Here is a 230,686-nt window from a genome sequence, read left to right on the forward strand (position 1 = left end):
ACGGCTAGCTCAAGCAAAAGTCTTGCCACAGAAGTTGTCGGCAATTGAAGCGATGGCGCTGCTGAATTTGCTGGCGGTGGATAAGACTGGCACTCTGACCAGCGATGAAGTGTCGCTGGAAAAGGTAGCGTCGTTTGGAGATGATTTTTCGAGCTCGGATGTGGCTAGCTTTGCGGCTTTGATTGCCCATGAAACTAGTGGCGGGAATATTACTGGCCGTGCTATTCTAGCAGAAGCTACCCCGCCAAAGGATACGGAAATAGTTGATGTTATGGCGTTTTCGTCTGCGCGTAAAATGGCGGGCGTGAGAGCTAGGGTCAACGGTACGGTGCGAACCTTAATAATGGGTGCGCCGGAGTTTGTGTCGAAGTTGGCGCCTATTGATAAGGAGACTCGAAAGAAATTGAATGATTGGGCGGATAAAGGTCTGCGCGTATTGATGATGGCGGAATTTGCGGACGAAAAAACCAAAATAAAAGATTTAAAAGAGGGCTCTGGTATGGCTATTGGCGCGGTTATTTTACGTAATTCCCTGCGTCATGGTGTAGTTGAGACGGTAGATTTTTTGCAGCGCCAAGGTGTAACTATCCGAGTAATTTCTGGTGACAATCCGCGCACGGTTCAATATATCGCACGTGAAGCTGGCATTAAGCATCCAGAAAAAGTGATTTTAGGGGCTGATTTGGCGAAGCTAAGTGATAACGAATTTAATGAAGCCGCTGACACTTATACAATTTTTGCCCGTGTTCTACCCGATCAGAAAGAGCGTTTGATTGCCAGGTTTCAACAATCAGGCAAATTTACTGGCATGGTCGGCGATGGTGTTAATGACGCGCTGGCTCTGAAAAAGGCAGACCTCGGCGTGGCTATGTACGCTGGCGCCCCAGCCTCACGGCGGGTTTCTGATATTATTTTGCTTAACAATTCCTTCACTTCTCTACCTATGGGAATGAAGCTGGGCAATCAAATTATGCAGGCGATTGAAGTAATTGCTATCCTCTTTTTCCATAAAATTATTTACGGCGTGACACTTCTTCTTACGACAATTCTGATCAATATGAACTATCCGTATTCACCGCGACATATTACGTTTATGAATATTTTTCTGGTGACTATGCCGACGCTTATGTGGACGCTTTTTCCTCCCATGCCGAAACATCGCATAAATCCTAAGCGTTTTTGGCGTGATACATTGCTGGCGGTATTGCCGATTGCACTACTAACTGGCTTAACGGTAGCCTTTACCTATTGGATTATGTCCGTAGTCTTCCCTGGTCACGCCGCTGAAGTTGCAACTATGACGGTGTTGACGGCAACGTTCTTTGGTGTATATTTGGTATTTTTGGTTGGAATTATGCTGGATGTCACTATCGATAAAGCCGCCAAGCGCGCCCGACTATTATACTTATTGTCGGTGGTTGTTGTGGCGGCAGGTAGCTTCGGCTTTGGTTTCTTGAGAGATTTCTTCGACTTTACGGTGCCTAATTTATTTATCATGTGGCCAGCGATTGGCGTGATTATTCTCGCGACGCTGACTCAACTATTTATCGCTCGACGTGTCGGACGAAGAATTTCCACTTCTGTCGGGTAAACTATTTAATATAGCTTCTAGAGCCAAGTCTCTGACTGTCACTTCTCCTGGTACCTCTGGATTTTCAATTTCTGGATTTATACATCCCGAACGTTCTCTTGTGGTTGGATTATCATAAAGCATGTTATTAATATACCAAATATTTTACATTTTGTCAATGCTATGTATTCTTATTTACTTTTTATCAAGTACCACCAAATGCTCAATATGCGGCGTCCTCGGGAAGAAATTGTAGCCTTGATGATGTGTGATTTCGTATTTTTCCTGAAGTAGACTGACGTCTCGGGCTTGGGTGACGGGGTTGCAGCTGAGGTAAATAATTCGTGGTGGCGTAGTTTCCAGTAGTCTCCGAACGACATCTGCGTGCAGCCCGGCGCGTGGTGGATCGACGATGACGATTTGTTCGCCCGTTATATATTCCAGAGATTTTTCACTTGGCGCTAAAATCGCCTTGGCGTTTGCTCGGTTTAATTTGGTGATGTTTCTTTGCATTTCCGCGACGGCGTGTTCGTTAATTTCGACTAGTGTAATATCATCGCCGCCAATTGTCAGCCCGATTGTGCCAACTCCAGAGTAAAGGTCGAGGGTTGGTAAATTATTCTCATGGTCTATCCAGTCGCGCATGTCGCTTAGGGCTTTCTCGTAAACTGGAATATTAACTTGGAAAAATCCTTCACAGGCATAATTAAATGTGACGCCCAAAATTGTGTCGGTTAGTGTTGTGCCACCAAATTTATTCAGACGCTCAGTGACTCGGCTGGCTGGGCTTTTCGGGTCGGAATAGATTATCTCGCTGCCTTTGGCTGACAGTTGGGTTGCCTCTTCTTTGGAAATGAGGTCTGCGAGTCGGTCTTTTATGTATAATTGCCAGACGGCGTTTCCTTGTTGGTCTGTGCGGATCAAGAGGGTTTTTAATTGTCGGGCGGTAACAGGTTTGGTTCGCAGGAGGTTGCGAATTTCAATTGCCAATTTGTTGATATTTGGATGAGCCAGACTAGTCCCTTCGACAACGACTTTACCCTTGCTACCTCGCTTGAAAAATGCCAAATCTAAAGTTTCTCTCGTGCCGTTATCTGTCTTATCGCCAAACCAGCTAAACTCGACCTTATTGCGATAGTTAAATTCTACGCCGTCAGTAAATACGTCAATTTTCTCTGGTAACATAACGCCATGAAGTCGGAAAGCTTCTTCGATTAAATTCGCTTTATATGTCTGTTCGCTGGAGAGCGGCATGATTTGCCAAGGGCTAGTACTGAGATAGCTATTCTCATCTCGCGGCATAATTCGCTCTGGACTTTTTTCAAGAACTTCTGTCACCACGCCTTCGACGAAGTGCGATTTTTTCTTAGTTATACGAATTTTCACCAATTCGCCTGGTAGCCCGCCCCAAACGAACGCCTTGCGCCCATCATTCATAGCACCAAGCGCCTGGCCGCCACCAACGATTTTCTCTAGTCTTAAAGTCTCAAAAATTTGTTTTCCCATTAGAGTGTATTATACCAGGACTTGTGGATTTTTTCTGGCCAGCGTGTTATAATCATCATGGTCCTGGCTATATTGGGACGTCGCCAAGTGGTAAGGCACTGGGTTTTGGTCCCAGCATTCGCAGGTTCGAATCCTGCCGTCCCAGCCAAGAATTTTTGCACCTAAGGGGTGTTTTTTATTTGTCATGTATCAATTCGCGTTATGTTTGCCAGGGCTTTATTGTAATACACAACATCGTCGCCTTCCTCTGGTGTTCGCGCTGTAAATCCTAGCTTCTCCCAGAATTTTTTAGCCCCATCATTGCTATTGAATACTAGCAATGCAACCTTATTAATGCCTTCTTCGCTTAAGGCCTTTAGTGCTGATTCGGCCAATTTTCGGCCAATTCCCTGTCTCTTATATTGCTCGGCGACCGCGGTATGATAAATATAGCCGCGCCTACCGTCGTGACCGGCTATAATCGCTCCGGCGATCTCTCTTTCTTCTGTTGCTACAAAACATGTTGTCGGGTTGCGGTCTAAGAATCTGCCAATTCCCTCTTCTGAATCATCCAGGTTATTTAGGCCCATGCCTGCGCTTGATGTCCAAAGTTCATAGACTCCAGGATAGTCGGTAATTGTCATTGGTCTGATTTCCATAATTGTCCTCCTCCTGAGGGAATATTATAACACTCTGTCAGTTAATTTTTGTCTGGTCCACCACTTATGAATCTCACTGGTGGCAATTGGAATAATTAGCGAAGCTAGACCAATGGTAGTCATGTGGTGTGTGGCGACTTTGTGGATGTGTAGTAGTTCACCGAGCGGCCCAAACAGTACCAGGGCTTGCAAAATTAACGACATTGCTATTCCAATGTAAAAGCTACGATTCATCACTTTTAGGCGTGTAAAGACAGAATCTTCATCACTCCGGGCGTTAAAAGCATTTGCCCATTGGCTAACTACCAGAGATATAAACGCCAACGTTTGCGCGTAATCATGACCGTAATGCTTTTCGAAGAACACATATGTAATTAGTGCAATTGCTGCCATTGTGCCGGCAGCTACAGCCATTCGCCAAATCATAATCTTATCTAAAATTGGTGTGCCAGGACTTCTGGGTGGTTGTTTCATGACATTTTTCTCAGCTGGCTCCAGACCAAGCGGAATCACCATTGACGTGTCAGTCACCAAATTTACCCATAAAATTTGCACTGGTTCCAGCGGCGTTTTAATGCCAATCAGCAGCGCGCCGATCATTGTAATCAGCTCGCCTGTATTGGTAGATAAAAGATAAAATAACATCCGCTTGACATTGGCGATAATTGTCCGGCCTTCTCGCATGGCGTCGATAATTGTTTTGAAATTGTTGTCTAGCAGGATTATTGCTCCGGCGTCTTTTGCGATGTGTGACCCTGAGCCCATAGCAATCCCAACATCAGCACCAGACAGCGCTGGTACATCGTTAACACCATCTCCAGTCATGGCGGTAATATTGTGACGCTTTAATATGGTTAAAATCCGGTATTTTTGTTCTGGAATAACGCGCGAAAACACTTTTGTCCGTTCGATTATTGCGTCCAATTGGTCGTCAGTCATCTTCGACATTTCTCGGCAATCAAAAACCTCTTCTCTGCCTTCAATCATACCAAGTTGTTTGCCAATTTGATATGCCGTTTCGAAGTGGTCGCCAGTGATCATGCGTACCGAAACGCCTGCTGAAATTGCTGATTTTATAGCACGAGAAGCCTCTGGTCGCAAGACGTCGGCTACCGCCACAAGCCCTTTAAATTGCAATTTCTGACGCGATATTTTAGAGAAGTCAGTCGGAATTTCTGCATCGTCGCTGATTGCCAGACCAACTACACGGTATCCCTTTGAGGTTAATTCGGTAATTGCTTGCTTGGCGCGTTTGGATTCTGTGGCTGGTAATTTGCAGCGCTTGATAATTTCTTCTGGGGCGCCCTTGTAATATATTTTATAGCTCGCTCCATTATGCCAAACGGCAGCTGACATCGAGAAGTCTTGATTAAATGGCAATTCTGCTGCTGGTAGCCCGCGGACGCCAGTACCATTTTTTCGAGCAAAATTGTCCAGTGCTATATCTAGCGGGTCGTGACTTTTGCTGTCGCCGCGATTAACAAAATACGCTATGGTTTTTGATAGATTATTACGCTTCTCTGGAGTCCAGATATCCTGGACAGTCAATAAATTTTTCGTTAGCGTGCCGGTTTTATCTGTAGCGATAGTGTTAATTACGCCAATGGTCTCAATTGCCCTCATTTGATGGACTAGCGCCTTTTTCTTGGCCATTCGGCGCATTCCCAGCACTAAAACTACGGAAATTGCAATTGGCAGACTTTCTGGCACGGCGCTTACGGATAGCGCAATCACAAAGCGTAAGCTGTCTAAAACATCCATGCCGCGCAGCAGGCTTAAACAAAACGCCACAGTCGCCACTGCACTAACGACAGCGATAATTTTGGTAATTAATTTATCGATTTTCTGCTGGACTGGACTTTTGGCGATTTCTTTTTTTGACAGTGCGGCCAGATTACCAAACTCTGTTTGATTGCCAGTTGCTGTGACGACACCTGCTCCAGTGCCAGATACTATGAACGAACCTTGAAATAGCATATTGGTGCGCTCGTAAATCTGCTGCTCACCCTCTAATTTATCACTATTTTTGCCAATTGGGATTGATTCGCCTGTCAGCTGAGACTCATTGATACGGAGGTTTGTGGCTTTAATTAGCCTAATGTCAGCTGGTACTTTTTCGCCTTCGGAAAGATTGACGATATCACCGGGGACAAGCTTTGCGCTGTCAATAGAAATAATTTTTCCCGCTCTTAAAACGTCAACTTTTTGCGCATCATGGCGCGACAAGCTCCTGAGTACTCGGTCGGTTGAGAAGCGCTGGACGTAAAAAATTACAGCAGAAATTATTAAGATGATTAGGATAATGACGGCATCAATTATTTCGCCATGAATGAGACTGACTATTGTAGCCAAAATCAGTACTAGTGAAAAAATATCCATAAATGGTTCAATGATTTTTCGCCAAAGTGGTTCGGATTGGAGTTTAATAACGTTTTCTCCAAATTTTTTCTGGCGCTTTTTTACTTCACTCATCGCCAGTCCCTCTCGTCGCGAGCCTAATTTTTTCAATGTTTCATCAATTGATAAATTATAAAAAAGCATAAGCTTATTATATGAAAAAAAGCCCTCACCCGCCAGTGAGGACTAAACTGTTGTGGTGGACAATCCAAGTTAGCGAATATTAACTACCTGTAGTTGCCTGGTGGCTAAGCCGTTTTTCCAGGAAACGGTTTCGGACTTTTTATGGTTAAGCAGGCTCTTCCCTAATGGACTATCCACAGAAATCCTGCCGTCTAGTGGATTAGCTTCCAAGCTATTGACTAGTGTGTAGCGGAATATTTTTCCCTGTTGATCCATTAAATCCACCACTGAGCCAATAGCGATTCTCAGACGATCCCGTTTTCGCGGTAGAGGCTTAGCATGGCGTAAAATATCCTTCTTCGTGAAAATTTTTGATTGAATATTTTCTAGTTGTGTAATGACGTCGTTACGATGGAGCTTGTCGTCGCGGGACTTGGCGCGTCCTATTTCCTTTAGCTCGGCGATCAGCGACTTCTCTTCCATCTCCAAACGCGAGATTTCCTTATGCAGTTCCTTAAATCCTTTTTTACTTAAAAATGTTGTACTCATACTTCCCCTTTCAGACTGGCAATCCAACCAATCAATAATCCCATTACAACATCCAATTCTGAAAATTAGCTGAAAATTTAAATAATAGGTAAAGAAATTGTAAAAATGGTTGAGGTTTTAGCGGTGCTTACGGATATTTGACCGCCTAAAGCCTTGGCTAATTGTTCGGCTAGTGGTAGTCCTAAGCCGTAGCCTTTTGTTTGTTGATTGCCGCGAAAAAATTGCTCGAACACGTGCGGCAGATTCTGCTGGGAAATTGCGCCGTCGTTAGTAAAATGCACGGTGATATTCTGTTTCGATGGCAGTACCTGGATTTTTACCGGCGAATTCTTCGGGCTGTGTTTTAATGCATTGTCAAGTAAAATCGCGCACAGCTCCCGCGTTGCGGCTTGGTGAAGAGAGATATTTGTGTGTTCCGGGCAATTCATTTCCGTGCGGGTTTCGGCTTTTCGTTCGCGGATGAGATTGGATATCAATTCTGCCAAGTCGAAGCTTTTATCTTCCAGCGCCAGCCTGTTCTCTGTTCGCGACAATTCTAAAAGCATGGCGGTCAGCTCGGTCAATTTGTTAATTTCCTCCAAATTGCTTTCCAGCGTTTCCGTTAGTTCCGCCCGCGGCGTTTTCGGGTTTTTCAGCGCCAGTTCGGTCTCTGCTTTCATAATTGCCAGCGGCGTGCGCAGTTGATGACTGGCGTTGGAGACAAACCGCGACTGGGCTTTATGCGCCGCCTCAATCGGCCGCAGCGTAATCCTGGCCAATAAATACGAGCAAGCGCCGCCCGCCAGCAGCACGATGAGATTGATATAGCCCAAGCTAATCAGCAGATTGCGCGTCGAAATATCCATCCGTTCCGACAAATCAATGCTAGGAAAATCGTTGCCGCGCTGAATGATAATTTTATGGATTTGCGCGTCAACTTCCGAGCGCGCCACTTGAAAAATAATACTGCTAAACAGCAGGCTGACGATCATTAAAATCAGTAAATACCAGCCCGCCAATTTAATAGTTGCCGAGGTAAAAATTTTCATGCTTCAATCCGGTAACCGAAGCCGCGGACGGTTTTTATCAATTGTTTTTTGAACGGCTTATCGATTTTTTGGCGCAAGTTTTTTATGTACGCCTCGACATTATTCGGTAAAATATCGGCATCAAAATCCCAAACATGGTCGATTAGCATTTCCTTGCTGAGAATTTGGTTCGGGTGCTGCATCAAATATTCCAGCAACGCGTATTCTTTACTAGTCAAGTCGATAGTTTTTCCGGCGCGCATCACGGTTTGCTGCTGCTTATCAATCGTCAAATCGGCAATTTTCAGAACATCCGGCCGCTGAATTGGCGGCCGGCGCAGTAAGGCTCGGACTCGCGCCAGCAGCTCGTCAATAGCGAACGGCTTAACCAAGTAATCATCCGCGCCCGCGTCCAGCCCGAAGGTTTTATCCTCGGTGGCACCCAGGGCTGTGAGAAATAAAATCGGCATGCTTTTACCGTTTTTCCGCAGTTTTTTAACAATTTCCACACCCTCCATACCCGGCAGCATCCGGTCAACGATTAGTAAATCGTACGGCTGGCTGTCCGCCAAATTAAAGCCCTCTTCGCCGTCATTAGAGATATCAACGGCGTATTTTTCGCGCTTGAGAGATTCGGAAATCACCCTTGCTATTTTTCGTTCATCCTCGATGACTAATAGTCTCATACTGTATCTATTATACCCTTTTTACGTTTGTTAGGGATAGTGCTATAATTTTATTCAAAAGAAAAGGAGGTATATGTCCGGTAATAAAAAAATTGTTGAGATTCGTCATTTTAAGATGAAGTTTGGCGATAAAACAGTTATTAAAGATTTGAGCTTTGATGTTTTTCAGGGTGAAGTGTTTGGTTTTCTCGGTAGTAATGGCTCAGGAAAAACCACGACTCTTCGAGCTTTGTTGGGACTATATGAGCCAGCGGCTGGTGACCTACTAATTAATGGCAAGCCGTATGCCGTGGAGAATCAGCTGAGCCTCGGTTACCTACCAGAAGAGCGCGGGCTGTATAAAAAGGAAAAAGTGCTGGACGTGATGATTTATTTTGGTCAATTGAAAGGTCTAAATCGTAATGAAGCTAAAAAATTCTCTTTGAAATTTTTAGAGCGCGTTGGCTTAAGCGACAAAGCAAATATGCGATTAGATAAATTATCAGGTGGGCAACAGCAAAAAATTCAGCTGGGTGTAACAATTATGGGCGACCCAGAATTGCTGATTATGGATGAGCCGACCAAGGGTTTTGACCCGGTGAATCGTCGGTTGCTGATGAATATCATTGAAGAGCAGCGAAAAGCTGGCACGACGATTATTTACGTCACGCATCAAATGGAAGAGGTTGAGCAATTGTGTGATCGACTGATTTTATTAAAGGAAGGTCAAGCAGCGGCGTACGGCACGCTGGCAGAGGTGAAAAAGCAGTTCGGTGGTGCTTCAATGGACGATATTTTTGTCAAAGTGTATGGCGGCGAAGATAAGGAGTTAGGTGATGAGTAGAATGCATAATTTAGGTACAGTCTTCAAATTTGAGACGATCCGAGCTTTGAAAAAGCCAACTTTTTGGCTGATGGCATTGGGTTTCCCTCTGATGATAGCGGTGCTTTACGGCATCATGTTTTGGTCACAGAGTACGACAATTCAGGCATCAAAAGAATTGGACAAGCAAGAATTCTCATTAGAAATTACCGACGATTCAAAGTTAATATCTTCAGAGCTACTCGCAGCAGTTAAGGCTAAGCCAGCTCAATCAAAAGAATCTGGCATTAATGACGTAAAAAATAACAAAGTAGATGCTTATATTTATTTTCCAAAAGACATAAGCCAGCAAAAAGTTGAAGTTTACGGTAAAGATGTCGGTCTGTTCCAGAACGGTAAATATGGCGCAGTGGCGCAGAGCCTGCTGAGTAAATCGGTAACTAATAACATTAGTCCAGCAGAAGTCACTATTCTTCAAAACAAAGTCCAATTATCGTCAACTACTTATCTTGATGGTAAGGAGCATGGCGGCATTAATGAAATGATAGCGCCAGGACTATTTCTAGTGATTTTGTTCATGCTGATTAGCTTCTTTGGCAATCAAATGCTAACCAGTACTACTGAAGAAAAAGAAAATCGCACAGTAGAGATGTTGCTGACGACGGTTAAAACTGACACATTAATTACAGGAAAAATATTATCACTGATGGTGCTGGCCTTGATTCAGATATCGATAGTTGTTTTGCCTGTCGTGGCGGGATACCTGGCGTTTGGGTCAAAGCTACAATTGCCGAATATGGATTTGAGCGTACTTGTATTTGATCCTGTGAGGATTAGCTTGGCGATAGTAATTTTCTCAGCCAGCTTCATGCTGTTTACGGGCATGCTGGTGACTTTGGGCGCAATGATGCCGACCGCTAAGGAAGCGAGCCAATGGTTTGGCTTGGTGATGATGTTATTTGTTGGACCACTTTATGGCATTACAGTTTTTGTGTCGTTCCCTGACTCGTTCTTTGTTAAGTTCCTATCGCTATTTCCGTTTACTGCGCCAATTCCGTTATTGTTAAGAAATGCAGTCGGCAATTTGCCAGTCTGGGAAGCATTGCTGGGCGCGACAATTTTGGTCGTTACGGCAGTGTTTGTCATGTGGCTATCGGTGCGCGTTTTCCGCTACGGTGCTATGTCGTATGATAATAAACTATCCCTATCAACATTGCGGATGAAAAGGAAAGCTGGTAAGGTTTAAATATGAAAGTACGTATTGAAATAGACACAAAAACGTTCGTGCGGTTTTGGCTAGTAGTAATGGGTTTTGGCCTGGCTGGCCTAGCAATTTACTCCGCAAAGGATGCGCTTATCTTGTTGGGGATTTCCTTATTCTTAGCGCTAGCCTTGAATCGACCAGTAGCAGCTATTGCTAAAAAACTACCAGGTAAAAGTCGATTGGGCGGCACAGCGCTGGCTTATACGACGTTAGTCCTTTTATTGGGCTGTGTGGCGTGGTTTGTGGTGCCGCCAATCGTCCAGCAATCCGCCAAATTTGTTGAAAGTGTACCGAGCTTGATTGACCAAACTGGCTCACAGTGGCATGGATTTAATGAGTTAATTGATAAAAACGGTTTACGTCCGCAGGTTGACGCGACGTTAAATAACCTGAAGCAACAGGCTTCGTCTTGGGCTGCTAGTGCTGGTACTAGCTTGATCTCAAGCGTAGGTTCATTGGCAGCATTTCTGGGGTCATTATTCTTGGTGCTAGTCCTGTCATTCTTGATGCTACTGGAGGGACCGATGTGGATGAAACGGCTATGGGGTCTTTATAACGACCAGGAAAAAATGGAGCGACATAAAAGACTGGTTGGGCGCATGTATAACGTAGTCACGGGATATGTCTCTGGCCAATTAACAGTTTCTGGAATTGATGCGATACTGTCGGGATTTGTGGTGTTCGTGCTCAGTCTGGCATTTCCGGCTATTGATTCAAACTTGGCGATGTTGACCGTCATGGTTACCTTCGTGTTGACGCTTATCCCAATGTTTGGCGCAACATTGGCTGGGTTGCTAATTGCGCTACTGCTGTTCTTCAACAACGTCACTGCTGGTGTGATCTATGCCATATATTTCATCGTCTATCAGCAGATTGAGAACAATTTCATCGCACCGTCAATTCAGTCAAAGAAATTAGAACTATCGGCGCTGATGGTGTTGTCGTCAGTGACAATCGGTCTCTATGTTGGCGGGCTTTTGGGAAGCTTGATTGCCATTCCGACGGCTGGCGTAGTTAGGGTGTTGCTGGAGAATTATTTGGAACAGGCTCGACTAAATCGTATTGAGAGTGAAAAACCGCTGAATAAATTAATGAAGAAATTGAAAAACGAAAGTTAATTAAATCCAGAATGAAAGTATAGCCCGTTGGATTCAGCGGGCTATTTCCATGCCCAAATGCTGCCGCTTGGCGTATCGCGAATGGTGATGTCAGCGACCAACAGCTCGTCGCGAATGCGGTCAGACTCTTGCCAATCTTTTTCAGCACGGGCGTTGCGGCGTTGGATGATCAGTCTCTTCAAGTCGTCGGTAATATCAGGGGTCGATTCCGCCAAGTCTAGGCCCAAAACCTCGTCAATAATCTCAATCAATTGCGACAAACCACCGCGATGGATTTTTTCTAACGGCGCGTGATCTAGTAGTGAAAACGCCTCATCAATCAGCGCCAACGCCCCTGGCGTATCCAAGTTATCATTCAACTTTTCAACCAGCGCCTGCCGCGCCGCCAGCAGCGACACCGTACCCTCCTGCTCATCTTTCTCGTCATCATCATCCAGCGTGTCGTGCGTCTGGTGTCGCAGAGCCGCATAGCCGCGCCAATGATCCAACCGCGCCTGGGCTGCTTCCAAAATCTCCCAGGTAAAATTCCCCTCGGTTTGGTAATGCTTGCTGAGGATTGCCAGCTTAAAGGCCATCGGACTGAATCCGCGCGCCGTGATGTCGCTGAGGGTGATGATATTACCCAGCGACTTACTCATCTTTCGGCCGTCGACCTTGATGTGGTTATTGTGCAGCCAAATTTGAGAAAATTGTTTTCCAGTCAGGCTCTCGCTTTGGGCAATCTCGTTGGTGTGATGTACTGGAATGTGGTCAATGCCGCCGGTGTGAATGTCTATTTGGTCGCCCAAAGTTTCACGAGCAATTGTACTACACTCCAAATGCCAGCCCGGAAAGCCAACGCCCCACGGGCTGTCCCATTCCATGTCGCGCTTGGTGTTGGTCGGTGAAAATTTCCAGACGGCGAAGTCGGTGATGTTGCGCTTACCTGCCACGCTGACTCGCGCGCCCGCTTCTAGGCCCGCCACGTCTAGCCGCGCTAATTTACCATAATCTGCTAGCCGCGACGTATCAAAATACATGCCATCGCCATCAATCTTGTATAACAATCCCTTCTCGTCTAGTCCGCGGGCAAAGTCGATTTGCTGCTGGATGTAGTCCGTTGCCCGCACCAAATGGTCGGGCTGCACTAATTTCAACACCTCGTAGGCTTCGTGCTCGGCGATGGCGATGTACTGCTTGGCCACGTCCCAAGCGGTTTTACCCTCGCGGCGCGCCCCCTTCTCCATCTTATCCTCACCACCATCATCATCGCTAGTCAAATGCCCAACGTCGGTGATATTTTGCGTGCGAATCACTGGAATATCTTGCCAGCGCAGTAACCGCACCAATACATCCCAATAGATATAGCCGACCCAGTTGCCAATGTGCGGCTGCGAATACACAGTCAGCCCGCAGGTGTACATGCGAACCGTCTGCCTGTCGAGCGGCATCAGTTTGTCTTTGTGGCGAGTAAGAGTGTTGTAGAGCTGTATCATCAACTCTATTGTACGGTACGCGGGTTGGTTTTTCAAAATTGATATAAAAATAACCCCGGATGGGTCTTGATAACAATTTCAGGGAATAGCGACAAGCAGCCTTTATAAAAAAGAACAACTTGCCGCTATTGCATGCCGAGTAGGACTCGGATTATCAGTCTTCGGCTCCCTGCTTACACATCAGCATATGATAGAAGTGCTCGAGGTACTGGTTGTGAAGTGCCACTGTAACCTCTTCAAGCACAAACTCGTAAGCTAAGGCCATGAAGAGAGCGAGCCGAAGGCATACAATGCCGCCGATGCCTTTGTTAGCTACATTTTCTAAGACGGGTATCTCAATACGATCCCGCAAAATGCGCTTAACATAGGCTGACGTGATGGATAGGTCGTTTGAGTTTGTACTTTCAATCTCTGGACATCCTCCTCCGATCTGTCGATATGCGGCCATAGTAAAGATTGCACATTCGAATTCATCCAGCGCACTAGACAAGTCGTGCTTGTCGGCGGGTCCGAACGCTCTACCGTAAGATTCGACTAATTGTTCAGTAGCCTTGTCTATAGATTCAAGCATTCCCCAGTATTCCTCGTTAACGAAGATCGTCGTTAGGGTCTTAGTGGGGGATTTTGAAAGAGCGTTGGTCAGGACGTATCCTTGACACTCCCCTGTAGAAGGGTTGATGAGCTTCACGGTCTTGCCTTTCCTCTCATCCCCACGTGAATGTGGCTAAGTGTTGTTCTTTAATACAGGACGAGATTCCATTCCTCTTTCTATTTTCTCCTCAAAAAAAGGAATAAAACCTCATCCTGTGCTAGGCTGCTTGTCAAAGTACGCTTTCGGACAAGGATTTACTCAACTAGTCAACAAAAGCTGATATATATATATCACTAATAGAATAAAATGTCAAGCGATTTTGTCAAAAATGTGGTGTAATATTTTTATCAACTCTGTTGCGATCTTGGTGTGTTATATAGTAATTGTAAAAGCTTTAACTCTGCTCTGCTTCTTTCAAGGCCTTATCCGTCGCCGTTACCAATTCCCGCACAACCTCGTCATAATTCTCGTATACACGGAATCCTGACGCATATGGATGACCGCCACCACCGAAGTAGCCAGCGACCGTGTCGGCGATTGGGAGGTTGCCGCGTAGGCGGGCGGTCAGTTTGCCGTCGGGATAGGTTTTGATGACACAGCTGAGCGCCACGCCTTCGACTAGTCGTAGTTCATCACCAATCAACGCGCCGGGGTTATAGGCGTCGCTGTAGGCTTGAATTTCCTCAAATGGCACGTGTACCAGCGCCAATTGTCCGTCCAGTAAATATTCGATGCGCTCAATCAATTTACCTTTGTACGCCAAAATTTCCGGCGATTTCTTCATAAATTCGCGCCGTCGCTCTTCGATTTCGGCATTGGAGGCGCCAAGCTCGGTCAATTCACCAGCGACGTGAAAGGTCGCCGCGGTGGTATTTGGCGTAGTTAAGCCAAGGCTGTCAGACATAATGGCGATTAGCAAATTCTCCGCCGCTTGCCGGTTGATAGTCCAACCAGCGTGGGTGAACAATTGGTACAATAATTCCCCGGTGGCCACCACCGTATCAGATAGTATGGTGTGCTCAAAACTCAGCGTTGACTCGGCGGTATGGTGGTCAATAACCAGTACCGGATGTGTTTCCAGAAAATGTCTTACTCCAGGTGTTTCTAGTACCTTGCTAAGCAATACGTCGGCGCTAGTGTCGACAATAATAGCGGCGTCGGCCTGTGTTGGAAAATCACCAACTACCCTATCCCAGCCGCGTATGTAACGTAGGTATTTGGGGGTGTCGACCGGACAATATAATGTGACGGACTTTCCCAGGTCGCTCAGCACTTCTTCCAGTGCCAAGCTAGAACCCAGACTGTCGCCGTCAGGGTTTTCAGCTTGTATAATAACTATATTATTTGCAGATTGGATAAATTGTTTAGCTGTATCGAGCATATATTTATTATAACAAATAGTTTTTATGTCTTTGGTGAGGATTTTAGGGGCTTAATTTATAGCTATATAGAGACGTTTAACAGATACACTAAAAACGTAAACATTTTTATAAATTATTATTGACAAAATATAAAAATTGTGCTAGTATGGGAACATAAAGCCCGAATATTGGGCTGGAAAGAGGAGTTTTTATGAACAAATTTAAGAAAATCGGCATCGCTATTTCTCTGGGAATCGCTTTGTTCGGTGGAATTTGGCTAGCATCGCCTTCACAGGCTGCCGGCTGTAACAAATTTAATGTCGTTTACTGCGGCACCAATTCTATGTCAGAATTGCAATCGGCATATAGCCGTTCGGAGATTAAATCTCTATATAGCCAATGGTATATTACTGAAACCATGATTCAGGGTGGCTCAAACATGCGTGAAGGTGTGGTTGATGCAAGCGGTAATATTACAGTTGACGGTCGAGTTGTGGCTACAAACGCCGTAACCGTACAGTCTAAGGCTGGTACTCGTCAGCCTACCCCACAGCGTACATATAGCGCGGCTGGTTATACTTACTACCAGTACACAACTGGCCAGAGCTTTGTGGATGGCCCTAAGAGCTACCGAATCTATGCATGGTTTGATGACAATGGTAAGTTCATCACCGGTGTTATTAAGGATTGTGGTAACCCAGTTTGGGGTCCACCAACAACACCTCCAGCAAAGCCAGCGCTAACATGTGACGTCCTGCAAGTAGCTGAAGTTTCTCGTAACACGTTTAAGTTTAGTACAAAAGCAACCGCTAAAGACGGCGCAACTATCACCAGCTACACTTACGACTTCGGTGATGGTAATACTCAGACAACTACCTCATCTGAAATCCAACACACTTACGCAAAAGCTGGTAACTATAAAGTTACTGTTACGGTAAACGGCAAAGAGGCTGGTGAAGTTAAAAGGCAGAGCCCAAACTGCGAAAAGACTATCACGGTTAAAGACGAGCCTAAAATTCAAGTTTGTGATTTAGCAACAAAGAAATACCCAGTAACTATTAAAGAGTCTGAATTCAATGAGAAAAAGCACTCAAAGAATCCAAATGACTGTAAAGAGGCTCCTTCTAAGATTAAGGTGTGTGTGATTAAGACTAAAGAAATTCGTGAAATTAAGAAAGAAGAATTCAACGAGTTAAATCATACGACGGATATGAGTAAGTGTCAGGAAACTCCTGCCACTCCTACGCCTTCTCCAGAGTTGCCAACGACTGGTGCAGGCGACGTGATTATGTCAGCACTAGGCCTGGGTGGATTGACCGCAGCTACTATCGCTTATGTTGTTAGCCGCCGCCAAATGTAATAGGCTAAGCTAATAGAAAAATACCCGCCATAATCAGGCGGGTATTTTATTGGCTTTAAGGTGTGAGATTATAGTTTTTTCCGACCTTCTAAGGCGTGCGTTAATGTAATCTGATCTGCATATTCAAGGTCAACACCGACTGGTATGCCGCGCGCCAAGCGAGTAATTGTAGTACCTAATCCAGCTTCCTGGATGTAGCGCTGTAAAAACAAAGCAGTAGACTCACCCTCGACTGAGGCGTTAGTGGCGATAATAATTTCCTGTACGTCGTCGGTTTTTATACGCTCAATTAGCTCAGGAATATGCAGTTGCTCCGGTCCAATATTATCGATTGGCGAAATCACGCCACCTAGTACATGATAGGTGCCGGTAAATTGTTTTGTTCTCTCTAGCGCAATAATGTCTAGCGGCTCTTCAACTACGCAAACAAGCTGTCTATTTCTGCCCTGGTCTGCGTATAGTGGCGAAACGTCGTCGCTAGCATCAATCAGCGCAAATGTTTTTGGGCAAGTTTTTACGTGGTCATGTAGTCGATCCAGTGAGCGCGCCAACTGCTTAGCAGATTTAGGATCACGGCGTAAAACCGCGTAAGCGTATCTCTCTGCTGTCCGCGGTCCTACTCCGGGTAAATTACCAAAATCATCAATTAAAGCCGTTAAGGCTTTGGGTAAAATGTCAGTTGACATGATCTTAGAATGGCAAGTTTCCTAGGCCGCCCATCAATGGCTTCATGGTTTCAGCGGCAACTTCCTGAGCCTTAGCCATACCGTCGCGAACCGCAATTTCAATCCAGTGCTCTAGTTCTTCAATGTTCTCTAAGTCAACCATTTCTGGGTCAATTTTTACTGACTTGATTTTTAGTTCGCCACTAATTTGCACCACTACCGCACCATCACCAGCCTCAACTTCAATGATTTCCTTGCCTAATTGTTTCTGTGCTTTACGTAGCTGTTGCAACATTTTTACTTGATCAAATGCCATATTCCTCCTTATTTAATATGTATAATTATACCTTATTTTTTGTCAGATGTGTAGACGTAGAAGCGGTCCCCGCCCTGGTTGTGTTCGCTGACGATAATTGAAGATAAATGGCCTGAGTAGGTTTTTGGTATGGTGTTTTTTGTGGCATGGCTGACGTATAGTGTTTGTCCGACTTTTTCTGGTGCCGTGCGGATAATTGATATTTTATGATAACTATGTTTTTGGAGCGCTTCGTAAATTGGCGATTCTTCTTTGCTGACTAATAGAGAGAACGAGTCAGTTGGTGCGGTATTTTTTTGTAAGAGAGACAAGTCTTTATTAAAATGTGAAACAGCCTCTGGGAAATAGCGATAACTATCAATGTAGCGGAAGCTACCACCCGCCACCATAACAATAATTAAGAGAGATATAAGAACTAATCCTGTGCCGCGAGCGTAAGGGTTGCGCGGGAAAAGCCCGTACCACATAGCCATTAGGGATTCCAGGCCGACTGCCAGCAGAATGAATAGTGGAACGATGATAATTGGTGTTAAGCTTGGCTGGAAGATTAGTAGGGCTATTGCTAAAACTAGCCATGACCAAATCATAAATGAGCGGGCGCTGGCAATTTTTTGGAAGCTGCGAACCAATCCTAATCCGATTAGAATCATGGCGTTAAAGTCCATGATTGGTGTAATTTGGTTGCCTACGACTGACGGGAATATACGAAGATAGGTGTAGTATAGGGTTTTAAGATTGGCGAACATATCAAAACTGAGATTATTAATGCCAATGAGACTATGAAATAGCGCGTGAGATTTATAACACAGAAAGCCAATTCCGAGAATTATTGTGAGTAGAATAGTCAACGGTAAAATCCAGGACCCTCGATGTTTTCTGGAGATAAGAAAGTAGCGTGGGTGTGGGTGGAGAAAGGCGATAATCAGGAGTCCTAAATTGATATACCAAAGATATGGAGTAAAGAGGCTGAAGGCTGTGGTGATAGCTAGTCCAATCCGCCAGAGTGAAGCTTTTGGCGCTTTCTGAAGAATGAGCGTCGCAAAAAGTAGTGTTAGGGCGGTATAGAAAATATATAAAACGCCAACGGTTGCGCTCTGTCCTATGAATAGGAATTGACCGGTGCTAATCATGATAAGTAGCGATAAGATGGTCGTGGAGGGCTTAAACCAGCGTTTAAGTAGGAAGAATATGGCTATGGAGCTAATGATCGACAGCAGGACGGCTGGGGCTTTAATTGTCAGTAAGCTGACGCCAAATAGCTTGAAAAATGCTAGCTGAAGTAGATGAAACGGTAAGTTGGCTGTGGCAAGTCCTTCTGAGCTAAATTTCAAGTGGTTTGTGGTATTAACCATGTCAATTTCTGCTTGAGACAGTCCGCCTGGTGCGCGTAAAGCGGAAACCGTAACAGCCCCTATGTACAATAATACCAACAGAGTATATCCGAAAGCATAGCGCCATCGGTAAAGAAAAATATCAGTAACTTTTTGCTTTTTCATTGGTATGATTATAGCACAATTCTATTCGTGCTTGCGATCCAGGCTCATGAAGCGGAGGCGCTCTGGGTGGAAGTACAATTGGACTTTTCCGACGGGGCCGTTACGGTGCTTAGCGATGATTAGGTCGGTGATGTTTTGGACTTCCGGGTTGTCTGGTTCGTAATATCCTGGGCGATAAATGAAGCTGACGATATCGGCGTCCTGCTCGATGGATCCAGATTCACGTAGGTCAGCCAGTTGTGGAATTGGCGGGGTGCGCGATTCGACTGAACGACTCAACTGACTTAGCGCAATCAGTGGTACATTGAGCTCACGGGCAATTAACTTCAAGCCACGGGAAATTTCCGATACTTCCTGGACGCGGTTACCATTGTGATTGCCGTTGGCCTGCATCAGCTGTAAGTAGTCAACGATGATTAGTCCCAGTTGATTCTCATGAGCAATTCTGCGAGCTTTAGTGCGCATCTCTAGAACCGAAAGTCCCGGCGTATCGTCAATGTAAATCGGTGCTTCGGCCATCTCGCCCATGGCTTCGGACAATTTGGCAAAATCATTATCGCTCAAGTTTCCAGTGCGAATATTCCAGCTGTCGACGCCTGAAGCATCTGCCAGCATACGGTCAACCAATTGTTCTTTACTCATCTCTAGGCTAAAGAACAGCACCGGCTTTTTCTCAATTGTCGCCACATTGTATGCTAAGTTAGTCACTAGTGTGGTCTTACCCATGGCCGGACGAGCCGCCAGGATGATCAAGTCGGACTTCTGTAGTCCAGCCGTCATATTGTCAAGGTCGCGATATCCAGTACGGACGCCCCGTAGAGAGCCTTTATTTTTGCTAAGCTCTTCAATTCGGTCAAAACTGTCCGTCAGAATGCTCTCTAAGCTCACTAAATCTTGTTTGGTTGATTGGTCGGAAACACTGAATAATTCAGCCTCAGCTTTTTCTAGCAGTTCCTGCGTTGTCGTAGATTCGTCATAGCCAAGTTCAGAAATGTCACCACTCGCCTTAATAAGTCGTCGACGCACTGCCGTTTGCGCTACCATCTCGGCGTATGCTGAGGCGTGCGCTGCTGTCGGTACGTAGTTTGTCAGTTCTGTTAGGTAGGCCGATCCACCAACCATCTCCAGCTCATCTTTACGTTTTAATTCATCTGTTAGTGTCAACAAATCAACTGGCTTATGTTTTTCAAATAAGCGCATCATCCCGGCAAAAATCAGTCCGTGGTTTTTGTCATAAAAATCGTTAGCGTGAGTGATCTCCGCAGCATCCGCCAGGACTTCCTCGTCAATTAAAACAGCTCCAAGCAGACTCTTCTCTGCGTCTAAATTTTGTGGTGGAATTTTTCCGTTCGCGTTGCCTTTATCTGCCATTAAATATCCTCCAATTTAACCTCTTCGCCGCCACCCATCAATTCGGCAATTTTCGCCAGCTTTTTATCCTCTGGCGGTTTCTTCTCTCCAATTATATCAATTTCTAGCTCCATGCCTGTCTCTTCCGTGATTATCTCCGCAATTAATGGCCGATTTTTGGCGTCGTCCAGTTTCTTCTTGTAAAACGCGGTGCCGGCGTAAATTGTTAATTTTTCTCCATCAAATGCCCACTGGCTTTTTTGCAGTAAAGAAGATAGCCCAAGGGATTTTTCTTTTGCCTTTTCAACTACTTTGTCCCAATCTATTTCTAATGGAGTGTCAGTTTTCTTTGGTTTTGCAGTGGGTTTCTTCGGCGGCTCCACTGTCTTTTCCTCTTTCTCAAGAGGCTTTTCTACTGGTTTAGCTGGAGCAGTCGGTTTGGCTGGTGCTGAAATTGTAGGCTGCTTTTTAACTATGGTTTCGGCGACATTTTTCTTTGGCGTAATTGGATTTTTACTGGCCTGAGAATCGCAATTCATAAATATCGTCAATAATTTTAAGTCCGGATGCGGGTGCCGATCAACCTCAATTAACTGCTGGACTAGCTTGACCAGATTTGGGTTTTGCCGTAGTTTATTACGTGCAATTGATAGTAACTGGTGGGAAACGACTACTGAATTGGCGCCATTATTTTCTAAATCCCTGAAGACATCTAAGATTTGCTCATTATTGCCAGTCTGGTATAAATCCAGTAATCCGTTAAGTTTTGAAGTGTCGCTTAGACCTAAATATTCGGCGACCATAGCACTGGTCAATGGTTGGTCGGGTGTTGCCAAAATTGATAATTGGTCTAGCATACTGATCCCGTCGCGAAACCCGCCGCGCGAGCGCTCAGCAATCAACCGTGCGGCGCCTTCCTCAATGCCAAAGCCCTCTTTTTCGGCAATGTTCATGAGCTGGCGTGCCATAATTTCTGTCGGGATTGGACGGAAGAAAAATTGCTGGACGCGACTGAGGATGGTGGCGGGCAGCTTGTCGGCGTCGGTGGTAGCCAAGATGAATACTACGTGCGCTGGTGGTTCCTCCAGGGTTTTTAATAGTGCGTTGAAGGCAGGCTTGGACAGCATGTGGACTTCGTCGATGATGTAGATTTTCTTCGGCGCGGAAACGGGCGCGACTTGTGCTTTCTCGCGCAGGGCGCGGATGTCGTCGACGCCGTTGTTGCTGGCGGCGTCAATTTCGATGATGTCCAGGTGTGACACTTCCTCGTCATACGGCAGCTGATTGATCTCATGCGCCAAAATGCGCGCTACGCTGGTTTTTCCGACGCCGCGCGGACCCGTCAGCAAATACGCATGGGCGATTTTCCCCTGCTCCAAGGCTCGGCGCAAAATGTTGGTCACGTGATCTTGCCCCAACACCTCGTCCAAGCTACGACTGCGATATTTGCGGTACAGCGCCTGACTCATTCCCTCACATTCCTCATGGGACAATTATAGCAGAAAACAGCGTCTAGTGTATTTATGGATAGCGTAGGTCGACTTTGTGCTTAGTTTCGGCGACATAAAAACGGTAATAACTATCAGTATCTGATACAGTCGGATTTTCAAGTATTTCGTCATTTTCTTTTATCTCAATATATTCATCGTTTTCGTACGGCTTGATAAGCTTAGTAAATTCAAACGCATATTCACCAGAAATATTTTTTAGCTCTTGGCTCTGATCTATTGGATCGGCATAGTCGGTCATAACTAATACTAGGAATCGTCCGTTATTATCGGCGAATAGATGAAACGTGGTGTCGGGGTATAATGGCACTAGCGGTGCGAACTGTCGAACATACCCCAATTTTTCGAGAATTGGAAATGCTTCAAAAACTATATTTGGAAATACGAAGTTTGAATAGTTATTCATAAATAAGTATTGTATCAAAATAGCGTCAACTGCTCGCTTGGTAGTTCCAGCTCAATATCTCCAGTAATTTTATGCGCCTGGTAGCCGATGAACTTTTTGAGATTGTAAGCTAGTAGCTGGTCTTTATGCTCGGTGATGACAATCGAGCCAATAACGCTGTGGACGCGCCCGACAAGTTTATTTTGGTCTTTCATGATTATAGCTAGTGCTAGATCGATGTCGTTAGTATGAAAATAATCTTCGCAAGCAATTAGCTCGGATTTTGGAAATAACACACCAATCTTTTGCTCAATTTCAAGTAGTTTTTGCCGCAACTTCTTCTCGCCAGCTGCGCGTTCAAAAGGTTGCTTTATAAGCTCAAGTTTTTTATGAATCGGCATAGTCTCGACAATTCCGTCCAGCGCGGAAATTTTCGCCTCGTATTGTCGAGCAATTAACGCCGAAGAGAATGTCTCCAATTTTAACGCTAAGCGCGCTCCCTGCTCCAGCAATCGCCGAATGCCGCGTTCTTCTTGCGAGATGCCGACTTTAATGACTCCTGGCGCGAAATATGCCAGATAGACGAAGTGCGGGTTTTGATTAATCTTTTCTTGCTGTGCTGACACCGAATCGGCGTTATAAAACGCAGGATTAAAACCAGTCCGATCACGGCATTTCAGGCAGTTTTCATATTTGCCGTCAACCGTGGTGGAATCTGGACAAATTTGGCTGCAATGATTTTCAAAATCTACCCAGCCAGTGCAATATTTGGTCGAGAAGTCAAATTCAAGCGATAAATCTTGCCCAAACAATTCCCGCCGCTCAATTTCGTCACCAACCTGACAGTCAATAAACGGCTTATTCTCGTTATTAAAACTGACGTAAGCGAGTAAAAAATCACTCGGCATAAGTTTCCTTTACAGTGCTGCTTCGACAGCTGCCCAGGTAGCGTCAGGATTGTCTTCTGGGATGATGATGGTGACTTGGTCGCCAATGTTAATGCGGAAATAAGTGACGCTGGCGAGTAAAATACGATACTCACGACCAGAAGCCTCAACGTAATAGACGCCGTCGTGTTGGACGAGCGTGCCGATGACCTGCTTGCGTGGCACTGGGCCGATTTGCTTATAGATAAAGCTGCCGTCTTCTGCGATGGTCAATTTCATCAAATCACCCTCAACCAGCTTAGACTTCGAAGCGTAATTGGCAGGGATTGGGTAATTTTTTCCGTCAGGACTAAGCATCATTTGCCCGTCAAATACACCTTCGATAACTTTTCCAGTTACGTTATCAGATGAGGTCTTTGGTGTGACCACTTGCCCATCGTCACCGATGATGCTGATTAATAGTTCTTTTGCAGCAGCTAAGTTAGTTTCCGCCTCTTGAATAAGTGTCCGAAGACGCTTAATTTGTTTTTCTGGTAATTCAGACATGGTTCTCGCAATTCCTTTGTCTATTTTTATAATACTTAACTAATATATAACACAGCTTTATGTTTGTGGCAAGTCGTCATATCTATTTTTATCTAATTTTCCACAGCGCTATAAGATGTGAATAAAAAAGTGTTGCAAATTTTACCCTTGCAATTGGCGTGCGGTTCATGATATTAGCAAGCGGTCACATAAAAATCACCGCCCAAAGCGGACGGTGATCAAACGAAACAAATTGGCGTTATATAACAAATTATGAAAGCTCAACGCTAGCGCCGGCACCTTCCAAAGTCTTCTTTGCAGCTTCAGCGTCGTCTTTAGAAACTTTCTCTACAACTGGTGCTGGAGCGCCGTCGACGATAGCTTTTGCTTCGCCAAGGCCCAAACCGGTGATTTCTTTAACAGCCTTGATGACAGCAACCTTCTGAGAACCAGCGTCTTTCAAAGTAACTGTGAACTCAGTTTTTTCGTCAGCCGCAGCAGCGTCACCGCCAGCAGCTGGACCAGCAACAGCGACAGCTGCAGCAGCTGGCTCGATGCCATATTCTTCTTTAAGATGATTTTTCAATTCGTTAACTTCTAGAACTGTCAATTTTACAAGTTCTTCAGCCAATTTCTTAATATCAGCCATTGATATTCTCCTTGATTATTATATTGTTGCGATGAATGCAACGTTACTAGTATTGATTGCTAAACTTAAGCAGTAGCTTTGGCTTCGATGCCGTCCAGAAGTCCGTACAAATTGCCACCAAGCGCGTTGACTGTGTCGTGTACTGGTGATAGCAATTGTGATACCACTTGAGCAACGAGCTGGTCTTTGCTCGGTAGACCTGCCAATGCTTTAACGTCAGCTTCGCTAATTGCCAAGCCTTCGCCCGAGAAGCCACCTGCAAGTTGTAATGCTGGATGCGTTTTTGCAAACGTGTCCAATACCTTTGCTGGCATAACTTCATCTTCGGTGCTTACAGCGTAAACCAATTGACCAACCAATAAGCTGGTGTCGGTTTCTTTGTAAGTATCGATTTCCTGAAGAGCTACGCGCACCAGTCGGTTTTTAACAACCTTGATGGTAACGCCCGCTTCGCGGGCAGCCTTGCGTAGTTCTTGCAAGTCAGCCACGGTAAGTGTCTGATAGCGAGCGAACGCTGTACCTTTGGCGTCTTTTAGAAGCCCTGTTAGTTCAGCAACCAAAGTTTGTTTTTTATCGCGTGAAATTGCCATAAAAATCCTTTCTTTGATTGAGTTAATTTGTTATGTGCCAATTTGTTAACGTGCGGTAATGGAGAATCAAAAAACGTCTTTGATTCTCGCACTACCAAAGACGTCAAATAAAACTGTTAGTTTCATCCCTCGGTGGCATTTTTACATCTGTTTTTACACAAATCGCCACTGTCTTTGGTAATGTTCCTTAGAATTGTAGCAGAAATGACAACGAAAGACAAGGGTTATGGCGATTATTCTCCAGCTGATTCAATTGCCTTTTTTATCGCTTTTTTACCTGATCGTAATATTCTTCTGCGTTGAGGGGCAGTTGTGCCTCCCCAAACTCCATATTCAGTAGATTCTGGGTGTTGGAGCGCATATTCTAGACATTGCTTTAATACTGGGCATTTTCGACACATGGCTATGGCGGCTTCCGCGGCTTCTGTCTTTCTGATACCTCTTAAATCTTGATTTGGAATACTTGAGTTTATTTGGAAAAATAAGCGATCAGCTTCTTCGGGAGCTAGTCTCGCGCATTCGGCGCCGTCCAATAGACCTTTGTTATTCAATTTTGACATATTATTATTTTACAATAATATAGTAATAAAATCAAATATATATTAATCTTGGACAAAGAAAAAGCCCGCTCTGTAGTAGAGCGGGTGTGAACTTTTACGCCTATGATTGGCGCCGAGGGGTGCTAGAGGGTTGGGCTAGCACCCCTCGGACTAGGGGTGTTTCAGGCGCGGCGCTTCTGCCTCGCCTGAGATATCACTTCCCACCCCAGCGCGGCCAAGATGACCGCGATCCAGGGTAGGTTAGCAGAAGATGACCCGGTCTTCGCCAGGACCGAAGTCTCTGGCTTAGACTCCGGAGTCGGTGTAGGACTTGGTTCCGGTGCCGGAGGCGGAGGTGTCGGTTCCGTCGTTGGTGTGGGCACCGGTTCCGGCGTGGGTGCCGGAGGCGGAGGTGTCGGTTCCGTCGTTGGTGTGGGCACCGGTTCCGGCGTGGGTGCCGGAGGCGGAGGTGTCGGTTCCGTCGTTGGTGTGGGCACCGGTTCCGGCGTGGGTGCCGGAGGCGGAGGTGTCGGTTCCGTCGTTGGTGTGGGCACCGGTTCCGGCGTGGGTGCCGGAGGCGGAGGTGTCGGTTCCGTCGTTGGTGTGGGCACCGGTTCCGGCGTGGGTGCCGGAGGCGGAGGTGTCGGTTCCGTCGTTGGTGTGGGCACCGGTTCCGGCGTGGGTGCCGGAGGCGTCGGAGGTACACATTGCTCCACGGAAGGGTTGCACTCGATACAACCTTTCCCGGTACATTCCAATGAAGGGGTGGTGGCTTGGGATGTTCCTCCGAAGAGGAGGGCCGTTCCGATGAACCCTAGGAGGATCGCCCCTAAAACGATCCTTAGGGGGGTCCGCTTCCTTGGCCTGGTCATGATTTTTCCCTTTCGTGAGTGGTGCTGATTGTAAAAGTTCACTGTCCAGTCACGCTGGAAAGTAAAAAATACACATCAGCAATCTATTGGACTTTACTATTTTAGCATAAAATCAGAAAAAATCAATAGTCTAATAAAAAATCCCGCCAGAATTGACGGGATTTAATTGTCTGAAATGTAAAGACTACAAAGAGTTCTCTACTTTAATACCAGGGCCCATAGTTGTAGCGACTGCAACACTCTTAATGTAAACACCCTTTAAGCTGGACGGCTTTTGAGAGTTTAAGCTGCTTAGGAATGCGCGTGCGTTTTCTGACAATTTTTCAGTACCGAATGATACTTTTCCGATTGATAAGTGAACGATGGCTTGCTTATCAACGCGATATTCAACTTTTCCGGCCTTTGCTTCAGAAACGGCTTTAGCGACGTCGGCAGCAACGGTGCCAGACTTTGGATTTGGCATCAAACCGCGTGGGCCAAGCAATCGTGCGTACTTACCAAGCTTTGGCATGTACTGCGGAGTTGCAACCAAAATGTCGAAGTTCAGCTCTTCCTTATCCAATTGGCTTAGGAATTCTTCGTCACCAATGATGTCAGCGCCAGCTTTTTTAGCGGCAGCATGTTCTGATTCTGGTGCGAAAACTGCTACGCGAACATCCTTACCTGTACCGTGCGGCAATGCTACGGTTGAGCGGATGTTTTGGTCCGCTTGGCGTGGGTCAACGCCCAAGCGGATGTGGATTTCAACACTAGCGTCAAACTTAACTGGGCTGGTTTCAGTGGCCAATTTCAAAGCCTCGTCTAAGCTGTACAATTTGTTCTTCTCGATGTTTTTTGCAACTTCCTGGTATTTTTTACCGCGGCGCTCCAAGCGTGGACGAGTAACTGGCTTTGGGCCTTTCTTTACGTGAGCCTCAGCATCGTCAGACTGTGGAGTGGTGTCGCCAGCTTCCTTGCGAGCTTCCTTCTCTGCTTTTTCAGCAGCCTCGTCTAGGGCTTTTTGGCTGCGTTTGCCAGATTTGGCAACTACGGCTTCACGTTCAGCGACGACATCTTTGTCTTTGTTGTCGTGAGATTTAGTTGTATCGGCAGCTTCTGCAATTGCTGCTTCAATTTCAGCGATCGTGTTTTTTTCGCTGACTGCTAATTTTAGTTCTGCTGCTTTTTCTAGCAACTCGGCTTTCTTTACCATAATAATCCTTTCTGTGGTACGAACGGCGATTCGTGACTCTACGACGGACCCGCCTCCCAGCATTGATTGATAGTGATGAAATTATACCATATTTTTAGAGATTAGTGCAAATATTTGATTTTATGAAAAAGAATTGTATAATATTTAATATTATGAGTGAGTTTTCGGAAAGGTCAAATAGAGATAAGTTTACGGAAATCGTAGGTAACGAAGACGGTTCTTTAGGAACGATAGATATCTACGTCCCAGAGCAATGTATGTCCTGTCCAAGAATAATAGAAGCGTTAAATAACCTAGATGAATACAGAAAAACAGTAAACAGACTTTTGGCGATGGCGTTGGGCGGTGATAAAGTAGCGTTGGTTGACGAGGCTACCGGCGAGACATTAGATGAAGATAAAGCTACCAAAATTGTTTGTAAAATGGCCGCCAGCGGAATGAACGAGCTAGATGAAAATATTGCAAAAGCGCAGAGGGATATTTACATGTTAGCTAATGGGTGTACAGGACCCTTGGGGCTGCAGGCATCTGATGGAGAGAGGCGCGTGAGTGTCCATATGTGTGATAGTCCAGGAGTTTTTTATTCAGGCTTGGGTGAGTCACAGATCGGAGAGGCTGTAATAATAGAGCGCGAATTAGAAGAGTGATATTTTTATATAAAATGAGGGCTAACGCATAGTTACTGTTTTTTGCTAAACTAGTAACTATGGACATAACAATTACAAACATACAGGCAAGGCAAATTTTAGATTCACGTGGTAATCCGACGGTTGAGGCTGACGTAATTCTGAGTGACGGTTCTTTTGGGCGGGCGGCTGTTCCCTCTGGTGCTAGTACTGGGTCGTTTGAAGCGGTTGAGCTGAGGGATGGTGAGTTGGCGTTCGGCGGTAAGGGTGTGCTTCGAGCGGTTGATAACGTTAATAATGAAATCGCTCAGGCCTTAAAAGGAATGAGCCCGTTTGATCAGGCGGCGATTGACAATAAAATGAAATCTCTGGATGGTACGCCAAATAAGGCGCGCCTGGGTGCAAATGCAATTTTAGCGGTGTCGTTGGCTGTAGCGAAAGCTGCCGCTAAGTCACGTGGCGTGGAGTTGTATCAATACGTCAATAGCTTGGCTGGAAATCCTACAATGTCTCTGCCGATGCCGATGATTAATGTGATGAACGGCGGCCAGCATGCGCTCGGTGCGACTGATTTTCAGGAATATATGATTATTCCAACTAGTGCGGCAACTTTTGCGGATGCGGTTCGAATGAGCGCGGAAGTTTTTCATGCGCTGGCGAAAATCCTGAAAGATGAGGGTTATCCGACGACAGTTGGTGATGAAGGTGGCTATGCGCCGCATGTCAGAAATGGCAACATGGAGCCAATTCTGCTTTTGACTAGAGCGATTGAGCAGGCCGGCTATAAATTGGGTGTAGACTTTGGGTTTGCGCTGGATGTGGCGGCAAGTGAGCTTTATAAAGATGGCAAATATCACTTGTCGACTGAGCGCCGCGTATTGTCGGCTGATGAAATGATTCGCACATATAAGGCGCTGCTTGGGCGCGTGCCGGTTCTTTCGATTGAGGATGGCTTAAACGAAGAAGCCTGGGAAGATTGGGAGAAGATGACAGCAGATTTGGGGCATTTTGCTCAGTTGGTTGGTGATGATCTTCTGGTGACGAATGTCGAGCGATTGAAGCGTGGAATTGAGGAAAAAGCTGGCAATGCTATTTTAATTAAGCCAAATCAAATTGGCACATTGACTGAGACTATTCAGGCGGTTGTGATGGCGAAAAATGCTGGCTGGAACACCGTGATGAGTCATCGGTCGGGTGAAACTGAGGATGTAACAATTTCTCATCTGGCAGTTGGACTGGGAACGGGTCAAATTAAGACTGGCTCGATGTCTCGCTCGGAGAGAATTGCTAAATATAATGAGCTGCTGAGAATTGCGGAAAAGCGTCCAGATTTGGAAATTGCCCATCCGTTTGTCAGATAATCTACGAAAAAAGCTTCCCTTTTAGGTGTCTAACGGGAAGTTTTTTGTTTGAAAATTATTTTCTTATAAATTCAATTTCTCCGGAGTCATTGATGCGGATAATTTGTGACGGCTTAGAATCTACAATTTCTCCGGAATCAACATAGACGGAAGCAGATTCATGGAAGTAATTGATTGCCTCGGTAATGTTATTTGCTGACTCTTTATCTGGTGGGTTAGCACTAGGAGCGGCTAAGTAGCCGACTTTCTGAATTAATTCCGACAGTGGTGATTTTGGGATGACACGAAATGCCAGCGTGCCGTTAATGTGCGGTATATGTGGCAGAAAATCAGGCGATACATTCACGACTATTGTCGTTGGTTGATTTTTGGCTAACTCTTGATAACTTTCTTGTAAGTGTGGCGCCAACCCAGGAATATCATTAATGTCGGTAACAAGAACGATAACAGATTTATCTAAGGATCTTTGCTTGATTTTATACAATCTTTCAATTGCTCTCTTTGATTCAGCTCTAGCCAGTACGCCATAAATAGTGTCGGTCTTAGCGACGACTAGCTGATCGGATTGGAGAGCTGAGATAACTGCACTGTCTAAAATATTTTCTACAATCATTTTTCAAATTTTACCATAAAAATAACCCCGACAGATTCGGGGCTATTCTCCTTTTTCAAATTAGTCGACGATTTCTACGCCCATTGAGCGAGCTGATCCAGCAACAACTTTCATTGCGCCTTCAATATCGATTGCGTTCAATTGGTCTTTTTTCGCTTCAGCAATTTCTTGTAATTGCGCGCGAGTAAGCTTACCAACCTTATCAACGTGTGGCTTACCACTTCCCTTTTGGATGCCAGCCTTTTCACGAATCATGTCGTCAACTGGTTGTCCAAGCGAATTCCAAGTGAAGGTTCGATCTTCGTAAACTTGAATGTGAACAATTACGTCCTTACCCATCATGTCTTTGGTGGCGTCGTTAAATGGATTGATAAAGTCCATCATGTTCAAGCCCCACTGACCGAGTGTTGAACCAACTGGAGGACCTGCTGTCGCCCGACCAGCTGGAATGCGCAATTTTAAATTACCAATAATTTTCTTTGCCATAGTTATTCCTTATAGTTTATAGTGCGTAACCCGAATATTATAGCGAAAAATTCGCTAAATTGCAAGCTAAGCTTTTTTAACCTGCAAGGCGTCCAGCTCGACTGGAGTGTCGCGGCCAAACATACTAACCATAACTTTCAGCGTGCCCTTAGAAGCATCGATTTCGCTAACTGCGCCGTCAAAGCCTTTGAACGGACCGTCAGTAATCGATACGATTTCGCCTTCGGCGAAGTCAATTTGATGCTTTGGCTCCTCAACACCCATGCGCTTTTTAATCTTGGCAATTTCCTTTTCTGAAACTGGCGTTGGTGTCGTGTCGGCGCCAACAAATCCGGTTACACCTGGGGTGTTGCGGATAATATACCAGGTTTCGTCAGTCAATTTCATTTCTACCAACACATAGCCCTGGAAAATCTTAGCCTCAACGATTTTTCGCTTGCCGTTACGGATTTGGATCTGTTTTTCCTTTGGCACGATAACGTCAAAAATCTTATCGGCCATGTCAACACCGTTAATGCGCTGACGGATTGACTCAGCAACTTTTTCTTCGTAGCCAGAATAAGTGTGGATTGCGTACCATTGCTGGCTGTCATCGTATCGTTTTGAACTCATATATAACTCCTTTTATTTCAAAAATTGATTAAAGCCCCAATTAAATGCAGCATCAAGTAGTAGGATTAGAACAACAAAAGCCAAGGTGAAGATGAGGACTGCTGCTGTCATCGCCCAAGTGGCTGAGCGGGTTGGCCAACGAACCAGCTTCAATTCTGCCCAAGCGCCCTTAAAATAACCAATTAGTGTGCCGCGTTCACTAGATTTTTTAGCTGTTTTTGCGACTACCTTGGTTGGCTTATTAGTCTTTTTTGTGACAGTTTTTTCTTTTTTTGGCGCGTCGTCAGTAGCTTTAATCCGACGAACTGTGATTTTGCTGCTTGCCTTGCCTTTCTGTGCCATATTTTCTCCCAATTTAAAAAGTCTGCTTTTCACAGACTGTCAATAGTTATTGTAGTCTATCTAAGGAAAAATAGCAAGCTGCGCTATATATCCTTTTCATCATTTCTTAAACTCCTTCAATCTAAAACCAAAAGTTGAACCGTGATTCAGTCGGCTTTCTACCTCAATTTTACAGCCCAGCTTTTTGGCTAATTTGGCGGATACGTAAAGTCCCAGGCCAGTGCCCTTAGTTTCGCGCGTGCGATAATCTTCAGCTCGATAAAACTTATCAAATATTTTATTTAAGTCAGCCTTACTAATACCAATACCAGTGTCAATGATTTTAAAGATAATTTCGCCAGATCGATTCTTTTTAATTGACAGCGTAACTGAGCCTTCTTGGGTGTAGCGGATGGCGTTAGTAATAAAGTTCTGAAGTATTTCTTCTAGATATAAACGAGAAGCTTGGACTGACCCAAGCCGCCCACCAATGTCCAAATTAAAGGCCAAGTTTTTTTCTGCTGCCTGTGGCGAGTACTCAGAGTTTATCTGTGCGGCAAGTTCGGCTACGTCGATTATCTCTGTCTCGTCAGCAATTCCCCTTTCGGCGCGTGATAACGTACTCAGATCATTTACCATGCGCGCTAAAAATAAAATTTGCTTATGAGATTCGTCAATTGCCTCAGGTATTTTGCTAGTAATATTACGCTCGACAAGCAATTTAGCGTTACTTAGCGACCCTTCGGCTATGGCAATGGGTGTGCGTAGTTCGTGACTCACTATACTAATGAATTCATCGCGTTCCTCTTCCAGGCTTTTTGTTTTGGTGACGTCGCGTAAAATTAGCACATAGCCATCCGGAGTTATTTTATCGCCACCTTGAACTGGAGCAAGTGTTACTTCCAGCCGTACGTAATCATCATCGTCAATCATCATAATTATGTCATCGCGCTGACGAATTGTTGAAGATTTAGTGAGCTCCTTGAAGATGTCAATTGGCTTTTTATCAATCGTCTTCAGCTCTAAAACTTGGCTAATATGCTCGCCATTAATGCCGCTGTTTGTGTCGATTAAACTAAGAGCGGCAGAGTTATAAGTATTGATGATTCCGTGTTCATCGGTGCTGAGAATGGCATCAGTGATATTGTTAATTAGCGTGATTAGTCTTTGATGCTCTCTAAGGTTTTTCCTGGGGGTTTTTTTACTTAATTTGCCGTCAATTTTTTGTAACAATTGATGTAGGGCAATAGTTATACTTCCCAAGATAACACTAAGAATAATCAACAAAATAATGAACACCCACATGGCTTAAGTATAGCATAAGCGTATATATTTCTATACGTGCGGTGAATATTTTTTTAGTTCATTGCGGTGGGTTTTATATTGCGGATCAAATTTGGCAACTTCCGACCAGAATGCTGTCGAGTGGTTCATGTACCTGGTGTGACATAGTTCATGAATAATTATGTAGTCAATAAGTTCAAACGGTAAGTTCATCATCCCAATATTTAGGCTGATTGTTCCAGAAGAAGAACAGCTTCCCCAGCGGCTGGAGGCGTGAGTTATTTTACAGCGAGAAAAAGAAAAACCATGCTTTTCTGCTAGAAATGATAGACGCCTTGGTAGGTGTCCTTTTGCCTCTTTCCTGAGGGCGATGAGGATTTTATCACGAATAATTTGCTGGACTGGAGCGGATTTAATTGATTCTGATTCGTTAATTTCCGCTAATATTTGAGTACCGATAATTTTCACGTTAGACGACTTAGTTGTGGATTGTATTAACAGATGATGGCTTTTACCAATTTGCTGATTTTCGGTATAAGAAAAGGTTGCTTGGTGTTTAGAAACTAATTCGCGAATCTGTTTACGCGAGGTTTTAATTAGCATTTTTGCTGCGACAACAGGCGCATATACAGGCATAGTAACTCTAAGTCGGCCATCCGGCGCGATTTTTAGACTAACGCTCTTCGCTAGACTTTGTCTTTTAACGACAATCTCTCCGAACTCAGCATCGGTAATGGTTGGCATGCTTATCCTATGCTAATGCGATTTGACATAACGCGACGTGGGGCTTCTGGGCGACTGGTGCCAATTTGCTTAAGGACAGTGCGCGCTTGAGTACTTAGGGTGTGGCGGCCGCTAATTACAATGTAAGATTCACTACTGTGTGGTGCGGAGAATTGTTTTAATCGACGATCGAACGATTCACTGTCTTGTCCGTAATTTTTTATCCAGCGTCGTTTGGCGGTTGCAGAATCAGTCTGCACCCAGACAAATAGGACTTTATATCCATATTCTCTAGCCAACCGATTAATACGCATGCGGTTAGTGCGTTGGTCGGTAGCGCCGTCTAGAATGATAGTTTGCTTGGTCTTCAAAAATTCTTCTAAGATAGCCAAAGTCGCGTCAGAAATGGCTTTTGTGTCGTCTGTAAAAACTTCAAATTGACGAGAATTAATTACTGGAGAATTAAAAATTTTTGCAAATTCTGTAGCAAACTGAGTCTTCCCTGAACCCGGTGTGCCAACCATGGCAATAATGTGAGGAAGCGAAGGAGATAGAGGTTTCATATGGAGAGATTATAACAGATTTTTTACTAATAAAAAAGATTCTCTTTTAAGTGAGAATCTTGGCAGGAGTGGAGGGACTCGAACCCCCGACACCTGGTTTTGGAGACCAGTGCTCTAGCCACCTGAGCTACACTCCTATGACGTTCATTTTATCATGAATTGCCCTTCTGGCAAATGTTAAAATTGTGAAAAATAAATATTTCGTGAAAAAAAATACCAAAATCTCTTGAAAAAACATAAACGTCGTCCTACAATGAAAACAGAGATGAAAATTTTAATGCTTGGGTGGGAACTTCCTCCGCACAACAGTGGCGGACTTGGCGTTGCCTGCTATCAGATGTCGAAAGCGCTCGTTTCAGAGGGTGTTGATATTGACTTTATTATTCCCTATACCGCCAAGCATCCCGAGATTGACTATATGGATGTATATTCAGCCACTCCTTTGCCGCCGAATTATCACGATTTGGGTGCATATAATAACGGCTCAGAGGAAGACCGTGAAAATGCCAAGGATGAATACGGTCTTTCCCCTATGCGCGCTGTGCAGAGGCGTTACGGTAAATACGTTCGGAAGTTTGTGAAAAATCATCAGCCTGACGCGATTCACGCACATGATTGGTTAACGATGGAAGCTGGAATAATTGCTAAGGAGATGACTGGTGCGCCGCTAATTGTGCATGTTCACGCGACGGAATTTGACCGTTCTGGCGAGCAGTCCGGAAATCCTCTGGTTCACGAAATTGAGCAACAAGGACTATTGATGGCGGATCGGATAATTGCCGTAAGCGAGATCACGAAAGAAATAATTGTTAAGAATTATCACATTCCGCCAGAGAAAATTGAGGTGGTTTATAACGCGATTGATTTGGCTGATTTGCCACCTCATGAATATGATGCCAGTACTTACAGGTATTTGGAGGAGTTGAAGGAGGATGGTTATACGGTTGTTGGCGCGTTGACGCGACTCACGGTTCAGAAAGGTTTGACGTATTTTGTGCGAGCTGCAGCGAAGGCGCTTGATAAATATGAGAAAATCGTTTTTGTTTTATCTGGAAATGGTGAACAGAGAGATGAGTTGATTGAACTGGCGGCAGATTTAGGGATTAGCGATAAGATGATTTTTACAGGATTTGTGCGCGGAAAACAGTGGCGAGATATTTACTGTTTGATTGATGTTTTTGTGATGAGTTCGGTTTCTGAGCCATTTGGTTTGACTGCCTTGGAAGCAGCACATCATGACACGGCGTTACTTATTAGTCGTCAATCCGGCGTCGGCGAGGTTCTGAATAATATTATGCGGTTTGATTATTGGGATGTAAATAAATTGGCGGATGAAATTGTTAATGTCGCTGAATCGCCTGCCTTACAGAAATCTCTGAAGAAAAACGTTAAGAATGAATACGCGAGAATTTCCTGGCAAGATGCCGCTAGAAAATGTCTGAAACTGTATAAAGGAGCGCTGGCATGAATAAAAATAAAGGAATAGTTTTATATCTACACGTACACCAACCGTGGCGAATACGCGAGTATAGTATATTTGACGTGGCTTGGAAGTATAACTATTTCTCTGGCGGTCAAAATCCAGATCAGGACAATCAAAAAATATTCCAAAAAGTTGCAGAAAAGTCGTATTTGCCGATGAATGCTTTGCTTGAAAAGTTGCTGAAAAAATATCCTGATTTTAAGATCTCGTTGAGTTTTAGTGGAACGTTTTTAGAGCAAGCCGAAAGGTTTAATCCTGAGGTTTTGGAAAGTTTTAAGCGCTTAGTAAAGACTGGTCAAGTAGAAATATTATCAAGTCCGTATCATCACAGTCTGGCGTTTTTCTATTCGCGCAAGGAATTCGAGCGTCAAGTTGAGCTTCATCGCTGGAAGATTCGCGAGATTTTTGGTGCGGAAACACGAGTTTTAGCAAATACAGAGTTGGCGTATAGTGATGACTTGGCGAAATGGGCTGAGCAGGATGGCTTTAAGGGTGTGTTGGCTGAAGGCTGGGATCCGATTCTGAATTGGCGCAGTCCGAATTATGTATATCGCCCGAGAGGCACGAAGAAAATTGGATTGCTACTTAAGAATTATCGATTGAGCGATGATTTGGCGTTTAGGTTTAGCGATCGAAAATGGAATGAATGGCCGCTGACTGCGGATAAGTTTAATACGTGGGTGGAAGATTCTGTCCGTTACGCGCCACTGCTTAACTTGTTCATGGACTATGAAACTTTCGGCGAACATCAATGGGCGGAATCTGGGATTTTCGGCTTCTTTGAGAAGTTTGTTGATAAATGGCTGAGTGCTGATGGCAATACTTTCTATACCGTTAGCGAGGCACTGGATGCGAATGCGCCTGCCGGTGAAATAAGTATGCCGTCGCCTGTAACGTGGGCGGACGCTGAGCGGGATTTGACGGCTTGGAATGGAAACAGCCTGCAGAAAGAAGCTTTGCGATATGTCTATGAGCTCGAAGATGAGGTCTTGAATAGTAAAGACGAAGGTCTAATTAGCGATTGGCGAAAATTGCAAACTTCAGACCACTTCTATTACATGGGAACGAAGAATTTTACCGACGGCGATGTCCACGCTTATTTTAGTCCGTATGATTCGCCATACGACGCTTTTCTTTACTATATGAATACTATTCGTGATATGAAATCTCGATTGAGGAAATAGTCAGACATTCTTGCTAAATAAAAACTCCCTCTGAATGCGAGGGAGTTTCTGTATGATCCTGTTAAATTAGCTTTTACGAGCTTTAACTTCGTTACGACCGAGGTTCTTCTTTGTCTCAGTATAGGTCGCGTGCTGCCTTGCAATTGGGTCATACTTCTTCAGTGTTAATTTTCCCTGACCTTTAGTGGTGCGGTTTTGGGTATTAACGGTAGTATAGTAAGTTCGGTGGTTGCTCAAGTTACTCACCAAACCAATCAGCTTTCGTTTCGTATTCTTCTTTGCCATCTCTTTACTCGTTAGATTTTATAAAACGTCTTGGCTAATTATAGCATGTGTGGAGTAAAAATGCTAGTACCATATCAGATTTTACTAATTTTTATGCTTACTTCGCTAATCACCTAGTCAAGTATCAACCCGCGTACTTTATCGATTCTCTGTTCTATCGATCGTTTCGTCACAGTTCCCTCCTAACTTTGTTAAGACTGCGTTTTGGTAAAACTCTCTCTTCTTACGACTTTGCGAAAAAATTCAATGCTAAGAATGTTTTGATAGTTACTAATCACCCAGTAATTGCCAATTCATGGTTTGATGATTTTGAAAAGTTTATTGACGGGTATTATTTTATTTCGACGGCAGATTTTTTAAAAGAACGCGAAACTTTGTCTAGGGACGAATTCCTTAATAAAGCTAATTCATCAAGTGAAGATGGGCAAACCTTCTTAAGTTTGCAGGATCTAAAAGGAGGTAGGGCTCTTGGCGGACCACACAATAAATTAAAGTGGGCGGCGGATCTGAACTGAGATTTGTTGATTATAGATGAGTCTGGTAAGATGATCGAATTGGACGCAGAGAAAGTTTTGACTTATCATCACGAAGGAGGATGTTAACCGCTTTTGCGATAAGAAATAGCGAAAGTACGGTATACTTATAGTAAAGATATTTATAAGTTAATTTGCGGAAGGAAAATAACGTGGCACAAAAGGAAGCTAAAGCGCGACTAAAGATAAATATGCTACTTTCTGATGCCGGGTGGAGATTGTTGGATAACGAAGACGGTCCCGCTAATGTCGATGTAGAAAACAAAGTAGATATCGAAAACCTGGGCGATGATTTTGAAAATACGAGACGAGGGTTTGTCGATTACCTTCTTCTAGGCTCTAACCAGAAGCCCATTGCCGTCCTTGAAGCTAAGCGTGAAAGCATTCCTCCGCTTTCCGCTAAAGAACAAGCTCGCGATTATGCCAATTCTCTACACTTAAGGTATGTAATTCTTAGTAACGGCAACACGCATTATCTGTGGGATATGCAATTTGGTAACCCCGAGCCAATTAGTAGCTTTCCGACTCTAAGCTCATTAGAAGATGAAAAGAAATGGGTTTCCGATGTTGATGCGCTTGTAAACGAGAATATTTCTCGAACCTATATCGCCGAATCTCAAATGCCTGAAATTAAAACGCATCCCGATTATATAAACGAAGATACTCGTAGTGAATTTATAGAGAAAAATAAACTGAAAATCCTTCGCAAGTATCAGGTAAATGCGATTAAGGCCGTTCAAAAATCGGCGCAAAACGGCAATAAACGCTTCCTGCTCGAGATGGCGACTGGCACCGGAAAAACTTTAACTTGCGCTGCTATTATCAAACTATTTCTAAAGACAGGAAACGCTCAGAGAATCCTCTTTTTGGTTGACCGCATTGAATTAGAAAATCAGGCCAAGAAGTCTTTTAGGCAGTCCATCGGTAAAGATTACGTGGTTAAGGTGTGGAAGGAAGATAGAGATAACTGGAAGACTGCCGATATCGTTATTAGTACGGTCCAATCTCTTTTGGCGAGTAGTCGCTATCGTGATTTTAGTCCGAATGACTTTAATTTAATTATCTCAGATGAGGCGCATCGTTCTATTGGCGGCAACGCGAGAGCTGTTTTCGAATATTTCACTGGGTACAAGATTGGGCTTACCGCCACACCGAAGGATTTTTTAAAGAATACCAAGCAAGATGAAAATTCAGAAAAAGAATTCGAACGCAGAGAGTTATTGGATACCTATAGGACTTTTGGGTGCGAATCTGGTCAACCGACTTTTAGATATGACCTAAAAGATGGCGTAAACGATCCTGATGGTCCGTTTTTGGTGAATCCCGTCATCCTGGATGCTAGGACGAATATTACCTCACGACTGCTCGCAGATGAAGGCTATGCAGTCCATAAAATTATTGATGGCGAAGATGTTGACGAGAATTTTGGTATCAGAGATTTCGAGAAAACATTTTTCAATGAAGAGACCAATCGCGTGTTCTGTGAGACTTTTATGAAATACGCGGCGGTCGATCCGTTATCTAAAGAAATTGGTAAAACCATCATCTTTACTGTTAGCCAAAAACACGCAGAAAAAATAGTCCAAATGCTTAACCAAATTGCTATGGAAAAGTTCCCTGGTAAGTATAATTCTGATTTCGCTATTCAGATTACGAGTAATGTTCGTGACGCTCAACAGCTCTCGATTAGTTTTTCTGAAAATAATCTGCGCGGACATACAAGGTGGCTTTCGGATTACGAAAGTAGTCGCACTAGAGTCGCCGTCACGGTCGGCATGATGACGACCGGTTACGATTGCTCCGATTTATTAAATCTCGTGTTCATGCGTCCAGTGTTTAGCCCTTCTGACTTTATTCAGATGAAAGGTCGAGGTACGCGACTCCATACGTTCAAATATGTAGATTATGAAAATGGCGAGAAAGTTAAAACTATTAAGAAAGAAAACTTCCGTATTATAGACTTTTTCGCAGTTTGCGAATACTTCGAAGAAAAATACGACTATAATGCGCCGTTGGTAGTGCCAATGAGTAGGCAAACGCAAAACACTTTAGTGACGCCGCTGCTTATCGATGTCGATCCTCCCGTGATCGTGGTAAACCGTACGGTAGACCTGAATGAGAATGATTCCCTGAGTGGAATAGATGAGACGATTGTTGGTAAAGAAGGCATGCGCGTTGATCGCGAGATGTTCCGCAGCTTCCAAGATGAGGTGAAATCTAATGAAGAATTCGTCAAGTTGTATAATAATGGCAATATTGATGGGGCGCTAAGCTATCTTAAATCCGAAATACTCGGCGAAGATAAGCCTAAGTTCTATATGACTCCTGAGAAAATTCGCAAAATCTTCAATCTAGACCGCAGGCTAGACCTTCGTGAGATTCTGGATCTAATCATGAACAATAAAGAGCCATTGACTAAAGCTCAATATATCCAGCAAAAGTTTAATGAACTTATTTCGGATAAAGGGCTGAGTGAAACTTTGGTTGGAGAGTTGTACAACGATGCATTTGAATTATTTGATGCGTATATCACTGATCGACGCGTGTCTGAGGCTATAGATAATAGAGATTATAGTCTACTGGCTGGATTCGGCTCTATTACAATCGAACAGCTCAAACGCCTAGGTATCGAAAGAGTAAATCAGATTATTAGCTATATTAGAGATTATATTAATGTAGAAAAACTAAGAGTAAAGGATTAATGAATGGACTATACCCAATTTAAACAAATAATAGATAATTCCCGCGATATTCTCATGGGTAAATTACCAAGTCCAATCGCCCAGGTGGATGCAATTTCTTATGCACTTATTTATAAGTTCATGTCGGATACTGATGACGATTCTGCTGCACTTGGCGGCAAACGTACATATTTTTCTGGTGAATATGAAAAATATAGTTGGCACAATTTGATGAGCCCAACTACTACTGGTGCTGATCGCGTAATTCTTTATCGCAATGCCCTCGAGAATATGAGCCGCAATCCAAACATTCCTCCACTATTCCGTGAGATTTTTAATGGTGCGACACTTGGATTTACCGACTCAAATACACTTAACTTATTTCTTCGCGAAATCGATAAGATTAAGCAGAGTTCTGGCGACTCCATCGGTGACGTTTATGAATACCTTCTCTCCACTATGGGATCTCAAGATAAGCTTGGTCAGTTCCGAACACCTCGCCATATCATTGATATGATGGTTGAGCTTATTGATCCAGACAAATCTGATAAAATTCTAGACCCTGCTTGTGGCACCGCAGGTTTCCTTATCTCTGCGTATAGCTGGATTAAGAAGAAGCACATTGAAAAAGAACGTTTGAATAGTGAGGATATTGAGAAAATTCATCGCAACTTCTACGGTTTTGATATCGAACCAAACATGGCTCGTATCGCTCGTGTAAACTTGTTCCTGCATGGCTTTAAATCCCCTCATATTATTGAGCATGATACGCTCAGCTCAGAAGATTACTGGGATGACCGTTATGATGTGATTCTTGCGAATCCGCCATTCATGACGCCAAAAGGCGGTATCACCCCGCATAAGAAGTTTGGGATTACTTCAAAACGTGCTGAGCTTCTGTTTGTTGATTATATCGCTTCTCATTTGAAGCCGAATGGTCGCGCAGCTGTAATTGTGCCTGATGGTGTTCTGTTCCGCAGTAGCTCTGCACACAAAGCACTCAGGAAAGAAATTGTCGAAAATAAGAAGCTTCAAGCTGTTATTTCGATGCCTTCGGGCGTATTTAAGCCATATGCTGGTGTTTCTACGGCGATTTTAGTATTTACTAACTCAAGTAATGAAAGAACCGACAAGGTTTGGTTTTACGACATGAAAATAGATGGATATAGTCTTGATGACAAGCGCTCAAAGCTCAAAACAAGTGACGTCCCCGATATTCTTGCAAGGTTTAAAAACCTTGATGGTGAGAAAGATCGTAAACGCAACGAGCAATCATTCTTTGTGGATAAAGATGAGATAGTCAAAAACGGCTATGACCTAACGATCAACAAATATAAGGAAGTCGAATACGAGAAAGTTGAATACCCACCAACTTCTGAAATTATAGCTGAGATTAAGAAATTAGATCGTGAAGCTTCCGAAAGTCTGACCGAACTTGAAAAATTATTAAACGAAACAAATCCGGATTTGTAGATATATCATGAAAGTTAAACTTGGAGAGCTAACGAAGATTAGAACCGGCAAATTGGACGCCAATGCGGCTTCTGATGATGGCACGTATCCATTCTTTACATGTTCGAAAGAGCCGTTGCGAATATCTACATATTCATATGATTGCGAGTGTGTACTAGTTGCGGGAAATGGCGATCTAAATGTCAAATATTACAACGGAAAATTTGACGCATATCAACGAACGTACATTGTCGAATCTAACGGCGACGGAAGACTTCATCTTCCATACCTCTATCATTTTATGACGCGGTATATTCAGGAATTAAGAAAACTATCGATTGGCGGAGTTATTAAATATATTAAACTAGGCAATCTTACTGATGCGGAAATATCGCTTCCCGATATTAAAGAACAAAAAACCGCATGCAAAAAACTTGAGAAAATTAAAAACATTATAGATAAAAAAGAATCGCAACTTTTTTACCTAGATAATCTTATCAAAGCCCGATTTGTCGAGATGTTTGATGATAACTTTGGCGAAATCGTTGAACTCGGAAATGTCTGTGATGTACGCGACGGTACTCATGATTCACCAAAGTATCACAATGCAGGCTATCCGCTCGTAACATCAAAAAATATATGCGATGGGAAAATAGATTTTTCGACCTGTAATTTAATCCAGAAAGAAGATTATGTCAAGATTAATAAAAGATCCAAGGTCGATGTCGGTGATGTTTTAATGCCTATGATTGGCACTGTTGGCAATCCTATTATTGTAAATACCGACAAGGAATTCGCCATCAAAAATGTAGCACTAATTAAATTTAAAGACGATTCCGTAATTCTTAATACGTTCATAAAAACATTGCTTGAGTCAGATTATTTTGGCAGGGCCGTACTCAGTAAAACAAAAGGTGGGACGCAGAAATTCATTTCACTTGGCGATATTAGAAAATTGGAGTTTAATTTACCGCCAATCGAACTACAACACCGATTTGCCACCTTTGTCGCCCAAATCGACAAATCAAAATTTGCCGCTAAGCAATGAACTTGCGATGTGCAACTTTTACGTTCGTTTGATTAACTATAGCATAACGCATAGTCGTATCGATCTGAGAATGTCCGAGTAGCTTCTGAACTTGTTCAATAGGCATCCCTTTATCAATTGCACGTGTTGCCATAGTCCGGCGGAACTTATGCGGATGAACCTTATTTATGCCTAATTCGCGCCCTAAGCGTCTCAGGCGGATTTCTACGCCAGATATCTGTAATCTATTGTAAGGCGCATCAAGTGTCACAAAAAGGGCAGGATTTGTGTCAAAGCGGCTATTTATGTAGCTCATTAGGTGTATTTTAGTTTTTGCGTCGAAATATACGCGTCTTTCTTTATCGCCCTTACCGAAAACAATGCATTCGCGTTCTTCGAAATCTATATCGTCGATATTAAGTCGCACGAGTTCGCCAATTCTTATTCCAGTAGAATAAAGTAGATCAATTATCGCTAAGTCGCGTAAATTTTTACATTTATCTCGCATCTTTTCAATTTCCTCATCGGAAATAACCTCTTTCACGGTTTTCGTAGTTTTAATTTTGTGGATGCGCCGCATTGGGCTTTTGATGATATAATCTTCCTCTTCGAGCCATGTAAAGAAGCTTGAGATATTGCGACGGATATTATCAATAGTTGTTTTACTGCAATCATTTAAACCTTGATAGTTAGCCAAATATTCACGTATATCGTCGGTAGTTACTTTACGTATTGGATCATCTACTTCATCTAGTAGTTTCTCTACAGTAGTCTTGTAATAGGCCAATGTCCGTTCAGAGCATCCTTCTATCTTTTTAGCATTCAAAAACATCGACAAATAATTGTCGTTTGAAATGCCATTTATAGATCTCGTTTCTTTTGTAAGGCGCGAAACGAGCACGCGCTGTAATTTTTGTGACTGATTTGCGGTGAGATATTCGTCCATATCCACCAAAATGTATTTAATGGCGTCTTCCATTAATAACTCCTTTCGTTAGATTGGCACCTCCACTAACAAAAGGAATAACTTTTTAGCCAAAATACTCCTGCATTAAACTATCAAATAGAAGTTGCGTTTTTTCTAGCGACTTTTGTACAGCAAATTTTGATTTGTCGATTTGGGCGACAAAGGTGGCAAATCGGTGTTGTAGTTCGATTGGCGGTAAATTAAACTCCAATTTTCTAATATCGCCAAGTGAAATGAATTTCTGCGTCCCACCTTTTGTTTTACTGAGTACGGCCCTGCCAAAATAATCTGACTCAAGCAATGTTTTTATGAACGTATTAAGAATTACGGAATCGTCTTTAAATTTAATTAGTGCTACATTTTTGATGGCGAATTCCTTGTCGGTATTTACAATAATAGGATTGCCAACAGTGCCAATCATAGGCATTAAAACATCACCGACATCGACCTTGGATCTTTTATTAATCTTGACATAATCTTCTTTCTGGATTAAATTACAGGTCGAAAAATCTATTTTCCCATCGCATATATTTTTTGATGTTACGAGCGGATAGCCTGCATTGTGATACTTTGGTGAATCATGAGTACCGTCGCGTACATCACAGACATTTCCGAGTTCAACGATTTCGCCAAAGTTATCATCAAACATCTCGACAAATCGGGCTTTGATGAGCTCATCTAATGCTTCGATCTTTTTCTTGTCGTGTGTAATTATCTCGGAGATAACATCAAGTGTTCTAACGATTTTGTTTTGCTTTTCTACGGATTCGCATATGCTAATTTTGAAGTCGCTAAATTGCGTTTTATTAATAATCGGAACGACCGGCGCGTTCGCTATAGCCTTCAGTTGTTTTCGATTGGCATAGATGGCATATGCCAAGTATTTTGGAATAATTGCTTCATTCGGAACGATAGCATTTATCTGTTGATTAAACGAGACTTCTTCTTCCGTTATGCCGACTCGTCCTATTTTCCCAATACACGTGACAAGTATACTATTTGCTGGTACTATTCTAGAAACGTTTTTGGCGCTGGCGGAGATATACTCATTTGCACTAGATATGACACATAATTCGTCTTTTATCACATCCGGTTTAATAAACTTGATGTTTCTATTACTCCAATATTCGTCGACCTTTTTGCTCGGAGTATTTCCCGTAAATATCGTACCCAATTCTTTCAGTCTTACCTTCATATCGTACCTACAAATCCGGATTTGTTTCGTTTAATAATTTTTCAAGTTCGGTCAGACTTTCGGAAGCTTCACGATCTAATTTCTTAATCTCAGCTATAATTTCAGAAGTTGGTGGGTATTCAACTTTCTCGTATTCGACTTCCTTATATTTGTTGATCGTTAGGTCATAGCCGTTTTAAGGCAGTAGAATAGGCGCCAATCTCACCGAATAATTCTAAAAACTTTCGTACATTCCCCTAAAAGAGGTACTCGGCAGTATAAGCCGGAGTAGATATAGTAAAAAGTTATTTTCAAGTCTTCGTAAGAATCCTTTCGGTTAAAATTATTATTCTTTGTACTGGTGGGCCACCACTCTGAATTTAATGCACTAAGAAAAGACTTGTATATCGGGTTTCCTAGGACGATTCTCGTATGAGCAAAAGAAGGCTCGCAATCTTTCGATCACGAGCCTTAAATATCTTATTGTGGAGCCACGATCGGGGCTTGAACCCGAGACCTCATCCTTACCATGGATGCGCTCTACCAACTGAGCTATCGCGGCGTAACAGGCTTAATTTTAGCACATTAAGCCGTGTTTAATCAACTGAGTCATTTTTTACGAGTGGATTTCTTGGTTGGCGTACCGACTTCTTTTGGTAGTTTCGGCGTGACAAACGCTTCTATTATTCCCCACGCTATGCTATTGACCAAGAAAGTAACGAACAATATTCCTGAAGCTGATGCCGCCAAGTGCGCCGATGAGGCGTTAAATAATGTCAATAATCCCGCCGCAGTTAGCCCAATTATAGCCAGCATAATATAAGCGTATTGTAATTTCAATCGTTGGTTTTTTTCGCTATTCCATAATGTAAGAATAGATTTTGTAAATTCAAACATATCCATATAATAGCACATATGCTTATAAAAGTCAATATTACTACTTTGCGCTATCAAAAAGTCGCCCCAAAAAGGCGACGATGATTCAAATTTGGTGCTGGAAGTAGGACTCGAACCTACGAAGCCTTACGGCGGGAGATTTACAGTCTCCTGTGATTGCCACTACACGATTCCAGCGTAATTTGGAGCCGCTTCTCGGACTCGAACCGAGGACCTACGGTTTACAAAACCGTTGCTCTAGCCAGCTGAGCTAAAGCGGCACTGGATTTATTTTAGCAATTTTTTAACATCGTGACAATAGCCTACATGACAATTTTTCGTGGCTGATGGATTTTGCGCTGTTGGCGCGGCCGTGGAGTGCCGACAGTTTTTTGAGCCGGCGCAGATGGCGTTAACATCTTAGTGGCCTTTTTACGTAGACCTTCAGCAAGGTCTGCTTGACCAGAGTTTTCATAAGCTTCCGCCAATATCTTAAGAGTTTGTGGAATTGGCTCTAGCTCAACGGCCTTTTCTAGTGCGTTTATCACCTTTTTCGTATTTCCAATTTTTTCTTGGACTTTAGCGTAGGCGATGTAGCGAGCCGCCAAGTCATCTTCCATCTCCAGGGCTTGCTCAAAGGCTAATGAAGCCTTTTCATAATTTTCGGTTTCATAGTAAATCAGACCAACGTTATGAAGGCTTGAGGCGCTTGGCTCTAAGCTTTGGGCAATCTCAAAACACTCGATGGCGTCTTTATAGGCGCGTTGTTTGGCGTATAAAATGCCTAAGCGATTATAGGCGGTGGCGTTCTTTTCGTCGACGCGCAAGATGGTTAGCAAAGCCTTTTCTGCTCGTAGATATTTATTTTCGCGAATTGAATCTTGGGCAATTACCCACAACTGATCAAGCTTTTCGGTAATTTTAGTTGGCAAATCGCCAGCATCTTTGATTGATGGATGATAAAAAATCGCCCAAATCATTAGGATTAGAATGAGGAATAGTCCAAACATATCTATATCATTATAGCACAAGTTGCATCAGCGCTAGTCTGACATTAGCGTTTGAGTTTAGTGCTTTACTGACGATTGTAGCCTTATTGAGCTGTTTTTCTAATGTTGAATTCATGCCATGAGATAGGGATTGAAAGCGAATCATGTTGATAATGATATCTGTGAGGATTAGCGCTTTCTGGCGGTCGGTAAAATATTTTGCGATATTTTTTAAAGTAGTATATTCCTGATTTGTGGCTAAAATTTGCTTTGCGTCAGTGGCTAGCTGTCTGTATTCGGCGAATTTGTCTGGGTTCTCTGCTAGCTGACGAATCAGTAGCGGCCGACCGGCAGCCAAAAAGAGGATTTGCTGGATGGTGGCGGAGTCCAAGTTGTAATTTTCAAGCAGTTTTTTGTCCTGGACTGATGATGTTTTATGAAGTGTAAGGGTTTGGCAGCGAGATTTTATTGTGTCTAGCATTAGTTTTGGATTTTTTGCAATAAGGATAAAGATGGTGTTTTTATTTGGTTCTTCCAGAGCTTTTAACAGTGCGTTTTGGGATGATTCAGTCATCAAGTCCGCCTCGTCAATAATAATAGTTCGGCGATTTATGGCGTAAGTTCGTAATTTAGCAATGAGATCACGAATTTGCTCAACGGATATGGATTGTTTATCTGGAAGCGGAGTTAAGCGGAAAATATCACTATTTTTAGCTATTTTTTGAGCCACGCTTTTACCGTCTAGCCCGTAGTCTGCCACAATTAAAAGTGCGTGTGGCGGCCTAGCGGTGATTTGGTCGATTTTCTGGACGTCTTGGGTTGAGACAATAATTTCAGACACTACAATTCCTCTGGAAATAGCTGCTTGAATTCTTCTGGAGTGGCCGCTTCAAATGTTTTCCTCTCGCCAGATGGCAATGTGATTTCTAACTTCTGGGCGTGAAGCATCAGGCGGCTGGCGTTCGGTTTGCCATAAACGCGGTCGCCGAGGATTGGTGTGTTCAGGTATGCCATATGGACGCGGAGTTGGTGGGTGCGGCCGGTGGTGGGTTTAAGTTCAATGAGCGCCCGAGTGTCAGTCGCCGCCAGTACGCGGTAGGCGGTTTGGGCGGGCTTACCATTCGGGTCGACACGGAAGGTGCTGGGCGCGGACGGGTTGCGGCCAATCGGTAGGTCAATCTTTGCGGCGGCTAATTTCGGTACGCCGTCGGTCGCCGCGAGGTAGGTTTTTTTGGTGGTGCGCTGGGCGAATTGCCGCTGTAGATGGGCGGCAGCGTCAGGATTTTTAGCGATAATCAGCACACCCGAAGTGTCGCGGTCGAGCCGATGGACGATGCCCGGCCGATCGGTGTCTGAGGCAAACGAAGTCTTGGGGCGAATAATTTCCGCTACTGTCGGCTCGGTCGATAGTCCACCTTTGGCGTGGGTTAGGAGTCCGCTCGGCTTATTTACTACCATCACGTCGTCGTCTTCGTATAATATCGGCAGTTCTGTACTCGCCTGCTCCTGTTCTGGCAGCTTGACGGCGATCTCGTCAGTCTCGTCGACCTCAAACTTTGGCGTCGTTACTACTCGCTGGTTGACTGACACGTAGCCGGCTTTGATGTATTTTTGCCAGAGGCTGCGCGAAATTGACAGGTCAAATACCGTGGACAAGTGGACGTCCAGGCGCTGTTTGGTTGGTACGATGTGGAGCATGATGACGAACTTGCCTTGAAACGGCGTCTCGGTGCAGCTCGAATCAAGCGGATTTGGTAAAATTTCGGCGTTGGCGGGCCTGTCAGGCCACAGCTCGTCAATTGATTCTTCGTCGACAATTGAGCCGTATAGTACGGCGAAATGTTGCTTGTTCAAAATAAATTCCGCCACGATGTGCGATTCGTCCGTCTGAACCTTCAAGCGGCACAAGGCCTTGACGGGCGTATTGTCATCTGCCAGTTGGTATAGCCTGGCGATCTTGAGGACGGTGCGCGGCGAAATTTTCACGCGGGCGTTCCTATCTCCGCAGCCCCACGGCCGTTTGGACACGGTGCAAGGTTTCGTTGGCGACGATGTTCATATCGTGTTCGCTGGACTCTAGCTTACTCTCAATTGCCTGATCATCAACTGCCGCCAAGCGCGCTTGGAAATTCGCTAAGAATTCCGCTACTTCATCAGCTACGATTCGCTTAAAATCGCCGTAGCGCTCCATGCCGGCATACTCGCTGATGGTCTGTTCCAAGCTGACGTCTTTTCCAGCATCCTGGCGTACCAGTGTTAAAACCTCTAGCAGATTGGAAATGCCCGGCTGGTTGTCGCGGTCGTATTGTACCTTACCCAATGAGTCGGTGGTGGCGCTCATGATTTTTTTGTGGGCTGCCTCTGGCTCGTCGCCAAGGAAAATGACGCCCTTGCCGCTGTCGTCGGATTTGCTCATCTTTTTGGCCGGGTTCATCAGATCTTTGATCCTGAGGCCTTGGTCGTTGCCGAAGAATTGGTGCTGCTGGGCGACCGGTTTTGGTACGATGAATAAGTCGCCAAATTTGCGGTTCATCCGCTCGGAGATGTCGCGGGTAAATTCCAGGTGCTGCGTTTGGTCGTCGCCGACTGGCACGTAGGTGGCGCCGTAGAGCAAGATGTCGGCGGCCATCAGGACTGGGTAGTTGAAGAGACCGACGGAAATACCTGTATGAACTATATCCTGCGCTTTCTGTCTACTAGTTGGTAGGTGAATTTTACTGTCAATCTCATCAAGAAATTTGTGTGATTTATCTTTAAACTGCGTCATTCGACCCATCTCTCCAAATCCAGTGAAACAGTCCAAAATCCACGCTAGTTCGCTGTGTGCCGGGACGCGGCTTTGGCGGTACAAGTGAATCGCCTCATTATCTAGCGGCAGTCCCGCGGCGGTATAAATTCGTGCGTTATTTAAAATGCTATCGTACAACTTGCTGTGGTCAATCGGCGTGGTGAAGCTGTGTAGATCGGGGATGAACAGATTGATATCAAAATCGGACGAGCGGCGCTTCGCCATATCGACAATCGGCAAAATGGCACCAAAATAATTGCCAATGTGAATATCGTTGTTGGCGCGCACGCCAGTGAGGATGACGGGTTTGGATGGTTTCATTAGATATATTATAACACCCTTTGGCTATTAGTAGGCGTGAAATGGTGGAGTATAATTCTGTAAAATTGTCCTCAAGCTCACACTATGCCGAAAGTTTATGTCGTCAATCTTATCCAGATCAACCCACTCCGGCATGCCGTTGGTGTAGGTTTTTTCGCTGTCGGTTATGTTGTCGTTATTGATTTGCCCGTGCAGCTGGCTATAGGTAAAGTACAGCTAGATTGACTGGTTGGCTTGCGCCTCAGCGTTGCGTTTGAAGAAAGTAGTTGCTTGGTGAATGATTTTATCCGGCATGATGGTTAGTCCAGTTTCTTTCTTAATTTCGCGGATAATTGATTCCTCAACCGTTTCGCCCTTCTCGACACCGCCGCCAATCAAGCTATAACCGTCCCATTGCCGAGTTAAAAGAATCTTATTATCCTCAATAATAACTGCGTACACGCCGACGCGAATGTTTAGTTCGTCAACGGGAACGGTGTATTGATTGCCGAAGACGTCTTTGCAGATGATGGTTTTAGTCATGAGGTTATTCCCTTCAGATAATCCCTCAGCATCGCAAACCCATCAACCGTTTCAATTGCCGCCAAATATTCTTGCCACTCTTCATCATTCAATTCTGCCAAACTGCGGCCGGGAAATCTCGGATGCCCATAAATATATAGCAATTCCGTCCAGCCGTGCAGATTGTCGCCGCGCGGTTCATCGATAATAAAGCCCTCTTCGTCCACCACGAATATATGATCTTCCGCGCCGTCAAAATAGCCAACCGCAAAAGAAAATATAGCCCTACGATCAGTTTCGCCTTGCATTAACTTGATTATGCCGGGATAGCTAAAACTATCCAGTAGCAATTTAACAAACGGCCCCGGAAAACCTTTCAGGGCCAGAATGAAAAAGCCACGATCATCAACGATTAGTCGCTTGTTTGGAAAAGCTTTCTTGGCTTGAGATAGTTTACTTTTGGCAATTGTTTGAATATCCAGCCCTCGCCCCTCGTCAAAATCATAGTCGAGCTGCCGTAAATCAACACCGAGTGGCTGGAGGAGCTTCTGGAGGCTGGCGAACTTTTTGTGATTGGAAGTTACAAAATAAATTAGACTATTCCTGTGCTTCATATTGATAAGTATACGTTAACTAACGCCCTTTCGCAGATTTCTAATGCTCGTATCATAAGGGGTCTTCCATAATTCACCATCAATGTTCAGATTTTTCAGGAAACTATACATTTGTTGTTGAATATTGTCGGCATTTGCGTCGTCCTCAGCCAAAACCTCCAGCTCGATAAACAACCCCAGCCCAGCAACTTCATCGACACAAATCGTATAGTCCTCAGTTTTCGATTCAAGGCGGACTTTATCAACCGTGACAACCTCTTGCCAACCCAGCACTGTAAGCATTTGGCGTGCCATGTCGCCACTATCAACTGCAAACTCATATTCATCAGATACTAATTTCGCCTGCCTTTCGATTTTTAGCGTCATAAAGCTCCGCTGCAACTCACCGGTTTTTGGGTCGAGGACGTCGCGTATTCGCATAATCTTTGAGCCAGGAATAATTGGAGCGTCAACCTGTTCGGGTAATAGAAAAACCGTATCGATTTGGTGTTTGATTGAGATGGGCACGACAAACTGATTTTCTAGGACCGCAATGAGCTTGTCGCGAGTCATGTTGGCTGATAGCTTGAATTTGGATTCGATTTCAATCATGGGCTATTTTCTTAATCTATTTATGCGACGTACGGATTTTAATGGAAGTTCTCCCGTCAGGTGCTGTTTTATAATCCCAGACAAACACTTGGCGTATTTATCGGTAATTTCGTGGCTCTGCATAGTCATTGAGCGGTGGGCTATATTCTTATGCTCTTTGGCTAATTGCTTCAAATTCCGTTCTACAATTAGCGGATCAAGTTTGCCAGATAGAATAGTGATCGGTAGTTTCAATTGTGATATATCAGTCATCGTGGTTTGATTAATAATCGCGGCGTTTAGTGCGGTCAGGAAAGATTTGGCGGTGACTTTGTCAGCCTTAAACCCAGCGTCGGGCCATATATTATGTCGGTCGGCAAATTGCAGTAGGCGCTTTGAACTCCTTGGGTGCTTGTTGATAAGGCTGTATAGGGCGCGTAATATTTTTTCTGGATGATGGATTTTCTCGTCAGTTTTAGGTTGGTATATCGGCGGGCTGCATAGGATTAGCGACTGAGCTAATTTTGGATATTTTTTAGCGAGTTCTACGGCTGCCAACGAACCCATAGAATGGCCAATGATTACGTCAAGATGATTGATTGATTCTTTTCTTAAAGTGGCGGCGATGCTGGTGGCTTGATCTTGGACATTGTAAGATTTCCAGTCGGGCTTTGGTGAGTTGCCAAATCCCAGCATGTCAATAGCAATAACCCGCGCGTCCTTGGGCAGATATTGTGTCAATGGCTTCCAGGTGCGCCATGAGGTGCCTAATCCATGGACAAGTAGAATCGTAGACTTTGGATTGTCTGGGCGGCAAAAATAATGCACATTTAAGGTGTAAGGAATACGTAGCCAGCGATGGATTATTCTATCAAACATAGTCTTAGTATACTATGAAAATACCCCGCCTGCATATGAGACGGAGTATTTTCGAGAATTGGTTTCTCCTCTGTTTAACGCTTGGAGAATTGTTCGCGCTTGCGGGCGGAACGCAGACCGTATTTCTTGCGTTCTTTCTCGCGTGGGTCACGCTTGAGCAGCTCAGCCTTCTTCAGAACTGGGCGCAGATCAGCGTGAGCAGCCGTCAATGCTTTAGCGATGCCAAGCTTGATGGCGTCAACTTGACCAGCGAGGCCACCACCTTTGACCAAGATGGTAACGTCGTATTCCTTTTGCTTGCTGACGACAGCTAGTGGGTCGGTCACTTCGGCAAGCAAGGTTTTGTTGCCATCCAGGTACTCAGCGGCTGCTTTGCCGTTGATGGTGATGGTACCCTTGCCAGGAAGCAAGCGAACACTTGCTGAAGCACTTTTGCGTCGTCCCAAGCCGTAGAAATAGGTATCAGTAGCCATATTACTTTACCTCAACTTTCTCTGGGGTTTGTGCTGCGTGAGCATGCTCGCTGCCAGCAAATACGCGCAGGCGATTGAGGCGTTCTGCTTGCAATTTGTTCTTTGGCAGCATGCCTTTGACAGCTTCTTCAATAATTCGTTCTGGGTGGCGTTCACGCATTTCTTTGAACTGCGTTTCTTTGATACCGCCTGGGAAACCACTGTGACGGTAGTAGTACTTGTCAGTTTCCTTGTAGCCAGTAACGACGGTGTTTGCAGCGTTGATAACCACGACGTAGTCGCCACCATCAACGTGCGGTGTGTAGGTTGGCTTGTATTTACCAGTCAGATGTTTAGCAATTTCAGTTGCCAAACGACCGAGTGGCAGCTCGCTTGCGTCAAACAATACCCAGCGGCGAGAAACTTCAGATGGTTTTTGTGAATAAGTCTTCATCTTATTTCTCCTTCTTTGGCATTGGTTTGATATCGTCGACAAACTCGATGATTGCCATTTGTGCACCGTCGCCAACACGCAAACGTGTTCGTTCAACGCGAACGTGTCCGCTGGTGCGGCCGCTCAGCTGTGGGGCAATTTCATCAACGAGCTTGTAAGCAGCAGCGCGGGTGCTGAGTGCTGCGATCACCTGGCGGCGGCTGGCTAGATCGCCTTTCTTCGCCTTGGTGATGATTTTTTCAATGTGGCGCTTCAGCTCTTTGGCTTTCGGCAAGGTGGTCTCGATTTTGCCGTGCTCGACCAGGCTGGTTGCCAGGCCTCTCAGCAAGGCTCGTCGTTGATCACGCTCACGGCCGAACTTGCGCCCTTGATATCCGTGTCTATGCATAGTTAAAACTCCAACTCCGCCATCTTGTCGCGTACTTCATCCAGCGCCTTTGAACCAAAGCCTTTCAATTCTCGCAAATCTTGCTCGGTCAAAGTCACCAGGTCGCGAATCGTGCGGATTTCATTGTTAATCAGCGCGTTCGTCGTGCGGGCGCTTAGGTTTAATTCTTCAATTGACATAGCCAATTCTGACTCTTCATCATCTTTGGTTGTGCCAAGTGCTGGCGCACCAGTCACCATGGTGTTGCCTGCTAAAGCTGTGTATTGGTTAACCAGGATTGCCGCTGCTTCTTCAAACGCCTCGCGTGGAGTAACTGTACCGTTGGTTTCAACGGTAATTGCTAGTTTATCCAAGTTTGTCTCTTGACCAACGCGGGTTGAGTCAACTTTGTAACGAACGCGCAGCACTGGCGAATACATTGCATCAATAGCAATCATGTCGCTGTGCAAGCGGTTCTCGCTTGACTCTTCAATTGTCTGGTAACCGCAACCTGCTTCTGCCACCAAATCCATCACCAAATGCTTGTTTGGATCGTCAATTGTAGCAATTACTTGCTCTGGGTTAACGACTTCAACATCAGCATTTGTCTTGATGTCAGCGGCAGTTACTTCGCCAGCGCCAGATTTCTCCAAGCGCAGCTCAACCGGCTCGTCAGTAAACACTCGCAGGTGAACGTTTTTCAGGTTCAGCATGATGTCGACAACATCTTCTTTGATGCCTTCAACAGTGGTAAACTCGTGAGTTACGCCCTCAATTTTGAAAGCGACAATCGCACCACCACGAACACTTGATAGCAGAACGCGGCGTAGTGAGTTGCCAAGAGTATTACCGTAGCCTGGGTGAAGCGGCTCGATTAGAAAAGTAGCACTGGTCGCTGAAATGTCATCAACGCTCGCGAGTGCTGGATTGTAAATTGCTTTTGCCATAATTCTTCCCTAACCCTTCTTTTATCGTGAGTAATACTCAACAATTAATTGCTCGTTGATGTCAGCTTCTGCTTCCTCGCGCTTTGGCAAACCAGTCACTTCAATCTTCAGCTTCTTGCTATCGCTCTTTAGCCAGCTCAGTGGGCCTTGGATTGAATTGTTGATTACATCTTCAATGTGCGTAAAGTACTCAGATTTGGTACTCTTTGGACGAACAGTAATAACGTCACCAGCCTTAACGCGAATCGATGGAATATCGACGCGACGGCCGTTTAGTTCAAAGTGGCCGTGGCTAACCAGCTGACGAGCAGCGCGGCGGCTAACAGCGAATCCAGAACGATAAACGACGTTATCCAAGCGGCGCTCCAGCAGCTTCAACAGGTTCTCGCCCGCCAAACCTTCTTGGGCGCGCGTTGCTTCATTCATCAGCCGAGCAAACTGCTTTTCAACCAAACCATACAGGCGGCGAACCTTCTGCTTTTCGCGCAGCTGTGTAGCGTATAGACTTGGCTTATTCTGGCGACCGTGCGCGTGCTGACCTGGAATACCGGATTTTCGTGCCAAAACTTTATGTGCTTTTGGATGAAGCGCATAACCTTCGCGGCGGCTTTGCTTGACAATCGGTGAATTATCTCGTGCCATAATTATGCCCTCCGTACCTTTCGTGGACGAACACCGCCGTGAGGCACGCCAGTTACGTCCTTAATGCTTTCTACTGAGATGTCGAAGGCGCCAACCGCACGAATAGCGGCATCACGGCCCAAACCGACACCTTTGACGAAAACGTCAACTGATTTCAAACCATACTGAGTTTTCGCAGCTTCAGCAGCTTTTTCAGCGGCAACCTGTGAAGCGTAGGCGGTGCCTTTTTTGCTACCACGGAAACCACATGCACCAGCTGATGAAGCGGTCAACACGTTACCCTTCTTATCGGAAAAAGTAACGATGGTGTTATTAAATGTTGCTTGAATATGCAGCTGACCAGCTGGGACTGATCGGCGCTGCTTCTTCTTGGTAGATCTTGCGTCTGCCATTTCTTAGTCCTTTCTTTAGGTCTTACTTGCTGCTTTTGGTTGTGTACCGCCCACGGCGATGGCGCGACCCTTGCGAGTTCGTGCATTCGTACGAGTCCGCTGTCCGCGTGTCGGCAGTCCTGCTTTGTGGCGAAGACCGCGATAGGCGTTGATATCCTTCAAGCGCTTAATGTTGTTAGTTACCAAGCGCTGGAGATCACCTTCGACGGTGTATTCGCTGTCGATAATTTCGCGAATCTTGTTTTCTTCAGCCTCGGTGAGATCTTTCACCCGAGTGGTCGGCTCAATCTTAGCCGCCGCAAGGATGCTCGAAGCGTGCTTTGGCCCAATCCCATAAATATAGGTGAGCGCGATTTGCACCTGCTTCTCTGTTGGGATAACTACCCCAGCAATTCGAGCCATGCTTAACCCTGCCTTTGCTTGTTCTTAGGTTTTTTCTTGTTGATGACGTACAACCGACCTTTACGGCGGACGAACTTGTCATCGGGGCTGATTTTTTTCACACCTGCACGAACTTTCATAAAGTGCTCAAATCTCCCTTCCCGAGTAAACCCGAGATTAACGTTAATATTTGACTACCGGCCCTGCTGGGGTCGATCGTCACGTAGGCGGAAGCTGATTCGTCCCTTTGTAAGATCGTAAGGGGTCATCTCAACCTCAACCTTATCACCAGGCACCAGGCGAATATAGTGCTTGCGCATTCGTCCTGAAATGTGCGCGATGATACTATGGCCATTCTCCAGTTCCACCCTAAATTGAGTATTAGGCAGTGCTTCCACTACCTTTCCTACCATTTTGATGACTTCCTTTTGACTCGCCATAAGTTACAGTTGTCAATTATACAGCACGCAGCGCAGTTTGACAAGGGGTATTTCCATAAATTTATGTGCTATATGTATTATCTCACAACATTTCTTAGAATAGACTTTTTAAGTTTTTTATATCATTTCTACAAGTTTGTAAATTGCTATTTATAAATTATAATATTGTAAACTTCAACCTATTTTTTAAAATTCTATTTAACTTTAAAAAATTTCAATCTTAAAGCATTACCCAAAACAGATACTGAACTAAATGACATTGCAAAAGCCGCTATCATCGGATCCAATTTTGGTCCATTGAAAAATGCATAAAATATTCCAGCGGCAAATGGTATTCCAAGTACGTTATAAAAGAATGCCCAAAATAGATTTTCCTTTATATTTGTGATTGTTGCTTTACTTAATGCTATTGAACCCGCAACATCTCTCAAATCGTTTCTAATTAAGACGATATCAGCGGATTCTATAGCAACATCCGTTCCATTTCCTATCGCAATTCCAACGTTTGCTTGAGCAAGTGCTGGTGAATCGTTAATTCCGTCTCCAACCATTGCAACAAATTCATCTCTTTCCTGAAGTTCCTTTACTTTTTGAGATTTCTGATAAGGCAGCACTTCTGAAATTACATCATCTATTCCCACTTGTTTTGCGATAAATTTGGCAATTTTTTCGTTATCTCCAGTTAGCATTACTGTCTTGATTCTCATTTTTTTCAGTTTTTCTATAGCTTCCTTGCTTGTTTCCTTGATAACGTCTGCAACTGCAACAAGTCCCGCCAATTCGTTATCAATCGAAATGTACATTGGCGTTTTTCCTTCATTCAACAAAATATCATAATCTTTTTGAGAAATTTCTACATTGATTTTTCGATTTTCCATCAATTTTCTATTTCCAATTTGAACTTCCTTGCCTTCAAATGCTGCACGAATACCGTAACCTGGCATTGCCCTAAATTTTTCATACGGCTTAATTTCAATATTTTTCTCTTTTGCTTTGTTTACGATTGCTTCTGCCAATGGATGCTCTGAATCATTTTCCACACTTGCAGCAATTTTTAACAATTCATTTTCATTATATTTCCCATAAGCAATCAAATTAGTAAGTATAGGCTTTCCTTTCGTAATCGTACCAGTCTTGTCAAATACAACTGTTTTTATTTTGTATGCTGTTTCAAGAGCTTCCCCGCTTTTTATAAGAATACCGTTTTCAGCCCCTTTTCCAGTTCCAACCATTATTGATGTAGGTGTTGCAAGTCCCAATGCACACGGACACGCAATTACAAGTACAGCGATGAAAAACGACAATGCAGTAACCAATCCACTTCCACTTAGAAACCAAGCAATTCCTGCAATTATCGCAATCCCAATAACAATCGGCACAAAATATGCCGACACAATGTCTGCCATTCTAGAGATAGGAGCCTTTGACCCCTGTGCCTCCTCAACCAGCTTTATAATTTGTGACAAAACTGTATTTTTACCAATTTCAGTCGCCTCAAATCTGATACTTCCATTTTTATTTATACTTCCGCCAACAACCTTATCTCCAACTTTTTTGCTTACTGGCAAACTTTCTCCTGTCAACATTGACTCATCAACAGAAGTCGCCCCTTCCACAATTCTTCCATCCACCGCAATTTTTTCTCCCGGCTTCACAATAACAATATCTCCAACTTTCAAGTTTTCAATCAGAACTTCCTTTTCCGCTCCATTTTCAATAATTTTAGCCTTTTTAGGTTGAAGTCCGATAAGTTTTTTTATTGCCGATGAAGTTTGACCTTTTGTTTTTGCCTCCAGCAGTTTTCCAAACAAGATTAACGTAATAATTGCACCAGCCGACTCATAATATAAATCCATATGTGCTTCAGGGTCTACAATTACAATTCCAAAAGTTGCGTAAATTCCATAGAGTACCGCCGCCGTTGACCCAATAGCAATTAATGAATCCATTGTTGGAGATTTTCTTACTAAATTTTTAAATCCATGTGAAAAAAAATCTCTCCCAGCATAAATAATAGGCAAAGTCAACACAAACTGTGCCAACGCAAAATTAAGCGGATTTACCTTAGGATTCAAAAATTCAGGAAGTACTGCCCCAAGCATATGCCCCATCGAAATATACAAAAGTGGAACAACAAAAATAACTGCTAAAATTAATCGATTTTTCAAACTTATTATTTTTTCTTGATAAAGTTCCACCTTTTTATCTTCTGTCATATCCTCAGCCAGTCCATACCCAGCCGACTCCACTATTTCCCTAATTTTATCAAAATTGTACTTCTTCTCATCATATTCAATATTCAATTTTTCAGTTGCAAAATTAACTGAAGCGTTAATATCATTATTTTTATTAAGTGCCTTTTCCACAGCATTGGCACAAGATGCACAGCTCATTCCGGTTACTGTATAGTTTTTTTCTGCCATAATCTTTTCTTCCTTCATTTAGTACACCATATCTTAAATATGCTTATGTCCGCTATGTTCGCAATTACACTGCCCCTCCACACAATCACACGAAACTTCTCCCATAGCCGTCTTCCTCTTTTCCTCAACAGCCTTTAAAATCAGATCCAAGTCGTCAAAACTCAGTTCACTGTTCTCAATAACTTTCCCTATCATTTCTCCAACTTTCGTTTTACAAATTTTATCAAAAGTTCCTAATATATAACTGTTAGCAACTTCCTTTTCTGTAAAATCTGTCGAATAAATATACTTGTTCCCAATTTCCTTCTTTTTCAAAATATTCTTTTTCAGCAGCCGATTCAACAGCGCCTTTATTGTAGCCTGTTTCCAGTTCATTTTCTCACAAAGCACCTCTGTCACAAACTTGCTCGTAACTTCGCTATTTGCCCACACAACTCGCATTACTTCCCATTCTGCATCGGTTATATGCTGTTTTTTATCGATTCTGCAATTTTCTTTCACATTCTTACCTCCTTTAATGTTTACGTTTGTAATCTTTTTACATTATATAGTTTACAACAGTAATCGTTTTTTGTATATTCTTGTCACATATGTGTTATCTCACAACATATTTCCATAAATTTATGTGCTATACTTGAGCTATCAAATTTAACATAAGGATTTTTATGGCAAGTACGAAAAATCGGACAAAGTCTCAAACAAAAAAATCACAAGTTGAGCTGCTGGTGCCCGTTTTGATTGGTGTGATAGCAGTGTTGATGCTGATTGTTGGTTGTTTGGTGTGGAAATTGAACTGTCAATCACCACACAAACCATACGCAGCGACGGAAAAGATTGGCAGCGGCTTCGTGAGTTTGGGCTCATTGGGCTTTCGTTTTGAGGGAAATAGGGCGATCGCTCGGCACGACGCGTCCGTAAAAGAAATTCGTGAGTTTCTGAAAAAAGAAAATGAGCGATCAGGTTGCAAAGATAACAATGGTGCGGTCAGCGTAATTGTAAATACTCAAGACGAGAAGCAGTTGCTGCTTGGATATGGTTGCGGCAGTACAGCTGCGCGAATGTTTGCAGTTAAGAAGGAAGATGGATGGAAAGCAATTTCACCGACTAATCAGTTTAATCTGCTTGATATTCCAAGCTGCAAAATGACTGATGAGAATAATATTAGTAAGGAAATCGCGCCAGTCTGTCAAAACGAGAAAAAAGATGGCGATAATCTATCTTACGATTACAGGCTACGCTAGAATATTTTATAAAATAATTCCCCGCTTTATCGGCGGGGATTTTTTATGGTAATTATTTTTTCTTAAACAAGCGGCGTTTTTTAGACTTTTTACCATTGTCGAGCAGCTCATCTGGGTCAAAGTCATCATAGGTGACCATCAATGCTCGTGAGTTAATCTGCCTTAAGGTCTCAAGACCAACCGACACAATAATCAAGATTCCGGTACCGCCAATTGATAGGCGCAAGCCGTGCAAACCCGTCAAATGATATGTCAGATATTCAGCGACGAATGGTAGAATCGCTACAATTCCCAGAACAATTGAGCCAAACAGAATCAAGCGATTAACGGTTTTTGTAAGGTACTTCTCAGTCTGAGCGCCCGGCCGAACACCCTCGATGAAGCCGCCTTGCTTTTGTAAGTTTTCAGCGATTTCATTAGCATTAAAGACGATGCCAGTGTAGAAATACGTGAAGGCGATGACTAAGAGGAAGTATAGCGTTGGATAGATGAATGCCTCAGTAGTGCTGCCTGTAAATGAGCCAGCGCTTGGCGCTTGGAACCAGGTGATAAGCTTGTCGGCTGTTGGCAGGAGATTGGTATTACCAGATGCTTTCATGACTTGACCAACAAACTGTGGCAAGCTAAGAAACGCAACTGCAAAGATAACTGGGATAACGCCAGCTGCAATCAGCTTGACTGGCAGAATGCTTTTTACGTCGCCATAGTTGCTATTGCCATGAACGCGTTTAGCATAATTGATAGTAATAACACGCTGCGCTTCGTTGATTTTCACCAGGAAGTATAGAACGATGAGTCCCGCAATAGACATGATAAGCACTGTCCAGAACATAGTCGGGTTAAGAGGTAGCGTAAACCAATTAAATACGTTTAAGCTGCCTGATGAAGTGTCGAGCAGCGAAGAAATGAGCGACGCAAGCATTTGCGGTAGCTGGCTAATAATTCCGGCAAAAATTACGATAGAAATACCGTTACCAATACCTTGCTCTGTAATCAATTCACCTAGCCACATCAACAGAACCGAGCCAGCGGTCATGGCTGTAACCGACACAATCCATTCCATTGCTGTTGGATCAGCTAGTGTTGTTGAGCCACCTTGAAGAACTGTTTGGCGCAGAATAAAAATGAAGGCAATTGACTGAACGATAGCCAACGGAACGGTAATCATGCGTGTCCATTGCTGAATTTTACGGCGACCAGTCTCGCCGTCCTTGTGAAGTTCTTCTAGCTTCGGAATTGCTTTAGTTAATAGCTGAATGATGATGCTGGCGGTAATAAATGGACTAAGCCCGACCAACACTAAAGAAAAGCTTGATAGTGCGCCGCCAGAAAGCAGGTTCAAAATTCCACCCAAATCAGTCTGTCCGAGCACTGATGAAATCGCGTTACGTAGCTGGGTTGGTTCAGCCAATGGCACTGGGATGTGTGCCAATAATCTGTAGACGACGATTATTCCGACAACGATTAATAATCGCTTTTGCATGTCTTTATTTTTTAGCGAGCGGAAAATTATTCTCCAATTCATGTTTTAGCCCCTCATAGTCTCTAACAATTCTTAACTCTGTTAATTATACATTACCACAACTAATATTTCCATACCGAAATAAAGAATCCCCTTATTCTATAGAGGGGATTCTTGTGCTTGATGAGAATATTTATTTCTCTTCAGTTTCTTTTATGCTTTGACGCAGTGGTGTCGCGACTTTTTCAAATGAGCCGCCGGCTTTTTCAATCGCTATAACGACTGAAGCGGAAGCAGCCTGCACTTTCAAGTCAACCTTGGCTTTCAATTCACCGCGAGCGATCACCTTGACCGTGTGGAACGGCGTGGCGATGTAGCCTTCGGTAAACAGCAGCGCGTTGTCGACGGTTTTGCCGTCAAAGGCGTTCAAGTGGTCGAGGTAGACTACCTGAGCTGGTGTGCGCAAGCTCTTGAAGCCGCGAGCTTTTGGTACAGCCTGAGCCAGTGGGCGCTGACCACCCTGGAACATAGCGCGAAGCTTTTTACCAGTGCGGGCGTTCTGACCTTTGGTACCACGACCAGCGGTTTTACCCTGGCCAGCAGCGATACCGCGGCCAACGCGCTTTTTATTCTTGTTTGCTGAAACTTGGAGATCGTTGTATTTCATTACTTAGCCTCCTTTTTAGCAGTCTTTTTGACTGGCTGAGTGTTGAGCCACTGTTCGCGTGGAACCAGTGATTTCAGTGCTTCAATAGTTGCGTAGGCGATGTTCACCTTGTTGGTTGAACCCAGTGACTTGGTGAGCAGGTTGCGGACACCAGTCACGCCGATGATTTGTCGCACCACACCACCAGCGATGATACCGGTACCAGGAGCGGCTGGCTTGATCAGCACGCGAGCACCTGAGAACTTAACTTCGCTGTCGTGCGGAATGGTTTCGCCATTCAGTGGCAAGGTGATCAAGTGCTTCTTGGCGACTGAGGTTGCCTTAGCGACAGCCGCTTGCACGTCGGCACCTTTGGCCACGCCAACACCAACCTTGTCTTTGCGGTTACCGACAACCACCAACGCCTTGAAACGAAAGCGGCGGCCACCTTTGACCACGCGGGACACGCGGTCAATGTTGATTACCAATTCTTCAAACTCTTTTGGTGCGTCATCACGCACATTTCGCCGGTCATCGCGGCGACCACCACGCGGACTGCGAGGCCGGCGGCCTTCTGCGCGTGGGGTAGTATTTGCAGCTTGTTCTGCCATACTAGAACTCCAATCCTTCTTGGCGCGCAGCATCAGCCAATGCTTTCAAGCGACCAGCGTACTGGCGGCCGTTGCGGTCAAAGACCACTGCGCTAATTTTACTTTTCTTTGCTTTCTTGGCAATTTCGGTACCGATGGCAGCGCATTTTTCGCTCATCGTACCTTTTGCTTTGGTGCCAACGGTGGTTGCGGCAGCCAATGTCTTGCCTGCGACGTCGTCGATCAGCTGAGCGCTAACATGCAGGTTGCTGATGGTGACCGTCAGGCGTGGGCGCTCTGCAGTGCCTGAAACCTTGGCGCGAACGCGGTTTTTGCGAAGAGCGCGGTTGAGTAATTTCTTATTTTCAGCCATGATTACTTACCTGTCTTTCCTGCTTTACGCAAAATTTGCTCGTCAGCGTACTTGATACCCTTGCCCTTGTATGGCTCAGGTTTCTTCAGCGCGCGAATTTCCGCAGCGACTTGGCCGACTTGCTGTTTATTGATACCACTGACGATGATAGTCATCTTTTCATTGGTAACGGTGATGCCCTCTGGGGCTTTGTATTTGACTGGGTGTGAAAACCCGAGCGCCATTTCCAGCTCGTTGTTGCTGGAGCTCACGCGGAAACCGACACCATTGACCTCGAGACGCTTCTCGTAGCCTTTGGTGACGCCGATTACCATGTTGTTGATCAGCGCGCGCATTAGACCGTGCTGGGCGCGAGCAGTTTTGGACTCATCCTTCGGATGAACCGTGGCGTGTCCGTCTTCGACTTTCACCTCAACTGCTGGCGTGATGAATTGTGTCAATTCACCTTTCGGGCCCTTTACGACCACGTCACCAGAGTCAACCGTGATTGTCACACCGGCCGGAATAACCACCGGCAGTTTTCCGATTCGACTCAGACTCATTACTCACCTTTCGTGTGATTTGATATTAACTTCGGTATTTTAGCATAGATTAGGGGTAAAATGCAAGCTTGGCGTGGCGGATTATCATAAATTGCTATATACTTTTAGTATTGCGTAAGTGAGTTGGAGGTTCCTGCGTGGCAGAACGATATGAAATAGAGCGTAAACGTAAATTTTTGGGTGATTTGGAGGAGTTTATTGCACGACTGAGTTCTCAGGGATTTTTTCTGTCTAGCGAAACTACTGAAATTGACACTTATTATTCTCGACCGGATGTTGATTTTATGCAGACGGTTGAGTGTTTACGGGTTCGACAGCGTGATGATTTTGCTGAGATAACCTATAAGCCACCGACCAATCAGCGCACGCACACTGAGGATGGGGTTATCGTCAAGCCAGAAACTAATCTGCCGGTCAATCCAGAGAATACGGCCGTCGCTAAGCAGCTGCTAGCAAATCTTGGTATGGTGAAATTGGTCGAGGTCAATAAGTTTAGACGGATATTTAAGTGCGATGATGAGCCGGGGCTAACGATTGCTATTGATGAGATTAGCGGTGTGGGTGTTTTCATAGAAACAGAAATCATCAGCGAGGATAAAAAGTCGGCTTTGCGGCGAATCGAGGATGTTGAAGCACGGATAGGAGTTCAGGAGTTTGAAATCATCACTCGACCGTATCGTGATATTTGTATGTATGCACAATTTACTGAAAGAGATAAGGTGGTAACAAAATGAAAACAGCTATACTATTTGCCACCAGAAACCCAGGCAAGTACGAAGAATTCGTTGCAACGTTTCGTAACTTCGACCCGCAAATATCAATTATTTCGCTAGCAGACTTGAGCTATCAAATCCCCGATTGCGTAGAAACGGGTGTGACTTTTGAACAAAACGCCCTCTTAAAGGCACGACATACGAGGCGTTATTTACGCGGGAATGATAAAAACTTAATAATTATTGCCGATGACTCAGGTATGGAGATTGAAGCATTAAACGGCGAGCCTGGCGTGTTTACAAGACGCTGGGATGGTCACGAGATGAGTGATCAGGAAATCGTAGATTACTGCTTGAAGAAGCTTGAAAATAAGACAAATAGGCGAGCACAATATCAGACGTGTCTTGCAGTAAACTTCCCTGATGGTCGCGAGAAGGTGATTTTTGGAGAAAATTCTGGCGTTATTTTAACTGAGTCACGGGAGGAGTCGCGACTCAAAGGTATGCCATTTCGGGAGTTATTTTTCGTACCCGAGCTTGATATGATGTTTCATGAAGTGCGCGAGCTGCCGAAGTCCATGCGTAGTGAGTATCAGCTTGGGCATGAAATTGCAATCGAAAAATGCGCCACTCTTATAGAAGAGTATGCGATGTTGCGTTCTTCGACTGTTGTTTAGCGATAGGGATGTCTCACTGATTGGTATCGCAGATAAGGACACTGAGCTTATTAATAAGCGTCGAATCGAGCTGGTTAGGGGCAATATCCTGCGGGTGAAGATAAGCTAGTTCCTCGGCTTCCTCACTCACCCGTGGATTACCTAGGAGTGTCACCTCAAAAGCAATGATAAGCACCGGGTCATCGAACTTGTTATGCCACGTTGGAATAATCAAGGGATTTTCTGTAGAGACTTTGACATCTGCTTCTAATTCTTCCAGAAACTCTCGTTTCAACGCTTACGTAACATCCTCACCATGTTCCAGACCGCCCTATGATGTCAAGAGGATGATTCTATTTAGCATTGCAATACACCTCCATCAAGAAAGGAATTCGTGTTTTTCTATTCCGTCTTTTCCTCAATGCTTTTCTAGAATAAACTCTAGCAATACCTAAATCGTTACAAATAGCAGATTCTAGGTATTTTTTCTTATAACGTTACCATAACCAATACCTATAGGCTGTTCTAAAAGTTGCATAAAAGTCTCCTTTACACCCTTCTTATTCGAATTCAATTTCTTCATTTAGACTATTAAATAGTTCAACTTGTGCATCTATTTGAAGCCTATTAACAAGCCATCCTCGTAATTCTGCTTGTTGAATAAAATCTTCGATACGATTCTCTCCATTCAATTCCTTTAAAGTGACAACAACACCGAATCGAACTCCTTGCCCATCTCTAGTTTTTAGCCGTTCAATTGTTTTTATACTCATCCCCCACTGAGGATTAGACTGATTTAAAATTGGTTTAACTCGCTTTCGGGCAGTGAATGTCTCTCCTATATGCTTAACATTATCCCATTTTCTAAAAACATTTCGAGCTGCGTTTTCCTTCACATAACCTGGAGTATCTTCCGTATACTGATTATCTTTATTGATTGATTCAATGCCGTCTAGCTTTAGTCTACCAAAGGTAATTTGCATCTCTGTATTTGTATAGTCTACTCCCTGATTTCTTGAGCAATTCGGAGAATAACACATTGTTGCTTTAGCAACATATGGATAATTTCCGTTTGATATCGGCACTGGAAAATCATAGTTATATGTGTCATATGCTTTAGAAATATCCGAGACGATAAACTTGATTTCATCGTCAGGAGTAGATAAAATATCCTCCATCTTTATCGGAACTATACCATTACCAATTAAAGATAAATCAGCAAATGTTTTTTTATTATTCCATGGTATTGCTGAATCAATTAACAAAGCCTTTGCCTCCTCTCGATTAAGTCCCATAACATTTATAAGATAAGCCATTTTTCTTGCGATAAACGGTGCTGCAAAACTTGTGCCTGCTACTCGACCTAAACCCAGTGGTTCACATACATTTATAAAATCACCATTTCCACCGCCATAATATGAAACATCTGGCTTAACAAAGAATGATAAAACAACACCCTCTCGTGAATATGAAACTACTTGGTCGTTAAAATCAACAGAATTTACAATTACAGAATTAAGCGAATCTGCGGGAGCACCTATTCTTTTGCGTTTTCCGTTTGTGGTGGTAGCATTTGTCCCTGCTATGATAAAAATCACATCATTCTCAAATTGAATTTCATCTAATAACGCTCCCTCGACAGAAATAAAATTTTCTCTTATTTCATCATTAGATCCTAAAGAAAGATTCCAAACTTTAATATCAGAATTCTGGGAAATAATCTCTCTAATCTGTTTTATGATTGTAAATGAATTAAATCCACTTTGCAGAGACACGCCAAAATGTCTCACCCTAAAATGTCCACAACCATCATCTAAATTTGGATTCAAACTAGCTCCATCAACTATTAGAGAAGTAACTGCCGTTCCATGTTTATAGTCTTGACTACCCTTTCTTATTTCATTTGAAACCATGTCATGATACTCAACCCAGTCGTTAAAGTAAACTCTCTCATCGAATAAGGTATCAATAACACCAATAATTGGTTCATTCATTGGGAATGGAAGATTCGTTTGGAAATTATTATTATCTAAATAAAAATCATCTAGAGATAATTTAGAGAAATCCTCAACAATCATGGAAACAAGATATGGAGCTTTTGATAATAGCAATTCAATATTTTTTTCATCAAGCAATACGGTTGTTTGATTCATAACATTGGCTTCTGAAACATCAACATTGATTTTCTTAAGTACTTTTAAAATATCTGTTTGAACATCATAGAATGTAACAATAGAATTAGTTACATCTGAAATTTTAGCGTACTCAACGCCAAATTTCTCAACAAAGCAAGAATCTCTCAAATATTGCTGAAACTTAGATTTTGAAATACCATATTCCGAAAATTTTATGGAAGCAAATGTTGATGACTCAGAGAACATCTCACTTGTTATCTCTCCATCAAAATGTTTCTCAAAAACTTCAATTATCTTACTCAAAACTATAATTGTTTTACTAAGTACATCTCCAGAGATATAGTGAGTAATAATATGCTTTTTCTTCTCACCATCAAATTTTGCTCCCACAATGGTATCATTAGGGACTGGATTCTCTCTTCCTACATTGAAGAAGCCATTAATACGGTTACTTTTAGCAACAATTCGATTATAGTATACACTTATCAAAACACCATCAATGATGCTATCTTTCTCCCAATATTTTTTTACTTTTTCTAAGGAAGAATAAAGACGTTTCAAATGTTCCAGTGTAATTACCGTATTTTTTGGTACGGTAATTGGTCCCATACCATTATTTCTCGATTTTTGTGTAAAACTTTTACCACGTAATGTCAATAATGTATTCATGTCAATCCTCGCTTAATTCTCGTGAGACACTGCTTTTAGAAATACCTGTTAAAATCTCGATTTCTCGAACAGTAAAACCCAGCTTTGATAATTTAGAAATAGATAAATTCCTTCCATTATGCAAACTCCTTAATAAACGTTTTTGATAGTCATGTGGATCTGTCGGATCACTAAATGCCAGTGAAGTTCTTATTAAATTCCTCAAGTCACCAGGATTCGGTATAGTCCCACAACTATAAATAATTTTCTTAAATAACTTCAGATCTCTTCCTACATTTTTGAATTGTTTCAATAACTCCGTCAAAATAACCACAGCAACTTCAACCTTGTCATCATCAGAATAGCGATCGAAATCAATTATAGCGTCGAATCTTCTAGTAACTGCTTTATCAAGATTTTCAAAAAGATTCGTTGTGGCAATGAGTATAATCTCTGGAGATAATCTATCTAACTCTTTTAAAAAAGCAGAAGTTACTCTCCCCATTTCTCTTAAATCATTCTGATTAACCCTATCCAATACGATAGAATCAATTTCATCAAAAAGGATGATATAATTTTGCTTAAAAGGCAAATGATTGATTTCATTAAAAAGAGCTGCTAAATTTTTAACTGTCTGTCCTAGTTTACTATCAACTAGGTGACTAAAATCTACCACAAGTAATTCTTTGTCAATAAGTCTAGTCACCTGCTTCACACTTTCAGTTTTTCCAGTACCTGGTACCCCTACAAATAAGAATTTATTTATTCCAATGTGATGATTAACAGCGTTTATTATTCCTTTTAAGTCATTCATAATGGGAAGTGGCAACGGAAGAGGGTTAATATCTAATTTAACAGGAGTCAAATACTCACTTATATTCTCTATTTGTGGTACTAACCTATCACTTTGAGATATCATCCCCATAATATATTGTGCTAATTGTGTATCTCCATGTTTATCAAAATTTCGAGCAATAGCTATGCTTTGATTTCTGAATTCTGTCTCTTTGCTCTCATAATGATACTTTATTAAATCAAGAACATCTGATTTTTTCATGACTCAATCCTCCTTCTATAAAAAATGATACTACGCCTTTGGGACAGAGTCAATTTTTTTGGGACAAATTATAAATAAAACCTAGAAAAATATTATTCTTTAATCTCTCTATCCCACCAGAAAGACCCCATGAATCACTTCTCTCTTAGACGAACAATAGCTTGCCTGAAGAATCAGACACCAATCCTTTGACGGTTACGCGATAAGCAGCAGGAATATGTTTAAGTTTCATATCGTAATTGTAGCACATATGTCGCTACTCTCGATGAGACGTTAGGCTTGGTCTACTTATCGCACAATAAAAAGCACTCGGGAATCCCGAGCGCTTTTCTACTAGCAGTTTTAGATTAGTACACCTTCAACAGCAACTCACCACCAAGTTTAGCCTTGGCTGCTTCAGCGCCAGTCATGACACCTTTTGAGGTTGAGATGAGTACTAGACCGCGGCCGCTTTTCACCTTTGGAATCTCGCTAGCGCCGACGTAGACACGACGACCTGGCTTGGATACACGGGTGATCTCGTTGATGGTGCTGTTAGTACCCTCTTCGTTGATGGTCACGACCAACACACCACGAGGCTTAGCGTCCTCTAGTTTAACATCTGCAAGGTAGCCGTTTTTGACTAATTGTTCAGCGATGACTTTTTTCATCTTGCTGGACGGAACACGAACTTCCGTCTTGCCAACCAGTTTCGCATTGCGAATGCGCGTCAGAAGGTCGGCGATTGGGTCTGTAGTTTGCATAGACATTGTCGAATCTCCTTTCCTTCTTACCAACTACTCTTTGTTATACCTGGGATTTCGCCCTTGGCTGCTTTTTCGCGGAAATTGATGCGGCTCAGGCCGAACTGGCGCATGTAGCCACGTGGACGGCCGGAAATGCTGTCGCGGTTCTTGTGCCGAGTTGGGCTCGAGTTGCGAGGCAGTTTCTGTAGACCGTCGAGGTCGCCAAGTTCTTTGAGCTCAGCGCGCTTCGCAGCGTATTTTGCGATCATCTTCAGACGCTTTTTGTCGCGAGCGACCATTGATTTCTTAGCCATTACCTGACGCCTCCTTTCTTCTCAAACGGCATGCCAAATTTCTCCAGCAAGGCTTTTGATGCTTCCTTGCTGCCGTTCTTGATGACAAATGTTACCTGCAACCCGTGCAAAATCTGCGTTTCTTCAAAGGTCAGTTCTGGGAAAATTGACTGCTCGATGATACCCAGGTTGTAATTGCCGCCTTTGTCGAATTTCAAGCCAACGCCGTGGAAGTCGCGCACACGTGGTAATGCTACGTTGATCAAGCGATCCATGAACTCGTACATTCGAGCACCACGTAGGGTCACGCTCACACCGATTGGCGCACCCATACCCTTACGGATACTAAAGCCAGCGATTGACTTCTTTGCCTGGCGGGCAACTGGTGCCTGACCGGTGATCTTTTCAACAGTGTTTTTGACAATTTCAAAGTGACGCTTGTCATCTTTCTTTTTGCCGGTGCCAACGCTCACGATGATCTTTTCCAAAGCTGGCACTTGGTGCACGTTCTTTAGATCTAGTTCGGCTTGCAGTTCCTTTAGGTATTTCTCCTGGTACAAGGCTTTCAAGCGAGGAGCTGGCACGACGGTTTTCTTCTCTGCCATTATTTAATCTCCTTATTTTTTGCTTGGCGAGCGACGCGAGTTTTGCCGCCGTCAGCATTCTTTACTAAACCAACCCGGCTGGTTTTGCCTGACTTTTCGTCGACAACCAGCGCGACTTTACTGATGTCCATCGGTACGTGGATATCTTTCTTGCCGCCTTTTGGATTGTACTGGCTTGGCTTGACGTGGCGGTGTCCGACGCCAACACCTTCGACCAAAACAGTTTGATCTTTGGTGTTAACCTTCAGGACTTTACCAGTCGTACCCTTGTTTTTACCAGCGATGATTTTTACTGTGTCATCTTTGTGAATACGAGCCATTAGAGTACCTCCGGAGCCAAGCTTACGATCTTCATGTAGCCCATGTCGCGAAGCTCGCGTGGTACTGGGCCGAAGACGCGGGTAGCCTTTGGCTGCTTGTCATCGTTGATAATCACCACGGCGTTGTCATCAAAGCAGATGGTTGAGCCGTCTTTGCGGTGGATTTGGTCGCGGGTGCGAACCACTACGGCCTTGACGACAGATTTCTTTTTGACGTTGCCGGTTGGGCTGGCGTCTTTGACTGAACAGACGATCACGTCACCAACGCGAGCGTAGCGGCGACGGGTACCGCCGAGAACACGGATGCACAACACTTCTTTGGCACCCGAGTTGTCAGCTACCTTGAGGCGAGATTCTTGTTGGATCATTTGTCATCCTCCTTGGTCTCTTCCTCAGCTTCACCAGAAACTTCAGCCTTTAGTTTGATAGAACCGCGAGACTTTTCAATCACCTTGACCAGCGTAAAGCTCTTGGTTTTGGAAATTGGGCGAGTCTCTTCGATTTGCACCTTGTCGCCTTCGCCTGCTTGATTGGTCTCATCATGAGCAGTGTACTTGCGAGTCACGGTGTACTGTTTGCCGTAGAGCGGATGCGTTTCGCGGCTGGTGACCGTCACAGTGATGGTCTTGTCGCGCTTGGCACTCGTTACGACGCCAATCAGTGTTCGTCGGGCCATTACTTGCTCTCCTTTTCGTTAATTTGTGTCAGCAGGCGTGCGATGTCCTTGCGGAGTGAACGCAACGCTTTTGGATTAACTAATTCGCCAGCAGCGCGAGAACGTTTTGCCTGAAGCAGGTCATTTCGCTTTTCGGCGAGCTCCTTCTTCAAATCGTCAACCGTCTTTACAACTGCTGCTTTTGCGGTTTTCTTTGTCTCAGCCATTATGCGTCCTCCCGCTTGATGAACTTACATTTGACTGGTAGTTTGTGGCTCGCCAGGCGCATTGCCTCGCGAGCGACTTCCTCTGAAACGCCCTGCATTTCAAACAGCACCGTGCCAGCCTTCACCTTGGCAACAAAGAACTCTGGATTACCCTTGCCCTGGCCCATCTTCAAACCAAGTGGCTTGCGAGTAACTGGGGTGTGTGGAAAAATCCGGATCCAAATCTTACCACCACGCTTGATGTAGCGGGTCATCGCCTGACGGGCTGACTCGATTTGGCGGGAGTTGATGCGCTCGTTTGATTGTGATTGCAGTGCAAAGTCGCCGAACGCGATGTAATTACCACGGGTTGCTCGACCACGGTTTTTACCGATACGCACTTTGCGATATTTAGTCTTTTTCGGTAACAGCATTTAGCGACTCCTTTCTCCCTTATAAATCCACACTTTCACGCCGATGATACCAGCTGGTGTCTGGGCGCGAGCACAGTGGAAGTCAATATCAGCACGAAGAGTGTGCAGCGGCACTGAGCCTTCAATCACCTTTTCGCGGCGTGCCATTTCAGCACCGTTCAAACGACCAGCCACCTCGATGCGGATACCTTTGGCGCCAGCGCTCATGGTGTTTTGTGCGGTCATTTTGGTTGCACGGCGGAAGTTGATGCGGCGTTCCAACTGGCGGGCGATGTTTTCTGCCACCAATTTAGCTGCCAATTCCGGTCGGCGGACTTCTTCGATGTTGATGCGAACTGCCTGACCGACGATTTTCTCAACTTGTTTTTTCAATTCATTCACGCCAGCACCGCCACGGCCGATCACCACACCAGCTTTCGCCGTGTGAATGGTTACCGTGATCAAGTTGGCACTCCGCTCAATCTCAATACGATTGATGGTTGGGCGTGAGGCAAATTTCTTCTCAATCAATTCGCGGATTTCGTGATCCTGGCGAATTGCCTCCGCAAACTCTTTCTTATTGGCCGTAAACCAACGAGAGCTCCAGTTCTTGTGAACTTGTAGGCGGAAGTTGATTGGATTCACTTTTTGACCCATTTACTTCTCCTCCTTTTTTGCCGTGGTTTCGGCGGCTTTTTTCGCTGCAGGCTTGGCAGGTTTGGTCTCTGCTTTGGCCTTGGTCTCTGGTTTCTTCGCAGGCGCTTTCTTTGGTTTCTCAGTACCAGTTACTTCAACCAAGATGTTTGACGTCTTTTTCTGGAATGGCAAAGCACGACCCTTTGACGCTGGCTTAAAGCGTCGTAGACGCGTACCAGTGGTAACGCTCAACGTGGTAATCACCAAGCTTTTAGCGTCCAAACCGTGGTTGTTGATGGCGTTTGCCTTGGCACTGTCAATTGCCTTTTTGACTGGCAGGGCAGCGCGTTTTGGCACGTGTTCCAAGATAACCAATGCGTCAGCGACGGTGCGGCCACGTACTAGTGCAGCCACCAAGCTAACCTTGCGTGGTGTTTGGTCAACACCTTTGGCGTAAGCGCGAACAGTATAAGTTGTATCAGCCATGATTACTTCTTATCCTTTCCGCCGTGCTTACGGAACTTACGAGTTGGACTAAACTCACCGAGTTTGTGGCCAACCATGTTTTCGGTAATCAGCACAGGCACGTGCATCCGACCGTTGTAGACAGCAATCGTTCGACCGACCATTTCTGGGGTGATGGTCGAAGCGCGCGCCCACGTTTTGATAACGGTTCGATCGTCAAGGCTGAGAGCAGCGACTTTTTTCGCAAGCTTCACATCGACGAATGGACCTTTCTTTAATGAACGACTCATCGTGATTTACCTCTTCCTCTTCGCGTCGTGACGCGTGCGTACGATTAATTTATTCGAGCCTTTACGGCGACGAGTTCGATAACCTAATGTCAATTGACCCCAAGGAGTACGTGGTGCTTTACCAGTACCGTGGCGACCACCGTCACCACCACCATGTGGGTGGTCTGCGGCGTTCATAACGACACCACGAACGGTTGGGCGAATACCCTTGCGACGTTTGCGACCAGCTGAACCGATCTTAACATTCTGGTGCTGGACGTTACCGACTACACCGATAGCAGCGGTAGCTTCCAAGCGAACTTTGCGAACTTCGCCAGATGGCAATTTGATAGTTGCATAGTTGCCTTCTTTCGCCATCAACTGAGCCTTAGCACCGGCAGCGCGTACCATTTGTGCACCCTTACCAGCGGTCAACTCAATAGCGTAAATCATCGTACCAACAGGGATAGCAGACAGCGGCAGGCGGTTTGATGCCTCGATTGGCGCTTCCTCGCCAGTCTGAATAGTCTTGCCTTTGACCATCGAGGTGTCGGCCAATACGTAGTGGTACAAATTGTACTGATCTTTCACTCGAGCGATACGGGCTGAGCGGTTTGGATCGTACTCAATTTCTTCAATCGTCAGCGTCAGACCAGCCGGCAAATTGTGGTTCACCAAACGGTAGTGACGACGAACGCCACCGCCGCGATGACGCACGGTGATACGGCCCTGGTTATTGCGGCCAGCATTTTGCTTTTTGGCTTTGATCAGACTTTTGAGCGGTTTTCTTGTCGTGATATCCGACAAGTCCTGACTCGTCATGCCGCGACGAGCAGGAGTGGTTGGATTGTAAGCTTTCACTGGCATTACTTGGTCTCCTCCATCTGCTGCTCTACTGCGTCAAACACATCGAGCTTATCGCCTTCTTTCAGCGTCACGTAAGCCTTCTTCCAATCCTTGCGCGTTGTTGTGCCAGGATAACGATTCTTGCCTCGTGAGAAACGCACAGCTTTGCCGTCTTGCACCAAGGTTTTCACCTTTAGGACGGTAACGTCAAATTGCGCTTCAACTGCTGCTTTGATCTCGTTTTTATTAAGGTTGAGCGGAACGCGGAACACGTACACGCCATTGGCGCTCTGTGCATATGCTTTCTCGCTAATGCGTGGGATAATTGTCATCTGTTTCATATTACGCTTCCTCCTTACCCAGCCATTCAGTGATTACTGGCAGAGCTTTCGGGGTCATGACAATAGTATCCGCATTCAGAATGTGGTAGACGCTGAGGTAGCTCGCGCGAATCACCAATACGTTCTGAATGTTGTTTGTGGCACGCATCAATTCTGGCGTCTTTTCGTCGACGACGATCAGCACGCGGCGCTCAAACTTGTTGTCAGCCAAGAAGGTTGCGACCTCTTTAGTCTTGCCAGTCGTCTTGATATCTTTGACGACGATCTTCTTCGCTTCATTGGCTACCGTCAAGGCTTGGCGAATTGCCACTTTCTTGGCGGTTTTAGACAATTTTTTAGTGTAGTTTTCGTTACCGCGTGGGCCAAATACTACACCACCGCCGCGCCAGATTGGGTTACGGCTTGAGCCAAAACGTGCTCGACCAGTTCCCTTTTGCTTCCATGGTTTTTTACCACCACCGGAAACTTCACCACGCTGCTTGGTGGTTGCACTTGCCAAACGAGCGTTGGCCAGGTAGCTGTCATATGCCAATTTCAACAGTTCGTGGTTTGGCACTTCAACAGCAAAAATGTCTTTAGGAAGTTTGGTTGATTCAGCCATTACTTGTTACCTCCTAAAATGATCAGCCCTTTTCGCGGCCCAGGTACAGCGCCCTTTACCCCGATCAGATTGGTCTCTGGATCAACATATGCCACTTCCAGGTTCTTGACGGTAACGCGCTCGTGGCCCATGTGGCCAGCCATCGTCTTACCCTTGAACACTTTTTGTGGATACATCGAGCCAATTGAACCTGGCTTACGAGTATTACCTTTACCACCGTGCGTCTTGCGGTGACGCTTAAAGTTGTGGCGTTTAATGGTTCCAGCGAAACCTTTACCTTTGCTGGTTCCGGTCGCATCGACAGAATCGCCGACTTCGAACGCGGAAACGTTGATTTCATCGCCAACTTTGAGACCTTCAGGGATCTCGTCGACGCGGAATTCCCGAATGTGCTTCGGGGTCACTTGGGCTGGCTTGACGTGTCCAGCCACGGCCTTGCTCAGGTTCTTACCCTCTCCATAAGCGACCTGTACCGCATTGTAACCGTCGGTTTCGACAGTCTTCACCTGAGTCACGGTGACAGGGCCGGCTTGGATCAGCGTCACCGGAATGGCTTTGCCGTCTTCAGCCAAGAGCTGGGTCATACCAAGTTTGGTACCGAGAAGTGTTTTCACTTTTCCTCACTCCCACTTAAATACTCCTGATGACGTGCGGTTTCTGGGTTCTGAGTGAGGCGTTCATGACAAACACTTCAACCATAGCCAGACCTGCTCATTCATCAAGGAGAACAGTTGATATTACGCGTAATAGAAATTACCTTGTGATTGTAGCACAAAACATCGGTTAAAGTCAAGTAGATCAGATCATCACGCCCACTGGCGTAAATGAGGTCAAAATTGCCATCAAAATGAGGGTGACGTACCAAATTTTACGGTTAAATTGGTACTGTTCAATTTTGAGGACGAGGAGTAGCGCGACGAACAAGCCAACTGGCACCGCCTGCACCGTAAAAGTGCCTAGTTCAAAGGGGTTTTTGAGACGTAGCCACAGCGCGCTGAGGATGACAAATATCACCAATTTCAAAAAGAACGTGCCGTCATTTTCATAAATTCGCTCACGTCCTTTGCGGCTGAACAAAGCACTGGACTTTGAGCGGTTGCGGGCGTAGGTACGAGATTTTTGTTTTGTCATAAGCTTGATGAGAATTATAACATAAAAAATCCGCCCCATTCAAGAGGCGGAAATTTCTAGCGCGTTAAAATTACATACGAATTTCAGCGTCAACGCCAGCTGGCAAGTTCAAATTCTGCAAGCTATCGATGGTCTTTGGTGTGGCGTTGGTGATGTCAATCAACCGCTTGTGAACGCGGCGCTCGTAGGTTTCACCACCCATTTTGTACACGTGTGGGCTTTTTACCACTGTGTAGGTGCTGCGACGAGTTGGTAGTGGCACTGGACCAGCAACGTTCGCGCCGGTGCGAATTGCAGTGTCGATGATTTGTTTTGCTGATTGGTCGATGACTTTGTGGTCATACGCCTTCAGACGGATGCGGATTTTGATCCCGGTATCTTGAGCCATAGCTCCTCCTTATGTGCAATCTCGTAACCTCTAATCATTCTACCGTACGAACAACCGAGTTCTCGAGATAAATTAGTAGTAACTAGGTGATTATATCAATTTTCCTGGTCTTTATCAAGGTGGGCGATCATTCCACCGATGATCGCAGCGGAGTTATTTAGCGATTGCTTCTCGCGCTCGGTCAGTGGATAGCCCGTCAAAATTTTCACGCCGTCACAACAAATAATCGACGGTAAGCCCAGCACCACATTGTCCAGTCCATATTCACCCTCAGCCAGCGAACAGACTGGGTAGACTGTACGTGTTGACTGACGCAAAGCTGAAACGATTTTAGAGACCACAAAACCAATAGCAAAATACGTCGACTTCTTTGTCTCGATCACTCGGTAGGCGCGGTCACGGATTTTCTGCTCAATGCCCTCAATCATCTCCTCCGTAAAGCCTGGATATTCTCGAATGGGCACCTCACCAACCTGCGCGGTCTCAATGGTCGAAAACGAAGAGTCGCCATGCTCACCCAAGATGTAGGCATCAACTGCTTTGCTATCGACGTTTAGCGCGTCTGCCAGGTATGACTTCAGGCGTGTGGTGTCCAGCGTCGTTCCCGTGCCGAACACTCGGGTTTTTGGCAGTCCCGATTCTTTCAAAGCTACATAGGTCAAGACATCAACTGGGTTACTGACGACCACCAAATACGGCTTGGCGCCACCAGCCATGATGTTTTTGACAATGTCACGCATGATACTGGCATTGACGCCGACCAATTCCAGTCGCGTCTGACCTGGCAACTGCGGCGAACCAGCGGTGATAACCACGATGTCATCGTCGTTGATATCAGCATAGTCGCCCGGGTGCACCACCACGTTGCGGTCAAGCCCCATAGCATCGTTGATATCCGCCGCTTGACCCCACGCCAAATCCGCATTGCGGTCGATCAATACAATTTCTTCAATCACACTGCGCAGCGCACAAGCATATGCCGTCGTCGCACCAACCATTCCGCCACCACCGACAATCACCAATTTCTGTTTATTCACCATATCTCCTTTTTCTTTTTACGTTAGATGGTTTCATTTTGTCATAAACATTATCACTTTGTCAATTGACTTTACTTTATGGCAAAAAACATGTATAATATCGTCAATCTATTAACTTTTACATATTATCAATGGGAGGATATATGGAAAGAGGAATACAAACAAAGGAAGCGCCACGCACAGGCATCGCGAGAATGTATCGATCGCTTGCTACATTAGCTTTACTGCCGTCATGCTTTTTAGCTGGATGCGCAGGAGAGAAAGGAGTTGACGCCGGAAGCTCAAGTTCAGCTCCATACAGCAGCTCTGAAACCGCTACGCCTCAGCCGGAAAATAACGACTCCGAAAAAGGAATAGATATAGAAAAGAATTCGATTTACTATTCAGAAAATGGCGTTCGAGAAGGGTTTTCAGCTTACTGTACAGCAAGAACCTACAACGGATTCCCCGAAATGGCAGACTGCTCAGTATACTTGTGTGATGGAGATGACACAGTTAGGTTTACATTTGATAATGTAAATTTCACCGAACAAACCTATGGAAAAAGAGAGCCTGGGGTTTCGGATCTAATGAGTAAAACAGCTACATTAGCAACAGACTATAGATATTATATTCCAGCAGAAACCTTAAAGAATACAGCTGAGTGCAAAGAGAAGAAAAGTAACGTAGGGCAATTCACTAAACCCGTATCTTTCCCGTACGGCGAGAATGAGCAATACCTCTGTCTTCCTCAATTTTCAACCACAAGAGACGGCAGGAAAATGGGCATGAAGGTTACAAAGACTACATCCGTCAACGAGGAGGATAATAACGGTCCACGCTATCCGCTCTATACATTAGATATTTCTGAACAATGTTTTAATCCGATAACTGTCGATTAGATATGTACTATCACGACGACATCAAAAATCCCCCGGGTTACCGGGGGATTTAATTAGGCTTGTGCTACAGAGATTATTTGTTAATCTTTGTAATAACACCAGCACCAACGGTACGGCCACCTTCGCGGATAGCAAAGTTCAAACCTTGCTCCATAGCGATTGGGGCGAGCAACTTAACCTTGAAGGTTACGGTGTCGCCTGGCATAACCATTTCTTTGTCAGCTGGCAGCTCAACTTCACCAGTCACGTCAGTGGTGCGGAAGTAGAACTGTGGCTTGTAACCCTTAGAGAATGGAGTGTGACGACCGCCTTCTTCCTTCTTCAAGATGTATACTTCAGCTTCAAACTCGGTGTGTGGGGTGATAGTACCTGGCTTACACAAAACCTGACCACGCTCAATGTCAGAACGCTCAATACCACGTAGCAAGACACCTGCGTTATCACCTGCTTGACCTTGGTCAAGAGATTTCTTGAAGGCCTCAATACCAGTCACAACTGATTTTTGAGTTGGCTTCAAACCAACGATTTCAACTTCGTCGTTAATCTTAACAACACCCTGCTCGATACGACCAGTTGCCACAGTACCACGACCCTTGATTGAGAAAACGTCCTCAATTGGCATGATGAATGGCTTGTCCATATCGCGAACTGGCTCTGGAATGTAGCTATCCATAGCTTCAACCAGTTCCATAATAGCGTCTTCGTACTTCTCTTCACCTTCAAGAGCCTTCAAAGCTGAACCCTTGATGATTGGAGCGTCTTTGTCAAAGCCGTTAGCTTCCAAAAGCTCACGAACTTCTTCTTCGATCAGCTCGACCATTTCTTCATCAGCCATGTCCATCTTGTTCAAGAAGACAACCAGCTTAGGCACACCAACCTGCTTTGCAAGCAGCACGTGCTCACGAGTCTGTGGCATTGGACCGTCAGTTGCGGCAATAACCAAAACTGCACCGTCAACCTGAGCAGCACCGGTGATCATGTTCTTAACATAGTCGGCGTGACCTGGCATGTCAACATGCGCGTAGTGGCGCTTTGGTGATTCGTATTCTTGGTGTGAAGACGCGATAGTAATACCACGTTGCTTCTCTTCTGGTGCGTTATCGATCTGGTCGTACGCAACAGGTTTGTTAACTGCGCTTGGAAGGCGCTTTGCCAACACTGCAGTAATCGCAGCAGTCAGCGTAGTCTTACCGTGGTCAACGTGGCCCATTGTACCAACGTTAACGTGCGGTTTGCTTCGGTCAAATGCATCTGCCATTTGTAGAAGTTCTCCTTATTTAATTATTATTTTCACGCGGGTACAGTCCATTAAAAAGACCTCACGGCGTATGAGTTTAATTATAACGGTTTTCTAATCAGTTGTAAATAGCTTATTTCTTACTATAATACTTCGCCAAAAATGAATCACGGAACTCATAGAACATGCCATTTTCCAGACTTTCGCGAATGTCATCAACCAATTTGACGATAAATCGTTCGTTATGGATTGATAGCAACGTGCCAGCCAATGATTCGCGCGCATGCAAAAGATGACAGAGGTAAGCGGCAGTGTAATGGCGGCAAGTATAGCAGTCACAATCTTCCATAATCGGTTCAAACAGTTCGCGGTATTTTTGGCCGCGAACATTGACCCGACCAAACGGCGTGTAGGCGGCACCGTTTCTAGCCACACGCGTTGGACTGACGCAGTCAAAGGTATCAATCCCCTGTTCAATCGCCGCAAAAATGTCGTCTGGCTCAGAAATACCGAGCAAATGCCGCGGCTTGTTTTCGGGCAAGATTTGATTGACCCACTGAATTGTCTGCGCCATGGTTTCCTTTTCTAGCGCACCGCCGATGCCGTAGCCATCAAAATCCATCGCACCTAGAAACTCAGCTGTTTGCTTGCGTAAATCTTCATAATTCGCACCCTGCAGCACGCCAAATAGCGCTTGATACGGCTTGTCGGGATGGGCTGCACGCAGACGTTTAACTTCCGCCAAACTCCGCTCCGCCCAAGCGTGCGTTCGCGCCAAGGCTTCCACTTGATACTCATACGGATCAATCAGCGAGGTCAGCTCATCAAATGCGAAAGTAATATCCGCACCAATGCCCGCCTGAATCTGCATGGATAATTCTGGAGTAAATTTATGGTACGAGCCGTCGAGGTGTGATTTGAACACCACGCCATTTTCATCCACCCAAGCGTGGCGCGACGATTTTTTAGCGATGGCGATTTCCTCATCAACATCCGTACTCATCGCCAAAACCTTCTTAAAGCCCGAGCCCAAACTCAGCACCTGGAAACCGCCGCTATCAGTGAATGTCGGCCCTGACCAATTCATAAACTTGCCCAAATAGCCAGCCTTTTCAATCAGCTTGTGTCCTGGCTGCAAATATAGATGATAGGCGTTCGCTAGTACCGCCTGCGCACCGACATCTGCCACCATCTCCGGAATCATCGCCTTAACATTAGCCTTAGTTCCAACAACAATAAACGCCGGTGTTTTAATATCTCCATGCGGCGTGTGAATAATTCCGGTACGCGCCAGAGTGTCATTAAATCGTGAAGTTATTTCAAAAGAAAAAGGTTTTTGTTGCATAATCTGTCTGATTATATCATGAAATGTCCTTAGGATTACCGCGCGACAAGCCAACAATGTCACGAACTCTCACTAGATAAAGAACGTCGTCCTTAGAATTTTCCAATATCAGCATTGGCTCTCCAAGACTTAGTGGCAAATCTAAAATGTTTGATATTTTCTTAGTTAAATATGACGAGCCTTCAAGTTCTGGATTCCACAGCTCAACTTTATCCGCCCGTAAATTAAATGGTTCAGTCTCTTCGCCGACACCCACTTCTTTTAGGGTAGCGTCATTCCACGACACAGTACTCAGTAAATCACCAGGTAAACATCGATAGGCCATTACTACACATTCACCCTTAAACTCCCTCGGTTCACTAATATTCCTAATGACACCACGAGACTCATCCTCGTATTGCTTTAATAACTCTAATTGCTCCTCCAAAGAAAAATCATAAAAAACCTCGCTATCAAATACTTCACTTACGTCCCGAGCAATATCATGCAGTAAATCAACAGCAAGCTCTAAGTCTTGCGTCATTATTTAAGCTCTCAAATCTTAATAATTTATCGCGGCTAGGTACGGCGTATATTTTCCTTGATGAGCTACTTAAATCGTCATGAAGCAATAATTCAAGCACAGCATAAATGGCGCCGTCATACCTGACAAATTTCACTGCATTAAAATAAGCCCTATCACTATCAATGAATTCGTACTGTAATTTATTATTTGCACCGCTTGGCGATATAACAAAACCTGAAAGACCAATAGCATCAAACCCAAGCTCATCAGGCAGTGCTTTATTAAGCGTTTTTATGTGATTACGGACAGTATTTGAAAAATATGGCTCATCCGTATACTTAAGGTCTGTTGCCAGCTGCCAAGCTAATTGTTGAAACTCATCCGCAAAAACCGTCTCAAACAAATCATCACCCTTCTTATAATCATTCTCACAAATTGGCAGAATGTCAATTATGTCTTTTACATCGATGCGAAAAATCACTGAACTATCTTTTGGATCAACCATCTCCAAGATAGGACGATTATCTCGCCACACAAACAATGGCGCAGCTCCAAATAATACTTGCGCTCTTGCCTCAACGTCAACGCCGTATTCAATGCCACCAGCTCTTCGTCTATACGCCCGACAATCTATTCTCACCTCGGTTCCCTGTGATATATCACCCAGCACACCATTTAGGTCATCAATGAGACATTCTCTGGACGCAACATCCCTAATGTCATTTTTCTCAACAGCTTCCTGAGTTTTATCAACATAATGACGTAACTTACGAATATATCGAGGCAATACACTGTCGTCTGGAAATAATTCTGCCGACAAAATAGCTTGCGGATCAAGCGGAAAATAATAATCATCTGGTCTATCATTTTCTACGGCACGTATACACAAGGCCGCCATTTTTTTAGTATAAATCGCAAAAGGTACTGGAGTCTCAGGATCATTTTCTAAAGATGACACCAAATCGACCACGCCCTCAACAGCGCATAGATCATATGAACCATCTTCGGTCTGCCTGTAGCCAACAACCCTCGCTCGCTCGCCTTCAATTTCGTCTGTGCGCATGACTTTCTCCACATCACCAAGGGCCTCAGCCTCACTTTCCCCACCGAGGCATAAGTTTGCAGCAGCAATCTGTCGCCAATCATCTTTGGACAATCGACCAAGTAAATCAATACCCGTCCCAGCTTTTGGTAGTTCCATGTATGTATCGTATATTGCAATATGGCAGACTTCAAGCACAAGCATTGCCTCATGCGGTATACTATAACCATGAGCAAGAAAACCCTGGTTGAGCTTGACCCGTGGTTGGCGCCGCACGAGGGTGTCATCAGCGCCCGTGAGGCGTATGTTTCGTCGACAATAATGAAGGTTCTGAGCGGTAAATCGCCGGCGAAGTTTGCCTTAGGATTTCATCATTTTGGCTTACATCAGACGGCGGCGGGCTGGACATTTCGTGAGTGGGCACCGAATGCTACGCACGTAGTGATGGTTGGCGAGTTTTCTGACTGGCAAGAACGCGAGGAGTTTACTCTGCAACCAGACGCACACGGTGAGTGGAGTGTTGATTTGCCAAAAGACGCACTGCACCACAGCCAGAAATATAAACTACGAGTCTATTGGCCAGGTGGCGACGGTTGGCGTTTGCCATCATACGCCACCTACGTTATTCAAGATGATGACTCGGTGGATTTTTCGGCCGTCGTGTGGCGGCCTGATGAGCCATACCAGTGGCAGTATGATATTCCACCTGCTCCGCGCGTGCCGCTAATTTACGAGGCGCATGTTGGCATGAGTAGCGAGGAGGAAAAGGTTGCCAGTTTCAATGAATTTACCGCCAATATCCTGCCACGCATCAAACAAGCCGGCTATAATACCATCCAGCTGATGGCCATCGCCGAGCACCCGTACTACGGCAGTTTTGGCTACCATGTCAGCAACTTTTTCGCCGTGTCGTCGCGCTTTGGCACGCCCGATGATTTCAAGCGGTTGGTTGACGCGGCGCACGGTTTGGGGCTACGCGTCATCATTGACATTGTTCATGCTCATGCCGCCAAAAATGAAGTCGAAGGCCTCGGCAATTTCGCGGGTGATCCAACGCAATATTTCAAGGCTCACGACCATCCAGCCTGGGACTCGCGGTTGTTTGACTATGGCAAGCCGGAAGTACTGCACTTTTTGGCCAGCAATTGCCGCTGGTGGCTGGACGAGTACCATGTTGACGGCTTTCGATTTGACGGTGTAACCAGTATGCTATATCATGACCACGGTTTGGGCAAAAGTTTCACCAGCTATGATGATTATTTTGGTGATGATGTTGATAAGGACGCATTGGTCTACCTGAGACTGGCAAATGATGTCATTCACGCTGTTCGCCCCGATGCCACGACCATTGCCGAGGAAATGAGCGGGCTGCCAGGCTTGGCGGCACTGACTGAATATGGCGGCCTGGGCTTTGATTATCGGTTACAGATGGGCACGCCTGATCTTTGGATCAAGACATTGAAAGAAAAGCGCGACGAAGATTGGGACTTAGGTGGATTGGCTCACACACTGAGTTCGCACCGCCCAGAGGAAAAAGTCATCACTTATGCCGAGAGTCACGACCAAGCCTTGGTCGGCGACAAGACGCTGATTTTTCGTCTGATCGACAAAGCCATGTACTGGAATATGGATAAAGCCGATCCCAATTTAACCGTGGAGCGCGGCATAGCCCTACATAAACTGATTCGACTACTGACCACTGGGCTACACGGCGGCGGTTACCTTAACTTTATGGGCAATGAATTTGGGCATCCTGAGTGGATTGATTTTCCGCGCGAGGGCAATAATTGGTCGTTTAAGCACGCTCGTCGGCAATGGAATTTACGCGACAACGGCTTCTTAAAATATCAATGGCTGGGCGAATTTGACGCGGCGCTGATGAAGATTATTAGGCAAATTGATGATCCTAATATTCACCATTTGACGGTTCGCCAATCTGATCATATGGTCAGTTTTATGCACGGCGACTTTTTCTTTGTTATTAATTTTTCCCCAAATAAATCCCACTCAGATTACGAAGCACCCGCAGAAGCTGGCTCTTATAAATTGGCATTAAGTAGCGACGACAAGAACTTCGGCGGACAGGAGCGAATAGATCATAATTCCCGTTTTTTCACTTCCCCAGCTGATAACAATCACAATCTTAAAGTTTACTTGCCAGCCAGAACGGGCATTATTTTACAGAAAGTTGACTAATCTCCTACCAATGTTGACTTTTTTACGCAAGTGTGGCATAAATTAATACAGACTTTTGTTGACAATCCCGTCAACAAAAGTAGTCCTTGCATGATTCAAAAGAGTAGAGGAGTACATCATGCTGAAACTCAAACTTGCTGTCGCGTCCATCGCCCTGACTGGTCTGGTGCTACTCCTTATGGGGAGTACGTACCTAACGACGAGCTGCTCTATCATCTGTACAGCAGCAGCGCTGTCCCTGTCACTCCATCTAGTATTTAGATGGTTCACAGGAGAACAACACGACTATCTACTATGGCTCTTCTTGGCAGCAGCGTACATTATATCGGGATCGATGGCAATTAGTGTACTCCAAGACGTCGGAGCTGTCGATACGGCGCTTAGTGCTGTAATCGACCCGGTGCAGAAAATAGAGACAGTAGGGTATTATACCTCGTCTCTGAACTCTATCGCTATCCTTCTCGCGGTTATCATCCCATCGTCGCCCACGCGCGATGATGATGACGGCGATAGCGACGAGGGCTAACGCCCGCTAAGAAATAGTTCGCTTGAGACTTTTAGTCTAGGCTGGATCTCTCTTGGCGGGCTATTTCTATTGGTATAAAATTTGTTACACTAAGTATTGTGAAGAAAAAAGTACCAAAAATTATTGAACAATCACTAGCCAGAGTGGCTAATTTTTATAGCTTTGAGCCAGTGCATGATTTGGAAAAAATTGACGACAGTTTAACGCCGAACATGCGAGCCCTGCGCATGACCATGACTATTGCTGAGCAACTCCTGAGTATGGGAGTGGTGGCGCGCGATGTGGTGCGTATGTCGCAAGGAATCACTCAGACCTATTGCCAGAAGCGCGTTCACATAGACATTAGTTATACATTGGTGACGGTTTCTCAAGATCGTGGCGTTAATCACGAGCCGCTGACGATGGCGCGGGTCATTGTACCAGACGACCCTAATTACCAATTAATCCAAGCCTTGCAGATACTCGCTCTTGATATTCGTCATAAACAACTTCCCTTGGAAGAAGCTGAAGAACGACTGAAGCAAATACTTAAAAAACCAAATAAGCACTCCGGGCTAGTCGTTTACGCAGCGGGAGGTCTGGTTAGCGCCGGTTCAGTTACTTTATATGGCGGCAGTCTACTAATGGCGGCCTTGGCGTTTTTACTGGGATTTTTAGCGACTGGTTTATTGCGATGGCTGGGGCATATTGGCGCACCATTATTTTACTCACAGGCTATTGTGGCTATTTTCGTGACACTGATAGCGGCGGGTACAGCTTGGTGTAGTAATTATTTAGGACTAAGTATCAATACGACACTATTAGTCATTAGCGGCATTGTCTTATTAGTCGCGGGACTAATGTTTGTCGGCGCATTCCAGGATGCAATCGATGAATATTATATGACCGCTAACGCCAGATTATTAAAAGTCGTAATGGCAACAGGTGGTGTAATTGCTGGCGTGATGGTCGGATTATACATTGCGACAAAATTTGGCATTACTTTCCCAGCAACACCAGATCGATTAACATTAGCCGACAACCACACACAATATTTGGGCGCTGGAATTATTGCAGCAGCGTTCGTTCTGAGGAATCATTCTCGATTTTTGGGAATGGTTATATCTGGATTAATTGCAATTTTTGGCTGGTGGATTTCAAGATTAGCTATGAGCTTTGGTTTTGATATCGTAACAGCGAGCGGCATCGCTGCGGCGGCAATTGGGCTGGTCGCAGTCCTGACTTCCAGATTATGGAAATTCCCTTCCCTGGCGATTATTGCGGCGGGAATCGTACCACTAGTCCCAGGCTTGTCACTTTACAACGGATTAATGGGCGTCGTTCTATATCCGCCAAACAGCGCAAACTTCCTACCAGCCTTGGCTATCTTAGCGCGAGCAATCCTCATCGGCGTAGCGGTGGCAATTGGCGCATCATTCGGAAACGTCGTCGGCCGCCCAATTCGCCGACAATTCATTAATTTATTCCGTCGTGGCACTCAAGCATAATGAAAGAAGATTTATCGCAATTTATCGGACTATCTGACTCTAGACTATTTCATATGCGCGGCGTTGCTTATAAGTCATATGAACTAGCTCGCAACGTTTTTAAAATGGAAGAGGACAAGGCACGTAGTTTATTTACAATGGGACTGATGCATGATTTTGCTTATGCCTTCGTCGAGAATCAGACCGAGCATGAACATGAAGGCGGCAGAATATTGGAATTATCTGGTTTCAATTGGGCTGAGGCTGTGTTTAATCACGGAGATCCTGACGCGGACAATTGGACAGACGAATTGCTGATCTTAAACTTGGCAGACATGACAACTAGTCCAGACGGCAAGCCGATAACCATAGGTCAACGACTGGAAGATATTGAAAACAGATATGGCACAGATAGCATTCAGGCGACAAAAGCGCGCAAATTAAACAAACGAATCAAAGAAGAGCTCGCTAAACGAAACCTAATAATCCCAAACTTATAAGCCTGAAATTTAGCCAAACAAAAATCCCCGGATTCGCTCCGGGGATTTTTTATGAAGTAGAGATTATTTATTTCGCTTTTCGATAATCTCTTGCGCAACGTTTGGTGGAACTTCCTCGTACTGCGCGAGTTCCATAGTGCTGGCTGCGCGGCCCTGCGACATCGAACGGATGTCTGAGGTATAACCAAACATATTTGCCAATGGCACAAATGCCTTGATCAGCTTGGCGCCGCCCATCAAATCCTCCATAGCATCAATGCGACCACGACGTGAGTTCAGGTCACCGATGATGTCGCCCATAAACTCTTCTGGGGTGGTGACTTCAACCTTCATGACTGGCTCAAGCAAGATTGGGGTTGCTTGCTTGATACCTTCGCGGGCTGCCAAACTACCCGCCAATGAGAAGGCTAGTTCTGAGGAGTCGACATCGTGGTACGAGCCATCGTACAGCGTCGCCTTAACGTCAACCACTGGATAGCCAGCGATAACACCGCCCTCCAGAGTTTCCTTGATACCCTTCATGACAGCTGGGCGATATTCCTGAGGAACCACACCACCTTTAATCTCGTCAACAAACTCAAAACCTTTGCCAGCCTCATTCGGCTCAAAGCGTACCCAGACGTCACCGTATTGACCGCGACCACCAGACTGCTTGGCGTGCTTACCTTGGACTTCAGCCTTGCCCTTGATTGACTCACGGAAGGCTACCTGCGGCTCACCAATGTTAGCTTCAACCTTGAACTCGCGCTTCATGCGGTCGATCAAGATGTCCAGATGCAACTCACCCATTCCTGACATGATGGTCTGGCCGGTCTCTTCGTCAGTGTGGATGCGGAAGGTTGGGTCTTCCTCAGCCAAACGCTGCAAGGCGAGCGCCATCTTCTCCTGGTCAGCCTTTGACTTTGGCTCAACGGCGATAGATACTGGCGGTTCTGGGAACTCGATACTTTCCAGGGCGATTGGGTGCGCTGGATCAGTCAAGGTGTTACCGGTACCAGTATTCTTCAAACCAACCACCGCAGCGATGTCGCCAGCAGAGATCTTGTCAATGTCTTCGCGCTTGTCAGCGTGCATTCGAACGATACGACCAATACGCTCCTTATCGCCAGTGGTGGTGTTCAGGACGTAGCTGCCTGAGTTCAAGACACCTGAGTAGACGCGGATAAAAATCAGCTTACCAACAAATGGGTCAGTAGCAATCTTAAAGGCCAAAGCACTCATCGGCTCCTTGTCATCTGGTTTGCGGCTCACTTCGTCGCCAGTCTTTGGATTTTTACCCCAAATCTCGTCGACGTCCAGTGGGCTTGGCAAGTAGTCAACCATGAGGTCAAGCACCTTCTCGACGATGACACCGCGGCCATCGCCACCAGTGACCAAGAAGAAATCACCAGCCAACACGCGCTTGCGCAAGGCAGACTTCAGCTCATCAATCGTAATCGCTTCTTCACCCTGGTCGAGGAACTTCATCATTAACTCATCGTCAGCTTCAACGGCGTTCTCCACCAACAAGCTGCGGGCGTTCTGACACTTTTCCAGCATATCAGCTGGGATTTCGCCCTGTACCAATTCGTGGTCAGAAAAGTCAGTGTAGGTGTAAGCCTTCATGTCAATCAGGTCAACCACGCCGTTGATAGTCTTTTCGAAACCAATCGGGATGTGAATTGGGAAAGCTTGCTTACTCAAACGGTTGTGAATTGACTCCAGAGATTTCCAGAAATCACCACCAGTCTGGTTAATCTTGTTGATAAAGCAGATGCGTGGCACGCCGTATTTGTTGGCCTGGCGCCAGACAGTCTCAGACTGAGCCTCAACACCCATCTTACCGTCAAACACCGTCACAGCACCGTCGAGGACGCGCAGTGAACGCTCCACCTCAGCGGTAAAGTCGATGTGTCCTGGGGTGTCGATAATGTTGATCTTGTGACCCTTCCAGAAACAGGTCACGGCTGCTGAAGTAATAGTAATACCGCGCTCTTTTTCCTGCGCCATCCAGTCGGTGGTGGCACCGTCGCCGTCACCCTTCACCACACCGATTTTGTGGGTCAAACCAGTGCGATACAAAATACCCTCAGTTGTCGTCGTTTTACCGGCGTCAATATGGGCGATAATACCGATATTTCTAAAATTTTTCAGCGGAACATTCGTCTCTGCCATAATTTTCCTTTATATTACGTTAATTTGTCGAGATCTTTGGTCAATTTTTTGGCACCAAAAAACTACTCTTGCGTTTTATTATATCAGTTATCTGTAATTTTGACTAGCTTTGAGCCGGCGGATTTTTAGATTCATCAACCTCTGAAATCGACCCAGTAGGCGGATAATTGCCTGAAGCCTGAATAGGCGCCGGTGGGTACTGGCCTGGCGATTGTTGATAATAACCCTGCGGCGGATATTGTTGTGAAGGCATAGGACTCTGCTGTGATGGATATTGCTGTGGGGACACAGGACCTTGCTGATAGACCTGTTGCTGATACGGCAACTGCTGCGGATACTGGCCGACTACATACTGCGGGTAGGCATTAAATTTTCGACGACTACTGACGGAAACGATAATGGCAATAATTGACACTATCAAGAATAATGCTCCCGTAGAGGCAATTACCACAACTACTACAACCATCACAGTGTCATTGTCCGTCTTATCTGTCTCGGACTTTTTATTCGCCCCAGCATCTGCTACGCCACCAGGCTCTTTGTCAGACTTTTTAGGTTCTACATAATCATCTGGTGTATTAGAAGCTACATCAATCATCTTTGTGACTAGATAATTGCCGGAGTATTTTTTATCAAGCTTCTCAAACTTATCTTTCGCCTTAGAATATTTACCCTGAGAGAAATCCTCTAAACCATCTTTCCATAGTTTAGTTAATTCGCCTTCAGACGAAAGCTTAACATTATTTTTCTTAGCCATGCTTTTCAGGTCGGCAATATCACGGAAAACGCCACTTCCAAAACATGAATTATTCTTTTTATCACTGTTTGCACAGGCTGCACCACCATAAGTATTCAGCCCTATTTGCTTACCATCTTTATCAAAAGCCGGACCGCCACTATTTCCAGCGGCAATTTGTGCCGTCATCGAGAATAATTTGTGACCACCAGCGTCTCTTCTCATGCCACTGACACTACCCTGAGTTACTGTTGGCACAGTCTTAGCTTGCTTTGTTTGTGTGCCATTATCAACAACTGCTGGATAGCCAATTGCCGTTACCTGATCACCCTGAGACAAACCATTACTATCACCTAAGTCAACTGCCGGGAATCTACCGTCAATCTTTAAAATTGCCACATCGGTTTTGTCGCTATTTAAATCCATCCTAGCCTGTCGCAAATTGACTTCTGCATCAATCTTCTTAGCGCTAACATTGGTCGGGGTCTTCTTCCATCTCGAAATTTCCGGATTACTTCTATCATGAACAATCGGGTCATTTGAGGTCTGAATAATATAATCATATCGATCATTTTCTGACCGAATATTATCAATCGGCACGTTATCAATAAGACCTTGGATAGCTGCCGTTGCAGACTGATCACCGCCCTGTGATTTTTTTATTAGATCAACTAGGGCTTGTCTGGTTATATAGCCAGCATTTATCATGAAATGACAATAAGTGTCCCACTGCTCTCTTGACCGCAGCCCCCTGATCATACTCTGGTTGGCGACTTCTGTCACATGGCCGTTTGTAGCAATATAGCCATCATCCGAAACAATTGAGCCGCTACCAATCCCTCCAGTACACAGACCATTTAATCGCATAGTAGCACCATTTTGAGCTGTGTATATCATATCAGCGCAACGAATTGTCCCGACACGAACTGTAGAGATTTGGTTCCTAGCTACCACTTTAATAATAGATTTCTCATCTAAAGAATTTAGGGTATTTGTGGTATTCTTATCCTTCGAGAAATTCTCTACCTTAGCTAGGCTTATTCCCGAATCAGCCAGATGACCACTTCCGTCATTAGCGCTAACCAGATAACTCTCGTCTGGTTGATGGAAAGTAACAGCTCCCACTAACGATTCCAGCTGATCAATGTACGGCTGCATATATGCATTCTTGCTCAGCGCAAATATCGATATCCAGTAAGGTCTACCATTCTGGACAGTCATATATATTGTGCTCTCACCAGTTTTCTGCCACTTACCGTCATAGGTACTTCCATAATCCACGACCAGTTTCTTAAACTGCAGACCAGAAATTGTCACATCGCCAGTGTGATATTTCATATTTGGGTCTTTTTTCTTACGGCTATTGATATCGCCCTGAAGCAGCAGGTCTAAGTCGGAATATTTCTTAGTATCCTTATACTCATCGGGCATCGTCGAGCGGTCAAAATAGTTCTTCTTGCGCGAAGTTGTAATCGAAAGCTCTGGCATAATTTTCGTAAGTGAAAAGTTGCCATCTTTCTTATCTTTCTCTGGGTTCTGCCGATATATCAATTTAAGAATTGCGTAAGCGCGGCTTTCATTTAGTTCATCTTCACTGTATAAGTCGGCACGATATTCCTTACTGTTAGATTCTTTGCGAAGAACGTGGCCTTCACCAACAAACGTCTCCTTATCATATTGCAACGAAAATCCGTACTTAGAGACAACCTTACGATAATGCTGAGAGTTTTCCTCAGAAAGTAAGTCCTGAATCTTCTTCTTTGCTGAGCTACTAACGCCGGACGAACGATTATTATTAAGAACAACCACCCCAATAATGATTGAGATTAAAAAGATTACACCTAGGACAATTGCTAAGATTCTTAATTTCTTAATTGATTTTTGATTCATTTTATTACTACCTTACCTATAATTCACAAATTGCAGCGGCGTGTCATAATCATTTTCACGCACTAAACTAATGACTTTTTGTAATTCATCTTTTGAAGCAGAGGTAACGCGGACGAGGTCGCCCTGGATTTGCGGTTTGGCCTTTGGAGCGTTGGTGCGAATATCTGCAGCAATCCGCTTTGCCATCGCTTGATCAAGACCCTGCTTAAACGGTATCTCCCAAGTAGTCTTCAGATTTGAAGTAACTTTTTCCTTAGTGAGGTCTAGAGATTTGCTTGACTGACCACGAGCCGCCAATTTCTTACGCACAATATCCAGTACCGCGTCAACCTGCCACTCATTATCACCAGTGAGCTTCAAGCCTTTTTTATCATCCAGCCAGTCAATTCCAGCACTCGTCCCCTTAAAATCGTACCGCCCTTGGATTTCTTTTTCCGCCTGCATGAATACGTTGTTCATCTCAGCTTTGTCAATTTCTGACACAATATCAAATGAAAAACTTGCCATTTATCCTCCTGTTTTCTCTATTATAGCAAAAATCGCCCCTTCTACGGAGCGATTTTCTAATTTTGCGTTTAGGCAACGATTAGCCGCGAGCAAAGTGCGCAAAGGCACGGTTAGCTTCAGCCATCTTGTGAGTGTCTTCCTTCTTCTTGAAGGCAGCACCAGATTCGTTGTAAGCGTCAACGATTTCCAGTGCCAAACGCTGTGAGTATGGCATACCGCTGCGAGCACGGGCTGATTGCACCAGCCAGCTAAACGCGTAGTGCAACTGACGGTGTCCCTGAACTGGGAACGGAATCTGGTAGTTAGCACCACCAACACGGCGGCTCTTCACTTCAAAGTTTGGACTGACGTTTTTCAATGCTTTCTCAAACACTGCCAGTGGATCTTCTGAATCCAATTTCTTAGCAGCCGTTTCCAGTGCGGTGTAAACAGCGCGCTCGGCCGCCAATTTCTTGCCGTCCAACATTGACTTGTTGATCAAACGCTGCACCAACACGCTTTGGTAGCGGCGGTCAGGTTGCAATTGGCGTTGTAGTTTTTTGGTAACTTTACGAGGCATGATTACTTATCCCCTTTCTTGGTACCGTACTTCGAACGGCCCCGCTTGCGGTTGTTGACACCCTGGAGGTCCAACGCGCCACGGACAATGTGATAACGCACACCTGGAAGGTCAGGCACACGACCACCGCGGATTAAGACCACAGCGTGCTCCTGCAAGTTATGGCCTTCACCACCGATGTAAGCCCAGACTTCGTAGCCGTTGTTTAGTTTCACGCGGGCAACTTTACGCAAAGCCGAGTTTGGTTTCTTTGGCGTCTTGGTCGTCACACGCACACAAACACCACGCTTGAGCGGTGCATTCTGGTCGTAGTAACGCGTTTTCAGGGCGTTATGAATACGACCCAGTGCTGGCGACTTGGACTTTTTCTTAGCCGTTTGACGCGGTTTACGCACCAATTGGTTGATAGTTGGCATCCAATTTCTCCTTGGTTTATTTACTAATACTGGCGATATTCGCCTAATGGCTCTAGCGGGCTGGTGTGGCATTGACACGAAAAAACCAGCTTCTCTTAGCGCCTACGGCTTGGATTCAGCAACTCCGCCCCGTGTCTATACCTTTTCTGCCGAGCATGCAGCCTGTACACATTCAAACCACCGCGCGCCCCGAAAAGAGGAAACTCTGTGAAAGATTATAGCATAGATTACACGCAATTGCTATAGAAAAACCGCCCCGTACCCATCGGAGCGGTTTTCTGAGAAAAGAAGCTGGTTGGCTTATGCAGCCACGACCAATTCCTCTTCCTGGTTGTCAGCGAACTCGTCCTCGCTTGGCTCGTCGGTTTCCGTCTCTTCGACGGCGCCAGTTCCCACTGGAATCTTGCGGCCGATGATGACGTTTTCTTTGAGGCCATGCAAGTGGTCAGCGCGGCCAGATACGGCAGCGTTGATCAAGACGCGAGTGGTGTCTTGGAAGGACGCAGCTGATAGCCATGAGTCGCTCCAGATGGACACCTTGGTGATACCGAGTAGCAACTGGGTGTAGCTGATGAGGTTTTTACCCTCAGCGGCTAGTTGCTTATTGGTGTTCACCACCGCAGCCTTGGAGACGATGTCGCCAGTCACGAAGTCGCTATCACCCGCATCTTCGATCTGGACGCGACTGAACATCTGGCGAACGATGATCTCCAGGTGCTTGTCGGCCACGTCTTGACCCTGAGCGGCGTAAATACGCAGCACTTCGTTGATGATGTAGCGCTGAGTTACCTCGACACCCTTCAGGCGCATCAAGTCGTGCAGGTTCAATGAACCGGCCGTCAAGCGGTCGCCAGCTTCGACGACGTCGTTAGCCTTGACAACCAATTGCATGGTGCCTGGGATTTCGTAACGAGCTGGTGCGCCAGCTTCAGCAGCGATAACCAAGGTGTCTTCAGCTGCTTCAACCACACCGTCAAATGGTGCAATCAATGGACGAGCGTCATCTTCGCCAGTTGCCAGCACGTCGCCGGCCTTGACGCTTGAACCGGCCTTGACCACGATGGTTCGGCCATCTAGTGGCAAGCGCTCAACGTTGCCGGATTCTGGGGTAACTTGGACGATGTATTTCTTGCCATCTTCCCAAACGTCAACTAACCCGGCAATTTCCGTAACAAACGCCTGACCCTTTGGTGTGCGCGCCTCAAACAATTCTTCAACACGCGGCAGACCCTGGGTGATGTCACCACCGGCCACACCAGAGTTGTGGAAGGTACGCAATGTCAGCTGAGTACCCGGCTCACCGACTGACTGAGCAGCGATGACACCGACTGGCTGATGATTACCGACCAATTTACCAGTTGACATATCAACACCGTAGCTGCGCTGCGGGATGCCGTTGAGGTTATTGGTCGACAAGACTGATTGAATCTTGACACTTTGGATACTTTCATCATCATCAATTGAGTCAGCGATTTCACGAGTGATCAATTCGTCCTTGTTGACGTGACCTGGAATTGTCTCGGCGGCGTAACGACCAGCCAAGCGGTTCGAGAAGTCGATCATCGTTTCCTCAGTTTCTGAACGGTAGATTGCGTAACCTTCGTCGTCACCTTCAACGTCCTCAACCGTGAAGACGTCCTGCGCCACGTCGACCAAACGACGAGTCAGGTAGCCTGAGTCAGCAGTCTTGAGCGCGGTGTCGATCAGACCCTTACGTGCACCACGTGTTGCCACAAAGGCCTCAAGGCTGGACAAACCACCGGTGTAGGAGCTACGGATTGGCAGCTCAATTTCGTGGTTGGTTGCGTCCATCTGGATACCGATCATGGCGCTCGCCAGCTTCACGTTGGAAATATCACCACGAGCACCAGAGTTGACCATCATGGAAATACTGGTGTCCATGTGTGCTAGCTGTTCCTTCAAGAACGCGGTAATCTTATTGTCGACGTTTCGCCATGCGCTCACTGTCAAGTTGTAACGCTCTTCTTCGGTGATCAGACCTTGGTCGAACTGCTCAGAAATCAAAGCTCCCTTAGCATCACCTTCTGCCACGAACTCAGAAATTTCATCAAAGTGAACGTAGTCAGTCATACCGGTTGACACGGCCGCAGTTGTCGCAAAGCGGAAAGCTTGCCCCTTCATGCGGTCAGCGATTTTAGCAGTCTCCTCGGCACCATACTTGTTAAAGATTTGTGCCAATACCTTCTTCAGCTGCTTCTTCGTCTGAACATTGTTGTCATACGGGAAGTCCTCTGGCAGAATCTCATTAAAGAAGACACGGCCCAAAGTTGTCTGGCGCATTTCGCCCTTGGCAAAAATACGGATTGGGGTTTGCAATTGAATTGCACCCTTGTCGTACGCCATCTCTGCCTCGTAGACAGAGCTGTAGGTTTTGACATCGTCAGTCTGAGCTTGCGGCTTGTCGTAAGTTAGATAATAGTTACCCAGCACGATATCCTGTGAGATGTGCAGCACCGGCGCACCATCAGCAGGCTTCAACAAGTTGGCGGTTGCGCTCATCAATTCGCGAGCCTCAGCCTGTGCTTCTTTGGAGAGTGGCAAGTGAACGGCCATCTGGTCACCGTCGAAGTCAGCGTTAAATCCAGCACAAACTAGTGGATGTAGTTGGATAGCTTTTCCTTCAACTAGAACTGGCTGAAAGGCCTGAATTGACAAACGGTGCAAGCTTGGTGCGCGGTTAAGCAGTACGTACTTACCTTCAATCGCTGAATCAAGCGCGTCCCAAACCACTGCCTCGCCAGCCTCAATTAGGCGTGAAGCTGAGCGAATATTGTGCGCAAATTCGTTCTTAATCAACCAACTAATAACAAACGGCTTGAACAATTCTAGTGCCATTTGCTTTGGCAAACCACATTGGTGAATCTTCAATTTTGGACCAACCACAATCACCGAACGACCAGAATAGTCAACGCGCTTACCAAGAAGGTTCTGACGGAAGCGACCCTGCTTACCCTTCAGCATGTCGCTCAAGCTCTTCAAGCTACGGCGACCACCAGTTGAGCTAACGGCGCGACCACGTGATGCTGAATTGTCAATCAAAGCATCAACCGCTTCCTGCAGCATGCGCTTTTCATTGCGCTGAATAACTTCTGGTGCATTAAGTTCAATCAACTTCTTCAAGCGGTTGTTGCGGTTAATAATTCGGCGGTACAAGTCGTTCAAGTCAGATGTCGCAAATCGACCACCAGACAACGCCACCATCGGACGAAGATCCGGAGGAATCACTGGTAGAACCGTCATACATAGGCTAGATGGCTTAATGCCGGCAGCTTCCATACTCTCCAACATCTTCAATCGCTTCAGTAGCTTCTTCTGTCGCTGACCCTTTGCTCCTTCAGCTTCTTCAGTCAATTCCTCAATTAGCTTTGGCAAATCAATATTATCCAGAAGTGACTTCACTGCGCTAGCACCCATGCCAACCTCAATCAGCTCGTCATACTCTTCCGGCAAATTGCGATATTCAGTCTCTGAAATCAGCGCGCCCTTATTTAAGCCTTCCAATTGCGACTTCTTACCGACGTAATTTTCTTCCAACTCTTCAACTTCACGACTCTGCTCTTTAGCTAATTGCTTAACGTCAGCGCCATCTTCCTCGGCCATTTTTTCATAGCGGAGTTTGATAGCTTTACGAGCCAAATCAGTTTCCGCTTCCAAATCTGCCAAATATTGATCACGAGTTTCTTCGTCAACGTTCAAGATAACGTAAGTTGCAAAGTAAACAATCTTCTCAATATTACGGACCGTCATGCCGAGGAGCTGACTCATAGCGCTTGGTGTGCCGCGCATAAACCAAATGTGCGCCACTGGTACTGCTAATTGGATGTGGCCCATTCGCTCACGACGAACGATTGATTTAGTAACTAGCTCACCGTTCTTATCAACCGCAGCTTCGCGTGAACGTACGCCCTTTAATTTTGAGTCGTGCGGATTGATATCCTTAACCGGACCGAAGATTCGCTCACAGAACAATCCGTCGCGCTCTGGCTTTTGGGTGCGGTAGTTAATTGTCTCTGGCTTCAAAACCTCGCCGTAGCTCCATTTCAGAATGTCTTCTGGGCTAGCTACCGCCAAACGAACCGCGTCAAAATCGCTGATGCCCGTTGCGTTAAATGCAGAATTTGCCATCTTACGCGTCCTCCTTTATTTCTTCTACTTCATCAATATCTTGTACACTCATACCGCTGTCAATTTCACCGATGTCGTCTGATTCGTCCAAGTATACTTCTTTCTCTTCTTCATCGTCAGTAGCTACGGTCTTATCCTCTGGGCCGCTTGAAGCGATGACATGCTCAGCGTCAACTGTTGCTTCGTCATCAACCAAGTCAACCCGAAGGCCCAAGCCTTGAAGCTCCTTAACCAACACGTTGAAGGATTCTGGCAGTTTTGGACCGACAATCGGCTCGTCCTTAATGATTGACTCGTAAGCCTTAGCACGACCGTAAACGTCGTCGGACTTAATTGTCAACATTTCCTGCAAGGTTGCAGCGGCACCGTAGGCTTCTAGTGCCCAGACCTCCATCTCGCCGAAGCGCTGACCACCGTTTTGCGCCTTACCACCGAGCGGCTGCTGAGTCACCATGGTGTATGGACCAGTTGAGCGAGCGTGAATTTTGTCAGAAACCATGTGGTGCAACTTAATCATATGCATCACACCGACTGTGGTACGCTCTTCAAACGCTTCACCAGTACGGCCATCGAATAGTTGCGATTTACCGTCACGTGCTAGTCCTGCTTTTTCTAGTTCATCAGAAATTTTCTCACTTGGCACACCATTAAACGACGGGGTTGCTACGCGGTAGCCCAATGCTCGCGCCGCCATACCGAGGTGCGTCTCAAACAGCTGACCAAGGTTCATGCGGCTTGGCACACCAAGTGGGTTCAAGATTACGTCAACTGGCGTACCATCTTCTAGGAACGGCATATCCTCAACTGGCAGAACTTTCGCTACAACGCCCTTGTTGCCAAAGCGTCCAGCCATCTTATCACCAACACCAATCTTTCGCAGTTGTGCCACAAAAATCTGGATCTGCATCAAGACGCCTGCCTTCAATTCATGGCCATTTTCACGGCTAAAAATCTTCACACCAACAACTTTACCACCGCCAGCATTGTTCATGCGCTGTGAGGTATCACGGACATCCTTAGCCTTTTCACCGAAAATAGCGCGGAGCAGGCGTTCCTCAGAACTCAGTTCTTGTTCACCCTTTGGTGTAATTTTACCAACCAAAACATCGCCCGCCTTAACCTCAGAACCAATTTGGACAATTCCATTCTCATCCAAGTGGCGCAGACTTTCCTCAGAAACGTTTGGAATATCGCGCGTCACAATCTCCGGACCAAGCTTCGTCTCACGGACCTCAACGGTGTAATCCTTAATATTGATACTGGTCAATCGATCATCTTCAACCAAACGACGACTCATGATAATCGCGTCTTCCATGTTGTAGCCACCCCATGGCATGAAGGCTACTAATAGATTCTTACCTAGGGCAATTTCACCACCAGCAATTGAGGCGCCTTCAATCAGAATATCGCCCTTCTTCACCTTATCACCGCGCTCAACGCGAACTTTTTGGTTGTAACAACGATCGTCATTATTCTTCACAAAGTGCTTCAGGGTGTAAATCTTTACACCGTCAGCATATTTAACATGAATCTCGTCCGCATCAGCACGAACAACTTCACCGTTTGCCTCAGCCTGGATTAAGTGACCACTATTTTCAGCCACAGCCTTCTCAATTCCAGTACCAACAGTTGCTGACTCCGGAGTAAGAAGTGGCACAGCCTGACGTTGCATGTTTGAGCCAGTCAAGGCGCGGTCAACACGAGTCTTCTCAATGAACGGAACCAACGCTGCGGTTGAGCCCAGAATCTGACGGTGAGCTGCGTCCATGAAAGTAACTTGGCTAGCGTCAACCTGTGATGGCTGCATATTGTTACGAGCATTAACGCGCTCATCGCGGAAAGTACCATCTTCATTCAGAACTTCACCAGCGTCAGCGATAACTTCACCGATTTCCTGTGAAGCGTCCAGATAAACAAGCTCATCGGTCACGCGACCGTCTTTGACGCGTAGATATGGAGTCTCAATAAAACCATATTCATTAACTCGAGCATAAGCTGCCAAGTTCAGCACCAAACCAACGTTAGCACCTTCTGGTGTCTCCACTGAACAGATACGGCCGTAATGTGTTGGGTGAGCATCACGAACTTCAAATCCAGCACGCTCACGGCTCAAACCGCCAGGGCCAGTCGAACTCAAGCGTCGCTTATGGCTCAATTCTGACAATGGGTTAACCTCGTCAAGTAACTGCGACAACTGGCTTGAAGTAAAGAACTCACGCACTGCCGCTACAATTGGACGAGCATTGATTAGCTGACTTGGGCTAACACTTTCCATATCAGCCACGCTCATGCGGTCCATGGCGTTGCGCTGCATCCTGAGCATACCAACGCGGAACTGACGGGCAATCAGCTCGCCAACCAAACGAACACGGCGATTATTCAACGCATCAATGTCATCAGCTGGCTCCTGAGTGTTGTTAAGGCGAATCACTTCACGCAAAATCGCCACCAAGTCGCTCATCTGCAACGTACGATTTTCAGTCGTATTAGCAACATCAAGACCCAAACGCTGATTGATCTTATAACGACCAACGCGGGAGTAATCAAATCGCTTGAAGTCAAAGAACATGCGTTCAATCATCTGGCGAGCATTGTCAACCGTCGCCAAATCACCTGGACGCAAACGACGATAAACCTCAATCAAAGCCTCATTTGCACCACGCGCTGTGTCCTTGTCTAGGGTTTCCTCGATATATTTCACGTCGCCTGTGTCGATATCAGCAAACAATTCCTTAATTTCACTAGTCTTTGGATAGCCCAAAGCACGTAGCAATGTCGTTGCTGGAATCTTGCGGCGGCGATCAATCTTCACGTAAATCGTACCGTTAGAAGCCGTCTCAAACTCCATCCACGCACCACGGCCTGGAATAATCTTTGCGCCGTAATAGTTACGACCAGCCACAGTTTCAGCTGTGAAGAATACACCCGCCGAACGAATCAGCTGGCTAACAACTACACGCTCAGTACCGTTAATAACAAACGTACCACGATCGGTCATCCATGGATATTCACCGAGGTAAATTTCTTGCTCCTCAACCAGACCAGTTGTCTTGTTAGTCAATTCAACCGTCGCGTGCAGCGGCGCTTCAAATGTCAAGTTATTTTCTTTAGCAAACTGGTCAGTGTTTTTTGGCTCGCCAAAATAATATTTGCCGAATTTCAATGACAACTTTTGACCAGTATAGTCGTCAATTGGATTAACTTCTGAAAATATCTCGCTCAAACCTTCTTCGACGAACCAGCGCCAAGAATCTTTTTGGTGAGCGATTAGGTTTGGCAGCGGCAGGGCGTTGTCACCAGAGGTGAAATAGACGCGCTCGCTGCTTGTGGATGGTTTTTTTGCCACAGGCGTAAACACTCCTCGCTTTATTTAGTGGTTGATAGACGGCCGTGAAGATCCCTAATTCATAGCCTAAAATCACGATTTGCCCGCTCGCAATTTTCACCCGCCATGAATACACTACTTCTCTAAATAATCATTATGACGAAAAATGTCAATAAAATCAAGGGGTTTGCATAACTATCCTAAGCGGCATTCGGCAATTCTTCCTCAATAGATCCCATACGAACAGGAACTGGATTGCCGAGCGGACCTCTTAGATTACCCAGCAAGGAGAGGGCGGCACCCCCCAATCCCGCAAGCACGCGAGCAGTCTGAGGAACATCAAACTCTACATCATGACGAAAATACAAACCAGCTAATCTACCCACAACGCCAAACGAGCCCACCTCTCCACCATGCTTTTCATACGTACGAGGATTAACACGCCTTACAGCATCAGCAAATCTCTCATCGGCATCAGTAGAGGCGTAAGCGCAAAGCTTAGTGACTCTGCTTCTCATGGATTGACCAAAGTCCTTTCGTGCCTGATCTACCATACTCTGGAGATAGTCTGGCCAAGCCTTCTCAGCATCATCACTCGCGCCAAAAATCTCCATATACATAGGCCTACCCGCTTGATTATCACCATATTGCGGAGCAACTCTACCCCTTTTAATAGTCACTCTCGCAGCAGCCAGTAAAGCGCCGCTACCGAGCCTTTTTACTACATAAATTCCAGAATCCCGCCTACGCACCTCACGCCGTAAATTGTCTGGGCTATTTATATCACAAACGGCACGTGTTAAGTCGGGATTTGTCTGCCCTTCGCCTATAAGATTCCCCGCTCTTAACCATATATCACGGATAGACTCCGCACATTCATCATCAATTTCATCCGGCATCAGTCTGCCTATTAGTAGCTTTTCAGACATCAATTCCTCCATCCTCCTTAATCTCATCAATCAGCATATCATGAACTTCTTCGACATTTCCATCTGCTAAGACGACTGGAATATCGTAATCCTTAGCAATTTCCAGATAACCATCATCAACCTTTTCCTGAAAGTCCTGCCCGCGCGACTCAAAAGTGTCGGGATTTTTCAGCTCGCCGCGCATAGCAATTCTCTCCTCACGCTTATCATGACTTAAACTTAGGATAATCATAATATCTGGATGCAAATACCTCTCATCAGTAAAAAGCTTAGTTAATCGTAAAATCTCAGACTCATCATAACCTTCACCTCGGCCCTGATAAACCAGTGTTGAAATATAGTTTCGCGCGCTCAGGACAATCTCCCCGCGCTCTAAAGCCGGCTGAATTTTTTCTCGCCACAGTTCCCGCCGCGCCGCCGAAAATAATGCCACGTTAACCGCCGCCGAACGGGCCAGATCGCCGTTCTTAATCACCTTTCGCAGCTCATCGGCTATCGGCGTTGATTTCTCTGGATCATCACTGCCAGGCTCCTCGACTACACAAACCGTCCGCCCACGCTCTCGAAAATAATTCGCCAACTTAGCCACCTGTGTTGATTTGCCCGTTCCGTCATTACCTTCAATAACAATATATTTTCCTAAACTACCCATCATCACCTCGTAATTACAATATGCGGCTTCCGTAAAAATACCAGCCATTTTTTTGTTTTGCCATCAATTCTTATCAAGTGAGTATGCTGATGTATCATCGACTTGGTTTTGCTGCCTTGGGCTCGAGCATAAATTGAATAGCCACTAGATTCAAACCTAGCAACCTGATTAATATAGTCAATCTTTTCCTCGTCCTTCAAATTTGCCAACGAATCGACGTGCCGCTTAGGTATCACCATTAGATGGTCATTCACACCGCAGCCGTCCCAAAAATCATAGCCAAATCGATTTTTAATGATTAGGCAATGTTTCGTTTCTTCTACGACTTGACTTGTGTGCTGTTTTACCAATTGACAGAAGTCGCAACTTTCAGATTTATTACTTTTCTTATGATTATTATATTCTTTTTCTTTCGTCCGCCAACGGAACATTGAGCCAGTCATCATTATAAAATCCCCTCGCTTAGACCCGGAATTTCCATCGGTTTATGTCGATTGTCCTTAAAGGCTCGCGGCAACATCATTTCAGGTTGCCAAGTTTTTATCAATTCATCCAAATCATCAGTGTGCTGATATTTACCACTCATACCACCGCGACCACTAGCGTAACCGCCGTCAACCGGGCCAGTGTGATGAAAAATCAGCTGCCCAATGCGCTCGCCGACAGGCAGTACTACACTTTCGTGTTTATTCAAATTGTAAATCTCAAGTGTAATCCGATTTATATAACCCGGATCAACCCAGCCCGCATCAAAACACACTGCCACGCCATTTCTACCCCACGAGCTACGACTTTTCACCTCAGCCGCTCCACCGTGCGCCCGAATCCCCACAAACTCATGCGTATGTGCCAAAATTCGCTCACCAGGCTTTAAGACGATTATCGGATGATCTGGCGGAATATTTTGAAACTCTCGAAAGCCATGCCGCTTACACCACTCGGCATGCGGCATCGCTTTAAGAGGGCCTTTAAAGTAGCGGTCAACGTCCGCCTTATCAAATGGATTATAAACCCGCGATATCTCGTCATATTCCTGTTTATAAAAATTAAAGCCTAGCGTAAAATCTAAGCTGGCTTCTGATACGTTTTTTGGATTAAACGGCGTACAGACAATTGTCCCATCGTCAATTGCCGCCAATATATCTTTATTTGAATACACGCTCACTAAACACCTCCCATTGCGTGATTTTTCTACCAAATCTCATTATGGCAAGTTTCCGCATTTCCATCAAGCTTTCCGTAAATTTTACATCATGATAGACTACAATTATGGAGAAAGCTATAATCGTTGCCTATGATAAAAATCGTGCTATTGGACGAAACGGTGATTTGCCTTGGGGCCGGAGCTTACCAGCAGATTTGGCGCATTTTAAGAAGCTAACCAAAGGCGGCAATGTCATTATGGGCCGAAAAACTTTTGAATCAATCGGCAGCCGTCCGCTACCAGACCGCGAGAACATCGTTATTTCCTCGCGGCCCACTGGCGTTAAGAAAGTGTTAACAGCCATGAATTTACAGAGCGCCTTAGCTTTGTCACGCTACCCGACTTTCATTATCGGCGGCTCGCAGGTTTATAAAGATGCACTAGACACCCCAGAAATTGATACTATTTACACCACTGAGGTGGACGCTGCATTTTCAGACGCTGACACCTTTTTCCCAGAGATAGACATGACCGTTTGGGAAGAGGTTGACCGTGTCTACCACCCAGCAGATGAAGCCAATGCCTACGCTTTTGACTTTGTGATCTACCGGCGAAAACCCGCGGCATGACAGTTTTACACCGCAATCGGCGCCTTAATCGGCGGGTGATGCTCGTAGTCCTCCAGGCGGATATCGTCAATGGTGAAGTAATCAATATTCTTAACATCTGGATTCAGCCACAGCTTTGGCAGCGGCAGCGGACGGCGCGACAATTGCTCATCGACCTGCGCGCTGTGATTATTATAAATATGCGCACTATTTAGCGTATGGATGAATTCGCCAGGCTGTTTATCAGTTACTTGAGCGATCATCGACAGTAGCAGAGCGTAACTGGCGATATTAAACGGTACGCCGAGGAACATGTCCGCCGAACGCTGGGTTAACGCCAGATCCAGCTTATCCTTCTCACCGTTTCTGCCTGGCCGCACATTAAATTGGAACATAGTATGACATGGCGGCAGTCCGCCCGACCGCACAATGTCGTCAATTTCCGCCACGTTCCAGGCGCTGACAATGTTGCGCCGCGACGTCGGATTATGTTTTATCATGTCGATGGCGTTTTGGATTTGGTCAATCGTCCTGCCCTTGCCGTCCGGCCATTTCCGCCACTGCACGCCGTAGACTGGTCCCAAGTTACCCCACTTCTCAGCAAACGCGTGATCCGTCGCAATCTTATCAATAAATCCCTTCATTCCAGCGCGCCACTCGTCGCCGTTAATTTCTGGTATTTTCTGACCAGTTTTTTCTAGGTAATTTTTATATGGCCACTCATCCCAAATATGAACGCCGTTTTGCGCCAAATATTCAATATTGCCCGTACCCTTAAGAAACCATAAAAGCTCATGAGCGACGCTTTTGAAATATAACTTCTTCGTGGTCATAGCCGGAAATCCGTCCGCCAAATCATACCGCGTCTGCACGCCAAACACTTCCGTAGTACCCGTGCCAGTGCGGTCGCCTTTTTTTACGCCGCTGTCACGGACATGCTGTAACGCGTCTAAATATTGCCTCATACCTCCTCCTTGCCTTTTCTCAATTATGACAATACGCGAGCATAACCGCAAGCAAAACCAGCGGTATTTTTGACAACAAAAAGACTATGATAGCTTACTTAAAACCTTATCAACCAACCCGTACTTTACCGCTTCCTGAGGACTCATCCAGTAGTCGCGTTCCATGTCGGTTTTGACTTTAGCGAGTTTCTGGCCGGTGTTTTTGGCCATGATTTTCGCCAGCATCTCCTTCACTTCCAGCGTTTCTTTCAGGTCAATTTCCATGTCGGTCACCTTGCCGCGCGTGCCAGAGGAAGGCTGATGAATCATCACCTTGGCGTGCGGCAAACAAAACCGCTTGCCTTTGGCGCCAGAACTGAGCAAAAATGCACCCATACTAGCCTGCAGACCGATACCATAGGTCGCTACGTCCGGCTTGATAAAATTCATAGTGTCATAAATCGCCATGCCATCATAGACGCTGCCGCCCGGACTATTGATATAGAGCGAGATGTCCGCCTCCGGATCAACGTACGCCAGATGCAGTAACTGCGCCACCACACTGTTGGCAGTATGTTCATTAACCTCCTCGCCAAGGAAAATAATCCGCTCATTCAGCAAACGTGAATAAATATCAAACGCCCGCTCACCATCAGCCGACTTCTCGATCACTGTAGGAATAAGATAAGATTTGGGCGAGTTCATACTATTTCGCCGTGTTTAATTCCATCAATTTAGCGACAGTTTTATCGGTAATCATTCGATTGGCGATATCACGGTGAACATTTGGATTATCAAACTGCTCCAACATTTTCTTATCTTTACCGTATTGCTGCTTAAAGAAGTCAATCTGCTTCTGAATCTCATCGCGAGAAGCCTCAATCTTCAATTCTTTTGACAATTCTGCCAACACCAGACCAGCCTTAACGCGCTTTTCCGCAGCTGGACGAGCTTCTTTCTTTGTCCACTCGTCTTTGTCCTTAAAGCCCTGAGTCTTCAAGTAGCTATCCAGGCTCAGTCCGCTGTACATCAAATTCTGCGTCAAATCACGCTCAATTGACCGCAATTGATCTTCAACCAAAAGCTCCGGTAGCGACACCTTACTCTTCTCCGCCAATTCACTGACTAGCGCGTCCTTAAACTTCTCGTCAGCTTCACGATCTTTTTGCATGGTCAGCTCGCGCTTGATGTCTGCTTTCACTTCCTTCATCTCTGTAAAAGGACCACACTTTGCCGCAAATTCATCATTCAGCTCTGGCAATTTCAGCTCGTTAACTTTATGGATTTTTACAGTAAAGACAACGTCTTGACCGGCCAAATTATCAGCGTGATAATCTTCTGGGAATTTCAATTTCAGGTCAAACTCCTCACCGGCTTTGTGACCAATCACACCCTCTTCAAAACCTGGAATAAATTGACCATCACCAAGCTTCAGGCCATATTCCTTCGCAGAGCCACCCTCAAATGCCACGCCGTCTTTTTTACCAGTAAAGTCAATCACTGCTTCATCGCCAGCTTTAGCTGCACGCTTTACTTCTGACTTTTCAGAATAATTTTTACGAATTCGCTCAATGACGTCATCGACTTCTTTATCTTCAACCTTAGCTACTTCTTTTTTAGCTTTTAGCTTTTTATAATCACCCAGCTTCACTGGCGGGATAATCTCAACTTCAGCCGTAAATTCTAATTCAGCACCCGGCACAAATTTCTTAACCTCAACACTTGGGCGGTCCAAGGCCTGAAATTTTTCCTGTAAAAATGCTTCAGCCACCGCTTTTGATAAAGCATTTTCTAAAACTTGCTCCTGCAACGCGTTAGGGTCTACGTGCTTAGCGGCCACGCTTACCGGAACTTTGCCTTTACGGAATCCTGGAACCTTAATGTCACGGGCCAACTTCGTCAGAGAAACTTGCTCGGCATCAGCTAATTCACTCGTACCCAGAGAAATTGTCAATTGAACTTTAGTATCTGATAATTTTTTTACAGTCGTCTTCATAAAGACTAATTATAACAGATATCAGATTAGAGCTCAAACAGCGCATCTTCGTCGCCATCATATCGACGGTCTTTGACAATTGTCACAATCCGCTCAGCGCCAACTTTCTGCTCATCAGACTCCACCAAATTGCGAACCGTATACGCGCCGCTAGCAATTTCTTCCTCACCCACAAACACGGCAAAAGGAATCTGTTTTTTCAGCGCCGCTTTTATCTGCTTGTCAATTTTTCGCCCGGTAATGTCCAGTTCTGCTCGCACGCCTTCGTTGCGTAATTTTCGCGCCAAATCATCCGCGCCCACTAATGACTCCTTAGATACCGGAATTATATAGACATCTGTCTTAGATTTTAATTTAGGCAATAAATCGTGAACCTCTAAGAACTGCTGCATAGTCGTGGCACCCATTCCAACCCCGACCGTTGAAATCGGCTCAACACCAAATAGACCAACCAAACCATCGTATCGTCCACCGCCAAACAGCGCTCGATTATTCTCCGGCGAATTATCAAACAACTCAAACACCATACCAGTGTAATAATCCAAACCGCGCATCAGCGTGACGTCAAACACCGCATTTTCAATACCTTTTTGACAAAGCAGTTTCATTACTTCACGTAGCTGCTTAACGCTGTCGTCATTGGCTAGCTCGCTTGGCAAATCATCAACCGACTTCATACTAATCATCTTCGCCAACTTCGGTAGCCCCTCTGATGCTTGTGTGCCAAAAATCTCAATTGCCTGACGCTTAAATTCTTCAGCGGGAATCTTATTTTTCCTATCCAGCAGCTTCATCATCATTGTCGATCCAACAATATCTAGTTTTAGGAATTGGCTCATCAACCGATTTATCAATTGGCGATTATTTACTCTGACCGTGAACATTTCTTGCTTGGCGCCAAAGTTCATCACACTAGCGTGACTTAGCTCAATAATCTCCGCATCCGCTGCCGCGCCATCCACACCAAACAAATCCGCATTCAATTGCCAGAACTCGCGTTCACGCCCCCGCTGCGGCCGCTCATAACGCATAAAATTAGCAATAGAATACAGCCTAGCTGGCATGGCTAGTTCTTGACGCTTAGCTGCCACCATTCGAGAAATCGACGGCGTCATCTCTGGGCGAATCGCCACCATTCGACCGCCACGATCCTCAAAGGCATAAGTTTGCTCACCCGCCAGCTCTTGGCCTGACTTTGCAAGATAAATATCTAACGGCTCCAATAGCGGCGCGCCGTATTCTTCGTAACCAAAACTCTCCACCGTCTTGTGCCAAACGTTGAAAATGTAATTCTGCAGACGCTTTTCCTCTGGAAAATAGTCCCGTGAACCTTTGTAATTCTGTGTTGATAAACTGCTCATGTTAGCTCCATTATGTCATTATTTCTTATTTATAGCAATCAAAAACGCCGAGGCAGAACTCGGCGCGTACAATCAAAAATCAGAGTCCTACCTCGGCAACACGTGTGAATGATGGAATTTAGGTAAAATCATATGTCTATTATAGTAAATTTCATGCTTTTTGTAAATACCTGTTGACAGCAAACCCAATAATTGATATATGGTATATATTAGCTTTTTGCGTAATTCTGCGCATTGAGCAGGCACTAGTAGAAAGGTGTAGTCTATGAGCGGCTACCAGGATGGCGAGCGTTGGATCGACCCGGATGGGACCTCCCACACCGTCAACTCGACCAACGATCCCAACGTTCCGGGCGGATACTACTACAACCAGCACGGACCCACTGGGGATGGCTCTATCGGGCATGCGACGGAGGTCTACAACGCCGACGGCACGCTCGCAGATATCCCTCAGAACCGTGACTGGCGGGATGTGCCCCGCCAGGATTAGGGCTAGTCTAATCTAGTCACTACTTCGCAGACCTAAGCATGTCTGCCCTTGCCTTTGGCATAAACCAAAAACTGCTCTATACTTGTATTATGAGAGCTACTAATAAAATCACCGCCGCCATTCGCGCCAATGATTTGCCAACTTACCAACGCGAGCGCTATCCCGCCATTCAAGAAGGCGAGTTTGTTCGCTTTACGGATGAGGATTTACATGGCGTTGATTTCGACCAGTTTGTCATGGGCTTTTTCGTGTTTCAGAATTGTAATCTGGACGACGCAAAGCACATCTACGGGCAACCGATTTATTTTACCAATTCGTCAGTTCGGAATGTGGATTTTCGCGGTGTAAAAGCTATTATTGAAGCGGAGGACTGCGACTTCCGTGGTATGAAATATGACGAGGAAACGCAATTTGTCTATGGCAGTGGGAAATTAGCAACACGATCACGTTTCATAAATTGCAAATTAGATGATGAAACTCGTGACTTTTTAAGACAACAAGGCGCAGAAATCAACTAGTTATTTTCCGCCAGCACATTCTGCTGCAGCCAACAATACATAGCCACAGTAGCCGCCGCGCCAACGTTTATGGAGCGAGTCGAGCCGAATTGCTCAATCGCCACAATTTGATCCGCAGCGTTCGCTAATTCCGCAGAAATCCCCGGCCCTTCTTGCCCAAATACCAAAACCGCGTGCTTTGGTAGCGACATTTGCGACATATTCACACTACCCTCGATATTATCAATCGCGATAATTTTCCTGCCTTCATTACGCATTTTTTCAACAAACTCTTCCGTCGTCGCCAGATACGTAATGTGAAGATATTTATCCGTCATCATGGCACCACGCTTATTCCACTGCCTGCGCCCAATCACATAAATCTGCCGCACGCCAAACGCATTAGCGCTCCTGACAATTGTCCCCATATTAAAGTCCCGCTCGGTGTTCTCCAGAGCAATCACCAAGCCGTGATCCTTGGCGTCCAGATCTTTCATAATCTCTGCCTCGCTTCGACCCTTAAACTTATCAATTACATTTCTTTTATCTTCCATCTCTGTTATTTTAGCAAAAATACTAAATAAAGGGTAAAATCCAGTAATTCTATTGACTTTTTAAAACAAGTATGGTATAAATAAAGACAGCTTTCGTTGATAAGTTGAGCAAATCCTTGTCCGAAAGTGAACATTGACAGGCAATCGAATACAAGATGAGTTTTTATTTCTTTTTTAAGAATCGTTGAGAGAAATGAAATCTCATCTTGTATTGTTAAAGAACAATACGTCGCAATTCCGCCGATGAGAAATCACGAAAAGAGAAAGACATGCGCTATGACAAGTACATGGAAAGCCTTACGGGCAAAATCTCTGAAATTGACACTCTCTGGAAAGAACTGTGTCTCATCGTCCTGAAAGACGAAAATTGTTCCACGGTAGAAGATTTCGTGGGCATCCTTGTATTCGACTTGCAAGCAGATGCATTCGAAGAGTCTATAAGAGATCTGAAGAGATTCAATGAGAACAAGATCGGCACCAAGAAGACAGGAGAGGCGATACTCGACATAGTCGTCTCCGCGGCATACGCGATTACCCAGATCAAGATTGAACCCGTCAAATTCTTCTCAGACAAAGAGAAATGCGATTGGGTCATACTCTTCGCAGATGAAATCCGCAAATCTCTCTTTGAGATCATGGTAGACTCTCAGAATCTCTTTATGGAGTCGTGACGATTCTACATGGCAGGTGATTGTTCCTTCACGATTGCCTGTCATGTAGACCCTGAATTTAAGTTATTAAAAATCACCCATTTCCAGGGTGATTTTCTTATGGTGAAAAATTTCAATTCTGGTGCGGATGAAAGGACTTGAACCTTCACGTACTTGCGTACACTAGCACCTGAAGCTAGCGCGTCTACCAATTCCGCCACATCCGCATGTGGGCTACGCGTTATTATAGCCCAAATTTAACCTCATATCAAGCTTGATTACGCAGCTTACACCACGCGTTTAGTTCTGAGGCCAGCTCTTTTGGTTGCGCCTCCGCTTTAATTCCTGGATTAAAAATTCCAGCTGGATCAAAGATTTGCTTCACCTTCGCGTATAATTGTTTTTCATCATCTGGCAGATTTTTATAGATAAAGTTGGCTTTTAGCCGACCATCACCACCAAAGCCCGCAAATGAACCGCCGTATTTTTCAACGATCTGCGCGATTTCAGTCAGTAATTGTAAGATCTTCTGACGCTCGCTCACCTTTTTACTATCAAACATTGGATATAATGCGATGTAATCACTCGAAAAGTCAATAAATACCGGAAGATTCACACCGTACTTTGCCTCCAGAGATTTCAAATCGCCGATGAAACTATCCATTTTCTCTGGCGCCATTAAAATACCAGAAAACGCACGTGGCGTAATCATGTGTGGTTCGCTTGGGTTTTCCGCTAGCGCCAAAACCGAATGCAAGCTGAATAGGTCCTGCTCTTCTAAATGTAATGTTTTTATATCGACCGCTTCTGATGATTCCAATTTTCGGGTCAATTTCTTTGCAGCTTTATTACGCGCTCGGTCTGAAAAATCATCAAAAATAGCCAGGACTACAGCACCCTTAAAGCATTCTTTTGGCGCCCACTCAACGACCTTTCCCACGCTGGCTGCCTGACGGAAGAATCGCCCGTCAATTATTTCCACAGAGGAAGCTTTATTCTTTATTGCCAGCTCGACGGCCGACTGGGCGTCTGACAATTTCTTATACGAAGCTGCAACAACCGAATATTCTGGGTGGACGAATTTAGCTTTCATAATGACTTCACAAATCACACCCAAGCTTCCCTGACTACCAATAAATAACGGTGTTAAATCGAACGAACCATCCTTTTGCTTAACCCGGGAAATTCCACTATAGCCCACAGTATCCGGTAAATCTGGGTCCATCTGGGCGATCAACTCAGCATTGTCCGAAATTAAGTTATCGATCTCACGATAAATCTCACCCTCAAACGTCGACAATCCCTTTTTCTTGCTCAGATCACGTCGAGATATTCGACCGGTCTGGATGACATCGCCATTACTCAGAACGACTTCTAGTTGCTGGACAGTACCAGCAAAATGACCGTGACTTCCAGACAACATGCCAGCAGGAGCAGTACTGATAGCGCCACCAATCGTGCCATCTTCTGCAATGTATGAAGTGCGTGGCAAACCTAAGCCTTTATGAGTCGACAAAGTTGCGTTAATTGCCGAAAGCGAGATCCCCGCTTGCGCATGAATCAACTGCTGGCGAGGATCAATACCAACCACACGATTCATGTAAGCTTTTTCATCAATTGCGATACCTTTATTTGCTGCTGCACCCGTCTCATCTGTACCATAGCCACGAACAAATACCGGCAAAACATGACCTTTTTCCGCTAATTGCGAGCAAAACCGCATCACTTTTCTAATGTCGTTCATATTAGCCGCCTGAACAACCATTTCCGGCCGACGAGCCAAAAGTCCGTTGTCAACTTCAAACTGGCTCAGCGCAAAATCCTGCGATACAACTTCGCCGCTCAGATGTTCATTCAAATATTTCGCAACTTTATTCATTAATCCTCCTTGGTCTATTGATTTAATTTTAGCATAAGCATGTGTAGTTGATAAGTAGAATTTACTTTGATATAATCAGGTTATGCGGATGTGGTGGAATTGGTAGACGCGCTAGCCTTAGGAGCTAACAAGCTTGCTTACCTATTCTTGTATTTTATAGGGGTAATATAGCTTTTTCTTACTAAAATAGGAGTCTATTCTTGCAACAGACTCCTCTTTTAGACTCCTTTATTGTTCATAAGGATGTTTTTGCTTGGTCGTTGTCGTTATGTTTATTGTAAATTTTATCGGTTACAGCGAGAAGTGCATTTGATTTTTCTGTTTCGGTTGAGTGAGTATAGATTTGCAAATTTGTTGTTATTGAAGAATGCCCAAGGATAACTTGTGCATCTTTTGCCGAGACGTTAGCTTCTTTGAGCATTGTAGCAACGCTATGGCGAATCTCATGAAGCGTTATCTCTTTTAATTCCACTTTTCGGGCAGCATCTTTAGATGTTTTGATAAAGCTTCTACCGTCTATCGGGTTGTCTTTTTTGGTAAGGTAGAGAAGTTCGTCACCATCTGGATAGAGCCATCGTTCATATTCTGCTTGCAGCTCCTGTTTTATACTCGGCAGAAGTAGCAGATCGCGAGCACTTGTCCTTGTTTTGAGTGAGCCGATTTTTGGCTCATGTCCTACGAGATAAACTTGCTGTCTGATATGTATAGTTTTTCGGTAAAGTCAATGTCTTTCCAGTGCAAGCCAAACGCTTCACCGCGTCGTAATTCATAATGACACATGATAAGGAATAAACCGTAGTATGGATGGTCTGTTATAGAGTAAGATGCCTTAAAAATGCTATAATGACCTCCAGTATAGGCAACAAGTTTAAGGAGGAAAGATTATGGATTATAAAGAAATAAAGCTTAATGTTTCAAATGATAAAATTAAAGAATATAAGCAATTTGAGGGCTTAAAAATATATTCTGATATTTTTAAATCTGAAGATGAAAAGGTATTGATCAACAAAAGAATATATATTACAAAAAAACAGAATTATGTTTATTACGAAAGAACAGATGTAAATTGGAATTATTGGTCAAACGAAAGAAATTATAATTCAACATTTAATCCAGAGAATGATAGTAAACACAACATTATATTTGAAGTTTCATCAAAATTAAGCGATTTTATTAAATATTTGGGAGAAGAAATAATTCGGAAGATTGAATTGAAACAGCACAATGGAGAAATTGTTGAGATATTAGATATTTGATTGTGTTATGAAGAATGAAGCATTGACTGAAAATATAATATCTACTCAAGCACGTAGAACTCCTAATTTTAGTAATATCAATTAAATAAAAATAGTATAAAAAAACAGTAAATCGAAAAAGGTTTACTGTTTTTTCTTTGCTTAAAAATAGAAAGAGAGGAAAAGAAAAAATGAAAAGTCGCTTTTTCAAGCGACAATTTCGAAAAAATTCAGATTTTGGTGCGGATGAAAGGACTTGAACCTTCACGCCGTGAGGCATATGCTCCTAAGGCATACGTGTCTACCAATTCCACCACATCCGCATATTTGATATTGTGAAATATTTCTGTAAGCAAGTATATCAGTAAATAAAATAAATTACCACATTTTTAACATTTTTTATTTAACAGGAATTTTCTTTGCTAAATCTAATAACAACTCAATCAATTGCGAACTCATAATAGGAGCTTCCTCTTTGCTTTTAAATAATCCTTTTGATTTTTTAACTTGATTATTCTCTTCATTATTGAATATTCGGTATGCAACTGTTTTGATAATTTCATTTCTTAGTTTTACATCACCTTCAATACTTAGCAGATAAGGCTTTAGCGCTTTAAGTTGATGAGCTGTTCGTTGATTAGCTCGCTGTGCTTTGCGATGTTCGCTTGATTGAGTGGCTGTGTATCCTGCTACACCTCCAGCAATTAGCATAACAAATGCTCGAGCTACTAAGAATTGCCATGACACATCTTTAATATGAATGACTTCACAAACTACCAAGCAAGAAAATATTAATACCGCAAAAAGCAAGCGCACCGTTATTTTACGCCACCTATCAGCAGCTTCCATGTCTTCCTTAGCACTACTAGAATAATCGTGGATTAGTGTTTTATCTCCAGCCATATTCAATAATTCATCTATTCTAGCAAGACTATCTTTTGCCTTCGCCTCAGTAGCGTTTAGTTTTTTATTTATGTCAGCCGCAGTGCGATCGGCTTCATCACTCTTTTTGCTAAACGTTTCTTTGATTGTGCGTTTCTGCTCTTCGATAAATTTATTAACTGCCTCATTACGTACATTTTCAGATTTTGTAAATGATAATTGTTGTAAATCAGAGATTTTATTTGAAGAATCTTTTATGTCTTTTAAATCTTTGTTAAGTTCACCTATTTTCACACCAAGTGCTTCAAACTCGTTTTTAGCTTCAGTAACTTTTTCGTCAATGGTCTTTTCTGCAGTAGTTCCTTTAGCAGATATACTATCAATCTCTTTTGCTGCTGTACGCTTATATTGACCGACTGACCTATTCAATCCCGCAATAGCCTTGCGAGTTTCCTTTATGTCCATAGCGGGTGTCAATGAAGTAATGTACGACAATATACCATCAATGTATCCATTCATATAAGAAATACCTAGATACACATCATCGCGAGTGTTTTGCCAGTTATCAAAACACGAACTTACACTTGAGAGATAACTGCCAATATTATCAATACTTGATACTGATAATAGACGATTATCTGTATTATCAAGTCTATCCACTAAAAGCTCAATGACCAATTTTGCCCGATTGATATCATCGATTGCTTCAATAGACACGCTGTCAGAGTTTATCTCATTAAACTTAGCTAATAATTTCTTGGCTGCAGTATATGTGGCACTATTCTGTATACGATCTTCCCATTTGCTCATGAGGCGTTATTCCTTTTTTGCTTAATTAGTTTGCCACCCCTTATTTTAACTTCAACTATAATTATATCACTTTTGTTCTTGAGAACGGCTACCCCCTAAGAGTAGAGAATCTTACTTATCCAATTTGATTAATTAGACTCCGCACTAGACTCCAGAATTGACTCCTTGCAGCCCAGTACAATAACAAACAAAAAACAACGAGTTAGAACTAACTCTTATATCATTTTTGCCTTTATTGTCCATTATTTGCCTGCTGGAGGCCTCTTGCCGGCGGTGTGCGTAAGTTCTCCACTAAGTGAAAAGAAGGCTTAATTATCTAGCCTTAGGAGCATGTGCCTCACGGCGTGAAGGTTCAAGTCCTTTCATCCGCACCATTACGTTATATATACGGATTTTTTTCGGAATTGTCGCCTGTAATATGGCGACTTTTTAATTGTTATGAAAATATTATTGACTATACCAAAACGCCTATGCTACAATCACGCCAAGGCAAATAATAATGCGAGATATCCACTTGGATCATCGAGGAGGGTTTATATTAATATGAGCAAAGCAAATAACTATTTCCGAAGGCAGCGTATTGGCCTGGCGGTTGTCGGCGGAATTATGACACTGATGGTGGCGTTTAGCTTGACGCCAACATTCGCTGGTGTCGTCGCAACCATCACCAACAGCGTAAACACCGCATCAACTGGTACGTTGGTTATGGAAGAAAAGAACCACGACGGAACAGTTACCTGCACCACTACCGGTACCGGTAGCGCCACTTGTGCAACCATCAACAAATATGGCGGCCAAGCACTCGTTCCAGGCGGCAGCACTGACACGACTGTAAAAATTACCAACAAGGGTAGCATCGCTGCCAGCGCCTTCACTGTTAAGGGTGGTGCTTGTACAACTGAGAATGCGCCAGGCGCCTCAGTCTCTGGTACGGGTAACTTGTGTAGCAAAATGACCGTTACCGTCCGTGCTAACGGTACACAGGTTTGGAGCGGTACGGCAGAAGCCTTCCAGCAAGCAGTAGCTCAAGATATCAAGACAGTCGTTGGTCACCCAATTGCACCAAATGAGACAGTTACATTGATCATAACTGCTGCACTGCCAGCAAACACTGACGCCAGCTTCCAGGGTCGCCAAATTTCACAGCCAATCACCTGGCAATTTAGCGCCTAGTATCTCATAAATAGCCGTAAAATCTGATATACTGAAGGGTAATGAAATTTAGTAAAACCAGCATTTGGGTAATAGCAGCACTGAGCCTACTAAGTCTAGGCTCAGTGCTCGTACTACACCTAGCTGGTTTTCGCTTTTTTACCATCGCCACACCAAGTATGGGCGAAACCGCTCCAGTCGGGACGCTAATCGTTACGCAGCCGCAACAATCCTATAACAAAGACGACATCATCACGTTTTATCGTAGCGGCAGTGTATACACTCACCGCCTAACTAAAATCAATGACGACCACAGCTACACCACCAAAGGTGACCTCAACGCCGTAGCAGATTCTTTGTCGGTGGCTAACCGAGACGTGATCGGCAAAGCGGTGGTAATTGCTCCTGTGTGGGGCTGGGTCTGGCGTGCTGCGCCGATATTACTGATCGGCTGGATCATCGTCTATTTGCTTTCGTGTATCAAGCGACTGCGTGAACGCTGGCGTTGGCCAGTTCGCATCATTGGCGGAACGCTGGTGGTTATCTTGGCCACATTGATCCTTAATCCGTGGCTTCGTGCTGACATGCTCAGTATCGCTACGCACCAGCAAAATGACGTGCGACTTCACATTGTCAATACGGGTATTTTCCCTATTCGTGATGATGACGGCAACCGTGTTCATACTGGTCAAACCGCCATCGTGCGGGCCACCGAAACCGACGCGCAGGGGCATTATATTTACGTGCCACGGCCGTCACTTGGGCCAACGGGCGTGGTGTTTGCGCTATTGTGGTGTCTGCTGCCGCTATTCATAGCGCTGTTAGTAAAATTGCCGCCACCAGAAGAAGAAATTACCGGACTGCAGCTTGTTCATGAGCGAAATCGCAACATGATGCTACTCGCTATCATCATCTTGTTTGAAGTAGTGCTTCTGACCGTACAATTGTCTTCTCTGGCAGGATTTACCGCGACCATACAAAATAGCACCAACCGTGTCCAAGCTCGCGCCTACTTCAAGTGCTCCGAAGCTACCTGGATTCGGTCACAAATTCGCCCCAATCCTCAGCCGTATTTTGCTTGGGCGCTCAACAGTGACCATGCCGCCAACCCTATCGTGACTGATCTCTCTGGCAATGGCAACCATGGCAAACCTTCGCCGAGCGATGGCTCACCCAGCCGCGCCAGCGTCTCAAACACCGGTTGTGTGCGCGACGATCGACGCGTTTCAGTATTTAACGGAGTAAACGCCTGTCTCACTCACGGAACGTCAGCAGAGCAGAAGGTCAATCCTGCGCCAAATACCTTTAGCCTGGAGGTGTGGTTTAGCACTAATTATCGAAGCAATGGTCGACTAATGGGCTTTAGCTCTTTATACGAAGGTGACTATAACGGCGGTGGACAAAGTGATCGTCATATATATATTGATAAAGACGGTCGAGTAGTATTTGGAGTTTACAACGGAGGCATCAAACTTGTTGCTTCAAAAGCTGGAGTAGATTATGCTGATGGCCGCTGGCATCACGTCGTTGCCACTATGTCGCCAAGCGGTGCGACACTCTACTTAGATGGAAACCGCGTCGACACCAATACATCAATGACTGCCGGAGAAAATGTACCTAACGGCGGATACTGGAAGGTTGGATGCGGCAAATTGACTTATTGGAAAAATGCTGACGACAGCGAATATCAAGGCCCTAAGTATTTTAAAGGCAGTATGCAATACAGCTCAGTCTATACGACTGCCCTCACCGAACAACAAGCTCGTGACCACTATTTGGCGGGCGCCCTATAGTAGTATATAATTGGAATAGCGATGGGAAATTAGCTCAGCTGGCTAGAGCGCACGATTCACATTCGTGAGGTCACAGGTTCAAGCCCTGTATTTCCCACCATTTCACGTTAGATATAAATATGGAATCTTTTTACGTTACGTCAACTCATCTTGACATAGATATGGTGACCAAACCTCATCCTTCTGGATTGGTTATATTCTCACGAGAATTATCTACAAACAGAGATCTATCTGGGCACATAATAATATCTCCCGAGAACCATCATACAGATATATATTGTGATTACCTTGAAAGAAATGAAGCTTTATTAGCGGAGCGTGAACATTGGGGAGTAAAAATTCGACAGGACAAGATTGTAAATTACTTCGCCCGAACAGAACCTGCTTACGGAATATACATACCTCAGCTAGACGATATGCCGGACCATCCCGAGCTACTAATAGCTTGTACGAAGAATAGAAAAGCGAAGAGATTAGCCCGCCAAGAATTAAAAATAAATCCGACGCAAGTTAAATTGGCAACACAAGCCATCAGTATAGTAATGGCTGATTCAGATATTTTGCATAGAGCCGACGGCAAAACTCGACTGATAAATTTTCCAAAAGACCAACTTGACAAGCAGCAAGTTGCAGTATATTAAAGTATTAAACACAACTTCCACTCTTTTTATTTTCCCCTATTCATGATAAAATTCTATATTAAGAGGAAGGTCTGCTACTAACATCAGACCATATTTTTATGAAGGACGCTAGCAAGATTCGAAACATTGCCATTATTGCCCACGTCGACCACGGCAAAACGACCATGGTTGACGGGCTATTAAAGCAGTCGCGAACATTCCGCGACAACCAAGCCGAGATGAGCCAGGAATTGATTATGGATTCCGGCGATCAAGAGCACGAGCGCGGCATCACCATTACCGCCAAACAAACGTCAATTTTTTACGGCGACTACAAAATAAACATCATTGATACGCCAGGACACGCCGATTTCTCTGGCGAAGTTGAGCGAACCCTGAATATGGCTGACGGCGTTCTGCTGATCGTGGACGCACAGGAAGGGCCGATGCCGCAGACGAAGTTCGTGTTGAGTAAGGCTTTGGAATTGGGGCTAAAACCAGTGGTGGTGATCAATAAGATTGACAAGCCAGCCAGGCGAATTGCCGAAGTCGAGGATGAACTAAGCGATCTGTTTTTGGAGTTAGCGACTGATGATAGTCAGCTGCATTATCCGATTTATTATGCTATCGGGCGCGATGGTAAAGCGTGGCGGGAAATTCCTACCGACCCGAGCAACAACGCTGATCTCACGCCAATTTTTGAGGCGATTATCAATGATATCCCGGCACCGAGCGTCACGGCTGACGGCGGGTTTCAGATGTTGGTAACCAGTTTGCAGTACGACACCTTTCAGGGTAAATATGCCATTGGGCGGATCGCTCGCGGGTCGGTTAAGCGCGGTCTGGCGGTTAGCCTGATGAAACAGGGCGAAGTGTCAGGTTCAGCGCGAATTGAGAAAGTTTTTGGTTACCGCGGACTGAACCGCGAAGAGCTTGACGAGGCGTTTGCTGGCGACATTGTGGCGTTGGTCGGCGTCAGTGAAGCACACATTGGCGATACGATTGCCGACAAAGAACAGCCTGAAGCCCTGCCGGCGATTGCCATTGAAGCGCCGACATTGAGCATGTATCTCGGCCCAAATACCAGCCCGATGAAAGGGCGCGAGGGTGAATTTACCACCTCGCGGCAAATTGGCGACCGATTGCGGCGAGAGCTGGAGACCAACGTGGCTCTGCGCGTCGAAGAAAACGGCATCGGCTTTACGGTGTCTGGCCGCGGCGAACTGCACCTCAGCGTCTTGATCGAGACCATGCGGCGTGAAGGCTTTGAATTTGAAGTCGGCCGCCCGCAAGTGGTCACCATCACCGAGGACGGCGTCGAAAAAGAGCCAATTGAAGAATTACAAATCGAAATTAGCAGCGAATTCATCGGCGCGATCAGCCAAGAATTGGGTGCGCGCCATGCTGAAATGAAGTCGCAAGAAACCACCGCCAGCGGCGCTACTCGCATCACCTACGTGCTGCCGACGAGAGCGTTGATCGGCCTGCGAAACGTACTGTTGACCGCCACCAAAGGCACGGTGATCATGAATTCCCTGCCGTGCGGCTATCAACCGCTGGGCGGCAAATTGCCAAAGACCCGCGGCGGCGTACTCATCGCTTTTGAAGCCGGCACGACAACGCCGTATGCTCTGCAGGCGGCCGAGGCACGCGGCGAACTCTTGGTCGGGCCTGGCACGGAAGTCTACGCCGGTATGATCGTCGGTATTTATAATCGCCAAGAAGACATCGAAATTAACGTCTGTAAGGCTAAGCACCTGACCAACATGCGCTCCAAATCGTCCGATGGCACGGTGCAGCTAACGCCATTTACACAGTTCAGCCTAGAGCAATGTATCGACTTTATCGAGGATGACGAGCTTTTGGAAGTTACGCCAAAGTCATTACGACTTCGCAAGCGATATCTGGACGCAAACGAGCGAAAACGCGCTGCGAAACAATAGTCGTGTAAACCACAAAATAACCGCCCCGTAATGGAGCGGCTATTTTTATAATTGTGAGCTAATTAATTGACAAGTGTTTCTTTAACCCTACGTGACACAAAGAAGTATAGAATAACCAGACCTTCCAGTATCAACATAGTAATGATTCCCGCAATTAGCGTTGGAGTATCCTCGCCCGATTTCCCAGATGCGTGTAAGGCAATCATACTTGCGGTGTTGTTTATCCCAGCCGTAATAAGCGTAGCTACCGCCAACCACTTACCAAGACGCTTTTGCATAGCTATAAACACAACAGCACAGATCGACAAAACTGCTAGTATCGGTGAGAATATCAAAGAAATAATATTCTCAGGCTGACTAAGATTCATTATAGCATTGAAAAACATTCCTATATTACCAATGCCACCAATAACAAAACAAACCACAAAGAACATTAGCCATCCCTTAACGCCCTTTAGCGATTCTGCCATAACAACATATTGCACTGGAGCTGCTTGTGGCTGAGCAAAATATTGCTGGTTAACTGGTTGCTGCTCGTACGGGGTGTTTTGAGATTGTGGCACTGGGCCATATTGTGCATTTGGATCTGGCTGTGGCGCATACTGTGGCTGCTGAGGTTCTTGTTTTGGCATATTATTTTCTCCTATTAAAGAAATATTAATACGCTAATTATAACACATCCTTAATTTCTTCCGGTAAAAATCCTTTTTTATGTTTAAAACCAGCTTGCCATTTGTAGTCTTTGGTATAGCCTAGATCTTTCATCAGGTTGGTGGCAGCGTTGCGAAGATGGAGCGGTACGGGTGAATTGGGATATTTGCGCGCCAGAGAAAAGGCATCGTTCATCGCATCAGTGGTCTCACGCGACTTTTGACTGCGAGCCAGAGCGATAGCACAGTGAAATAGATTGTATTTGGCCTCAGGCAGGCCAACGCGCTCAACTGCCTCAAACGTAGCGACCGCTAGGCTCAGCGCACCATTGCCAGCCAACCCAATGTCTTCTGACGCAAAGATCACCATCCGCCGTGCGATGAACTTCGGGTCTTCGCCAGCGTCAATCATCCGCGCCAAATAATACGCCGCAGCCACCGAATCACTACCGCGCAGCGACTTGATGAACGCTGAGATGACGTCATAATGTGTATCGCCTTTTTTGTCATAGCCCGGCAAACGCCGCTGGGCCGCTGCTTTGACGACCTCCGGCGTGACTTTGCCGCCAAAACTCAGTGCCAATTCCAAATTACCCAAGGCCACCCGCGCGTCACCGTCCGCTAATTCCGCTAAATAATCCAGGACTTTGGGCGGCACTCGCTTGGTTTGTTTCAAAACCTTCAATGCCCGCTTCAACACTAGTACAATTTCATCTTTGGTCAGTTGCTGCAGCACCAGCACTCGCGCCCGACTGAGCAGTGGCGTGATCACCTCAAAACTCGGATTCTCGGTGGTCGCACCAATCAAGGTGATCAGCCCACTCTCAACATACGGTAAAAAGGCGTCCTGCTGCGCCTTATTAAAGCGGTGGATTTCATCAACGAACAGAATCGTCCTGAGGTTAAAGTTCCAATTTTGCCTGGCGTGTTCAATCACCTTTTCGACATCTTTTTTACCACTAGTCACCGCCGACAGCTCGACGAACTCTGCATTAACCTCACGAGCGATAATTCGCGCCAACGTCGTCTTACCCGTGCCTGGCGGCCCCCACAAAATCAAGCTGACCGGCTCAGCGCGCCTCACAATCTGACGGAGCAATTCACCCTCACCCAACAGATGGCTCTGCCCAATCACCTCGTCCAGATTTTGCGGCCGCATCTGCTCGGCCAACGGTATTCGTCCCATGCTCTTATTATACGAATAAATTTAGTTACTCATCAAGTCGCAACTGCGCAGAATATGCTAGAATAACATTATATAAACAGGAGGAATTTATGGAAATATCAATAGCAATTTTAGTCATCTTGACTATTTTTGTACTGAGCGGCATTAAAATCGTCAATCAATACCAGCGCGGCGTGGTGCTGACGCTCGGTAAGTTTACTGGCGTACGCGAACCAGGACTTCGAGTGGTCGTACCAATTTTCCAAACGATGATGCTGGTCGACGTGCGTTCGACACCGATTGACGTACCGAAACAAGAAGTTATCACCAAGGACAATGTCACCGTCGGCGTTGACGCGGTGGTATATTTCCGAGTGATTAACGCGCCAAAGGCGGTGCTTGAGACGACCAATTATATTTATGCCACCAGCCAATTTGCCCAGGCGGCTTTGCGAGATGTCACTGGTAATGTCGACATGGACGACCTGCTCGCCAAGCGTGAAGAGATTTCGCAGCAGATCAAGGAAATTGTCGATGCCGAAACTGACAAATGGGGTATTGACGTTGAGAATGTCAAAATCCAGAACATTGAACTGCCTGGTGACATGAAGCGAGCCATGGCCAAGCAAGCCGAAGCTGAGCGTGAACGCCGTGCCAATATTATCAACGCCGATGGCGAAAAAGCTGCCGCCGAAACGCTGGCACAAGCGGCGGAGATCCTGGCAAAAACCCAAGGCGCCATTAATCTGCGTACACTGAACACACTGGAGCGAATCTCGACCGAGCCAAGTCAAAAGACTATGATGCTCTTCCCAATTGAACTGATCGATGCTATTCGGGGCGGCAAGAAATAATAACGAGCCATAAAAATAAGCACTCCGTAAACTGGCGGGGTGCTTTTATAATTTCTGGTGCGGGTGGGGAGAGTCGAACTCCCGTCTCAACCTTGGGAAGGTCACATAATAGCCGTTATACGACACCCGCGTGTTCTCATTTTATCACGCTTGCACAGTGCGGGCAATCTGTAGTATAATTGGCGGTAGCAATCACCCATGTGGCTCTTTAGCTCAGTTGGTAGAGCAGAGGCCTGAAGAGCCTTGTGTCCCCAGTTCAAGTCTGGGAGGAGCCACCAAGTATTGCAATCATCCAGCGATTTTGCTAAAATAATCTCTGGAACCGCATGCGGGTTTAGCTCAGTTGTTAGAGCGCTTCCTTGCCATGGAAGAGGCCAGGAGTTAGAGTCTCCTAACCCGCACCAATTTTGAATATCGAGCTTTTAGGCTCGGTTTTTTAATAATATTCTAATAAATCAGCTCGTGGTCCAGTTATTTATTTGGCGGATAATTATTTATTAGCCTTCGGAAATCAGGTTTTCTTACCGTAAAACTTTAGAGCTTTATCCATACGCCTTGAGTGCATCCATGGATCATCATCAAACATTACATACTGTATATTACCTGAATTATCCGCACCCAATGCTAACCAGTATCCAGCCCTAGCCCTATACTTATTCATAGTAGCTATTATTTGCAATCTAGGAATAACGTCTCGCCCTGAGCTACCGCTCATATAAGTTACACCTCCCCAGGGCTGCTCATTATTTGTGATCTGCAATGAAAAATCGTGTAATTTACCCTTATCCTTCTTGGCTTGAGAGTTAACCATATTTATATATTTCATTATATCGTCTACAATCTCCTGGGGTATCGTCATCAGAAAGAAAACAATATCAGTTACTGAAGGATCATCCATCTGTTTGATGGTGTTGACCAGTTTCTTGAAGTCCTTGTTCTGCCAAGGATTAAATAAAGCATCTTCCTTTTTAGGTTTTGGTGTACACATCTTCTTGTGATAGTAGTCTGCATCGATAAGTTGACCAAAAGATTGGTCTAATACAAGCATGTCAGAGTTTCCAGGCATAAATAGTCCGCATCTCAGATGATATGCAAGATGGATGATCTCATTTGATGATATTATACCTTCATGATTTTCAAGACGTTGTTTAATATAAAAAGTAAACTCATATGGGTCTTTGAAATATTCAGCCATTAAGTCGAGATCAAACAGGCTTAGCTGCATTGGTGGTAATTGATCAACATCCACCAAAAATACACGCATCTGATCCATTACTGCTGGATACGGCTCATTTGATACACACAATATATACGCGTGCTTTATGTTTTCTGGTGGCGTAATTTGCTTACCTGATTTATCAATTAACTTGTAAGACTCATTACCCAGAAGCACATCACGGACTTTTATACCTTGCTCATATGGGTCGATAACTGCCTTCTGAAAATCGGATTTAATAGCATCAACATCACCGTTGAGTGCGGCAGCTGTCATTTTTTTGCTTTTATTCTGGGCGATGATGACTGTATTGCCGATAATTCCCATAACATCAATATCGGTCAATTCTTTCTTTCCTTTAGTAATCTTTACAGCTTTATATGTATTTGCCTCACCAAAAATAACTTTGAAATAATCATAGGTTATGTCTTCGGCCACTTCTCCAATATGTTTATTAACAGTATTGGCATACTGCTCATCCTGACGCATCCAGTACAAAGGACTTTTATATATAGCCGATGCTAGTGCCATCGTGTTCGGGAAAAAGTAGATGTCGCTGCCTAGGTTAATAATCGGCTTGTAGGTGAATATATTTTCATCACCAGGCTCGTTGAAGGTCTCCGGCTGGTCGCCAAACGAACAACTAAATAGTTCAAGAAACGCCCGAATATCTTCTTTTGTAATACTTTTTTCTGTAGTCTGTATGGTCTCAACAATAAGATCAAAAGGAAATGCCATTTCATCTATCGCACGTAATGACTTTACTTTTTCACCAGTAAGCGTTGAGCGGGCAAAATGCACACCATTGAGCATACTCTTCAGGGCAAAGAATATACTTTTTGACTTTACAATATTAAACTTCGTATTGCTCTTAATCCAATCTTCGTCCCGAGCGTATAGCTTTTGTGCCATCTCAAATGGCTGTACGTCGTAAAAACCCGTATCACCATAAAAAGTGGTTTCTATAATCATTTCTTTACTACCAAAGATTTTTCGAAATTCTTTCTCTTTCTCTTCATCGCTCATAGTTTTAATTTGTTCTGGCGTATGTTTCATCATAGCTTTGCTAAAATCATACATATAGGTACAATGAAGCTCATCTAGCAGTGATCTGGTACGCTTGACCGTCTTCTCGATTTGATGTTTACTAATATTATCGAAACTAACAGCCTTATTTTTGAGCATTAGCCCCATAAGAAGAGCCACCTCGTTGACGTGTAGTTTCTCCCGCCAGTTCACATTGGCTGCATCATGTATGTCTATAAAGAAATCTCGTGAAATAATTTCCGCAAAAGCAAATATATAGCCTTTCATTGCTACGAGCAACTTAATGTCGGATATAATTTTTTCTCGTGAACGTTTTCCTAATACCTTTTTACTGTTTTTCATAAGCTTATTATACTCACAAGAATTATCTACGCAATAATATGAAATATATATAGTGAAGATAGAGTGACTTTATTAATCGTAAAGCAGTCTTATATACGCACCTTAGTTTCCGTGCCGAGTCTTGGCCTAGAAAAAATACACTAACTCGCCTATACTTATCTCATGAAAACCTGGCAAAATGTCGCTTCGCTATACCAAATTTATCCGCGCAGTTTTCAAGACCTTAATGGCGACGGAGTTGGTGATTTAAATGGCATCACTTTCCGGTTGGATTATCTGAGTGATTTGGGTGTTGATGCGATCTGGATTTCGCCGTTTTTTACCTCACCGATGACTGATTTTGGATATGACGTGGCGGATTATCAAAATGTTGATCCAATTTTTGGCGGTTTAGATGATTTTCGTATGTTGCTGGACGAAGCGCACGCACGACGTATCAAGGTGATGATTGACCTGGTGCCATGCCATACGTCCGACCAACATCCGTGGTTTGTTGAGTCGCGTTCTAGTCGAGACAACCCCAAGCGCAATTGGTATGTGTGGCGCGATAAGCACAATGGCAAGGAGCCGAACAATTGGCGCAGCTTGTCCGGGGGGCGAGCGTGGACGTATGATGAGACTACTAGACAATATTATTTGCATTCGTTTTTACCAACCCAGCCTGATCTCAATTGGGATAATCCTGAAGTGCGCCAAGCTATGCAAAATGTGGTGCGATTTTGGTTTGATATGGGCGTGGACGGCATGCGGGTTGACGCGATTTGGGGCATTTCTAAAGATCCAGAGCTAGGTGACGATTCAGTAAATTCCAATTTTTATGGCGACCCCGACAGCTACGGCGCATTCGTACATGACCATTGTAAACATGGGCCACATTTTCGGGAATATCTACATGAGTTGGCCAGTGTTTGTGATGAATATGACGACCGACAGATGGTGTTTGAGTTTTATCCGGACGAACAATTGGGTGATATTTGGCCGCAGTATCGTGAAGTTATTCAGGCGCATCCAAAAAGTTCGACATTTTTCATGGAACATCGGCAAAATGATTGGCATGGCGAGCGTACGGGCTGGAATATTGTCAATTATTTGCAAGCCTGTGGCGATAACTTGCCGTTTTTCTGTGTTGGTAATCACGATCAGCCGCGCGTTAGGTCACGCTTAGGCTTTGAACGGGCGCGAGCGTTGCAGTTTCTCAATCTGCTTTGCCCTGGCGTGAGTGTTATTTACTATGGTGACGAGATTGGCATGGAAAATGGTCAGCTGACTGATGCGGATATTCGTGATAATTTTAGCCCAAATCATACCCCAGTTGATAGCCGCGACTTGGAGCGCACGCCAATGCAATGGGATGATACTCGGTTCGCTGGGTTCTCAGAAGTAAAACCGTGGCTACCAGTGAATAAAAATCGCACATTTATTAACGTCACTGAAGAGAAAAAGAATGTCTATTCTATACTTAATTTACATAGAAATTTACTGCAGCTACGCAAAGATATGCCCATTTTTAGAGACGGTTCTCTAGAAATTATTCATAGCACCGGTAATGGATTTATCCTTGGTATAAAACGCGAGCTGGAAACTGAGCGGGCTTATATCTTCATCAATTTCGCTGACGCACCGCAGAGTTTTTTCATTCCAGAAGACGCCGAAATCATCGCCTCAACCCATTCTCTAGATTTAATTTTCAAAGAAAAAAGCAACTTAACCATTCCTGGATATTGCGGAATTTTACTTATTAAATAAGTAAATCTCTATGACATCCGCTAGAATAGCTCTCCCGTTTCTGGATTTATCTCTTCAAGAGGATAAACCCCTGCTGCTTCCATGGCTATACCGGCAAGATTTTCTCTAAGCTCCTGTGCCGCTAAAAATCTTCTAAATCTAGATAACAGTTTTCTTCAGCATCACCGTAGACTCTGCAGCCTGGATCATAATCAACATACGACATATAGCTATTAGCACCTCTCTCTTTTTTATCTGTCTACGTTCTATTATACGGCAACTCTAAATATAGCGGTAGGGTTAATATAACAACACTATCAATCTAACAACTTATAGGGCTTTTACATTTAAAAATCCCGACATATCGCCGAGAAAATAAATATAATTAAGGATTATTCCAATCGTAGGAATTTGGTGAGGTGCGCCTCCCCATAACTACGACTGTCCACCACAACAGTTTTGTCTTGAATTGGCACCTCACCTATTCCTGGATGTGATAATATCATAGTTCCACCAGGTTTGAGTAGCCCCATTAGTCGCGAAACTGTGGAAAACTGCGGATTGTGATACGGCGGATCGGCAAAAATAATATCAAACTCCCCTGTTACATCCGCAGTTTCCATCCAATTTGATATTGTTGTTTTTATTACAATAGATTTTTCGTCGGCACCCAAACTGGTTATGTTTTTAGCAATGACGCGCTGCGCGACCCGGTCTCGTTCCACAAAAACCACCGACTCAGCGCCACGGCTGAGCGCCTCCAAACCAATGGCGCCAGAACCGGCAAAAGCATCCAACACCCGCGCGCCGCGGACTGTTTCGCCCAGCGAATTAAACATCGCTGAACGGACTCGTTCACCCATGGGATGTGTCGTTGAGCCTGGCGGCGTTTGGATAAATCGTCCACCAAATTCGCCAGCGATGATGCGTACTCTCACCGTTTGGCCTCAAGTTTCCAAACCGACGCTAGCCAGCCCAACATGACGGCTTTGATGATAATTGGCATCAGTTCATGATTGGTCTGCCACGCCAAGTCTGTCGTCCAGCCGTTTTTACCAAAATTGTCATACATTTTTAGGTCGGCCACAGCGTGAACTTGCTCTAGATAATATTCTCGATAGCCTTGCTGCTTGACCTGCAAAATCTCAGCTTCACTAGGCACGGCGTCCTTGAAGCGCGGATAGGCCACTACGCTCGCCACGCCCGCTTCAAACGCTACGTGCATAGTCATCATGCCTTTAGCGCCCCAAAACTTCCAATTGTTTTTGATGAGCTCAATCCCCGTGTCGCCCTTCATGACGTTTTTCTTGAGGATGGATGTTCGCGTCTCCAGGCCTTCGCCACCGCGCAACTCTTGCATGGCGTGCTCCAGCGGAAAATGATGCGCCGGCGTCAGACCATCGGTGATGGCGTGCGCCATCCATGCCGCTTCAAACGCCGCTCGTTCAGAATTATGTTTTTGCAGCGCTTTCGCTAGATTATCAATATGCTGGTCAATCATTTCCAAAAGTGCCGTGTCATTCGGATCGTCTGGATTGATGAAATGCCACGGCTCGTCAACGGCTGGACTTTTGCGCTTGACGCCGTCAGGGCCGTTTTTGCCTTCAAAATGCAGAATGTCTTTGATATCAGGAAACTCACACCAATCAGGCAGCATTGGCGTCAGATGTCGCCTGGCCACTCGATCTATCTTTTGATGAACACCGATAAATCGGCCAGAGCCATCTCTAATTGTTGTTCCTGCATACATATTAATTCAAAATGGTTAATCGCTGATAGCGACTGACGGCACGCGCCAGATGGTTATATTGTAGCAAATCCTGCCCCTCTTTGACAAAGCGCTCGGCCTCCGTTTGCGCACGGGCAATCAGCGGTGTGTCGCTCAGCGAGGCAATTTTCAGGTTCAGCACGCCATGTTGCGCTCGGCCGTAGATTTCGCCAGGACCGCGCAGTTTCAAGTCAACTTCCGCCAAGTAAAAGCCATCTTGGGATTTCTCAATTTCCTTGAGGCGTTGGGATGGTTTATCGTGACCCGACAGCATCAGATGACAAAAGCTCTGATGCTGGCCGCGCCCAACCCGACCGCGCAGCTGATGGAGCTGGCTGAGTCCAAAGTTGTCAGCATTTTCAATGAGCATGACCGTGGCGTTTGGCACATTAACACCGACCTCCACCACCGTAGTACTCACCAACATGTCAATGTCGCCGTCCGCAAACTGCTGCATGACCGCCGCTTTTTCCTCTGGCGGCAGTTTACCGTGTAATAATCCGACGCGGCGATGACGAAACATCGTTTTTGCTAATTTGTGGTATTCCGCCTCGACCGATTTTTTGTCATTGTCAGGATTATCATCAATCAATGGGCAAATGACGTAAGCTTGGCGGCCTTGAGCTAGCTCGTGATCAATCGCTTCGTAGAGTTTCGGCGCTGAAGCTGGCGACCAAATTTTCGTTTCAATCGGCTGACGGCCAGCTGGCAACTCGTCCAAAATCGATATATCCAGTTCACCGTACAACGTCAGCGCCAAGCTCCGCGGGATCGGCGTAGCAGTCATGCTGAGGAGATGCGGCATGTAGTCCGCTTTTTGTAGCAACGCCTGCCGCTGCTTGACGCCAAATCGATGCTGCTCGTCAATCACCACAAAACCGAGCTTATGGTACGCCACTTTTTCCTGAATCAGCGCGTGCGTACCAACCACCACGTCAATGTCACCATTTGCTAAATTGTCCAGCAGTTGCCGCCGCGGAGTACCCTTGACGTGCCCTGTCAGCAGCGCCACCGACACGCCAAACGGCGATAACAGCTCATCGAGCGTTTTGGCGTGCTGAGTCGCCAAAATCTCCGTCGGCGCCATGATGGCCGTCTGAAAACCAGCCTGTGCCACTTCCGCCGCCACCAACCCAGCGACCACCGTTTTGCCCGAGCCAACGTCACCCTGCAGTAAGCGATTCATCGGATGTTCGGACTCCAGATCTTGCAAAATCTGCCAGGCGGCGCGGCGCTGCGCATTGGTCAAGGGAAACGGCAGCTGCTCGACAAATTGCTTGACGACCGGCTGATTGAACGGGATGCGCCAGCCGGTCAATTTGGTTTGTTCTTGCTTATTCAGCTGCGCCGCCAAAATCATTTCAAACAATTCTTCAAACGCCAAGCGCTCACGTCCGCGGGCAATTTCCTCATGATTGTTTGGTGTGTGAAGGAACCTGATGGCTTCAGCGCGGCTGACTAGTTTTTGTCGCTGGACAATGTGTTCTGGTAGCGTCTCGGGCAAAAAATCCATGATGGGGCGTAGGTTTTTCAACAAATCCTGCACGGTTTTCGGGCGAAGGTTTTTGATGGATTTGTAGACCGGATGAATGCCCGATGTGCGTTGGGCGTCGGATGTATCGGTTTGCTTGGCCAGCTCGACAGATGGATTACTAATTTGATAGCTGTTATATTGCATGCCGAACTGGCCGGAGAACATAAACTCGGCGTCCGACTTTAGCTGGGATTCGCGGTATGGTTGATTGAACCAAACGGCCGTGACCTTGCCAGAATCATCCGCCAGTACCGCCGTGGTAATCCTCAGGCCTCGGCGCACAATCCGCGTGGAAATCGACTCGCAGTGCGCCCGCACCGTCACTTTACCCGGCTGAAGATCGGCGATGCTGACCGCCGCCGAATAATCATCATACGCCCTCGGCAAAAAATCCAAGGCGTCCGCCACCGTCTCCAGACCCGCCGCCGCCAGCGCTTGGGCGGTTTTGGGGCCGACGCCTTTGATGTGTTCCAGTGGGGTTGTCAGTTTCATCTACGAAACAGCGTTGATGCCTTCCAGCGCGTAGGCAGTATCTTCCCAGCCTCTAACCTCAATTGAATCAACTCCCATTTGTTTGACCGGAAAATCATTGCCGCCCTCTTGTAATTTATCGCCAAAGAATAACGCATCTTCCTTTGACCAGCCGTTCAACTCAAGCAGCTTACCAATACCATAGGCCTTATCAATTCCTGGCAGCGTAATATCAGTGCTGGTCGTACCGCCAATCCTCACCTCAAGACCAGGCAATTTCTCTGCCACTTTATCGCGATACACCGGGCGAATATCTTTATACTTTTCCGCCCAGGCATACTTATCTTCTGGCGACGCCTGCTGACCCAGCGCCGACATGGTAATCTGGCTGTGGCGATCCTCAATAATTTCACCCGCAGGATTATCACACCAAATACCCATCTCCCTGGCAACTTCTTCCAGCGCCGTAGTTATTTGAGTTTTTTGCTCATCAGATAAATCGTTCGCATATTGAATCTTCCATTCATTATCGGCAGCATCAAATCGATAATACCTAGTGCCGCAAGTCGGCATTGCATGAAATCTTTGGAGCAATTCAGGCTGAACATTAAGCCGATCAATCACCTGCTTTTTAATCTGCTGGAATGTGCCGCCGGTAATGACGCACACATCGTATTTTTCAAGCAACCGGCTAAGAATGCCAGCCATGCGATCACTGATTGGCGACTTGGTAATAGCTAGCGTGTCGTCCAGATCAAACCCGATAATTTTTTTCACTCTTCTCCCTCCATAATTAACACAAATGTATTTTTACCTTTTTTCAGTAGCGACGTAGTGTTGACAGCTTGGTCTTCGGTTATTTTTTCGCCGTTGAGGCTGATAGCGCCAGATTTTAGCAGGCGTTTTGCTTCGCCATTGGAACTGACCGCACCAGAAATCACCAACGCTTCAATCACACCAACGCCGACATCCACGCGCGGAATTTCCTTGGCCAAAGCGTCCAAATCATCATCTGACAATTGGCGAAAATCACCGCCGCCAAACAATACTTCCGTCACCCGCTCCACTGATTCGCGCCGATTAACGCCGTGGACGATGTCGGTGACTTCGCGCGCCAAGACTTTTTGCGCTGAGCGCGCACCTGGATTGACGGCGTGATTTTCAGCGATGGCTTCAATGGTATCGCGATCAAGCATGGTGAAAATCTTCATGTATTCGATGGCGCTTTCGTCATCAACGTTCAGCCAGAATTGATAGAACTTGTACACGCTGGTTTTGGCTTCATCCAGCCACACGGCGCCGCCTTCGGATTTGCCAAATTTGCGGCCAGTTGACTTGTTGATGAGCAGTGGCGCGGTCATGGCGTAGACTTCGGCATTTTCTTTTTTGCGAATCAATTCCACGCCCGAGAGTAAATTGCCCCATTGATCAGAACCGCCGATTTGCAAATTGACACTGTGATGTTTGAATAAGTGCCAGAAATCGTAGCCCTGCAACAAGGTGTAGGTAAATTCAGCAAAACTCAGCCCTTTGCCATTGTCGATGCGTGCCTTGAAAAATTCACGACCGATCAAGTCTGCCATGTTGAAATTCTTGCCAATGTCGCGGAGAAACGGTAACAATTCCAAATTGCCCAGCCAATCCGCATTATCCACCAGGGTAAAATCGCGTCCAGCAAATATTTGCGACACCTGTGTCTTCAAAGCTCGTTTGTTGTGCTCAATTTCCGCATACGACAGAAGACTCCGCTCCTCGGTGTCGCGCATATCGCCAATCATACCAGTGCCGCCACCAACCAGCAGGAATACTTTGTGACCGCGCTCCAAAAAATGCCGCACCATCATGTAGACCGCCAAGTGCCCTACATGCAGACTATCCGCCGACGGATCTGTCCCCAAATAGAGCGTAAAATTCTCCGAATCGATAAGCCTGTCGTCCGTAAATGTGGTCTGATTCCAGAACCCGCGCCATTGTAGTTCTTCTGATAGTTTCATAGCACTCCTTTTCTTTATATTAGTATAGCAATTTTATAATTGAAGCGAAACATATGCGTGATATAATAGGACTGTGAAGAGGAAAACTACGATTAACACCGCCGGACACGGCTCAAGTAATAAGAAGTCTCCGTCAAAACGGATGAATTTATATGCTAATTTGGCGCAAAAACATCGAACAAAAAAGGACAAAGACGCACGTGAGCGGGCGGAATATTTGGCAACTTTACCAAAACACCCCGTCAAGCGATTCTTCTACCGCCTACACCCAAAACGCCTAGCTAAATATTGGTTTTCTAAACGTGGCGGACTGATGGCCTTGAAGATTCTTGGCGTTGGCACCCTATTGGTGCTACTACTTATCGGTGGTATGTTTGCTTATTTCCGTAAAGATCTTGATAAAATCCGCCCCGGCGAACTGGCTAAACGTGTCCAAACTACCGTTACCAAATATTACGACCGTAATGATAATTTGCTCTGGGAAGATAAAGGGACAGGAAACTATCAATTGGTCGTCGAAGCCGATCAGATTAGCGACTACTTAAAAAAGGCCACCGTCGCAATTGAGGACCGCGATTTCTATAAGCATCACGGCATCAGCATTAGCGGTATAATGCGAGCAATGCTTTCAACCGCTTCACGACGCCAAGTCCAAGGTGGCTCGACTCTGACACAGCAGCTTGTCAAGCAAGTCTTCTTCGCTGACGAAGCTGGCGACCGTTCAATTAGCGGCGTTCCTCGTAAGATTAAGGAAATCATTCTAGCAATTGAAGTTGAACGCATGTATAGCAAAGATCAAATCTTATCTCTGTATCTAAACGAATCTCCATACGGCGGTCGACGTAACGGTGCGGAGTCAGCTTCACAAACATACTTCGGTAAGCACGCCAAAGATTTGACACTGGCAGAGGCAGCGCTGATTGCCAGTATCCCACAAAATCCAACCTACTATAACCCATATAATACCGCTGGGCATAAAGCGCTAATTGCCCGCCAACACACAACTTTGGATTATATGGCCGAACAAGGTGTCATTTCTAAAGATGAAGCCGAAAAAGCTAAAAAAGTTGATATTCTAAGCACTATCAAACCTCAGACAGAACAACTAGAAAACATTAAGGCGCCTCACTTCCTACTAATGGTTCGCAACCAGCTTAGTAAAGAGCTTGGCGAATCGGTCGTTGGACGTGGCGGACTAACAATTAAAACTACGCTAGATTGGCGTATTCAGGAAAAACTAGAGACAGAAATGAAGTCCTTCTTTGCTACTGGGCGACCAGATTCTGTCAGAATTAGTAACGGTGCGGCAACCGTTGAAGATGTACAAACTGGACAAATCGTCGCATTAGTTGGTAGTCGCGACTTTAATCATGCCGGCTACGGGCAAGATAATGCAGCCACATCTTATATTCAGCCAGGTTCAACCATTAAGTCTCTCGTTTTTGCTCAGCTATTCGAGAAGCATGACAACAAACAGGGCTATGGCAGCGGCACAGTACTAAGCGACGACAACATCGACAGTCTTTACGGCGCAAAACTACGCAACTGGGACGGAAAATTTATGGGCGCTATAAACATCCGCAAAGCCCTCTCCTTCTCGCGAAATATTCCAGCGGTCAAGGCAGCTTACATTATCGGTAACGGCTCAGCCAAACCGGTCGTTGAAGGAATTCGCAAGATGGGAAATCATAATTACTGTCGCCAAGAGGAAAATGCAGGCGGCTACGGACTTGGTGCATCAATTGGTGCCTGCGGTACCAAACAAACAGAGCTGGTCAATGCTTACGGTACTCTGGCACGTATGGGCGTCCAGAAAAATAGTTCAAGCGTTATTGAAGTAAAAAATAGCCAAGGCGAGACATTGAAGAAATGGAAGGACGACGGCAAGCAAGTCCTCGACTCGCAGTCAGCTTATATCGTAAATGACATCTTGTCCGACAGGACCACCGGACTTCACGGCTGGATGGGCGTGAACGGCGTCCGAACTTCAGCCAAAACTGGTACGTCTGACAAAGGTTCTCAGCCAAAAGATTTATGGATTGTTAACTATAGTCCAGCTCTTGTCATGGGAATCTGGCTCGGTAACTCTGATACTAGCGTCATCGGCACATCATCATCAAACTTTGGCATGCCGGTGGTTAGAAATGTCATGTCATTTGCTCACACCCAAGTTTACGCTAAAGAAGGCAAGTGGAAATCTGGGCAATGGTACGAGCGTCCAAACGGCATCCAGAATGTTAATGGCGAACTTTACCCATCATGGTGGGACAAGAAACAAGGCCAATCTACAGAGAAAATCACATTCGACAAGGTCTCTAAGAAGAAAGCTACCAGCTGTACTCCAGATGGCGCTAAAGAAGAAATTGAGGTAACTAAGGTTATCGATCCGCTAACAAAGAAAGAGTCTCTCAGTGTGCCTTCAGGATATGATGCCAATGCAGAGGACGACGTCCACAAGTGTGACGATGCTAAGCCTCAAATTGGAGCAGTGTCTGTCACTGGCAGCGGCAAAAACTATACCATAAACGTTGACGTCTCAGCGGGAACTTGGGGGCTGGCCGCAATAGAAATTAGCGTTGACGGCAAGAGTGTTAAGAGCGCAGAAATCAGCTCCGGCGGTAAACAGTCTGCGACAGTAGAGATTGAGACAGCAGGAACGCACACCGTTTCTGTGACGGTTCGGGATTCAGCATACTACACCGCAACTTCAAGCAGCAGCTTCAAGTCAAAAGACAGCTAGACGCTTACTGCTTATTAACTAAATTAATCAGCTCAGCCTCGTGCTGGGCTGATGTTTTTGAACGACCATTTGTGCGCTTTTTAGGTACACTGGACTTTTGCTTTGCAGGTTTCTTTGGTTCGACAGTAAGCTTAGCAAACATCATTTTGCCAGCATCAGTCTGTAAGCTTCGGATAATCTCAATCTTCTTCGTCTGACCAATGTATCGCTTAGCGTTCTCAACCACCACCATCGTGCCATCCTTAAGATAGCCGACCGCCTGATGAGTATCTTGACCCTTTTGTGACAACTCCAAATCCAATTCATCACCAGGTAGGTAGCTCATCCTCAGACTCTTTGCCAGCTCATTGATATTAAGTACCTTAACTCCGTCAACTTGCGCCACCTTATTTAGGTTATAATCAAGCGTTAGCACTGCCGCATCCATTTCCTTGGCTAATTTCAGCAGTCGAGAATCAACACCCTCTGGTACACGCTCATTATCGTCATACAGCTCAAATGACGATTTCAGTATATCTTTAAGCTCTTTCACAACATCCATACCAAACCGCGCCCTTTCCCGTTTATCGTGGTCTGCGCCATCGGCCAATAATTGCAACTCAGACAACACACTCCTCGGAACAATCACCTTACCGAGCAAGAATCCTGTCTTTGCCAACTCAATTACTCGCCCGTCCATCAATACTGACGTATCCACCAACATTGAAGTCTCGCCGGCATGAGAATTGCGCCGCGGTTTTGCCAAAAAATAAATCTCAGCAGCTAGTCCAAGCAACATTATAATTATTATTAAACTGTAAAAATCTTTCATTTTTTCCTCTTTCTTACTGTAAATAGTCAATCAACGCCTGTCGCATATCACTGACGCCTTTTATAAATTTATCTTTATGAACTTTTGGAGCAATCGCGTAAGTGAAACCTAACTTCTTTGCTTCCTTGATTCGAGCCTGCCAATTGATCGCTGAGCGAACTTCGCCGCCCAAACCAATTTCGCCAAACACCACAGCCCCCTCATCTAAACTCCGACCAGCGCTAGCGCTAGCAATTGCCATGGCTACTGCCAAATCCGCCGCTGGATCGTTCAATTTTAATCCACCGACTACATTGACATAAATATCCTTATCTGCCAATTTCAATTTTGTACGCTTCTCCAAGACCGCCACCAGCAAATTCAGCCGATTCAAATCAAAGCCGCTTGCCGTGCGCTTAGGATATCCAAAATTTGTCGGATTCACCAGCGCTTGGATTTCAACTAACAGCGGCCTTGCACCCTCCATAGTCGCCAGCACAATTGAGCCATCCAAATTCCGCCGCTCCGCTAAAAGCTCTGCCGACGGATTCTTAACAATTCTTAGACCCTGATCGTCCATCTCGAAAATTGCAGCCTCGTTAGTCGAACCATAGCGATTTTTCTGCGCCCTAACAACTCGAAAACCACCATAACGATCCCCTTCAAAATTCAGCACAACATCCACCAGATGCTCTAATATCTTTGGCCCAGCAATCGAACCTTCCTTAGTAACATGCCCTACCAAAATCACTGCCGTACCCGAAGATTTGGCGGCACGAATGATGACATTGGAAGAGTTGGTAATTTGGCTAACCGAACCTGGCGCTGAAGAAATTTCACTCAAGGAAATAGTCTGCACCGAATCAACAATCACCAAATCATATCCGCCCTGCTGAATTGACGCAGCAATATCCTCGGCACTATTACTAGACGCTAGCTGTAACTTTTCCGAATCAGCCGCACCCAAACGTTCTGCTCGTAATTTGACCTGTGAAATCGACTCCTCGCCACTAACATATAAAACAGATTTTGAGCCAGCAATATACGCTGCAACCTGCGCTAGCAGAGTACTTTTTCCAATTCCCGGCTGACCCGCCACCAAAACCACGCCACCAGCCAAAAAGCCACCGCCTAAAACCACATCCAGGTCATCAATTCCCGTGCTTAATCTTTCTAGGCTAGATTCAGCCACGGCTTCACGAACGCTAGCAGTTTTTAAAGCTTTGCCGCGACCAGCCGATTTATCGACAGCAGACGAACCTCCTGAAGAAATAACCTGCTCAACCAACGAATTCCACTCCCCACAATTTTCACACTTACCTGCCCATTTTGAAAAACTAGCACCACACTGCTGACAGATAAATTGACTTCGAGATTTTGCCATTACTTCGCCCCCTCCACGCTATCCAAGCTCTTATTTAACTCGTCAATTTTCACACCCAATTCCCTAAGCCTAAGGACACCAGAATTATAAGAATTAATCTCAGAATTTAGGTTATTACGCCTACTATTCAACTCAGAAAGCTCCGCCTGTAAAGCACGGCGCTGCCTTGAAAAGTCATCTTGCGAGGAAAAATCACCGCTATTTGCTCGTCTGTTAAATCCAGCCACACGCCGATTATAATCAGCTATGTCGGCTGAATATTGCGACAAGTCTTGATCTATTTTTTGCTTACGCGACTGTAATGACTTACTTAGCTCCTGTGCCTCATTTTCTCGTGACTCAAACTTTTCTCGGTACTGAGAGTGCAGCCGCAAAACTTCCGACCGGTCAGTGAAATACCGACGATAATACTCCTCCAATTCCTCGCCCAAATTCGCAAACTCCGTCCCTAAAATTGAATGAAGCTCATTTGCGCGTGTGCCCGGCTGGGCTCGGTCATAATACTTCATCCTCTCAGCCAGCTTGTCGGTCTTTACGTTATCATAAGCGTGCTCAAGCAGCGTCGACAAGCGCTTCCTCTCAGAAGAGCTCAGCCTTTTCCATGCCGCGTGTAGCATCTCATGTGCCGCCGTCACCTCTTTTACGCCGTCTAATTCTGCATTAGTCACGTCATAGATGTAGATTTCACCAGCAGCCTGATTATAGCATCCTAAAATAGCGTTTCCCTGCTCTACACGCCGACAATCTTTGTTAAACTCACCAGCCGACTGTATCTGCGGTTTAGAAACATAAAACATTTTCTTGCCAAAATCTGACATCTTGACACGATTGGCGATTTCAGCAACCTGACTACTTGGCTGATATTGCCACAAGGTAATTTCATCGATAATTGACTGTCGATTCAGCACCAATAAAGCCATTCCAAACACAAACGTAATTGAAATAAAAAATCCAATTAACTTACGCATGCTTGACATCAATCATCACCTTATTTTTATCAATTTTAGCCTGCAGAATATCGCCAGGCTTTGCTTTATTTGACAACAGAACATCACTGAGCGGATCCGCCAGCTCCGACTGAATAGTACGCCTGAGAACTCGCACGCCGCGCTGCTCATCAAAACCCCGGTCAATCAGCCAACGCTTGGTGGATGGAGTAATATCAAGCGTCATTTCGTGCCGCTCAACTGCCTTGATTAGGTCAATTGTAAGATTGTCAAAAATCTTTCGCACCACCGACCTAGCCAGCGGCTTAAACGTAATCACCCCGTCAAACCTACCGATTAGTTCTGGCCTCAAGAAACTCTCCAACTCGCGTAAAGCTGCCCGTGAATTGCGATTATGCCGATCCGTATGGGAAGTTTTTTTCTGCCCAGACGAGGCAAAGCCCAACTCTGAATCCTGGACCATCTGCTCGGCGCCAACGTTACTGGTCAAAATGATAATCGCCTGTCGGAAACTAATCGTCCGACCATGAGAATCACTCAATTTGCCATCTTCTAAAATCTGCAATAGCAAGTTCAATACGTCAGGATGCGCCTTTTCAATCTCATCAAACAAAACCACGCTATATGGCTGACGCCGCACCTTGTCAGTCAATTTGCCGCCATCATCATAACCGACATAGCCAGCTGGCGCACCAATCAGCCGACTAGCTGTGTGCCGCTCTGAAAACTCACTCATGTCAATCTTAATCAAATTATCATCACCGCCAAAAACCTCCCGCGCCAATACTCGTGCCAGCTCAGTCTTTCCCACGCCAGTCGGCCCGAGGAAAATAAATGACCCTAACGGCCCACTTTGGCGACTCAGGCCAGCTTTATTGCGCCGAATTGCCCGGGCTAATTGCTCAATTGCTTCATCTTGACCAAGCACACTTCGACTCAAGCGCTTCTCTAATTGGATTAAATCCCTCATTTGAGTCAGCGATAATCTATCAATCGGAATATTCGTCATCGCTGAAACTGCACTTCGTAAATATTCCTCGGTTAACATAGGTTTGCTATCGACTTCGTTTCTCAGTTTATCAGACTGCAATTCCAGCTGTCGCATTTGCACCTTAAATTCCGCGGCTTGTTGATAATTTTCAGCCTCAACAGCAGCATCAATCCTACCAGCTAGTCGTTTGATTTGACGTGATAATTTATCCTTGCGAGACAATTTTCTTGGCGAATTTGATTTCAATAGACTAGACGCCTCGTCAATCACATCAATCGCTTTATCCGGCAAAAACCGCTCCGTCACATATCGTTGACTTAAATCGACAGCTTCAATAAGCATTTCGTCAGGAATCTGGACTTGATGATGTTTTGCAAGATTATCTCTCAAGCCTCGCATCATCTCCACCGCCTCTTCTGGAGATGGCTCTGCCACTGTTACTGCCTGGAAACGCCGACTCAAAGCAGCATCTTTCTCAACATGCTTGCGATATTCATCAAACGTCGTCGCGCCAATTAGCCGCACTTCGCCGCGCGCCAATGCTGGCTTTAATACGTTAGCTGCGTCCATCGAACCTTCCGCCGATCCAGCGCCCACCAGCAAGTGCAACTCGTCGATGAACAAAATGACTTCCTGATGCTTCTTAGCAACTGCCAAAACTTTTTGTAGTCGCTCCTCGAATTGACCGCGATATTTTGTCCCGGCAATCATCGCCGTCAAGTCCAGTTGAAAAAGCCGCTTGCCTTTCAAAAACTCCGGCACTTTATTATCGGCAATTTTTTGCGCCAAGCCTTCAACTACCGCAGTTTTACCGACACCCGGCTCGCCGATTAGCGCCGGATTATTCTTACTGCGGCGCCCCAGTATGGTAATCATCCGCTGAATCTCCGCCGCCCGGCCAATCACTGGATCTAAAAATCCCTCGCTGGCCCGCCGCGTCAAATCCACGCCAAATTTGTCCAGAATCTTCAAATCGGCAGATTTCTTAGTTGTTGTAGTCTGATCATTCTGCAGCGACTCAAATTGCTGTTTGTCAAACACATCTTCCAGATTTCCACGCAGCTGCTCAATATCGATATTCATATCACGCAGTAGCTTAGTTGCCCGCGCCTCACGCTGCAACAGCATACCATACACAATATGTTCCGTACCAATTCGTTCCTGCCCAAACTCAACCGCCAATTGCCATGACGTACGAATCAGCTCAGCCACTTCAGCACTTAAGCCCTTTTTTACGACCGTAACCACCAAAGGCTTAGCCGTCAGATTAAGTACCATTTCCGCCCTATCTAACGTCACGCCATTTTCCGCTAAAATCTTAGCTCCAAGCGACGAATTCTGTGCCAATACACCAAGCAAAATATGCTCCGTGCCGACATAATCGCGGCCTTCATTATGCGCCAGAAAACCCGCTCGCTCCAAACTGGCGCGAGCTGTTTCCGTTAAACGAGGTTCTAGCTCAGAAAAATCCTCTGACATATGCCCCTCCTTTCGTTTTTAATGGCCAATCGAGAGCGGCTTATTCCGCCACCTCCTCAACCACGCTCATTAAGCTATCCTCGATATTCTTGCGAGGTTTTGGCTCCGACTTAACAGCGGTTTTCGCTTCAATGTCAAGTTCATATCCTGTCAATCGACTTGCCAAGCGAACATTTTGTCCAGCTCGACCGATTGCGATTGATTGCTGGTCCTCGCTAACATAAACCGTTGCTCGCTTTTCTTCTTCATTTACAGTTACGCTGATTACCTCTGCTGGACTCATGGCATTAGCAATAAAGCCGGCCACATCTTCCTCAAATGGAATAATGTCAATCTTCTCTTGCTCGCCAATTTCATTCATCACAGCCTGAACACGAGCACCATGACCACCAACAAACGTACCAACTGGGTCAACACCTGGCAGCGCAGAAGCTACTGCCAACTTGGTGCGGCGACCAGCTTCGCGGGCAATTGCCTTAATCTCAACTGCACCAGTCTCCATCTCTGGCACTTCTTGATTGAACAGGAAGCGTACAAACTCTTCATTGCCACGGCTAAGGATTAACTGTGGGCCACGACCTTCGCGCTCAATATCCTTAATATAAACCTTAATGCGACGACCAACGCCATAATATTCGCCAGGTATTTGCTCACTCTGAGGCATAATACCGACGGCTTTACCCAACTCAATTCGTACCACACGTGGCTCGACTCGTTGAACCGTACCGATAACGACCGTACCAATTTTATCTTCAAACTCAGCCAGTACTACCTCACGCTCAGCTTCACGCAAACGCTGCAAAATAACCTGCTTAGCAGTCTGAGCCGCCACACGACCAAATGTCGTCACATTGTGAGTCTCTACCGTTACTTCACCATCAATCTCAGCCGCAGCATCCAGCTTCTTAGCGTCTTCCAGGCTAATTTGGTTGATATCATTCTCGACATCTTCGACCACAGTTTTAACCACCGAAACCACAGCTGCGCCACTATTGATATTTAAGTTAGCCCGCACCAACTGCTCGCGCGTACCGTTATCGCGACGCCAAGCTGCCGCAATCGCCTGCTCAATCACACTTAAGACTGTTTCTTCTGGTAAGTTTTTTTCCTCAGCAATCGTCCGCACTGCTAGCGTCAGTTGCTTGATATTCAAATCTTCCATTTTTTACTCTCCTTCTTTTATATAATTATATCCTTTTCCGCTTCAAACTTCCATAAACGAAAAACTCCGACCTGCCGGCCGGATTAGTACTTTCTCATTGTATTAAAAATTTTTAATTTTGTCAATTTAATTTCTTCCGCCATAAAGACAAACGTCCATTAGTGGCTGGAGCTACGCACTTAAAGCCAATTTGTTGGTAAAATCCTTCAGCAGATCGCAGAGATTCCAGTTCCATAATGCGCGCGATTGGAAATTCACCGCCCAAAGCCTCAATTGCCATTCGTCCAATTCCACGTTTACGCATCTCTTCTTTGACAAAAAGATCTTCTACTGTGATCTTATCTCCATCGAAACAGACAGTCATAAGCCCAGATGATGATTCCTTGCCCGGAACATCAATAGAAAAAACATCGCTACAATAATAGGCGCCCATGCCTGCCACATAAGACGCTAGTTCTTTCTTTGGGCAATCTCCTACAGAAGAGCATCCTAATATAAACTCAAGATAAGCCGAAACAGCACGATCTAATGCTATGTCATCATTTACAGACAACTTGGTTAAATTTACTTCAGGATTCACTCTGAAACTTTAACATAAAAAATATGTTTTGTCAATTTACTTCAGCACACTTTTCCAAAATACTCGACATTGCGCTTTTTTCTGCTTCTGTCACCCATAATCGATACCGTCGCTTTACCGCTATCTGGCGCACTACATACTGACAGCGAAATGGCTTATTGCTCGGCAGCCAAGTTGCTGTATCACCATCACCCTTGGCTTGGTTGGCTGGGCCGTCGACAGCTAATAGATTCAGCGGGTCGTTTGCCAACTTTTCCCGCTCCTCCGCTGACAATTGTTGCGCACCTTTTTGCCAAGCGTCACTCAATGCCACCACATGGTCAATCTGCACTTTAGAACTCGATTTCTCACCACGCTGAAAATGAATAATTTGTCCCGTATAAGGGTCATTAAGTATACCTGACAAAACTCGACATTTTTCATCAATCTTCTCATCAGTTAAATCCCGCGCTAAAATCACCTCGCGGACCGAACAGTCATTAATTTTACCCCAGCCATTACCAAACTGCTTACGCGTATAGCCGGTTTTTGGCGCACGCCCCTTGACTTCCAATTTTCCCAACTCCGCCTTCGCGTTTGAATCGCCAAATAATTCTCGTTGCGTTGATGTTTTGATTGTCTGAGTTTCTGGTTGAGCAATTTGTGAAGCCCAAACTCCCGCACCGGCCACCACCACTATAAATATGACTATCACTTGTCGACGCCATATTTTATTCACCCTCATGGCTGTATTATAATAAAACCATGACTAAAGTTCCACGCCTACTCGACACATTTATACCAGACCACTACACATTAACCATCGATTTGACTCGCGCCGAAGAGAACGCCTTTTCTGGCAAAGTTGTCATTTCTGGCGAATCAACTAGCGAATCAATTTCGCTACACGCCAAAGATTTAACTATTCACTCGGTGCTAATTGACGACCAACCAGCTGAATTTTCTCACGGAGAGTTTGATGAACTGCGCTTATCGCAATCAGATTTGGCCGCCGGTAAGCATACCATATCAATTGATTTTTCCGGAACTATCACCGATTCCATGCACGGATTATACCCTTGCTATTTCACACACGACGGCGTTAAAAAACAGCTGTTTGCCACCCAATTTGAATCACACCACGCCCGCGAAGTTTTTCCGTGTGTTGATGAACCAGCCGCCAAAGCGACCTATGACGTAACACTGAAAACTGCGCCGGACTTGACCGTCCTTGGTAATATGCCCATCACTGAATCATCTGAAAAGGGTGGCGCGCTGACAACCACATTTGCAACCACGCCGCGGATGAGTAGCTACCTCCTAGCCTTTGTCGTCGGCGAACTACACAAGAAAACTGCTCACACTAACTCCGGCGTCGAAGTCAATGTTTGGGCGACGTCAGCCCAAAGTGATGAGACGCTGGATTTTGCGCTGGACATTGCTACTCGCTCCATTGATTTTTATGATGAGTACTTTGGCGTGCCGTATCCACTGCCAAAGTCTGACCACGTGGCACTGCCAGATTTCTCGTCTGGTGCCATGGAAAATTGGGGACTCATCACCTACCGCGAAAGTTGTTTGCTGGCTGACCCAAAATTAACGCCAGAATCGTCCAGACGCTTCATCGCCACGGTCATCGCTCACGAGCTCAGCCATCAATGGTTTGGTAATCTGGTGACCATGCAGTGGTGGAATGACCTGTGGCTGAACGAAAGTTTCGCCAATATGATGGAATACGTGGCGGTCGACGCGCTACACCCTGAATGGCGGATGTGGGAGGAATTTGCGACGGGCGAAGTCACCGCAGCGCTGCGGCGCGACAGCCTGGACGGCGTGCAGCCAGTGCAAGCCGACGTTAATCACCCGGACGAGATTAGTACACTGTTTGACCCAGCAATTGTCTATGCTAAAGGCGGGCGGCTGCTGGTCATGGTGCGGCGGCTCATCGGCGAGGAGGCGTTTCGTGCAGGACTAAAATCATATTTTGAGAAATTTGCTTACCAAAATACCGTTGGCGATGATTTGTGGCAGGAGCTAGAAACTGCCAGCGGTCAGCCAATTATTAGTCTAATGAACACCTGGATTTCCCAGCCGGGACTGCCGATTGTACAGGTCGAGCAGGATAATTCTGGCGAGCAACCCGCCGCCACCCTCCGCCAACAGCGCTTTTTCATCGGCGATCATCAGCCATCCAACACATTATGGCCGATTCCACTTTTCGCCAATCAACCACTTGACGTAAAAATTCTGGATCAAGAAGAAATAACCATTTCCACCAAAAAACCATTGCAATTAAACTGTGGGTTAAGCGCTCATTTTGTCACTAAATATGACGAATCAACTCGTAACAATCTCCTGAAAAACATCCGTGCCTTACCGACTTTAGATAAGATTTGTATTCTACAAGACGCCACCATACTGGCTCGCGCTGGATGTGAAAGTTCAGCCTGGCTTCTTCCGTTAGCGCTATCCCTAAAAACCGAAAATAATGAAAAAGTTTTCAATATGGCAGCTCGAGCCCTAGCAGAATTACGAAAATTTGTTGACGATGACGATATTGCCCGCAATCGTCTAAAACAAATATCTGGCGATTTTGGGCGCGCCACATTCGAGGAATTAGGCTGGGATGAAAAAGTTGGCGAGTCCGACGACGACCACGAACGGCGCGTCACAGCCTTAGGCTTAATGATCTATAGTGAAAATCAAGAAATTCTACATGAGGCAAAAATCCGTTTTGACAACAATAAATTAGAAAAATTACCGACAGAAATTCGCTCTCTGATTATTAGTGCCAATGTTCGACATTTTGAGACTCCAGAAATGATAGACAATCTCTTTACGATATATAAAGATACGCCATCAAATGACCTACAGGATGACATTGCCGTAGGTCTTACCTCCACACAAAACACAGAAACCGCCAAAAAGATTCTTGAAAATCTTAAAGATGCCAACATTATTCGCCCACAAGATGCCAGCCGTTGGTTTGTCTATTTAATTCGCACTCGAGAGAATCGCCAAATTGCCTGGAATTGGCTGAAGGAAAATTGGGCGTGGGTCGAGGATAAGTTTGGTGACGATAAAAGCTACGACGATTTTATTCGCTATGCAGCCACAGCTCTACTGACAAACGACGAACTTAACGATTTCCGACAGTTCTTTGAGCCGATGGAAAATATTCCAGCCCTCGCCAGAACAATTAAGCTGGGAATTACCGAAATATCAGCACGGGTTGAGTTGATTGAGCGAGATAAAGAAGCTGTTATTTTCTCTTTGTAGATAATAGCCTATTCAGACTAACGCCAAGCGTTTTGTGTGTTCTGTCTACGTCGATTTTCTTCCATGTACTCCGCAATATCAATTAATTTTTTAGCACGAGCCCTTAAGGAGGCCGCATTAGTAGGGTACTCTGTCTTGATAATTTCCTCAATAGGACTCTGATCTCGGCTAGAGTCAGGGATACTAGAATAGGTACCGAACGGAAAGATTTCTACTGTGCGTGACGGAAAAAATCTCCGATAATCACCAAACCCAGTAAGCCTCTTGGCACCCCTAGACTGGTCAAGTTCTTTAATTTGAGCAGTTTTATCAACTTTAATTCTTACCGTAAAATCAGCATCTTTAGGACCACCTATAGGTTGACGACGAATATCATCGCCAGGAAAAACATAATTAAAGGAATATAGCGGAACTGAACTCTCTGGAATTTCCTCCTTTATCGGCCCGTCGCAGTCTTCTATAATCTTCTTTGCCATATCAGCAACAGACCCTTCTTCTAGCTTTGTTCCATCAGAGATAATGCCGAGTTTTTCTGACTCTTTTTTAGCCCAGGGCTTATAAGGATGATCTTCATCATCGACAATTACAACCATATCAGCAACTATCCGCGCAGCTAACATTGCGCGACATCGGTCAAACAAAGGACACTCCTCACAATTAGGACCGACCAGCGACACTAACTTATCTGAATGATTCGATTCACTTTTGTCAAGTTTTATATTACAAAATAAGACTCGTCGTCATAAAAGTAGTGATATAGCAAGTATGTATTGACAGCAAATAGCCTACTCCAAAGCCACACAATCTTTAACTACAGGCGGATTTCCATCAACAGAAATTGCCAGCATTTGCATATCACAGCTTTCATACTGCGGATTTTTGGCAATGAATATTCCAGCAGCAAAACGCATTTGTTGCTGTTTTTTATTTGTAATTGCCGCCAAGCCATCGCCGAAATTATCATTTTTCCGATATTTGACCTCTGTAAAATACAAAACTTTATCCTTTTTGCTGACAATATCAATCTCACAGTACCGCGTCCGCCAATTGCGAGCGATAATCTCATGACCGTCCGCCACTAGCCAGTCCGCGGCCGTCTGTTCACCTTTGTTGCCAATTTGACGCGTCGTGTCTTTTTGTTGGCTTTTAGACTCTTCCTCAGACGCATTTTGCGAATTCGACTCAACACCAGCATATTTAGCAAGCGGCGCAAAACTCAGCCGATGTAGCGGCGTCACACCCAGCCGCTTAATCGCTGCACGGTGCTTTGGCACGCCATAGCCAACGTGCGAAGAAAAATCATATCCCGGATAAATATCATCCTGCTCGGCCATAAATTTATCACGCGCAACCTTTGCGATAATCGACGCCGCCGAAACGCTCGGAATCAAACCATCAGCCTTTGCTATCATAGTCACATATTTCTCCAGCGGCGTACCTGCCAAAAAATTAACCGTCCCATCGATGATAATCTCATCAAACGTCGAGCCATTTTTCTGACATTTAGCTTGGATTTCTTTAACTGCGCGCCGAGTTGCCAATTTAAGCGCCTCGCTCATTCCTATCTCGTCCAGCTCCTTAGCAGAAACCCAGCCGAGAGCCCAAGACGACGCCTGCTCACGAATCGCCACATCCAATCCTTCACGGCGCTTTTTAGTCAATTTTTTACTATCATCAAGTCCTTCAATTTCAGCGCCACCCAAAACCACGGCACCAATCACCAACGGCCCCGCCCATGCGCCACGACCAACTTCGTCAATCCCTAGAGTCACCCGACAGTCTTCCCTTTTTTGTCATAAAATCCGCAATGAGCCAGCCAATCCACACTGCTGACGCTCCCAATGTATTTGCCAAAATATCCCAATTGGTATCATCCAGTGTAATACTAGCCAAACCAAATTTGACCATAAATAATTCCGCCAGCTCATTGATGCAGCCGAGTGCTGACACGAGAGCAAACAGCGAAAACGCCATCACTAGCCAGCGCGACCGCCAACGCATCACCAACACCAAATATATCCATAGCAATCCCGTAAACAATCCGCCGCCAACGAAATGCGTGGTAAAACTGGTGTCTCGCCCGCCAATTAACGGAGACGGCAAATACCAGGAAATGAAAAATAATACGCAAGCCAAGCATAATATCCAGCGATATTTTTTCTCAACATTAAAGCCATTTTTTCTCAAAACGTAAGGAACTATCACCGACAAAGCTATTGGTACGAAAACAGAAATGTAGTGGAATATTTCCATATTAAAATTATATCACGATAAAAAACCGCCTCTGATAAAGAGACGGTTTTAGCAATTCGTTTATATAAACTATGCGTCTTTGTGACGAGCCTCTACTTCAGCAGCCTTGGCGTCAAGTTCTGCCTGAGCGGCGTCTTTTTCAGCCTGCTTGGCAGCGGCAGCCTGTGCAGCTTCTTCTTTCAGGCGTTCAGCTTCCGCTTCAGCCTTGGCATCATGCACGTTATTGACAGCCACACGGTCAAAGCTTTTGGCAGTTAAGCGAGCTGACTTACCAGAACGCTTACGTAGGAAGCTGAGGAACTTACGGCGGACCTTAGCACGGCGAACAATTTCCACTTTCTCAATCAGTGGGCTGTGCAGCAAGAATGATTTTTCCACGCCGACACCTGACGCAATCTTACGAACGGTGATGCGTGAGGTGTGCGAGCCTTTGTTGTCAGTGCGAATAACCACACCTTCAAACATCTGGATACGCTCTTTGTTACCTTCTTTAATCTTTTGATATACACGAACGGTGTCACCGCTACGGGCGTCAACAACTGCTTGCTTTTTCTGTGCTTGATTGACTTTGTTGATTAACTCAAAACTCATAATATTTCCTATCTTTCGAACTCACTTTGACGGGCCACGCAGTTGTACCTCTGCGGCTCCACACCAAATAAGACTCGAATATTTAACTCTCGTACAATTACCTACGATAATAACACAAATACATAGAAATATCAATTGTATAAAATTGGAGTATAATATAGATATGGATTACAACAAATTAGCACTTGAATTACACGAAAAATATAAGGGTAAAATTACCACCAATTTGCGCGACCAGGAGGAGTTGGACCGAGACAAATTAAGCGCCTATTACAGCCCAGGTGTTGGCGCAGTCAGCCAAGCAATCGCCGAAAATCCAGCCGATTTGCCTAAGTACACCTGGACTAATAATTTAGTTGGCGTCATTTCTGACGGTTCAGCAATTTTAGGCTTGGGCGATTTGGGACCAAAAGCCGCCATGCCAGTCATGGAAGGCAAGGCGCTGCTGTTCAAGCATTTTGCTGATGTTGACGCTGTGCCAGTTGTGCTGGACGTTCACGACACGGAAGAAATTATCGCCACAATTAAGGCAATTGCGCCGAGCTTTGGAGCCATCAACTTGGAGGATATCGCTGCACCAAAGTGTTTTGAGATTGAAGAGCGTCTGAAGGCTGAGTTGGACATTCCTGTTTTTCACGATGACCAGCATGGCACGGCGGTCGTGGTGTTGGCGGGGCTAATCAACGCCGCGAAACTAACTGAACGAAGCCTGACAGACTGTAAAATCGTAGTCATTGGTGCTGGGGCGGCTGGCACGGCGATTATTAAATTGCTGCACCTATACGGCGTGCGGAACATCGTGGCAGTGGACAGCCGCGGCATCGTTGGCGCGTCTCGCACAGATTTGAATGCGGAAAAAACTGCGCTTTTAGAATACGTAGATGATTCGCAAGACGGCTCAATTGACGATGCAATCACTGACGCTGACGTGTTCATCGGTGTGTCGCGAGCTGGCCTGCTAACTCCTGAATTAGTTCAGAAAATGGCGAAAGATCCAATTGTCTTTGCCCTAGCAAACCCAGTCCCAGAAATCATGCCAGATGTTGCCAAAGAAGCAGGCGTAGCAATCATCGCCACTGGCCGCAGCGATTTCCCAAACCAAGTCAACAACTCCCTAGCCTTCCCTGGCATCTTCCGCGGAGCACTCGATCACGGAGTGAAAAAAATCACCGATCAGCACAAATTGGCGGCTGCTGAAGCGCTAGCTAACCTGGTCGAAAATCCAACCGTCGACAAAGTCGTTCCAACTGCATTTGATGAGGGTGTTGTTGAAGCTGTTGCGAATGTCATTAGATAAGCCTAAGCACCAGCACCGTACTTAGCCGCATCACGAGAGTTTCCATCTATAAACAGAGCCACTAACGGCTCCTGGTTCTGTTTGTCGCAAGCTCCTAAGAATAAAACTATTTCAGTCACTCCAGCTTTCTGAAGAGATTTTTTAGTCTCACTTTCATCGGGCATATCTTCAACGCTGACTTTTGACACATAAACCCTCTTGGCGTTATGCGTTTGGTCTTTCCAGGCGTAAATTATAAACGGATAAAGCTCTTTTAATCTGTTATTTAAGCCAACTGGCAAACCGACAGACTTATCTTCTGAAGTTGCTACATATTTAGCAGCCATAGTTAATTTGTCCTTAATAATAGGTAGAATGTCCCGCTTCTTCTCGTCGTTTTCGTATCCAGTCATTTTATGTTCAATCTTTTTAGCCTCTTCAGTGCGCGCGTCAATTACTGCGACCACAGTACCGTCACCACCACACTCAACATGCAGTACATCCACAATAGAATCTTCTTTAAGCCACGGAAATGTCTCGCTATCAAGTATCACAGCATCTCCCGCCTTCAATCCAATCTCTACCGGCCGAGAGTCTTCTTCAGCTCTCGACTTCGGTTTATTTGACCTTTTCTTCTTGGTGGCTTTCCTCAAAGATTCACCCGCAATTTCAGGCGCCACTTCATAGCCATTCAATTTCTCCGAAAGCACCCTCAGCGCGTCGTCTAGAGCCTCTCTCAGACGTTCTTTAGCCATAGACTCAGCAAGACTACGAACCGCTGGACTGTTTTCCTTAACTGTCGCTTCTTTATACTGCTTGGCTAGCTCCTCTTCGCTTGGCAATTTTATGGATTTTATAAACTTAAGAACACTTTTGGCAAATTTTAAATCATCCTCAGGATTGATGCCATTACATTCCTTATCTTCAACCTCCTTAAGTTTCCGACACTTAAAGTCTTCCAGGAAACTACTGAACTTCATCTTGTCATCATTACCTGGGATATATTCAGGTCTAGTAATTGTAAAATCATCAGGTAAACCAAAAGCCCCATCCTTAGTAAGACTATCAGTCACAGCCTTCCTTGCCTCTGCGATAAAGCGCATATATTCACTATCTGCAAGTTCAGGACTAATTATTTTATTAGCATACTGCCATCGTATTACGTCGGGAATCGCATACTCTTCAGCTTGGCAAAATTCTGGAATATTCACTTTCGCCAGCTTTTTGGGAAAAACTACACTAAGATTCTCCCTTATAAATTTCTCGTATGTTCCATTAAATATACTTCTTAACGATTCTTTGACTTCCTCTATATCAAAGTCTATCTCTATGCAATCTGGAAGCCTGTTATACTCTTCCTCAATTTGTCGAAATAACTCAAGAATATTCTCATAAGCCTCTTGATATTCACCGCGCAACTCTTCACCTTCAACAAGAAACGGTACATGCTTAATAATAAACTCTACATAATCTATAATTTGACTTATGTATTTTTTATTATGATCTTCTGCCTGAGGCAGTTTACCTTCAACAACATAACCAGACTGTCGTCTTTCACTCATAAACTAATACTATATCAGCTTATAGATATAAAGTCAATTATATTACCCTGTTAACTTCTTCTAGCGTCGTTTCGCCACGAAGAGCCGCCAAGACTCCAGCCTGCAGTAGCGTCACCATACCATCCTTCTTCGCAGCTTCCTCGATTGCGCCCGCATGCACGTCGTTAACATCGCCACGCAGAAACTTCTGGATATTCTCACTCACCACCAGCTGCTCCATCACCGGAATACGCCCCTTATAACCAAATGGTACATCATCCGTCGGCATAGCTCGCCACAGCTTGAACGTATCCAAATTTGGACAATCAACGCCCTCTGGCAAATCCTTAAGAACTTCCTTGACCCACTTGCGTGTCGCCTCGTCTGGCTCGTATTCTTCCTTACTATCGTCCCATAATCTCCTGACCAGCCGCTGCGCAATCACCAGCCGCACTGCCGAGCTAAAAATCGGATTCTGCCCAATCATATCAATCATCCGACTAAACGCCGCCGCAGTCGAGTTGGCGTGAAAGCTGGATAACACCAAGTGACCAGTAATCGACGCCTGAATTGCCGTCTTAGCAGTCTCGTTGTCGCGAATCTCACCGACCATCACCACATCTGGATCAAGGCGCAAAACACTACGCAGCCCATCAGCGAACCTCTGGCCAGTTGTTGTATCAATTGGAATCTGTGTAATTCCCGGAATTGTATTTTCCACCGGGTCTTCCAGTGTAATAATCTTTCTATCTGGCGTATTTAAAGCATTCAAAATGCTATACAATGTCGTCGATTTTCCTGAGCCAGTCGGACCAACCATCAACAACATGCCACGCGGATGCGAAATGACTTCATCGATCTGATCACGTTCTTTCTTTGAGATATTTAAAAGATCCAGATTAAGCATTGATTCGTCAAAGTTAAATAGGCGCAGAACAATGTCTAATCCATAAACCGTCGCCACCGCCTCCACGCGTAAATTCAGCACATGAGACACTCCGTCTCGATGAATTTCCTGTTGCATATGACCCGACTGCGGCTCTCTGGAGGCAGTAGAAATATTTGCCCGCGAGGCTAATGTCGCCATAATCACCCGATAACGATCTCGGCTCAGCTCCGCCACAGTATGTAGCGCTCCATCAACACGCATCCGAATTCGAATTGACTCACGCTGATTTTCAATATGGATATCTGACGCGCCCAGCAAATCCGCCTGATCAACCAAATAATTGAACACGTCATTTGTGCCCACAGACGCTAAAGTCTGAGTAACCTGCGCCAACGTATCACTATCACCATCTTTAGCAATCTCGATATTATCATAAATAACTCTCTTTGGTGGATCAAACCTGAGCATAATTGACCGAAACGCCGAACCGGAAATAAGAAAGAAGAATATTCGCTTGCCACTCTCCGTATATTTATCGCGCATCTGCTTCATTAACGACTCAGACGTCTGCGAAGTAACACCAAACCGGTAAGACTGGTCCTCCTCATTAAACGCCAGCGGCACCAACCGGCCCTTATACATTTCATCGATTGTCAAAACGTCTTTAAGTAGAGGCAGAGTGTCTTCAAATTCCCGCCCATCCAGATATTGAAGTCCTAAAATTGACGCTCGGCGACGAGTCGCTTCCTCATCCTGCTCGCGGCGGCGCGCCTGAATTTTATCTTCGTCCATACGAGAATTATAGCAAAAAGCTTACGGTTTGACGAGTGATATAATAGTCATATGCACCCAGAAATCACGTTGTTGGTTCACAATATTCGCTCAACACATAACGTTGGGGCAATTTTCCGCACGGCCGAGGGATTTGGTGTGAAGAAGATTATTCTTAGTGGCTATACACCGTATCCAGATTTGAGCTTATGCAGCGAGGCGCCTAGCTGCGCGCTTGTTGATGGAGAAATTCGATCCGAAGATATTCGCCTGCCGCACATTCGTGAAAAAATCACCAATCAAATTCACAAAACCGCCTTAGGTGCGGAAAGTTTGGTGCCATTTGAGTTTTACGAAGATATCAATGACTGGATTAAAGAGAATCAGCGAACAGAAAACTTGCCAATTATCGCGCTGGAGCAATCAAAAGACAGCGTGATGCTATCAGAATTTCAGCCGCCTGAAAAATTTGCGCTGCTACTCGGAGAAGAAGTCCACGGAATCACGCCAGAACTTTTGGATAACTGCGATTTCACCGTAGAAATCCCGATGTTTGGCCAAAAAGAATCATTCAACGTGTCGGTCGCAACAGGAATTGCACTGTTTGGACTGATTTTCCCGAGAATGAAATAATCTCAACAACGAATAAATAAATCCCTCAAGTCTGATTATTGACTTTATTAAGTATATGTGTTATATTTATAAAAGCCTTCTTCGGAATCCCCCGGAGAAGGTAGTCCCTCAGAGCGAAAGGGTTTTAGAAAATGTTTGACATTTTCTTCATCTTTATAATCATGGCAACCATGTATATTTCATGGTATAGCTACAAAGCTCCCTCGGGGGTTAGTCGCGGATTGCATGCACTAGCCATCGCCTCGGCGGTATGGCTGTTACTTTTCTTCGCCTACTTCATGGTGGGCGAATCGCCGGTTAGACCTCAGTATCAAAAGGAGCTGATGTATATATGGTACTTCGTACTCTCAATCGCATATGCAACCTTTTATTATAAGGGTTGCATCAAAGAGCGCGAAAGACTTCAGGGGCGCAAGTCCCGCTGATAGTTAGCCCGCCGTAGAGCAAACAGCTCCGGCTGAGACCTCTGTCAGCGGGCTAACTATCACTTTAGAATTACGCACTCTTCACCCAGAGTGTTTTTTAATTGGCTTAATAGGTTATCATTAGCATCCACCTTAAATGGCAGACGCATGGCTGATTTTTCCTTTTCCCCCAGAACCAAAACCACGTCAGTCGTGCCAGCATTCTCACCACAAACAGACTTCATTTTCACTAACCGCGGATGATCATTCGGGTCTTTAATATATACAAACAACTTGGAGGCGGGGATTTCCGGAGTAACGTTAACCGGCGCCGGTTGAGTTTTTGGCTGAAACTTATCCGCATCAGATTTTACGACAGGCTTGGGCGTGATTCCATTCTTCTGACTGCGATAAGCCTCGCGGCGTTCTTTCTTAACCGCAGAACTAACCTTTGGAGCGTCCATCTTACGACCAGTTGACTCATAGCCATTAATATCATTGTCTGTAATCGCGATAATGTCATCAGCAATGAGTTTACTTTCACTACCCAAATTTCCATCACGATCTCGCGCTGAGTTTTTACCAGAAACTCGAATTACCGTATCCTGAAGCAACTTAGCGCCAACTTTTTCATACAAATTCGGAAAGACAATTATTTCACCCTCACCAAATTTATCCTCAATTCCCACAAACGCCATCTTTGAGCCACTCTTCGTCACAATTGTCCGAACTGTACTAATAATTCCGCCGACCGTCATCATTCGGCTGTCATACTCCGGAACCAATTGCGTCAATGGCTGAGTTTGCTCGCTTAGATAAGTCTCGTATCTATCAAGCGGGTGTGCCGAAATATACAGCCCCAGTAGTTCCCGCTCCCACATCAGACGTTCTTTATCATCATGCTTTACTGGCGCTTTCTGTAGATTAAGTATCGACTGAACGCTTGCCGTGTCATCACCCAACATACCGAACAAATTAGTCTGACCACTGGCGGCTTCTTTTTGAAGCTTAGAGGAAAATGCCGTGATGGAGTCCAGATTGAATAGCAAATCCGACCGATCGCCCATATTGTCAAAGGCGCCGGACTTAATAAGAGATTCCCAAGCCTTACGATTAAACTTGCTGGTCGAAACACGCTTGGCGAAATCCTCCACCGACAAGAACGCGCCTTCCTCGCGCGCCCGCAAGACTTCCTCAACCGCACCAACACCGACACCCTTCACTGCTGACATACCAAAGCGAATTTTATTTTCATTAGGCACCACAGCAAATTCAACGAACGATTCATTGACATCTGGACTAAGCACATCAATTCCCATATGTTTACATTCCGTGATCTCAATTGCCAAACGATCCGTGTCATCATGGTCACTGGTCATCAGTGCTGCCATAAACGCGTCCGGATAATGCGCCTTCAAATAAGCCGTCCAATAGGCAATCAAGCCATAACAAGCAGCGTGCGATTTATTGAAACAATAGTTAGCGAACTCCTCCAGCTGTGTCCAAAACGTTTCCGCAATTTCCTTAGTAGCGCCACCGACCTTAACCGCACCTTCGACAAATTCAGGCTTAACTTTTTTCATCAAGTCAATCTTTTTCTTACCAACAGCTTTACGCAGCGTATCAGCCTGACCACCAGTAAAGCCGCACCATTCCTTAGAAATCTGCATAAATTGCTCTTGGTAGACCAAAATTCCGTAAGTATTTTTTAGTGAGTTTTTCATTCCAGGATGCAAATAAGTTATTTCTTCTTCGCCATGTTTGCGCCGAATAAAACTGTCAATAAACTGCATCGGGCCCGGACGATAAAGAGCCACCATAGCGATAATATCCTCAAATGTGGTCGGCTTTAGTCCGCGCAAATACCGCTTCATCCCCGCCGACTCCAACTGGAATACTCCGGTTGTATCGCCGCGCTGGAATAGCTCATAAGTTTTCTTATCGTCAAGCGGCAGCTGCGAAAGATTAATCTCTGTATTATAAGCTTTTCGGATAATCCGCATGGCGTTGTTAATAATCGTAAGGTTACTGAGGCCCAAAAAATCCATCTTAAGAAGCCCCAGTTCCTCAACTTCACCCATCGGGAATTGAGTAGCCACCACGCCTTTTTGTGCCATTTCCAGCGGAATATAATTAACCAGCGTGTCTGGCGCGATCACCACACCACAAGCATGAACTCCGTGGCTGCGAATCGTGCCTTCAAGCTGAATAGCATAATCTAATACTTCTTTGGCAGTAGGATTATTCTCATACTCACGGCGCAAATCTGCATCTTCTTTAATACTGACCGATAGCGGAATATGACGACCCTGGTTTGGCGGCGGCACCAACTTAGCCAAGCGGTCGCTCTCGGCGTAAGGAACTTCCAGCACCCTGGCGACATCGCGCACCGCCATACGCCCAAACATTTTACCAAAGGTAGCGATATTCGACACATGATCGCGTCCATATTTTTCAGCGCAATATTCAATCACTTCGTCACGTCGGGTGTCTTGAATATCGACGTCGATATCCGGCATGGAAATACGATCTGGATTAAGGAAACGTTCAAACAGCAGACCGTACTTTAGCGGGTCAAGGTCAGTAATATTCAGTGCGTAGGCGATAATCGAGCCAGCCGCACTGCCCCGACCCGGCCCGAAGACAATCCCCTGGGATTTGCCCCAGTTGATAAAATCCTGGACGATCAAAAAATAACCCTCGTAGCCCATATTGCCCATCACGCCCAGCTCCATCTCGGCGCGCTGGCGAACTTCGTCGGATAATTGCGGAATGATGTCGTCAGGATCTAATTTTTCGGCTTCTTCTTTGGAGGCGCCGTTGTAGCGCTGCAGCAAGCCTTGATAGGTCAATTTCAGCAGGTACGAATGCTCATTTTCGCCATCGGGCAGCGGATATTTCGGAATGAGGATGCGGCCCAGCTCAATTTCAACATCGCAGCGGTCGGCGACCTTTTTGGTGTTGCGAACGACTTCTGGATATTCCTCGCCCCAATGGTCAATAATATCCCGTGGGTCAGTTAAATGCAGCTCAAAATCCTTCAGACTCATCCGCTTTTCGTCACTTAGATACGAACCGGTACCGACACATAGCAAAATTTCGTGCGCGTCTTGATGATCATGCGTCAAGTAGTGCCCGTCGCAAGTCACCACCATCTCGATATCCAGCTCCTTCGATAGCTTAATCAAGCCCTCATTGATTTTTGCCTGGACGTCCCAGCGCGTATTTGATTTTGGATGGCCGTGATCTTGCAACTCGAGATAATACCTATCACCAAAGACTGACTTGTACCATTTGGCAATATCTCGCGCTCGATCATAATCATCATCTCTAAGCGCCACACCAATTTCACCACTGGCGCAACCGCTCAGTACAATTAAACCCTCGTTCAACTCTTCTAATAAATCATGATCAGTCCGCGGCTTATAGTACATTCCCTCCAAGTTGGCTTGCGTAGACAACTTCATTAGATTATGAAAGCCGGTGTTGTTCATCGCTAACACCGTCAAGTGAAAGCGCTGCTTGTCCTTGGCTGGGTCGCGGTCAAAGCGTGAACGTGCCGCTACGTATGTCTCAATACCGAGGATCGGTTTAATACCGGCTTTTTTGGCGGTCTTATAATAGTCAAGGATGCCACTCATCGTACCGTGGTCAGTTACCGCCGCCGCCTCCATCCCAAACTCTTTGACTTTATCAACCAAATCATTGATTTTAGTCAAGCCATCCAGCACCGAATGAAAGGTGTGATTATGCAGGTGTACGAAATCAGACGGCTTCAAAGCCGCCGGCGAAGATTGTCCGCTATTTCCCCCAGTCATTACTAATGATTATAGCATGTTATTGACGGTGCTGCATCGTCTCAATCAGATGATTGATAAAATCAGCCAGCGGCGGAAAAATATCCGCAAATTGTCCCAGTAACCAGATTAACAATGTGATTAACAATGTCGCACCCAGCGCACTACCGACACCAAAGAAAATTCCACGAATAAAATTCATCCAATAGACTTGGCGCCGCGAACGATGAAAATCAAAAAATAAATCCTCTAAAATCGCCTGTCTAGCACCGTTTTCATTATCACGAATAACTTTTCGTGATAATTTATCTGGTTGTTTTTTGGCTGTTTTTTCTGCCATTATTTGTCCTTTTCTTAGTAAAATACTTCGCTAAAAATCCACCCTTTGAGGTTAATCTTTTAGCCAGCCCAGCACCAATCGAAACAGCACTGACAATTCCACTAAAATCAGAAACTCTCTTGGTAATTGTTTCTACTGCCTGCTGAGTTTGGCGAATCTGGTGCGTTAATTTAATAATAGAAATCACCATAGCAACCAACATGATAATAAATATCACCATGAGAATTACCAATACTACAAGTAGTCCGTTCATGCTTTTTATTATACATTATTTTAAGCGATTGGTCAGATGGGCGCGTAGCTTGTCGCCAAAGTTAGGATCGCGCAACCCAAAATCAATCACTGTCTTCAGGTACTCTAATTTATCACCGGTGTCGTAGTACGTACCGTTGGTAATCTCCACGCCATAAAAATCAAACCCATCATCAATCATCTCCTGCATAATCGGCTGGATGGTGAATTCGCCATGACCATCAAACTGGTCTTTGGCTTTATCCAAATAGCCAAAAATCTCACCAGGCAGCAAATAGCTACTGACACTCGCTAGGTCAGACGGCGCATTGGTTTTTCCAGGCTTCTCGACGATATTAGTCATTTTTATAACACCATCGTTAATTTGCTGGCCATTAACGATGCCATAACGATCAAACTCTGAATCATCGGTAATTTTCTTACATGACAACACTGCGCCCTGAAGATTTTCTGACGCCTCGATCATCTGCCGGAAACGACTTGGATTAGCCGTTATAAAGTCATCGGCAAAAGTATAAATCACCGGTTCATCGTGGCGAATTAAATGCGAGGCGCAAGCCAGCGGCGTTGCATTGCCGTAAGGACCTTTCTGGCGGATATAAACGAAGTTAGCCATCTCAGACAAACGCTGTACAGTATCAATCAGCGGCTGCTTTTTAGCGCCACCAGCGCGCAAGTTAGCTAGCAGCTCTTCGTTCGGCGCGTCAAAATGATCTTCAATCGCTCGCTTATTGGCACTACCAATGATAATAATATCTTTGATGCCTGCTTCAACTAATTCCTCGACGACATACTGGATGATTGGCTTATCAATCAGCGGCAGCATTTCTTTGGGCATAGCTTTGGTCTGAGGCAAAAATCGCGTACCAAAACCAGCAGCGGCGATGATAGCTTTGGTTGGTTTTTTCATACTTTAACTCCTATCCTGTCCTATTCCTGAAGAATTAAATCCTATAATTTTTCGCGAATCAATTTCTGCGCCAGGCTCGGATTAGCCTGACCTTTAGAACGCTTCATGACTTGACCAACTAGGTAACCAATGGCCTTATCTTTACCGGCTTTAATGTCAGCAATGGAAGCTCCCGAGGCTGGGTCGCTGAGTACTTCGTCGACGATGGCGGCAATGGCGCCTTCGTCAGATACCTGCAGCAAGTTCTTTTCTTCGGCAAGCTTGCGCGGATGTATGGCACCCGCCAATAATTCATTAAACAATTCCTTGGCATTGGTACTGGAAATCTCCGCCTTCTCGGTCATCTCCGCCAGCTCCACCAAATCCTCAACTGATACGCGCGGCGCACTAGCATCAACTGACGTACTGTCATTATTGGTGTCATTATCGCCAGCGGTCAAAGCACTAGCAAACCAGTGTGCCACTCGCTTAGCAGACGCGTCACCTGATTTCTCTTGAACTTCCAGCATGATACGGGCGTAATTTTGGTTCGATAGCAGCGAATTAACCACTGATTTATCCAAGCCTAGTCCGCTCCATTTTTCACGATATTCACCCGGCAACATCGGTACTTCAGCCTGAATTCGCGCAATTTCCTCATCGCTCAGCACCACTGGCGGAATGTCAGCATCAGGCATGTAGCGATAATCCTGGGCGTCCTCTTTTGAACGCTGCGAAGTGGTAATTTGTTTATCATCACTCCAGCCGCGGGTCTCCTGCACCACCGACTCACCACTTTCCAGCAGGTCAACTTGACGTTTGAATTCGTATTCAGCGGCACGCTCGACGCTGCGAAACGAATTGAGATTTTTGACTTCCGCGCGCTTACCGAGCTCAGTCGCGCCTTTCTTAGCCACCGAAATATTAACGTCAAAGCGCATGTTACCATGATACAAATCACCGTGCGTCACGCCAGCATAAACCATTAATTTGTGCAGCTCCGAAGCGTAGGCTTTGGCCTCCTCGGCAGAATGAATATCCGGCTCAGAAACAATTTCGATCAGCGGCGTACCAGCACGGTTGAGGTCGACCAACGAGTACCCATCGTGATGAGTCAACTTGCCAGCGTCTTCCTCCATGTGCGCGTGATGAATCCGTACTCGTTTGAGCGAGCCATCCTCCAGCGGCGCATCGACATAGCCAGCCAAAATGATCGGCTGGTACATCTGTGAGGTCTGATAGCCCTTTGGCAGGTCAGGATAGAAATAATGTTTGCGATCAAATCGGCTAACGCGAGCAATCGGCGCATTCAACGCTTTACCGGCGCGCACCGCCAGTTCGACAGCGTGCTTGTTGAGCACTGGTAGCATTCCTGGCAGACCGAAGTCGATTTGGTGCGTTTTTTCGTTTGGCTCGGCGTCGCGGGCGTCGTTGTCAGCCGGGCTGAACAATTTGGTCTTGGTCGCCAGCTGGACGTGGCATTCGATACCAATAGTCATTTCATATTCATCATATACACTCATCATAACGCTCCCAAATCTTTTAGTGCTTGTTCAAAGCTTGTCATGGCTCGTCGAAAACTCTGCGCGGTTAGTTTCACGTTGGTTTCGTGGGCAATTTGATTGCGCAATTTGTGTGCCGCCCACAAGCCATTTTCATCCGTCCAATCACCCTTGCGAGCTTTCAGTCTGTCGCCCATCGTCGTACCCGCCACGCCAGATTCACGCATGGCTTTGTCTAGTAGTTTGTCGGCTTTGACAATTGCCATTTGCAGGCTATCCGCGTTACCCGCCTTAGCGCCGCGCTGAATTGCCCGCCAAACTTTTCGGTACATTTCCCTGTCGAGTTTTTGATGTCCGCGTGATGTTAATTGGATAAAAATAATCAACAAAGCACCAATCACCAGCGCCGCTACCACCAGCGCAATCAACAATCCATCCATCAGGCAGCCTCCACTTCTGACGCCAACTTCAGCAAGTTGCTGTCTGACTGGCGGTCACCAATCAGCTGCACGCCAATTGGCAAGCCTTCATCGTTACTTCCAGCTGGCACGGAAATTGCCGGCAGCCCCGCCAGGCTGGCTGGCACCGTCATGATATCCGCTAGGTACATCTTGATTGGATCATTGGTATTTTCGCCAAGTTTGAACGCCGGTGTTGGTGCAACTGGCATCAACAGTGCGTCGTACTCAGCAAACAACTGTTTGAACTCATTGATAAGCAGCGTGCGCGCTTTTTGTGCCTGCATATAGTAAGCGTCAAAGAAACCGCTCGACAACACAAAACTACCGATCATAATTCGCCGTTTATTCTCCATCGTAAAACCTTCGTTGCGGCTGCGACCATACAATTCCGCCAGCGTTTTCACTTCAGCCGCCCGGTGGCCATAACGCACGCCATCATAGCGCGCCAAGTTTGACGATATCTCCGCTGGTACAATGATGTAATACATGGCCAGCGAATGCTGCATCATGCTGAGGTCCACTTCTTCAACATCATAACCCAGCCGCTTCAATTTCCCAGCATAATCAAGCGTTGTTTGGCGAACTGCCGCGTCCACGCTATCAGTCATACACTGCTTCACCAAACCAATCTTCTTCTTAGTAAAGCCTGGCTGACTCTGCCAAAAGTCCGGTAGCGTGGTCATATCCTTGTCGTCACGGCCCGCCATGATTTCCATCACCAAATTAGCGTCATCAGCATTCCTCGCGAAACAACCAATAGTGTCGGTGCTCGAGGCCATAGCTACTACGCCGTAGCGACTGACTGCACCGTAAGTTGACTTAACACCGACTACGCCGTTAAAGCTGGCAGGCTGACGAATCGAACCGCCAGTGTCTGTACCCAGCGCAAACGGCACCACATCAAGCGCTGTCACTACCGCCGAACCACCCGATGAACCGCCAGCTACGCGAGTTTTGTCCGCAGCGTTTTTGGTCGGACCAAAGGCCGAGTTTTCTGTCGAACCGCCATGGGCAAAGGCGTCCAAGTTGGCCTTGCCGATGCAGATTGCGCCTTCAGCCTCCAACTTCTCAACGGCTGTGGCTTGCAGTGGCGCGTTAAAATTCTCGAGCATTTTTGCGGCAGCAGTTGTCGGCGCCCCAAAGGCCAAAAAATTGTCTTTCACAACAAATGGCACGCCGGACAGCCGCCCAGAAACTTCGCCCTTATCCACCAGCTCGGCTCGCTCCAACGCCCGCTCTTCCGTTAAACTGAGTAGTGCATGATATTCTTCAATCTCGCGCGCTCGTCGCAACGCCTCTTTGACATTTTCGACTGCACTCTTTCCGGTAAAATCACTAATCCGACTCATTACAATACCTGCGGCACTTTCACTTGATTGTTCTGTTTTTCAGGCGCCAGCTCAAGTAACTCGTCTCGAGAAATCCCTGACTGAACCTCATCTTCACGCCAGACATTTTCTAGACCCGTCACTTGATAAGTTGACTCCACACCAGACGTATCGAGCTCGCCCAGCTGCTCAATATAGCCAATTATATTTTCCAAATCCTGGCGTAGTCCATCAACTTCATCATCGGCCAATGCCAGACTACTTAAACTCGCCAAGTGCTGAATATCACTGGTAGAAATATTTGTCATATCAATATTATACCACTAAAAAAAGTCGCCCATCAAAGTGAGCGACTTTTATCATTATAACTTAGTTATATTGCTTTAATTTTAAAGATTCGCGATATTTTTTAAGCTGAGACTCGTAGTCAGATGGGATATCCTGCCCCTGCCGTGTTGATCTGCCAGTAGAAGAACCGCCCTTATCATGAACTTTAACGGCGATAGTGATAGCGCCAGTCAGCAAGACTACAACAGAAACTGCAATGAGTACCAAAGACATAATCTTTGATTTGTTTCGGCCCTGAATGATCTGATAAATAAAGTAGCTAGTCGCAACCACTACTGCAAGAGCCAGCGCATAAGGCAAGAACTCACTCAGATACAGGCTCTTGTAAACTTCTCCACCGGCTGCACCGATAAATAACAATGAGCTAATAAGGATACTCACCAAGCGTGCAATCAAATCAACAGCTGGAATAATTAAAGCAGCCAATCCGCCATAAGTCACCAATTTGTAAGCCGTGCGGTTTGTATAACCCTCACGATCTGACACCGCCTTTGATACGCGAGAAAATAGAACACAAGCTAGAATAGCTAAGACAACTGTAAACACTGACGCTGCGACAATTCCAGTTCCTGCCGTCACCATTGTTGGAGCCAAGAATCCACCGACGGTCCTTATTGCACCTGAAGTCGTATCCGACCAAAGACCAACTACACTTGTAATTACGTTAATCAATAAGAATGCTGAAACGACTGTCGAAGCCATTGCCAAAGCGTATTCTAACGTAAGAAGTTTTGCCTTACCTTTATTTGGGTCAGCATACACGTATTGCTGTGGGTATGCTGGATAGCCTACTGGCTGCTGCACCGGCATTTCTGGTTGCGCAACGGCTGATGGCTGTGGTTGTTGTTTTGTTGCCATATTACCTCCTAATCTAATAATAATTCTATTCTACATGGTCTGGCGAATTTCTGCAATCAAATCACGCAGCTCCGCCGCTTTTTCAAACTCCAAGTTAGCACTATGCAGTTCCATTTGACCAGTCAGCTCCTTGATCAGCGTCGGATATTCGTCCTTTGGAATTTTCTTCAAATCAAGCTTTGGCTTTTTGTCCGATTCTTTTTGCGGAATGATGGAACGCAGACCATCGTCAATCTTCTTCTGGATGGTTTGCGGTGTGATGCCGTGCTCTTCGTTGTATTGCTGCTGAATAGCACGCCGACGATTAGTCTCATCAATTGCTCGGCGCATACTGTCAGTTACGGTATCACCATACATCAGTACCCGCCCATCGACATGTCGCGCCGCCCGGCCAATCGTCTGAATCAGCGCCTGCTCACTACGAAGGAAGCCCTCTTTATCAGCATCCATAATCGCCACCAGACTGACTTCTGGTAGGTCCAACCCCTCGCGTAGCAAATTGATACCAACTAACACGTCATACGTTCCCAGCCGCAAATCTTTGAGAATATCACCGCGCTCTAATGTGTCAATCTCACTGTGTAGATACGCCGTTTTCACGCCATTGTCGGTCAAGTAGGCGCTTAAGTCCTCAGCCATACGCTTGGTCAAGGTGGTTACCAATACGCGGTGGCCGTTGGCGATGGTCTGGCGAATCTCCTCCATTAAATCATCAACCTGCCCCTCAGTTGGCCACACCTCAATCGGCGGATCAAGCAGCCCCGTCGGCCGAATCAACTGTTCAGCCGGCTTTGGCGAATGAGCAATTTCATAGTCACCTGGCGTAGCGGAAACATAAATCGCCTGGTGAATATGCTGATCAAATTCATCAAACCTCAGCGGACGGTTATCCAGCGCACTCGGCAAACGAAAACCATGCTCCACCAACACTTCCTTGCGCGCCCGGTCGCCGTTATACATACCGCGCACTTGCGGCAAGGTCATGTGCGACTCATCGACTAGCAGCAGCCAATCGTCCGGAAAATAATCAATCAACGTCGCTGGCTGCTCGCCCGGCTCGCGGTCGGTCAAATAGCGCGAATAGTTCTCAATGCCTTTGACAAAGCCAGTTTCTTTCAGCATCTCCAGGTCGTATTTGGTGCGCTGAGCTAGGCGCTGCGCCTCGAGTAACTTATCGTGCGATTCAAACCATTTCAGCCGCTCGTCAAACTCCTTTTCGATGCCGATGATGGCTTTTTCAATTCGTTCGCGCGGCGTTGAATAGTGGCTGGACGGAAAAATCGTCAGGCTAGCTGGCTGATCCAAAATCTCGCCCGTTAGCGGATCAATTCGCGTTAGTCTCTCGACCTCATCGCCAAAAAATTCCACCCGCACCGCCGTATCCTGCCCGGCCGGGAAAATATCTACCACGTCGCCGCGCACCCGAAACGTACCGCGTGCAAAATCAACATCGTTTCGCTTATATTGAATATCAGTTAGCAGGCGGATGAACTTGTCCTGAACCCGCCGCTCGCCGACCGTCAATTGAATCGCCATATCAGCATACGTTTCCGGCGAACCGATGCCGTAAATACAGCTGACACTCGCCACGATAATCACATCGCGCCGCGTTAGCAGTGCCGAGGTGGCAGCATGTCGCAGTCGATCAATCTCATCATTAATCTTCGAATCTTTCTCAATGTACGTATCACTACTGGCGATATAAGCTTCCGGCTGGTAATAATCAAAATAGCTGACAAAATAATGCACCTCATTATCCGGAAAAAATTCCTTAAACTCAGAAAACAGCTGCGCCGCCAAAGTCTTATTATGCGCTAGTACCAGCGTCGGCACGTTCCGTCGGGCAATAATATTCGCCATAGTAAACGTCTTACCAGAACCCGTCACGCCCAGCAAAGTTTGCTCGCGCTCGCCCCGCTCCAGCCCTGTCACCAATTGAGCAATCGCCGTCGGCTGGTCGCCAGTCGGCTGGTAGGAAGAAGAGAGGCGAAATTTATTCACCTCTCTATTCTACTATATTTATAAAAACTAGTCTTGCTCGTAAGTCTGAGGCGTGCCAGAAACTTCACACTTGCCATCGACCAGCCGACTCGGAACTAGCGCAGCTTTTAGATCTGAGCATGGCATATAACTCTGTTGTGTGCCAGCGACTATGCCAATTTCACCCGTGCCATTTTTTGGTCCAATTATCGTATAGGCATTTGCCAGACCATAAACTGCCGCATATTTTCCGTATGCGCGGTCAATGACTGGCTCATATGTGTAGCCTTCACGCTCTGGAATTGGCTGACCAACTTTAGATTTCAAGAACTTCTTTAGAGAATCGTCGATATCCAATTTGTCAACATCACTTACTGAAGTTAGCTTAGTGCCAGTACCGTCTCTCCCAGTGCGAAAATCTTTATATTTTTTCTTTGTGTCGTCCGACGGCTTCGTACCTTCTTCTCTGGTTTTATCTGATAGTCTAGACGAATCTTTCTTTGTCTCGCTAGTTTTTACAGAAGAGTCAGTACCCTTATCCTTATTCAGTGCTCCTACAATAATCCAAGTTACCAGACCAATAATAACTAACCCCATAACAATCACCGTCGCAATCAACCATTTATTAGCCGTTGGTTTATTATCCATATTTAACCCTCCATTTAAATTGTGGTTTTGATTTTATACTGCCACCTGCCTACTGTCAATTCATTGCAGCCACAACCATTTTATGATATAGTAATAAAGTTAAAAATTAGAATAAAAAGGATAATAATGACTCCGAAAAATGTTTGTATTCCGCGCGAACTGCAGCTCCAAGCAGCCATGTTTCGTCTGGGCAATGTCGATGAAGAAATCCATGCCGGCTATGAAATTCTCCAAAAATATCATAAAACAGTAACCTTTTTTGGCTCAGCCAGAATAAGCGAAGATAACGGATATTACCAGAAAGCCAAAGAATTGGCCTTTCAATTGGCAAAAGATGGCTACACAATTATTACCGGTGGCGGCGGCGGAATCATGGAAGCAGCAAACCGCGGCGCCATAGAAGCTGGCGGACAATCAATTGGCTTTAATATCCGCCTACCACACGAACAATCGCTCAACAAATACACCACCGACTCTTTCGCCTTTACTCACTTTGCGCCGCGTAAAATTGTTATGACTCTGCTGGCGGATGCTTACGTCTGTTTTCCGGGCGGCTTTGGGACGATGGATGAAATCTGCGAGATTATTACATTAACTCAAACTAAAAAAATGACTCCCGTGCCAATTGTTCTGTTCGATAAAAAATTCTGGCACAAGTGGGATGAATTTGTCCATGAAAGCATACTTCCGAATAAGCTCATTTCTGATGGCGATGAGAAAATTTATACAATCACCGAAGACATCACAGAGGTAGTTGATCTTATTAAGAGTCAGCAAACTTGCTGCGACCGTTAGTCTATTTCTTAGATTTTGGCTCAATCCAGCAGATTCCGCCCTGACAAACCACTCGCTCAACCGCAGGATTATGCGTGTGCGGGTGGTTTTTATAGCGACGGGTAATTTCAAATCCCAAGCCCCGCTTACCGTGAGTCGTCTGTTGCCTACCCAGAGGCAATTGATAATGATAATTATTCACAACGTCAATCGGGTTAAACGATATCACTTGACCGTCAACATCCAGAAGCACCCACTCAGAAGCTTTAAATGGCGCCCACTTATCTATTTTTGGTGCAATAGCCATGAGCGACTGATAAATTTCCTCAGCTGTTGCATTTGTCGGGTCAAGTCCCAAAGAACGAATAATCGAGTGCGCCCTAGCCAGTATTTCCGCAATCAATCGCACATCACTGTCATCCCTAGTCATCTGCCTAAGCTCAGTCAAGGCACGACGTTTCTTAGCGTCATCTCCTAATAATTTTCCTAGATTTTGCGCCATTATAGTTCCCTTTCTTGAATTGGCATAGTATGAAGTGGTGTACCAGAATATAAAATACCAGCTTTCGCCCCAATTTTCATGACAACCGAGCTAGCATTTGCACTACCCATTATTACAGAATTTTTCAAATTACCGCTCCTCGCCCATTCACTCAAAAAACCAGACGCAAAGGCATCACCAGCGCCCGTTCTGTCAATTGAAGGGCTGTCGTCGTACATTAAGGCTCGCACAATAGTCTTTCCGTCACTTGCCATGGAACCATTTACGCCGTCCGTCACTAGAACAACTGGTACCAAATTTAATCCACGGCGCACCAAAGTCTCCAAATCGTCGCCGGACACCAATTGTTGCATTTCCTCTTTATTAAGCGTCAAGACGTCAACATCAGACAAAAGTCCCAGCAATTTATCCTTTTGTGCCAATTCTTTCTTGCCAGGATTAAAACAAATTTTCATATCGCGACGTTTGGCCTGGTGAAATAATTTATGAAGCATCGGCATATTACCGGCCAGCGTCGAAACATACAACCAGTCTGCATCTTCATCAGATAAATCAAAGTCCGCCTCGTGATAATGAGTTGAGGCTCCGCGGTATGTTAGAATTGTCCTTTCGCCATTTGAAGCCAGGAGCAAGACAGAGTATCCCGTGCTGTACTTTGGGGAATATCGTACTAAATGCGTATCAATATTTTCCTTATCCAAATCAGCCAAAACAGCCTGACCAGCTGGATCATGACCGATCGCTCCCATAAAGCTAACATAATGACCCTGCCTGGCGAAAGTTACCGCTGCATTTGTAGCGCCACCACCGGTCGCAAAGTGGATTTGATTAACGTCGGCCTTTGCACCCAAATCCAGTCGCGCAAAACAATGCTCTGGACTTTCACACACTGGCGTTAATGCGTCCGATTGACTCAAAAAAACGTCCTGGATAGCGGCACCGACGGTAATAATTTTTGCCATTACACCACCGCCTTTCCTGCGGAATTAAACGCCTTAATCTTTGACTCTACAACTTCTTGGACAGCCGCGTAGACTGGAGGCATCAGCTTAACGATGGCATATTCATGTGGATTTTCACGCAAGGTTTTTTCCAGTGTGGTGCGGAAAGCGTAGCGCATATCGGAGTTGATGTTGATTTTGGAAACGCCAATTTTTGCCGCATCTTCAAAGTAGTGCAGCGGCGTACCTGACCCACCATGAAGCGAAATCTGGCAGTACAGCGCCTGGCGAATGCGTGCTAATAATTCCAAATCTAACACTTTCGGTACTGGATATTTACCGTGCAGGTTACCCACTGCCGCCGCAAAGGTATCAATCCCCGTCGCCTCGACAAATGCCCGCGCACCGTCTGGCGTGGAAAAAGTTTTCTTGATTTCTTCATAGTCAATGGCTTCGGTATGAACATTAGAGCTGCCACCAAAATAGTGTGGCTCGGACTCTACCAAGGCGCCAGTAAACTTGGCGTACTCGACGACCTCGCGGGTTTTAGCGATGATTTCCTCGTCGGAAGCATCGTGATTTGCCTGGGAAATGTCGATGTGCACAAACTCATACCCCGCGTCAATGGCTCGTTTACAGCCCTCGACTGTCGGACCGTGATCCAAGTTCAAATACATCTCGATGTCATATTCAGCCTTGTAGTTATCCACCAAGTCACGGACGTTCTCCAAGCCCATGGCTTTCACTTCGGCGTCTGACACCTCGACCAACACCGGAGACTGGAGTTTTTGCGCCGCACGTGCCACGGCTATTAGCGTTTCTTGGTTGTCAATATTAAACGCCCCGACCGCAAAATGCTGCGCCCGTGTCCGCTGCATCAAATGACGCGCTCGCGTCGTGTTTTGCCGAATCTCTGAAATCGATAGTCCCATACTGCCCCCCTAAAATACTTATGCTAATTATATCAGTTAGCGAGCGCTGTGCCAAGATACTTTGAATATTTCCAAAATAGCATATATTGATTTTTAATGGAATATACGGTATATTACATGTCAGCTTTTGCTCAAGGCCTGTCTAAGGGCAAAAGAGCCCTTTAACCTTGAGTGCTCACCGAAAGGAGGGGCGATGAGCCCTGTCGTGAAGATAGCCAAACTCGCATTTAACGGGTTTATCGTATTTGTCCTAGCAGCATGCATAGCATGGTGGGCGATTGTCGGCGGGCTGTCTGAGGCCTACGGGCCGATCGCAGGACTAACGTTCGCGTTTGTAAGCATAGCAACTCCCGTACTTATCTACGGGATGAAACGTCACAACCACCACGAAGGGTACTACCCCGAGTGCGACTGCAACTGTTGCCGCGAACGCAAGTGACGCACACCCGTCAGGACTACTGCTTTGAGGTCTTTAATTAGATCTTGGTAGTAGCTCCTGGCGGGTTTTTCACTGGAGAAAATCAACAACACTGTGAGTAATTGAATCAACGTCCAAGCCATGCTTTTTCCATAATTCAGACATTTTGCCCGACTCTCCAAACGTGTCATTGACACCAATTCGCTTCATCTTCACCGGCAAATTCTCACTAAGAACTTCCGCCACGCTCGAACCAAATCCGCCAGTAATCTGCCCCTCTTCCGCCGTAATAACAGCTTGACATTTTTGAGCCGCGTTAAGTACGGCCTCTTCATCCAATGGTTTAATTGTCGGGAAATGAATGACCTCCGCCTGAATATCATATTCTTTCGCCAATTTTTCTGCCGCTAATAACAGTTGATATGTCATCACGCCCGTTCCCAATAGCGCGACATCTTTACCTCGCCTCAGTACATAACTTTTTCCGATCTCAAAAGTAGATTGATTTAAGAACAACGGCGTTTTTTCCCGAGGCAATCTCACGTAATTCGGGCGCTTATCGCCAGCCATTGCGCCCGCCATCAGCCTGGCTTCATTAGCATCGCCTGGCGCCAACACCACCATGTTTGGCAAACTGCGCATCAAAGCAATATCTTCCAACATCTGATGCGTCGCACCGTCCGCGCCAACGTTCAACCCAGCATGCGAGCCAACCAACTTGACTGGCTGATTATTCAAACAAATAGTCGTCCGAATCTGTTCCCAATTCCGCCCCGGACTAAACGCCGCGTAACTGGCTGCAAATGGAATATTACCCATGGCAGCTAACCCAGACGCCACTGTCACCAAATTCTGCTCCGCCACACCAACTTCAATCGCCCTAGGACTACCAATTTCCTTAGCAAATTCACCAAAGCCGACGCTTTCCATCAAATCCGCACTCAGCGCCACCACTAGATTATTCTTCTTAGCGACGTCTGTTAATCCTTCGCCAAAACCAATGCGAATAGCTGCAGTCTCTGATTGCCGCCAATCTTCTCTCAGAAAACTCACTTGACATCTCCTTTTTCACCTAGCTGAATAAGCGCACGCCTGGCCTCCTCGGCATTCGGGGCTCTTCCGTGCCACTGGTAATCATATTCCATAAAATCAACACCAAATCCAGGAATTGTATGTGCAATGATCACATTCGGCTGATGGGAAGTTTTTGCCACGTCAATCGCTTTTACAATTGCCTCGTAATCATGTCCGTCGACTTCCTGCGTAAACCAGCCAAAACTCCGCCACTTGTCCGCCAAATTTCCTAGCGGCATAACTTTTTCCGTATCGCCACCAATCTGAATATTATTCCTATCAATAATCGCAATTATATTTGACAACTCATATTTCGCGGCAAACATCGCCGCCTCCCAAATATTACCCTCATTAAGCTCGCCATCGCCCAAACTACAATAAACGAACCGCTGGGGATTACCACCTAAATATTTCAATGAATAAGCCATACCGGCCGCTTGACTTAAGCCGCAACCCAAAGGACCGCTCGTCGTTTCAATACCAGGCAGGCTACCACGTTCTGGATGACCCTGAAGTTTAGAGCCAAATTTCCTTAAATTAACTAATTCTTTTTTATCAAAAAACCCTCGCTCCGCCAAAGTGGCGTACAGAAGCGGCGCATAATGGCCGTTACTCATCACAAAAATATCTCGATCTTGCCAATCAGGATTTTCAGGATCTAGACGCATGGCGTAAAAATAAAGAACCGCCATGACATCCGCAAAACCCAGACATCCAGCCGCATGTCCAGAGCCAGCTGTCACTAATTCATGAATAATCGACTGACGCAAGGTTTGGGATATTTCTCTCAATTCGTTTAGTTGATCGTCAGACATTAAAGCACACTCGTCTTGTTAATTTCCTGCTGGAGTTTGGAAAAAATTGCGTGTGGATCTGATGATTTTTGAATAACGCCGCCAGCATTTAAGACATTAACACCACCCTGCACCAGGCTATATGCATTATCCACTAAAACGCCGCCATCCCAACCAATTTCCACGTTAGGATTAATGGCTTTAATGAGTCGAATTTTTTCCAACTGCATCAAACTGGCAGTCCCGCCAAATCTACCCAACTCGCCACTAAAAATCATCACATGGTCAGCGAGTTTTATAAATTCTTCGACAGTCCGCGGCACCGTTGGCTTTAATAACGCTAGGCCAGCCATGATACCAGCCTGACGAATCTGCATAAGCGCCATTTTTACATCGCCCGTGGCTTCCGCGTGGACTATAATCATATGTGGTCTTAGGGCAATCAACTTCGGTATATATTCCTCCAGATTGTTGACCATAGCATGAATATCGATAGTCCAACCCTCGGGTGCCCATAATTCCTGAATACCGACCGTCAACGTCGGCGCAAATTCACCATCAGAAATATCAATATGTACCCGCTCAACAAAACCAGTTATCCTATCAACTTGCTCTTTATACTGAGCAGCGTTTTCTGCCAAAATAGCCGGGGCAATTACAGCGCTCATGACAATTCATCCAACTGCGCATTGCGCCGATTAAAGCGTGGAGCATTGGCGTACGGAGTATTCAACCACGTTTCTACAATACCCTTCCAAGCTGATTCATCGTCTTCCAAAATTCGCGCCGGCAAACACAATACATTCGAGTCATTATCATGACGCGTCATCTTTGCCTCGAAAGCATCCCAAATCACGCTGGCACGAATTCCTTTGAATCGGTTGGCCGCCATACACATTCCTTGACCGCCGCCACAGATTAAGATAGCTCGCGGATCTTTACTATCATCGCCAATAATTTTCAATACTGCCGCCTGAGCGAATTGCGGAAAATCATCGTCAGGGTTTAATTCTACGCCACCAACATCTTGTACGTCATAGCCATTTTTAACCAAATACGCAAAAACTTTTTCCTTCAACATAAAGCCGCGGTGGTCAGATCCGAGGTAGATTTTCATGATTTTAGTATAAGCGTTTTCGGTGATTTTTGCAAGAGAAAGTCGGAGATTACTCCAGGGGTGAAGCATGCCTATTTGACAAAAAGTATTGACATTTTATAACTGGTATGATATAAATAGATTAACTTTTGTTCAAAGTTTTGTCTTAGGGCGGAAGTCGCCCTTTAGCTTTGAGTATCTTCCTGAAAGGAAGTGAAGAGATGAAGGTAAAGTTCACTCTCAGCAATGGCCAGTCATTCGCCACGAAAATCACATACGGCTTCAAGGACACTAGGGATCTAGTAGAAAATCTGTCTAGAATGCTAGGAGAAGCCACAGACAAATCTGTCGTGGAACTCGAAACAGAAGACGGGATGTTTCTTGGTCAGGCCGACCGACATTGTGTCGGTCGAAATCCGGAGCTAAAGTGTCTCGCGCCAGCAGAAGGCGCGCTAAGATAAATATTCTGTAAAACCGCCGGAAATACCGACGTCCCCGCACTATCACAGTGCGGGGTTATTCCTTTTCTGGATTCTGGAGCAAACTATTCGCTCTGGTTGAGATAATGTCCGACATCCGCCACCAGTTCAACCAGCCGGTTCGAATAACCCCATTCATTGTCATACCAAACCATGACTTTGATCAAATTACCACCAACAACCTTCGTCAGCGGCAAGTCAACAACCCCAGAGTGCGAATTGCCGATGAAGTCGCGGCTAACTAAAGGTTCCTCAGAAACGCCCAGAATACCCTGGTAAAAGTTACTTTGCGCGGCTTTTTTGAAGGCTTCATTTACCTGCTCAACCGTTACATCGCGTCGGAGCAGTACCGTCACATCACTGAGCGACACCACTGGCGTTGGGACACGAACACTGAGACCATCGAATCTACCAGTCAACTGCGGCAGGGTTTTCGTCACAGCAATGGCTGCACCCGTTGTTGTTGGCACCATATTCTCAGCAGCATTACGACCTTCACGTAAATCCTTGGATGGCGCGTCTTGCAATCTTTGGCTAGCGGTGTAGCTATGCACTGTCGTCAACATTGATTTTTCCACGCCAAACTCTGCGTCCAGAACCGCCATCACCGCGCCCAGACTGTTGGTGGTACAGCTGGCGTTAGATACAATTGGCGTTGCGTCCTTGATTTTACTATCATTAGTACCTAGCACAATCGTATCAACGCCGTCAGACTTGGTTGGACCGCTGATAACCACGCGCTTGGCACCGGCAGTCAAGTGCTTACCTGCGCCGTCTTTATCAGTGAAGAATCCGGTAGATTCAATCACCACGTCAATATTCATATCGCCCCACGGCAAGTTTGCTGGATCTTTCTCTGCTAGGACTTTAACGGATTGACCTTCAATAATCAGCTCATTTTCCGTAAAATCAACCTGCCGACTATACTCACCATAATTGCTGTCATGCTTGAGCAGGTACGCCAGAGTCTTCGTGTCCGTCAAATCATTAATCGCCACAATCTCTAAATCACTCCGCTCGCGAGCAATCTTAAAAGCGTTACGCCCAATCCTTCCAAAACCATTAATTGCTATTCTTGTTACTGACATATGCCCTCCCCGTTAGATATTTCGCTTTAGCTTTTCTTAATTATACTACAAAGTTGTATAATAAATATATGACGCGCGAAGAACTGCTATCAGTAGCCGAGCAAAAGTACGACGAAGTGCCAGTGTTGGTCTTGGCAAGCGCGGTTGACTATGCGACAGAAAAACACGCTGGACAAAAACGCAAAAGCGGTGAGCCATATATCAATCACCCCCTGGCAGTGGCCGAGATTTTGATTGAGTGGGGCATGGACATCGACACGGTGGTGGCGGGTGTGCTACATGACACGGTCGAGGACACCGACGCGACGCTGGATGAACTGGAGAGTTTATTTGGACGCGACGTGGCGTTTTTGGTGGATGGCGTGACTAAGGTTTCGCAGGCACGTGCTGGCATGCGTAGTCTGGACAGCTATTTGCCACACACCAAGGACAATTTAACTAAATTGATGATCGCAGTCGGTGAAGACGTGCGGGTGATTATCATTAAACTAGCAGATCGCTTGCACAATATGCGGACGCTGCAGTTTATGTCGCCGGAGAAACAGAAGAAAATTGCTCGCGAGACGATCGAGGTGTTTGCACCGCTGGCGGACCGATTGAATATGGGGCGGGTACGCGTGCAGCTGGAAGAATTGAGCTTCAAATATTTGATGCCAAAAGATTTTCACCGCACCAAGAGTTTGATGGACAGCCGATTGAAAAAATCGCAGCGAAAACTGGATCGTGTTCGCCGTGAAGTTGAGGCGCGACTAAAGGAAGAAAAGCTGGTTTTCCAGATGGACGGCCGCGTAAAAAGCGTCTACAGCCTGTTTAAAAAGCTCGATAAGGTCGGCGATATTGATAAGATTTATGATTTGATCGCCCTGCGAGTCATTGTCGATGATTTGTCGACAGGCTATTTGGTATTAGGAATTCTACACGATATGTATCAGCCGATGTACGAGCGAATCAAAGATTATGTCGCCAATCCCAAGCCAAATGGCTACCAAAGTCTACACACCACCGTGCAAACGCCGAGTGGGCAAATTGTTGAATTTCAAATTCGCACCAAAGAAATGCACGAATACGCTGAGCGTGGTTTGGCGGCCAGCTTCCACTACAATGAGCAGAAGTTAACCGATGCGTACAAAAAAGGTCGTATGGGTGCTATGCCAGCAGATTTGTCATGGATTCGTGAGCTTCAGGAAGCGGCAGCATTGGCTGGCGAAGGCAAACGATTTGATTCTAATAAGTTCCGCATGAAATTGTTCTCAGACCGCATTTTCGTGTATTCTCCGAAAGGCGATATTTACGATTTGCCGCGCGGTGCCTTCCCGCTAGATTATGCCTACCGCATTCACTCCGACATCGCGGCACACGCCAGTGGTTTCAAAATCAATGGCGTCATGAAGCCATTTACCTATCATTTGCGGCACGGCGACACCATAGAAGTGTTGACCAATAAATCCGCCCACCCGAAGCCGGATTGGCGCGAACTGATCATAACGCCTCACGCTAAAGACAAGCTGCGTTTGCAATTGTCGCGTAGTGGTGGCATCTTGCAACAATTGACCGGCGGCGTCTCGTCACTGTTTCGGCATCGATAATCAACGGTACAATCTTGTAGGCGGAATATAAAAAACAATATCACCCTCATCTCAGGGGCCGTGACGGGCGCGAAAGCCCCGTCAGCCGAACGCCACAGGCTGACCGTAGGTCACCTGTAAAGAGTACTCTGAGTGAGGTGTGATATTGTTTTGTTGCGTCGATACTCTTACGCTTGCTCGTTCCAGCGAGTGATCGAATCGCGGATGATTTGCTTGGCGCGTTCAACATCACCAAAGCCCTTGACAACTGTCGAACCTGGCTTCTTCATATCTTTGTAGTGGTTGAAATGATGCTCAATTTGCTTGAGGAGCTGCGGCGGCAAGTCTTCCAACGAATTGATAGCATCACCAGTATTGCGGTCATCAGCTGGCACTACGATCACCTTGTCATCAACCTCATCATCATCAACAAACTCCAAAACACCAATGACCTTTGCTTCCATAAAAATACCTGTTGTCAGTGGCTGGTCGGTGATGATTAAAGCATCCAATTCGTCGCCGTCCTCGTCCAATGTCTGCGGGATGAAACCGTAGTTGGTTGGCTTGGCGAAAATTGCTGGCTCAACGCGGTCCAGCTGCATGACTGCCAGCTCACGGTTCCATTCAATCTTATGGTTTGAGCCTTGCGGGATCTCAACGACAACATTCACGATGCCGTTTTCTACGTCACCAGGTGTCAAAATTTGGTTAAAGTCTGCCATAGTTTACTCCTCTCTGGCTTTTTCTTGTAAATATTCACGAATTTGCATTGCCGCCACTGCGCCCTCGCCGACTGCCGAAGCAATTTGCATGGTTGCACCCGAACGCACGTCGCCCGAGGCAAAGACGCCTGGGATGTTAGTGTGCAAATGTTCGTCAGTGACGATGTGCCCGCCGAGATCTAGTTCAACATCTGAGTCAGCCAAGAACTGCGTGTTCGGGATGAGGCCGATAAAGACGAACAGACCGTCTGCGGTAAACTCTTTTTGCTCACCGTTTTGGGTTGATTTGACGCCGTAGAACTTGTCATCTTTGACGATAATTTCATCGGTTGTCGCACCGATATGGACGGTAATCTTGCCCTCATCGACATACTTTTGCAGCTCTTTTTGCAGGACATCGCTGGCGCGTAATTCGCTGCGCACCAGCAGATCAATGTGGCTAGCATAGCGAGTCAAAAAGATCGCTTCCTGGACTGCCGAGTTGCCGCCGCCAACGACGATCAAGCTCTTGTCGCGGTAAAACGCTCCGTCGCACGTCGCACAGTAATGCACGCCGCGGCCGTACAATTCATCTTCGCCCGACACGCCCAACTTGCGGTGATTTGAACCAGTAGCTAGGAGCACCGATTTGGCTCGCACCGGCTGGCCATCGATCGTCAATTCCAACTCGCCGTCAACTTGCTTGAGTTCCGTAACGTCGCCATACTCGATATCCGCACCGAACCGCTCAGCCTGCTGCTGCAACTCTGATGCCAGCTTCATGCCAGTTACACCCTCAGCAAATCCTGGGTAGTTGTCAATTTGGTCAGTGATGGCCGCCATGCCACCGACCACGCCGCGCTCGTACAGTGTCGTCGGCACATCTTCGCGCGATAGATAAATTGCAGCCGTGAGCGCGCTTGGACCGGCACCAACGATGATAACTTCTTTAGACATTTAACCCCCTTGACCTATAATACTGCTTGATAATTCCTGGCATTTCTGGCTGTGGAATATCTGCTGGCTTTTCGATAGCCATTACCACAAATTTCAGCGGCGAATTAGCAGGAATCTTATCGCCCTGAGCCTGATTTCCGTACGCCTTATCCGCTGGAATTGTCAATTCGCGTACACCGCCAATCTTCATACCAATCAGCCCCTCTTTCCAGCCTTGAATCACGGCAGTTTTCGCTGGACCATTCATATTAAGCGGTGCTTTTAACTTTCCATCAGCAATTGATTGATCAAAAATCTCCCCCTTAGGGTTCCAGCCAATATAATAAACCGCCAATTTAGTATCATCTTTGACTTCTGCTCCGTCACCCTCCAACAAATCTTCTTTGCCGAGTTCTTTAACACTACCAGCCTCAAACGCACCGACTCGCGAACTGAACTCAGAAAATTTACTGTAGTATTTTTGGCTCAGTTCGGCAGCCTGAGCTTCTACTTTTTTCTTATGCTCATCGTTGGCTTTAGTGTACTCATCCTGAGCCTTCTTCAATGCCGCTTGATCTTTAGCATCATTGCCCGGCTGCACCATCATGGCGATAAATCCGCCAACAGTTCCTAAAAACATCATGCCGGCAATCACCCAAATGCCTATCCTTTGGCTTTTACTTGTTGCCATAATCCTCCTTTATTTACTTCTCCAATTATATCAATTTTGGTCAAGTACAACAATCACTCGATACTAAGCTTGCACCGCACCGAGTTCGGCCGCCGCAGCAACAATCTCCTCGATTATCGGCGTGATGTCTTTGTCGGTCAGCGTACGCTCTAGGCTGGTAAACTTTATATTGAAAGTAATAGTTTTCGTCGAATTATCGTCCTCTGGCTGGTAAATTGAAATTGGCGTAATGACAATATGCAGCTCTTGGTGGCTATCTATAACATTCTTAACACGGTCATGCACCGACGCATAATTGACCTGAGCTGGCACTTTGAGCGAAATGTCACGGCTGGTCGATGGGTAACGACTGAGCGGTTGGTAATGACTACCTCGCTTGACATAAACGGCCTCTAATCCAGCTGTATCCAGGCTCGCCGCCGCTACGTACGCTGGCAACTTGAAACTCTTGATGACAGACTGCTTCAGCTCACCAACCATACCGATAAACCGCCCGTCGGTTGTCTCGACTAGCGCACTGCGCGACTGGTCAAACGGTGCCGTGACTGGGAAATTACGTTCCTGTTCAATCGGCTTAAATACCAACTCGGTACCAAGATCATGCGCCAACTGTTCAACCAAGCGACGAATTTTGTAAAATGGCGCGCCCGTGCCTGGCTTTTTGGCGGCGTAAACGATGTCGGTGAACTGGCTGGCTTCTGGCAGGCCATCTTCATCCAAGCCATGCATTTTGATATGCCCCTTGCCCATTTCAAACAAGGCAAATTCATCATGGCCAGCCTTGATGTTGGCGTGAACTTTGTCGAGCAAACTTGGTAACACCGTCAAGCGGTAATATTGCAAATCAGGGCTGAGGGCGTTTGATAATTTATACGCCTGAGCAACGTCCTGCTCGGCGTTTTTCAGGATGCGTTCGTGAATGAAACTGTAGGTCAAGACTTCATTGACACCAGCACGTGACAGACTTTGGCGAACGGCGTTTTTTAGTTCGCGACGCAGGTTTTTCGGTGTTGATTTGATGCTGCGACGCGGCAATTGACGCGGTAGTTTATCAAAGCCATACAGACGGCCGACTTCTTCGACAATATCCTCTGGTAGCTCAAGATCGGTACGCCAGAATGGCGCGATTACTTCAAATTGATAAGGTGTATTTGGCTCGGGTTCCTCATGTGCCTTAATTTCAACATTCTTCAGAATACGGCAGATTTCCTGCGGCGAAAATTCTGTGCCCAAACGTTCATTCACAAAGGTACTTTCCAACACTAAAACGCCAGTCACTGCGCCCCAATCGAAAATCGAAATGGTTTCCTTGCCGGCAGAGCCAAATGTAACTCGCGAATCGTGCTGCACGACCATCAGGCGATCGTTGCGCTTGTCAAACACTTCACTCGCCTGCACGCCGCCAACCATACTCATCAGCTGCTTCAACACGGCAGCATTTTGCAGCGGCGACTGACCCTTATTAAATCGCGTGAGTGCGTCGGTAAAAATACCGTGTCGCATAGCCGTGCGGCGCAGCGCATACATGTCAAAATTAGCACATTCGAGGACGATGTTTTTGGTCTCACCCGAAACCTCGGTGTCGGTACCGCCCATAATTCCCGCCAGGCCGATCACGCCCTCGCCATCAGCTATGACGATGTCGTCACTCGTCAACTCATATTCTTTGCCATTGAGCAAACTGACTTTCTCGCCATCACGAGCCATCCGCGCCCCGAGTGTAGACCCGCGCAATTTGTTATAATCATAGGCGTGCGTCGGTTGCGCCGTCATCAGCATGATGTAATTTGTGGCGTCAACGATGTTGTTGATCGGCTTGCCGCCCATTACCACCAGCTGGCATTGCAGCCACAGCGGACTGGGCTTGACCTCGATATCTTTAATCGCTACCGCCATGAAGCGCGGCACTAATTCTGGCACGTCGTTCGTTACTGTTAGCTCCAAACCCTCAGCACCAGTAAATTGTTGCTCTGATTTATACCACTCAGGACTGACAAACTGCTGATGAAAAATCCCAGCAATCTCGCGTGCCACGCCGAGCTGCCCGAAACAATCCGGACGGTGCGTAAACATTTTATTTTCAATGTCCAGTACGTAATCGTCCAGCCCAAACGTTTCCGCGAAACCAGCACCCGCCGTTAGCTCAACGCCCGCCGGCACGTCGCGTTCATGAATCTCAATAATTCCCTCGTGATCCGTACCAATCGCCAACTCATCAGCCGCCGCCAACATGCCCTGGCTGAGCACACCACGCAGCGGCCGCGCATCCAGTACAAACGGCTCGTCGTTATCAAAACTCGCCGGCACCGTGCTTTTTGGCGGTAGCCAAATCGCCCACATATCCGCATGCACATTCGGCGCGCCGCAGACCACCTGCACTAGACCATTGTCATCACGCGGCACATCGGCGACCGCACCGCCATCATCGATCTTGGTCACACTCAGCCGATCAGCGTCAGGATGCTTGACACATTCAACCACCCGAACGATTCGTGCACCACCATATTTGGCTTTCAGGTCGATCACTTCTTCGACGCCACCAAGCTGCTGATTGACCCGCGCCACCAACTCGTCCACTGGCGGCAATTCAAAATTAATCAATTGTTTGATAAGATTTAGGCTGACTTTCATACTAGTTACTAGTATACCATCTTATCTATAACTATTCGACTTTTGTAAAGCCAAGCCGCAGGTCGGTAATTATTGGAAATATTCTTTTGCTTTATATTTGGCAATGATATCCTGCTGTTCGGGCGTAAATCGCCGTGATTAGCGCATTTTTTGATAAGCTTTTTTACGCGTCCAAGTGTCAATATGTCCGTTTTCTAGTTCAGCCAGCGTCAGCTCAAAAAACTGCACCGCCGCCGTAGCGTACAGCCAAGCCAACGCCATTTTGACATAGTAGCCGTCGTGGGTGATATTTCGCAGTGCGGCAAAAACTTGATCAACATGCAATTCATCCAAAAAATTAGTCATCAAAGAAACCACACCGTAGCGTACCGTCAATTCAGCTTCGCTTTGCAAATATTTCAGCGCAAAATCCCACCACGACTCACCAGCAAACCGCCGCTTTTTATCGACAAACACATCAATGTGTGCCCATGAATCAACGCGTGGTAAATATTGCTTGGTCAAATCAATCGCCGTCTGATCATCGAGCCGAGCGTGCGTAATCAGCAATCCACACAGCAGCACGTAGTCGAAAGATTGGTTCTTCTCTGCTAGCAAATTGCGAATATCCGCTGCACTCATATCAGGCACCAGCTCCCTCGCCAGCCGCCGCAAATCCGGCACCCGCACACCAACGACAGGCATATCGGTATTGACGATACGCTTATTAAAGGCGGCATACGTCTCGTTACCCTCAGCGAGCTCCGCCAACTTCATTACAATATCATCATGCATATTGCCGCTAGCTTTCATGATCAAACTCGATCCCTAAAACTCCGTATCGTTCCTGGTCTGCTGCAGAATAGAACTCGTTAATCTGATTTTCCAGCCATTCAACACTTTCACCGCCAAACTTAAGCAGGTCATTATGAGAAAACAGATCATGAAACGTCGCGTAACGCAGCAACCCAACCACCGTCGCAGTCATGGTTTGCTCGGGGTTCGTGCGGTTAATAAACATAATCTGATCGCCAAGCTGAATCTTCTGACGCTTCTCGTCATATAGCCGCGACTCGATAGTTTTCTGACCGGAAACAATGGCAGCAAATGGCTCAGAGTGAAGCTTAAGTCTATGTGTAGTCATGCCGATATTATAGCAGCATCACACCTTCAGCTTCTTATCCTTCAATGTCAGCACCACGTCCGCTTGCTTAGCCAGCTGTTTACTGTGAGTGACGACGATGACGCACTTGTCGTTTTCGTGGGCGGCCTGACGCAGGATGTCGATGATGTCGGCAGCGGTGGTTTCGTCCAGGTTGCCAGTCGGCTCGTCTGCCAAGATAATCGGTGCGGAGGATACCAGCGCTCGACCGATCGCCACACGCTGTTGCTGGCCGCCGGAAAGTTTCATGACGTTGCGGTGAATGTGATCGTCGTCCAAGCCCATGGAGTGCAACGTTTCGTTGGTGGCCTTGGAATTAACCAATTTCAAGTTTTCCAGCGGCGTCAGATAATCGATCAGATTATAATTCTGAAACACCAGCGAGATATTGTGCTTGCGATGATGCGAATAACCCTGCTCGGCGATGTCTTCATCGTCGAACAAAATCTGCCCGCCGGTCGGTGTGTCCAGCCCCGCCAGCAGCCCCAGCAGTGTCGATTTACCAGCACCAGAACTACCGACGATGGCGTAGAATTTGCCTTTTTCAAATTGATAATTGATGCCGTTGAGCACATTGCTCGTACCGTCGGCGTATGAATAAATAATATCGCGTAACGTAAGTAATGACATGATAACTCCTAACTTAATTTTGCTAAAATTTGCTTTGGTGATTGGCGCATGATTGGCGCGGTAGCAGCGATGGCTGACAACAGAACGACCACGTAGCCGAAGGCGAAAGCTTGCAAGTAGGTCGCTATTGGCGCGGCTTGCACCACGGTTTTTTCTATGCGCTGGCTTTGGTCGGTTTGCGCTGTGAGGGCGGTAGAAATCTGTGACGAGGCGACCGAACCGACACCGAGCGCGAACACCGAACTAACTGCGGCGATGATAGCGAGTTCCGCCAAGAACTGCCCGATGATCTGCCGCTTCGATGTGCCGATAGACAGCAAGATGCCAATTTCATGCAAGCGGCCGCGCACCCAGAACACCAGCACCAGCGACAGCACCGCCAACCCTGCCGCGGCTGCGCCGATGGTGGCAATCGTCAAGATGTTTTGAATGCCAGCGATGTTTTGGAGAACCCCAGCGAATGCCGCCCCATTGTCAGTCAGACTGAATTTTTTCCAATCGATGTTTGGTAGGCTTTTGGTACGGTCCGTTAACGACTTCAACTGATGCGGATGTTCGGCAAAATATGTTGCTCGTGTCAGTTGCTTGCTCCCCGTTAGCAGCTGCGCTGCAGCCAAGTTGGTGATGAGATGATTCTCCGCCATGTCGGACTGCAAGACCGCTGGCTTTTCGCCTTTGCCGCTGAAGATGCCCATGACAGTCACCGTCACCCGCCGGCCGTCTTTGGTAATGTCCAGCTTGTCGCCTGGCTTGATGTCATTTTTCTCAGCAAACGTTTTGTGAACCAGCGCCGCGTTTTGATCGTTCGCCCCCAGATGCTTACCCTGCTCTAGTTGGTAAAATCGACCGGTGAATTCGCCGAGCAAATTGCTCTGTGTCGCTCCCGTAACTTTTGCTTCGCCAGCCACATTAGCGTCCAGCTGCACGCCGCTGCCTGCCGTGTCGATCAATTGTTTGCCTGGCAGTCCCGCGGTAGTTTCTGATTGGAAATTATGCGCTTTGACCTTGTCCAGGAGCTGCACCCGCTGCGCGATGTCCATCGGCACCTCGCCCGATGGCTGCTTGCTGGCGATACTAAAGCCGGCGCGGATGTTTCGCTCGACTGATTGCTTCAGCTGCGCCATCGTTTGTTGCACTGTCAGCGTACCGATCAGCAGCGTGAAAATCAGCGTCATGATCAGGGCGATGGTCAGGCTGCGACGCCGTTTGCGCGTCACAGCCGTCCAGGCTCGTTTGATAATCGTCATCATTCGCCCCTAGTCCACTTCAGTTAGTAATTCTTTTGGCGTTGACTGGGTAATCGGTCGAGAGGCCAGGAGCACCGCGATGATAATCACCGCTAGCCCAGCACTCCACACCGCCAACAGATCCGTCGGTTGTACGCCAACCGTCACCTTATCCAGCGTGCGCGATGACGTCACCGAGTCAGCATCAGCACCGAGCGACGCACCGTTCAGCGAACTACTAGCCTGACGTGTGGCATTCTGCGCCGCCTGCGACACCACGTGATCGCCCATTTGTTGCGCAATCAGCCCTGCGGTAAAGTACGATGCACCGAAGCTCAACACCGCGATCATCACCAGCTCAGCGATGTATTGCAACACAATCTTTGACTGCGGCACGCCCGTCGCCAAGAGCACGCCCGCTTCGCGCTTGCGCTCGTTCATCCACAAGTACAGCACCATGCCGATCACCGCGACGCTGACCAGCGCCGTTGCCCACAACATACCGTCGATCAAGCCGTACACGCCGTTCACTGCACCAGTCACGCCAGCCAGCTCCTGGCTATTCTTATTCAATTGATACTTTTGCCAATTGACCGACAGTTTATTTGCCCGCGCCATCACCTCATCTAACTGTTTGGTGCCCTTGGTAAAGAACGTAGCGTCCTGGTAAATCTCATTTTGTTCAGTGTACGCATTCAACTGGCGAGTCGTCGTGAGGTCAGTCAGGAACAAATTCTCGAACAGCTCCACCTGGTACGTCGCCTGCTTTGGGTTTTTACCGTTAAATATACCGACGATTTCTACCTCGACCTCGTCCTTGGATGGATGTTCATTGTCGGTGTCGTATTGGTTGGCCTTCAGCTTAATTTTACTGCCCAGCTTCAGATTGTTGGCCTTGGCAAAGTCTTCGTGCACCAAAATCTTGTGCGAATCGTTCTCGGTGATGTGCCGACCAGCGATGAGCTTGAGCGACTCAGCACGGAACTTTTTCTCGGACTCAGATTTATTGACACCGATGATGGTAGCGGCGTTGCCAAACTGCTTGTCTTTCTCGGCATCATAACCGCTGCCACCACTCGGTAGTGGCACCAGTTTGGTATTGATAAAATCGACCGTAGCGTTCTGGCGCTTGACATAGTCTGTCACGCCCTCCAGATTCTTCACCGCGTCGATATCCTTGTTCGACACCGTTCCCGAGCCGCGGGCCGTTCCCGGATTGGTGCGCGGATTATTGCCCAGTGTGAAGCCGGCCTTGAGCGTTTTATCCAGCGACTGCGCCGCCGCGTCGGTCGAATGCTTGATGGCAAATCCACTCAGCATAATCGTCGACATACACAGCAAAATCGCCAGCAAAATCAGCGTTTTGAGTTTTTTCCTGGTGATATATAACCAGGCACGTTGTATAAATGACATAGATCTCCTTTCTTGGTTCTATGCCAGTGTAGCAGGGGTGTGTGAAGGGAATGTGAAATGGAGATCTGTCTAACTCTGGGTAATTCTACTAACTCTAGAAAACGGTTATCATCATCTTAATATAGAGGCTATGAAGAGATTTTTTTAACTCTCCGATATAAATTAATCAATTCATTGATATCCATATCAACAAGAGGTTCATACATAAAAGCATTAAGGTGTATATTTTCTGGGGTCATAATATTTACCTCATCAATCACTTTCACAGTATCGTTACTGCACTTAGTCTGTTTAAATGCATCAGAGAGGCTCCTCGTTTGATTTTTCTGAGCCTCCAATTGATCAAGAAATTCTTGTGAAGAGCCGCTTTCTGACCCTTCACGACCCCAAGATATTTGACCGCTATATTCTTTTAACTTACGCTTCATATATTCTTCCGCTCTATGTCTAATTGCAATAGCCAGAATGATTTTATATTCAAGTAAGGATTTTTCGATGGTTATTGTTTCAGCTTCTGTGTAAATTGCGTCGACTATTGGAGTGTCTGTATTGATATTTATAAAATCACTCCTACCTAAGTGTCTCTCGTAGATGTCTTTAAGTGACTGAAATGTTATGTCAGATGTTTCTTCTTTATTATGTAACAATTTAGTTAACTCACCGTAATCTGCATCGTCTTTCCCTTTAGTATATTCAATTAGATTGCGCACTGCGGGAATAAGCGCAATTACATGAGCGAGCGTCATATTGTCCTTCCAGTGGTCAATTGGATTTCTCTGATAAAATTCTTTTCTCAATATAACCTCGCCATTGTTCAGCTCTGCGTGCAAATGAGCGTATCTAGGTAAGCCAAGTCGACTAGTAATCGTTCTATAGAAATCAAAATTATGCGACAAGATAATGAGCTTAAAATTTTTGCAATTTGCCATTTCATATAAATATTCAACAATTGCATACTTATTTTTATAGTCAAAAGAATCAGCAATATCATCAACTACTAGTAAAACTTCTTTGTCTGTTCCTGCTAAATCTTTCTTCATTTTCTCAATATCAAAAATAATATTTAGCAGATATAAGGATCTCTTCTCTCCTTGGCTTAGAGTGTCCTTGATTTCAAGCTCTCCTCTACTGATAGTTTGCTGCCGACCATCTCTAGTAAATACAAACTCTACCTGTGGAATATTCTCACCCATAATAGCACTTGTTCCGTTGGCAATTTTCATTTTATACGGCACCGTAAATCGTTCTTCAAAAATTCTTAGCGCTTCTCCCCAGCGTGTCTTTTCTGGATCTATGCCACCAATCTCATGCCGAAGACTATTCCACTTATCTTTAAGGTTGCTAAACGTGGTATTATCTTTCATATAAGATAGCCATAATTGCCTACGTAGATCTTTAAGCTTAGACTCCTTTAGATACTGCACTACATCAGGGTTATTCTCTATAACTCTTCTTAGTACACCACCTTTAGCTGTTTTCAAATCTTTCTCTATATCAGTAAAGGCCTTGCTTTGCTTAATCTCTTGTTCAATTCCCTTTACTACATCACTAAAATCTTCAGTTGTACGTATTTCTTCCTCGCCAAAAAGTTTTACAAGATTATCGTTTACGAAAAATCCATTATCTTTCAGTGATTTCTCGACATTTTTAAGTTCAGACAGACTAAAAATACCCTTCTTTAAAAAACCATGTCGTTCATAAATCTCATTACTAGTTTTACAGAATTCTTCAATATTTTCTTGAAACCCTTTTTTCTTAATATATCCCAGTGTAGTATTATCAAAAATATCCGAATATTTAATTTCCGAAAAATCAATTCCTATACGTCCCTGTATAAGTTCCAACCCCAGTAAGATACTGCCATCCAGATCAAAATCTTTTACGATCTTTGGCTCTAGCTCACGTACATTCACGCCTTGTATAACTTTTTTAATTTTAAGACCAGAAGCTTTTTCTAAATCTTTCAATAAGTCGCTTTTTAGCTTGATAACATCTGATATCTTTTCCTTTATAGATTCATCTACCAATAGATCGGCAAGATTACCTGACTGATAAGAGGCCTCAAAGCTTTTTATCACGAAAACATCTTCTTCTGAAATATCTTTTCCATCGATGGTTATTTTTGCTTCTCCTGGGATATCAAAAATCTCATCTCTAATTTCTTTTTGCTTTTTATCTTGTATCTTTTTGAAAGTCTTAGCAAATGATGTTTTCATTAAGCCATTTTTCGCATAAATGGCAATTACACTAGTGTCAGAGAAAGTAAATTCACTTTCCAACTTTTGAATCCCGTAGCAATTAACTAAATCACATTTTATTTTTTCCATTTTATCCCCTCATTTTATATCTTACTTCACTTTCTTGTTTTCTTTAATAAGATTCGTGGGGCAAGCCATATTTTCTTTTCCAAACTACTAACATAAAGCAAACCCCGATAATCTATACCTCATTATAACCGCCAATCCATTGTCGCCATTAATTAAACCTCACCACAAACCGCATGCCCCGCCCATGCAGTGTGAAATCATAGTCCAGACCCTTGGCGTCGAGTAGCATTTTCACGATGTAGAGGCCGATACCACTGCTGTCGGCATGTTGCTTCGCACCATTGCTCCGATAAAACGGATCAAAGATGTGCTGAAGTTGCTGTTTGGTGAGCGGTTTGCAAGCGTTTTCGATGGCCAGCTCATGCTGGTCGCATGTAATTTTTATCACGCTCCCCGCGTCGCCGTGGCGCACCGCGTTTGATACCAGGTTCGAGATGACGTGGCGCATCATGTCGCGGTTGGCACGAATGGTCGTTGGTTCTGTATTAACCTCGAAAGTCATGCCGCACGTTTTTGCCAGCAACACATAATCGTCAACTACCTCAGTGACCAGCTTGTCAATCCCCAGCCGCTTTTCCTGACGCAAAGCCTGCTCGGCGACACTGCCAGAACGCAAAACATCATTCACCATCGCCGCCAAGCGGTCAACCTGTGCCACTGATTCCGCCAGGTACTGATCGCGATTTTTATACTCGCCGATGTTGAGTTGCATGTTTTCCAGCATAATCCTGAGGGCCGCTAACGGCGTTTTCAACTCGTGCGAGGCCGCGCGGAGGAAGGCGATTTTTTCTTTCTCCAGCTGCGTGATCCGCTTATTTTCATACTCCAGCGAACGAATTGTTTGCCATAGATTTTGATAGAGCTCATTAATATTTCGCCCCAGCACGCCAATCTCGTCATGACTATTCACTGGGTAATGCGCGTTCTTTTCCAGCCGCTGCATGGTCGTGGTCACCGCCGCCATCTGGCGAATCGGCCGCGTCACAAAACGGCTATAAACGTAAGAAAACAGCAGTGCCACCAGCAGCGAACCGAGCATGGTATATGGCAATACGTGCAAGGTAGCGAGCTTGGCCTGAGTGACAGGCACCACGTCGGCGAGTAGCTTGACCGTAATCGTTTGGCCTTGGTTGTTCGCCACACTCCCCTGCCGCAAAATCACCGAGCGCGGATCGACAGTCTGCCCGTCAGCAATTTTCACCACACTGGTGTCAACCGATTTACCACTATCGGTCACGATGTTGATCGACTGAAAACCTTGAAAATACTGATTACGTCCGTCAATTGTCAGCGTGATATTAACATTTTTCATCTGAGCAAACTCCTGGCTGAGACGGCGCATTTCCTCAGTCGATTTACCGCGTAGTTCAGCCACGAGCGCCGTGAGATTGTCCGCCGCCTCGTGCTCTTTTTGCTGCAAATAAAATTGCGGCATCAAGGTGTAGACCAGCGCATGCACCAGGATGATCAACGCCGCAAACAGGCCGATTGACACCAAAAATGTTTTGGGAAATAACTTAAGCCGCTTCATAGCGATAACCCACTCCCTTCACCGTGATGATGCAGTCCAGGTGCAATTTTTTGCGCAAGTTTTTGATGTAAACGTCAATCACCCGGTCGAACGGCACCTCGTCATCACACCACAACTTGTCAATGATAGCCTGCCGACTCCAGACCATGTTTGGGTTATCGACGAGTAGCTTGAGCAGCTGCACTTCCTTGGGCTTGAGATGTGCGTCAGCATCATCATAAAATCCCTGATACGCCGCGAAATCCACCGAGGCCAGACCGCGCTGCCACAAGGTCTTTTTGACAGACTGTTGGCGGCGAAGCAAGGCCCTAATTCGCTTCTCCAAAATCACCAGCGAAAACGGCTTACTCATATAATCATCCGCCAGCTCGTCAAAACTCGCAACTTGCGTCGGCTCATCATGCAATGCCGTCAGCATCAGTACCGGCACGTCGCTGGTCTGGCGAATTTGGTGCAGCGTCTCGATACCACTCATCCCTGGTAGCATAATGTCGAGAATAATCACATCTGCCCCAGTAGATTTCTCCAGTGCTTCCTCGCCACTGGTCGCTGTCACCACCGTAAAACCGCGCTGGCGGAGGAACTGCTCGGTGCCAGTGCGAACTGCCGGTTCGTCTTCAACAAGGAGGATGTTCACCGCTCGTACACCCGTACGTACATGTCGTACAATTCTTTTTTGTATTGCTTCACAGCCTTATCCCCTGGCCATATCAATTCATGTCCAACTCCCATGTGTGCTGGCGTCGTCTCATTTGTAAACGTGGCACCACTGTTTTTGGCCATCTTTTCTGCAATATCACGCGCCATGGCGCTGTCAATCAGACGGTCCTCGTTACCGATGATCAAACCAACGTGCTTCAACCCTACCGCCTTCAAATCACTGCGATAATTTTGCTTGACGATGACATAATTTGCTAATGCCCGGTACGACAACGCGCCGTCAAAGAACTGGTCTGGCAGCAAATGCCTACCGTAAAGATTGCACAGTAGTGCCACTTGCCACTTTGGCACCTGAGAAGCGTCCGGCTCGTAGTACGGTGAGAGCAGCAGCACTCGCGAGAACAATCCATCACCATATTGTGCTAGCCACGTCGCCAACGTGCCACCGCCCGAATGACCAATCACACCCAGCTCATCGCCCAGCCCGCTGACCAGCCCAGCACTATCACTCATAAACTTCACCAATTCACTGGCGCGAACTTTGCCGTGCTGCTTGCCATCTTTCAGGCCATGGTGCGGTGCTCGCGGCACGTAGACATTGTATCCCGTCTGATAGAACCAATCCGCCAACTCTGCCATCGCCGACGGCTCACCGCTGACGCCATGAAGAATCATCACCGCCCGCGCAGTTTTCTTGCCGTGAGTTTTCAGAATTGGGCGAGATTCTGGACGCACCTCGCCATTAGCCGCATCATCAGCAATGACCTTTTGAATATCCTTTACTGATTGGTCATAATCACGCCGCTGAATGTGAGCTTTTTGCAGATTAGCACTACGACTTGGACACAGAAAGACCCAAGCAACAGACATTGCAGCCAGTACCGCCACGACACCAACTATTGTTATCATCAGCGCTTTACCACGTACTGCCATGAGACCTCCTCATTCCAATCAACAGATTGTTAGTTTTCTTCCTGCGCTGCCAAAATCCGCGCCTGAATCTCGTCCAATTGAGCGTCATCCATTTTTGGACCATCAACAGTCGTTAGCCAACCCGGATATTCCGCATAAAATGCCTGCTCGTGCGATACTGCCGAGCCAATTCCCTTCGCCAAATCGCCATGCAGCGGCACCAACTTGGCATGCACATGCGCCACGCCTGTGCCTTCAAAAATCAACGCCACTCGCGGTGTATCAAAGGCCTGCTCCAAAATATTAGCAACCTTTTTCACCGCCAGCATCATTTCAGAGTACAATTTATCATCCAAAGAAAAAACATAATCGCCTGGATTATGTTTCGGTATCACCACAGTAAAGCCTGGCGTGTTCGGAAACGGCGTCAAAAACGCCAAAAACTTCTCGTCCTCCCAAACTTTCCAAGATTTCATATTGCCTGATACGATGTCGTCGAAAATTGTGTGATTCATACTCCTCCTTTATGCAAATAAATCGTTCAATGCCTCACTCACCGTTGGATGAGTGAATATTTGGTCACGCAGTACAGTATACGGCAGGCCATTATCCATTACAGTTTTTATAATATTAATGACTTCTGGTGAGTTACGACACAATAAACTAGCACCCAAAATTTGTCCAGTGTTTGCATCAATCACCGCACGCAGCAAGCCTGTTGTAGCATTATCAACATGCAGGCGTGGAATCGCCATAGCAGGCAGCTCTTTTACGATAATTTCGCGCCCCGTCGCACGCGCCTCAGCCTCTGTCATACCCACCCGACCTAGCGGCGTTTGCATAAAGACCGCGTACGGCAAGGTTTTTTGTTTGGCGCGAGTGTACAGACCGTCACCCAGCAACTGGCTTCTCACAATCCGAAAATCATCCAGCGACGCATAGGTAAATTGTGGCCCGCCCGTTACATCGCCCATTGCCCAAATATGCGACCGACTAGTGCGAAGTGTTTCATCAACCACAATTGCCCCGCGCTTATCCGTCGCTACACCAGCAGCTGGTAAATTCAAGCTCATCGTCGCCGGGCGACGGCCCGTAGCCATCAAAACCGCATCATAACCAGCGTAATCATCATGATTTACTGTGCGAATCGTTGCAGTAGACTCACCCTCAATCGCTGTCACATCCACACTAAACACAATCTCGATACCCTGTGCCTGCAATGCTTCAGTAGTAGCCCGAGCGATTGCTGGATCTTCACGTGCAAGCAGAGCATCGCCCCTCTCAAATACTGTTACTTTTGTACCAAGTTTGGCATAAGTTGAGGCAAATTCTAACCCAATATAACCGCCACCAATGATAGCTAGCTGTTTTGGCTGCGTCATTTTATCCAGCAATTCAGTACTGGTATATACAAACGGCTTATCAACACCTGGAATATCTGGGATAATTGATTCCGCACCGGTGTTAATAAAAATCTGCGGTGCACTCACTACTAGCTCGTCGTCACCCGCCACAATCTTCACAGTACGATCATCTACAAACGATGCCTCACCTTCAATTACGCTCACCGTTTCACGATCTGCGAGCATGTGATAGTTCTTCTCATTCAACCGCGTCACTACCGTTGTCTTATGTGCCATCGCCTCATCAAAACTTTGATGATGTTCGGCTGCATTGACTAGCACCTTAGTAGGAATACAAGCAATATTAATACAGGTGCCGCCATACATCTTTGGCGACCGCTCCACCAGCGCTACCTTTTTGCCCGCATTTGCCAGCGCTACCGCCAATGTCTTGCCAGCTTTGCCAAAACCAATAATAAGTGCGTCAAATTGTTGTGTATCCATTTACCTCCTCCTATCTTTTTTAGCGATCTCTCTCGCTGTAACAATTTCTCTATCGGCATACAGAACTGCTTCTTTTATCACAAGTTTTTGAGATACTACTATTATCGTGTGCGCAATAGCTCCTTAAAACTGCTCCAAAAAATCCAACTTACCGCTCTCAAAATGCCGCACGTCCTCGATGCCGTATTTCATCATTACCAGCCGGTCAATGCCGCAGCCAAAGGCAAAGCCAGTATACTTATTCGGATCGATGTCGGCAGCCTCCAGCACATTCGGATGTATCATGCCGCAGCCCAGTAGTTCTATCCAGCCCTCGCCCGAACAAACTTTACAGTCCGGATTTTTGCCTTCACAAAACGGACAGCTCAGCGCGAACTCAAAGCTCGGCTCAGTGAACGGGAAGTAAAATGGATTGACGCGCACATCCAATTTCTTGCCGTAATATTCCTGCAAAAACTCCTGCAAGGTGGCGATCAGATTACCGACATTAACTCCCTTGGCGACATATACGCCCTCAACTTGATAGAACGTGTGCTCGTGGCGCGCGTCCAGATCTTCGTTACGGAACACCCGGTCGGGCACGATGGCGGCGATTGCCTCGCCCTTCGCCAAATTACCATGATATTTTTTCAACACACGGTTTTGCATGGTTGAGGTGTGCGCCGGCGCGATTAAGCGGTCGCCGTTAGCGTCAGTCTCCTCGGTCATGAACGTATCATAATCATCGCGCGCCGGGTGGCCTTTTGGAAAATTCAAGCTTTCAAACATGTGGAATTGATCATCAATCTCGCGCGACTCTTCCGTCACAAAGCCCATGCGATTGAAAATGTCAGAAATGCGGTCAATTTCACGCATCAATGGATGAATCGTACCGCGCTCACTCGGCAGTAATTCAGGGCGCGGAGCATTGACATCCATCGGTGCCGTCACGTCAATTGGCGGCAAGTCAACTTTTGACAGCTCATCCTCGCGAGCCGTAATCGCCCGCTCCAACTCCTGTTTCAATTCATTAACCTTTTTACCAAACGCCCCGCGCTCTTCACTAGGCAACGTCGCGATAACGCCATATAGTTCCCGCAGCTCCGCACTGCGCAGGACACTGCGAGGTTCAGCCAGCTCATCTACTCGTGATAATAATATTGTTCGAACTTCATCCAACTTTTCCATATCATCGCCCCTGCATTAAAAACATCCCGATAACTACCGCCGCCATAATAGCAATTACAATCCACGCCGGCGCCAACGTCGTCGTCTGCTTCGTATTTTCTAGATATCTCACGTCTTCCACGCCGTCAAGACTAGCCTTTTCCTGGAGACCCGACACCTTTGCCTTTTCACGTAGTTCCGCCGCGATTCGCTCCTGCAACTCACTGCGCTGATCGTTCTGATTCACAAATAATCCCATAACTACAGTATAGCAAATTATGCTATAATAGTCGTAATACTACTTTAAGGAGGGAATATGGCTACGAAGAAAACTTCAAAGAAAGCCCCGGTTAAAGCTACGGCAAAGAAAACTGCCGCTAAAACCGAAACCAAAACGACCGTCAAGCGTGTCGTTGCTGAATCTGTTGCGCCCAAAAGTCAGCGCGCCAAATTAGATTCTAAATTACCAAGCAACTTAATCAATATCGTCATTGCAGAAATCGTCGGCACGTTCATTTTGACGCTAGCCGCAATATTCGCATCAGACATCCTATCATCAATGTACGTTGGCTTTGCGCTCATGCTCATCGTCACTGCTATTGGTGGTATTTCTGGCGCACACGTCAACCCAGCCGTTACTTTCGGTTTGTGGTCAATGCGCAAGCTAAAAACCATTTTGGTACCATTTTACTGGGGCGCCCAGTTCCTTGGTGCAATGGCAGCTATTGTACTAATTGGATCATTGACAAATGGCGGCTTTGCGCTTAGCTTTGATCAATTTACCGCATTTTCATGGAATATCTTTGCCATAGAATTAATTGGTACTGCAGTATTCGTATTTGGTATTGCTGCAGTTCTCCAGCGCAAAGAAATCAAGGTTGCCGGACAAGCTTTTGGGATCGGCTTAGCGTTGATGATCGGCCTAGTTGCATCTGGATCTCTATACTCGTACGTTAAAGGTGCCGCTATCGCAAAAATCCAGAAAGAGCAAAACGCCGCTCAATCTGAAAAGGGTGGTCGCACCTACCCACGAGAAATTTATGTTTCAGGAGCTACTTTGAACCCAGCAGTCGCTCTAGCAAGCACAGAAAAAACCGACTCCCAACTACGCAGCAGCGGGGTATTGCCAGCTGAAGGCGAGAAAAGCTACTCTCGCTTTAGCCTAGAGGTTATTGCAGCTACACTAATCGGCGCAGCACTGGGAGGCAACTTGTTCTTACTGGTAAATTACCGCAATAAAGACGAAGAGTAAGTCACCCTAAATCCGAAAAATCCTCCGCTTCAAACGGAGGATTTTTATATTAGATAGCGTTTAGTCTTCCTGTGTTGGTCGATCGATTAGTTCTGGCTGCGTTTGGTGATTACCGCCAGCGATCCGCACCACGTCTTTATCAATCTTGCCCAGCTCTTTATACGAATTATTATAATGCCCGACAGTCGTGCTGAGACTCTTGCCCATCTTGGTCATTAGCTCGTCAAACTTTTTGACATGCACGCCCAGCTGGCCGACACGTACCTGGATGTCCTTGGCCTGCTCTTCAATCTGTAGACTCCTCAGACCCTGCAGCACCGTCTGCAAATACGCCAAAAAGCTGGTCGGACTGACGATGATCACGCGCTTGTCACGAAAGGCATATTCGATCAAATCGCGGCTCGAACCGCCCGCACCGACATTATTGATGAGTAGATCATAATACAGCGACTCACTCGGGATGAACATGAAGGCAAAGTCCATAGTATGCTCACGCGGGCGGATATATTTGCTGGTTTCGTCAATGCGCCCCTTCAGGTCAGCCTTCACCTTGTTTAGCCACAGCTCACGCTCAACTTTGGTCTCGGCATTGATCATACGGTTATAATTTTCCAAGCTAAATTTACTATCCACCGGCAAAATCTGCCCCTTGTCTAAAAAAATTACCGCATCAACAATCTCGCCGTCCTTGAAGCGATATTGCATCTGAAACTGCTTGGCGGGCAGAACATTGTCCAGCACGCTTTCTAAGTAAAACTCGCCGAACACGCCGCGCTGCTTCGGGTTTTGCAGGACGTTCTGCAGAGTTTTCAGGTCAGTCGCCACGTCAACCACCCGCTTATTTGTTTCATCCAACTTTGCCAACCGCTGTGTCACGTCCGCCACCAACTTAGCGCTTTCTGACAACTGCTTTTGCACCGAGGTTTGCACCTGAGCGTTGCTGCGCTCAAGTTTATCACTGACTGATTCATTCAGCTTGGCGATGGTCCGCCCCAACTCCACCACATCGGTTTTGATGAGCTCGACCGATGACTGCTGCTTTAGTTCGCCGAGCTTTGATTGCAGCACAAACAGCGTCGCACCCAACCCCATAACGATAATAACTAAGAGAATAATGATAATGGCTTCCATACTCTTAGTGTACAGGGATTACAGAGACAAGACAACTCGCGCCAAAATTGCAAACAACGTCACGAAAAGTATCGCTGCCCAATTGCCACGAATCCGGTTCAGCCAAATCAATGACAGATACACCAGCACTGTTGCTACAATCACCCAAATCAACGACAGAGCCCAAGGACCATTTGCCCATAACGTAACTCCCCATAAGGATGCGGTGGCCGCGAGAACCACCAGAAGTGGTCGCTTTATACCAAATACCGCCAGTAGCGGCACCAGCATCACCCCAACTAGAATCAAAGATATATAAGAGGCAATACTCGTGCTATTTGCGCAAATAGAAATATTATCTGCATTCGAGCAAAATACAGGCGTAATCATAAATTTATCAAAAGCAAGCGCTAGCAGCCAGATAACTGCACCACTCACAACCAGAGCCACTAGAATTCTTAGAAAACTCATCTTTGGAAATGAATATGTATATTCCGAAGTTTCTTCCCGAAAAATAGCCGACAACAATTTCATAAATAAATTGTAACGTAAACTTGTCAATATTACAAATGTATATGCTTAAATATCCGACTTTTCTGCGTGCTTCATCGGTACATACCAGATAATACCCACACAGGCAATCAACAATCCGCCAATAACGTCAAGCGGTGTATGCACCAAAGCAATCACCCGCCCCACACATACCAGAATTGTCATCGCCAGACAAATAACCGCCAGTCGCCGATCCTTAGCGCCAAACCACACCGCCAGCGTAATTGCCATTGTAAATAACGCGTGGTCAGACGGAAAGCCTGGATTATTCAAAAACGACGCCCCCGCCGCCACTCCTAAAACCTCAAACGGCCGCATTTGGTCCGGCTGATAAATCACTCCGATAATTTTTGCTGCCACATACGCCGTTAGCCCCGCCATCAGCACCCGAGCGTAAACCTGATATTTTTTATCATTAGGCACCAGTTTTAGTAACGCATAAGCCCCGATCAACACAATCGGCACAACCAATCCATCGGCGATCAATTTAACAATCCATTGCAAGTCCATATCATCAGTATATCGCGTTGGCGGACGCTCGTAAACGCTTGCAGAAATCATTTTTCTATAGTACAATTATTTTTGCCGTTGGGATGTCGCCAAGTGGTAAGGCACCGGGTTCTGGTCCCGGCATTCGGGGGTTCGAATCCCTCCATCCCAGCCATGAAATTTTCGCGCTATATTTTTCTTTTTTAATTGTAAAAACTCTTTCTGGCTGTCCATCTACTACTCAATTAGTAGAAATTTTAGGGCTTTACCTAGGTAATAGAGTCGCCGCGCTACACGCAACCCTGGATGGAACTGCTGTTAAGAGTTGAAAAATAAGTTATAATATGTTTACATGATTAGCCTCAACCATGTCTCTTATGAAATTGACGGAAAAGAAATTCTTCATGACGTATCGTTCACCATTAATAGCGGTGAAAAAATTGGCATCGTAGGACCAAACGGCGCTGGCAAAACAACACTTTTAAAACTTATCGATGGTGACCTCGTTCCTACTTCTGGTGAGATTGTAAGGACTAAAGAAGAGATTGGTATGTTACCGCAAGATTTGCGCGAATGGCTAGACCATAGTGTATATGGATTTATTGAAGAAGTTACAAGAGTCAAGGGTGCACGCGAACAGTTTGACGGGCAGTACGTCAAGCTTGAACATGACTCGAGCGAACACACACTTTTACTCTATGCTGATGCACTCGAGCGCTATGACAAGTTTGAGGTCGTATTGTTTGGTGCGAATTTAGAAAAGACACTAAGGCGCGCCGGTATAGCCTCGATTGACGTTGATAAGGAAATCGGTAACTTTTCTGGCGGTCAGCGAACGCGAATTGCGCTTGCAGCAGTGTTTGCTTCGCATTACGATATCGTCCTACTCGATGAGCCAACCAATAATCTTGACGAAAAAGGCGTCGTTGTATTAGAAAAATTTATCAAAGGCTCTAATGCAGCCTTCCTGATAGTATCGCACGATCGTCGTTTCCTCAGAAACGTAACAAGTCGTATCATTGAGATTATGGGCGGAGATCAGGGTATACGACAATACAGCCTCGGATATGACGAATATGTCGAAGCTAGGGAGAGGGCAAGGCAAGCCACCTTTGATCGCTATGAGCAATACGAGAAAGAAACGGCTAGAACGTAGTGCGAAATCTGCAAGAGTCAAAGCAAATTCAGCTGGATCTAATCGTTCGAGTTCGGACAATGACAAACTTTCCGCTCATTTTCGAAAAGAAAAAGCCGCTAGTGGACTTGCGGGTACAGCAAACAGCATAAGTACACGTATCGGACAACTTGATGAACCGGAAAGACCAGAGGAAGATATATCATTGAGCTTCCTCTTCAAAGAGCAGTCTACAAAAAAGCTCAATCTGCTTTCTGTCACAAACTTAGAGATGGACTATGGTAATGGCCAAAAAATTGGACCGATTTCTCTAAATATTCGTTCGGGCGACAAAGTATTACTTACGGGCGAAAATGGTGCAGGTAAGACTTCAATTATACGAGGAATTATGAATATGGCACCGGTCTCTTCCGGTAGTATTCACACCAACAAAGATGCAGGGTTGATTTATATTGATCAAAATCAAACACTGCCACTTCCGAGTGCTTCTGCACTTGATAATCTACGCTACTTAGCTCCTTCACTCGAGCTACATGATGCTATAAATCTACTAATCAGGTTCAACATTAAGAAGGATACATTGCAAACAACGCCAGGGTCAGAACTAAGCGGTGGTGAGCGTGCGAAAGTACTGCTTGCGGGGATGACAGCAAATGACGCAGGCCTACTTATTCTTGATGAGCCGACCAACAATCTCGACATTGCTACTATTGAGGCACTAGAGGCAGCCCTTAAACAATACCGAGGCGGTACGCTACTCGTTTCACACGATCGAGACTTTATCAAGAATGTGGGCATCACCGAAAGTATAAGTATTGCCCCTTCCTGCAGATTAAAATGTCGCACCAAACAAGATTGATTGCCCACCATTCAGGACAGTCCAGCTCTCTAAGAAAATCAGACCAGCTAAGCTAACTTTCACCGCCAATCTGCTAACAAAGAGTATTTTGGTGGGTAATTTCATGCCGAGCAAATACGGTATTGACCATAGCTCAAACAAGACCAGTAATATCGCCACTGCGACACTGGTGTTATAATTTTTGAAAATAGCGTCCAATTCTGTTGGAAACTTCTCAAATGTGAACAATTGACACAATAACAACAAGATAACCAATACACCCGTGATTAGTTTTGCAATTTTTATCGTTTTTTCCGACATAACTTTAGTATAGCCTGCGTTCCAGAAAAGCTCAAGCTTGTTGTAATTTTTACGAAAACACTTGCTCTTTTTAATAAAACATCATACAGTTAAATTAGCGAACGTTACAAAAATAAACACCACAAAATCGTATCTTTCGCTCTACGACATCCACCACAACTTAAAATACCCCGTCTCTATGGGGTATTTTTCTTTGTCAACATTTGCGACTGCTCGGCACGCCACCTGGCGATATTTCCATGATGGCCACTTAACAGCACATCAGGTACTCGAAGCCCCTTAAATTCCTCAGGCCGAGTATACTGCGGAAATTCCAGAGTCTCGCCGTCTGAAAAACTCTCAATTTCCGCCGACTTTTCGCCGCCCAAAACTCCAGGAATCAACCTAACAATAGAATCAATCATCATCATTGCCGCCAGCTCTCCGCCCGTCAGCACAAAATCGCCAATACTCCATTGTTCATCAACTAGTTCTAAAATTCGCTCATCAACACCCTCGTATCGCCCGCAAATAAATATCACACCCCTGTCATCATCGGCTTCTTCTTGGGCTTTAGTCTGCCTCCAGCGTTGCCCTCGCGGGCTCATTAATACCACCTTCGCTGTTTCATCTTGAGATTTCGCAAATTCCACCGCCTTCCATAACGGCTCAACCATCAGCAGCATGCCATCACCGCCGCCATACGGCGTATCGTCCACCTGACGCCGCGACCCCAAACCAAACTCCCGCAGATTCACCGTCGTAAGCTCTACGATACCGTCTTTCTGGGCCTTCCACATCATGGAATTATTAAAAACTCCCGTTGTCATTTCTGGGAAAAGCGTAATTACTTGAAACTTTCTCATCTGTTACAGTGTAGCAAGTGTTGACTTTTTTGTCCAGGTATGATATATATATCAGCCTTTACTCGACCGAGTGAAGGTAGCCCTCATACAGGAAGGAAAGCATCATGCACAAGGACGCTGAATCGTGGGAGATGACGCTCGCGGAATGCGGGTTGTTGTCTTACTCTACTGTGAAAGAAGCACCCGACGGGCATGTATCCATCACTATCACCGCCTTAGTCTCTATGGAGCCAAACGCCTCCAGCGAGCAGTCGGAGGAAGCGGCATTTGAGGTCCTCCTCGGGTCCGAGGTCAGCGCTATTTGGTGGGCGGACGATGGCTATGGAGTGACTCTTAATTCTCTGTACGATAACTGTACCATCACCGTCTACGACGGCACCGGATGGTGTGATTTCGACAAGAGAGACAAAGAGTCTGTCCAGCTCGACCAGCAATTTGGGGAGATCTCTTGGGAAGGTCATCCCGAAATTTATCTGTACGACTTCCTCAATGAAGTTGTCGGAAGCGAGCTTACGAACGTCTTTCTTAAGCACGCCTCCCCTGAGGTCTGTCTGCGGAGGATTTATGACACCGAGGAGTGTCAGAGACACCTTCCTCAGAGGATCGAAAATAGCTCCCACGAACTCTGGGACAACGTGCATCCTGCGTGGAGCATTCGCTCCCGCAACTAGGGCTTAACGCCCGCCGAAAATAGCTCGCCTTGATAGGCTCGAGCCTCTCGGCGGGCTATTTTCATGTCTTTTTACAGAAATTATTCCCCACCAAAAAACCGTCCCAGTAAGGACGGTTTTTTAGCACAAATAAGGCTCTCAATGGTTAACATAACTGTTCATACATAATATACATTTGATGTTTATTGCTTGACCTATTTAATTTATTATGCCAATATATTATACAATCTAATACTGGAGAAACTTATAAGGAAGTAAAGTAATGATGGATTATGGTTACAACAACCCAAGGTGTAAACCGGAAGAAAGACGGCAAGCGAGACTCCGTGAATTAAGAAGGCAAGGAGCTACAGTCCTAAAATCAATAAATTCACTTGGTTATACAGTAACACATGATCCAGAGACCGGAAAAGCTCTTGAAGTGTCAACAGGAAGAGCATTGGGAAGTATTATATCCCAGCCGATTGGTCCTGAATACGACACTAATGACGTAGAGAAAATGCGTATTATATGCCTTTGGGACTTCGGACAGAATCTTTATGATAAATCAGACGAGGAAGTCGAGAAATATTATACAGAATCGATAAAACATCTTAGAAAGAAACGCATAGAACACCTATGGACTATTGTACTCATACATGAGCGCAATGAAGAAAATCCTATCGCTGAATATATGATCAAAGCAGAAGAAGCTATCCACGGACGCCCTCTGAACGATCAAGAAAAAAATTCACTTAGGAGTAGTGATTTTTATAAACGCTTGCAAGAAACAGCCGCGAGCTGTATTCATCTCAGTGATTCGAAATTATTAGGTATCTATTCGGAGCTATTAACTCTCTATTTAGAACTACTGGAAGATGATAAACGAGATGAAATCTTAGAAATGATTAACTGGATAGAGGAGATGGAAGAAGATAAAGACAAACTGACCAGAATCTCAGAATTCCTAAAATCAATGGAAGAATACTCGAAAGCACTGGAGGAAGATGAGCCAAAAAGCACAGAGACGGAATCAACAGAATCAAAATCGACAGAAAGAAAACTTGGCGAAACTGCAGCGCGATGGCAATAAAACAGTCATATTCCCCACCAAAAAACCGCCCCAGTAAGGACGGTTTTTTAGCACAAATAAGGCTCTCAATGGTTACCCATTGTCTCGCATAGAGCTGTTCTCGCATAATGTCTGTGCTTGAACTGGTTCTAATTATATATCAAGATCGTCGAGTTCTGCAAGCTCTTTTCTGGTGTTTTCTGCGTAAGATGATCCATTTTCCACAGTTTCATCTGTTGAGTTATCCACAGAAGCATGATCGTTATAGCTATTACTCTCACGCTCACCAGAAAAACCATCATTATTAACGATCTTCAAGTTATATCGAGCGTCATTCTTTGCGCCCAAAGCTCGCAGAAGTGTACGCAAACTCTGTGCCGTACTGCCGCGCTTACCAATAACTCGACCCAAATCTGCTGGATTAACTGTCAATGTTAGTAAAACGCCCTTTTCATCAATCGTTCGGTCTACTACGACGTCTTCTGGATGTCCAACCAACGCCTTTACAGTATATTCTACAAACTGCTGATCTATTGTTGACATTCTGCCCCTCCTCCTGGAATTAAACTGTATTTTCATTATACACGAGCGGTTTACGCCGTGCAAACTTTAATTATTTCTCGCCAGATTCTTTATATTTGGCAATTGCAGCACGAGCAGCTTGCTGTTGAGCAACTTGCTTAGATGGACCAATGCCTCGCCCCATCATATTATCGCCAACAAAAACCCCAAGAGTAAAGACCTTATCGTGATCTGGACCTTCTTCGCTCAGGACTTTATATACCGGCGTTTGATTGTCAACTCGCTGAGAAATCTCCTGCAAATACGACTTCGGATCACGCCAACTGCCCGACTCCAAAATTCCATCCAACTTAACAATTATATGCTTGTGAATAAAATCGCGAGCATCGTCAAAGCCACGCTCCAAATAAATAGCGCCGATTACCGCCTCAAATGCATTAGCTAAAATCTGTAAATGTGCTCGCTCCGAGCCATTCTTCTCGCCCTTTGACATACGAATCAGCGGACCATAACCCAACTTATCACCAGCATCACCAATACTTTCCGTTCGCACCAAAGCTGCCCGCCAAGCAGTCAAAATTCCCTCTGGCTCAGAAAAATGCGTAAACAAATATTCTGTCACCGCCAATTCCAAAACCGCATCACCTAAGAATTCCAAGCGCTCATTGTGATGATGAACGGATTTTCGATGCTCATTCACATAGCTACGGTGAGTCAAAGCTGTAATCAGCAAATCCAAATTTGTAAATTCAAAACCTAATTTTTCGCGCGCAAATTCCTGATACGGAGTCGTGTTCATTCCACTCATCTACAAGTTCTCCTGTCTAATTCGCTTCATCGCCAAAAGAATCAGCTTGCCAATATCTTCATATTCAACTTCATCCAGCGCCTCATGAAAACTAAACCATTTAAGACCATTCATCCACTCTTCCTTTTGGAGTCTCTCATTAGGATCCAACGCCTTAACTAGATAAACTTGCGTTGTCATCAATACCAATTTATCGATTCGACGATAACGAAAATTCACCTTGCCCAGCCAGCCGTGCAGTTCAATTTTCTTCAGTCCAGTCTCCTCGCCGATTTCCCTACGTGCTGTCACCTGAGCCGTTTCACCCGGCTCAATATGACCTTTGGGAATTGTCCAGCGGTCGCGAGCATCTTGATATAGCAAAAATTCTGCCTCACCCTTTTTATTACGACGAAAAATAACACCACCAGCGGTTGGCTCACGTACAATTTCCTGAATCAGCGGTTTCTTACTACCGCCAAAATATTTTTTTATCTTATCAAAGTTGCTTGTTCTCACTGTCGGATTCCTCCACGAGAGTACGGAGCGCCGTGCCTAGCACGCCATTCACAAACTTACCCGAGTTATCCGAACCGAACGCTTTTGCTAGTTCTACCGCCTCATTAATCACCACTTTTGGCGGAACCGTATCTGCACAGTAGAGCAATTCATACAAACCAATTCTTAGAACTGTTCTATCAACCCTAGATAGCTGGTCAATTGGCCACTCTGGAGCTAAAGGTTTTAGCTTTTCGTCCAATTCCATCTGATTCGCCAGTACGCCACTAACTAGATTATCAACAAATTCAACGTCATCAACGGATGATTTATACTCCGCTAAATTACGCTGTAAGATACTTTTGTAGTCAATACCAGCATCGCCCACCTCTGCACGAAACTCATATTCATACAGTGTCTGCAACGCGACAATTCGTCCTAAATGACGGTTTGATGCCATTACTAAGCGTCCTGTTCGTAATTATTATTTTGTTGTTTTACCAGTTTCACGCTTAGTCGTCTTCACTTTCACTGGTGAAGTTCCATTAACGCGACGTGCCAATTTTAATACCAAATGACTGCGACGAAGTCCAGTTTTACGTGGACTGCTCTGTTTTTTAGGCTGTGCCATAATTTATTCTCCTCTTTTAGGTTGTCATAAAACTTACGTACCATTATACCTTTTTTATTAGGTAATCTCAAGGTTTTATCTAAAAATTATACAAGTGTATTGACTTTTTGTATTGGTTATGTTAATATATAAAACATGAGTAAAGAACAGTTTACACCACAAAGTAACGAGGACGACAGACCTGTAATAGAAATACCAAAATCTGTAGTTAAAATTGGTGCAGTAGCATTAGCCACGTTAGGATTAGCTGGAGCTGCGAACACCCTGGGATTGTTCTATAGCCCTAAATCACCAGAAAAAGGACCAAGCCCTGCTCACCAAGTAGCTCAAGTTGTAGAGGATTATAGTAATGGAGTCATCACGGAGCTACCAGAAGATACAGAAATTCGCACTGTCACACTTGAAGAGGGAGAAAACCCGACTTCGGTGGCCGAAACAGCCATGGAAGAATACAACGAGGAAAATCCTGAAAATAAGATAGACACTAATGAGGCAAGAAGCTCCATACATGAAACTAGCATTAGTATGAAAGAGATCTACAAAGATGAGACGGGCAATACAGAGATCCAGCCGGGAGCTATAGTTAACATTGCCATAGGTGACATAAACGGTGACGGAAAGCCAAGTGTAGCCATAACAGGAATAGAAGACGGATCGAAATAGGCTGTTTTCTAGACCACGATATTCACCAGCTTGCCTGGAACATAAACCATCTTTTTAGGTGGTTTATTGTTTGTAAACTTTTGGACGTTTTCGTCAGCTAGAGCTACTGCTTCAACGCCCTGCCGGTCGGTATCTACTGGTAATTTAAGCTTTGATCGAAGTTTGCCGTTAACTTGGACAATGATGGTCATCGTATCACTCTTTAAATATTTTTCATCCCATTTTGGCCAGTGATTGACATGAATGGTATCAGTGTGGCCCAATTCCCGCCACAATTCTTCAGTGATGTGCGGTGCGAATGGCGCTAAGATTTGTAGTAAACTCTCCAGAGTGAATCGCCATGTTCCTGATGCTTGCATACTGTGCGACTCTTTGAACTTGTACAGACCGTTGACCATTTCCATCATTGCCGCCACGGCTGTATTGAATTTCTCGTCCTCAATGTCACGAGTGACTTTTTTGATGGTTGAGTGCGTCAGACGAAGCAGTTCTTGGTCATCTTCAGAAGTAGATTCAGGCGCCGCTACAAATTCCTGCACCACATTCCATACTCGATTTAAGAACCGATACGTCCCTGGCACCCCACGCGGATCCCACGGCGCATCCATATCGTAAGGCGCGATGAACATCTCGTACACGCGCAGCGCATCGGCACCGTAACCACTGTCCATAATTTCCATCGGATCGATGACATTACCCTTGGATTTACTCATCTTTTGACCGTCCGGTGCCATGATGTAGGCGTTATACATCATCCTCTTGAACGGCTCCGGTGTCGGCACCAAGCCCAGTTTATAGAAAAATCGCATCCAGAAACGACTGTACAGCAGGTGCGCAACCGCGTGGTCGGCACCGTTGTAGTAATCGACCGGCATCCAATGATCAATTCTCTCAGGATCCCACGCCTGAGCGTCATTGTGCGGATCAAGATAGCGCAGGAAATACCAGCTGGAACAAGCATAGCCATCCAACGTGTCAGTTTCGCGGCGGCCTTCACGCCAATTGTCACCTACTGGCTTCGACTCAGTAATCGGCACGGTTTTACCCGTCTCGACGTCAACCCACACGCGCACCCAATCATCAACTTGCGCTAGGACCGACGTATTACCGCCCGTCGGCTTGAAGTTCTCGACCTCTGGCAGGATCACCGGCAGACACTCGTCCGCCACAGCAATTGGTTCAAAACCATCAACATGAACCATCGGAATTGGCGCACCCCAGTACCGCTGACGAGAAATCAACCAATCGCGCATTTTGTAAGTAGTTTTACCTCGACCAGAACCCTGCTGTTCCAGCCAGGCTACGATCTGCTCGCGGGCGTCCTCGCTGCGCGTACCGTCGAATTGCCCAGAATTGATCAACTCACCTTCGCCTGTATAGCAACCGATGTCTGCCGAATCCTCTGGTTTGTCAACCACCTGAACAATCGGCAGATCGAATTTCTCAGCAAAGGCAAAATCACGTTCATCATGCGCTGGTACCGCCATGACCGCACCCGTACCATAGCCACTCAGTACATAGTCCGCCACCCAGATTGGTAGCTTTTGGCCATTGACTGGGTTGATGGCATAGCTGCCAGTAAAGACGCCGGATTTATCTTTGTTTTCCTGGCGCTCAACGTCAGACTTCTGCTGAGCCGCTTGAACGTATGCTTCAACCTTGGCGCACGTGTCGGCATTGACCAACTGAGAAACCAGTGGATGTTCTGGCGCCAAGGCGACATAACTGGAGCCAAACAAGGTGTCGGGGCGCGTGGTGAATACGGTAATGATAGCATCCTGTCCGTTGACTACAAAATCAACCTCCGCGCCAACCGACCGGCCAATCCAGTTTTTCTGCATGGTCTTGACCATTTCCGTCCAGTACAAGTCGTCAGTCGCCTCTAGAATCTCATCAGCATAGGCGGTGATGCGGAAAAACCACTGTTTGAGGTTGCGCTTGGTGACGGGGTTACCGCAGCGCCAACATTTACCGCCCTCAACTTGCTCATTGGCTAGTACCGTATTGTCGGTATCGCACCACCACTGCGGCTGTTCCTTTTGGTATGCCAAATCGTGCTTGTATAGCTGGGTAAAAATCCACTGGGTCCATTTGTAGTACTCTGGGTCAGCAGTAGAAATTTCCTTTGACCAATCATAACTAAATCCGAGACGCTTCAGCTGGGCGATGAAATGCGCTTTGGCTTCGTCGTGAGCCACCCGCGGCGTTTTACCGACCTTGATGGCATAATTTTCCACGGGGAGACCAAAACTGTCCCAACCAATTGGATGGTACACATTGTAGCCTTGCTGACGCTTCAGGCGCGCTTTGATGTCGGCAAACTGAAACGTCCGACCGTGACCGATGTGAATGCCAGCCCCGGTGATACCAGGCAGCATACTAAGACTATAGTATTTTGGGCGCGTTGTATCACTAAGATCAGCGACGTAGGTGCCATCAGCTTCCCACTTATCTTGCCATTTTTTCTCAATTTCCGTCGGATTGTAGCGTTTCATATCTGTAATTATAGCAAAAATCCCGCTCATTACGAACGGGATTATACTTATCCATGACAAACGACCAATATTATAGCAGAGATAGGCTGTCCAAAAGTTCTTTCATATTAGCAGCATCCGATGGAATTTCCACTTCACTAGCTTTATTCATATCAACATCTAAAGAAGCTTCAATGGTAGTATCGTTAGCCCTACCCTTAAACTCAATCGCCCTTAATTCATGCGAGAATCCACTAGCCCACAACTTTAACGAAGCATCGCCATCAGACGATTCGCCAGTCTCATTATCGATCTTTTTACATTTGCTCATATCTTTACCAACTGACGAGTCTTTTAGTTGTTCGGCAAACTTACTAAACTTATCGTGATTACCCTTTATTTCAAAACCACGACCACCGTTACGATCGCTCAACTTCGTGTCTTTAATGTCCAAAAAGTTATTCTTCCGGTAGAGCTGAGCAATCTCCTTGCGAATACCTTCATCTCTTCGCATTTTCTTTAATGCTTCAGTATAGCACTTGTAGTCATCGTTTTTAAGATCATCAGAAGAAATCTTCATCCATTTACCATTAAAGTTATCTAATACAGGCTCAAGTTGACTCAACATTTCATCGCGATATTCTTTCCTCTGGTCTTTTGATAATGCAAAACCAGACTTTGCAGATTTCTCCTCCATCATAAGTTCAAAAATGTCAGAGAACGAGTCTTTTAGATTGTCAATTTTTACATATACCGTACCATCGCCATCAACAACAACGTCGCCCTTGAACGAAAAACTTTTATCAATGTCTTTAATGGTTAGCTTTGCGTCAATATTGGATTTTACTTTATCAGAAGCAGAGTTAGCTTTCACGTTAAGCTCTAGCTTTACTGAATCTTTCATATTAGCCACGATTTTCCCATTAACAACAGCCTTCTTTGACACAATCGCGTTGGACACAGCGTCGGTAACCATTTTTTCTGGGTTTTGCCACCACAAGAAATAAGTCAATAAAGCAGCAATTATTGCGACAATCGCCAGCACACCTAACGTGATACCGACAATTAATCCTGTCTTTTTCTTCTTTGACTGTGGTGCGACCATATTGCCGTATGGCGGCTGCGGTGCAGGCTGGTTATTCTGATCCATATCCCCCCCTTATACTTATTTAATATCAATATAGCACATTTAGTCCTTAAATTGTGAGAAAAATTGATTCTTTCTGGCAATCCATTCCGGAGTTTGGCGGACCAGATATTTATCATCCTCAGTACTGTGAAGATTGATCTTTATCGACTCCTCTAGCCATACGCCGCCGCTCGATCCCTTAAACAATGCAATTCCCTCTGACCTCAATTTATCCCGCACAAACGATCCGGCCTCGATAGCGTTTTTACACTCTTTTACCTGACAGCCTTTTTGGCGAGCGGCTGGCGCCAAATATTGATTAGCTTTATCACCCACCGTAACGACCCAGTCCAATAAATCCGGGTTACAATTCGCGCCGAGTTCAGCATGAACTTGCTCAAAAATCCCTTTCAAACCGTTCATATTACCAAGCACAGCAATTCGCTGTGGCGTCTCTATTCGGTAAAGAGATTGGAGAGCCGCCAATGCCGTCAGTGGCGTTGAACTATAGCTATCATCAATCAGCCACGTGTTATCGGCCCCCTTCAGTAAATTCATCCGACCTGGCAGCGGCCGCAAAGATTCCACGCCCTTTTTGATATTCTCCTCAGACTCACCTAAAGCATAGCCGACAGCTGCCGCGACTACTGCTGGACGGACGTTGTGTTCGCCAATCAGCTTAACGTCAACTTCTAGACCGTCTGGATTTTCTGGTGACATAATAAAACCATGATGGCCATCCGTCAAAGAAAAATTACGATCATCAAAATTATACTCTGCCACCGGATCGCTGCCGTAAGTAGTAATGTTAGGATTTGTCAGAAAGCTCGCAAAACGCCCATCAATATCATCACGATTAATCATTGCCATACGCGAATAGTTAGCCAAAGAAATCATCTCATTCGCCACCTCTTCCAAAGAGTGTTCAACCTGCATACGACCATTTGTCGCAGACGTCACAACCGCAATATCAGGCATTATATAATTTTTAAACCATAAATTATAACCAGGCTCTTTCGGGTTAAATTCCTGGACAATGATCTGAATATCCGGCTTCTCAGCCTTAATTCTTTTCTTTACCGCCCTTATTACCTTCCACCATTTGAATAAGCCTTTTTCCGGCATCCTAACACCCATCATCTGTAGTAAAACGTCGGCTTTTGTTTTTGGCTCATCAGTACGGAGTTGGATATCAAATTGCCGAGATAAAACTGTACCAATAGCAATTTTTGCACTAGCCTTCCCAGCACTGCCTGTTACTGCCACCAATCTAACTTCTGGATGAGCAGCAAAAAACTCCCGCACTAATTCTGCTAGTTTTTCTTCCCTCTTTTTTGAAACCGTAACCATAACTATATCATACCATAAGCATCATAGAAGAGCTGCTACGCGCCCACCCGGGGCATTTTGAAAATGTGTTTGTCTTTCAATTGGCAAGCATAGGAGATGCCCCTATGCGTACCAGCTCACTTGTGATTATGCACCAATTGTCACAAAAACACAAGCACTATTTTTGCTTTGTGTATTCTGGCAAGACTTTTCCGGCAAGAGCTACTGCCATCAGTACCGCAAAACCGCACATAATCGACGGGATGCCAGTGATAGTTGATGGATCAATGATATTGACAAACGTCGTTGGTACAATGAACAATACATAGCCAATAATCAATGACCACAGCGAGCGACGAATATACTTTTTGGCATTTTTACCACGAGTATAGGCGTAGGCAATCGCCATGAACAACAAGCCGTAGTAGTACAACCCATACCACTCACTGATGCCTGGCTGATTTTCAAAAATAACATAGTTTCCCAGACAGACGCCAGCACTAACGCCATTTACGGCCAGCAAAAAGTAACCGATGAATACAGCTGCTAGGACGTATCCCAGCACTGGGATCCAGCGTCGTTTGTCGGCAGAGATCTGATAGACCAGATGAATACCCAGAGGTGGCAACATGGTGATCGCCACGTAGCCAAGCTTTGCCCAGCCCACGCTATCAAACAGCACCGTGCCTTCACAAACGTTATATTCAGCCCATTGAAACAGTGCTAGACAAACGAGTAGCGCCACGACGATCCTCGTCACGGGAGTTAGTTTGTAACGCCACACTGTATGAATCGCTAAAATAATCTCAATAGCTAAGGTTGCCAACATCACTGGCGGTGAAAAACAGTAGAGCTTCGGTGTTCTGAATTTATCCATATGGTGCATTATACACTAGTCTTGGTCGGTCTTGATGTGGTACTTCTGGTAGAACAGCTTGGCAGACTGCTCAATCTCCCGGTGGCGAGCCTTACCGCGAACGTCAATGTCCAGATGTGTACAGACGATATCTCCAGTCGCCATAATCTTCACACCCGCCTCACGCAGTCGATGCGCTAAATCCTGCCCTTCGTGATAGCGAAACTCTGCGTCATATCCACCAACCTTTGCAAAATCATCAATCAGCAGCGCGAAGCTCCCCTCAGCCACCCAGTCAACTTGACGATCCACCGTAACTCGCTCGCCCCAAATCCATGGATAGTCCCAGCCGCGTTGCTGTAATGTTTGGCGATGATCTGCTTGGACTACCTGTGTAAACTGCCGGTCATGCTGCGGGTGCATTTCATGGCCATAATTCCAGGCCATCGGCTGACCGTTGTTGTAGAGAATAGTACTGCCAAGCATGATATGATTTTCGCCAGCAAACTTTTGGCGCAACATATCGGCAACATTCTCTGTCTCAACGCGCATGTCACAATCGATGAACCATACCACGCCAGTTTTATGCATATCCAAAAAACGATTACGATTGGCTCCTGCGCCAATATTTTTCTCACCAAAGATAAAATTGACTACCGGAAATTCACGGGCGAGATCTTGCAGTTTTTGCTGGTCGGTGGAATGATCATCAAGCACCGTGATGCTATCAAAATCCTGTTCTGTCAGCTGCGCCAAAAGACTCCTCAAAGCCTGAGGCGCGTTATAGTGTGGGATGGCGACGTGAACTTGCATATCGTTTTACCTCGTCAGTGAACTAATCACCGAACTCCTGTTCTTCACTATCTGCTTTTTCTTCACGATATTTATCTGGCTGGGCACGGAAAATTTCTACCCATTTACTGCCATCGACCAGGTCGTTATATTCAATATAGTGCCGATTATCAAAGCCGCCCTTTTTCTGCTTTTTGCGCGCCATTTCCTCTTGGACTTGCTCTGTAGAAAAGCCAAAATCTTGGTGTAGTGTATCAACAACTTCTTGCAAATCAGCCAGCTCTTTGAGTGATTCATCACGCTGTTTATCACCCAGCGGAATCTCATCTGCCTCCTCATGAACTTTATGCACTAGCTCACGGCGAAATTCCCGACTGTCCAATTCACGGTATTCCGTATGTAACACTTCTGGGTCATCCAAACAATTTGACACCACTCTATCGCGCACTAGTTTTTGTAAGTAAAATCGGACCATCACCACCCCCTATTCTTTTATAATTTGTAGAAGTTCTTGCTCATCAATAATTTTAGTGCCGTATTGTTTGGCTTTTTTCAGTTTGCTGGCACCAATTTTACCGCCAGCTACCAAATATGTCGTATCTTTTGCAACAGCGGTTTGGAAGGTGCCCCCGAGATTGCGGATTTTTTCGACGGCGGCATCACGGCCCATCGATTGCAGAGTGCCAGTGATGGCAAAACTTTGACCAGCCAGTCGGTCGGATTTTTGGCTAAACTGCGGCGTCACACCCAAGTCAGAAAATTTTTCGAGCAGCTTCACATTATCTTCATCAGCGAACCACGCCACGATTGACTCGGCGACGATTTCACCCACGCCGTCCACTTCGCGTAGCTCATCAATAGTCGCTTGACTTAGCTTCTCAACACTTTCAAAGTGGTTTGTGAGGTCAATCGCTGTCTGGGCGCCGACATGGCGAATACCGAGTCCAAACAAGAATCGCTCCAGGGCTGGCTGTTTCTTAGCAGCAATGGCATCAATGAGCTTTTGCGCAGAAATCTCAGCGAAACGCTCTAGCCCCAATAAATCATCTTTCGTCAACCGGTAAATATCCGCCAAATCATTGACCAGCCCAGCTTCGACCAGCGCCTCGACATTTTTCTCGCCCAGCGTATCGATGTCCAGTGCGCCTTTGGAGGCAAAATGCGCCAGAGACCGCTTCAAAATCAGTGGGCCGCTCAAGCCTTTAACGCGGTACACCGCCTCGCCTGCTGGCCGCACAAACTCTAGCTCCGGATATTGGCGCGCCAGTTCTGCCAAGTAATCAATTGGCTTGGAGCCTGCTGGCCGCAATTCTTTTAACACACTCTCAACCTGCGGGATGATATCGCCCGCCTTGAAAATCACCACCGTGTCACCGCGGCGCACATCCAACCTAGCAATTTCGTCGGCGTTGTGTAGACTAGCGTGCTGCACCGTCGTACCGGCAACCACCACGGGGTCAAACACCGCTACTGGCGTGGCCGGACCGGTTCGACCGATGGAAATAACAATATCGCGGACGATGGTCGTGGCTTGCTCAGCGGCATACTTGTAGGCCACGGCACCGCGCGGATTTTTACCAACCAACCCGAGACTTTCATACAACGATCGATCATTGATTTTAATCACCAAACCGTCAGTATTAAATGGCAAATCATGACGCTTATTGTCCCATTCGTTAACAAAGTTCATCACATCAGCTAAGTTAGTGAAAGTGCTCGCCTGGTGATTACGAGTAATTCCTAAAGCAGTCAGCGCCTCGTAAGCAAAGCTGTTGGTCGGCACTTCAGCGTCGTCATCGCGAAGTACATCATAGCCGCGAAAATGCAGCGGTCGCGCCGCCACCAAAGAAGGATCGAGCTGGCGGATTGTCCCTGCCGCCAGATTACGCGGATTAGCAAATTCTGGCTGCCCCAAGGCTTTTTGCTTTTCGTTAAGCTCCGCAAAGTCGCGCTTCAGCATCACAATCTCGCCACGAATTTCCGTCCGTCCGCGCAAAAATTGTTCAAAGCCTGGCGCCTCATGCAACCGCAACGGTACGTTTTTAATAGTCCGCACGTTGTTTGTTACATCTTCACCGACAAAGCTATCACCGCGCGTTACCGCCTGCGTCAACACGCCATCAATATAAATCAACGCGCACGCCAGGCCATCCATCTTGATATCGGTAAAAAATTCATGCTTATGTCCCGGCATCAGTTTATCAGTACGCTCAATCCAGGCCTCGATTTCGCCCTTATTAAAAACGTCATTTAAGCTCACCATCCGCCGCTCGTGCTTTACTTTCTGAAAGCCGTCAAGCAACTTATTGCCGACACGTTGCGTTGGGCTATCAATTGTAATTAGCTCCGGACATTCAGCTTCGATTGACTTCAACTCATCCATCAAGCTATCGTAGACAGCATCACTTACACTCGGCTTATCTAAGGTGTAATATTCGTAGCTATACCGATTTAATAACGATTTAATTTCATCGGCTCTTGCTTTTTTTGCTATCATTTTCGACGACCTTCCTATAGAACATGTAGACGTAAACCGACATCAGAATAATTGAAGTGTACATTAGAATAAGACCGACTGTCGGCACAATTGGCAGCCAATTAATATCATTAAACCACCCCTTCAGCACACCATCGAATAAAATTGTCGGTATCAAAATAATCGCCCACAATAATATGGTCATCACCACAGCCCAAATAAATCTAAGCAAAATTCGAACCCTTCTTCCAGTTACAATGTCGCCAGACAAGCGCAAGGCATGAAGTGGATACATGCCAGGTAGAGTTATTATAATCATCGCAAAAACTGTTGAGGTTGCCCAATAAACAGACATAGACACGATCAGAATAGCCGCGCCGCCGGCCGCCATAAGAATTGGCGTCTGATTTAATATACCCGAATTGTTCAGGGCGCTATAAATAATTACTGCAATTGCCGCCGGCACCATCTGAAATATAAAAATCCCAATAATGACAATTAGTGCAATTATCGGCGTGCCGGCATTATACAAACCATCACGCATTTTCGGTTTTTCTCCAATCATAATAGCCCGAGTCAACCAAACAGAAGATAACCAAGTTAGTAGCCCCAAAAAAATACCAGCCGCCTGTTGCAAATTTCCACCTTCTGTACCGCTTCCGGAAATATAACTAACCATCACACCAGAAAATAGCGCAACAGTAGAATAAAATCCACCCAGACCACCATCTTCAGCCTTTTGCATCGTGTCTCTAAGTTGCTGATAGGTATCCTGCGACATAACATTAGATAAAACTAGAGTTAAAATTGACATAGTAGCAATCAAAGCCAAGAAGATCTTTTTATTGCGCCAGATAAAACGGTGGGCTTCACTAGTCAATGACCAATATCCAGGAACATTAAGACTACGCCGATAATCTCGCCGCCTGGTTAATCTAAAACTGCGGTGTGGCCGACGATTTAAAAAACTACGGCGCTGCTGGTTTAATTTGCTAAAATCACGCTTAACGCTACGCCAAATTGTAAACTTACGATTATTGCTTGGTTTTTTAGGCTTCTTATCAACCTGTTTTTTATTAGACTTCACTGCCATGATTACATCTTTGTTGCATTATTTCTCAATCTAGTAATTCGATCTTCTAGTGGTGGGTGGGTGCTAAATAATTTCGAGAAAAAGCCAGGTTTAAGAGGGTTATTCATAAATAAGTTGGCGGTTGAAGAACTCTGTTTTTGCATTGGACGGCCAAATTGACGTAATTTCTCCAGAGCACTTGCCAAACCCTCAGTATCGCGCGTCAACAATACACCAGAAGCGTCAGCCAAGTATTCTCTCTGCCGGCTAACTGCTAATTGCGTAATCGTCGCCAAAATTGGAGCCAGGATAACTACTACTAGTCCAAGAGCGTAAACTATTGGACTAACCTCTCTGTCTCTATCATCGCTATAAAACATCATCCTTAATGCCAAATCTGCGAACAAACCAATTGCGCTCACCAGACCAAAAGCAATCATACTGACACGAATATCGTAATTACGCACATGACTCATCTCGTGCGCCATCACCGCCTCCAGTTCGCGCTTATCCATAATCTCCAACAATCCAGTAGTCGCACCAACAATTGCATGTTTTGGATCACGACCTGTTGCAAAGGCGTTTGGTGCTGGATCGTCAATAATATATACTTTTGGCATCGGCATACCAGAAGTAATTGCCAAATTTTCCACCACTCGCCATAGTTCAGGCGCATCATTTTTCTCAATCTCCTGCGCGCCCGTCATTGCCATAGCCAACTTGCCAGCGATAAAATATTGTAGCCAAGCGTACAGAATCGCACATATAAAAATTATAAGCGACAGAGAATAGCTATCGGCCACTATGCCGATAAATACCCCAATAATGCCAATAATTGCCACGAAAACTGCCATAATCAATACAGTGTTGCGTTTATTTTGAGAAACTGCGTTATACATATCTTAATTATAACAAAAACCGCCCACTTTCGACAGCGAGCGGTTTTGATTTTTGGCTTAAATTAGAACTTTACTTCTACTGGGTTTTCAACACTTGCTCGATCTTCAACATCGAAGAATTCCTTAGCCTGGAATCCGAACATTCCCGCAACAATATTTGCTGGAAAGGTTTGGATCTTAGTGTTTAAATCGCGTACTCCGCCGTTATAGAATCGACGAGCGGCTTGAATTTTATCTTCAGTGTCAACCAGTTCCTGTTGCAATTGCAAGAAGTTTTGATTAGCTTTCAGCTCAGGATAAGCCTCAGCAACTGCAAACAAGCTCTTCAAAACGCCTTCCATCATGTTCTCAGCCTTAGCGGTGTCTGCCGCGCCTTGAGCATTCATTATTGCTGAACGAGCTTCCGTTACTTTTTCAAATACCTCTTTTTCATGTGTAGCATAACCCTTGACGGAATTGACTAAATTTGGAATTAAGTCAGTTCGGCGTTTCAGCTGTACAGTGATATCACTCCACGCTTCTTCAACACGATTACGCAGCGTTACCAGACCATTATATGAACCGATAACGAACATAATTATCACACCCAATAAAGCCGCAATAACTATAAGCACAATTGCTAATACACTCATTTACCTTATTACCCTTTCTATTAAACTTTCCTTTACAGTTTTGGTGCGCAAGGCGGGAATCGAACCCGCACGACTTTTGGTCAAGGGATTTTAAGTCCCTCGCGTCTACCAATTCCGCCACTCGCGCGTATATATTTACAAGCCAGACATTTACACACCTGACACTGCCTATATTATACTATATTTATGAAGCAAATTGTAATAATTCACGGCGGTTCAAGCTTTAATAGCTACGAAAATTACTTAAATCACCTAAAGTCCAGCCAACTTCACTACGAAAGACTACTTTGGTCGCAAAAATGGCGAGACTGGCTGGCGCAGGAAATCGTCGACACTGATGTTTTGTTGCCGGATTTCCCTAATAAGCAAAACGCCAGCTACGCTGAGTGGAAAATATACTTCGAAAAACTACTGCCCCTGCTTGGCGATGATGTCCAATTAGTTGGATATAGCCTGGGTGCAATGTTTTTGGCAAAATATTTACACGAATCACCGCTTAGCTCGCCAGTTCGACGATTGGTATTAGTGTCACCATGCTATGACGACGAATCAGTTGAAGATTTAGGTAGTTTTCGAGTGACAAGTGCTGCTGGTTTAGAAAAATCAGCAAAGGAAGTTCATTTATTTCACAGCAAAGATGACCCGGTCGTGCCGTTTACTGAGCTTGCCAAATTTCAGCGTGATTTGCCAACAGCTAAGTTGCATATTTTTGAAGACCGTAATCATTTCTTCCAGCCGACATTCCCTGAGCTAAAAGAATTATTAGAACAAAAATAGCCCTAAGATTAGAGCTATCGATGATTTCTGGAGGCACGTACGAGAGTCGAACTCGTCTAAAAGGTTTTGCAGACCTCTGCGTAACCGCTCCGCCAACGCGCCGTTCGGTATGCTTGGTGCGAGCGAGAAGACTTGAACTTCCATGAGCGCAATGCTCACTAGCCCCTCAAGCTAGCGCGTCTACCAATTCCGCCACGCCCGCATAGCCAATTACCATTATACCTAATTACGGTGTTTTGTAAACGGACTGTTTCTCTGCTGCCCAATATTGAACATCGACATACCTGTCAACAGGATTAACAACTTCTGTTTTTTCATCAAGTACCCTAACTGAACGAATATGAATGTAGTCAAACTTTGGCTGGTACAGAGCAATCGCTGGAGCGTCCGTCTTCCAAGTATTAGCAAACTTTTCATAACGATCAGACCGCTGCTTTAGGGACAATTTTGAACGACCGCTTTCTAGGGCGTCATCCGCCACGGCATTATTATAATTAGAGAAATTCAATCCGTTATTTGTAGCTTGAGACGAGTGCCAATAGGCGTAAACATCTGGATCACCACCCAGCGACAACTCGTAAATTAGCACATCAAAATTACGAGGTTGCAAAATTGTCTGAAGGATATTCTGAGAAGCGTCATTTGGATCGATCACCTTAACATCTACTTCTATATTTAGTTCATTACGCCATACTTGAGCTAAATATTGAGCGGCCTTCTCGTAGTTATTATTTTTTAGAGCAACCATGTTTAGTTTTAATTTGACATTTTCTTTCTGACGAGCGTTGTCGACAACCTTCCAACCCTCAGCATCAAGCAAGGACTTCGCCTTTTTTGTGTCATAGCCCAGCGGCTGAGAGGCTTTACCTAGAAACTTGTTTAATATCGGCCCGGACAACTCCTCTATTGATGACGACAAGGACTGGCGCAACTTACCAGTATCGACACTAAGAGCTAGGGCTTGACGAACGGACTTTGACTGCAAGAACTGACTATTGTTGTTAAATAGCGCATAAACACCATTATTCAAGGAGTGAGACTCTGCCGCATACATAGACTTAACTTCTGCCGGCTGATCGTTATAAATCAATTCTGACGTACCCGTAATCTCTCTGGTCCTGAGACTTTTAACAATGTCATCTTGAGTTGGATAAACATATAGCTGGAAGCGATCAAGTTTAGCCGTACCGCCATAATAATTACCGTTAGACTGTAGATATAGGACCTTCTTACTGCCATCACTCGTAACATTCTGTAGTAGCCTAAACGCAAACGGGCCGCTAGAAATTGGCGCTTTGCTAAAATCATGTTCTCGTAAGTTCGACGGTTTAACATCTTTTAGCGCATGCTCTGGAACAATTGGAAATGTCAACGCATGAACAAATGGCGAATAAGACGCGGGCAAAATAAATTTTACTGAGTCTTCGGAGACTTTTTCAAATTTAATTGAGCGCCAACCGGATATCTCAGCTCCCACTTCTGGATTAGCTAAAAGCTTTAGCGTAAAAATTACGTCGTTAATCGTCAGGTCATATCCATCTGACCACTTCAGATTTTTCTTTAGCTTAACTGTATATTCCGTTTCCTTATAATTAACCTTTACTCCGTCTGCCAGGTCGGTTTTTATATTGCCAGTCGAGTCATACCTATACAGGCTGGAAAATAGCAGTTTAGTGGCAGATTTTTCGGCGCTAGTTTTTGCAAAAATTGGGTTTAGATTTTCCAGAGGACCTAATACACCCTCAGAATACGAACCGCCAGAAGCGTATGTCATAGTCGTAAAAGAATTGCGCGAAATGTGCCACTGCACAGCACTAACGCCAATCATCACCAGAACCAAAGCTACCCAAATAGACACACGGCGTCTCACATTTGCAAGTCGATCTAAACGAGACATCACAAATTTATGTGCATGTCGCAAGCTACCCTTTTCGATTTTACGCAAACGCTTATTGACGCCTTTACGAGAGACTTTTAGGCGCGCAAATCGGTTCCATGACGATTTGTCTGAACTCAATTTTATTCTCCTATTTTTGCAATCCCGGCAAAATCATACTTGCCAAAATTGACAACACAAAAATCACCGCAAAAACTACGGTTACGTCAAATAAGTTTTTATCAAAACCGCGTCGGGTGGTAAATAGTTCACCCGACGAACCAAAACCAGCACCCAAACTTGCACCTCGTTGCTGCAATAATATTGCAATAATCATCAGCACAGCCGATCCAAGCGTAACATACGGTAAAATTGTATCAATTGACATATTGCTCCTTTTCTTCTCGCTGCAGAACCAGCGCACTACCTATAATATAGTTTACCAGACTCAGGATAATTCCGGCAACAATTGAATGTGCAAATGTCATAGAAATTCCTGGCGCCAAAGCTAATGAGACATAAACCATCAATCCATTAACCACCAAAGTAAATAAGCCTAGGGTCAATAAAATTGCTGGTAGTGCAAAAATTGTAACAATAGGCTTTAACGTACTATTAACCAATGAGAATATCAATCCCGCCATCATAAAAGTCCAAGCTGAGGTCGCTCCAGAATTACCATTACCAAGTAGTCGCACAGCCACCCAAATGCCAACTGAATTAAGAATCCAGCGCAGTAAAAATGTTGCAAATTGTCTCTTCATTAGTCTTATTATATAAAATTTGTGCTTTATTGTCGATTAATGTTAATGTTTTCTGAAGCCTGCTTTATAAGCTGCGTTTTTTGCCTACCAATTTCCACCTCTAGGTCTTCGTCACTTGCCTCAAAAATTTTCTTAATACTACCAAATTTTTTCAGCAATTTGGCACGGGTTTTTGGCCCGATTCCAGGAATTTCCTCCAGCTGATTTTTCGTTTGCTGCTGGCGTTTGAGTGCGGTGTGATAGCTCACGGCAAAACGATGCGACTCGTCGCGAATGCGCTGGAATAATTTGACGATGTCAGTTGCCGCAAGGGTATTCTCGGCCGCCGTCGGACGTTCGTGCCGAGTGCTCTCCATGCTAGCTCGTAAGTTTTTTGAATGCGAACCAGCATTACGTTGGTCTGGATGTAAATTCACCACATAGACGTCACCATCTTCGTGAACCATAATGTCCGTCCGTAGCTGCGACCGTATTTGCTCAATGAACGCCGTATCAATCTGCGAACCGGTCTTATGCACCAGTAGTTCTTCCTCACGCTTGGCGATGCTGATGATCGGCACGGCGACGCCACGCTCATCACGCGCTCTGATGGCTGCCGCCAGCTGGCCTTTACCACCGTCAATCAGCAGCAGATCGGGACGACCCCAGCTTTTTAGATGACGTTCGCTCAGCCGGCGAAAAATCGTCTGATAGATATTGCCCGTGTCATCATTTTTCTCACTGACTTTGAACTTGCGGTACTCCGCCCGGTCGCTGACGCCATTGGTAAATACCACCATACTGGCGACAACCTGCTGGCCACTCATATGCGAAATATCATAGCCCTCGATGCGCACCGGGATATCTTTTAGGCCCAACAATTTCGCCAAATCAGCCAGCGCCTGGTCCTTAGAGATATCCAAAAACTCTTTGTCGCCAAAACAAACCCGCCGCTGCAATTCCTGCATGGCGCGTAGCTTATTGCGAAGGTCGGCCGCCCGCTCAAAATCGTGCAGCCCAGCCGCCGTTTTCATGTCGCGTTCCAGCTCGGCAGCGATGGCTTTACGATTGCCCTTGATATAGCTGATGAGTTTACGCAAATTAGCTTTGTATAGCTCCGTCCCATCACTCAGCCGCGGGCTCAAGCCCAAATCTTCATCTAATTTCGACTGCCCCGGTCGCCGCTGTCTGGTCAAATAGGGAAATACTCGCCGCAAATATCGTAGGGCTTTTTTCAAGGCAAAGCCATTATAAAACGGACCAATATATTCCGCGCCATCATCAGCTGGGTTACGCGTAAAACTGACGGTCGGCCACTCGCTTTTCATGTCGATTCGCACGTACATCTGCGATTTATCATCACGCAGCAGCACATTGTAGCGCGGCATATAGCGCTTGACCATCTCGCTTTCCAGAAACAAGGCGTCAACTTCGCTCTCGGTCTCAATCCAATCGGTATCAGCGATTTCCGCTACCAACGCCATGGTTTTATTGTCCCGCCCGCGCGAATCCTGAAAATACTGACGCACGCGGTTTTTCAGTACAGCCGCCTTGCCCACATAAATAATCTCACCGCTGGCTGACTTATGAAAATAAACGCCAGGAGTGCGCGGTAGAGTTTTGAGTTTGGCTTGCAACACTTGGTTCACTAGATATATTACAGTCTAAAAATCATATTTATGCAAGTATTCTTCTGCGAACCACTCCGCCCGAGTATATTATTTTTAGTAGGACGCTGCGCCAGAAGTACCTTATATGCATAATCTTGAACTTCTAGGACTGCACAATTTACGATATTCTTTGGGTATATTTTTTCCATTAATCCACCGCACCTCAATTATCTCAAAATTACACTTTATATCTTGAGTTGACGCACATGCGGCAAACACCCGAACTGGAAAGGCGAGATACGATTCATGAGAATTAGCTTTTCCGAGATATCGCAAATTATCTATTTTTATTCCAACCTCTCCCAGGATCTCTCTCGCAGCAGCCTGTTCATAACCCTCATTACGATTCACGCCGCCGCCCGGCAAGGCCCATTCTTGGCGACTAAAGCGACTCTTTACTAGTAAAATATCGCCATCATCACGATAAATAATCACCCGCACGCGATCTTTTTTCGGTCCAAGCTTAAACACCAGTGACATTACGCAGGCAATTCCACGAAAAATTGCTCGCCCAAATACACTGAACATCTTACTAATGACTGATTCTTTATAAGCCATGAAATCCACCAATTTGGTAGAGTTTTTTATTTTAACGATAACTTATTCTGTGGTTACGCCATCAAAATCTTCTTCGTTGGCTTCCGCCTCTTCGCGTGTCGCCCGAACAATGCCATCTTTGTGATGTGCTGGGCTATAAATCGTGTAGAGCTTAAGCGGCTCTTCGCCAGTATTTATCACATTATGCTCAGCACCTGCTGGCACGATGATAGCGCTACCATCAGACACAACATACTCATTGCCATCAATCAAAACCTTGCCCTGGCCTGCCTCAAATCGGAAAAATTGATCATTCTCCTCATGAATCTCTGAACCAATTTCACCACCAACTGGCAGGCTCATCAATACCAATTGACAATGCTTCGCCGTATACAGCACCTGGCGAAAATTATCATTCTGCACTGTCAATTCTTCAATATTTCCATTAAAACCCTTCATAAAAATCCTCCTTTTAACTTAATTTCTACTTTGCGGCTTTTTCTAAAGCATCGATCAGCGTTTGCTTCGGTTTCATGCCAACCATCTCCTCAACAATTTCACCGCCAACAAAAACCTTCATATTCGGAATACCTTGAACGCGATAGTCCATAGCCAACTGCGCATTTTCCTGGCTGGCTTCAGTATCGACTTTGACGACATCAAACTCAGTTTCTTCAGCAATTTGATGTAAAATTGGCGCCATCGCTCGGCACGGCGGACACCATGGCGCCCAAAAATCAACCAGCACTGGCTTGTCGTTTTTTAATACTTTCTCTTCAAATTCTTGTTTTGTTGTAATCTCATATAACGCCATTATTTCCTCCTTTTCTGGCATTTTTTACACATCCCCATTATTACTAACGGTCCATCAAAATAACAATCGTCCATTTCACATGCAATTTGCTTTTTCACTTCTTCTGCAATTATGATATCTCGCAAATTATCACAATTATCGCACAAAAAATGATCGTGTGGATCTACGCAAGCATCATAACGCAAACAGCCTCGCTTTGTCGGCGGAGCCAAGCCAATCAACCCATCTCCATGTAGACGTTGAGTAACGCGGTGCACTGTCGTATCACTAACATCAGAGTAAGTATCTCGCAGCACCTGAGCAATATCCGAATTTGTCGCATGATGTTTATTTTTTAATATCACCAGCACGTCGTTCGTGTATTTTGTTAAGCGCCTAACTACTTGCGTCATGTTACTATTGTAAATTATTTACAATAAATAAACAAGTGTTTTGCAACAACAATTGACTTAAGATAGCTAATTCAATATAATAACCCAAGTCTATGAACTCAAATGAGTTCCTCTAATCAAATCAATTTTCATTACTCTATAGCAAATCAACGAGCTATTGTAACATGGTTATTTAAGGGTAATTATTCGTTAGCGACCAAGTATCCGATAATAAATAACCAAGCTCATAAACGCCTCTTCATAGAAAGGAGCCAATTTGAAAAATAAATTAAATAACAAAGAAATATTAAGTTTATTTTGGCGAGCATCATCACCTTATAAACACCGTCGAAACTTAACGATATTTTTTGCAATCATCACACTTGCCGTTACTATTTTTGTTGGTCCGTTGATTATTGCCCAACTATTAAGCATCATCCAACATAACCAGCTACACGATTCTAACAATTTATGGATGTTAATTGGCCTATACGGCGTCAGTCAACTGTGGTCAAGCGTCATCGGCTGGCGTTTAGTTTTATACCTGGCCTGGACATTTGAAACAGCCATGCAGCGCGATTTATACGTACGATGTTTTAGCAAATTAACTAATCAAACTATGTTTTTCCACTCCAGTAAATTCAGTGGTTCACTAGTCAGTCAAACCAACAAATTAAGCGGCGCTACCGAGCGTTTTTGGGATACCATTATTTGGTCAATTTTGCCCCTAGCGATTTCCTTAATTGGCTCAATCATCGTCCTATCTACTCTGCTCTGGCAATACGCATTATTCCTACTAATTCTCTCGATTGTCTTTAGTGTTGTCGTCTATTACGGATCTAAGCCAATGGCTAGATTGAACAAGAAGGAGGCTAAAGCTAGCAATAAATTAAGCGGGCAATTGGCGGATGTGCTTTCAAATGTTTTGGCCGTAAAGTCATCTGGTGCTGAAGCGACAGAACAGCAGCGTTTCAAAAAAACTGTTAGCTCATGGCGCAGCGCCAGCCTTGATACAATGCATGGATTTCTAAAAGTCAGCACTGTCTACTCAACCATCAATATGTTGATTAAAATAGGAGCAATTATCTTTGCGGTATATGCCGCTCAGCATAACCTAGTTTCAGTAGCCGCAGTCTACCTTATCATCACTTATACCAGTAGTGTCGCCCACGAACTATGGAACATGAACGGCATTATGCGTAGCTATAACCGTATCATTGGCGACGCCCACGAAATGGTAGAAATTCTTCAAACACCAACAACACTGGTTGACCGAAGTGACGCGAAACTTGACGTTACGCGCGGTGGTATCGTAATGGACAATATCACTTTTACGCACGACGAGGGTCAAGGTGATACACTATTTCATGATTTCTCGCTCAATATTCAGCCGGGTGAAAAAATTGGCCTAGTTGGATCAAGTGGCTCCGGCAAGACTACCCTGACTAAATTACTATTACGATTTGCCGATATTGACTCGGGCGAGATTACCATCGACTCGCAAGATATTGCCGAGGTTACCCAAGCAAGCCTGCGCGAACAAATCGCCTACGTGCCGCAAGAGCCACTACTATTTCACCGTTCGGTACGTGAGAATATCGCCTATGGTCAGCCTGACGCGACTGATGCTGAAATTGAACGTGCCGCCAAAAAAGCTGGCGCCTATGATTTTATTATCAAGCTGCAAGATGGTTTCGATACAATGGTTGGTGAGCGCGGCGTGAAACTGTCAGGTGGTCAGAGGCAACGTATCGCCATTGCCAGGGCGATTTTGAAAGATGCGCCAATCCTGGTTCTTGATGAAGCGACCTCAGCATTAGACTCAGAATCAGAAGCACTAATCCAAAAGTCGCTGGAAACTCTAATGAAGGGCCGAACTTCAATTGTCATCGCACACCGCTTATCAACCATCGCCAAGCTGGATCGTATAATTGTCTTAGAAAACGGGCACATCGTTGAAGACGGTTCACACGAGCAGCTGCTTGCCAAAAAACGTGGCGTTTATGCAAAACTGTGGGCACGGCAGTCCGGCGGATTCATTGAAGAGTAGGCAAATTTATCGCATTATAATTATGCTATAATTGACGTATGGAATCTTTCATTCACTTGATTACGAGCTTTGGTGTAATAGCAATTTTATTAGTAGTTTTCGCAGAGTCTGGACTGCTGATTGGATTTGTACTACCGGGAGATAGTTTACTTTTTACTTCCGGCTACATGGTGCAACAAAATATTCTACATATTGATATTCATATTTTTGCACTTTTAATTTTTATTGCAGCAGTGTTAGGAGACAGTGTTGGCTATAGTTTTGGTCATAAGGTTGGGAGAAAATTATTCGAGAAAGAAAACTCTCGCTTTTTCAAGAAAAAATATTTAGAGCAAACTGAAAAATTCTACGATAAGCACGGCTCAGTTACCATCGTCCTAGCTAGGTTTGTGCCAATTGTGAGAACTTTTGCGCCAATTGTTGCCGGTGCTAGTAAAATGCATTATAAAACTTTCCTAGCCTTTAATATTGTGGGAGGTTTTCTATGGTCATCGCTATTTGTCTATCTAGGTTTTTATGCCGGCGAATTCCTCACCAAAGCTGGTGTTAACATCGAAGTCGCCGCAATCCTCATCATCTTCTTGTCAGTCCTGCCAATGCTTATCCACGCACTGAAACAGCCAAACACTCGCGCTCTACTGCGCAAACAACTACTGATACTACTCACAAAAACTAAACGCAAGAAATAGATCTAAAGCATTTTCTTAAGATACTTACCGGTAAAGGACTCTGGTGCTTTAGTGATGTCTTCAGGAGTACCGCTAGCCACCACCGTACCGCCACCAATTCCACCTTCAGGCCCCATATCAATCACCCAGTCAGCCGACTTGATGACATCCAGATTATGCTCAATAATAATCATACTATTACCGCCGTCAACCAGCTGCTGCAAAATCCCCAGCAATCGCTTAACGTCAGCCGAGTGAAGCCCGGTTGTTGGCTCGTCTAGAATATACATAGTTTTTCCAGTGGATCGCTTAGACAACTCTGTCGCTAGTTTAATCCGCTGCGCCTCACCACCAGAAAAAGTAGTTGCCGGCTGACCGAGCTTAATATAGCCCAGACCAACCTCCACTAACGTCTGTAATTTCCGGGCAATATTAGGCACGCTGTCAAAAAAGCTCGCAGCCTGGTCAATGGTCATATCTAACACGTCAGCAATTGTCTTATCTTTATATTTAATCTCCAACGCCTCACGGTTATAGCGTTTGCCATGACATTCGTCACACTGAACATAAACATCCGGTAAAAAGTGCATTTCAATTTTTATCACACCATCACCCTGGCAATTTTCGCAGCGACCGCCCTTGACGTTAAAACTGAACCGCCCAGCTTTATAGCCGCGAACATTAGCCTCAGGCGTGCTAGCAAATAGCTCACGAATTGGCGTAAAAATGCCAGTGTAGGTTGCTGGATTAGAGCGCGGCGTGCGGCCAATTGGTGACTGGTCGATGACAATAGCTTTATCCAGCAGGTTAACGCCATCAATTGTTTTATGTAGACCAGGAGCCGTAGTTGACCTATTAAGTCGCGCCGCCAACTCACGAGCTACAATATCGTTAACTAGTGTCGATTTACCGCTACCCGAAACTCCTGACACCACTGTCATTAGCCCCAGCGGAAACGCCACATCGATATTCTTCAGATTATTTTCGCGAGCACCCCGAACAACCAATTGCCTGTCCTTCATAATCTTACGCCGCTTTTTTGGTACGGCAATTTTTTCTACACCCGATAAATAGCGGCCAGTAATGCTATCTTGGTTCTTTGCCACCACATCAGGTGCACCCGTTGCCACTACTCGACCGCCATTCACGCCAGCACCCGGTCCCATATCAACCAGAAAATCACTTTGCCGAATAGTGTCTTCATCATGCTCAACTACCAGCACAGAATTACCTAAATCACGAAGACGTTTTAGCATGTCAATCAATTTGTCATTATCACGTTGATGCAAGCCAATTGACGGCTCATCAAGCACGTAAAGCACGCCCTGCAGCCCAGCCCCAATCTGCGTCGCCAGCCTAATTCGCTGCGCCTCTCCACCACTTAACGTATTAGCTGCCCGACTTAGTTCCAAATAGTTCAGGCCAACATTACTCATAAACGTCAAGCGCGACTTAATCTCCTTTAAAATAAGCCGCGCAATGGCCATCTCTTGCTCAGTTAGATTCAATTTATTAAACAAATCCAACGCGTCATCGACACTCAAATCGCACACATCGACAATATTCAAATCATGGACCGTGACCGCCAAAACTGCTGGCTTTAAGCGCGCACCCCTACACGCATAACAATCCCGCTCGCGCATAAACCGCTCAATATCCCGCCGCACAAAATCACTATCAGTTTCTCGCCAGCGCCGTTCCAAATTAGGAATAACCCCCTCATACGTCGTTTCGTAGTGTCGCCCACCACCCAACTCTACACGATATTTCTGATCGCCAGTACCGTATAAAATCTTCTGCTTAGCATCATCGGGTAATTTGCCTACCGGTACTCGCAAGCTAAAATCATGCGCCTCGCTCACAGACGCTAGCCGCTTCATATTCCAAGCATCAGAATTCATCCTATTATACGGCCGAATCGCACCCTCAGAAATTGTCAAATTATTATTAAAAACCAATTCCGGGTCAATCTCCAGCCTTGACCCCAAACCAGTACATGTCGGGCAAGCACCCTGTGGAGCGTTAAAGCTAAACAGCCTTGGCTCTAACTCTGGAATATCAACGTCAGGATGGTCAACACAAGCATATCGTTGCGAAAATGTTTTTACATCACCGCTATCAGCCTCTAAAACCTCGAGGACTCCTTGCCCAAGTTCTAGCGACTGCTCGACACTCTGACTTAAGCGTGAACGCATTTCACCACTCAGAGCCAATCGATCAACCACCAACTCAATATTATGCTTGTAACTTTTTTGCAATTCTGGAAACTCATCTAGCGCATACACTACGCCGTCAACGCGCACTCTGGCATAACCAAGCCGCTGATATTGCTCTGGAATATGCGCAAACTCACCCTTTTTATTTTTGACAATTGGTGCCAATAGTAAAATTCGCTTATCAACAAATTGCCGTAAAATCTCATCAATAATCGTCTCAGCCGTGCGCC

The 230,686-nt window shown here is 45.6% G+C and carries 234 protein-coding genes, 15 tRNA genes and 1 other annotated feature (2 of these 250 only partly in view); of the genes, 52 read left to right on the forward strand and 197 right to left on the reverse strand.

The features are described 5' to 3' along the window. A protein-coding gene (locus TM7x_RS01480) for an HAD-IC family P-type ATPase (RefSeq protein ID WP_039327229.1) crosses the window boundary here: on the forward strand, nucleotides 1-1,591 show its 3' portion. Its footprint begins 725 nt before the window's first position; only the last 1,591 of its 2,316 coding nucleotides appear in the window; its start codon lies off the left edge, out of view; it ends in the stop codon at nucleotides 1,589-1,591. Nucleotides 1,592-1,765: 174 nt separating this feature from the next. On the opposite strand, the gene TM7x_RS01485 is transcribed toward TM7x_RS01480, so the two are convergent. Continuing rightward, nucleotides 1,766-3,076, reverse strand: a complete 1,311-nt coding sequence (locus tag TM7x_RS01485; protein WP_039327233.1) for a class I SAM-dependent RNA methyltransferase — start codon at nucleotides 3,074-3,076, stop codon at nucleotides 1,766-1,768. Between the two features lie 73 nt (nucleotides 3,077-3,149). On the opposite strand from TM7x_RS01485, the gene TM7x_RS01490 reads away from it, so the two are divergent. Then, nucleotides 3,150-3,224: transfer RNA gene (locus TM7x_RS01490), tRNA-Gln, on the forward strand. Nucleotides 3,225-3,258: 34 nt separating this feature from the next. Here TM7x_RS01490 and TM7x_RS01495 read toward each other — a convergent pair. The 5 genes from TM7x_RS01495 to rppA all read right to left on the reverse strand — a co-directional run bounded on the left by TM7x_RS01495 (nucleotide 3,259) and on the right by rppA (nucleotide 8,476). Next, nucleotides 3,259-3,714, reverse strand: coding sequence for a GNAT family N-acetyltransferase (locus tag TM7x_RS01495; RefSeq protein WP_039327235.1), 456 nt, complete (start codon nucleotides 3,712-3,714; stop codon nucleotides 3,259-3,261). 24 nt (nucleotides 3,715-3,738) lie between these two features. After that, on the reverse strand, nucleotides 3,739-6,255 hold the full coding sequence (locus TM7x_RS01500) for a cation-translocating P-type ATPase (protein WP_039327240.1): 2,517 nt from the start codon (nucleotides 6,253-6,255) through the stop codon (nucleotides 3,739-3,741). Between the two features lie 69 nt (nucleotides 6,256-6,324). Next, nucleotides 6,325-6,783, reverse strand: coding sequence for a GreA/GreB family elongation factor (locus TM7x_RS01505; RefSeq protein WP_082001333.1), 459 nt, complete (start codon nucleotides 6,781-6,783; stop codon nucleotides 6,325-6,327). A gap of 77 nt (nucleotides 6,784-6,860) precedes the next feature. After that, on the reverse strand, nucleotides 6,861-7,811 hold the full coding sequence (locus tag TM7x_RS01510) for a sensor histidine kinase (protein ID WP_039327246.1): 951 nt from the start codon (nucleotides 7,809-7,811) through the stop codon (nucleotides 6,861-6,863). Beyond that, nucleotides 7,808-8,476 carry a two-component system response regulator RppA gene (gene rppA, locus TM7x_RS01515; RefSeq protein WP_039327250.1) on the reverse strand — a complete coding sequence of 223 codons (669 nt, stop codon included), beginning with the start codon at nucleotides 8,474-8,476 and terminating at the stop codon, nucleotides 7,808-7,810. The genes TM7x_RS01510 and rppA overlap by 4 nt, the downstream gene beginning before the upstream one ends. A gap of 73 nt (nucleotides 8,477-8,549) precedes the next feature. Here rppA and TM7x_RS01520 point away from each other — a divergent pair, with 73 nt between their 5' ends. Genes TM7x_RS01520 through TM7x_RS01530 form a run of 3 tightly spaced genes read left to right on the forward strand, consistent with a single transcriptional unit; the run spans nucleotide 8,550 to nucleotide 11,660 of the window. Next, nucleotides 8,550-9,299 carry an ABC transporter ATP-binding protein gene (locus TM7x_RS01520; RefSeq protein ID WP_039327252.1) on the forward strand — a complete coding sequence of 250 codons (750 nt, stop codon included), beginning with the start codon at nucleotides 8,550-8,552 and terminating at the stop codon, nucleotides 9,297-9,299. Beyond that, a complete protein-coding gene (locus tag TM7x_RS01525; protein ID WP_039327255.1) occupies nucleotides 9,292-10,524 on the forward strand; it encodes an ABC transporter permease in 1,233 nt (410 codons plus the stop codon). Before TM7x_RS01520 ends, TM7x_RS01525 begins: the two co-directional genes overlap by 8 nt. A gap of 2 nt (nucleotides 10,525-10,526) precedes the next feature. Continuing rightward, nucleotides 10,527-11,660, forward strand: coding sequence for an AI-2E family transporter (locus tag TM7x_RS01530; protein WP_039327257.1), 1,134 nt, complete (start codon nucleotides 10,527-10,529; stop codon nucleotides 11,658-11,660). A gap of 41 nt (nucleotides 11,661-11,701) precedes the next feature. Here TM7x_RS01530 and cysS read toward each other — a convergent pair whose 3' ends face one another. The 3 genes from cysS to TM7x_RS01545 all read right to left on the reverse strand — a co-directional run bounded on the left by cysS (nucleotide 11,702) and on the right by TM7x_RS01545 (nucleotide 15,108). Beyond that, complete coding sequence (gene cysS / locus TM7x_RS01535) at nucleotides 11,702-13,135, reverse strand: cysteine--tRNA ligase (protein WP_052198807.1); 1,434 nt, start codon at nucleotides 13,133-13,135, stop codon at nucleotides 11,702-11,704. A 154-nt stretch (nucleotides 13,136-13,289) separates the two neighbouring features. Then, nucleotides 13,290-13,706: a hypothetical protein gene (locus tag TM7x_RS01540; protein ID WP_039327263.1), complete on the reverse strand. Its 417-nt coding sequence runs from the start codon at nucleotides 13,704-13,706 to the stop codon at nucleotides 13,290-13,292. Between the two features lie 415 nt (nucleotides 13,707-14,121). Beyond that, nucleotides 14,122-15,108 (reverse strand): DHH family phosphoesterase, encoded by a 987-nt coding sequence (locus TM7x_RS01545; RefSeq protein WP_039327266.1) that lies wholly within the window; start codon nucleotides 15,106-15,108, stop codon nucleotides 14,122-14,124. A 191-nt stretch (nucleotides 15,109-15,299) separates the two neighbouring features. Here TM7x_RS01545 and TM7x_RS01550 point away from each other — a divergent pair, with 191 nt between their 5' ends. Then, a complete protein-coding gene (locus TM7x_RS01550; protein WP_039327269.1) occupies nucleotides 15,300-16,448 on the forward strand; it encodes a PKD domain-containing protein in 1,149 nt (382 codons plus the stop codon). Between the two features lie 68 nt (nucleotides 16,449-16,516). Here the strand turns inward: TM7x_RS01550 and recR are convergent, their stop codons facing one another. From recR to rplA, 13 genes are all read right to left on the reverse strand, one after another. Beyond that, a complete protein-coding gene (recR, locus tag TM7x_RS01555; RefSeq protein WP_039327272.1) occupies nucleotides 16,517-17,134 on the reverse strand; it encodes a recombination mediator RecR in 618 nt (205 codons plus the stop codon). 4 nt (nucleotides 17,135-17,138) lie between these two features. After that, complete coding sequence (locus tag TM7x_RS01560; protein ID WP_039327275.1) at nucleotides 17,139-17,429, reverse strand: YbaB/EbfC family nucleoid-associated protein; 291 nt, start codon at nucleotides 17,427-17,429, stop codon at nucleotides 17,139-17,141. A 32-nt stretch (nucleotides 17,430-17,461) separates the two neighbouring features. Further along, the gene (locus TM7x_RS01565; RefSeq protein WP_039327278.1) at nucleotides 17,462-18,925 is read right to left on the reverse strand and encodes an ArnT family glycosyltransferase; all 1,464 of its coding nucleotides are present in this window, start codon (nucleotides 18,923-18,925) and stop codon (nucleotides 17,462-17,464) included. Nucleotides 18,926-18,946: 21 nt separating this feature from the next. After that, nucleotides 18,947-20,296 (reverse strand): replicative DNA helicase, encoded by a 1,350-nt coding sequence (dnaB, locus tag TM7x_RS01570; protein ID WP_039327280.1) that lies wholly within the window; start codon nucleotides 20,294-20,296, stop codon nucleotides 18,947-18,949. Further along, a complete protein-coding gene (gene dnaX, locus TM7x_RS03780) occupies nucleotides 20,296-21,744 on the reverse strand; it encodes a DNA polymerase III subunit gamma/tau (protein WP_052198808.1) in 1,449 nt (482 codons plus the stop codon). Before dnaX ends, dnaB begins: the two co-directional genes overlap by 1 nt. 52 nt (nucleotides 21,745-21,796) lie before the next feature. After that, on the reverse strand, nucleotides 21,797-22,189 hold the full coding sequence (locus tag TM7x_RS01580) for a hypothetical protein (protein WP_039327283.1): 393 nt from the start codon (nucleotides 22,187-22,189) through the stop codon (nucleotides 21,797-21,799). Between the two features lie 14 nt (nucleotides 22,190-22,203). Then, nucleotides 22,204-23,076, reverse strand: a complete 873-nt coding sequence (locus TM7x_RS03785; protein WP_052198809.1) for a DUF2797 domain-containing protein — start codon at nucleotides 23,074-23,076, stop codon at nucleotides 22,204-22,206. A gap of 9 nt (nucleotides 23,077-23,085) precedes the next feature. Further along, the gene (locus TM7x_RS01590; protein ID WP_039327286.1) at nucleotides 23,086-23,601 is read right to left on the reverse strand and encodes a hypothetical protein; all 516 of its coding nucleotides are present in this window, start codon (nucleotides 23,599-23,601) and stop codon (nucleotides 23,086-23,088) included. Nucleotides 23,602-23,851: 250 nt separating this feature from the next. Continuing rightward, a complete protein-coding gene (gene rplL, locus TM7x_RS01595) occupies nucleotides 23,852-24,229 on the reverse strand; it encodes a 50S ribosomal protein L7/L12 (protein WP_039327289.1) in 378 nt (125 codons plus the stop codon). A 65-nt stretch (nucleotides 24,230-24,294) separates the two neighbouring features. Beyond that, nucleotides 24,295-24,819: a 50S ribosomal protein L10 gene (gene rplJ, locus TM7x_RS01600; RefSeq protein WP_039327292.1), complete on the reverse strand. Its 525-nt coding sequence runs from the start codon at nucleotides 24,817-24,819 to the stop codon at nucleotides 24,295-24,297. Nucleotides 24,820-24,878: 59 nt separating this feature from the next. Then, nucleotides 24,879-25,015: a sequence feature (ribosomal protein L10 leader region), on the reverse strand. A 37-nt stretch (nucleotides 25,016-25,052) separates the two neighbouring features. Next, a complete protein-coding gene (locus TM7x_RS01605) occupies nucleotides 25,053-25,379 on the reverse strand; it encodes a WhiB family transcriptional regulator (RefSeq protein ID WP_052198810.1) in 327 nt (108 codons plus the stop codon). A 285-nt stretch (nucleotides 25,380-25,664) separates the two neighbouring features. Beyond that, on the reverse strand, nucleotides 25,665-26,066 hold the full coding sequence (locus TM7x_RS04125; RefSeq protein ID WP_158386490.1) for a hypothetical protein: 402 nt from the start codon (nucleotides 26,064-26,066) through the stop codon (nucleotides 25,665-25,667). A 348-nt stretch (nucleotides 26,067-26,414) separates the two neighbouring features. Further along, nucleotides 26,415-27,101 carry a 50S ribosomal protein L1 gene (rplA, locus tag TM7x_RS01615; protein WP_039328068.1) on the reverse strand — a complete coding sequence of 229 codons (687 nt, stop codon included), beginning with the start codon at nucleotides 27,099-27,101 and terminating at the stop codon, nucleotides 26,415-26,417. 443 nt (nucleotides 27,102-27,544) lie between these two features. Here rplA and TM7x_RS01620 point away from each other — a divergent pair, with 443 nt between their 5' ends. Beyond that, entirely contained in the window at nucleotides 27,545-28,069 is a 525-nt protein-coding gene (locus TM7x_RS01620; protein WP_138074069.1) for a hypothetical protein, read from the forward strand. Between the two features lie 59 nt (nucleotides 28,070-28,128). Next, complete coding sequence (eno, locus tag TM7x_RS01625) at nucleotides 28,129-29,409, forward strand: phosphopyruvate hydratase (protein ID WP_039327302.1); 1,281 nt, start codon at nucleotides 28,129-28,131, stop codon at nucleotides 29,407-29,409. A 55-nt stretch (nucleotides 29,410-29,464) separates the two neighbouring features. On the opposite strand, the gene TM7x_RS01630 is transcribed toward eno, so the two are convergent. The 8 genes from TM7x_RS01630 to TM7x_RS01665 form a co-directional block, all read right to left on the reverse strand. Beyond that, nucleotides 29,465-30,022 (reverse strand): L-threonylcarbamoyladenylate synthase, encoded by a 558-nt coding sequence (locus tag TM7x_RS01630; RefSeq protein ID WP_039327305.1) that lies wholly within the window; start codon nucleotides 30,020-30,022, stop codon nucleotides 29,465-29,467. Nucleotides 30,023-30,082: 60 nt separating this feature from the next. Continuing rightward, the gene (gene rplK / locus TM7x_RS01635; protein WP_039327309.1) at nucleotides 30,083-30,508 is read right to left on the reverse strand and encodes a 50S ribosomal protein L11; all 426 of its coding nucleotides are present in this window, start codon (nucleotides 30,506-30,508) and stop codon (nucleotides 30,083-30,085) included. Nucleotides 30,509-30,574: 66 nt separating this feature from the next. Next, a complete protein-coding gene (gene nusG, locus TM7x_RS01640; protein WP_039327311.1) occupies nucleotides 30,575-31,120 on the reverse strand; it encodes a transcription termination/antitermination protein NusG in 546 nt (181 codons plus the stop codon). 12 nt (nucleotides 31,121-31,132) lie between these two features. Next, nucleotides 31,133-31,462, reverse strand: coding sequence for a preprotein translocase subunit SecE (secE, locus tag TM7x_RS03795; RefSeq protein WP_138074070.1), 330 nt, complete (start codon nucleotides 31,460-31,462; stop codon nucleotides 31,133-31,135). A 99-nt stretch (nucleotides 31,463-31,561) separates the two neighbouring features. After that, complete coding sequence (locus tag TM7x_RS01650) at nucleotides 31,562-32,746, reverse strand: sensor histidine kinase (RefSeq protein ID WP_039327314.1); 1,185 nt, start codon at nucleotides 32,744-32,746, stop codon at nucleotides 31,562-31,564. A gap of 30 nt (nucleotides 32,747-32,776) precedes the next feature. After that, nucleotides 32,777-33,469 carry a YgjP-like metallopeptidase domain-containing protein gene (locus TM7x_RS03800; RefSeq protein WP_052198813.1) on the reverse strand — a complete coding sequence of 231 codons (693 nt, stop codon included), beginning with the start codon at nucleotides 33,467-33,469 and terminating at the stop codon, nucleotides 32,777-32,779. A 2-nt stretch (nucleotides 33,470-33,471) separates the two neighbouring features. Further along, nucleotides 33,472-34,011 carry an ATP-binding protein gene (locus TM7x_RS01660; protein WP_039327317.1) on the reverse strand — a complete coding sequence of 180 codons (540 nt, stop codon included), beginning with the start codon at nucleotides 34,009-34,011 and terminating at the stop codon, nucleotides 33,472-33,474. Nucleotides 34,012-34,071: 60 nt separating this feature from the next. Beyond that, a tRNA-Trp gene (locus tag TM7x_RS01665) sits at nucleotides 34,072-34,148 on the reverse strand. Nucleotides 34,149-34,276: 128 nt separating this feature from the next. Between TM7x_RS01665 and TM7x_RS01670 the strand changes: the two genes are divergently transcribed. Further along, nucleotides 34,277-35,479, forward strand: coding sequence for a glycosyltransferase family 4 protein (locus TM7x_RS01670; RefSeq protein WP_039327320.1), 1,203 nt, complete (start codon nucleotides 34,277-34,279; stop codon nucleotides 35,477-35,479). Further along, nucleotides 35,476-36,678, forward strand: coding sequence for a glycoside hydrolase family 57 protein (locus TM7x_RS01675; RefSeq protein WP_052198814.1), 1,203 nt, complete (start codon nucleotides 35,476-35,478; stop codon nucleotides 36,676-36,678). Before TM7x_RS01670 ends, TM7x_RS01675 begins: the two co-directional genes overlap by 4 nt. A gap of 66 nt (nucleotides 36,679-36,744) precedes the next feature. On the opposite strand, the gene rpmG is transcribed toward TM7x_RS01675, so the two are convergent. Beyond that, a complete protein-coding gene (rpmG, locus tag TM7x_RS01680; RefSeq protein WP_039327321.1) occupies nucleotides 36,745-36,963 on the reverse strand; it encodes a 50S ribosomal protein L33 in 219 nt (72 codons plus the stop codon). Nucleotides 36,964-37,010: 47 nt separating this feature from the next. Here rpmG and TM7x_RS01685 point away from each other — a divergent pair, with 47 nt between their 5' ends. The 4 genes from TM7x_RS01685 (at nucleotide 37,011) to TM7x_RS03805 (ending at nucleotide 42,677) form a co-directional block, all read left to right on the forward strand. After that, complete coding sequence (locus TM7x_RS01685; protein ID WP_039327323.1) at nucleotides 37,011-37,478, forward strand: hypothetical protein; 468 nt, start codon at nucleotides 37,011-37,013, stop codon at nucleotides 37,476-37,478. A gap of 170 nt (nucleotides 37,479-37,648) precedes the next feature. Then, nucleotides 37,649-40,198 (forward strand): DEAD/DEAH box helicase family protein, encoded by a 2,550-nt coding sequence (locus TM7x_RS01690; protein WP_039328081.1) that lies wholly within the window; start codon nucleotides 37,649-37,651, stop codon nucleotides 40,196-40,198. A 54-nt stretch (nucleotides 40,199-40,252) separates the two neighbouring features. After that, nucleotides 40,253-41,650: an HsdM family class I SAM-dependent methyltransferase gene (locus tag TM7x_RS01695; RefSeq protein WP_052198815.1), complete on the forward strand. Its 1,398-nt coding sequence runs from the start codon at nucleotides 40,253-40,255 to the stop codon at nucleotides 41,648-41,650. Between the two features lie 7 nt (nucleotides 41,651-41,657). Continuing rightward, the gene (locus TM7x_RS03805) at nucleotides 41,658-42,677 is read left to right on the forward strand and encodes a restriction endonuclease subunit S (RefSeq protein ID WP_052198816.1); all 1,020 of its coding nucleotides are present in this window, start codon (nucleotides 41,658-41,660) and stop codon (nucleotides 42,675-42,677) included. On the opposite strand, the gene xerA is transcribed toward TM7x_RS03805, so the two are convergent. From xerA to TM7x_RS01820, 25 genes are all read right to left on the reverse strand, one after another. Then, entirely contained in the window at nucleotides 42,667-43,635 is a 969-nt protein-coding gene (gene xerA / locus TM7x_RS01705; RefSeq protein WP_039327326.1) for a site-specific tyrosine recombinase/integron integrase, read from the reverse strand. The two genes, TM7x_RS03805 and xerA, sit on opposite strands and share 11 nt — an antisense overlap. A 52-nt stretch (nucleotides 43,636-43,687) precedes the next feature. Next, on the reverse strand, nucleotides 43,688-44,818 hold the full coding sequence (locus TM7x_RS01710) for a restriction endonuclease subunit S (RefSeq protein WP_039327329.1): 1,131 nt from the start codon (nucleotides 44,816-44,818) through the stop codon (nucleotides 43,688-43,690). Between the two features lie 465 nt (nucleotides 44,819-45,283). Beyond that, a tRNA-Thr gene (locus tag TM7x_RS01715) sits at nucleotides 45,284-45,359 on the reverse strand. A 47-nt stretch (nucleotides 45,360-45,406) separates the two neighbouring features. Then, complete coding sequence (locus TM7x_RS01720) at nucleotides 45,407-45,694, reverse strand: hypothetical protein (RefSeq protein ID WP_138074074.1); 288 nt, start codon at nucleotides 45,692-45,694, stop codon at nucleotides 45,407-45,409. Between the two features lie 92 nt (nucleotides 45,695-45,786). Beyond that, a tRNA-Tyr gene (locus tag TM7x_RS01725) sits at nucleotides 45,787-45,871 on the reverse strand. 6 nt (nucleotides 45,872-45,877) lie between these two features. After that, nucleotides 45,878-45,954: transfer RNA gene (locus tag TM7x_RS01730), tRNA-Thr, on the reverse strand. A gap of 42 nt (nucleotides 45,955-45,996) precedes the next feature. Next, nucleotides 45,997-46,683 (reverse strand): tetratricopeptide repeat protein, encoded by a 687-nt coding sequence (locus TM7x_RS01735; protein WP_039327333.1) that lies wholly within the window; start codon nucleotides 46,681-46,683, stop codon nucleotides 45,997-45,999. Between the two features lie 10 nt (nucleotides 46,684-46,693). Continuing rightward, the gene (locus tag TM7x_RS03810) at nucleotides 46,694-47,503 is read right to left on the reverse strand and encodes an AAA family ATPase (RefSeq protein ID WP_052198817.1); all 810 of its coding nucleotides are present in this window, start codon (nucleotides 47,501-47,503) and stop codon (nucleotides 46,694-46,696) included. Beyond that, nucleotides 47,503-48,648 (reverse strand): RluA family pseudouridine synthase, encoded by a 1,146-nt coding sequence (locus TM7x_RS01745; RefSeq protein ID WP_052198818.1) that lies wholly within the window; start codon nucleotides 48,646-48,648, stop codon nucleotides 47,503-47,505. Before TM7x_RS01745 ends, TM7x_RS03810 begins: the two co-directional genes overlap by 1 nt. Before the next feature lie 10 nt (nucleotides 48,649-48,658). Continuing rightward, nucleotides 48,659-49,771, reverse strand: a complete 1,113-nt coding sequence (gene trpS / locus TM7x_RS01750; protein ID WP_039327336.1) for a tryptophan--tRNA ligase — start codon at nucleotides 49,769-49,771, stop codon at nucleotides 48,659-48,661. 216 nt (nucleotides 49,772-49,987) lie between these two features. Beyond that, the gene (locus TM7x_RS03815; RefSeq protein ID WP_052198819.1) at nucleotides 49,988-50,293 is read right to left on the reverse strand and encodes an NUDIX domain-containing protein; all 306 of its coding nucleotides are present in this window, start codon (nucleotides 50,291-50,293) and stop codon (nucleotides 49,988-49,990) included. After that, the gene (locus TM7x_RS01760) at nucleotides 50,290-50,886 is read right to left on the reverse strand and encodes a non-canonical purine NTP pyrophosphatase (protein WP_039327339.1); all 597 of its coding nucleotides are present in this window, start codon (nucleotides 50,884-50,886) and stop codon (nucleotides 50,290-50,292) included. Before TM7x_RS01760 ends, TM7x_RS03815 begins: the two co-directional genes overlap by 4 nt. A gap of 15 nt (nucleotides 50,887-50,901) precedes the next feature. Continuing rightward, complete coding sequence (cyaB, locus tag TM7x_RS01765; protein ID WP_039327343.1) at nucleotides 50,902-51,477, reverse strand: class IV adenylate cyclase; 576 nt, start codon at nucleotides 51,475-51,477, stop codon at nucleotides 50,902-50,904. 3 nt (nucleotides 51,478-51,480) lie between these two features. Beyond that, on the reverse strand, nucleotides 51,481-52,335 hold the full coding sequence (locus TM7x_RS01770; protein WP_039327346.1) for an alpha/beta fold hydrolase: 855 nt from the start codon (nucleotides 52,333-52,335) through the stop codon (nucleotides 51,481-51,483). A gap of 74 nt (nucleotides 52,336-52,409) precedes the next feature. Next, nucleotides 52,410-52,808 (reverse strand): 30S ribosomal protein S9, encoded by a 399-nt coding sequence (rpsI, locus tag TM7x_RS01775; protein ID WP_039327349.1) that lies wholly within the window; start codon nucleotides 52,806-52,808, stop codon nucleotides 52,410-52,412. 1 nt (nucleotide 52,809) lies between these two features. Then, complete coding sequence (gene rplM / locus TM7x_RS01780) at nucleotides 52,810-53,241, reverse strand: 50S ribosomal protein L13 (protein ID WP_039327353.1); 432 nt, start codon at nucleotides 53,239-53,241, stop codon at nucleotides 52,810-52,812. Between the two features lies 1 nt (nucleotide 53,242). Beyond that, on the reverse strand, nucleotides 53,243-53,629 hold the full coding sequence (gene rplQ / locus TM7x_RS01785; RefSeq protein WP_039327356.1) for a 50S ribosomal protein L17: 387 nt from the start codon (nucleotides 53,627-53,629) through the stop codon (nucleotides 53,243-53,245). A 2-nt stretch (nucleotides 53,630-53,631) separates the two neighbouring features. Continuing rightward, on the reverse strand, nucleotides 53,632-54,555 hold the full coding sequence (locus tag TM7x_RS01790) for a DNA-directed RNA polymerase subunit alpha (protein ID WP_039327359.1): 924 nt from the start codon (nucleotides 54,553-54,555) through the stop codon (nucleotides 53,632-53,634). 21 nt (nucleotides 54,556-54,576) lie between these two features. Next, nucleotides 54,577-55,197, reverse strand: a complete 621-nt coding sequence (rpsD, locus tag TM7x_RS01795; RefSeq protein ID WP_039327362.1) for a 30S ribosomal protein S4 — start codon at nucleotides 55,195-55,197, stop codon at nucleotides 54,577-54,579. A gap of 2 nt (nucleotides 55,198-55,199) precedes the next feature. Next, entirely contained in the window at nucleotides 55,200-55,589 is a 390-nt protein-coding gene (gene rpsK / locus TM7x_RS01800) for a 30S ribosomal protein S11 (protein ID WP_039327366.1), read from the reverse strand. Between the two features lie 15 nt (nucleotides 55,590-55,604). Then, on the reverse strand, nucleotides 55,605-55,991 hold the full coding sequence (gene rpsM / locus TM7x_RS01805; protein ID WP_039327369.1) for a 30S ribosomal protein S13: 387 nt from the start codon (nucleotides 55,989-55,991) through the stop codon (nucleotides 55,605-55,607). Between the two features lie 2 nt (nucleotides 55,992-55,993). After that, nucleotides 55,994-56,110, reverse strand: a complete 117-nt coding sequence (gene rpmJ / locus TM7x_RS03970) for a 50S ribosomal protein L36 (protein ID WP_082001337.1) — start codon at nucleotides 56,108-56,110, stop codon at nucleotides 55,994-55,996. A 54-nt stretch (nucleotides 56,111-56,164) separates the two neighbouring features. After that, nucleotides 56,165-56,410 (reverse strand): translation initiation factor IF-1, encoded by a 246-nt coding sequence (gene infA / locus TM7x_RS01810; RefSeq protein WP_039327371.1) that lies wholly within the window; start codon nucleotides 56,408-56,410, stop codon nucleotides 56,165-56,167. Between the two features lie 194 nt (nucleotides 56,411-56,604). Beyond that, nucleotides 56,605-58,833 (reverse strand): heavy metal translocating P-type ATPase, encoded by a 2,229-nt coding sequence (locus TM7x_RS01815; RefSeq protein WP_082001365.1) that lies wholly within the window; start codon nucleotides 58,831-58,833, stop codon nucleotides 56,605-56,607. A 33-nt stretch (nucleotides 58,834-58,866) separates the two neighbouring features. After that, a complete protein-coding gene (locus TM7x_RS01820) occupies nucleotides 58,867-59,334 on the reverse strand; it encodes a CopY/TcrY family copper transport repressor (RefSeq protein ID WP_039327374.1) in 468 nt (155 codons plus the stop codon). Nucleotides 59,335-59,498: 164 nt separating this feature from the next. On the opposite strand from TM7x_RS01820, the gene TM7x_RS01825 reads away from it, so the two are divergent. Next, nucleotides 59,499-60,074 carry a hypothetical protein gene (locus TM7x_RS01825; protein ID WP_039327377.1) on the forward strand — a complete coding sequence of 192 codons (576 nt, stop codon included), beginning with the start codon at nucleotides 59,499-59,501 and terminating at the stop codon, nucleotides 60,072-60,074. 52 nt (nucleotides 60,075-60,126) lie between these two features. Here TM7x_RS01825 and secY read toward each other — a convergent pair whose 3' ends face one another. The 5 genes from secY to rplF form a co-directional block, all read right to left on the reverse strand. Then, nucleotides 60,127-61,599, reverse strand: a complete 1,473-nt coding sequence (gene secY, locus TM7x_RS01830) for a preprotein translocase subunit SecY (protein WP_082001338.1) — start codon at nucleotides 61,597-61,599, stop codon at nucleotides 60,127-60,129. A 130-nt stretch (nucleotides 61,600-61,729) separates the two neighbouring features. Further along, entirely contained in the window at nucleotides 61,730-62,203 is a 474-nt protein-coding gene (rplO, locus tag TM7x_RS01835) for a 50S ribosomal protein L15 (protein ID WP_039327380.1), read from the reverse strand. Beyond that, on the reverse strand, nucleotides 62,203-62,703 hold the full coding sequence (gene rpsE / locus TM7x_RS01840; protein WP_039328103.1) for a 30S ribosomal protein S5: 501 nt from the start codon (nucleotides 62,701-62,703) through the stop codon (nucleotides 62,203-62,205). Before rpsE ends, rplO begins: the two co-directional genes overlap by 1 nt. A gap of 91 nt (nucleotides 62,704-62,794) precedes the next feature. Then, on the reverse strand, nucleotides 62,795-63,145 hold the full coding sequence (rplR, locus tag TM7x_RS01845) for a 50S ribosomal protein L18 (RefSeq protein ID WP_039327383.1): 351 nt from the start codon (nucleotides 63,143-63,145) through the stop codon (nucleotides 62,795-62,797). Between the two features lie 2 nt (nucleotides 63,146-63,147). Then, nucleotides 63,148-63,681: a 50S ribosomal protein L6 gene (rplF, locus tag TM7x_RS01850; RefSeq protein WP_039328106.1), complete on the reverse strand. Its 534-nt coding sequence runs from the start codon at nucleotides 63,679-63,681 to the stop codon at nucleotides 63,148-63,150. Nucleotides 63,682-63,824: 143 nt separating this feature from the next. On the opposite strand from rplF, the gene cyaB (TM7x_RS01855) reads away from it, so the two are divergent. Beyond that, nucleotides 63,825-64,421 (forward strand): class IV adenylate cyclase, encoded by a 597-nt coding sequence (cyaB, locus tag TM7x_RS01855; protein WP_039327386.1) that lies wholly within the window; start codon nucleotides 63,825-63,827, stop codon nucleotides 64,419-64,421. After that, nucleotides 64,418-65,077, forward strand: coding sequence for a non-canonical purine NTP pyrophosphatase (locus tag TM7x_RS01860; RefSeq protein WP_052198822.1), 660 nt, complete (start codon nucleotides 64,418-64,420; stop codon nucleotides 65,075-65,077). The genes cyaB (TM7x_RS01855) and TM7x_RS01860 overlap by 4 nt, the downstream gene beginning before the upstream one ends. 13 nt (nucleotides 65,078-65,090) lie before the next feature. Here TM7x_RS01860 and TM7x_RS01865 read toward each other — a convergent pair whose 3' ends face one another. From TM7x_RS01865 to TM7x_RS01965, 21 genes are all read right to left on the reverse strand, one after another. Beyond that, the gene (locus TM7x_RS01865) at nucleotides 65,091-65,351 is read right to left on the reverse strand and encodes an NUDIX hydrolase (protein ID WP_039327389.1); all 261 of its coding nucleotides are present in this window, start codon (nucleotides 65,349-65,351) and stop codon (nucleotides 65,091-65,093) included. Between the two features lie 265 nt (nucleotides 65,352-65,616). Further along, nucleotides 65,617-67,800, reverse strand: a complete 2,184-nt coding sequence (locus TM7x_RS01870) for a S8 family peptidase (RefSeq protein ID WP_052198888.1) — start codon at nucleotides 67,798-67,800, stop codon at nucleotides 65,617-65,619. 61 nt (nucleotides 67,801-67,861) lie between these two features. Next, nucleotides 67,862-68,896: an ATP-binding protein gene (locus tag TM7x_RS01875; protein ID WP_039327392.1), complete on the reverse strand. Its 1,035-nt coding sequence runs from the start codon at nucleotides 68,894-68,896 to the stop codon at nucleotides 67,862-67,864. 347 nt (nucleotides 68,897-69,243) lie between these two features. Further along, a complete protein-coding gene (gene rpsH, locus TM7x_RS01880; protein WP_052198823.1) occupies nucleotides 69,244-69,639 on the reverse strand; it encodes a 30S ribosomal protein S8 in 396 nt (131 codons plus the stop codon). Between the two features lie 26 nt (nucleotides 69,640-69,665). Then, entirely contained in the window at nucleotides 69,666-69,935 is a 270-nt protein-coding gene (gene rpsN / locus TM7x_RS01885; protein ID WP_039327398.1) for a 30S ribosomal protein S14, read from the reverse strand. Continuing rightward, complete coding sequence (gene rplE / locus TM7x_RS01890; RefSeq protein WP_039327401.1) at nucleotides 69,935-70,519, reverse strand: 50S ribosomal protein L5; 585 nt, start codon at nucleotides 70,517-70,519, stop codon at nucleotides 69,935-69,937. The genes rpsN and rplE overlap by 1 nt, the downstream gene beginning before the upstream one ends. After that, nucleotides 70,519-70,839 carry a 50S ribosomal protein L24 gene (rplX, locus tag TM7x_RS01895; RefSeq protein ID WP_039327403.1) on the reverse strand — a complete coding sequence of 107 codons (321 nt, stop codon included), beginning with the start codon at nucleotides 70,837-70,839 and terminating at the stop codon, nucleotides 70,519-70,521. Before rplX ends, rplE begins: the two co-directional genes overlap by 1 nt. Next, entirely contained in the window at nucleotides 70,839-71,207 is a 369-nt protein-coding gene (gene rplN / locus TM7x_RS01900) for a 50S ribosomal protein L14 (protein ID WP_039327405.1), read from the reverse strand. Before rplN ends, rplX begins: the two co-directional genes overlap by 1 nt. Further along, the gene (gene rpsQ / locus TM7x_RS01905; RefSeq protein WP_039327407.1) at nucleotides 71,204-71,515 is read right to left on the reverse strand and encodes a 30S ribosomal protein S17; all 312 of its coding nucleotides are present in this window, start codon (nucleotides 71,513-71,515) and stop codon (nucleotides 71,204-71,206) included. Before rpsQ ends, rplN begins: the two co-directional genes overlap by 4 nt. After that, nucleotides 71,515-71,721, reverse strand: coding sequence for a 50S ribosomal protein L29 (rpmC, locus tag TM7x_RS01910; protein WP_039327409.1), 207 nt, complete (start codon nucleotides 71,719-71,721; stop codon nucleotides 71,515-71,517). Before rpmC ends, rpsQ begins: the two co-directional genes overlap by 1 nt. After that, entirely contained in the window at nucleotides 71,721-72,134 is a 414-nt protein-coding gene (gene rplP / locus TM7x_RS04045) for a 50S ribosomal protein L16 (RefSeq protein WP_039327411.1), read from the reverse strand. The genes rpmC and rplP overlap by 1 nt, the downstream gene beginning before the upstream one ends. Continuing rightward, a complete protein-coding gene (rpsC, locus tag TM7x_RS04050; protein ID WP_039327413.1) occupies nucleotides 72,135-72,770 on the reverse strand; it encodes a 30S ribosomal protein S3 in 636 nt (211 codons plus the stop codon). Further along, nucleotides 72,771-73,235: a 50S ribosomal protein L22 gene (gene rplV / locus TM7x_RS01925; protein WP_039327415.1), complete on the reverse strand. Its 465-nt coding sequence runs from the start codon at nucleotides 73,233-73,235 to the stop codon at nucleotides 72,771-72,773. A gap of 2 nt (nucleotides 73,236-73,237) precedes the next feature. Continuing rightward, the gene (gene rpsS / locus TM7x_RS01930; RefSeq protein WP_039327416.1) at nucleotides 73,238-73,504 is read right to left on the reverse strand and encodes a 30S ribosomal protein S19; all 267 of its coding nucleotides are present in this window, start codon (nucleotides 73,502-73,504) and stop codon (nucleotides 73,238-73,240) included. 6 nt (nucleotides 73,505-73,510) lie between these two features. Further along, nucleotides 73,511-74,350 carry a 50S ribosomal protein L2 gene (gene rplB, locus TM7x_RS01935; RefSeq protein WP_039327417.1) on the reverse strand — a complete coding sequence of 280 codons (840 nt, stop codon included), beginning with the start codon at nucleotides 74,348-74,350 and terminating at the stop codon, nucleotides 73,511-73,513. Continuing rightward, nucleotides 74,350-74,670 (reverse strand): 50S ribosomal protein L23, encoded by a 321-nt coding sequence (locus TM7x_RS01940; RefSeq protein WP_039327418.1) that lies wholly within the window; start codon nucleotides 74,668-74,670, stop codon nucleotides 74,350-74,352. The genes rplB and TM7x_RS01940 overlap by 1 nt, the downstream gene beginning before the upstream one ends. Before the next feature lies 1 nt (nucleotide 74,671). Beyond that, on the reverse strand, nucleotides 74,672-75,271 hold the full coding sequence (rplD, locus tag TM7x_RS01945) for a 50S ribosomal protein L4 (RefSeq protein ID WP_039327419.1): 600 nt from the start codon (nucleotides 75,269-75,271) through the stop codon (nucleotides 74,672-74,674). Further along, complete coding sequence (gene rplC, locus TM7x_RS01950) at nucleotides 75,271-75,885, reverse strand: 50S ribosomal protein L3 (RefSeq protein ID WP_039327420.1); 615 nt, start codon at nucleotides 75,883-75,885, stop codon at nucleotides 75,271-75,273. Before rplC ends, rplD begins: the two co-directional genes overlap by 1 nt. Nucleotides 75,886-76,069: 184 nt before the next feature. Further along, entirely contained in the window at nucleotides 76,070-76,402 is a 333-nt protein-coding gene (locus TM7x_RS01955; RefSeq protein WP_039327421.1) for a hypothetical protein, read from the reverse strand. 70 nt (nucleotides 76,403-76,472) lie between these two features. Next, entirely contained in the window at nucleotides 76,473-76,790 is a 318-nt protein-coding gene (gene rpsJ, locus TM7x_RS01960) for a 30S ribosomal protein S10 (protein ID WP_039327423.1), read from the reverse strand. Between the two features lie 95 nt (nucleotides 76,791-76,885). Continuing rightward, nucleotides 76,886-77,827 carry an L-lactate dehydrogenase gene (locus tag TM7x_RS01965; protein ID WP_158386494.1) on the reverse strand — a complete coding sequence of 314 codons (942 nt, stop codon included), beginning with the start codon at nucleotides 77,825-77,827 and terminating at the stop codon, nucleotides 76,886-76,888. A gap of 143 nt (nucleotides 77,828-77,970) precedes the next feature. On the opposite strand from TM7x_RS01965, the gene TM7x_RS01970 reads away from it, so the two are divergent. Then, entirely contained in the window at nucleotides 77,971-78,708 is a 738-nt protein-coding gene (locus TM7x_RS01970; RefSeq protein WP_138074075.1) for a hypothetical protein, read from the forward strand. A 73-nt stretch (nucleotides 78,709-78,781) separates the two neighbouring features. Here TM7x_RS01970 and tuf read toward each other — a convergent pair whose 3' ends face one another. The 4 genes from tuf to TM7x_RS01990 all read right to left on the reverse strand — a co-directional run bounded on the left by tuf (nucleotide 78,782) and on the right by TM7x_RS01990 (nucleotide 83,041). After that, nucleotides 78,782-79,966 (reverse strand): elongation factor Tu, encoded by a 1,185-nt coding sequence (tuf, locus tag TM7x_RS01975; protein ID WP_039327427.1) that lies wholly within the window; start codon nucleotides 79,964-79,966, stop codon nucleotides 78,782-78,784. Nucleotides 79,967-80,078: 112 nt separating this feature from the next. Next, the gene (gene tgt / locus TM7x_RS01980) at nucleotides 80,079-81,290 is read right to left on the reverse strand and encodes a tRNA guanosine(34) transglycosylase Tgt (protein ID WP_039327429.1); all 1,212 of its coding nucleotides are present in this window, start codon (nucleotides 81,288-81,290) and stop codon (nucleotides 80,079-80,081) included. 16 nt (nucleotides 81,291-81,306) lie between these two features. Next, nucleotides 81,307-81,813, reverse strand: coding sequence for a hypothetical protein (locus TM7x_RS01985; protein ID WP_039327431.1), 507 nt, complete (start codon nucleotides 81,811-81,813; stop codon nucleotides 81,307-81,309). Then, nucleotides 81,785-83,041: a hypothetical protein gene (locus TM7x_RS01990; protein WP_138074076.1), complete on the reverse strand. Its 1,257-nt coding sequence runs from the start codon at nucleotides 83,039-83,041 to the stop codon at nucleotides 81,785-81,787. Before TM7x_RS01990 ends, TM7x_RS01985 begins: the two co-directional genes overlap by 29 nt. A 24-nt stretch (nucleotides 83,042-83,065) precedes the next feature. Between TM7x_RS01990 and TM7x_RS01995 the strand changes: the two genes are divergently transcribed. From TM7x_RS01995 to TM7x_RS02010, 4 genes are all read left to right on the forward strand, one after another. After that, entirely contained in the window at nucleotides 83,066-85,033 is a 1,968-nt protein-coding gene (locus TM7x_RS01995; RefSeq protein ID WP_039327434.1) for an alpha-amylase family glycosyl hydrolase, read from the forward strand. A 334-nt stretch (nucleotides 85,034-85,367) separates the two neighbouring features. Further along, the gene (locus TM7x_RS04055) at nucleotides 85,368-85,559 is read left to right on the forward strand and encodes a hypothetical protein (protein ID WP_138074077.1); all 192 of its coding nucleotides are present in this window, start codon (nucleotides 85,368-85,370) and stop codon (nucleotides 85,557-85,559) included. Nucleotides 85,560-85,657: 98 nt separating this feature from the next. Next, on the forward strand, nucleotides 85,658-87,046 hold the full coding sequence (locus tag TM7x_RS02005; protein ID WP_039327437.1) for a threonine/serine exporter family protein: 1,389 nt from the start codon (nucleotides 85,658-85,660) through the stop codon (nucleotides 87,044-87,046). Beyond that, the gene (locus TM7x_RS02010) at nucleotides 87,046-87,525 is read left to right on the forward strand and encodes an HD domain-containing protein (RefSeq protein WP_052198825.1); all 480 of its coding nucleotides are present in this window, start codon (nucleotides 87,046-87,048) and stop codon (nucleotides 87,523-87,525) included. Before TM7x_RS02005 ends, TM7x_RS02010 begins: the two co-directional genes overlap by 1 nt. Nucleotides 87,526-87,588: 63 nt before the next feature. On the opposite strand, the gene fusA is transcribed toward TM7x_RS02010, so the two are convergent. The 11 genes from fusA to TM7x_RS02065 all read right to left on the reverse strand — a co-directional run bounded on the left by fusA (nucleotide 87,589) and on the right by TM7x_RS02065 (nucleotide 104,004). Further along, entirely contained in the window at nucleotides 87,589-89,679 is a 2,091-nt protein-coding gene (gene fusA, locus TM7x_RS02015; protein WP_039327439.1) for an elongation factor G, read from the reverse strand. A 103-nt stretch (nucleotides 89,680-89,782) separates the two neighbouring features. Next, nucleotides 89,783-92,305, reverse strand: a complete 2,523-nt coding sequence (locus tag TM7x_RS02020; RefSeq protein ID WP_039327441.1) for a S1 family peptidase — start codon at nucleotides 92,303-92,305, stop codon at nucleotides 89,783-89,785. 12 nt (nucleotides 92,306-92,317) lie between these two features. After that, nucleotides 92,318-92,812, reverse strand: coding sequence for a YajQ family cyclic di-GMP-binding protein (locus tag TM7x_RS02025; RefSeq protein ID WP_039327443.1), 495 nt, complete (start codon nucleotides 92,810-92,812; stop codon nucleotides 92,318-92,320). A 79-nt stretch (nucleotides 92,813-92,891) separates the two neighbouring features. Next, complete coding sequence (gene rpsG / locus TM7x_RS02030; RefSeq protein ID WP_039327445.1) at nucleotides 92,892-93,371, reverse strand: 30S ribosomal protein S7; 480 nt, start codon at nucleotides 93,369-93,371, stop codon at nucleotides 92,892-92,894. A gap of 2 nt (nucleotides 93,372-93,373) precedes the next feature. Next, the gene (rpsL, locus tag TM7x_RS02035; protein ID WP_039327447.1) at nucleotides 93,374-93,787 is read right to left on the reverse strand and encodes a 30S ribosomal protein S12; all 414 of its coding nucleotides are present in this window, start codon (nucleotides 93,785-93,787) and stop codon (nucleotides 93,374-93,376) included. Between the two features lie 300 nt (nucleotides 93,788-94,087). Beyond that, on the reverse strand, nucleotides 94,088-97,933 hold the full coding sequence (rpoC, locus tag TM7x_RS02040) for a DNA-directed RNA polymerase subunit beta' (RefSeq protein ID WP_052198826.1): 3,846 nt from the start codon (nucleotides 97,931-97,933) through the stop codon (nucleotides 94,088-94,090). 1 nt (nucleotide 97,934) lies between these two features. Continuing rightward, on the reverse strand, nucleotides 97,935-101,279 hold the full coding sequence (gene rpoB, locus TM7x_RS02045) for a DNA-directed RNA polymerase subunit beta (RefSeq protein ID WP_052198889.1): 3,345 nt from the start codon (nucleotides 101,277-101,279) through the stop codon (nucleotides 97,935-97,937). 179 nt (nucleotides 101,280-101,458) lie between these two features. After that, the gene (locus TM7x_RS02050; protein ID WP_138074078.1) at nucleotides 101,459-102,187 is read right to left on the reverse strand and encodes a hypothetical protein; all 729 of its coding nucleotides are present in this window, start codon (nucleotides 102,185-102,187) and stop codon (nucleotides 101,459-101,461) included. Next, the gene (tmk, locus tag TM7x_RS02055) at nucleotides 102,180-102,887 is read right to left on the reverse strand and encodes a dTMP kinase (RefSeq protein WP_082001341.1); all 708 of its coding nucleotides are present in this window, start codon (nucleotides 102,885-102,887) and stop codon (nucleotides 102,180-102,182) included. Before tmk ends, TM7x_RS02050 begins: the two co-directional genes overlap by 8 nt. Then, nucleotides 102,842-103,285, reverse strand: a complete 444-nt coding sequence (locus TM7x_RS02060) for an HIT family protein (protein WP_138074079.1) — start codon at nucleotides 103,283-103,285, stop codon at nucleotides 102,842-102,844. Before TM7x_RS02060 ends, tmk begins: the two co-directional genes overlap by 46 nt. Then, nucleotides 103,285-104,004 (reverse strand): dCTP deaminase, encoded by a 720-nt coding sequence (locus TM7x_RS02065; protein ID WP_039327454.1) that lies wholly within the window; start codon nucleotides 104,002-104,004, stop codon nucleotides 103,285-103,287. Before TM7x_RS02065 ends, TM7x_RS02060 begins: the two co-directional genes overlap by 1 nt. Nucleotides 104,005-104,108: 104 nt before the next feature. Here TM7x_RS02065 and TM7x_RS02070 point away from each other — a divergent pair, with 104 nt between their 5' ends. Further along, the gene (locus tag TM7x_RS02070; protein WP_039327456.1) at nucleotides 104,109-104,612 is read left to right on the forward strand and encodes a dihydrofolate reductase; all 504 of its coding nucleotides are present in this window, start codon (nucleotides 104,109-104,111) and stop codon (nucleotides 104,610-104,612) included. Nucleotides 104,613-104,617: 5 nt separating this feature from the next. On the opposite strand, the gene TM7x_RS02075 is transcribed toward TM7x_RS02070, so the two are convergent. From TM7x_RS02075 to hisS, 4 genes are all read right to left on the reverse strand, one after another. Continuing rightward, on the reverse strand, nucleotides 104,618-105,556 hold the full coding sequence (locus TM7x_RS02075; protein WP_039327458.1) for a thymidylate synthase: 939 nt from the start codon (nucleotides 105,554-105,556) through the stop codon (nucleotides 104,618-104,620). An 84-nt stretch (nucleotides 105,557-105,640) separates the two neighbouring features. Continuing rightward, nucleotides 105,641-106,240 carry an ATP-dependent Clp protease proteolytic subunit gene (locus TM7x_RS02080; protein WP_039327460.1) on the reverse strand — a complete coding sequence of 200 codons (600 nt, stop codon included), beginning with the start codon at nucleotides 106,238-106,240 and terminating at the stop codon, nucleotides 105,641-105,643. A gap of 1 nt (nucleotide 106,241) precedes the next feature. Next, the gene (tig, locus tag TM7x_RS02085) at nucleotides 106,242-107,531 is read right to left on the reverse strand and encodes a trigger factor (RefSeq protein ID WP_039327463.1); all 1,290 of its coding nucleotides are present in this window, start codon (nucleotides 107,529-107,531) and stop codon (nucleotides 106,242-106,244) included. A gap of 26 nt (nucleotides 107,532-107,557) precedes the next feature. Beyond that, the gene (gene hisS, locus TM7x_RS02090; protein WP_052198827.1) at nucleotides 107,558-108,892 is read right to left on the reverse strand and encodes a histidine--tRNA ligase; all 1,335 of its coding nucleotides are present in this window, start codon (nucleotides 108,890-108,892) and stop codon (nucleotides 107,558-107,560) included. A 265-nt stretch (nucleotides 108,893-109,157) separates the two neighbouring features. Between hisS and TM7x_RS02095 the strand changes: the two genes are divergently transcribed. Together TM7x_RS02095 and TM7x_RS02100 are read left to right on the forward strand one after the other, a co-directional pair. Further along, on the forward strand, nucleotides 109,158-109,382 hold the full coding sequence (locus TM7x_RS02095) for a hypothetical protein (RefSeq protein WP_039327465.1): 225 nt from the start codon (nucleotides 109,158-109,160) through the stop codon (nucleotides 109,380-109,382). A gap of 89 nt (nucleotides 109,383-109,471) precedes the next feature. Beyond that, the gene (locus TM7x_RS02100; RefSeq protein ID WP_039327467.1) at nucleotides 109,472-109,900 is read left to right on the forward strand and encodes a hypothetical protein; all 429 of its coding nucleotides are present in this window, start codon (nucleotides 109,472-109,474) and stop codon (nucleotides 109,898-109,900) included. On the opposite strand, the gene TM7x_RS02105 is transcribed toward TM7x_RS02100, so the two are convergent. Further along, the gene (locus tag TM7x_RS02105) at nucleotides 109,897-110,433 is read right to left on the reverse strand and encodes a TrmH family RNA methyltransferase (RefSeq protein WP_039327469.1); all 537 of its coding nucleotides are present in this window, start codon (nucleotides 110,431-110,433) and stop codon (nucleotides 109,897-109,899) included. The genes TM7x_RS02100 and TM7x_RS02105 overlap by 4 nt on opposite strands. Nucleotides 110,434-110,720: 287 nt before the next feature. Between TM7x_RS02105 and TM7x_RS02110 the strand changes: the two genes are divergently transcribed. Next, nucleotides 110,721-111,104 (forward strand): hypothetical protein, encoded by a 384-nt coding sequence (locus TM7x_RS02110; RefSeq protein WP_039327472.1) that lies wholly within the window; start codon nucleotides 110,721-110,723, stop codon nucleotides 111,102-111,104. A gap of 119 nt (nucleotides 111,105-111,223) precedes the next feature. Here the strand turns inward: TM7x_RS02110 and TM7x_RS02115 are convergent. The 3 genes from TM7x_RS02115 to TM7x_RS03980 form a co-directional block, all read right to left on the reverse strand. Then, nucleotides 111,224-111,310, reverse strand: a tRNA-Leu gene (locus TM7x_RS02115). Nucleotides 111,311-111,351: 41 nt separating this feature from the next. After that, nucleotides 111,352-112,962, reverse strand: a complete 1,611-nt coding sequence (locus TM7x_RS02120) for an FAD-binding oxidoreductase (protein ID WP_039327476.1) — start codon at nucleotides 112,960-112,962, stop codon at nucleotides 111,352-111,354. Between the two features lie 235 nt (nucleotides 112,963-113,197). After that, nucleotides 113,198-113,668 (reverse strand): tyrosine-type recombinase/integrase, encoded by a 471-nt coding sequence (locus tag TM7x_RS03980; RefSeq protein ID WP_082001342.1) that lies wholly within the window; start codon nucleotides 113,666-113,668, stop codon nucleotides 113,198-113,200. Between the two features lie 178 nt (nucleotides 113,669-113,846). Here TM7x_RS03980 and TM7x_RS02125 point away from each other — a divergent pair, with 178 nt between their 5' ends. Continuing rightward, nucleotides 113,847-114,218, forward strand: coding sequence for an EXLDI protein (locus TM7x_RS02125; protein WP_039327478.1), 372 nt, complete (start codon nucleotides 113,847-113,849; stop codon nucleotides 114,216-114,218). 217 nt (nucleotides 114,219-114,435) lie between these two features. On the opposite strand, the gene TM7x_RS02130 is transcribed toward TM7x_RS02125, so the two are convergent. Next, nucleotides 114,436-114,520 (reverse strand) — tRNA-Leu (locus TM7x_RS02130). Between the two features lie 76 nt (nucleotides 114,521-114,596). Beyond that, on the reverse strand, nucleotides 114,597-115,889 hold the full coding sequence (locus TM7x_RS02135) for a hypothetical protein (protein ID WP_039327480.1): 1,293 nt from the start codon (nucleotides 115,887-115,889) through the stop codon (nucleotides 114,597-114,599). A 543-nt stretch (nucleotides 115,890-116,432) separates the two neighbouring features. On the opposite strand from TM7x_RS02135, the gene TM7x_RS02140 reads away from it, so the two are divergent. The 5 genes from TM7x_RS02140 (at nucleotide 116,433) to typA (ending at nucleotide 121,397) form a co-directional block, all read left to right on the forward strand. Next, nucleotides 116,433-117,062 carry a hypothetical protein gene (locus TM7x_RS02140; protein ID WP_039327483.1) on the forward strand — a complete coding sequence of 210 codons (630 nt, stop codon included), beginning with the start codon at nucleotides 116,433-116,435 and terminating at the stop codon, nucleotides 117,060-117,062. Nucleotides 117,063-117,103: 41 nt separating this feature from the next. Beyond that, entirely contained in the window at nucleotides 117,104-118,834 is a 1,731-nt protein-coding gene (locus tag TM7x_RS03820) for a LamG-like jellyroll fold domain-containing protein (RefSeq protein WP_052198828.1), read from the forward strand. Between the two features lie 23 nt (nucleotides 118,835-118,857). Further along, a tRNA-Val gene (locus TM7x_RS02150) sits at nucleotides 118,858-118,934 on the forward strand. A 61-nt stretch (nucleotides 118,935-118,995) separates the two neighbouring features. Continuing rightward, the gene (locus TM7x_RS03985) at nucleotides 118,996-119,475 is read left to right on the forward strand and encodes a hypothetical protein (protein WP_138074080.1); all 480 of its coding nucleotides are present in this window, start codon (nucleotides 118,996-118,998) and stop codon (nucleotides 119,473-119,475) included. 98 nt (nucleotides 119,476-119,573) lie between these two features. Next, nucleotides 119,574-121,397, forward strand: a complete 1,824-nt coding sequence (gene typA, locus TM7x_RS02160; protein WP_039327489.1) for a translational GTPase TypA — start codon at nucleotides 119,574-119,576, stop codon at nucleotides 121,395-121,397. 62 nt (nucleotides 121,398-121,459) lie between these two features. Here the strand turns inward: typA and TM7x_RS02165 are convergent, their stop codons facing one another. Then, entirely contained in the window at nucleotides 121,460-122,029 is a 570-nt protein-coding gene (locus TM7x_RS02165) for a hypothetical protein (RefSeq protein WP_039327493.1), read from the reverse strand. A 37-nt stretch (nucleotides 122,030-122,066) separates the two neighbouring features. Further along, nucleotides 122,067-123,233, reverse strand: a complete 1,167-nt coding sequence (locus TM7x_RS02170) for a replication-associated recombination protein A (protein WP_039327495.1) — start codon at nucleotides 123,231-123,233, stop codon at nucleotides 122,067-122,069. Between the two features lie 89 nt (nucleotides 123,234-123,322). On the opposite strand from TM7x_RS02170, the gene TM7x_RS02175 reads away from it, so the two are divergent. Then, entirely contained in the window at nucleotides 123,323-124,066 is a 744-nt protein-coding gene (locus TM7x_RS02175) for a slipin family protein (RefSeq protein ID WP_039327497.1), read from the forward strand. Nucleotides 124,067-124,121: 55 nt separating this feature from the next. On the opposite strand, the gene TM7x_RS02180 is transcribed toward TM7x_RS02175, so the two are convergent. Then, nucleotides 124,122-124,196 (reverse strand) — tRNA-Gly (locus tag TM7x_RS02180). Between the two features lie 72 nt (nucleotides 124,197-124,268). On the opposite strand from TM7x_RS02180, the gene TM7x_RS02185 reads away from it, so the two are divergent. Both TM7x_RS02185 and TM7x_RS02190 read left to right on the forward strand, forming a co-directional pair. After that, nucleotides 124,269-124,344: transfer RNA gene (locus TM7x_RS02185), tRNA-Phe, on the forward strand. Nucleotides 124,345-124,394: 50 nt separating this feature from the next. Further along, nucleotides 124,395-124,470 (forward strand) — tRNA-Gly (locus TM7x_RS02190). A gap of 107 nt (nucleotides 124,471-124,577) precedes the next feature. Here TM7x_RS02190 and TM7x_RS02195 read toward each other — a convergent pair. After that, nucleotides 124,578-126,671: a hypothetical protein gene (locus tag TM7x_RS02195; protein ID WP_039327499.1), complete on the reverse strand. Its 2,094-nt coding sequence runs from the start codon at nucleotides 126,669-126,671 to the stop codon at nucleotides 124,578-124,580. Between the two features lie 162 nt (nucleotides 126,672-126,833). Here TM7x_RS02195 and TM7x_RS02200 point away from each other — a divergent pair, with 162 nt between their 5' ends. Further along, nucleotides 126,834-128,417 (forward strand): alpha-amylase family glycosyl hydrolase, encoded by a 1,584-nt coding sequence (locus tag TM7x_RS02200; protein WP_039327501.1) that lies wholly within the window; start codon nucleotides 126,834-126,836, stop codon nucleotides 128,415-128,417. A gap of 371 nt (nucleotides 128,418-128,788) precedes the next feature. Here the strand turns inward: TM7x_RS02200 and rsmD are convergent, their stop codons facing one another. The 5 genes from rsmD to tyrS are packed head-to-tail and all read right to left on the reverse strand — an operon-like array spanning nucleotide 128,789 to nucleotide 134,163. Then, entirely contained in the window at nucleotides 128,789-129,334 is a 546-nt protein-coding gene (gene rsmD / locus TM7x_RS02205) for a 16S rRNA (guanine(966)-N(2))-methyltransferase RsmD (RefSeq protein ID WP_039327503.1), read from the reverse strand. Then, entirely contained in the window at nucleotides 129,331-130,146 is an 816-nt protein-coding gene (locus TM7x_RS02210; RefSeq protein ID WP_039327505.1) for a phospholipase C/P1 nuclease family protein, read from the reverse strand. Before TM7x_RS02210 ends, rsmD begins: the two co-directional genes overlap by 4 nt. Nucleotide 130,147: 1 nt before the next feature. Beyond that, nucleotides 130,148-132,190, reverse strand: coding sequence for an ATP-dependent DNA helicase RecG (recG, locus tag TM7x_RS02215; protein WP_039327508.1), 2,043 nt, complete (start codon nucleotides 132,188-132,190; stop codon nucleotides 130,148-130,150). Continuing rightward, on the reverse strand, nucleotides 132,191-132,946 hold the full coding sequence (locus tag TM7x_RS02220; protein WP_039327509.1) for an HAD-IIB family hydrolase: 756 nt from the start codon (nucleotides 132,944-132,946) through the stop codon (nucleotides 132,191-132,193). It abuts the gene before it with no gap. Next, nucleotides 132,943-134,163, reverse strand: coding sequence for a tyrosine--tRNA ligase (tyrS, locus tag TM7x_RS02225; protein ID WP_039327511.1), 1,221 nt, complete (start codon nucleotides 134,161-134,163; stop codon nucleotides 132,943-132,945). Before tyrS ends, TM7x_RS02220 begins: the two co-directional genes overlap by 4 nt. Before the next feature lie 73 nt (nucleotides 134,164-134,236). On the opposite strand from tyrS, the gene TM7x_RS02230 reads away from it, so the two are divergent. Continuing rightward, a complete protein-coding gene (locus tag TM7x_RS02230) occupies nucleotides 134,237-136,903 on the forward strand; it encodes a transglycosylase domain-containing protein (RefSeq protein WP_039327512.1) in 2,667 nt (888 codons plus the stop codon). 4 nt (nucleotides 136,904-136,907) lie between these two features. On the opposite strand, the gene TM7x_RS02235 is transcribed toward TM7x_RS02230, so the two are convergent. The 7 genes from TM7x_RS02235 to TM7x_RS02265 form a co-directional block, all read right to left on the reverse strand. Further along, nucleotides 136,908-137,714 carry a PIN/TRAM domain-containing protein gene (locus tag TM7x_RS02235; RefSeq protein WP_138074081.1) on the reverse strand — a complete coding sequence of 269 codons (807 nt, stop codon included), beginning with the start codon at nucleotides 137,712-137,714 and terminating at the stop codon, nucleotides 136,908-136,910. 13 nt (nucleotides 137,715-137,727) lie between these two features. Continuing rightward, nucleotides 137,728-139,077 (reverse strand): DNA repair protein RadA, encoded by a 1,350-nt coding sequence (gene radA, locus TM7x_RS02240; RefSeq protein ID WP_039327513.1) that lies wholly within the window; start codon nucleotides 139,075-139,077, stop codon nucleotides 137,728-137,730. Beyond that, nucleotides 139,077-140,054: a GumC domain-containing protein gene (locus TM7x_RS02245; RefSeq protein WP_039327514.1), complete on the reverse strand. Its 978-nt coding sequence runs from the start codon at nucleotides 140,052-140,054 to the stop codon at nucleotides 139,077-139,079. The genes radA and TM7x_RS02245 overlap by 1 nt, the downstream gene beginning before the upstream one ends. Next, entirely contained in the window at nucleotides 140,038-142,494 is a 2,457-nt protein-coding gene (locus tag TM7x_RS02250; protein WP_039327516.1) for an ATP-dependent Clp protease ATP-binding subunit, read from the reverse strand. The genes TM7x_RS02245 and TM7x_RS02250 overlap by 17 nt, the downstream gene beginning before the upstream one ends. A 40-nt stretch (nucleotides 142,495-142,534) precedes the next feature. Beyond that, on the reverse strand, nucleotides 142,535-143,656 hold the full coding sequence (nusA, locus tag TM7x_RS02255) for a transcription termination factor NusA (RefSeq protein ID WP_052198831.1): 1,122 nt from the start codon (nucleotides 143,654-143,656) through the stop codon (nucleotides 142,535-142,537). A 121-nt stretch (nucleotides 143,657-143,777) separates the two neighbouring features. Beyond that, nucleotides 143,778-144,236: a GNAT family N-acetyltransferase gene (locus tag TM7x_RS02260; RefSeq protein WP_039327517.1), complete on the reverse strand. Its 459-nt coding sequence runs from the start codon at nucleotides 144,234-144,236 to the stop codon at nucleotides 143,778-143,780. Between the two features lie 31 nt (nucleotides 144,237-144,267). Next, entirely contained in the window at nucleotides 144,268-144,960 is a 693-nt protein-coding gene (locus tag TM7x_RS02265; protein ID WP_052198832.1) for an HNH endonuclease family protein, read from the reverse strand. A gap of 20 nt (nucleotides 144,961-144,980) precedes the next feature. Between TM7x_RS02265 and TM7x_RS02270 the strand changes: the two genes are divergently transcribed. Beyond that, on the forward strand, nucleotides 144,981-147,494 hold the full coding sequence (locus TM7x_RS02270; RefSeq protein WP_039327518.1) for a M1 family metallopeptidase: 2,514 nt from the start codon (nucleotides 144,981-144,983) through the stop codon (nucleotides 147,492-147,494). 17 nt (nucleotides 147,495-147,511) lie between these two features. Here the strand turns inward: TM7x_RS02270 and TM7x_RS02275 are convergent, their stop codons facing one another. From TM7x_RS02275 to rplS, 4 genes are all read right to left on the reverse strand, one after another. Continuing rightward, a complete protein-coding gene (locus TM7x_RS02275) occupies nucleotides 147,512-148,114 on the reverse strand; it encodes a hypothetical protein (protein ID WP_138074084.1) in 603 nt (200 codons plus the stop codon). A 165-nt stretch (nucleotides 148,115-148,279) separates the two neighbouring features. Continuing rightward, on the reverse strand, nucleotides 148,280-149,266 hold the full coding sequence (locus tag TM7x_RS03825) for a ribonuclease HII (RefSeq protein WP_052198833.1): 987 nt from the start codon (nucleotides 149,264-149,266) through the stop codon (nucleotides 148,280-148,282). Then, nucleotides 149,250-149,747: a hypothetical protein gene (locus TM7x_RS02285; RefSeq protein WP_039327522.1), complete on the reverse strand. Its 498-nt coding sequence runs from the start codon at nucleotides 149,745-149,747 to the stop codon at nucleotides 149,250-149,252. Before TM7x_RS02285 ends, TM7x_RS03825 begins: the two co-directional genes overlap by 17 nt. A 69-nt stretch (nucleotides 149,748-149,816) precedes the next feature. After that, a complete protein-coding gene (gene rplS / locus TM7x_RS04225; RefSeq protein ID WP_039327524.1) occupies nucleotides 149,817-150,338 on the reverse strand; it encodes a 50S ribosomal protein L19 in 522 nt (173 codons plus the stop codon). A gap of 163 nt (nucleotides 150,339-150,501) precedes the next feature. Between rplS and TM7x_RS02295 the strand changes: the two genes are divergently transcribed. Next, entirely contained in the window at nucleotides 150,502-151,635 is a 1,134-nt protein-coding gene (locus tag TM7x_RS02295) for an NAD(P)-dependent malic enzyme (RefSeq protein WP_039327526.1), read from the forward strand. Nucleotides 151,636-151,637: 2 nt separating this feature from the next. Here TM7x_RS02295 and TM7x_RS02300 read toward each other — a convergent pair whose 3' ends face one another. Beyond that, nucleotides 151,638-153,176 (reverse strand): hypothetical protein, encoded by a 1,539-nt coding sequence (locus TM7x_RS02300; RefSeq protein WP_039327528.1) that lies wholly within the window; start codon nucleotides 153,174-153,176, stop codon nucleotides 151,638-151,640. Between the two features lie 37 nt (nucleotides 153,177-153,213). Continuing rightward, a complete protein-coding gene (locus TM7x_RS02305; protein WP_052198834.1) occupies nucleotides 153,214-154,836 on the reverse strand; it encodes a GspE/PulE family protein in 1,623 nt (540 codons plus the stop codon). A gap of 51 nt (nucleotides 154,837-154,887) precedes the next feature. On the opposite strand from TM7x_RS02305, the gene TM7x_RS04130 reads away from it, so the two are divergent. Continuing rightward, entirely contained in the window at nucleotides 154,888-155,448 is a 561-nt protein-coding gene (locus TM7x_RS04130) for a TrmH family RNA methyltransferase (RefSeq protein ID WP_039327530.1), read from the forward strand. Nucleotides 155,449-155,932: 484 nt separating this feature from the next. Here TM7x_RS04130 and dnaE read toward each other — a convergent pair whose 3' ends face one another. The 11 genes from dnaE to TM7x_RS02370 all read right to left on the reverse strand — a co-directional run bounded on the left by dnaE (nucleotide 155,933) and on the right by TM7x_RS02370 (nucleotide 168,255). Then, nucleotides 155,933-159,670, reverse strand: a complete 3,738-nt coding sequence (gene dnaE, locus TM7x_RS02320) for a DNA polymerase III subunit alpha (protein ID WP_052198835.1) — start codon at nucleotides 159,668-159,670, stop codon at nucleotides 155,933-155,935. A gap of 19 nt (nucleotides 159,671-159,689) precedes the next feature. Then, nucleotides 159,690-159,989 (reverse strand): DUF5665 domain-containing protein, encoded by a 300-nt coding sequence (locus tag TM7x_RS02325; RefSeq protein WP_039327535.1) that lies wholly within the window; start codon nucleotides 159,987-159,989, stop codon nucleotides 159,690-159,692. Continuing rightward, the gene (locus tag TM7x_RS02330) at nucleotides 159,955-160,209 is read right to left on the reverse strand and encodes a hypothetical protein (RefSeq protein ID WP_138074086.1); all 255 of its coding nucleotides are present in this window, start codon (nucleotides 160,207-160,209) and stop codon (nucleotides 159,955-159,957) included. Before TM7x_RS02330 ends, TM7x_RS02325 begins: the two co-directional genes overlap by 35 nt. A gap of 48 nt (nucleotides 160,210-160,257) precedes the next feature. Next, a complete protein-coding gene (locus tag TM7x_RS02335; protein WP_039327539.1) occupies nucleotides 160,258-161,151 on the reverse strand; it encodes a UTP--glucose-1-phosphate uridylyltransferase in 894 nt (297 codons plus the stop codon). Between the two features lie 41 nt (nucleotides 161,152-161,192). After that, nucleotides 161,193-162,656 (reverse strand): Asp-tRNA(Asn)/Glu-tRNA(Gln) amidotransferase subunit GatB, encoded by a 1,464-nt coding sequence (gene gatB, locus TM7x_RS02340; protein ID WP_082001345.1) that lies wholly within the window; start codon nucleotides 162,654-162,656, stop codon nucleotides 161,193-161,195. Next, a complete protein-coding gene (locus tag TM7x_RS02345) occupies nucleotides 162,653-163,072 on the reverse strand; it encodes a hypothetical protein (protein ID WP_039327542.1) in 420 nt (139 codons plus the stop codon). Before TM7x_RS02345 ends, gatB begins: the two co-directional genes overlap by 4 nt. Then, nucleotides 163,072-164,442, reverse strand: a complete 1,371-nt coding sequence (gene gatA, locus TM7x_RS02350; RefSeq protein ID WP_039327544.1) for an Asp-tRNA(Asn)/Glu-tRNA(Gln) amidotransferase subunit GatA — start codon at nucleotides 164,440-164,442, stop codon at nucleotides 163,072-163,074. Before gatA ends, TM7x_RS02345 begins: the two co-directional genes overlap by 1 nt. Then, on the reverse strand, nucleotides 164,442-164,729 hold the full coding sequence (gene gatC / locus TM7x_RS02355; RefSeq protein ID WP_039327546.1) for an Asp-tRNA(Asn)/Glu-tRNA(Gln) amidotransferase subunit GatC: 288 nt from the start codon (nucleotides 164,727-164,729) through the stop codon (nucleotides 164,442-164,444). Before gatC ends, gatA begins: the two co-directional genes overlap by 1 nt. A gap of 61 nt (nucleotides 164,730-164,790) precedes the next feature. Further along, a complete protein-coding gene (locus TM7x_RS02360) occupies nucleotides 164,791-165,627 on the reverse strand; it encodes a hypothetical protein (RefSeq protein ID WP_039327548.1) in 837 nt (278 codons plus the stop codon). Nucleotides 165,628-165,657: 30 nt separating this feature from the next. Continuing rightward, on the reverse strand, nucleotides 165,658-167,628 hold the full coding sequence (uvrB, locus tag TM7x_RS02365; protein WP_039327549.1) for an excinuclease ABC subunit UvrB: 1,971 nt from the start codon (nucleotides 167,626-167,628) through the stop codon (nucleotides 165,658-165,660). A 27-nt stretch (nucleotides 167,629-167,655) separates the two neighbouring features. Next, complete coding sequence (locus tag TM7x_RS02370) at nucleotides 167,656-168,255, reverse strand: hypothetical protein (protein WP_039327551.1); 600 nt, start codon at nucleotides 168,253-168,255, stop codon at nucleotides 167,656-167,658. Nucleotides 168,256-168,381: 126 nt separating this feature from the next. Between TM7x_RS02370 and TM7x_RS02375 the strand changes: the two genes are divergently transcribed. After that, nucleotides 168,382-169,050: an LOG family protein gene (locus TM7x_RS02375; protein WP_039327552.1), complete on the forward strand. Its 669-nt coding sequence runs from the start codon at nucleotides 168,382-168,384 to the stop codon at nucleotides 169,048-169,050. Between the two features lies 1 nt (nucleotide 169,051). Here TM7x_RS02375 and TM7x_RS02380 read toward each other — a convergent pair whose 3' ends face one another. The 8 genes from TM7x_RS02380 to gap all read right to left on the reverse strand — a co-directional run bounded on the left by TM7x_RS02380 (nucleotide 169,052) and on the right by gap (nucleotide 176,353). After that, the gene (locus TM7x_RS02380) at nucleotides 169,052-169,531 is read right to left on the reverse strand and encodes a hypothetical protein (protein WP_039327555.1); all 480 of its coding nucleotides are present in this window, start codon (nucleotides 169,529-169,531) and stop codon (nucleotides 169,052-169,054) included. Then, a complete protein-coding gene (locus TM7x_RS02385; protein ID WP_039327557.1) occupies nucleotides 169,531-170,493 on the reverse strand; it encodes a carbohydrate kinase family protein in 963 nt (320 codons plus the stop codon). Before TM7x_RS02385 ends, TM7x_RS02380 begins: the two co-directional genes overlap by 1 nt. Beyond that, on the reverse strand, nucleotides 170,493-171,404 hold the full coding sequence (locus TM7x_RS02390) for a class II fructose-bisphosphate aldolase (RefSeq protein ID WP_039327560.1): 912 nt from the start codon (nucleotides 171,402-171,404) through the stop codon (nucleotides 170,493-170,495). The genes TM7x_RS02385 and TM7x_RS02390 overlap by 1 nt, the downstream gene beginning before the upstream one ends. 508 nt (nucleotides 171,405-171,912) lie before the next feature. Then, nucleotides 171,913-172,875, reverse strand: a complete 963-nt coding sequence (locus TM7x_RS02400) for a transketolase family protein (RefSeq protein ID WP_230478842.1) — start codon at nucleotides 172,873-172,875, stop codon at nucleotides 171,913-171,915. Next, complete coding sequence (locus TM7x_RS02405) at nucleotides 172,872-173,711, reverse strand: transketolase (RefSeq protein ID WP_039327564.1); 840 nt, start codon at nucleotides 173,709-173,711, stop codon at nucleotides 172,872-172,874. The genes TM7x_RS02400 and TM7x_RS02405 overlap by 4 nt, the downstream gene beginning before the upstream one ends. Then, nucleotides 173,711-174,358, reverse strand: coding sequence for a ribulose-phosphate 3-epimerase (locus TM7x_RS02410; protein WP_039327566.1), 648 nt, complete (start codon nucleotides 174,356-174,358; stop codon nucleotides 173,711-173,713). The genes TM7x_RS02405 and TM7x_RS02410 overlap by 1 nt, the downstream gene beginning before the upstream one ends. Continuing rightward, a complete protein-coding gene (locus tag TM7x_RS02415; protein WP_039327568.1) occupies nucleotides 174,355-174,807 on the reverse strand; it encodes an RpiB/LacA/LacB family sugar-phosphate isomerase in 453 nt (150 codons plus the stop codon). The genes TM7x_RS02410 and TM7x_RS02415 overlap by 4 nt, the downstream gene beginning before the upstream one ends. A gap of 523 nt (nucleotides 174,808-175,330) precedes the next feature. After that, entirely contained in the window at nucleotides 175,331-176,353 is a 1,023-nt protein-coding gene (gene gap / locus TM7x_RS02425) for a type I glyceraldehyde-3-phosphate dehydrogenase (protein ID WP_039327572.1), read from the reverse strand. A gap of 68 nt (nucleotides 176,354-176,421) precedes the next feature. Here gap and TM7x_RS02430 point away from each other — a divergent pair, with 68 nt between their 5' ends. Then, a complete protein-coding gene (locus tag TM7x_RS02430; protein WP_039327574.1) occupies nucleotides 176,422-177,939 on the forward strand; it encodes a RelA/SpoT family protein in 1,518 nt (505 codons plus the stop codon). A gap of 167 nt (nucleotides 177,940-178,106) precedes the next feature. Here TM7x_RS02430 and TM7x_RS04065 read toward each other — a convergent pair whose 3' ends face one another. From TM7x_RS04065 to TM7x_RS02515, 17 genes are all read right to left on the reverse strand, one after another. Then, nucleotides 178,107-178,640, reverse strand: coding sequence for an inorganic diphosphatase (locus tag TM7x_RS04065; RefSeq protein ID WP_039327576.1), 534 nt, complete (start codon nucleotides 178,638-178,640; stop codon nucleotides 178,107-178,109). Between the two features lie 3 nt (nucleotides 178,641-178,643). Beyond that, complete coding sequence (locus TM7x_RS04070; protein ID WP_039327578.1) at nucleotides 178,644-179,576, reverse strand: NAD(P)/FAD-dependent oxidoreductase; 933 nt, start codon at nucleotides 179,574-179,576, stop codon at nucleotides 178,644-178,646. After that, complete coding sequence (locus TM7x_RS03835) at nucleotides 179,569-180,246, reverse strand: FKBP-type peptidyl-prolyl cis-trans isomerase (protein WP_052198836.1); 678 nt, start codon at nucleotides 180,244-180,246, stop codon at nucleotides 179,569-179,571. The genes TM7x_RS04070 and TM7x_RS03835 overlap by 8 nt, the downstream gene beginning before the upstream one ends. 63 nt (nucleotides 180,247-180,309) lie before the next feature. Then, the gene (pheT, locus tag TM7x_RS02450; protein ID WP_039327580.1) at nucleotides 180,310-182,877 is read right to left on the reverse strand and encodes a phenylalanine--tRNA ligase subunit beta; all 2,568 of its coding nucleotides are present in this window, start codon (nucleotides 182,875-182,877) and stop codon (nucleotides 180,310-180,312) included. A 138-nt stretch (nucleotides 182,878-183,015) separates the two neighbouring features. Beyond that, the gene (locus tag TM7x_RS02455; protein ID WP_039327583.1) at nucleotides 183,016-183,669 is read right to left on the reverse strand and encodes a DNA alkylation repair protein; all 654 of its coding nucleotides are present in this window, start codon (nucleotides 183,667-183,669) and stop codon (nucleotides 183,016-183,018) included. Further along, on the reverse strand, nucleotides 183,659-184,000 hold the full coding sequence (locus tag TM7x_RS02460) for an ASCH domain-containing protein (protein ID WP_039327585.1): 342 nt from the start codon (nucleotides 183,998-184,000) through the stop codon (nucleotides 183,659-183,661). The genes TM7x_RS02455 and TM7x_RS02460 overlap by 11 nt, the downstream gene beginning before the upstream one ends. An 18-nt stretch (nucleotides 184,001-184,018) precedes the next feature. Then, on the reverse strand, nucleotides 184,019-184,648 hold the full coding sequence (locus tag TM7x_RS02465; RefSeq protein WP_039327587.1) for an ABC transporter ATP-binding protein: 630 nt from the start codon (nucleotides 184,646-184,648) through the stop codon (nucleotides 184,019-184,021). A gap of 8 nt (nucleotides 184,649-184,656) precedes the next feature. Then, complete coding sequence (locus TM7x_RS02470) at nucleotides 184,657-185,898, reverse strand: ABC transporter permease (RefSeq protein ID WP_052198837.1); 1,242 nt, start codon at nucleotides 185,896-185,898, stop codon at nucleotides 184,657-184,659. 6 nt (nucleotides 185,899-185,904) lie between these two features. Further along, on the reverse strand, nucleotides 185,905-187,287 hold the full coding sequence (locus TM7x_RS02475; RefSeq protein ID WP_039327589.1) for an ABC transporter permease: 1,383 nt from the start codon (nucleotides 187,285-187,287) through the stop codon (nucleotides 185,905-185,907). A 128-nt stretch (nucleotides 187,288-187,415) separates the two neighbouring features. After that, the gene (locus TM7x_RS02480) at nucleotides 187,416-189,614 is read right to left on the reverse strand and encodes an ATP-binding protein (protein ID WP_039327591.1); all 2,199 of its coding nucleotides are present in this window, start codon (nucleotides 189,612-189,614) and stop codon (nucleotides 187,416-187,418) included. A gap of 148 nt (nucleotides 189,615-189,762) precedes the next feature. Then, nucleotides 189,763-191,145 carry a sensor histidine kinase gene (locus TM7x_RS02485; RefSeq protein ID WP_039327593.1) on the reverse strand — a complete coding sequence of 461 codons (1,383 nt, stop codon included), beginning with the start codon at nucleotides 191,143-191,145 and terminating at the stop codon, nucleotides 189,763-189,765. Continuing rightward, nucleotides 191,132-191,782, reverse strand: a complete 651-nt coding sequence (locus TM7x_RS02490) for a response regulator transcription factor (protein ID WP_039327595.1) — start codon at nucleotides 191,780-191,782, stop codon at nucleotides 191,132-191,134. Before TM7x_RS02490 ends, TM7x_RS02485 begins: the two co-directional genes overlap by 14 nt. Continuing rightward, complete coding sequence (locus TM7x_RS02495; protein WP_039327597.1) at nucleotides 191,779-192,738, reverse strand: alpha/beta hydrolase; 960 nt, start codon at nucleotides 192,736-192,738, stop codon at nucleotides 191,779-191,781. The genes TM7x_RS02490 and TM7x_RS02495 overlap by 4 nt, the downstream gene beginning before the upstream one ends. 29 nt (nucleotides 192,739-192,767) lie before the next feature. Next, the gene (locus tag TM7x_RS02500; protein ID WP_039327599.1) at nucleotides 192,768-193,232 is read right to left on the reverse strand and encodes an HIT family protein; all 465 of its coding nucleotides are present in this window, start codon (nucleotides 193,230-193,232) and stop codon (nucleotides 192,768-192,770) included. Nucleotides 193,233-193,241: 9 nt separating this feature from the next. Continuing rightward, on the reverse strand, nucleotides 193,242-194,564 hold the full coding sequence (locus TM7x_RS02505; RefSeq protein ID WP_039327600.1) for an FAD-dependent oxidoreductase: 1,323 nt from the start codon (nucleotides 194,562-194,564) through the stop codon (nucleotides 193,242-193,244). A 123-nt stretch (nucleotides 194,565-194,687) separates the two neighbouring features. Further along, nucleotides 194,688-195,731 (reverse strand): phenylalanine--tRNA ligase subunit alpha, encoded by a 1,044-nt coding sequence (pheS, locus tag TM7x_RS02510; RefSeq protein WP_039327602.1) that lies wholly within the window; start codon nucleotides 195,729-195,731, stop codon nucleotides 194,688-194,690. Nucleotide 195,732: 1 nt separating this feature from the next. Then, nucleotides 195,733-195,969 (reverse strand): hypothetical protein, encoded by a 237-nt coding sequence (locus TM7x_RS02515; protein ID WP_039327604.1) that lies wholly within the window; start codon nucleotides 195,967-195,969, stop codon nucleotides 195,733-195,735. Between the two features lie 57 nt (nucleotides 195,970-196,026). On the opposite strand from TM7x_RS02515, the gene TM7x_RS03840 reads away from it, so the two are divergent. Continuing rightward, the gene (locus TM7x_RS03840; RefSeq protein ID WP_052198838.1) at nucleotides 196,027-196,962 is read left to right on the forward strand and encodes an MIP/aquaporin family protein; all 936 of its coding nucleotides are present in this window, start codon (nucleotides 196,027-196,029) and stop codon (nucleotides 196,960-196,962) included. Nucleotides 196,963-197,022: 60 nt separating this feature from the next. On the opposite strand, the gene TM7x_RS02525 is transcribed toward TM7x_RS03840, so the two are convergent. From TM7x_RS02525 to TM7x_RS02535, 3 genes are read right to left on the reverse strand one after another with little or no spacing between them, the layout of a single operon-like run. Further along, complete coding sequence (locus TM7x_RS02525; protein ID WP_039327606.1) at nucleotides 197,023-198,093, reverse strand: DNA recombination protein RmuC; 1,071 nt, start codon at nucleotides 198,091-198,093, stop codon at nucleotides 197,023-197,025. An 18-nt stretch (nucleotides 198,094-198,111) separates the two neighbouring features. Beyond that, nucleotides 198,112-198,606, reverse strand: a complete 495-nt coding sequence (locus tag TM7x_RS02530; RefSeq protein WP_039327608.1) for a hypothetical protein — start codon at nucleotides 198,604-198,606, stop codon at nucleotides 198,112-198,114. A 45-nt stretch (nucleotides 198,607-198,651) separates the two neighbouring features. Further along, complete coding sequence (locus TM7x_RS02535; protein WP_039327610.1) at nucleotides 198,652-199,185, reverse strand: phosphatase PAP2 family protein; 534 nt, start codon at nucleotides 199,183-199,185, stop codon at nucleotides 198,652-198,654. A gap of 28 nt (nucleotides 199,186-199,213) precedes the next feature. Here TM7x_RS02535 and TM7x_RS02540 point away from each other — a divergent pair. From TM7x_RS02540 to TM7x_RS02550, 3 genes are all read left to right on the forward strand, one after another. Beyond that, nucleotides 199,214-199,288, forward strand: a tRNA-Gln gene (locus TM7x_RS02540). Nucleotides 199,289-199,465: 177 nt separating this feature from the next. After that, nucleotides 199,466-200,269 carry an ATP-binding cassette domain-containing protein gene (locus tag TM7x_RS02545; protein WP_039327612.1) on the forward strand — a complete coding sequence of 268 codons (804 nt, stop codon included), beginning with the start codon at nucleotides 199,466-199,468 and terminating at the stop codon, nucleotides 200,267-200,269. Continuing rightward, nucleotides 200,235-201,107 (forward strand): ATP-binding cassette domain-containing protein, encoded by an 873-nt coding sequence (locus TM7x_RS02550; protein ID WP_039327615.1) that lies wholly within the window; start codon nucleotides 200,235-200,237, stop codon nucleotides 201,105-201,107. Before TM7x_RS02545 ends, TM7x_RS02550 begins: the two co-directional genes overlap by 35 nt. Here the strand turns inward: TM7x_RS02550 and TM7x_RS02555 are convergent. Beyond that, entirely contained in the window at nucleotides 201,081-201,407 is a 327-nt protein-coding gene (locus tag TM7x_RS02555; RefSeq protein WP_039327617.1) for a hypothetical protein, read from the reverse strand. The two genes, TM7x_RS02550 and TM7x_RS02555, sit on opposite strands and share 27 nt — an antisense overlap. A gap of 176 nt (nucleotides 201,408-201,583) precedes the next feature. After that, complete coding sequence (gene trmD, locus TM7x_RS02560; RefSeq protein ID WP_039327619.1) at nucleotides 201,584-202,252, reverse strand: tRNA (guanosine(37)-N1)-methyltransferase TrmD; 669 nt, start codon at nucleotides 202,250-202,252, stop codon at nucleotides 201,584-201,586. A gap of 104 nt (nucleotides 202,253-202,356) precedes the next feature. Here trmD and TM7x_RS02565 point away from each other — a divergent pair, with 104 nt between their 5' ends. Both TM7x_RS02565 and TM7x_RS02570 read left to right on the forward strand, forming a co-directional pair. Further along, nucleotides 202,357-202,923, forward strand: a complete 567-nt coding sequence (locus tag TM7x_RS02565) for a hypothetical protein (RefSeq protein WP_039327621.1) — start codon at nucleotides 202,357-202,359, stop codon at nucleotides 202,921-202,923. Between the two features lie 262 nt (nucleotides 202,924-203,185). Beyond that, the gene (locus TM7x_RS02570) at nucleotides 203,186-203,995 is read left to right on the forward strand and encodes a hypothetical protein (RefSeq protein ID WP_039327624.1); all 810 of its coding nucleotides are present in this window, start codon (nucleotides 203,186-203,188) and stop codon (nucleotides 203,993-203,995) included. Between the two features lie 132 nt (nucleotides 203,996-204,127). On the opposite strand, the gene TM7x_RS02575 is transcribed toward TM7x_RS02570, so the two are convergent. The 5 genes from TM7x_RS02575 to TM7x_RS04135 all read right to left on the reverse strand — a co-directional run bounded on the left by TM7x_RS02575 (nucleotide 204,128) and on the right by TM7x_RS04135 (nucleotide 206,412). Beyond that, nucleotides 204,128-204,517 (reverse strand): KH domain-containing protein, encoded by a 390-nt coding sequence (locus tag TM7x_RS02575; RefSeq protein ID WP_039327626.1) that lies wholly within the window; start codon nucleotides 204,515-204,517, stop codon nucleotides 204,128-204,130. Between the two features lie 70 nt (nucleotides 204,518-204,587). After that, on the reverse strand, nucleotides 204,588-205,304 hold the full coding sequence (gene rnc, locus TM7x_RS02580) for a ribonuclease III (protein ID WP_039327628.1): 717 nt from the start codon (nucleotides 205,302-205,304) through the stop codon (nucleotides 204,588-204,590). After that, nucleotides 205,305-205,802 (reverse strand): NUDIX hydrolase, encoded by a 498-nt coding sequence (locus TM7x_RS03845; protein WP_052198839.1) that lies wholly within the window; start codon nucleotides 205,800-205,802, stop codon nucleotides 205,305-205,307. Beyond that, nucleotides 205,783-206,241, reverse strand: coding sequence for a transcription antitermination factor NusB (gene nusB, locus TM7x_RS02590; RefSeq protein ID WP_039327629.1), 459 nt, complete (start codon nucleotides 206,239-206,241; stop codon nucleotides 205,783-205,785). Before nusB ends, TM7x_RS03845 begins: the two co-directional genes overlap by 20 nt. Nucleotides 206,242-206,265: 24 nt before the next feature. Beyond that, nucleotides 206,266-206,412, reverse strand: a complete 147-nt coding sequence (locus tag TM7x_RS04135) for a hypothetical protein (RefSeq protein ID WP_158386496.1) — start codon at nucleotides 206,410-206,412, stop codon at nucleotides 206,266-206,268. Between the two features lie 135 nt (nucleotides 206,413-206,547). Here TM7x_RS04135 and TM7x_RS02595 point away from each other — a divergent pair, with 135 nt between their 5' ends. Further along, nucleotides 206,548-207,075: a hypothetical protein gene (locus TM7x_RS02595; RefSeq protein ID WP_039327631.1), complete on the forward strand. Its 528-nt coding sequence runs from the start codon at nucleotides 206,548-206,550 to the stop codon at nucleotides 207,073-207,075. Between the two features lie 8 nt (nucleotides 207,076-207,083). On the opposite strand, the gene leuS is transcribed toward TM7x_RS02595, so the two are convergent. The 11 genes from leuS to TM7x_RS02650 form a co-directional block, all read right to left on the reverse strand. Further along, nucleotides 207,084-209,570 carry a leucine--tRNA ligase gene (leuS, locus tag TM7x_RS02600; RefSeq protein WP_039328163.1) on the reverse strand — a complete coding sequence of 829 codons (2,487 nt, stop codon included), beginning with the start codon at nucleotides 209,568-209,570 and terminating at the stop codon, nucleotides 207,084-207,086. A gap of 70 nt (nucleotides 209,571-209,640) precedes the next feature. Further along, a complete protein-coding gene (locus TM7x_RS02605; RefSeq protein WP_039327633.1) occupies nucleotides 209,641-210,699 on the reverse strand; it encodes a hypothetical protein in 1,059 nt (352 codons plus the stop codon). A gap of 39 nt (nucleotides 210,700-210,738) precedes the next feature. Next, the gene (locus TM7x_RS02610) at nucleotides 210,739-212,028 is read right to left on the reverse strand and encodes a Mur ligase family protein (protein ID WP_039327636.1); all 1,290 of its coding nucleotides are present in this window, start codon (nucleotides 212,026-212,028) and stop codon (nucleotides 210,739-210,741) included. Nucleotides 212,029-212,185: 157 nt separating this feature from the next. Beyond that, a complete protein-coding gene (locus TM7x_RS02615) occupies nucleotides 212,186-212,884 on the reverse strand; it encodes a histidine kinase N-terminal 7TM domain-containing protein (protein WP_039327638.1) in 699 nt (232 codons plus the stop codon). A gap of 15 nt (nucleotides 212,885-212,899) precedes the next feature. Beyond that, on the reverse strand, nucleotides 212,900-213,676 hold the full coding sequence (locus tag TM7x_RS02620) for a glycosyltransferase family 2 protein (RefSeq protein WP_039327640.1): 777 nt from the start codon (nucleotides 213,674-213,676) through the stop codon (nucleotides 212,900-212,902). A gap of 22 nt (nucleotides 213,677-213,698) precedes the next feature. Beyond that, nucleotides 213,699-214,130, reverse strand: coding sequence for a nucleoside triphosphate pyrophosphohydrolase (locus TM7x_RS02625; protein ID WP_052198840.1), 432 nt, complete (start codon nucleotides 214,128-214,130; stop codon nucleotides 213,699-213,701). A gap of 9 nt (nucleotides 214,131-214,139) precedes the next feature. Beyond that, nucleotides 214,140-216,152 carry an NAD-dependent DNA ligase LigA gene (gene ligA, locus TM7x_RS02630; RefSeq protein ID WP_039327642.1) on the reverse strand — a complete coding sequence of 671 codons (2,013 nt, stop codon included), beginning with the start codon at nucleotides 216,150-216,152 and terminating at the stop codon, nucleotides 214,140-214,142. After that, nucleotides 216,124-217,224, reverse strand: coding sequence for a hypothetical protein (locus TM7x_RS02635; protein ID WP_039327644.1), 1,101 nt, complete (start codon nucleotides 217,222-217,224; stop codon nucleotides 216,124-216,126). Before TM7x_RS02635 ends, ligA begins: the two co-directional genes overlap by 29 nt. 2 nt (nucleotides 217,225-217,226) lie before the next feature. After that, nucleotides 217,227-218,102, reverse strand: a complete 876-nt coding sequence (htpX, locus tag TM7x_RS02640) for a zinc metalloprotease HtpX (RefSeq protein WP_039327646.1) — start codon at nucleotides 218,100-218,102, stop codon at nucleotides 217,227-217,229. 62 nt (nucleotides 218,103-218,164) lie between these two features. Beyond that, nucleotides 218,165-218,734: a LemA family protein gene (locus TM7x_RS02645; RefSeq protein ID WP_039327648.1), complete on the reverse strand. Its 570-nt coding sequence runs from the start codon at nucleotides 218,732-218,734 to the stop codon at nucleotides 218,165-218,167. 41 nt (nucleotides 218,735-218,775) lie between these two features. Next, a tRNA-Leu gene (locus TM7x_RS02650) sits at nucleotides 218,776-218,861 on the reverse strand. A gap of 59 nt (nucleotides 218,862-218,920) precedes the next feature. Between TM7x_RS02650 and TM7x_RS03850 the strand changes: the two genes are divergently transcribed. Next, complete coding sequence (locus TM7x_RS03850; RefSeq protein ID WP_052198841.1) at nucleotides 218,921-219,511, forward strand: RBBP9/YdeN family alpha/beta hydrolase; 591 nt, start codon at nucleotides 218,921-218,923, stop codon at nucleotides 219,509-219,511. 28 nt (nucleotides 219,512-219,539) lie between these two features. Here TM7x_RS03850 and TM7x_RS02660 read toward each other — a convergent pair. From TM7x_RS02660 to TM7x_RS02705, 10 genes are all read right to left on the reverse strand, one after another. Continuing rightward, nucleotides 219,540-219,613: transfer RNA gene (locus tag TM7x_RS02660), tRNA-Cys, on the reverse strand. A 12-nt stretch (nucleotides 219,614-219,625) separates the two neighbouring features. Next, a tRNA-Leu gene (locus TM7x_RS02665) sits at nucleotides 219,626-219,713 on the reverse strand. A gap of 24 nt (nucleotides 219,714-219,737) precedes the next feature. Continuing rightward, nucleotides 219,738-221,528, reverse strand: coding sequence for a peptide ABC transporter substrate-binding protein (locus TM7x_RS02670; protein WP_039327650.1), 1,791 nt, complete (start codon nucleotides 221,526-221,528; stop codon nucleotides 219,738-219,740). A gap of 10 nt (nucleotides 221,529-221,538) precedes the next feature. After that, a complete protein-coding gene (gene secG / locus TM7x_RS02675) occupies nucleotides 221,539-221,775 on the reverse strand; it encodes a preprotein translocase subunit SecG (RefSeq protein WP_039327653.1) in 237 nt (78 codons plus the stop codon). Beyond that, complete coding sequence (locus TM7x_RS02680) at nucleotides 221,765-222,151, reverse strand: phage holin family protein (protein ID WP_039327655.1); 387 nt, start codon at nucleotides 222,149-222,151, stop codon at nucleotides 221,765-221,767. The genes secG and TM7x_RS02680 overlap by 11 nt, the downstream gene beginning before the upstream one ends. Nucleotides 222,152-222,177: 26 nt before the next feature. Beyond that, on the reverse strand, nucleotides 222,178-223,779 hold the full coding sequence (locus TM7x_RS02685) for a helix-hairpin-helix domain-containing protein (RefSeq protein WP_052198842.1): 1,602 nt from the start codon (nucleotides 223,777-223,779) through the stop codon (nucleotides 222,178-222,180). 102 nt (nucleotides 223,780-223,881) lie between these two features. Further along, a complete protein-coding gene (locus TM7x_RS03855) occupies nucleotides 223,882-224,358 on the reverse strand; it encodes an NUDIX hydrolase (protein WP_052198843.1) in 477 nt (158 codons plus the stop codon). A gap of 42 nt (nucleotides 224,359-224,400) precedes the next feature. Further along, a complete protein-coding gene (locus tag TM7x_RS02695; protein WP_039327657.1) occupies nucleotides 224,401-224,796 on the reverse strand; it encodes a cupin domain-containing protein in 396 nt (131 codons plus the stop codon). A gap of 25 nt (nucleotides 224,797-224,821) precedes the next feature. Next, a complete protein-coding gene (gene trxA / locus TM7x_RS02700) occupies nucleotides 224,822-225,151 on the reverse strand; it encodes a thioredoxin (protein ID WP_039328178.1) in 330 nt (109 codons plus the stop codon). After that, nucleotides 225,151-225,543, reverse strand: a complete 393-nt coding sequence (locus TM7x_RS02705; protein WP_039327659.1) for a Fur family transcriptional regulator — start codon at nucleotides 225,541-225,543, stop codon at nucleotides 225,151-225,153. The genes trxA and TM7x_RS02705 overlap by 1 nt, the downstream gene beginning before the upstream one ends. Before the next feature lie 256 nt (nucleotides 225,544-225,799). On the opposite strand from TM7x_RS02705, the gene TM7x_RS04210 reads away from it, so the two are divergent. Together TM7x_RS04210 and TM7x_RS02715 are read left to right on the forward strand one after the other, a co-directional pair. Continuing rightward, nucleotides 225,800-227,572 carry an ABC transporter ATP-binding protein gene (locus tag TM7x_RS04210; RefSeq protein ID WP_082001348.1) on the forward strand — a complete coding sequence of 591 codons (1,773 nt, stop codon included), beginning with the start codon at nucleotides 225,800-225,802 and terminating at the stop codon, nucleotides 227,570-227,572. Nucleotides 227,573-227,610: 38 nt separating this feature from the next. Beyond that, complete coding sequence (locus tag TM7x_RS02715) at nucleotides 227,611-228,261, forward strand: DedA family protein (protein ID WP_039327662.1); 651 nt, start codon at nucleotides 227,611-227,613, stop codon at nucleotides 228,259-228,261. A gap of 2 nt (nucleotides 228,262-228,263) precedes the next feature. Here TM7x_RS02715 and uvrA read toward each other — a convergent pair whose 3' ends face one another. Next, on the reverse strand, nucleotides 228,264-230,686 hold the 3' portion of the coding sequence (gene uvrA, locus TM7x_RS02720; RefSeq protein ID WP_039327664.1) for an excinuclease ABC subunit UvrA. 388 nt of this gene lie beyond the right edge of the window; the window shows 2,423 of its 2,811 coding nt (coding positions 389-2,811); its start codon lies off the right edge, out of view; the stop codon is at nucleotides 228,264-228,266.

The sequence above is a fragment of the Candidatus Nanosynbacter lyticus genome, from assembly GCF_000803625.1.
GTDB lineage: Bacteria > Patescibacteriota > Saccharimonadia > Saccharimonadales > Saccharimonadaceae > Nanosynbacter > Nanosynbacter lyticus.

Bases quoted from the DNA above. Each gene is read 5' to 3' on its own strand.
- TM7x_RS02165 (WP_039327493.1), bottom strand. From the start codon at position 122,029: ATGCCAAAACAAGAACCTCAGCAGCCACAGTATGCGCCACAGCCAGAT.
- trxA (WP_039328178.1), bottom strand. From the start codon at position 225,151: ATGGCGTTATATGAGATTACAACAAAACAAGAATTTGAAGAGAAAGTA.
- TM7x_RS02645 (WP_039327648.1), bottom strand. From the start codon at position 218,734: ATGAGTGTATTAGCAATTGTGCTTATAGTTATTGCGGCTTTATTGGGT.
- nusA (WP_052198831.1), bottom strand. From the start codon at position 143,656: ATGGAAGATTTGAATATCAAGCAACTGACGCTAGCAGTGCGGACGATT.
- TM7x_RS01790 (WP_039327359.1), bottom strand. From the start codon at position 54,555: ATGGCAAAAGCAATTTACAATCCAGCACTCGCGAGCGTTGATGACATT.
- TM7x_RS01985 (WP_039327431.1), bottom strand. From the start codon at position 81,813: ATGACGCAAGACTTAGAGCTTGCTGTTGATTTACTGCATGATATTGCT.
- rplJ (WP_039327292.1), bottom strand. From the start codon at position 24,819: ATGGCAATTTCACGCGATAAAAAACAAACTTTGGTTGCTGAACTAACA.
- rpsH (WP_052198823.1), bottom strand. From the start codon at position 69,639: ATGCAAACTACAGACCCAATCGCCGACCTTCTGACGCGCATTCGCAAT.
- rplB (WP_039327417.1), bottom strand. From the start codon at position 74,350: ATGCCAGTGAAAGCTTACAATCCAACCACTCCTGCTCGTCGCGGCATG.
- TM7x_RS01590 (WP_039327286.1), bottom strand. From the start codon at position 23,601: ATGTCTGAATTACCAGAAAAACAAATTAAGCGTCTTCGGACACTTATT.
- TM7x_RS01720 (WP_138074074.1), bottom strand. From the start codon at position 45,694: ATGTTTGAATTTACAAAATCTATTCTTACATTATGGAATAGCGAAAAA.
- rplP (WP_039327411.1), bottom strand. From the start codon at position 72,134: ATGCTGTTACCGAAAAAGACTAAATATCGCAAAGTGCGTATCGGTAAA.
- TM7x_RS02300 (WP_039327528.1), bottom strand. From the start codon at position 153,176: ATGAGTGAAAGACGACAGTCTGGTTATGTTGTTGAAGGTAAACTGCCT.
- rpsJ (WP_039327423.1), bottom strand. From the start codon at position 76,790: ATGGCTCAAGATACCGGGATCAAAATCCGCATCCGTCTGAAGGCGTAT.
- TM7x_RS02140 (WP_039327483.1), top strand. From the start codon at position 116,433: ATGAGCAAAGCAAATAACTATTTCCGAAGGCAGCGTATTGGCCTGGCG.
- rpmG (WP_039327321.1), bottom strand. From the start codon at position 36,963: ATGGCAAAGAAGAATACGAAACGAAAGCTGATTGGTTTGGTGAGTAAC.
- TM7x_RS02635 (WP_039327644.1), bottom strand. From the start codon at position 217,224: ATGGCAGTGAAGTCTAATAAAAAACAGGTTGATAAGAAGCCTAAAAAA.
- rppA (WP_039327250.1), bottom strand. From the start codon at position 8,476: ATGAGACTATTAGTCATCGAGGATGAACGAAAAATAGCAAGGGTGATT.
- tig (WP_039327463.1), bottom strand. From the start codon at position 107,531: ATGAAGACGACTGTAAAAAAATTATCAGATACTAAAGTTCAATTGACA.
- TM7x_RS02480 (WP_039327591.1), bottom strand. From the start codon at position 189,614: ATGGAAAAAATAAAATGTGATTTAGTTAATTGCTACGGGATTCAAAAG.
- TM7x_RS01760 (WP_039327339.1), bottom strand. From the start codon at position 50,886: ATGAAGCACAGGAATAGTCTAATTTATTTTGTAACTTCCAATCACAAA.
- TM7x_RS02330 (WP_138074086.1), bottom strand. From the start codon at position 160,209: ATGGTGATATTTATTATCATGTTGGTTGCTATGGTGATTTCTATTATT.
- TM7x_RS02715 (WP_039327662.1), top strand. From the start codon at position 227,611: ATGGAATCTTTCATTCACTTGATTACGAGCTTTGGTGTAATAGCAATT.
- TM7x_RS01955 (WP_039327421.1), bottom strand. From the start codon at position 76,402: ATGACAAAACAAAAATCTCGTACCTACGCCCGCAACCGCTCAAAGTCC.
- TM7x_RS04125 (WP_158386490.1), bottom strand. From the start codon at position 26,066: ATGTGTACCTCCGACGCCTCCGGCACCCACGCCGGAACCGGTGCCCAC.
- TM7x_RS02495 (WP_039327597.1), bottom strand. From the start codon at position 192,738: ATGGCAGTACGTGGTAAAGCGCTGATGATAACAATAGTTGGTGTCGTG.
- TM7x_RS02455 (WP_039327583.1), bottom strand. From the start codon at position 183,669: ATGAAAGCTAGCGGCAATATGCATGATGATATTGTAATGAAGTTGGCG.
- tuf (WP_039327427.1), bottom strand. From the start codon at position 79,966: ATGGCAGATGCATTTGACCGAAGCAAACCGCACGTTAACGTTGGTACA.
- TM7x_RS02285 (WP_039327522.1), bottom strand. From the start codon at position 149,747: ATGGAAATATTCCACTACATTTCTGTTTTCGTACCAATAGCTTTGTCG.
- tgt (WP_039327429.1), bottom strand. From the start codon at position 81,290: ATGCAACAAAAACCTTTTTCTTTTGAAATAACTTCACGATTTAATGAC.
- TM7x_RS02545 (WP_039327612.1), top strand. From the start codon at position 199,466: ATGATTAGCCTCAACCATGTCTCTTATGAAATTGACGGAAAAGAAATT.
- TM7x_RS04065 (WP_039327576.1), bottom strand. From the start codon at position 178,640: ATGGCAGACTTTAACCAAATTTTGACACCTGGTGACGTAGAAAACGGC.
- rpmJ (WP_082001337.1), bottom strand. From the start codon at position 56,110: ATGAAAGTTCGTGCAGGTGTGAAAAAAATCAGCCCCGATGACAAGTTC.
- tmk (WP_082001341.1), bottom strand. From the start codon at position 102,887: ATGGCTGGTATTTTTACGGAAGCCGCATATTGTAATTACGAGGTGATG.
- TM7x_RS01870 (WP_052198888.1), bottom strand. From the start codon at position 67,800: ATGGGACCAATTACCGTACCAAAAAATACGGTAATTACACTGGAACAT.
- TM7x_RS02125 (WP_039327478.1), top strand. From the start codon at position 113,847: ATGGATTATAAAGAAATAAAGCTTAATGTTTCAAATGATAAAATTAAA.
- TM7x_RS01560 (WP_039327275.1), bottom strand. From the start codon at position 17,429: ATGGCATTTGATCAAGTAAAAATGTTGCAACAGCTACGTAAAGCACAG.
- TM7x_RS02345 (WP_039327542.1), bottom strand. From the start codon at position 163,072: ATGGATGGATTGTTGATTGCGCTGGTGGTAGCGGCGCTGGTGATTGGT.
- TM7x_RS02475 (WP_039327589.1), bottom strand. From the start codon at position 187,287: ATGTCATTTATACAACGTGCCTGGTTATATATCACCAGGAAAAAACTC.
- TM7x_RS02020 (WP_039327441.1), bottom strand. From the start codon at position 92,305: ATGAATCAAAAATCAATTAAGAAATTAAGAATCTTAGCAATTGTCCTA.
- TM7x_RS02390 (WP_039327560.1), bottom strand. From the start codon at position 171,404: ATGGGACTATCGATTTCAGAGATTCGGCAAAACACGACGCGAGCGCGT.
- TM7x_RS01550 (WP_039327269.1), top strand. From the start codon at position 15,300: ATGAACAAATTTAAGAAAATCGGCATCGCTATTTCTCTGGGAATCGCT.
- TM7x_RS03815 (WP_052198819.1), bottom strand. From the start codon at position 50,293: ATGACTAAAACCATCATCTGCAAAGACGTCTTCGGCAATCAATACACC.
- TM7x_RS02265 (WP_052198832.1), bottom strand. From the start codon at position 144,960: ATGAGGGTGAATAAAATATGGCGTCGACAAGTGATAGTCATATTTATA.
- TM7x_RS02605 (WP_039327633.1), bottom strand. From the start codon at position 210,699: ATGGATCAGAATAACCAGCCTGCACCGCAGCCGCCATACGGCAATATG.
- hisS (WP_052198827.1), bottom strand. From the start codon at position 108,892: ATGAGCAGTTTATCAACACAGAATTACAAAGGTTCACGGGACTATTTT.
- TM7x_RS02380 (WP_039327555.1), bottom strand. From the start codon at position 169,531: ATGGCGCAAAATCTAGGAAAATTATTAGGAGATGACGCTAAGAAACGT.
- TM7x_RS01970 (WP_138074075.1), top strand. From the start codon at position 77,971: ATGGAAAGAGGAATACAAACAAAGGAAGCGCCACGCACAGGCATCGCG.
- dnaE (WP_052198835.1), bottom strand. From the start codon at position 159,670: ATGACTGGGGGAAATAGCGGACAATCTTCGCCGGCGGCTTTGAAGCCG.
- TM7x_RS02500 (WP_039327599.1), bottom strand. From the start codon at position 193,232: ATGAATCACACAATTTTCGACGACATCGTATCAGGCAATATGAAATCT.
- TM7x_RS02210 (WP_039327505.1), bottom strand. From the start codon at position 130,146: ATGTATGCAGGAACAACAATTAGAGATGGCTCTGGCCGATTTATCGGT.
- TM7x_RS02615 (WP_039327638.1), bottom strand. From the start codon at position 212,884: ATGGATAAATTCAGAACACCGAAGCTCTACTGTTTTTCACCGCCAGTG.
- TM7x_RS02470 (WP_052198837.1), bottom strand. From the start codon at position 185,898: ATGATGACGATTATCAAACGAGCCTGGACGGCTGTGACGCGCAAACGG.
- rplS (WP_039327524.1), bottom strand. From the start codon at position 150,338: ATGAGTTTTGAGTTAATCAACAAAGTCAATCAAGCACAGAAAAAGCAA.
- TM7x_RS02550 (WP_039327615.1), top strand. From the start codon at position 200,235: ATGAGCAATACGAGAAAGAAACGGCTAGAACGTAGTGCGAAATCTGCA.
- TM7x_RS02570 (WP_039327624.1), top strand. From the start codon at position 203,186: ATGATGGATTATGGTTACAACAACCCAAGGTGTAAACCGGAAGAAAGA.
- TM7x_RS02235 (WP_138074081.1), bottom strand. From the start codon at position 137,714: ATGAAAGATTTTTACAGTTTAATAATAATTATAATGTTGCTTGGACTA.
- TM7x_RS01485 (WP_039327233.1), bottom strand. From the start codon at position 3,076: ATGGGAAAACAAATTTTTGAGACTTTAAGACTAGAGAAAATCGTTGGT.
- TM7x_RS02335 (WP_039327539.1), bottom strand. From the start codon at position 161,151: ATGAAAAAACCAACCAAAGCTATCATCGCCGCTGCTGGTTTTGGTACG.
- TM7x_RS02135 (WP_039327480.1), bottom strand. From the start codon at position 115,889: ATGAGCAAATGGGAAGATCGTATACAGAATAGTGCCACATATACTGCA.
- rplK (WP_039327309.1), bottom strand. From the start codon at position 30,508: ATGGCAAAGAAAATTATTGGTAATTTAAAATTGCGCATTCCAGCTGGT.
- rpsC (WP_039327413.1), bottom strand. From the start codon at position 72,770: ATGGGTCAAAAAGTGAATCCAATCAACTTCCGCCTACAAGTTCACAAG.
- TM7x_RS01580 (WP_039327283.1), bottom strand. From the start codon at position 22,189: ATGAATAACTATTCAAACTTCGTATTTCCAAATATAGTTTTTGAAGCA.
- TM7x_RS02575 (WP_039327626.1), bottom strand. From the start codon at position 204,517: ATGTCAACAATAGATCAGCAGTTTGTAGAATATACTGTAAAGGCGTTG.
- rpsM (WP_039327369.1), bottom strand. From the start codon at position 55,991: ATGGCTCGAATTGCTGGGGTAGTTATCCCAACAGAGAAGCAGGTGCAA.
- rplE (WP_039327401.1), bottom strand. From the start codon at position 70,519: ATGGCAGAGAAGAAAACCGTCGTGCCAGCTCCTCGCTTGAAAGCCTTG.
- rplL (WP_039327289.1), bottom strand. From the start codon at position 24,229: ATGGCTGATATTAAGAAATTGGCTGAAGAACTTGTAAAATTGACAGTT.
- TM7x_RS01675 (WP_052198814.1), top strand. From the start codon at position 35,476: ATGAATAAAAATAAAGGAATAGTTTTATATCTACACGTACACCAACCG.
- typA (WP_039327489.1), top strand. From the start codon at position 119,574: ATGAAGGACGCTAGCAAGATTCGAAACATTGCCATTATTGCCCACGTC.
- nusB (WP_039327629.1), bottom strand. From the start codon at position 206,241: ATGGCATCAAACCGTCATTTAGGACGAATTGTCGCGTTGCAGACACTG.
- TM7x_RS02175 (WP_039327497.1), top strand. From the start codon at position 123,323: ATGGAAATATCAATAGCAATTTTAGTCATCTTGACTATTTTTGTACTG.
- TM7x_RS02050 (WP_138074078.1), bottom strand. From the start codon at position 102,187: ATGTCTGAAAAGCTACTAATAGGCAGACTGATGCCGGATGAAATTGAT.
- TM7x_RS03835 (WP_052198836.1), bottom strand. From the start codon at position 180,246: ATGGCAACAAGTAAAAGCCAAAGGATAGGCATTTGGGTGATTGCCGGC.
- TM7x_RS02200 (WP_039327501.1), top strand. From the start codon at position 126,834: ATGAAAACCTGGCAAAATGTCGCTTCGCTATACCAAATTTATCCGCGC.
- TM7x_RS02460 (WP_039327585.1), bottom strand. From the start codon at position 184,000: ATGACTACACATAGACTTAAGCTTCACTCTGAGCCATTTGCTGCCATT.
- TM7x_RS01565 (WP_039327278.1), bottom strand. From the start codon at position 18,925: ATGAAAAAGCAAAAAGTTACTGATATTTTTCTTTACCGATGGCGCTAT.
- TM7x_RS02410 (WP_039327566.1), bottom strand. From the start codon at position 174,358: ATGAGCGCTGTAATTGCCCCGGCTATTTTGGCAGAAAACGCTGCTCAG.
- rpoC (WP_052198826.1), bottom strand. From the start codon at position 97,933: ATGGCAAATTCTGCATTTAACGCAACGGGCATCAGCGATTTTGACGCG.
- TM7x_RS02530 (WP_039327608.1), bottom strand. From the start codon at position 198,606: ATGAAATTGTTGTCGGCTATTTTTCGGGAAGAAACTTCGGAATATACA.
- rplD (WP_039327419.1), bottom strand. From the start codon at position 75,271: ATGGCTGAATCAACCAAACTTCCTAAAGACATTTTTGCTGTTGAAGTG.
- TM7x_RS01495 (WP_039327235.1), bottom strand. From the start codon at position 3,714: ATGGAAATCAGACCAATGACAATTACCGACTATCCTGGAGTCTATGAA.
- trpS (WP_039327336.1), bottom strand. From the start codon at position 49,771: ATGAAACCATCCAAACCCGTCATCCTCACTGGCGTGCGCGCCAACAAC.
- TM7x_RS02010 (WP_052198825.1), top strand. From the start codon at position 87,046: ATGAAAGAAGATTTATCGCAATTTATCGGACTATCTGACTCTAGACTA.
- TM7x_RS02695 (WP_039327657.1), bottom strand. From the start codon at position 224,796: ATGAAGGGTTTTAATGGAAATATTGAAGAATTGACAGTGCAGAATGAT.
- eno (WP_039327302.1), top strand. From the start codon at position 28,129: ATGGACATAACAATTACAAACATACAGGCAAGGCAAATTTTAGATTCA.
- TM7x_RS02360 (WP_039327548.1), bottom strand. From the start codon at position 165,627: ATGGCAACAAAACAACAACCACAGCCATCAGCCGTTGCGCAACCAGAA.
- TM7x_RS02025 (WP_039327443.1), bottom strand. From the start codon at position 92,812: ATGGCAAGTTTTTCATTTGATATTGTGTCAGAAATTGACAAAGCTGAG.
- TM7x_RS02625 (WP_052198840.1), bottom strand. From the start codon at position 214,130: ATGGTCCGATTTTACTTACAAAAACTAGTGCGCGATAGAGTGGTGTCA.
- TM7x_RS02080 (WP_039327460.1), bottom strand. From the start codon at position 106,240: ATGAACTCGCCCAAATCTTATCTTATTCCTACAGTGATCGAGAAGTCG.
- gap (WP_039327572.1), bottom strand. From the start codon at position 176,353: ATGTCAGTAACAAGAATAGCAATTAATGGTTTTGGAAGGATTGGGCGT.
- gatA (WP_039327544.1), bottom strand. From the start codon at position 164,442: ATGAGTCGGATTAGTGATTTTACCGGAAAGAGTGCAGTCGAAAATGTC.
- TM7x_RS02250 (WP_039327516.1), bottom strand. From the start codon at position 142,494: ATGTCAGAGGATTTTTCTGAGCTAGAACCTCGTTTAACGGAAACAGCT.
- TM7x_RS01605 (WP_052198810.1), bottom strand. From the start codon at position 25,379: ATGTCAAAATTGAATAACAAAGGTCTATTGGACGGCGCCGAATGCGCG.
- TM7x_RS01540 (WP_039327263.1), bottom strand. From the start codon at position 13,706: ATGCTTGAATCTATAGACAAGGCTACTGAACAATTAGTCGAATCTTAC.
- TM7x_RS02245 (WP_039327514.1), bottom strand. From the start codon at position 140,054: ATGTCAAGCATGCGTAAGTTAATTGGATTTTTTATTTCAATTACGTTT.
- recR (WP_039327272.1), bottom strand. From the start codon at position 17,134: ATGTCAACTGACATTTTACCCAAAGCCTTAACGGCTTTAATTGATGAT.
- rplM (WP_039327353.1), bottom strand. From the start codon at position 53,241: ATGAAGACTTATTCACAAAAACCATCTGAAGTTTCTCGCCGCTGGGTA.
- TM7x_RS01660 (WP_039327317.1), bottom strand. From the start codon at position 34,011: ATGAAACCTCTATCTCCTTCGCTTCCTCACATTATTGCCATGGTTGGC.
- secG (WP_039327653.1), bottom strand. From the start codon at position 221,775: ATGTCAATTGATACAATTTTACCGTATGTTACGCTTGGATCGGCTGTG.
- recG (WP_039327508.1), bottom strand. From the start codon at position 132,190: ATGAAACTGACAACCCCACTGGAACACATCAAAGGCGTCGGCCCCAAA.
- rplO (WP_039327380.1), bottom strand. From the start codon at position 62,203: ATGAAATACAACGATCTCCAAGTTTCAGCAAACAAGAATAAAAAGCGC.
- TM7x_RS01860 (WP_052198822.1), top strand. From the start codon at position 64,418: ATGAAAACAGCTATACTATTTGCCACCAGAAACCCAGGCAAGTACGAA.
- TM7x_RS01875 (WP_039327392.1), bottom strand. From the start codon at position 68,896: ATGAAAAAATCAGATGTTCTTGATTTAATAAAGTATCATTATGAGAGC.
- TM7x_RS02430 (WP_039327574.1), top strand. From the start codon at position 176,422: ATGACGCGCGAAGAACTGCTATCAGTAGCCGAGCAAAAGTACGACGAA.
- TM7x_RS03785 (WP_052198809.1), bottom strand. From the start codon at position 23,076: ATGCCGAGTGATTTTTTACTCGCTTACGTCAGTTTTAATAACGAGAAT.
- htpX (WP_039327646.1), bottom strand. From the start codon at position 218,102: ATGTATAACGCAGTTTCTCAAAATAAACGCAACACTGTATTGATTATG.
- TM7x_RS02370 (WP_039327551.1), bottom strand. From the start codon at position 168,255: ATGGATAATAAACCAACGGCTAATAAATGGTTGATTGCGACGGTGATT.
- cyaB (WP_039327343.1), bottom strand. From the start codon at position 51,477: ATGATTGAAATCGAATCCAAATTCAAGCTATCAGCCAACATGACTCGC.
- TM7x_RS02465 (WP_039327587.1), bottom strand. From the start codon at position 184,648: ATGTCATTACTTACGTTACGCGATATTATTTATTCATACGCCGACGGT.
- TM7x_RS02075 (WP_039327458.1), bottom strand. From the start codon at position 105,556: ATGAGGCAATATTTAGACGCGTTACAGCATGTCCGTGACAGCGGCGTA.
- TM7x_RS01695 (WP_052198815.1), top strand. From the start codon at position 40,253: ATGGGTAAATTACCAAGTCCAATCGCCCAGGTGGATGCAATTTCTTAT.
- TM7x_RS02610 (WP_039327636.1), bottom strand. From the start codon at position 212,028: ATGGTTACGGTTTCAAAAAAGAGGGAAGAAAAACTAGCAGAATTAGTG.
- TM7x_RS02195 (WP_039327499.1), bottom strand. From the start codon at position 126,671: ATGAAAAACAGTAAAAAGGTATTAGGAAAACGTTCACGAGAAAAAATT.
- TM7x_RS02305 (WP_052198834.1), bottom strand. From the start codon at position 154,836: ATGGACGAAGATAAAATTCAGGCGCGCCGCCGCGAGCAGGATGAGGAA.
- TM7x_RS02060 (WP_138074079.1), bottom strand. From the start codon at position 103,285: ATGATGACTGGCTCAATGTTCCGTTGGCGGACGAAAGAAAAAGAATAT.
- dnaB (WP_039327280.1), bottom strand. From the start codon at position 20,296: ATGGCAGATAAAGGCAACGCGAACGGAAAAATTCCACCACAAAATTTA.
- TM7x_RS01770 (WP_039327346.1), bottom strand. From the start codon at position 52,335: ATGTTTGATAGAATAATCCATCGCTGGCTACGTATTCCTTACACCTTA.
- TM7x_RS01520 (WP_039327252.1), top strand. From the start codon at position 8,550: ATGTCCGGTAATAAAAAAATTGTTGAGATTCGTCATTTTAAGATGAAG.
- TM7x_RS02295 (WP_039327526.1), top strand. From the start codon at position 150,502: ATGGATTACAACAAATTAGCACTTGAATTACACGAAAAATATAAGGGT.
- TM7x_RS01545 (WP_039327266.1), bottom strand. From the start codon at position 15,108: ATGCTCGATACAGCTAAACAATTTATCCAATCTGCAAATAATATAGTT.
- pheT (WP_039327580.1), bottom strand. From the start codon at position 182,877: ATGAAAGTCAGCCTAAATCTTATCAAACAATTGATTAATTTTGAATTG.
- TM7x_RS02100 (WP_039327467.1), top strand. From the start codon at position 109,472: ATGAGAGCTACTAATAAAATCACCGCCGCCATTCGCGCCAATGATTTG.
- rpsN (WP_039327398.1), bottom strand. From the start codon at position 69,935: ATGGCTAAGAAATCAATGGTCGCTCGCGACAAAAAGCGTCTGAAGATG.
- TM7x_RS02325 (WP_039327535.1), bottom strand. From the start codon at position 159,989: ATGGCAGAAAAAACAGCCAAAAAACAACCAGATAAATTATCACGAAAA.
- gatB (WP_082001345.1), bottom strand. From the start codon at position 162,656: ATGATGAGTGTATATGATGAATATGAAATGACTATTGGTATCGAATGC.
- TM7x_RS02405 (WP_039327564.1), bottom strand. From the start codon at position 173,711: ATGTCTGACGATCAACTAAACGAATTGAGAGAAATATCCCAAACCTTG.
- TM7x_RS02095 (WP_039327465.1), top strand. From the start codon at position 109,158: ATGAGCGGCTACCAGGATGGCGAGCGTTGGATCGACCCGGATGGGACC.
- TM7x_RS01525 (WP_039327255.1), top strand. From the start codon at position 9,292: ATGAGTAGAATGCATAATTTAGGTACAGTCTTCAAATTTGAGACGATC.
- TM7x_RS02105 (WP_039327469.1), bottom strand. From the start codon at position 110,433: ATGGAAGATAAAAGAAATGTAATTGATAAGTTTAAGGGTCGAAGCGAG.
- TM7x_RS02595 (WP_039327631.1), top strand. From the start codon at position 206,548: ATGAGTAAAGAACAGTTTACACCACAAAGTAACGAGGACGACAGACCT.
- TM7x_RS02535 (WP_039327610.1), bottom strand. From the start codon at position 199,185: ATGATTTCTGCAAGCGTTTACGAGCGTCCGCCAACGCGATATACTGAT.
- TM7x_RS04055 (WP_138074077.1), top strand. From the start codon at position 85,368: ATGGCAATTAGTGTACTCCAAGACGTCGGAGCTGTCGATACGGCGCTT.
- TM7x_RS04135 (WP_158386496.1), bottom strand. From the start codon at position 206,412: ATGGCACAGCCTAAAAAACAGAGCAGTCCACGTAAAACTGGACTTCGT.
- rplX (WP_039327403.1), bottom strand. From the start codon at position 70,839: ATGGCTCGTATTCACAAAGATGACACAGTAAAAATCATCGCTGGTAAA.
- TM7x_RS01500 (WP_039327240.1), bottom strand. From the start codon at position 6,255: ATGCTTTTTTATAATTTATCAATTGATGAAACATTGAAAAAATTAGGC.
- TM7x_RS01505 (WP_082001333.1), bottom strand. From the start codon at position 6,783: ATGAGTACAACATTTTTAAGTAAAAAAGGATTTAAGGAACTGCATAAG.
- TM7x_RS01710 (WP_039327329.1), bottom strand. From the start codon at position 44,818: ATGAAGGTAAGACTGAAAGAATTGGGTACGATATTTACGGGAAATACT.
- TM7x_RS03985 (WP_138074080.1), top strand. From the start codon at position 118,996: ATGGTGACCAAACCTCATCCTTCTGGATTGGTTATATTCTCACGAGAA.
- TM7x_RS02070 (WP_039327456.1), top strand. From the start codon at position 104,109: ATGGAGAAAGCTATAATCGTTGCCTATGATAAAAATCGTGCTATTGGA.
- leuS (WP_039328163.1), bottom strand. From the start codon at position 209,570: ATGAAACGCTACAATCCGACGGAAATTGAGAAAAAATGGCAAGATAAG.
- rpsD (WP_039327362.1), bottom strand. From the start codon at position 55,197: ATGGCACGAGATAATTCACCGATTGTCAAGCAAAGCCGCCGCGAAGGT.
- TM7x_RS02485 (WP_039327593.1), bottom strand. From the start codon at position 191,145: ATGAAGCGGCTTAAGTTATTTCCCAAAACATTTTTGGTGTCAATCGGC.
- TM7x_RS01530 (WP_039327257.1), top strand. From the start codon at position 10,527: ATGAAAGTACGTATTGAAATAGACACAAAAACGTTCGTGCGGTTTTGG.
- TM7x_RS01825 (WP_039327377.1), top strand. From the start codon at position 59,499: ATGGCAAGTACGAAAAATCGGACAAAGTCTCAAACAAAAAAATCACAA.
- TM7x_RS01995 (WP_039327434.1), top strand. From the start codon at position 83,066: ATGAGCAAGAAAACCCTGGTTGAGCTTGACCCGTGGTTGGCGCCGCAC.
- TM7x_RS02120 (WP_039327476.1), bottom strand. From the start codon at position 112,962: ATGAATAAAGTTGCGAAATATTTGAATGAACATCTGAGCGGCGAAGTT.
- rnc (WP_039327628.1), bottom strand. From the start codon at position 205,304: ATGAGTGGAATGAACACGACTCCGTATCAGGAATTTGCGCGCGAAAAA.
- TM7x_RS01940 (WP_039327418.1), bottom strand. From the start codon at position 74,670: ATGAAACAGATGACAATTATCCCACGCATTAGCGAGAAAGCATATGCA.
- TM7x_RS02270 (WP_039327518.1), top strand. From the start codon at position 144,981: ATGACTAAAGTTCCACGCCTACTCGACACATTTATACCAGACCACTAC.
- TM7x_RS03855 (WP_052198843.1), bottom strand. From the start codon at position 224,358: ATGGCTTATAAAGAATCAGTCATTAGTAAGATGTTCAGTGTATTTGGG.
- rplV (WP_039327415.1), bottom strand. From the start codon at position 73,235: ATGGCTGATACAACTTATACTGTTCGCGCTTACGCCAAAGGTGTTGAC.
- TM7x_RS03800 (WP_052198813.1), bottom strand. From the start codon at position 33,469: ATGCCAACCATTACCGATGCTGAGTTCGGAGAGATTGTCGTTAAAAGA.
- rpsK (WP_039327366.1), bottom strand. From the start codon at position 55,589: ATGGCAGACGCAAGATCTACCAAGAAGAAGCAGCGCCGATCAGTCCCA.
- secE (WP_138074070.1), bottom strand. From the start codon at position 31,462: ATGGCACAGAAAGGCAAGGCAAGCAGCAAAATCACAGTTCGTCGGATT.
- nusG (WP_039327311.1), bottom strand. From the start codon at position 31,120: ATGAGTTCAAAACGATACGATGACAGCCAGCAATGGTACGCAATCCAC.
- TM7x_RS03805 (WP_052198816.1), top strand. From the start codon at position 41,658: ATGAAAGTTAAACTTGGAGAGCTAACGAAGATTAGAACCGGCAAATTG.
- TM7x_RS02375 (WP_039327552.1), top strand. From the start codon at position 168,382: ATGACTCCGAAAAATGTTTGTATTCCGCGCGAACTGCAGCTCCAAGCA.
- TM7x_RS03840 (WP_052198838.1), top strand. From the start codon at position 196,027: ATGGCTACGAAGAAAACTTCAAAGAAAGCCCCGGTTAAAGCTACGGCA.
- pheS (WP_039327602.1), bottom strand. From the start codon at position 195,731: ATGGAAAAGTTGGATGAAGTTCGAACAATATTATTATCACGAGTAGAT.
- fusA (WP_039327439.1), bottom strand. From the start codon at position 89,679: ATGGCAGAGACGAATGTTCCGCTGAAAAATTTTAGAAATATCGGTATT.
- TM7x_RS02515 (WP_039327604.1), bottom strand. From the start codon at position 195,969: ATGGGATTATTTGTGAATCAGAACGATCAGCGCAGTGAGTTGCAGGAG.
- infA (WP_039327371.1), bottom strand. From the start codon at position 56,410: ATGGCGAGTCAAAAGGAAGTCATCAAAATGGTAGGAAAGGTAGTGGAA.
- radA (WP_039327513.1), bottom strand. From the start codon at position 139,077: ATGGCAAAATCTCGAAGTCAATTTATCTGTCAGCAGTGTGGTGCTAGT.
- rpmC (WP_039327409.1), bottom strand. From the start codon at position 71,721: ATGGCTGAGACAAAGAAAACCGCAAAAGCAGCAGTTGTAAAGACGGTT.
- trmD (WP_039327619.1), bottom strand. From the start codon at position 202,252: ATGAGAAAGTTTCAAGTAATTACGCTTTTCCCAGAAATGACAACGGGA.
- TM7x_RS03850 (WP_052198841.1), top strand. From the start codon at position 218,921: ATGAAGCAAATTGTAATAATTCACGGCGGTTCAAGCTTTAATAGCTAC.
- rpsG (WP_039327445.1), bottom strand. From the start codon at position 93,371: ATGCCTCGTAAAGTTACCAAAAAACTACAACGCCAATTGCAACCTGAC.
- TM7x_RS01510 (WP_039327246.1), bottom strand. From the start codon at position 7,811: ATGAAAATTTTTACCTCGGCAACTATTAAATTGGCGGGCTGGTATTTA.
- TM7x_RS02565 (WP_039327621.1), top strand. From the start codon at position 202,357: ATGCACAAGGACGCTGAATCGTGGGAGATGACGCTCGCGGAATGCGGG.
- rplN (WP_039327405.1), bottom strand. From the start codon at position 71,207: ATGATCCAACAAGAATCTCGCCTCAAGGTAGCTGACAACTCGGGTGCC.
- dnaX (WP_052198808.1), bottom strand. From the start codon at position 21,744: ATGAGTCAGGCGCTGTACCGCAAATATCGCAGTCGTAGCTTGGACGAG.
- cysS (WP_052198807.1), bottom strand. From the start codon at position 13,135: ATGATACAGCTCTACAACACTCTTACTCGCCACAAAGACAAACTGATG.
- gatC (WP_039327546.1), bottom strand. From the start codon at position 164,729: ATGACAAATATTTCTACCAGTGATATTCAGCACTTGGCGAGTTTAAGT.
- xerA (WP_039327326.1), bottom strand. From the start codon at position 43,635: ATGGAAGACGCCATTAAATACATTTTGGTGGATATGGACGAATATCTC.
- TM7x_RS01650 (WP_039327314.1), bottom strand. From the start codon at position 32,746: ATGTGGGTGTTCATTATTTTGTTGATTATTCTTAGTGTTATCTTGGGA.
- rplQ (WP_039327356.1), bottom strand. From the start codon at position 53,629: ATGCATAGACACGGATATCAAGGGCGCAAGTTCGGCCGTGAGCGTGAT.
- TM7x_RS02555 (WP_039327617.1), bottom strand. From the start codon at position 201,407: ATGTCGGAAAAAACGATAAAAATTGCAAAACTAATCACGGGTGTATTG.
- TM7x_RS01735 (WP_039327333.1), bottom strand. From the start codon at position 46,683: ATGTTTGGACTATTCCTCATTCTAATCCTAATGATTTGGGCGATTTTT.
- TM7x_RS02680 (WP_039327655.1), bottom strand. From the start codon at position 222,151: ATGAAGAGACAATTTGCAACATTTTTACTGCGCTGGATTCTTAATTCA.
- TM7x_RS02275 (WP_138074084.1), bottom strand. From the start codon at position 148,114: ATGTTAGCTGCGCGGATAGTTGCTGATATGGTTGTAATTGTCGATGAT.
- TM7x_RS01990 (WP_138074076.1), bottom strand. From the start codon at position 83,041: ATGCTTGTGCTTGAAGTCTGCCATATTGCAATATACGATACATACATG.
- TM7x_RS02705 (WP_039327659.1), bottom strand. From the start codon at position 225,543: ATGACGCAAGTAGTTAGGCGCTTAACAAAATACACGAACGACGTGCTG.
- rpsI (WP_039327349.1), bottom strand. From the start codon at position 52,808: ATGGCTACTGATACCTATTTCTACGGCTTGGGACGACGCAAAAGTGCT.
- TM7x_RS02525 (WP_039327606.1), bottom strand. From the start codon at position 198,093: ATGGAAGCCATTATCATTATTCTCTTAGTTATTATCGTTATGGGGTTG.
- ligA (WP_039327642.1), bottom strand. From the start codon at position 216,152: ATGATAGCAAAAAAAGCAAGAGCCGATGAAATTAAATCGTTATTAAAT.
- TM7x_RS02110 (WP_039327472.1), top strand. From the start codon at position 110,721: ATGGAAAGCCTTACGGGCAAAATCTCTGAAATTGACACTCTCTGGAAA.
- rpsL (WP_039327447.1), bottom strand. From the start codon at position 93,787: ATGCCAACTATCAACCAATTGGTGCGTAAACCGCGTCAAACGGCTAAG.
- TM7x_RS01670 (WP_039327320.1), top strand. From the start codon at position 34,277: ATGAAAATTTTAATGCTTGGGTGGGAACTTCCTCCGCACAACAGTGGC.
- TM7x_RS04070 (WP_039327578.1), bottom strand. From the start codon at position 179,576: ATGTCTAAAGAAGTTATCATCGTTGGTGCCGGTCCAAGCGCGCTCACG.
- rpsQ (WP_039327407.1), bottom strand. From the start codon at position 71,515: ATGGCCCGACGAACACTGATTGGCGTCGTAACGAGTGCCAAGCGCGAC.
- TM7x_RS01815 (WP_082001365.1), bottom strand. From the start codon at position 58,833: ATGGCAGAAAAAAACTATACAGTAACCGGAATGAGCTGTGCATCTTGT.
- TM7x_RS03820 (WP_052198828.1), top strand. From the start codon at position 117,104: ATGAAATTTAGTAAAACCAGCATTTGGGTAATAGCAGCACTGAGCCTA.
- TM7x_RS02385 (WP_039327557.1), bottom strand. From the start codon at position 170,493: ATGGCAAAAATTATTACCGTCGGTGCCGCTATCCAGGACGTTTTTTTG.
- rpsS (WP_039327416.1), bottom strand. From the start codon at position 73,504: ATGAGTCGTTCATTAAAGAAAGGTCCATTCGTCGATGTGAAGCTTGCG.
- rplR (WP_039327383.1), bottom strand. From the start codon at position 63,145: ATGGCTGAAAATAAGAAATTACTCAACCGCGCTCTTCGCAAAAACCGC.
- secY (WP_082001338.1), bottom strand. From the start codon at position 61,599: ATGAATTGGAGAATAATTTTCCGCTCGCTAAAAAATAAAGACATGCAA.
- TM7x_RS02415 (WP_039327568.1), bottom strand. From the start codon at position 174,807: ATGAAAATCTACCTCGGATCTGACCACCGCGGCTTTATGTTGAAGGAA.
- TM7x_RS02505 (WP_039327600.1), bottom strand. From the start codon at position 194,564: ATGGATACACAACAATTTGACGCACTTATTATTGGTTTTGGCAAAGCT.
- tyrS (WP_039327511.1), bottom strand. From the start codon at position 134,163: ATGAAACTATCAGAAGAACTACAATGGCGCGGGTTCTGGAATCAGACC.
- TM7x_RS02170 (WP_039327495.1), bottom strand. From the start codon at position 123,233: ATGGGACGAATACCGTTGGCCGAGCAGATGCGGCCGCAAAATCTGGAC.
- TM7x_RS04130 (WP_039327530.1), top strand. From the start codon at position 154,888: ATGCACCCAGAAATCACGTTGTTGGTTCACAATATTCGCTCAACACAT.
- TM7x_RS01620 (WP_138074069.1), top strand. From the start codon at position 27,545: ATGAAAAAGAATTGTATAATATTTAATATTATGAGTGAGTTTTCGGAA.
- TM7x_RS01630 (WP_039327305.1), bottom strand. From the start codon at position 30,022: ATGATTGTAGAAAATATTTTAGACAGTGCAGTTATCTCAGCTCTCCAA.
- TM7x_RS02620 (WP_039327640.1), bottom strand. From the start codon at position 213,676: ATGCAAGTTCACGTCGCCATCCCACACTATAACGCGCCTCAGGCTTTG.